General features: G+C 72.4%; 208 protein-coding genes, 6 pseudogenes and 3 riboswitches (1 of these 217 only partly in view). Of the genes and pseudogenes, 75 read left to right on the forward strand and 139 right to left on the reverse strand.

Annotated elements, in window-relative coordinates; genetic code table 11:
* Window positions 1-104 precede the first annotated feature (104 nt).
* From hisF to hisD, 8 genes are all read right to left on the reverse strand, one after another.
* Window positions 105-875 (reverse strand): imidazole glycerol phosphate synthase subunit HisF, encoded by a 771-nt coding sequence (gene hisF, locus AB0P03_RS12480; RefSeq protein WP_363582824.1) that lies wholly within the window; start codon window positions 873-875, stop codon window positions 105-107.
* Window positions 872-1,303: a RidA family protein gene (locus AB0P03_RS12485; RefSeq protein WP_363582826.1), complete on the reverse strand. Its 432-nt coding sequence runs from the start codon at window positions 1,301-1,303 to the stop codon at window positions 872-874. The genes hisF and AB0P03_RS12485 overlap by 4 nt, the downstream gene beginning before the upstream one ends.
* The gene (priA, locus tag AB0P03_RS12490; protein ID WP_350885736.1) at window positions 1,300-2,025 is read right to left on the reverse strand and encodes a bifunctional 1-(5-phosphoribosyl)-5-((5-phosphoribosylamino)methylideneamino)imidazole-4-carboxamide isomerase/phosphoribosylanthranilate isomerase PriA; all 726 of its coding nucleotides are present in this window, start codon (window positions 2,023-2,025) and stop codon (window positions 1,300-1,302) included. Before priA ends, AB0P03_RS12485 begins: the two co-directional genes overlap by 4 nt.
* A 19-nt stretch (window positions 2,026-2,044) precedes the next feature.
* Window positions 2,045-2,680, reverse strand: a complete 636-nt coding sequence (gene hisH, locus AB0P03_RS12495; protein WP_363628741.1) for an imidazole glycerol phosphate synthase subunit HisH — start codon at window positions 2,678-2,680, stop codon at window positions 2,045-2,047.
* Between the two features lie 30 nt (window positions 2,681-2,710).
* On the reverse strand, window positions 2,711-2,863 hold the full coding sequence (locus AB0P03_RS12500) for a hypothetical protein (protein WP_350885740.1): 153 nt from the start codon (window positions 2,861-2,863) through the stop codon (window positions 2,711-2,713).
* Window positions 2,860-3,453, reverse strand: a complete 594-nt coding sequence (gene hisB / locus AB0P03_RS12505) for an imidazoleglycerol-phosphate dehydratase HisB (RefSeq protein ID WP_063347182.1) — start codon at window positions 3,451-3,453, stop codon at window positions 2,860-2,862. Before hisB ends, AB0P03_RS12500 begins: the two co-directional genes overlap by 4 nt.
* A gap of 5 nt (window positions 3,454-3,458) precedes the next feature.
* A complete protein-coding gene (locus AB0P03_RS12510; protein ID WP_363628742.1) occupies window positions 3,459-4,577 on the reverse strand; it encodes a histidinol-phosphate transaminase in 1,119 nt (372 codons plus the stop codon).
* A gap of 62 nt (window positions 4,578-4,639) precedes the next feature.
* Entirely contained in the window at window positions 4,640-5,947 is a 1,308-nt protein-coding gene (gene hisD, locus AB0P03_RS12515) for a histidinol dehydrogenase (RefSeq protein ID WP_363628744.1), read from the reverse strand.
* Window positions 5,948-6,038: 91 nt separating this feature from the next.
* Here hisD and AB0P03_RS12520 point away from each other — a divergent pair, with 91 nt between their 5' ends.
* The 3 genes from AB0P03_RS12520 (at window position 6,039) to ybaK (ending at window position 8,989) form a co-directional block, all read left to right on the forward strand.
* Entirely contained in the window at window positions 6,039-7,616 is a 1,578-nt protein-coding gene (locus AB0P03_RS12520; RefSeq protein ID WP_363628745.1) for an oxidoreductase, read from the forward strand.
* Window positions 7,617-7,688: 72 nt separating this feature from the next.
* Window positions 7,689-8,417 carry an LON peptidase substrate-binding domain-containing protein gene (locus tag AB0P03_RS12525; RefSeq protein ID WP_363618916.1) on the forward strand — a complete coding sequence of 243 codons (729 nt, stop codon included), beginning with the start codon at window positions 7,689-7,691 and terminating at the stop codon, window positions 8,415-8,417.
* Window positions 8,418-8,494: 77 nt separating this feature from the next.
* A complete protein-coding gene (ybaK, locus tag AB0P03_RS12530; RefSeq protein ID WP_063347187.1) occupies window positions 8,495-8,989 on the forward strand; it encodes a Cys-tRNA(Pro) deacylase in 495 nt (164 codons plus the stop codon).
* Between the two features lie 85 nt (window positions 8,990-9,074).
* On the opposite strand, the gene AB0P03_RS12535 is transcribed toward ybaK, so the two are convergent.
* The 6 genes from AB0P03_RS12535 to AB0P03_RS12560 all read right to left on the reverse strand — a co-directional run bounded on the left by AB0P03_RS12535 (window position 9,075) and on the right by AB0P03_RS12560 (window position 15,751).
* The gene (locus AB0P03_RS12535) at window positions 9,075-9,878 is read right to left on the reverse strand and encodes a hypothetical protein (protein WP_363628747.1); all 804 of its coding nucleotides are present in this window, start codon (window positions 9,876-9,878) and stop codon (window positions 9,075-9,077) included.
* Between the two features lie 154 nt (window positions 9,879-10,032).
* A complete protein-coding gene (locus AB0P03_RS12540) occupies window positions 10,033-10,848 on the reverse strand; it encodes an ABC transporter permease (RefSeq protein ID WP_363582839.1) in 816 nt (271 codons plus the stop codon).
* Window positions 10,845-11,843: an ABC transporter ATP-binding protein gene (locus AB0P03_RS12545; RefSeq protein WP_363582841.1), complete on the reverse strand. Its 999-nt coding sequence runs from the start codon at window positions 11,841-11,843 to the stop codon at window positions 10,845-10,847. The genes AB0P03_RS12540 and AB0P03_RS12545 overlap by 4 nt, the downstream gene beginning before the upstream one ends.
* 112 nt (window positions 11,844-11,955) lie before the next feature.
* A complete protein-coding gene (locus AB0P03_RS12550; RefSeq protein WP_363582843.1) occupies window positions 11,956-13,416 on the reverse strand; it encodes an NYN domain-containing protein in 1,461 nt (486 codons plus the stop codon).
* A 296-nt stretch (window positions 13,417-13,712) separates the two neighbouring features.
* A complete protein-coding gene (locus tag AB0P03_RS12555; RefSeq protein WP_363582845.1) occupies window positions 13,713-14,759 on the reverse strand; it encodes an aspartate-semialdehyde dehydrogenase in 1,047 nt (348 codons plus the stop codon).
* Window positions 14,760-14,860: 101 nt separating this feature from the next.
* Complete coding sequence (locus AB0P03_RS12560; RefSeq protein ID WP_363582847.1) at window positions 14,861-15,751, reverse strand: dihydrodipicolinate synthase family protein; 891 nt, start codon at window positions 15,749-15,751, stop codon at window positions 14,861-14,863.
* Window positions 15,752-15,823: 72 nt separating this feature from the next.
* Between AB0P03_RS12560 and AB0P03_RS12565 the strand changes: the two genes are divergently transcribed.
* On the forward strand, window positions 15,824-16,711 hold the full coding sequence (locus AB0P03_RS12565) for a LysR family transcriptional regulator (protein ID WP_350885762.1): 888 nt from the start codon (window positions 15,824-15,826) through the stop codon (window positions 16,709-16,711).
* 38 nt (window positions 16,712-16,749) lie between these two features.
* Here AB0P03_RS12565 and dnaE read toward each other — a convergent pair whose 3' ends face one another.
* The 4 genes from dnaE to AB0P03_RS12585 all read right to left on the reverse strand — a co-directional run bounded on the left by dnaE (window position 16,750) and on the right by AB0P03_RS12585 (window position 22,203).
* A complete protein-coding gene (gene dnaE / locus AB0P03_RS12570) occupies window positions 16,750-20,283 on the reverse strand; it encodes a DNA polymerase III subunit alpha (RefSeq protein ID WP_363582849.1) in 3,534 nt (1,177 codons plus the stop codon).
* A 139-nt stretch (window positions 20,284-20,422) separates the two neighbouring features.
* Complete coding sequence (locus AB0P03_RS12575) at window positions 20,423-21,406, reverse strand: hypothetical protein (RefSeq protein ID WP_363628748.1); 984 nt, start codon at window positions 21,404-21,406, stop codon at window positions 20,423-20,425.
* 171 nt (window positions 21,407-21,577) lie between these two features.
* Window positions 21,578-21,844 (reverse strand): hypothetical protein, encoded by a 267-nt coding sequence (locus AB0P03_RS12580; RefSeq protein ID WP_159398403.1) that lies wholly within the window; start codon window positions 21,842-21,844, stop codon window positions 21,578-21,580.
* Entirely contained in the window at window positions 21,844-22,203 is a 360-nt protein-coding gene (locus tag AB0P03_RS12585; protein WP_363582853.1) for an ATP-binding protein, read from the reverse strand. The genes AB0P03_RS12580 and AB0P03_RS12585 overlap by 1 nt, the downstream gene beginning before the upstream one ends.
* 170 nt (window positions 22,204-22,373) lie before the next feature.
* On the opposite strand from AB0P03_RS12585, the gene AB0P03_RS12590 reads away from it, so the two are divergent.
* The 3 genes from AB0P03_RS12590 (at window position 22,374) to AB0P03_RS12600 (ending at window position 23,738) form a co-directional block, all read left to right on the forward strand.
* Window positions 22,374-23,297: a helix-turn-helix transcriptional regulator gene (locus tag AB0P03_RS12590; RefSeq protein ID WP_350885772.1), complete on the forward strand. Its 924-nt coding sequence runs from the start codon at window positions 22,374-22,376 to the stop codon at window positions 23,295-23,297.
* Window positions 23,290-23,481 carry a DUF397 domain-containing protein gene (locus tag AB0P03_RS12595; RefSeq protein ID WP_363628750.1) on the forward strand — a complete coding sequence of 64 codons (192 nt, stop codon included), beginning with the start codon at window positions 23,290-23,292 and terminating at the stop codon, window positions 23,479-23,481. The genes AB0P03_RS12590 and AB0P03_RS12595 overlap by 8 nt, the downstream gene beginning before the upstream one ends.
* Window positions 23,482-23,546: 65 nt before the next feature.
* Complete coding sequence (locus tag AB0P03_RS12600) at window positions 23,547-23,738, forward strand: DUF397 domain-containing protein (RefSeq protein ID WP_363628752.1); 192 nt, start codon at window positions 23,547-23,549, stop codon at window positions 23,736-23,738.
* Between the two features lie 53 nt (window positions 23,739-23,791).
* On the opposite strand, the gene AB0P03_RS12605 is transcribed toward AB0P03_RS12600, so the two are convergent.
* Both AB0P03_RS12605 and AB0P03_RS12610 read right to left on the reverse strand, forming a co-directional pair.
* Window positions 23,792-24,298 (reverse strand): DUF6624 domain-containing protein, encoded by a 507-nt coding sequence (locus AB0P03_RS12605; protein ID WP_363628753.1) that lies wholly within the window; start codon window positions 24,296-24,298, stop codon window positions 23,792-23,794.
* Between the two features lie 302 nt (window positions 24,299-24,600).
* A pseudogene (locus tag AB0P03_RS12610) lies at window positions 24,601-24,687 on the reverse strand (transposase); the annotation flags it as partial.
* A gap of 73 nt (window positions 24,688-24,760) precedes the next feature.
* On the opposite strand from AB0P03_RS12610, the pseudogene AB0P03_RS12615 reads away from it, so the two are divergent.
* Window positions 24,761-24,910: pseudogene (locus tag AB0P03_RS12615) on the forward strand (IS630 family transposase); the annotation flags it as partial.
* Between the two features lie 72 nt (window positions 24,911-24,982).
* Here AB0P03_RS12615 and AB0P03_RS12620 read toward each other — a convergent pair.
* A complete protein-coding gene (locus tag AB0P03_RS12620; protein WP_363582862.1) occupies window positions 24,983-25,360 on the reverse strand; it encodes a nuclear transport factor 2 family protein in 378 nt (125 codons plus the stop codon).
* A gap of 150 nt (window positions 25,361-25,510) precedes the next feature.
* Between AB0P03_RS12620 and AB0P03_RS12625 the strand changes: the two genes are divergently transcribed.
* A complete protein-coding gene (locus AB0P03_RS12625; protein WP_363628755.1) occupies window positions 25,511-25,702 on the forward strand; it encodes a DUF397 domain-containing protein in 192 nt (63 codons plus the stop codon).
* Window positions 25,703-25,755: 53 nt separating this feature from the next.
* Here the strand turns inward: AB0P03_RS12625 and AB0P03_RS12630 are convergent, their stop codons facing one another.
* Complete coding sequence (locus AB0P03_RS12630; protein ID WP_363582866.1) at window positions 25,756-26,211, reverse strand: hypothetical protein; 456 nt, start codon at window positions 26,209-26,211, stop codon at window positions 25,756-25,758.
* Between the two features lie 258 nt (window positions 26,212-26,469).
* Between AB0P03_RS12630 and AB0P03_RS12635 the strand changes: the two are divergent.
* A pseudogene (locus tag AB0P03_RS12635) lies at window positions 26,470-26,885 on the forward strand (hypothetical protein); the annotation flags it as partial.
* Between the two features lie 103 nt (window positions 26,886-26,988).
* Here the strand turns inward: AB0P03_RS12635 and AB0P03_RS12640 are convergent.
* On the reverse strand, window positions 26,989-27,720 hold the full coding sequence (locus AB0P03_RS12640; protein ID WP_363582868.1) for an SDR family NAD(P)-dependent oxidoreductase: 732 nt from the start codon (window positions 27,718-27,720) through the stop codon (window positions 26,989-26,991).
* Between the two features lie 94 nt (window positions 27,721-27,814).
* Between AB0P03_RS12640 and AB0P03_RS12645 the strand changes: the two genes are divergently transcribed.
* Entirely contained in the window at window positions 27,815-28,666 is an 852-nt protein-coding gene (locus AB0P03_RS12645; RefSeq protein ID WP_363618904.1) for a LysR family transcriptional regulator, read from the forward strand.
* A gap of 364 nt (window positions 28,667-29,030) precedes the next feature.
* On the opposite strand, the gene AB0P03_RS12650 is transcribed toward AB0P03_RS12645, so the two are convergent.
* Together AB0P03_RS12650 and AB0P03_RS12655 are read right to left on the reverse strand one after the other, a co-directional pair.
* A complete protein-coding gene (locus AB0P03_RS12650; RefSeq protein WP_363628757.1) occupies window positions 29,031-30,041 on the reverse strand; it encodes a sterol desaturase family protein in 1,011 nt (336 codons plus the stop codon).
* A 65-nt stretch (window positions 30,042-30,106) separates the two neighbouring features.
* A complete protein-coding gene (locus AB0P03_RS12655; protein WP_363628758.1) occupies window positions 30,107-30,829 on the reverse strand; it encodes a hypothetical protein in 723 nt (240 codons plus the stop codon).
* A 428-nt stretch (window positions 30,830-31,257) separates the two neighbouring features.
* Between AB0P03_RS12655 and AB0P03_RS12660 the strand changes: the two genes are divergently transcribed.
* A complete protein-coding gene (locus AB0P03_RS12660) occupies window positions 31,258-32,310 on the forward strand; it encodes a HEAT repeat domain-containing protein (protein WP_363628760.1) in 1,053 nt (350 codons plus the stop codon).
* Window positions 32,311-32,344: 34 nt separating this feature from the next.
* On the opposite strand, the gene AB0P03_RS12665 is transcribed toward AB0P03_RS12660, so the two are convergent.
* On the reverse strand, window positions 32,345-32,593 hold the full coding sequence (locus AB0P03_RS12665; RefSeq protein WP_363582878.1) for a hypothetical protein: 249 nt from the start codon (window positions 32,591-32,593) through the stop codon (window positions 32,345-32,347).
* A gap of 305 nt (window positions 32,594-32,898) precedes the next feature.
* On the opposite strand from AB0P03_RS12665, the gene AB0P03_RS12670 reads away from it, so the two are divergent.
* Window positions 32,899-34,905: a ricin-type beta-trefoil lectin domain protein gene (locus tag AB0P03_RS12670; protein ID WP_363628761.1), complete on the forward strand. Its 2,007-nt coding sequence runs from the start codon at window positions 32,899-32,901 to the stop codon at window positions 34,903-34,905.
* An 86-nt stretch (window positions 34,906-34,991) separates the two neighbouring features.
* Here AB0P03_RS12670 and AB0P03_RS12675 read toward each other — a convergent pair whose 3' ends face one another.
* Window positions 34,992-35,585, reverse strand: a complete 594-nt coding sequence (locus AB0P03_RS12675) for a TetR family transcriptional regulator (protein WP_363628763.1) — start codon at window positions 35,583-35,585, stop codon at window positions 34,992-34,994.
* Window positions 35,586-35,723: 138 nt separating this feature from the next.
* Between AB0P03_RS12675 and AB0P03_RS12680 the strand changes: the two genes are divergently transcribed.
* A complete protein-coding gene (locus tag AB0P03_RS12680) occupies window positions 35,724-36,680 on the forward strand; it encodes an SDR family NAD(P)-dependent oxidoreductase (protein ID WP_363582884.1) in 957 nt (318 codons plus the stop codon).
* 73 nt (window positions 36,681-36,753) lie between these two features.
* Here the strand turns inward: AB0P03_RS12680 and AB0P03_RS12685 are convergent, their stop codons facing one another.
* From AB0P03_RS12685 to AB0P03_RS12715, 7 genes are all read right to left on the reverse strand, one after another.
* Complete coding sequence (locus AB0P03_RS12685) at window positions 36,754-37,347, reverse strand: hypothetical protein (protein WP_363582886.1); 594 nt, start codon at window positions 37,345-37,347, stop codon at window positions 36,754-36,756.
* Window positions 37,344-38,744 carry a hypothetical protein gene (locus AB0P03_RS12690; protein WP_363582888.1) on the reverse strand — a complete coding sequence of 467 codons (1,401 nt, stop codon included), beginning with the start codon at window positions 38,742-38,744 and terminating at the stop codon, window positions 37,344-37,346. Before AB0P03_RS12690 ends, AB0P03_RS12685 begins: the two co-directional genes overlap by 4 nt.
* Window positions 38,741-39,553, reverse strand: coding sequence for an ABC transporter ATP-binding protein (locus AB0P03_RS12695; RefSeq protein WP_350884316.1), 813 nt, complete (start codon window positions 39,551-39,553; stop codon window positions 38,741-38,743). The genes AB0P03_RS12690 and AB0P03_RS12695 overlap by 4 nt, the downstream gene beginning before the upstream one ends.
* Window positions 39,554-39,585: 32 nt before the next feature.
* Window positions 39,586-40,413 (reverse strand): zf-HC2 domain-containing protein, encoded by an 828-nt coding sequence (locus tag AB0P03_RS12700; RefSeq protein WP_363628764.1) that lies wholly within the window; start codon window positions 40,411-40,413, stop codon window positions 39,586-39,588.
* Entirely contained in the window at window positions 40,410-40,970 is a 561-nt protein-coding gene (locus AB0P03_RS12705; RefSeq protein ID WP_350884320.1) for an RNA polymerase sigma factor, read from the reverse strand. Before AB0P03_RS12705 ends, AB0P03_RS12700 begins: the two co-directional genes overlap by 4 nt.
* 119 nt (window positions 40,971-41,089) lie before the next feature.
* The gene (locus tag AB0P03_RS12710; protein ID WP_363582892.1) at window positions 41,090-41,554 is read right to left on the reverse strand and encodes a MarR family transcriptional regulator; all 465 of its coding nucleotides are present in this window, start codon (window positions 41,552-41,554) and stop codon (window positions 41,090-41,092) included.
* A gap of 124 nt (window positions 41,555-41,678) precedes the next feature.
* Window positions 41,679-42,449 carry an HAD family hydrolase gene (locus AB0P03_RS12715; protein WP_363582894.1) on the reverse strand — a complete coding sequence of 257 codons (771 nt, stop codon included), beginning with the start codon at window positions 42,447-42,449 and terminating at the stop codon, window positions 41,679-41,681.
* A gap of 148 nt (window positions 42,450-42,597) precedes the next feature.
* Between AB0P03_RS12715 and AB0P03_RS12720 the strand changes: the two genes are divergently transcribed.
* The 3 genes from AB0P03_RS12720 to AB0P03_RS12730 all read left to right on the forward strand — a co-directional run bounded on the left by AB0P03_RS12720 (window position 42,598) and on the right by AB0P03_RS12730 (window position 45,165).
* Window positions 42,598-43,125 carry a GNAT family N-acetyltransferase gene (locus tag AB0P03_RS12720; RefSeq protein WP_363582896.1) on the forward strand — a complete coding sequence of 176 codons (528 nt, stop codon included), beginning with the start codon at window positions 42,598-42,600 and terminating at the stop codon, window positions 43,123-43,125.
* A gap of 115 nt (window positions 43,126-43,240) precedes the next feature.
* Complete coding sequence (locus AB0P03_RS12725; RefSeq protein WP_363628766.1) at window positions 43,241-44,476, forward strand: histidine kinase; 1,236 nt, start codon at window positions 43,241-43,243, stop codon at window positions 44,474-44,476.
* Window positions 44,473-45,165 carry a response regulator transcription factor gene (locus tag AB0P03_RS12730; protein ID WP_363628767.1) on the forward strand — a complete coding sequence of 231 codons (693 nt, stop codon included), beginning with the start codon at window positions 44,473-44,475 and terminating at the stop codon, window positions 45,163-45,165. Before AB0P03_RS12725 ends, AB0P03_RS12730 begins: the two co-directional genes overlap by 4 nt.
* 32 nt (window positions 45,166-45,197) lie before the next feature.
* Here AB0P03_RS12730 and AB0P03_RS12735 read toward each other — a convergent pair whose 3' ends face one another.
* The gene (locus AB0P03_RS12735) at window positions 45,198-45,827 is read right to left on the reverse strand and encodes a dienelactone hydrolase family protein (protein ID WP_363618886.1); all 630 of its coding nucleotides are present in this window, start codon (window positions 45,825-45,827) and stop codon (window positions 45,198-45,200) included.
* A gap of 163 nt (window positions 45,828-45,990) precedes the next feature.
* Here AB0P03_RS12735 and AB0P03_RS12740 point away from each other — a divergent pair, with 163 nt between their 5' ends.
* Window positions 45,991-47,694 (forward strand): alkaline phosphatase D family protein, encoded by a 1,704-nt coding sequence (locus tag AB0P03_RS12740; RefSeq protein WP_363628882.1) that lies wholly within the window; start codon window positions 45,991-45,993, stop codon window positions 47,692-47,694.
* Between the two features lie 89 nt (window positions 47,695-47,783).
* On the opposite strand, the gene AB0P03_RS12745 is transcribed toward AB0P03_RS12740, so the two are convergent.
* The 6 genes from AB0P03_RS12745 to AB0P03_RS12770 form a co-directional block, all read right to left on the reverse strand.
* Complete coding sequence (locus AB0P03_RS12745) at window positions 47,784-48,665, reverse strand: ABC transporter permease subunit (protein ID WP_363628768.1); 882 nt, start codon at window positions 48,663-48,665, stop codon at window positions 47,784-47,786.
* Window positions 48,666-48,709: 44 nt separating this feature from the next.
* Window positions 48,710-51,499 (reverse strand): alpha/beta fold hydrolase, encoded by a 2,790-nt coding sequence (locus AB0P03_RS12750; protein ID WP_363628770.1) that lies wholly within the window; start codon window positions 51,497-51,499, stop codon window positions 48,710-48,712.
* Window positions 51,500-51,655: 156 nt separating this feature from the next.
* Entirely contained in the window at window positions 51,656-52,117 is a 462-nt protein-coding gene (locus AB0P03_RS12755) for a GNAT family N-acetyltransferase (protein ID WP_363618884.1), read from the reverse strand.
* A 1-nt stretch (window position 52,118) separates the two neighbouring features.
* On the reverse strand, window positions 52,119-53,057 hold the full coding sequence (locus tag AB0P03_RS12760) for an RluA family pseudouridine synthase (RefSeq protein ID WP_363582910.1): 939 nt from the start codon (window positions 53,055-53,057) through the stop codon (window positions 52,119-52,121).
* 60 nt (window positions 53,058-53,117) lie between these two features.
* Window positions 53,118-53,696 carry a signal peptidase II gene (gene lspA / locus AB0P03_RS12765; RefSeq protein WP_363628772.1) on the reverse strand — a complete coding sequence of 193 codons (579 nt, stop codon included), beginning with the start codon at window positions 53,694-53,696 and terminating at the stop codon, window positions 53,118-53,120.
* Window positions 53,697-53,937: 241 nt separating this feature from the next.
* Window positions 53,938-54,405 (reverse strand): TraR/DksA family transcriptional regulator, encoded by a 468-nt coding sequence (locus AB0P03_RS12770; protein ID WP_244293330.1) that lies wholly within the window; start codon window positions 54,403-54,405, stop codon window positions 53,938-53,940.
* A 641-nt stretch (window positions 54,406-55,046) separates the two neighbouring features.
* Between AB0P03_RS12770 and ileS the strand changes: the two genes are divergently transcribed.
* A complete protein-coding gene (gene ileS, locus AB0P03_RS12775; protein WP_363628774.1) occupies window positions 55,047-58,175 on the forward strand; it encodes an isoleucine--tRNA ligase in 3,129 nt (1,042 codons plus the stop codon).
* Window positions 58,176-58,360: 185 nt separating this feature from the next.
* On the opposite strand, the gene AB0P03_RS12780 is transcribed toward ileS, so the two are convergent.
* The 16 genes from AB0P03_RS12780 to rsmH form a co-directional block, all read right to left on the reverse strand.
* Window positions 58,361-59,701 (reverse strand): DivIVA domain-containing protein, encoded by a 1,341-nt coding sequence (locus AB0P03_RS12780; RefSeq protein WP_363628775.1) that lies wholly within the window; start codon window positions 59,699-59,701, stop codon window positions 58,361-58,363.
* A 59-nt stretch (window positions 59,702-59,760) separates the two neighbouring features.
* A complete protein-coding gene (locus AB0P03_RS12785; protein ID WP_063347232.1) occupies window positions 59,761-60,042 on the reverse strand; it encodes a YggT family protein in 282 nt (93 codons plus the stop codon).
* Window positions 60,043-60,141: 99 nt separating this feature from the next.
* Entirely contained in the window at window positions 60,142-60,744 is a 603-nt protein-coding gene (sepF, locus tag AB0P03_RS12790; RefSeq protein WP_031071810.1) for a cell division protein SepF, read from the reverse strand.
* Between the two features lie 303 nt (window positions 60,745-61,047).
* Window positions 61,048-61,782, reverse strand: a complete 735-nt coding sequence (locus AB0P03_RS12795) for a YggS family pyridoxal phosphate-dependent enzyme (protein WP_063351048.1) — start codon at window positions 61,780-61,782, stop codon at window positions 61,048-61,050.
* Window positions 61,783-61,853: 71 nt separating this feature from the next.
* Window positions 61,854-62,585 carry a peptidoglycan editing factor PgeF gene (gene pgeF / locus AB0P03_RS12800; protein WP_363582918.1) on the reverse strand — a complete coding sequence of 244 codons (732 nt, stop codon included), beginning with the start codon at window positions 62,583-62,585 and terminating at the stop codon, window positions 61,854-61,856.
* Complete coding sequence (ftsZ, locus tag AB0P03_RS12805; RefSeq protein ID WP_363582920.1) at window positions 62,582-63,796, reverse strand: cell division protein FtsZ; 1,215 nt, start codon at window positions 63,794-63,796, stop codon at window positions 62,582-62,584. Before ftsZ ends, pgeF begins: the two co-directional genes overlap by 4 nt.
* 363 nt (window positions 63,797-64,159) lie before the next feature.
* Window positions 64,160-64,936: an FtsQ-type POTRA domain-containing protein gene (locus AB0P03_RS12810; protein WP_363582922.1), complete on the reverse strand. Its 777-nt coding sequence runs from the start codon at window positions 64,934-64,936 to the stop codon at window positions 64,160-64,162.
* Window positions 64,929-66,035, reverse strand: a complete 1,107-nt coding sequence (gene murG / locus AB0P03_RS12815) for an undecaprenyldiphospho-muramoylpentapeptide beta-N-acetylglucosaminyltransferase (protein WP_063347235.1) — start codon at window positions 66,033-66,035, stop codon at window positions 64,929-64,931. The genes AB0P03_RS12810 and murG overlap by 8 nt, the downstream gene beginning before the upstream one ends.
* 6 nt (window positions 66,036-66,041) lie before the next feature.
* Window positions 66,042-67,307: a putative lipid II flippase FtsW gene (gene ftsW / locus AB0P03_RS12820; protein ID WP_350884436.1), complete on the reverse strand. Its 1,266-nt coding sequence runs from the start codon at window positions 67,305-67,307 to the stop codon at window positions 66,042-66,044.
* Between the two features lie 173 nt (window positions 67,308-67,480).
* On the reverse strand, window positions 67,481-68,968 hold the full coding sequence (murD, locus tag AB0P03_RS12825; RefSeq protein WP_363628777.1) for a UDP-N-acetylmuramoyl-L-alanine--D-glutamate ligase: 1,488 nt from the start codon (window positions 68,966-68,968) through the stop codon (window positions 67,481-67,483).
* Complete coding sequence (gene mraY, locus AB0P03_RS12830; protein ID WP_350884360.1) at window positions 68,965-70,026, reverse strand: phospho-N-acetylmuramoyl-pentapeptide-transferase; 1,062 nt, start codon at window positions 70,024-70,026, stop codon at window positions 68,965-68,967. Before mraY ends, murD begins: the two co-directional genes overlap by 4 nt.
* The gene (murF, locus tag AB0P03_RS12835; protein WP_363582926.1) at window positions 70,026-71,429 is read right to left on the reverse strand and encodes a UDP-N-acetylmuramoyl-tripeptide--D-alanyl-D-alanine ligase; all 1,404 of its coding nucleotides are present in this window, start codon (window positions 71,427-71,429) and stop codon (window positions 70,026-70,028) included. Before murF ends, mraY begins: the two co-directional genes overlap by 1 nt.
* Window positions 71,426-72,991, reverse strand: a complete 1,566-nt coding sequence (locus AB0P03_RS12840) for a UDP-N-acetylmuramoyl-L-alanyl-D-glutamate--2,6-diaminopimelate ligase (protein ID WP_363628778.1) — start codon at window positions 72,989-72,991, stop codon at window positions 71,426-71,428. The genes murF and AB0P03_RS12840 overlap by 4 nt, the downstream gene beginning before the upstream one ends.
* A 93-nt stretch (window positions 72,992-73,084) precedes the next feature.
* Window positions 73,085-75,259: a penicillin-binding protein 2 gene (locus AB0P03_RS12845; protein WP_363628780.1), complete on the reverse strand. Its 2,175-nt coding sequence runs from the start codon at window positions 75,257-75,259 to the stop codon at window positions 73,085-73,087.
* A complete protein-coding gene (locus AB0P03_RS12850; protein WP_363582930.1) occupies window positions 75,256-75,750 on the reverse strand; it encodes a hypothetical protein in 495 nt (164 codons plus the stop codon). Before AB0P03_RS12850 ends, AB0P03_RS12845 begins: the two co-directional genes overlap by 4 nt.
* Window positions 75,751-75,883: 133 nt before the next feature.
* Entirely contained in the window at window positions 75,884-76,858 is a 975-nt protein-coding gene (rsmH, locus tag AB0P03_RS12855; protein ID WP_363582932.1) for a 16S rRNA (cytosine(1402)-N(4))-methyltransferase RsmH, read from the reverse strand.
* Window positions 76,859-77,421: 563 nt separating this feature from the next.
* Here rsmH and AB0P03_RS12860 point away from each other — a divergent pair.
* From AB0P03_RS12860 to AB0P03_RS12875, 4 genes are all read left to right on the forward strand, one after another.
* Window positions 77,422-77,964, forward strand: a complete 543-nt coding sequence (locus AB0P03_RS12860) for a carbonic anhydrase (RefSeq protein WP_063347243.1) — start codon at window positions 77,422-77,424, stop codon at window positions 77,962-77,964.
* Window positions 77,965-78,337: 373 nt separating this feature from the next.
* The gene (locus tag AB0P03_RS12865; protein ID WP_363583028.1) at window positions 78,338-79,282 is read left to right on the forward strand and encodes a MoxR family ATPase; all 945 of its coding nucleotides are present in this window, start codon (window positions 78,338-78,340) and stop codon (window positions 79,280-79,282) included.
* A 1-nt stretch (window position 79,283) separates the two neighbouring features.
* Window positions 79,284-80,606 (forward strand): DUF58 domain-containing protein, encoded by a 1,323-nt coding sequence (locus AB0P03_RS12870; RefSeq protein WP_363582934.1) that lies wholly within the window; start codon window positions 79,284-79,286, stop codon window positions 80,604-80,606.
* Window positions 80,603-83,056 carry a DUF3488 and transglutaminase-like domain-containing protein gene (locus AB0P03_RS12875; RefSeq protein ID WP_363628782.1) on the forward strand — a complete coding sequence of 818 codons (2,454 nt, stop codon included), beginning with the start codon at window positions 80,603-80,605 and terminating at the stop codon, window positions 83,054-83,056. Before AB0P03_RS12870 ends, AB0P03_RS12875 begins: the two co-directional genes overlap by 4 nt.
* A gap of 122 nt (window positions 83,057-83,178) precedes the next feature.
* On the opposite strand, the gene AB0P03_RS12880 is transcribed toward AB0P03_RS12875, so the two are convergent.
* From AB0P03_RS12880 to AB0P03_RS12890, 3 genes are all read right to left on the reverse strand, one after another.
* Window positions 83,179-83,568, reverse strand: a complete 390-nt coding sequence (locus AB0P03_RS12880; protein WP_350884379.1) for a DUF3040 domain-containing protein — start codon at window positions 83,566-83,568, stop codon at window positions 83,179-83,181.
* Window positions 83,569-83,978: 410 nt separating this feature from the next.
* Window positions 83,979-84,731 carry a methyltransferase domain-containing protein gene (locus AB0P03_RS12885; RefSeq protein WP_363378597.1) on the reverse strand — a complete coding sequence of 251 codons (753 nt, stop codon included), beginning with the start codon at window positions 84,729-84,731 and terminating at the stop codon, window positions 83,979-83,981.
* Window positions 84,732-84,776: 45 nt separating this feature from the next.
* Complete coding sequence (locus AB0P03_RS12890; protein ID WP_363582938.1) at window positions 84,777-85,349, reverse strand: SAV_6107 family HEPN domain-containing protein; 573 nt, start codon at window positions 85,347-85,349, stop codon at window positions 84,777-84,779.
* Between the two features lie 577 nt (window positions 85,350-85,926).
* Here AB0P03_RS12890 and AB0P03_RS12895 point away from each other — a divergent pair.
* Together AB0P03_RS12895 and AB0P03_RS12900 are read left to right on the forward strand one after the other, a co-directional pair.
* On the forward strand, window positions 85,927-86,568 hold the full coding sequence (locus AB0P03_RS12895) for a DUF4126 domain-containing protein (RefSeq protein WP_363582940.1): 642 nt from the start codon (window positions 85,927-85,929) through the stop codon (window positions 86,566-86,568).
* A 55-nt stretch (window positions 86,569-86,623) separates the two neighbouring features.
* The gene (locus tag AB0P03_RS12900; protein ID WP_363628783.1) at window positions 86,624-88,120 is read left to right on the forward strand and encodes an NAD(P)/FAD-dependent oxidoreductase; all 1,497 of its coding nucleotides are present in this window, start codon (window positions 86,624-86,626) and stop codon (window positions 88,118-88,120) included.
* Between the two features lie 18 nt (window positions 88,121-88,138).
* Here AB0P03_RS12900 and AB0P03_RS12905 read toward each other — a convergent pair whose 3' ends face one another.
* Both AB0P03_RS12905 and metF read right to left on the reverse strand, forming a co-directional pair.
* Window positions 88,139-89,041 (reverse strand): hypothetical protein, encoded by a 903-nt coding sequence (locus AB0P03_RS12905; RefSeq protein ID WP_363628784.1) that lies wholly within the window; start codon window positions 89,039-89,041, stop codon window positions 88,139-88,141.
* Window positions 89,042-89,259: 218 nt separating this feature from the next.
* A complete protein-coding gene (gene metF / locus AB0P03_RS12910; RefSeq protein ID WP_363582946.1) occupies window positions 89,260-90,180 on the reverse strand; it encodes a methylenetetrahydrofolate reductase [NAD(P)H] in 921 nt (306 codons plus the stop codon).
* Window positions 90,181-90,400: 220 nt separating this feature from the next.
* Between metF and AB0P03_RS12915 the strand changes: the two genes are divergently transcribed.
* Window positions 90,401-91,507, forward strand: coding sequence for a polyprenyl synthetase family protein (locus AB0P03_RS12915; protein WP_063347253.1), 1,107 nt, complete (start codon window positions 90,401-90,403; stop codon window positions 91,505-91,507).
* A gap of 56 nt (window positions 91,508-91,563) precedes the next feature.
* Here AB0P03_RS12915 and thiE read toward each other — a convergent pair whose 3' ends face one another.
* From thiE to AB0P03_RS12930, 3 genes are read right to left on the reverse strand one after another with little or no spacing between them, the layout of a single operon-like run.
* Window positions 91,564-92,214 (reverse strand): thiamine phosphate synthase, encoded by a 651-nt coding sequence (thiE, locus tag AB0P03_RS12920; protein WP_363628785.1) that lies wholly within the window; start codon window positions 92,212-92,214, stop codon window positions 91,564-91,566.
* The gene (locus tag AB0P03_RS12925; RefSeq protein ID WP_350884398.1) at window positions 92,214-92,579 is read right to left on the reverse strand and encodes an Rv2175c family DNA-binding protein; all 366 of its coding nucleotides are present in this window, start codon (window positions 92,577-92,579) and stop codon (window positions 92,214-92,216) included. The genes thiE and AB0P03_RS12925 overlap by 1 nt, the downstream gene beginning before the upstream one ends.
* Window positions 92,580-92,621: 42 nt before the next feature.
* Entirely contained in the window at window positions 92,622-93,830 is a 1,209-nt protein-coding gene (locus AB0P03_RS12930; RefSeq protein ID WP_363582952.1) for an FAD-dependent oxidoreductase, read from the reverse strand.
* 84 nt (window positions 93,831-93,914) lie between these two features.
* A riboswitch (TPP riboswitch) is annotated at window positions 93,915-94,027 on the forward strand.
* Window positions 94,028-94,030: 3 nt separating this feature from the next.
* Here AB0P03_RS12930 and thiO point away from each other — a divergent pair.
* From thiO to pknB, 4 genes are all read left to right on the forward strand, one after another.
* A complete protein-coding gene (thiO, locus tag AB0P03_RS12935) occupies window positions 94,031-95,206 on the forward strand; it encodes a glycine oxidase ThiO (protein ID WP_363628787.1) in 1,176 nt (391 codons plus the stop codon).
* Window positions 95,203-95,457, forward strand: coding sequence for a sulfur carrier protein ThiS (gene thiS, locus AB0P03_RS12940; protein ID WP_363582956.1), 255 nt, complete (start codon window positions 95,203-95,205; stop codon window positions 95,455-95,457). The genes thiO and thiS overlap by 4 nt, the downstream gene beginning before the upstream one ends.
* A 1-nt stretch (window position 95,458) precedes the next feature.
* Window positions 95,459-96,256 carry a thiazole synthase gene (locus AB0P03_RS12945; protein WP_363628789.1) on the forward strand — a complete coding sequence of 266 codons (798 nt, stop codon included), beginning with the start codon at window positions 95,459-95,461 and terminating at the stop codon, window positions 96,254-96,256.
* A 119-nt stretch (window positions 96,257-96,375) separates the two neighbouring features.
* Window positions 96,376-98,154 (forward strand): Stk1 family PASTA domain-containing Ser/Thr kinase, encoded by a 1,779-nt coding sequence (pknB, locus tag AB0P03_RS12950; protein WP_363628883.1) that lies wholly within the window; start codon window positions 96,376-96,378, stop codon window positions 98,152-98,154.
* A 28-nt stretch (window positions 98,155-98,182) separates the two neighbouring features.
* Here pknB and AB0P03_RS12955 read toward each other — a convergent pair whose 3' ends face one another.
* On the reverse strand, window positions 98,183-98,812 hold the full coding sequence (locus tag AB0P03_RS12955) for a molybdopterin-dependent oxidoreductase (RefSeq protein WP_063347259.1): 630 nt from the start codon (window positions 98,810-98,812) through the stop codon (window positions 98,183-98,185).
* 221 nt (window positions 98,813-99,033) lie between these two features.
* Between AB0P03_RS12955 and bfr the strand changes: the two genes are divergently transcribed.
* Window positions 99,034-99,513, forward strand: coding sequence for a bacterioferritin (bfr, locus tag AB0P03_RS12960; protein WP_363582962.1), 480 nt, complete (start codon window positions 99,034-99,036; stop codon window positions 99,511-99,513).
* 4 nt (window positions 99,514-99,517) lie between these two features.
* Here bfr and AB0P03_RS12965 read toward each other — a convergent pair whose 3' ends face one another.
* Both AB0P03_RS12965 and AB0P03_RS12970 read right to left on the reverse strand, forming a co-directional pair.
* Window positions 99,518-99,811 (reverse strand): (2Fe-2S)-binding protein, encoded by a 294-nt coding sequence (locus AB0P03_RS12965; RefSeq protein ID WP_363618862.1) that lies wholly within the window; start codon window positions 99,809-99,811, stop codon window positions 99,518-99,520.
* A gap of 209 nt (window positions 99,812-100,020) precedes the next feature.
* Window positions 100,021-101,370 (reverse strand): class II 3-deoxy-7-phosphoheptulonate synthase, encoded by a 1,350-nt coding sequence (locus AB0P03_RS12970; RefSeq protein ID WP_350884414.1) that lies wholly within the window; start codon window positions 101,368-101,370, stop codon window positions 100,021-100,023.
* 301 nt (window positions 101,371-101,671) lie between these two features.
* On the opposite strand from AB0P03_RS12970, the gene AB0P03_RS12975 reads away from it, so the two are divergent.
* Window positions 101,672-103,606 carry an anthranilate synthase family protein gene (locus tag AB0P03_RS12975; protein WP_363628791.1) on the forward strand — a complete coding sequence of 645 codons (1,935 nt, stop codon included), beginning with the start codon at window positions 101,672-101,674 and terminating at the stop codon, window positions 103,604-103,606.
* Window positions 103,607-103,689: 83 nt separating this feature from the next.
* Here the strand turns inward: AB0P03_RS12975 and AB0P03_RS12980 are convergent, their stop codons facing one another.
* From AB0P03_RS12980 to AB0P03_RS12990, 3 genes are read right to left on the reverse strand one after another with little or no spacing between them, the layout of a single operon-like run.
* Window positions 103,690-104,370: a response regulator transcription factor gene (locus AB0P03_RS12980; protein ID WP_063347264.1), complete on the reverse strand. Its 681-nt coding sequence runs from the start codon at window positions 104,368-104,370 to the stop codon at window positions 103,690-103,692.
* On the reverse strand, window positions 104,348-105,607 hold the full coding sequence (locus tag AB0P03_RS12985) for a DUF5931 domain-containing protein (RefSeq protein ID WP_363582968.1): 1,260 nt from the start codon (window positions 105,605-105,607) through the stop codon (window positions 104,348-104,350). The genes AB0P03_RS12980 and AB0P03_RS12985 overlap by 23 nt, the downstream gene beginning before the upstream one ends.
* Window positions 105,608-105,642: 35 nt before the next feature.
* Entirely contained in the window at window positions 105,643-106,476 is an 834-nt protein-coding gene (locus AB0P03_RS12990) for a lysophospholipid acyltransferase family protein (RefSeq protein WP_363582970.1), read from the reverse strand.
* Between the two features lie 256 nt (window positions 106,477-106,732).
* On the opposite strand from AB0P03_RS12990, the gene AB0P03_RS12995 reads away from it, so the two are divergent.
* Both AB0P03_RS12995 and AB0P03_RS13000 read left to right on the forward strand, forming a co-directional pair.
* Window positions 106,733-107,527 (forward strand): alpha/beta fold hydrolase, encoded by a 795-nt coding sequence (locus AB0P03_RS12995; RefSeq protein WP_363582972.1) that lies wholly within the window; start codon window positions 106,733-106,735, stop codon window positions 107,525-107,527.
* Window positions 107,520-108,311, forward strand: a complete 792-nt coding sequence (locus AB0P03_RS13000) for a hypothetical protein (protein WP_363628792.1) — start codon at window positions 107,520-107,522, stop codon at window positions 108,309-108,311. The genes AB0P03_RS12995 and AB0P03_RS13000 overlap by 8 nt, the downstream gene beginning before the upstream one ends.
* Here AB0P03_RS13000 and AB0P03_RS13005 read toward each other — a convergent pair.
* The 5 genes from AB0P03_RS13005 to AB0P03_RS13025 all read right to left on the reverse strand — a co-directional run bounded on the left by AB0P03_RS13005 (window position 108,308) and on the right by AB0P03_RS13025 (window position 112,456).
* A complete protein-coding gene (locus AB0P03_RS13005) occupies window positions 108,308-109,063 on the reverse strand; it encodes an endonuclease/exonuclease/phosphatase family protein (RefSeq protein ID WP_363628794.1) in 756 nt (251 codons plus the stop codon). The genes AB0P03_RS13000 and AB0P03_RS13005 overlap by 4 nt on opposite strands.
* 133 nt (window positions 109,064-109,196) lie before the next feature.
* Window positions 109,197-110,141, reverse strand: coding sequence for an ROK family glucokinase (locus tag AB0P03_RS13010; protein WP_363582978.1), 945 nt, complete (start codon window positions 110,139-110,141; stop codon window positions 109,197-109,199).
* A 193-nt stretch (window positions 110,142-110,334) separates the two neighbouring features.
* Window positions 110,335-110,712: a DUF5304 family protein gene (locus tag AB0P03_RS13015; RefSeq protein WP_363582980.1), complete on the reverse strand. Its 378-nt coding sequence runs from the start codon at window positions 110,710-110,712 to the stop codon at window positions 110,335-110,337.
* A gap of 85 nt (window positions 110,713-110,797) precedes the next feature.
* Complete coding sequence (locus AB0P03_RS13020) at window positions 110,798-111,970, reverse strand: ArsA-related P-loop ATPase (protein WP_363628796.1); 1,173 nt, start codon at window positions 111,968-111,970, stop codon at window positions 110,798-110,800.
* 24 nt (window positions 111,971-111,994) lie between these two features.
* A complete protein-coding gene (locus AB0P03_RS13025; RefSeq protein WP_350884431.1) occupies window positions 111,995-112,456 on the reverse strand; it encodes an SRPBCC family protein in 462 nt (153 codons plus the stop codon).
* 325 nt (window positions 112,457-112,781) lie between these two features.
* On the opposite strand from AB0P03_RS13025, the gene AB0P03_RS13030 reads away from it, so the two are divergent.
* Complete coding sequence (locus AB0P03_RS13030) at window positions 112,782-114,575, forward strand: long-chain fatty acid--CoA ligase (RefSeq protein WP_363582984.1); 1,794 nt, start codon at window positions 112,782-112,784, stop codon at window positions 114,573-114,575.
* A 61-nt stretch (window positions 114,576-114,636) separates the two neighbouring features.
* On the opposite strand, the gene AB0P03_RS13035 is transcribed toward AB0P03_RS13030, so the two are convergent.
* Window positions 114,637-115,773: a glycosyltransferase family 4 protein gene (locus AB0P03_RS13035; RefSeq protein WP_363582986.1), complete on the reverse strand. Its 1,137-nt coding sequence runs from the start codon at window positions 115,771-115,773 to the stop codon at window positions 114,637-114,639.
* A gap of 244 nt (window positions 115,774-116,017) precedes the next feature.
* Between AB0P03_RS13035 and AB0P03_RS13040 the strand changes: the two genes are divergently transcribed.
* Entirely contained in the window at window positions 116,018-117,433 is a 1,416-nt protein-coding gene (locus AB0P03_RS13040) for a glycosyltransferase 87 family protein (RefSeq protein WP_363628798.1), read from the forward strand.
* 64 nt (window positions 117,434-117,497) lie between these two features.
* Here AB0P03_RS13040 and AB0P03_RS13045 read toward each other — a convergent pair whose 3' ends face one another.
* The 6 genes from AB0P03_RS13045 to AB0P03_RS13070 form a co-directional block, all read right to left on the reverse strand.
* A complete protein-coding gene (locus tag AB0P03_RS13045; RefSeq protein ID WP_363582990.1) occupies window positions 117,498-118,529 on the reverse strand; it encodes a hypothetical protein in 1,032 nt (343 codons plus the stop codon).
* 188 nt (window positions 118,530-118,717) lie between these two features.
* Entirely contained in the window at window positions 118,718-119,764 is a 1,047-nt protein-coding gene (locus AB0P03_RS13050) for an NlpC/P60 family protein (RefSeq protein WP_363582992.1), read from the reverse strand.
* A gap of 226 nt (window positions 119,765-119,990) precedes the next feature.
* Window positions 119,991-121,136, reverse strand: coding sequence for an NlpC/P60 family protein (locus tag AB0P03_RS13055; RefSeq protein WP_363582994.1), 1,146 nt, complete (start codon window positions 121,134-121,136; stop codon window positions 119,991-119,993).
* 10 nt (window positions 121,137-121,146) lie between these two features.
* A riboswitch (cyclic di-AMP (ydaO/yuaA leader) is annotated at window positions 121,147-121,296 on the reverse strand.
* Window positions 121,297-121,634: 338 nt separating this feature from the next.
* The gene (locus tag AB0P03_RS13060) at window positions 121,635-122,669 is read right to left on the reverse strand and encodes an NlpC/P60 family protein (protein WP_363582996.1); all 1,035 of its coding nucleotides are present in this window, start codon (window positions 122,667-122,669) and stop codon (window positions 121,635-121,637) included.
* A 200-nt stretch (window positions 122,670-122,869) separates the two neighbouring features.
* Window positions 122,870-124,216: an NYN domain-containing protein gene (locus tag AB0P03_RS13065; protein WP_363583030.1), complete on the reverse strand. Its 1,347-nt coding sequence runs from the start codon at window positions 124,214-124,216 to the stop codon at window positions 122,870-122,872.
* 302 nt (window positions 124,217-124,518) lie between these two features.
* Complete coding sequence (locus AB0P03_RS13070; protein ID WP_363582998.1) at window positions 124,519-124,782, reverse strand: hypothetical protein; 264 nt, start codon at window positions 124,780-124,782, stop codon at window positions 124,519-124,521.
* A 201-nt stretch (window positions 124,783-124,983) separates the two neighbouring features.
* Here AB0P03_RS13070 and AB0P03_RS13075 point away from each other — a divergent pair, with 201 nt between their 5' ends.
* Window positions 124,984-125,766 (forward strand): rhomboid family intramembrane serine protease, encoded by a 783-nt coding sequence (locus AB0P03_RS13075; protein ID WP_363618850.1) that lies wholly within the window; start codon window positions 124,984-124,986, stop codon window positions 125,764-125,766.
* Window positions 125,767-125,807: 41 nt separating this feature from the next.
* Window positions 125,808-126,089 (forward strand): Lrp/AsnC ligand binding domain-containing protein, encoded by a 282-nt coding sequence (locus tag AB0P03_RS13080; RefSeq protein ID WP_063347281.1) that lies wholly within the window; start codon window positions 125,808-125,810, stop codon window positions 126,087-126,089.
* A gap of 27 nt (window positions 126,090-126,116) precedes the next feature.
* Here the strand turns inward: AB0P03_RS13080 and AB0P03_RS13085 are convergent, their stop codons facing one another.
* From AB0P03_RS13085 to AB0P03_RS13095, 3 genes are all read right to left on the reverse strand, one after another.
* On the reverse strand, window positions 126,117-127,496 hold the full coding sequence (locus AB0P03_RS13085) for an aminotransferase class V-fold PLP-dependent enzyme (protein WP_363583002.1): 1,380 nt from the start codon (window positions 127,494-127,496) through the stop codon (window positions 126,117-126,119).
* A 53-nt stretch (window positions 127,497-127,549) separates the two neighbouring features.
* A riboswitch (SAM riboswitch) is annotated at window positions 127,550-127,667 on the reverse strand.
* 107 nt (window positions 127,668-127,774) lie between these two features.
* Window positions 127,775-128,851, reverse strand: a complete 1,077-nt coding sequence (trpD, locus tag AB0P03_RS13090) for an anthranilate phosphoribosyltransferase (protein WP_363583004.1) — start codon at window positions 128,849-128,851, stop codon at window positions 127,775-127,777.
* A gap of 120 nt (window positions 128,852-128,971) precedes the next feature.
* Entirely contained in the window at window positions 128,972-129,397 is a 426-nt protein-coding gene (locus AB0P03_RS13095) for a hypothetical protein (RefSeq protein WP_350886353.1), read from the reverse strand.
* Between the two features lie 394 nt (window positions 129,398-129,791).
* On the opposite strand from AB0P03_RS13095, the gene AB0P03_RS13100 reads away from it, so the two are divergent.
* From AB0P03_RS13100 to AB0P03_RS13120, 5 genes are all read left to right on the forward strand, one after another.
* Entirely contained in the window at window positions 129,792-130,412 is a 621-nt protein-coding gene (locus AB0P03_RS13100) for a heme-copper oxidase subunit III (protein ID WP_063347284.1), read from the forward strand.
* Window positions 130,413-130,599: 187 nt separating this feature from the next.
* Complete coding sequence (locus tag AB0P03_RS13105; RefSeq protein ID WP_063347285.1) at window positions 130,600-131,409, forward strand: c-type cytochrome; 810 nt, start codon at window positions 130,600-130,602, stop codon at window positions 131,407-131,409.
* A gap of 8 nt (window positions 131,410-131,417) precedes the next feature.
* Window positions 131,418-132,470: a Rieske 2Fe-2S domain-containing protein gene (locus AB0P03_RS13110; RefSeq protein ID WP_363583006.1), complete on the forward strand. Its 1,053-nt coding sequence runs from the start codon at window positions 131,418-131,420 to the stop codon at window positions 132,468-132,470.
* The gene (locus AB0P03_RS13115) at window positions 132,467-134,119 is read left to right on the forward strand and encodes a ubiquinol-cytochrome c reductase cytochrome b subunit (protein WP_363628800.1); all 1,653 of its coding nucleotides are present in this window, start codon (window positions 132,467-132,469) and stop codon (window positions 134,117-134,119) included. The genes AB0P03_RS13110 and AB0P03_RS13115 overlap by 4 nt, the downstream gene beginning before the upstream one ends.
* 106 nt (window positions 134,120-134,225) lie before the next feature.
* Window positions 134,226-134,597, forward strand: coding sequence for a GntR family transcriptional regulator (locus AB0P03_RS13120; RefSeq protein WP_063347288.1), 372 nt, complete (start codon window positions 134,226-134,228; stop codon window positions 134,595-134,597).
* A gap of 19 nt (window positions 134,598-134,616) precedes the next feature.
* On the opposite strand, the gene AB0P03_RS13125 is transcribed toward AB0P03_RS13120, so the two are convergent.
* The 4 genes from AB0P03_RS13125 to coxB form a co-directional block, all read right to left on the reverse strand.
* On the reverse strand, window positions 134,617-135,879 hold the full coding sequence (locus AB0P03_RS13125; RefSeq protein ID WP_363583010.1) for an Ig-like domain-containing protein: 1,263 nt from the start codon (window positions 135,877-135,879) through the stop codon (window positions 134,617-134,619).
* Between the two features lie 179 nt (window positions 135,880-136,058).
* Window positions 136,059-136,475: a cytochrome c oxidase subunit 4 gene (locus tag AB0P03_RS13130; protein ID WP_063347290.1), complete on the reverse strand. Its 417-nt coding sequence runs from the start codon at window positions 136,473-136,475 to the stop codon at window positions 136,059-136,061.
* A complete protein-coding gene (gene ctaD, locus AB0P03_RS13135; RefSeq protein ID WP_063347291.1) occupies window positions 136,475-138,250 on the reverse strand; it encodes a cytochrome c oxidase subunit I in 1,776 nt (591 codons plus the stop codon). The genes AB0P03_RS13130 and ctaD overlap by 1 nt, the downstream gene beginning before the upstream one ends.
* On the reverse strand, window positions 138,247-139,101 hold the full coding sequence (coxB, locus tag AB0P03_RS13140) for a cytochrome c oxidase subunit II (protein WP_363583012.1): 855 nt from the start codon (window positions 139,099-139,101) through the stop codon (window positions 138,247-138,249). Before coxB ends, ctaD begins: the two co-directional genes overlap by 4 nt.
* 368 nt (window positions 139,102-139,469) lie before the next feature.
* Between coxB and AB0P03_RS13145 the strand changes: the two genes are divergently transcribed.
* A complete protein-coding gene (locus AB0P03_RS13145) occupies window positions 139,470-140,870 on the forward strand; it encodes an aminotransferase class V-fold PLP-dependent enzyme (protein ID WP_363583014.1) in 1,401 nt (466 codons plus the stop codon).
* Here AB0P03_RS13145 and AB0P03_RS13150 read toward each other — a convergent pair.
* Window positions 140,863-141,840: a carbohydrate kinase family protein gene (locus tag AB0P03_RS13150; protein ID WP_363583016.1), complete on the reverse strand. Its 978-nt coding sequence runs from the start codon at window positions 141,838-141,840 to the stop codon at window positions 140,863-140,865. The two genes, AB0P03_RS13145 and AB0P03_RS13150, sit on opposite strands and share 8 nt — an antisense overlap.
* Window positions 141,841-142,120: 280 nt before the next feature.
* Between AB0P03_RS13150 and AB0P03_RS13155 the strand changes: the two genes are divergently transcribed.
* Window positions 142,121-142,330: a hypothetical protein gene (locus AB0P03_RS13155; protein WP_363628802.1), complete on the forward strand. Its 210-nt coding sequence runs from the start codon at window positions 142,121-142,123 to the stop codon at window positions 142,328-142,330.
* Between the two features lie 124 nt (window positions 142,331-142,454).
* Window positions 142,455-143,153 (forward strand): hypothetical protein, encoded by a 699-nt coding sequence (locus tag AB0P03_RS13160; RefSeq protein ID WP_363583018.1) that lies wholly within the window; start codon window positions 142,455-142,457, stop codon window positions 143,151-143,153.
* A gap of 94 nt (window positions 143,154-143,247) precedes the next feature.
* On the opposite strand, the gene erpA is transcribed toward AB0P03_RS13160, so the two are convergent.
* The gene (gene erpA / locus AB0P03_RS13165; RefSeq protein ID WP_030391519.1) at window positions 143,248-143,601 is read right to left on the reverse strand and encodes an iron-sulfur cluster insertion protein ErpA; all 354 of its coding nucleotides are present in this window, start codon (window positions 143,599-143,601) and stop codon (window positions 143,248-143,250) included.
* 246 nt (window positions 143,602-143,847) lie between these two features.
* Here erpA and AB0P03_RS13170 point away from each other — a divergent pair, with 246 nt between their 5' ends.
* Window positions 143,848-144,708, forward strand: a complete 861-nt coding sequence (locus AB0P03_RS13170) for a GNAT family N-acetyltransferase (protein ID WP_363580970.1) — start codon at window positions 143,848-143,850, stop codon at window positions 144,706-144,708.
* A 91-nt stretch (window positions 144,709-144,799) separates the two neighbouring features.
* Here the strand turns inward: AB0P03_RS13170 and AB0P03_RS13175 are convergent, their stop codons facing one another.
* The 3 genes from AB0P03_RS13175 to AB0P03_RS13185 form a co-directional block, all read right to left on the reverse strand.
* On the reverse strand, window positions 144,800-146,167 hold the full coding sequence (locus tag AB0P03_RS13175; protein ID WP_244293334.1) for a pyridoxal-dependent decarboxylase: 1,368 nt from the start codon (window positions 146,165-146,167) through the stop codon (window positions 144,800-144,802).
* 219 nt (window positions 146,168-146,386) lie between these two features.
* On the reverse strand, window positions 146,387-146,851 hold the full coding sequence (locus tag AB0P03_RS13180) for an Lrp/AsnC family transcriptional regulator (RefSeq protein ID WP_363580968.1): 465 nt from the start codon (window positions 146,849-146,851) through the stop codon (window positions 146,387-146,389).
* A gap of 215 nt (window positions 146,852-147,066) precedes the next feature.
* The gene (locus AB0P03_RS13185) at window positions 147,067-147,990 is read right to left on the reverse strand and encodes an NADP-dependent oxidoreductase (RefSeq protein WP_363580966.1); all 924 of its coding nucleotides are present in this window, start codon (window positions 147,988-147,990) and stop codon (window positions 147,067-147,069) included.
* A 231-nt stretch (window positions 147,991-148,221) separates the two neighbouring features.
* On the opposite strand from AB0P03_RS13185, the gene nadA reads away from it, so the two are divergent.
* Complete coding sequence (gene nadA / locus AB0P03_RS13190) at window positions 148,222-149,394, forward strand: quinolinate synthase NadA (protein ID WP_363580982.1); 1,173 nt, start codon at window positions 148,222-148,224, stop codon at window positions 149,392-149,394.
* 86 nt (window positions 149,395-149,480) lie between these two features.
* Here nadA and AB0P03_RS13195 read toward each other — a convergent pair whose 3' ends face one another.
* Both AB0P03_RS13195 and AB0P03_RS13200 read right to left on the reverse strand, forming a co-directional pair.
* A complete protein-coding gene (locus AB0P03_RS13195) occupies window positions 149,481-149,774 on the reverse strand; it encodes a hypothetical protein (RefSeq protein ID WP_363622262.1) in 294 nt (97 codons plus the stop codon).
* Window positions 149,775-149,811: 37 nt separating this feature from the next.
* Window positions 149,812-150,615 (reverse strand): PspA/IM30 family protein, encoded by an 804-nt coding sequence (locus AB0P03_RS13200; RefSeq protein WP_363580962.1) that lies wholly within the window; start codon window positions 150,613-150,615, stop codon window positions 149,812-149,814.
* 298 nt (window positions 150,616-150,913) lie between these two features.
* Here AB0P03_RS13200 and AB0P03_RS13205 point away from each other — a divergent pair, with 298 nt between their 5' ends.
* Both AB0P03_RS13205 and AB0P03_RS13210 read left to right on the forward strand, forming a co-directional pair.
* Complete coding sequence (locus AB0P03_RS13205; RefSeq protein WP_350886323.1) at window positions 150,914-151,504, forward strand: DUF3043 domain-containing protein; 591 nt, start codon at window positions 150,914-150,916, stop codon at window positions 151,502-151,504.
* A 158-nt stretch (window positions 151,505-151,662) separates the two neighbouring features.
* The gene (locus AB0P03_RS13210) at window positions 151,663-152,403 is read left to right on the forward strand and encodes a methyltransferase domain-containing protein (protein ID WP_363580980.1); all 741 of its coding nucleotides are present in this window, start codon (window positions 151,663-151,665) and stop codon (window positions 152,401-152,403) included.
* Window positions 152,404-152,420: 17 nt separating this feature from the next.
* Here AB0P03_RS13210 and AB0P03_RS13215 read toward each other — a convergent pair whose 3' ends face one another.
* Window positions 152,421-152,621 carry a hypothetical protein gene (locus AB0P03_RS13215; RefSeq protein ID WP_350886321.1) on the reverse strand — a complete coding sequence of 67 codons (201 nt, stop codon included), beginning with the start codon at window positions 152,619-152,621 and terminating at the stop codon, window positions 152,421-152,423.
* A 135-nt stretch (window positions 152,622-152,756) separates the two neighbouring features.
* Between AB0P03_RS13215 and cobU the strand changes: the two are divergent.
* The 7 genes and pseudogenes from cobU to AB0P03_RS13250 form a co-directional block, all read left to right on the forward strand.
* Window positions 152,757-153,311, forward strand: a pseudogene (cobU, locus tag AB0P03_RS13220) (bifunctional adenosylcobinamide kinase/adenosylcobinamide-phosphate guanylyltransferase); the annotation flags it as partial.
* Window positions 153,312-153,339: 28 nt separating this feature from the next.
* Window positions 153,340-154,455, forward strand: a complete 1,116-nt coding sequence (locus AB0P03_RS13225) for a nicotinate-nucleotide--dimethylbenzimidazole phosphoribosyltransferase (RefSeq protein WP_363628804.1) — start codon at window positions 153,340-153,342, stop codon at window positions 154,453-154,455.
* 87 nt (window positions 154,456-154,542) lie between these two features.
* A complete protein-coding gene (locus AB0P03_RS13230) occupies window positions 154,543-155,322 on the forward strand; it encodes an adenosylcobinamide-GDP ribazoletransferase (RefSeq protein WP_363580958.1) in 780 nt (259 codons plus the stop codon).
* A gap of 260 nt (window positions 155,323-155,582) precedes the next feature.
* Window positions 155,583-157,088, forward strand: a complete 1,506-nt coding sequence (locus AB0P03_RS13235; protein WP_363580956.1) for a leucyl aminopeptidase — start codon at window positions 155,583-155,585, stop codon at window positions 157,086-157,088.
* A 406-nt stretch (window positions 157,089-157,494) separates the two neighbouring features.
* Window positions 157,495-158,883, forward strand: a complete 1,389-nt coding sequence (gene lpdA / locus AB0P03_RS13240) for a dihydrolipoyl dehydrogenase (RefSeq protein WP_363580954.1) — start codon at window positions 157,495-157,497, stop codon at window positions 158,881-158,883.
* Window positions 158,884-158,939: 56 nt separating this feature from the next.
* The gene (gene sucB, locus AB0P03_RS13245; protein ID WP_363628806.1) at window positions 158,940-160,712 is read left to right on the forward strand and encodes a 2-oxoglutarate dehydrogenase, E2 component, dihydrolipoamide succinyltransferase; all 1,773 of its coding nucleotides are present in this window, start codon (window positions 158,940-158,942) and stop codon (window positions 160,710-160,712) included.
* 211 nt (window positions 160,713-160,923) lie between these two features.
* The gene (locus tag AB0P03_RS13250) at window positions 160,924-161,439 is read left to right on the forward strand and encodes a DUF4240 domain-containing protein (RefSeq protein ID WP_350885237.1); all 516 of its coding nucleotides are present in this window, start codon (window positions 160,924-160,926) and stop codon (window positions 161,437-161,439) included.
* A gap of 42 nt (window positions 161,440-161,481) precedes the next feature.
* On the opposite strand, the gene AB0P03_RS13255 is transcribed toward AB0P03_RS13250, so the two are convergent.
* Together AB0P03_RS13255 and AB0P03_RS13260 are read right to left on the reverse strand one after the other, a co-directional pair.
* Window positions 161,482-162,543 (reverse strand): DUF2510 domain-containing protein, encoded by a 1,062-nt coding sequence (locus AB0P03_RS13255; RefSeq protein WP_363580950.1) that lies wholly within the window; start codon window positions 162,541-162,543, stop codon window positions 161,482-161,484.
* Between the two features lie 136 nt (window positions 162,544-162,679).
* Complete coding sequence (locus AB0P03_RS13260) at window positions 162,680-163,177, reverse strand: GNAT family N-acetyltransferase (protein ID WP_363580948.1); 498 nt, start codon at window positions 163,175-163,177, stop codon at window positions 162,680-162,682.
* 64 nt (window positions 163,178-163,241) lie between these two features.
* On the opposite strand from AB0P03_RS13260, the gene AB0P03_RS13265 reads away from it, so the two are divergent.
* The 3 genes from AB0P03_RS13265 (at window position 163,242) to AB0P03_RS13275 (ending at window position 167,446) form a co-directional block, all read left to right on the forward strand.
* Window positions 163,242-164,147 carry a TIGR01777 family oxidoreductase gene (locus AB0P03_RS13265; protein WP_363372099.1) on the forward strand — a complete coding sequence of 302 codons (906 nt, stop codon included), beginning with the start codon at window positions 163,242-163,244 and terminating at the stop codon, window positions 164,145-164,147.
* Between the two features lie 517 nt (window positions 164,148-164,664).
* The gene (locus AB0P03_RS13270) at window positions 164,665-165,996 is read left to right on the forward strand and encodes an NAD(P)/FAD-dependent oxidoreductase (protein WP_363628808.1); all 1,332 of its coding nucleotides are present in this window, start codon (window positions 164,665-164,667) and stop codon (window positions 165,994-165,996) included.
* 226 nt (window positions 165,997-166,222) lie between these two features.
* A complete protein-coding gene (locus AB0P03_RS13275) occupies window positions 166,223-167,446 on the forward strand; it encodes a cation:proton antiporter (RefSeq protein WP_363580943.1) in 1,224 nt (407 codons plus the stop codon).
* A gap of 166 nt (window positions 167,447-167,612) precedes the next feature.
* On the opposite strand, the gene AB0P03_RS13280 is transcribed toward AB0P03_RS13275, so the two are convergent.
* Window positions 167,613-169,517, reverse strand: a complete 1,905-nt coding sequence (locus tag AB0P03_RS13280; protein WP_363628810.1) for a regulator — start codon at window positions 169,515-169,517, stop codon at window positions 167,613-167,615.
* 310 nt (window positions 169,518-169,827) lie between these two features.
* On the opposite strand from AB0P03_RS13280, the gene AB0P03_RS13285 reads away from it, so the two are divergent.
* From AB0P03_RS13285 to AB0P03_RS13315, 7 genes are all read left to right on the forward strand, one after another.
* Window positions 169,828-170,589: a 3-hydroxybutyrate dehydrogenase gene (locus tag AB0P03_RS13285; protein ID WP_363580939.1), complete on the forward strand. Its 762-nt coding sequence runs from the start codon at window positions 169,828-169,830 to the stop codon at window positions 170,587-170,589.
* A gap of 184 nt (window positions 170,590-170,773) precedes the next feature.
* On the forward strand, window positions 170,774-172,141 hold the full coding sequence (locus tag AB0P03_RS13290; RefSeq protein WP_363628811.1) for an MFS transporter: 1,368 nt from the start codon (window positions 170,774-170,776) through the stop codon (window positions 172,139-172,141).
* A gap of 59 nt (window positions 172,142-172,200) precedes the next feature.
* On the forward strand, window positions 172,201-174,108 hold the full coding sequence (locus tag AB0P03_RS13295; protein ID WP_363622279.1) for a GAF domain-containing protein: 1,908 nt from the start codon (window positions 172,201-172,203) through the stop codon (window positions 174,106-174,108).
* A gap of 169 nt (window positions 174,109-174,277) precedes the next feature.
* On the forward strand, window positions 174,278-175,075 hold the full coding sequence (gene lipB / locus AB0P03_RS13300) for a lipoyl(octanoyl) transferase LipB (RefSeq protein ID WP_363580933.1): 798 nt from the start codon (window positions 174,278-174,280) through the stop codon (window positions 175,073-175,075).
* A 222-nt stretch (window positions 175,076-175,297) separates the two neighbouring features.
* Complete coding sequence (gene lipA / locus AB0P03_RS13305) at window positions 175,298-176,251, forward strand: lipoyl synthase (RefSeq protein ID WP_063347320.1); 954 nt, start codon at window positions 175,298-175,300, stop codon at window positions 176,249-176,251.
* A 224-nt stretch (window positions 176,252-176,475) separates the two neighbouring features.
* Window positions 176,476-176,655: a hypothetical protein gene (locus AB0P03_RS13310; RefSeq protein WP_363580931.1), complete on the forward strand. Its 180-nt coding sequence runs from the start codon at window positions 176,476-176,478 to the stop codon at window positions 176,653-176,655.
* Window positions 176,656-176,860: 205 nt separating this feature from the next.
* On the forward strand, window positions 176,861-177,550 hold the full coding sequence (locus AB0P03_RS13315) for a DUF4191 domain-containing protein (RefSeq protein ID WP_063347321.1): 690 nt from the start codon (window positions 176,861-176,863) through the stop codon (window positions 177,548-177,550).
* A gap of 125 nt (window positions 177,551-177,675) precedes the next feature.
* Here AB0P03_RS13315 and AB0P03_RS13320 read toward each other — a convergent pair whose 3' ends face one another.
* A complete protein-coding gene (locus tag AB0P03_RS13320; RefSeq protein ID WP_350885262.1) occupies window positions 177,676-178,143 on the reverse strand; it encodes an RDD family protein in 468 nt (155 codons plus the stop codon).
* Between the two features lie 263 nt (window positions 178,144-178,406).
* Between AB0P03_RS13320 and glnA the strand changes: the two genes are divergently transcribed.
* From glnA to AB0P03_RS13350, 6 genes and pseudogenes are all read left to right on the forward strand, one after another.
* On the forward strand, window positions 178,407-179,819 hold the full coding sequence (gene glnA / locus AB0P03_RS13325; RefSeq protein WP_063347323.1) for a type I glutamate--ammonia ligase: 1,413 nt from the start codon (window positions 178,407-178,409) through the stop codon (window positions 179,817-179,819).
* 499 nt (window positions 179,820-180,318) lie between these two features.
* Window positions 180,319-180,768, forward strand: coding sequence for an endonuclease domain-containing protein (locus tag AB0P03_RS13330; RefSeq protein WP_363628813.1), 450 nt, complete (start codon window positions 180,319-180,321; stop codon window positions 180,766-180,768).
* A 384-nt stretch (window positions 180,769-181,152) separates the two neighbouring features.
* Window positions 181,153-183,042, forward strand: a complete 1,890-nt coding sequence (locus tag AB0P03_RS13335; RefSeq protein ID WP_363628815.1) for a hypothetical protein — start codon at window positions 181,153-181,155, stop codon at window positions 183,040-183,042.
* Window positions 183,043-183,112: 70 nt separating this feature from the next.
* On the forward strand, window positions 183,113-184,297 hold the full coding sequence (locus tag AB0P03_RS13340; protein WP_363628817.1) for a hypothetical protein: 1,185 nt from the start codon (window positions 183,113-183,115) through the stop codon (window positions 184,295-184,297).
* A gap of 298 nt (window positions 184,298-184,595) precedes the next feature.
* Window positions 184,596-184,940 (forward strand): annotated as a pseudogene (locus AB0P03_RS13345) (NUDIX hydrolase); the annotation flags it as partial.
* Window positions 184,941-185,098: 158 nt separating this feature from the next.
* A complete protein-coding gene (locus AB0P03_RS13350) occupies window positions 185,099-185,983 on the forward strand; it encodes a GIY-YIG nuclease family protein (RefSeq protein WP_363628818.1) in 885 nt (294 codons plus the stop codon).
* Window positions 185,984-186,553: 570 nt separating this feature from the next.
* On the opposite strand, the gene AB0P03_RS13355 is transcribed toward AB0P03_RS13350, so the two are convergent.
* Together AB0P03_RS13355 and mobF are read right to left on the reverse strand one after the other, a co-directional pair.
* Window positions 186,554-188,101, reverse strand: coding sequence for a serine/threonine-protein kinase (locus tag AB0P03_RS13355; protein ID WP_363628820.1), 1,548 nt, complete (start codon window positions 188,099-188,101; stop codon window positions 186,554-186,556).
* Window positions 188,102-188,236: 135 nt separating this feature from the next.
* Window positions 188,237-193,255, reverse strand: a complete 5,019-nt coding sequence (gene mobF / locus AB0P03_RS13360; RefSeq protein ID WP_363628822.1) for a MobF family relaxase — start codon at window positions 193,253-193,255, stop codon at window positions 188,237-188,239.
* 315 nt (window positions 193,256-193,570) lie between these two features.
* On the opposite strand from mobF, the gene AB0P03_RS13365 reads away from it, so the two are divergent.
* Window positions 193,571-194,032, forward strand: coding sequence for a hypothetical protein (locus AB0P03_RS13365; RefSeq protein WP_363628824.1), 462 nt, complete (start codon window positions 193,571-193,573; stop codon window positions 194,030-194,032).
* Window positions 194,033-195,115: 1,083 nt separating this feature from the next.
* Here the strand turns inward: AB0P03_RS13365 and AB0P03_RS13370 are convergent.
* From AB0P03_RS13370 to AB0P03_RS13455, 18 genes are all read right to left on the reverse strand, one after another.
* Window positions 195,116-196,120, reverse strand: a complete 1,005-nt coding sequence (locus AB0P03_RS13370) for a hypothetical protein (RefSeq protein WP_363628825.1) — start codon at window positions 196,118-196,120, stop codon at window positions 195,116-195,118.
* Window positions 196,121-196,309: 189 nt separating this feature from the next.
* Complete coding sequence (locus AB0P03_RS13375) at window positions 196,310-197,506, reverse strand: hypothetical protein (protein ID WP_363628827.1); 1,197 nt, start codon at window positions 197,504-197,506, stop codon at window positions 196,310-196,312.
* Complete coding sequence (locus AB0P03_RS13380; protein WP_363628828.1) at window positions 197,503-198,351, reverse strand: phosphoadenosine phosphosulfate reductase family protein; 849 nt, start codon at window positions 198,349-198,351, stop codon at window positions 197,503-197,505. The genes AB0P03_RS13375 and AB0P03_RS13380 overlap by 4 nt, the downstream gene beginning before the upstream one ends.
* Window positions 198,314-199,231 carry a DUF2637 domain-containing protein gene (locus AB0P03_RS13385; protein WP_363628830.1) on the reverse strand — a complete coding sequence of 306 codons (918 nt, stop codon included), beginning with the start codon at window positions 199,229-199,231 and terminating at the stop codon, window positions 198,314-198,316. The genes AB0P03_RS13380 and AB0P03_RS13385 overlap by 38 nt, the downstream gene beginning before the upstream one ends.
* An 87-nt stretch (window positions 199,232-199,318) precedes the next feature.
* Window positions 199,319-199,798, reverse strand: coding sequence for a hypothetical protein (locus tag AB0P03_RS13390; RefSeq protein WP_363628831.1), 480 nt, complete (start codon window positions 199,796-199,798; stop codon window positions 199,319-199,321).
* A 92-nt stretch (window positions 199,799-199,890) separates the two neighbouring features.
* Window positions 199,891-200,382: a hypothetical protein gene (locus tag AB0P03_RS13395; RefSeq protein ID WP_363628833.1), complete on the reverse strand. Its 492-nt coding sequence runs from the start codon at window positions 200,380-200,382 to the stop codon at window positions 199,891-199,893.
* A gap of 34 nt (window positions 200,383-200,416) precedes the next feature.
* On the reverse strand, window positions 200,417-200,932 hold the full coding sequence (locus AB0P03_RS13400) for a hypothetical protein (RefSeq protein WP_363628835.1): 516 nt from the start codon (window positions 200,930-200,932) through the stop codon (window positions 200,417-200,419).
* Window positions 200,933-201,205: 273 nt separating this feature from the next.
* Window positions 201,206-201,565, reverse strand: coding sequence for a hypothetical protein (locus AB0P03_RS13405; protein WP_363628837.1), 360 nt, complete (start codon window positions 201,563-201,565; stop codon window positions 201,206-201,208).
* On the reverse strand, window positions 201,562-202,710 hold the full coding sequence (locus AB0P03_RS13410; protein ID WP_363628838.1) for a DUF932 domain-containing protein: 1,149 nt from the start codon (window positions 202,708-202,710) through the stop codon (window positions 201,562-201,564). The genes AB0P03_RS13405 and AB0P03_RS13410 overlap by 4 nt, the downstream gene beginning before the upstream one ends.
* A gap of 118 nt (window positions 202,711-202,828) precedes the next feature.
* Window positions 202,829-203,353: a hypothetical protein gene (locus AB0P03_RS13415; protein ID WP_363628840.1), complete on the reverse strand. Its 525-nt coding sequence runs from the start codon at window positions 203,351-203,353 to the stop codon at window positions 202,829-202,831.
* 62 nt (window positions 203,354-203,415) lie between these two features.
* Complete coding sequence (locus tag AB0P03_RS13420) at window positions 203,416-203,865, reverse strand: hypothetical protein (protein ID WP_363628842.1); 450 nt, start codon at window positions 203,863-203,865, stop codon at window positions 203,416-203,418.
* 490 nt (window positions 203,866-204,355) lie between these two features.
* Entirely contained in the window at window positions 204,356-204,628 is a 273-nt protein-coding gene (locus tag AB0P03_RS13425) for a hypothetical protein (protein ID WP_363628844.1), read from the reverse strand.
* Window positions 204,629-204,676: 48 nt separating this feature from the next.
* On the reverse strand, window positions 204,677-205,099 hold the full coding sequence (locus tag AB0P03_RS13430; protein ID WP_363628846.1) for a hypothetical protein: 423 nt from the start codon (window positions 205,097-205,099) through the stop codon (window positions 204,677-204,679).
* A 489-nt stretch (window positions 205,100-205,588) separates the two neighbouring features.
* Window positions 205,589-206,500, reverse strand: a complete 912-nt coding sequence (locus AB0P03_RS13435) for a hypothetical protein (RefSeq protein WP_363628847.1) — start codon at window positions 206,498-206,500, stop codon at window positions 205,589-205,591.
* Window positions 206,501-206,555: 55 nt separating this feature from the next.
* Window positions 206,556-206,828, reverse strand: coding sequence for a hypothetical protein (locus AB0P03_RS13440; protein WP_363628848.1), 273 nt, complete (start codon window positions 206,826-206,828; stop codon window positions 206,556-206,558).
* Window positions 206,829-206,907: 79 nt separating this feature from the next.
* Complete coding sequence (locus tag AB0P03_RS13445) at window positions 206,908-207,567, reverse strand: hypothetical protein (protein ID WP_363628850.1); 660 nt, start codon at window positions 207,565-207,567, stop codon at window positions 206,908-206,910.
* A gap of 60 nt (window positions 207,568-207,627) precedes the next feature.
* Complete coding sequence (gene ssb / locus AB0P03_RS13450) at window positions 207,628-208,134, reverse strand: single-stranded DNA-binding protein (RefSeq protein WP_363628852.1); 507 nt, start codon at window positions 208,132-208,134, stop codon at window positions 207,628-207,630.
* 14 nt (window positions 208,135-208,148) lie between these two features.
* Entirely contained in the window at window positions 208,149-208,430 is a 282-nt protein-coding gene (locus tag AB0P03_RS13455; RefSeq protein WP_363628853.1) for a hypothetical protein, read from the reverse strand.
* Between the two features lie 546 nt (window positions 208,431-208,976).
* On the opposite strand from AB0P03_RS13455, the gene AB0P03_RS13460 reads away from it, so the two are divergent.
* On the forward strand, window positions 208,977-209,252 hold the full coding sequence (locus tag AB0P03_RS13460) for a hypothetical protein (protein ID WP_363628855.1): 276 nt from the start codon (window positions 208,977-208,979) through the stop codon (window positions 209,250-209,252).
* Between the two features lie 137 nt (window positions 209,253-209,389).
* Here AB0P03_RS13460 and AB0P03_RS13465 read toward each other — a convergent pair whose 3' ends face one another.
* From AB0P03_RS13465 to AB0P03_RS13545, 17 genes and pseudogenes are all read right to left on the reverse strand, one after another.
* Complete coding sequence (locus AB0P03_RS13465) at window positions 209,390-210,070, reverse strand: Fic family protein (RefSeq protein ID WP_363628856.1); 681 nt, start codon at window positions 210,068-210,070, stop codon at window positions 209,390-209,392.
* 2 nt (window positions 210,071-210,072) lie between these two features.
* The gene (locus AB0P03_RS13470) at window positions 210,073-210,285 is read right to left on the reverse strand and encodes an antitoxin VbhA family protein (RefSeq protein WP_363628857.1); all 213 of its coding nucleotides are present in this window, start codon (window positions 210,283-210,285) and stop codon (window positions 210,073-210,075) included.
* A 224-nt stretch (window positions 210,286-210,509) separates the two neighbouring features.
* Entirely contained in the window at window positions 210,510-211,193 is a 684-nt protein-coding gene (locus AB0P03_RS13475) for a hypothetical protein (RefSeq protein ID WP_363628859.1), read from the reverse strand.
* Window positions 211,190-211,798, reverse strand: a complete 609-nt coding sequence (locus AB0P03_RS13480) for a hypothetical protein (RefSeq protein WP_363628860.1) — start codon at window positions 211,796-211,798, stop codon at window positions 211,190-211,192. The genes AB0P03_RS13475 and AB0P03_RS13480 overlap by 4 nt, the downstream gene beginning before the upstream one ends.
* 47 nt (window positions 211,799-211,845) lie before the next feature.
* Window positions 211,846-213,522: a ParB/RepB/Spo0J family partition protein gene (locus tag AB0P03_RS13485; RefSeq protein WP_363628861.1), complete on the reverse strand. Its 1,677-nt coding sequence runs from the start codon at window positions 213,520-213,522 to the stop codon at window positions 211,846-211,848.
* A gap of 359 nt (window positions 213,523-213,881) precedes the next feature.
* A complete protein-coding gene (locus AB0P03_RS13490; protein ID WP_363628863.1) occupies window positions 213,882-215,876 on the reverse strand; it encodes an ABC transporter ATP-binding protein in 1,995 nt (664 codons plus the stop codon).
* Window positions 215,877-216,002: 126 nt separating this feature from the next.
* On the reverse strand, window positions 216,003-216,491 hold the full coding sequence (locus AB0P03_RS13495) for an NUDIX domain-containing protein (RefSeq protein ID WP_363628865.1): 489 nt from the start codon (window positions 216,489-216,491) through the stop codon (window positions 216,003-216,005).
* A 43-nt stretch (window positions 216,492-216,534) separates the two neighbouring features.
* Window positions 216,535-217,014 carry a GNAT family N-acetyltransferase gene (locus AB0P03_RS13500; RefSeq protein WP_363628867.1) on the reverse strand — a complete coding sequence of 160 codons (480 nt, stop codon included), beginning with the start codon at window positions 217,012-217,014 and terminating at the stop codon, window positions 216,535-216,537.
* 78 nt (window positions 217,015-217,092) lie between these two features.
* Window positions 217,093-217,635, reverse strand: a complete 543-nt coding sequence (locus AB0P03_RS13505) for an AAA family ATPase (RefSeq protein ID WP_363628885.1) — start codon at window positions 217,633-217,635, stop codon at window positions 217,093-217,095.
* Window positions 217,636-218,014: 379 nt separating this feature from the next.
* On the reverse strand, window positions 218,015-220,108 hold the full coding sequence (locus AB0P03_RS13510; RefSeq protein ID WP_363628869.1) for a tetratricopeptide repeat protein: 2,094 nt from the start codon (window positions 220,106-220,108) through the stop codon (window positions 218,015-218,017).
* A gap of 113 nt (window positions 220,109-220,221) precedes the next feature.
* A pseudogene (locus AB0P03_RS13515) lies at window positions 220,222-222,051 on the reverse strand (glycoside hydrolase family 15 protein); the annotation flags it as partial.
* A 111-nt stretch (window positions 222,052-222,162) separates the two neighbouring features.
* On the reverse strand, window positions 222,163-222,531 hold the full coding sequence (locus AB0P03_RS13520) for a hypothetical protein (RefSeq protein ID WP_363628871.1): 369 nt from the start codon (window positions 222,529-222,531) through the stop codon (window positions 222,163-222,165).
* Entirely contained in the window at window positions 222,528-223,487 is a 960-nt protein-coding gene (locus tag AB0P03_RS13525) for a LuxR C-terminal-related transcriptional regulator (RefSeq protein ID WP_363628872.1), read from the reverse strand. The genes AB0P03_RS13520 and AB0P03_RS13525 overlap by 4 nt, the downstream gene beginning before the upstream one ends.
* Before the next feature lie 229 nt (window positions 223,488-223,716).
* The gene (locus AB0P03_RS13530) at window positions 223,717-224,238 is read right to left on the reverse strand and encodes a hypothetical protein (RefSeq protein ID WP_363628873.1); all 522 of its coding nucleotides are present in this window, start codon (window positions 224,236-224,238) and stop codon (window positions 223,717-223,719) included.
* 29 nt (window positions 224,239-224,267) lie between these two features.
* Window positions 224,268-225,788, reverse strand: coding sequence for a Mur ligase domain-containing protein (locus AB0P03_RS13535; RefSeq protein WP_363628874.1), 1,521 nt, complete (start codon window positions 225,786-225,788; stop codon window positions 224,268-224,270).
* A gap of 88 nt (window positions 225,789-225,876) precedes the next feature.
* Window positions 225,877-227,310, reverse strand: a complete 1,434-nt coding sequence (locus AB0P03_RS13540) for a glutamine synthetase family protein (RefSeq protein WP_363628875.1) — start codon at window positions 227,308-227,310, stop codon at window positions 225,877-225,879.
* A protein-coding gene (locus tag AB0P03_RS13545) for an amino acid permease (RefSeq protein WP_363628877.1) crosses the window boundary here: on the reverse strand, window positions 227,307-227,907 show its 3' portion. Its footprint extends 899 nt past the window's final position; 601 of the gene's 1,500 nt are visible here — the last part of the coding sequence; its start codon lies beyond the right edge, outside the window; its stop codon occupies window positions 227,307-227,309. The genes AB0P03_RS13540 and AB0P03_RS13545 overlap by 4 nt, the downstream gene beginning before the upstream one ends.

The following is a 227,907-nucleotide window of genomic DNA, read 5'->3' on the forward strand; positions in this document are numbered from 1 at the left end:
CGCGGTTCGCGCTTATCATGGCCCACCCCCGCTAACCGTCCTGCGCCCGCGTGTGGGCCCGCGGCGCCGGTGCGCAGCGGGCCCTCTCGCGGTAGTTCGGACGGTCACCGCACCGGGTGCCCGGCCTCCCGCAGCGCGTCCTTGACCTGCCCGATCCGCAGGTCCCCGAAGTGGAAGACGCTCGCGGCGAGCACCGCGTCCGCACCCGCCTCGACGGCCGGCGCGAAGTCGGCGAGCTTGCCGGCGCCGCCGGAGGCGATGACGGGCACGGAGACGGCCTTGCGGACGGCCCGGATCATCTCCAGGTCGTACCCGTCCTTGGTGCCGTCGGCGTCCATCGAGTTGAGCAGGATCTCGCCGGCGCCGAGTTCGGCCGCGCGCCCGGCCCATTCGACGGCGTCGAGGCCGGTGCCCTTGCGCCCGCCGTGGGTGGTGACCTCGTAGCCGGACGCGGTCTCGGTGCCGGGAGGGCAGCGCCGGGCGTCCACGGACAGCACCAGGACCTGCCGCCCGAACCGCTGGGCGATCTCGCGGACCAGTTCCGGCCGGGCGATGGCGGCGGTGTTGACGCCGACCTTGTCGGCGCCGGCCCGCAGCAGCTTGTCGACATCCTCGACGGCGCGGATTCCGCCGCCGACGGTGAGCGGGATGAAGACCTGTTCGGCGGTGCGGCGGACCACGTCGTAGGTGGTTTCCCGGTCGCCGGAGGAGGCGGTGATGTCGAGGAAGGTCAACTCGTCGGCGCCCTCGGCATCGTAGAGCTTGGCCATCTCGACCGGGTCGCCGGCGTCGCGCAGGTTCTGGAAGTTGACGCCCTTGACCACCCGCCCGGCGTCGACGTCCAGGCAGGGGATGACACGTACGGCGAGGGTCACGGCTGGTTGCCTTCCAGGGTCTTTGCCAGCCCGGCACGATAGGCGTCGAGCTCGACCTCGACCATCATCCGGGAGTCGATCAGCCCGTCGACCACCACCATGGTGGCCGCCGGGCGGGCGGCGTCGAAGAGTTGGTGGTGGGCGCGGCCCACCTCGTCGGCGTCGCGGGCGTGGGTGATGTACATCCGGGTGCGGACCACGTCGTCCGCCGTCAGACCGTACGCGGCGAGGGCGCTGAGGCCGACGCCGAACGCGGCGAGGGTCTGCCGGTAGGGGTCGCCCTCGTGCTCGATCCGGCCGTTCACCCAGGCGGTGGAGCCGGCCACGTGCACGTGGTCTCCCGCGGCGACCGCCCGCGAGTAGCCGAACTGGTCCTCCCAGGGGGAGAATCCGCCGACCCTGCCACGCACGATCCGACGTTCCGTCATCCTGAAACCGCCTCCAGGGCCTCTTCGAGGGTGAACTTCTGCTCGTAGAGTGCCTTGCCCACGATGGCGCCCTCGACACCCGCACCGACCAGGCCGGCGATGGCGCGCAGGTCGTCGAGCGAGGAGACGCCGCCGGAGGCGACGACGGGGCGGTCGGTGGCGGCGCAGACGTCGCGCAGCAGTTGCAGGTTGGGGCCGGTCAGGGTGCCGTCCCGGTTGACGTCGGTGACGACGTAGCGGGCGCAGCCCTCCTGGTTGAGCCGCTCCAGCACCTCGAAGAGCTGGCCGCCGTCGCGGGTCCAGCCGCGGCCGCGCAGGGTGGTGCCGACGACGTCCAGGCCGACGGCGATCTTGTCGCCGTGCTCGGCGATGGCCTTGGCGACCCACTCGGGGGCTTCCAGGGCGGCGGTGCCGAGGTTGACCCGGGTGCAGCCGGTGGCGAGCGCGTTGGCGAGCGACTCGTCGTCGCGGATGCCGCCGGACAGCTCGACCTTGATGTCGAGGCGGCCGGTGACCTCGCGCAGCAGCTCGTAGTTGGTGCCGGTGCCGAAGGCGGCGTCGAGGTCGACCAGGTGCAGCCACTCGGCGCCGGCGTTCTGCCAGGCGAGGGCGGCGGCGAGGGGTTCACCGAAGGAGGTCTCGGTGCCGGACGCGCCCTTGACCAGGCGGACGGCCTGGCCGTCCCGGACGTCGACGGCGGGAAGCAGTTCGAGGCGGCTCATAGTCACAACTCTTCCAAGCTCAGAGGGTGTTGACCCAGTTGGTCAGGAGGGCGGCGCCGGCGTCGCCGGACTTCTCGGGGTGGAACTGGGTGGCCCAGAGCGGGCCGTTCTCGATGGCGGCGACGAAGGGCTGCCCGTGGGTGGCCCAGGTGACGAGCGGGGCGTGGATCCGTGCGCTGTGGGTCTCCAGCTCCCAGTGCCGCACGCCGTAGGAGTGCACGAAGTAGAAGCGGCTCTGCGGGTCGAGGCCGGCGAACATCCGGCTGCCCTCGGGCACGTCCACGGTGTTCCAGCCCATGTGCGGGATGACGGGGGCGTCCAGCGGCTCGACGACGCCGGGCCACTCGTCGCAGCCGGCCGTCTCCACGCCGTGCTCGACCCCCTTCTCGAAGAGGATCTGCATGCCGACGCAGATGCCCATGACGGGGCGGCCCCCGGCGAGCCGGCGGTCGATGATCCAGTCGCCCCGGACGGACTTCAGGCCGCGCATGCAGGCCTCGAAGGCGCCGACGCCGGGGACGAGCAGGCCGTCCGCGTTCATCGCGGTGTCGTAGTCGGAGGTGACGGTGACGTCCGCCCCGGTCCGTTCGAGCGCGCGCTGCGCGGAGCGGAGGTTGCCCGACCCGTAGTCGAGGACGACGACGTTCTTGCCCATGTTCAGGTGTCCAGTCTCTCTGCTGCGGGTCTACAGACGCATGATGCCGGAGGCCAGGCACATGACCGAGCCGAACGCGAGCACCAGGATGACGCCCTTGGGCAGCTTCTGCTTCCAGAACGAGATCACGCCGCCGGCCAGGAAGAGGCCGACGAAGATGAGGGCGAGGGCCGCCTTGCTCACAGTGCACCCTTGGTCGAGGGGAGGATTCCGGCCGCGCGCGGGTCGCGCTCGGCGGCGTAGCGCAGGGCTCGGGCCAGCGCCTTGAACTGGCATTCCACGATGTGGTGGGCGTTGCGCCCGTACGGCACGTGGACGTGCAGGGCGACCTGCGCCTGGGCCACGAAGGACTCCAGGATGTGCCGGGTCATCGTGGTGTCGTACGAGCCGATCATCGGCGCCATGTGCTCGGGCTCGGTGTGCACCAGGTACGGCCGGCCGGAGAGGTCCACGGTGACCTGGGCGAGCGACTCGTCCAGCGGCACCGTGCAGTTGCCGAAGCGGTAGATGCCGACCTTGTCGCCGAGCGCCTGCTTGAAGGCGGCGCCGAGCGCGAGGGCGGTGTCCTCGATGGTGTGGTGGGTGTCGATGTGCAGGTCGCCGTCGGTCTTGACGGTGAGGTCGAAGAGACCGTGGCGGCCGAGCTGGTCGAGCATGTGGTCGTAGAACCCGACGCCCGTGGAGATGTCGGTCTTCCCGGTGCCGTCGAGGTCGATCTCGACCAGGACCGCGGTCTCCTTGGTGGTGCGTTCGACGCGTCCGATGCGGGACATACGGGTTACAGCTCCTTGATCACTGTGCGGACGGCGTCCAGGAAGGCGTCGTTCTCTGCGGGCGTGCCGGCGGTGACGCGCAGCCACCCGGGGACGCCGTTGTCACGGACCAGGACGCCCTGGTCGAGGATGGCCTGCCAGACGGCGTGGGTGTCGGCGAAGCGGCCGAACTGGACGAAGTTGGCGTCCGAGTCGGTGACCTCCAGGCCGAGCCCGCGCAGCGCGTCGACCAGCCGGTCGCGCTCCTCCTTGAGCCGGCCGACGTACCCGAGCAGGGTGTCGGTGTGCTCCAGGCAGGCCAGCGCGGTGGCCTGGGTGACGGACGACAGGTGGTACGGCAGGCGGACCAGCTGCACCGCGTCCACCACGGCCGGGTCGGCGGCCAGGTAGCCCAGGCGCAGCCCGGCCGCGCCGAAGGCCTTGGACATGGTGCGGGAGACCACCAGGTTGGGGCGGCCCTCGATGAGCGGCAGCAGCGAGGCCCGGTGCGAGAACTCGACGTAGGCCTCGTCGACGACGACCAGGCTGGGCCCGGCGGCCTGCGCGGCCTCGTACAGCCGCAGCACGGTGTCGGCGGCGACGGCGGTGCCGGTCGGGTTGTTCGGCGAGCAGATGAAGACCACGTTCGGCCGGTGCTCGGCGATCGCGCCGAGGGCGGCGTCCAGGTCGATGGTGAAGTCGTCGTTGCGCGGGCCGGAGATCCACTCGGTGCCGGTGCCCCGGGAGATCAGCGCGTGCATCGAGTAGGAGGGCTCGAAGCCGAGCGCGCTGCGACCGGGGCCGCCGAAGGTCTGCAGCAGCTGCTGGAGCACCTCGTTGGAGCCGTTGGCGGCCCAGACCTGCTGCCGGGTGACGGCGAAGCCGGTGGTCCGGCCGAGGTACGCGGCGAGGCCTTCGCGCAGTTCGACGGCGTCCCGGTCGGGGTAGCGGTTGAGGTTGCGGGCGGCCCCGGCGACGCGCTCGGCGATCCGGGCGACCAGCTCCTCGGGGAGCGGGTACGGGTTCTCGTTGGTGTTCAGCTGGACGGGCACGTCCAGCTGCGGCGCGCCGTACGGGGACTGGCCGCGCAGCTCGTCGCGGATGGGGAGGTCGTCGATCCGAGTCCTACGAGCCTCACCAGCCACCGGAGTCGCACCAGCCTCAGAAGTCACAGGAGTCACAGGAGGAGTAACAGGAGTCACAGCAGTCACGATCCCGGCACCGTCCAGTCGAAGCGCGCCTTGATCGCGTCGCCGTGCCCGGGCAGGTCCTCCGCGTTGGCGAGGTTGACCACGTGCGCGGCGACGTCCGCGAGCGCGTCCCGGTCGTACTCGACGACCTGGACGCCGCGCAGGAAGGTCTGCACGGACAGGCCGGACGAGTGGCAGGCGCAGCCGCCGGTGGGCAGCACGTGGTTGGAGCCGGCCGCGTAGTCGCCCAGCGAGACCGGCGTCCAGCGGCCGATGAAGACGGCGCCCGCGTTGACGACCTTGGCGGCCGCCGCGTGCGGGTCCCGGGTCTGGATCTCCAGGTGCTCGGCCGCGTAGGCGTTGACCACGGCGAGGCCCTGCTCCAGGTCGTCGACCAGGATGATCCCGGACTGCCGGCCGCCCAGTGCCTCGGCGACCCGCTCGCTGTGCTTGGTCCTGGCGACCTGGACGGCGAGTTCCGCCTCGACCGCGTCGGCCAGCGCCGGCGAGTCGGTGACGAGCACCGAGCCGGAGGTCGGTCCGTGCTCGGCCTGGCTGATCAGGTCGGCGGCCACGTCGGACGGCAGCGCGCTGTCGTCGGCGAGGACGGCGATCTCGGTCGGGCCTGCCTCCGAGTCGATGCCGATCCGGCCGGCGAACAGGCGCTTGGCGGCGGCCACGTAGATGTTGCCGGGGCCGGTGACCATGTTGACCGGCGCGCACTCCTCGGTGCCCAGCGCGAACATCGCCACGGCCTGGGCGCCGCCGACGGAGTACACCTCGTCCACGCCGAGCAGCGCGCAGGCCGCCAGGATGGTCGGGTGGACGCGGCCGTCGAACTCCTTCTGCGGCGGGGACGTCACCGCGATGCCCTGGACGCCCGCCTCCTGGGCCGGCACCACGTTCATCACCACGGAGGACGGGTAGACCGCCAGCCCGCCCGGCACGTAGAGGCCGACGCGCTCCACGGGCACCCAGCGCTGGGTGACGGTGCCGCCCGGCACCACCCGGGTGGTGTGCTCGGTGCGGCGCTGGTCGGCGTGCACGGCGCGGGCCCGGCGGATCGACTCCTCCAGCGCGGCCCGCACCTTCGGGTCCAGCGTCTCCAGGGCCTCGGCCAGTTGCTCGGCCGGGACGCGGGTCGACTCCAGCCGGACGCCGTCGAAGCGCTCGGTGATCTCGATCACGGCCGCGACCCCGCGATGGCGTACGTCCTCGGCGATCGGCCGCACCTTCTCCAGGGCGGCCGCCACGTCGAACTCGGCACGGGGCAGCAGGTCACGCGGGTCGTCCAGCGAGCCGCGGAGGTCGATTCGAGAGATCACGCCACCCAGTGTAAGGAGTGGCCGGAACCCCTGGCCCCGCATTTCAGTCCGTGATACGAAAGGCGAGACGACCGGGGGGACGGGGAAAACCATGCTGGAGCACGCCCCGGAGGGCTGGACCGACACGGAGCGTGAGCTCTGGGAGGCCTTCCGTCGCGGCAACGTCTTCGACCGGCGGAGTGGCGACGCCGCCACCGACGACCCCTTCGGGGACGCCGTCTGGGGCCCCGGGCGCACCGTCCGGGCCAGGGTGCTCGCCCATCTGCTGCTGGCCGGCCCGGCCGCCGCCACCGGGCGGGTCGCCTCGCTGCGGCTCAACGGCGTGCTGGTCACCGGCGCGCTCAACCTGGCCGGCGGCGCCATCGGCCACTACGTCGAACTCCGCGAGTGCCGTTTCGAGCGCAAGATCCTCATCTCGGAGGCCTCGGCCTCGACGCTGCGCTTCGTCACCTGCCTGATCCCCCGCCTGGAGGCCTCCCGGCTCACCACCACCGGCGACCTCCACCTGGCCCGCTGCCGGATACCCGAGGGCGTACGGCTCACCGACGCCAAGGTCGGCACCGACCTGCTGCTCAACCAGACCGTCCTGGGCGGCGACCGCTACGGCCGCGCGCTGTCCGCCGACGGCCTGGCCGTCCACCAGGACTTCGAGGCCGAACGCGTGGACGTGGAGGGCGAGTTGAGCCTGCGCACGGCCCGGATAGGCGGGCGGCTGTCGCTGCGCGGCGCCCAGCTGCGCGCCGTCCCGCAGAACCGCACCTGCCTCAACGCCGTCCGGCTCACCGTCGGCCACACCCTCTACCTGACCAGCTCCGCCGACGGCGGCTGGTTCGGCTCCCGCAGCTACTACGGCTCCGGCTACGGCCAGAACCCGCCGCCCGGCGCCCCCAGCACCCCGTTCCGCGCCTACGGCCGGGTCCGGCTCTCCGACGCCCGCTTCGAGAGCGCCTGCCTGATCTCCGGCGAGTTCCACCTGGAGGGTGACGACGAGCTCTCGCTGCGCCGCATCCACACCCCCGAGCTGCGGTTCACCTGCCGGATCCGCCCCACCGGCACCGTCTCGCTCTCCCGCGCCCGGGTCGGCAACCTCGTCGACACCCCGGACGCCTGGCCGCGCGGGCGCCACCTGGGCCTGACCGGCTTCGTCTACGAGGTGCTGCGCCCGGTCGGCCCCTTCAGCGTCCAGCAGCGGATCGCCTGGCTGGAGGGCTCCTCGGTGGACTTCCAGCCCGAGTCCTACGAGCAGCTCGCCGCCGCCCTGCGCCGCGACGGCGCCGACGACGACGCCCGCGAGGTGCTGTACGCCAAGCAGCGCCGCCGCCACCGGACCCTCCCGCTGCCCGCCCGGATCTGGGGCCGGGTCCAGGACGCCACCGTCGGCTACGGCTACCGCCCCGGCCGGGCCGGCCTGTGGCTGCTGCTCGCCTGGGCGCTGGGCAGCATCTGGTTCGCCACCCACCCGCTGGAGCCGCTGAAGGCCGACGAGCACCCGCACTGGAACCCGGTGCTGTACACGCTCAGCCAGCTGGTCCCGGTCGTCGAACTCGGCCAGCAGGGCTGGAACCCCGGGGGCCTCAGCCAGTACGTCTCCGCCGGGCTGGTGATCGTCGGCTGGCTGCTCGCCACCACCGTCGTGGCCGGCGCCACCCGCATGCTGCAACGGGGCTGACCGACCCGGCGGGCCCGCCCGCGGGCACAACCCCGACGCGCCGCGACCGCGCGGGGAACTACGCTGTCCGCCGTGACAGAACGGCTGCCGCTCTTCCCGCTGAACAACGTGCTCTACCCGGGCCTCGTGCTGCCCCTGAACGTCTTCGAGGAGCGCTACCGCCGTCTCGTCGCCGACCTGCTCCAACTACCGGCCGACACGCCGCGCCGCTTCGGCGTGCTCGCCATCAAGGACGGCCGCGAGGTCGCCCCGGTCCGCCCCGAGGAGGGCCCGGCCGGGCCGCTCGACGGCCTCGGCACCGCCACCGGGGACCCGCTGGAGGCGATGTTCCACATCGGCTGCGTCGCCGACGTCGCCTCCGTCCAGGAGCAGCCGGACGGCCGCTACGAGCTGCTGGTCACCGGCACCACCCGGTTCCGGCTCCGCTCGGCGGACGTCTCCGGCCCGTACCTGACCGGCGAGGCCGAACTCGTCGAGGAACAGCCCGGCGAAGGCTCCGGCGCCCTCGCCGCCGAGGTCGAGCGGGCCTTCCGGGTCTACCAGAAGCGCCTCGCCGGGGCCCGCGAGGCCAGCACCGTCGGGCGCCAGGAGCTCCCGGACGACCCGCAGGTGCTCTCCTACCTGGTCGCCGCCGCCTCGGTGTTCGAGACCCCGGTCAAGCAGCAGCTGCTGGCCTGCCCCGACACCGCCCAGCGGCTGCGCACCGAACTCGACCTGCTGCGCCGCGAGAGCTCCGTGCTCAGCTGGCTGCCGTCGCTGCCCGCCGTCGACCTCACCCGCCAGTCGTTCAGCCCCAACTGATCCGGAAAACCCGCACGTAATCCGGGACACCCGCACGTAAGTCCGGGGGAACCCGCACGGCGAAGAAGGAGCCCCACATGGCGAAGAAGCCGAAGAAGGGCGGGCAGGGCACCCCCGCCACCGTCGCCCTGGAGACCGCCGCCGTCCCGTTCACCGTGCACGCCTACGAGCACGACCCGGCCGCCGCCTCCTACGGCGGCGAGGCCGCCGAGGTCCTGGGCGTCGCCGCCGAGCGGGTCTTCAAGACCCTGGTCGCCGACGTGGACGGCGTGCTCACCGTCGGCGTGGTCCCGGTCGCCGGGCAGCTCGACCTCAAGGCCCTCGCCGCCGCCGTCGGCGGCAAGCGCGCCGCCATGGCCGACCCGGCCGCCGCCGAGCGCAGCAGTGGCTACGTCCTCGGCGGCATCTCCCCGCTCGGCCAGCGCCGCCCGCTGCGGACCGTGGTCGACGCCAGCGCGCTCACCCACCCCACCGTCTACGTCTCCGGCGGGCGCCGCGGCCTGGAGGTCGAACTCGCCCCGGCCGACCTGGTCACCCTGACCGGTGCCCGCACCGCACCGATCGCCCGCTGACCCCGGCTGACCCCCGCTGCCCCCCTGCCCCCCCCGCTGACCCCGGCCGACGGGCCCACCCGCAGATGGGCCCGGGCCCACGCGGTCAGCCCTGCCCGCGCTCCCCCGGCCGCGCAGCGCCGTCCGGCCGAGCACCGTCGTCCGCCCGCACGGCGTCCTGCGGCCGCGCCGCGCCGTCCGCAGGGGCCTGCGGCGCGGCCACCCCGTACGGCCCGGCCCAGTACGGCGGCGGGTCCTCCTCGCGCTTGCCGAACGCCGCCGACAGCGCCAGCAGCACCACCATCGCCGCCATCGGCCACACCAGCAGCGCCCCCAGCGCGCCGAGGTCGATGCTCGCGTCGAAGTGCCCGCCGTTGCCGACCCGCCGGGCTTCGGCGATCAGGTCGTTGCTGGGGCCGAGCCACCGCCCGAGCCGCCAGGCGCCGACCGAGCCGAGCAGTCCGCCGACCACCAGTCCGAGCGCGACCGCGATGCCGCCGCCGCGCTGCCGGGTGGCCAGGAAGGCCCCGAGCGCGGTCAGGAGGCCGGCGCCGAGCGCGATCAGGGCGAAGACCGCGTCGGCCCCCGCCCGCTGTTCGCCCTCGGGGTCGGCGTAGAGGATGCGGTCGCCGTCGACGACCAGCGGCACCTTGGGCGCGAGCCAGACCCACAGCCCCGCCATCACCAGTCCGACCACGATGCAGGCCAGTACCGTGCCCGCGCCGAGCCGCAGCTCGGGCAGCAGCCGCTCCTTGAGCGTGGGGCCCGGCGACTGCGCGACCGCGAGGCCGTCCGGCGGCGGGGTCCCGGCGTCGGGGGCGGGCGGCGGCGCGTACGGATCGGGGGTGATGTCCGGCACCGCGTCCGCGGCGGCGCGGGTGGGGTCCGGAGGCGTGTTCGGTACGGTCACGGACCCCATCGTTTCACGATCGCGGCCGGGACGAGCCGTCGCCCGTACCTGGCGGAACCTGAACCCCGCACCTCGCGGAGCCGGCCCCCGCACCGCGCGGAGTCCGAGCCCCGCACCTCCCGGAGCCGGCCCCCGGGACACGCCGGGACACCCCCTACCGGGAGACGGCCCGCCGGTAGGCCCAGGTGGCGATCGCCAGCGACACCACGCCGACGCCCGCGCAGACGGCGAGGTCGCCCGCGATCAGCGCCCAGTCCGGGTCGGGTTCGAAGGTCCGGGCGAAGGCCTCGACGCCGTACGTGGAGGGCAGCAGGTCGCGCAGCCACAGGACGGGCTGCGGGAGGTGGTCGACGGGCAGCACGCCGAGCAGCAGGGCCGCCGACATGCCGAGCTGCCCGAGCATGGTGGCGATCTCCTGGCGGGGCGCGAGCAGCCCGCAGGCGGCCCCGAGCCCGGACAGGGCGGCTCCGGCGAGCGGGACGACGGCCAGCAGCACCCACAGCTGCCCGAGCGGCAGCCCGAACATCACGGCGCCGAAGGCCGCGGTGAGGACCGTCCCGGGCAGCGTGAACGAGGCGTAGGCGCCGGCCGCGCCGAGCACCACGGAGGCGGCGGGCACGGGCAGCGTCGCGTAGTGGTCGAGTCCGCCGGTGGCCCGCAGCTTCCCGAAGTACTGGGCGAGCAGGTTGAGGGCGACGAACGCCACCACCAGCACGCTGGACCCGGCGACCACGGACCGCGCGGCCGAGGTCTGCCCGGCGTCCACCACGCCCCGCATCATCACGAGGATGCCGACGGACTGGAAGGTGGCGACGAACAGCAGCGGGATCCGCGCCACCCGGGCCCGGGCGAGCTGGGCCCGGTAGACGGCGGCGAGGGCGGGCAGCAGCCGGGCCGCGGGGGCGAGCGGGGCGGGGGTGCCGCCGGTCGCGGGGGCGGCGGCCTGCGGCGGCACCGAGAGCAGCGTCACTTGGCCAGTCCTCCGTGGCGGCCCCCGAGCTTGAGGTAGGCGTCCTCAAGGCTCGGGGTGGCGAGGGTGAAGTCGTCGAGGGCGGCGAAGGCCGGGCCGGTGGTGACGGCGGCGACCAGTTCGCGGGCCTGTTCGGGGGTGGTGCGGACGGTCCAGCGGCGGCCGGTGCGTTCGGCCCGTTCGGCGAGTTCGGCGACGGCGGGGACGGCGAGCGGCGCCTCGTCCCGCCAGACCAGGTCGAGCCGGACGTCGCCGTCGACGAGGGCCTTGAGTCCGCCGGGGGTGTCGCAGGCGATGACCTGCCCGTCGTCGATGACGGCGACCCGGTCGAGCACGGTCTCGGCCTCGATGACGTTGTGGGTGACCAGCAGGACGGTGGCGCCGCGTTCGGTGCGGCGCCGGTCGACGGCGGTCCAGACGGCCCGCCGGGCGACGGGGTCCATGCCGGTGGTGGGTTCGTCGAGGACGAGCAGCGGCCGTTCCCCGACGAGGGCCGCGGCGACGCAGGCGAGCCGGCGCTGACCGCCGGAGAGCTTGGCGAGCGGCCGCTGGGCGAGGGGTTCGAGCCCGAGTTCGGTGAGGACGTCGGCGGCTTCGGCGCGGGCCTGGGCCCGGGTGAGGCCGCGCAGCCGTCCGGTGGTCTCGGCGGCGAGCGCGACGGTCAGTTCGTCGAGGGCGCTGGATTCCTGGCCGAGGTAGCCGAGCAGCCGGGCGGCCCGTTCGGGGTGGCGGACGATGTCGTGGCCGAGGAGTTCGACGGATCCGGAGTCCGGCCGCAGCAGGCCGGTGAGCTGGCGGACGAGGGTGGACTTGCCGGCCCCGTTGGGTCCGAGCAGTCCGAAGATCTCGCCCTGGCGGACGGTGAGGCTGATTCCGTCGTTGGCCCGGATCTCGGTGGCGCCGGCTCCGCGCCCGGTGCGATAGGTCCTCACGAGGTCGCGCACGGCGACGCACGGCGGGGTGTTCTGGGGTGCTCGCCCTGCCGACTCGTTCACGACCGAAGACTTTACGCGTTCGCACGGGCGAACCGGACAAGGGGGCCTGATCACCGAAAACCGGCGCGCGGCCCGCCGGGTCCCGCCGGGTCCAACCCGGGCCGTGCGCCCGTCAGTCGTCCACGACCACCATCGATCCGCCGGGCACCCGCACCGCCAGTTCCTTCCAGAATCCGGCCCGGATGGCGTAGCGGTCGTGTTCGTCGATCTGGTCGTCCTTGTGCGCGAGCAGTCCGAAGCGGGCGGCGTAGCGGAGGAGTTCGCCGTCGACCCGGTGCGGGATGCGGGGGTAGTCGGGCCAGAGCACGGTGAGCCGTTCGACGTCGCCCAACCGTTCGCTCCAGCGGCGGGCGAAGACCTGGCCGACTTCGTGGGCGTCGCCGCCGATGGAGGTGATGTCCTCCTCGCGGTCGGCCCAGCGCTGTTCGGCGGTGGTGAGGTGGGCGAGGGTGGGGAGGCTGTCGCCGGCGGTGACGGCGGGTTCGGGGGCGGGGCGGTCGACCCAGCCGCGGTCGGAGGACCAGCGCAGGACGGGGCCGGCCTGTCCGGCGGCGCCCGTCGAGCCGACGGCCTGTCCGTTGGTGCCGTGCCCGTTCGCCTGCCCGTTCAGGAGCCCGTTGGCGCCCTGTCCGTTGGCGCCGTGCCCGTTGACGAGCCCGGTGCCGCCGTGGCCGTTCGCGAGTCCGGTGCCGCCGTGCCCGTTGACGGCCGAGGCGACGGCGGGGGTGCGCCCGGCGAGGTCCTTGGGGGTGGGGACGACCTTGAGCGCGGCGGCCGACTGGGGCCGCCCCGCCGCTGGAACCGCCCCTGGAACCGCCCCTGGTACGGCGCCCGGGACGGCCCCGACGGCGGAGGCCCCGACGGCAGCGGGCACGGCGGCAGCGGGCACGGCGGCCGGCTGGACGACCGGGGGCGCCACGACCGGCGCCGCGGCGGGTGCCGCCACGGGCGGGCCGACGGGCGGGGCGGCGAGGATCTTGGCGATCTCCTGGCGGGCGCCGGGCGCGGGGAAGACGCTGGCGTTCTCCCGGAGGCTGAAGGAGCCCTCGATCCACTCGCGGTCGAGCACTCTTCGCTCGTCGGCCTCGCCGACCAGGTCCTCGGACTGGTTGAAGTCGCCGTCGGCGGCCTGGAGCGCCCACAGGTGGACGGCCACGCCGTGTTCCTTGGCGGTCATCATGCCGGGCAGCAGGTCGCCGTCGCCGGTGATCAGGACGACGTCGGCGCAGGCCCGGTTGCGGGCGAGTTCGGAGAGTTCGGCGTGCATGGCGGCGTCGACGCCCTTCTGCACCCAGCGCCCTTCGGCGCGGGTGAGGGCGCCGAGCCGCACGGTGACGCGGGGCAGGACGCGCAGCCGGCGGTGTTCGGGCATCGGGCGCCGGTCGGGGGCGGCGTCGAACCAGTAGATGCGCAGCAGCGGCAGTCCGGTCTCGGCCTCGGCGCGTTCGCGCAGCGCGGTGATCAGCGCGGTGTGGTCGACGGTGACTCTGGAACGGGACGGGTCACCGGCGAGCAGGCTGGCGGCGGCGCCCAGCAGGTATCCGGCATCCACCAGGACGACACAGCGGTCCATCGCGCACCTCTTTCCACTCGCCCTCGTGTGGGGGTCGGGCCGGGTGGGCGCGGATCCGCCCGTCGTCCGGGCGTGGTGGGGTGAGGGGCCCCCGTGGCCGCCCGATCGTTGGGTCACCTTTTCCCCCTGGTTCGCGCGCCGAACCTCGACGGATGTCGCGGTACCGCAACGGCAAGCCCAACGGAACGCAAAGGCGGGCCCCGTTCAACGACGGGGCCCGCCCTTGGTCACGCCGGGGGGTGCGAGCGGGCGCTCGCCGCGGGGTGCGAGCGCCGGCGGCCCGGCGGGGCCGGGTGTCAGCCCTTGAGCTCGGCGGCGACCAGCTCGGCCAGCTGGACGGCGTTGAGCGCGGCGCCCTTGCGCAGGTTGTCGTTGGACACGAACAGCGACAGGCCGTGCTCGACGGTCTCGTCGGCCCGGATGCGGCCGACGTAGCTCGGGTCCCGGCCGGCGGCCTGGAGCGGGGTGGGGATGTCGGACAGCTCGACGCCGGGGGCGGCGGCGAGCAGTTCGGCGGCGCGCTCGGGGCTGATCGGGCGCTCGAAGCGGGCGTTGATCTGGAGCGAGTGGCCGGAGAAGACCGGGACGCGCACGCAGGTGCCGGCGACCTTGAGGTCCGGGATGCCGAGGATCTTGCGGCTCTCGTGGCGGAGCTTCTGCTCCTCGTCGGTCTCGTTGGAGCCGTCCTCGACGATGGAGCCGGCCAGCGGCACCACGTTGAAGGCGATCGGGCGCTGGTAGACCTTGGGCTCGGGGAACTCGACGGCGGAGCCGTCGTGGGCGAGCGCGGCGGCGCCGTCGACGACCTTGGCGGCCTGGTCCTGGAGTTCGGCCACGCCGGCCACGCCGCTGCCGGAGACGGCCTGGTAGGTGGAGACGACGAGCGCGGCGAGGCCGGCCTCCTCGTGCAGCGGGCGCAGCACGGGCATGGCGGCCATGGTGGTGCAGTTCGGGTTGGCGATGATGCCCTTGGGTCGGTCGGCGATGGCGCCGGGGTTGACCTCGGAGACGACCAGCGGGACGTCGGGGTCGCGGCGCCAGGCGGAGGAGTTGTCGATGACGACGGCGCCGGCCGCGGCGGCCTTGGGGGCGAGGGCCTTGGAGGTGGAGCCGCCGGCCGAGAAGATCACGATGTCCAGGCCCGTGTAGTCGGCCGTGGCCGCGTCCTCGACGGTGACCTCGGTGCCCTGCCACGGCAGGGTGCGTCCGGCCGAGCGGGCCGAGGCGAACAACCGCAGCTGCTCGACCGGGCCCAGTCCGCCTTCACGACCAGCGCGCTCCGCCAGGATCTCGCGGACCACTCCGCCGACCTGGCCGGTGGCCCCGACAATGCCGATCTTCATTCCGACTACTCCTCTGGATGGTGCTGTCTACAGCCGCACTCTGCCCATCATGCCTTGTCACGCGGGTGCGGCGGCCTGGTGTTCCACGCTATGAGAGAGGGCTAGTGGTCCAGACCACTCACCAGCTTCAGCGCGGCCTCGACCTCCGCCTCCCCGGCCGGCAGCAGCGGCAGCCGGACGTCCGGGGTGGGGATCCGGCCCTGGGCGTGCAGCACGCCCTTGATCACCGTCGGGTTCGGCGCGGCGAAGGCGGCCAGCGCCAGCCCGGTGAGCCGGTGCCCGAGCGCCCGGGCCCGGGCGGCGTCCCCGGCCTGCCAGGCCCGCGTCAGCTCGACGAACCGGGCGGTGGCCAGATGGGCGGAGGCGAGGATGCCGCCGGCCGCGCCGAGCGCCAGCAACGGCGACAGGAAGGCGTCCTCCCCGGTCAGCACCGCGAAGTCGGCGGGGGCGGCGGCGAGCAGTTCCACCGCCGTCTGGTCCACTCCCCCGGTCGCGTACTTGACGCCCGCCACGCCGTCCAGCGCGGCGAGTTCGAGCAGCGCGGCGGCGGACAGCTGCTGCCCGGTGCGGTACGGGATGTGGTAGACGACCAGCGGCAGCGGGCTGCTCCCGGCGAGCGCCCGGAAGTGCGCGACCGTCCCGGCCTCTCCCGGCCGCAGGAACGCCGGGACGGTGACCAGCGCGGCCGCGGCCTGCGGCACCCGCTTGCCGAGCGCGGCCAGCGACTCGGCGGTGGAGCGGGTGTCGCCGCCGTGCGCGCCGACGGTCAGGAGGGCCCCGCGGGCGGCGCAGGCGGCCGCGGCGGTCTCGACCACGGCCCAGCGCTCGTCCTCGCTCAGCGCGGCGGGCTCGCCGGTGGTCCCGAGGGCGACCAGCCCGGCCGCGCCGGCCTCCAGCAGTTCGGCGGCGAGCACGGCGAGGGCGTCCAGCGCGACCGTGCCGTCCGCGGCGAAGGGCGTGATCAGGGGGACGTGGATGCCGGTGAGTTCCATGGCCACGATCCTGCGGCTCGCCGATCGCCCAGGTCCAGTTCACATTCGTGATGCTTCTCGTAAGCTGAGCCGATGCTCGACGTCCGACGCCTGCGCCTGCTGCGCGAACTCGCCCACCTCGGCACCATCGCCGCCGTCGCCGAGGCGCTCTCCTTCAGCCCTTCGGCGGTGTCCCAGCAGCTGTCCGTCCTGGAGAAGGAGGCGGGCGTCCCGCTGCTGGAGCGCACCGGGCGGCGGGTCGCGCTCACTCCGGCCGGGCGCAACCTCGTCCGGCACGCCGAGGCGGTGCTCGCCCTGCTGGAGCAGGCGGGCGCCGAACTCGCCCACGCCCGGCGGGGCTTGGCCGGCCCGCTGCGGATCGGCACCTATCCGTCGGCGGCCCGCGCGATCATCCCGGCGGTGCTGGGCGAGCTGGCCGCCTGGCATCCGGGCCTGGAGCCGATGGTGACCGAGGTGGATCCGGCGGGCGTCGCGGCGGCGCTGCGCGCGGGCGAGCTGGACGTCGCCCTGGTCCACGAGTACGACCTGGTCCCGGCCGATCCGGAGCCGGGCCTGGCGGTGACCCGTCCGGTATTCACCGAGCCGATGTACCTGGCGGCCCGCGCCCCGGGCACCGTCGCCGAGCAGCGCGGCGCGCCGTGGATCATGGCCCCGCCGGGCACGCTCTGCCACAGCATGGCCGTCCGGGCCTGCGAGTCCGCCGGGTTCGCGCCCCGGATCCGGCACCAGATCGACGACTTCGCGACCGTCCTGGCCCTGGTGGCGGCCGGCCAGGGCGTGGCCCTGGTCCCGCAGCTGGGCGCCGCGCAGCCCCCGCCCGGCGTGGTCCTCACCCGGCTGCCGATGTACCGCCGCACCCGGGCCGCCTTCCGCGCGGGCGCCGGCTCGCACCCGGCCATCTCGGCCTTCGTCTCCGCCCTGCACACGGCCGTCCCCCCGGGCCTGGGCGGGCACGGCTGATCCCCCGGGGGCGCACCCCCGGGGGATCGGTCACCGGCTCAGCCCGCCAGGCAGCTCGGCCCGAGCAGCTGCTTGAGGTCCCCGAACAGCGCCGGGTCCGACTTCACCCGGTGCCGGTCCAGCCGCAGCACGGTCGTCTTGTTCCGGCCCTCCAGCCGCACCCGGACCTCCGTAGTGCCCCGGTGGCTGCCCAGCACCTCGCCGAGCCGGGCGATCAGCGGCGGGGTGATCTTCACGCTCGGGATGTTGATGACGATCGGCGCCTCGGCGTGCGCGTTCGACAGGTCCGGGACGGACAGCTCCATCCCCATCAGTCGCGGCACGTCCTCCCGCTTGTCCAGCTTGCCGCGCACGAACACCACGGCGTCCTCGACGAGTTGGGCCGAGACCAGCTGGTAGCTGGCGGGGAAGAACATACAGTCGATCGAGCCCGCGAGGTCCTCGACGGTCGCGATCGCCCAGGCGTTGCCCTGCTTGGTCATCTTGCGCTGGAGGCCCGAGATGATGCCGCCGATGGTGACGATGGTGCCGTCGGGCCGTTCGGCGAGGTCGGCCACCGCGCAGTCCGCCTTGTCGGCGAGCACGTGCTCGATGCCGTGCAGCGGGTGCGAGGAGACGTACAGGCCGAGCATCTCGCGCTCCTGGGTGAGCAGGAAGGACTTCTCCCACTCCTCCTCGGAGAAGACGACGTCGAGGCCGAAGCTGGGCTCGTCGGAGACGGCGTCCCCGCCGAACAGGTCGAACTGGCCCTCGGCCTCCTTGCGCTTGACCCCGACGACGTTGTCGATCATCGGCTCGAACTGCGCGCTGAGGCCCTTGCGGGTGTGCCCGAGCGAGTCGAAGGAGCCCGCCTTGATCAGCGATTCGACGGTCCGCTTGTTGCAGACCACCGACTCCACCTTGTCGAGGAAGTCCGGGAAGGAGCTGAACTTCCCCTTCGACTTGCGGGTGCGGATCATCGAGTCGACGACGGGGCCGCCGACGTTGCGGATCGCGGTGAGGCCGAACCGGACGAGCGTGTCACCGTGCGGGGTGAAGTCCGAGTCCGACTCGTTGACGTCCGGCGGCAGCACCTGGATGCCCATCTTGCGGCACTCGTTGAGGTAGATCGCCGACTTGTCCTTGTCGTCCTTGACGGACGTCAGCAGGCCGGACATGTACTCGGCCGGGTAGTTCGCCTTGAGGTAGGCCGTCCAGTACGAGACCAGCCCGTACCCGGCGGTGTGCGCCTTGTTGAACGCGTAGCCGGAGAAGGGGACCAGGACGTCCCACACCGCCTGGATCGCCGCGTCCGAGTAGCCGTGGTCCCGGCAGCCCTTCTGGAAGGGCACGAACTCGGCCTCCAGGATCTCCTTCTTCTTCTTGCCCATGGCCCGGCGCAGCAGGTCGGCCTGGCCGAGCGAGTAGCCGGCGAGGATCTGGGCGGCCTTCTGCACCTGCTCCTGGTAGACGATCAGGCCGTACGTCGGCTTGAGGATCTCCTCCAGGGGCTTCTCCAGCTCCGGGTGGATCGGGGTGATCTCCTGCTGGCCGTTCTTGCGCAGCGCGTAGTTGGTGTGCGAGTTGACGCCCATCGGGCCCGGTCGGTACAGCGCGAGGACGGCGGAGATGTCTTCGAAGTTGTCGGGCTTCATCAGCCGCAGCAGCGAGCGCATGGGGCCGCCGTCGAGCTGGAAGACGCCGAGCGTGTCGCCGCGCGCCAGCAGTTCGTAGGTCGGCTTGTCGTCCAGGGGCAGATCAAGCAGGTTGATCTTGATGCCCTTGTTCTTCTCGATCGCCTTGACGGCGTCGTCCATGATCGTCAGGTTGCGCAGGCCGAGGAAGTCCATCTTGAGAAGGCCGAGGCCCTCGCAGGTGGGGTAGTCGAACTGCGTGATGGTGACGCCGTCGGTGTGCCGGGTCCAGACCGGGATGTGGTCGGTCAGCGGCTCGGCGGACATGATGACGCCGGCCGCGTGCACGCCGGGCTGGCGGATCAGGCCCTCGATGCCGCGCGCGGTGTCGATGACCTTCTTCACGTCCGGGTCGGTCTCGTACAGCCCCCGGATCTCGCCGGCCTCGCTGTAGCGCGGGTGGCTGCTGTCCGTGATGCCGGACAGCGGGATGCCCTTGCCCATCACGTCCGGCGGCATCGCCTTGGTGATCCGGTCGCCCATCGCGTACGGGTAGCCGAGGACGCGCGAGGAGTCCTTGATGGCGGCCTTCGCCTTGATGGTGCCGTACGTGACGATCATGGCGACCTTGTCGGATCCCCACTTCTCGGTCACGTACCGGATCACGTCACCGCGCCGGCGCTCGTCGAAGTCGATGTCGACATCGGGCATGGAGATGCGCTCGGGGTTGAGGAAGCGCTCGAAGATCAGGCCGTGCGGGATGGGGTCGAGGTCGGTGATGCCCATCGCGTACGCGACCAGCGAGCCGGCCGCCGAACCACGGCCGGGGCCCACCGCGATGCCCTGCTCCTTGGCCCACATGATGAAGTCGGCGACCACGAGGAAGTACGCCGGGAACCCCATCTGGATGATGGTGTCCATCTCGTACTCGGCGAGCTTCTTGTGCTCCTCGTCGTACCCGCCCGGGAAGCGCCAGTCCATGCCCTTCCACACCTGGGACTTGAAGAAGTCCGCCTCGGACTCGAAGCCCTCCGGGATCGGGAAGCGCGGCATGAGGTTGCGGAACTTGAACATGCCCTCGGTGTCGACCCGGGAGGCGACGAGGAGCTGGCTGTTGCGGCAGCCCTCCTGCCAGGCGTCCGAGGAGTCCAGGGCGTACATCTCGGCGGCCGACTTGATGTAGTAGCCGGTGCCGTCGAAGCGGAAGCGGTCCGGGTCGGAGAGGTTCTTGCCGGTCTGCACGCAGAGCAGCAGGTCGTGCGCCCCGGCGTCGGCCTCGGTGGTGTAGTGCGAGTCGTTGGTGACGACCGGGGGGATGTTCAGCTTCTTGCTGATCTCCAGCAGCCCGTCGCGGACCCGCTTCTCGATGTCGAGGCCGTGGTCCATCAGCTCCAGGAAGTAGTTCTCCTTGCCGAAGATGTCCTGGTAGTCGGCGGCCGACTTCACCGCCTCGTCGAACTGGCCCAGGCGCAGCCGGGTCTGCACCTCGCCGGACGGGCAGCCGGTGGTGGCCATCAGGCCGCCGGACAGGTCGGAGATCAGCTCCTTGTCCATCCGGGGCCACTTCACCAGCCAGCCCTCGGCGTAGGAGCGCGAGGTCAGCTTGAAGAGGTTGTGCAGGCCCTCCTTGTTACGGGCCCAGATGGTCTTGTGGGTGTAGGCGCCGGAGGCGGAGACGTCGTCCCGCTTCTGGTGCGGCTGGCCCCACAGGATGCGCTTGGTGTTGGAGCGGGACTCCGGCGCGACGTACGCCTCGATGCCGATCACCGGGGTGATCCCGGCGGCGGTCGCCTGCTTGTGGAACTCGGCGGCGCCGTACATGTTCCCGTGGTCGGTCATCGCGACGTGGGTCTGGCCCAGCCGCTCGACCTCCTTGAACATCTGCTTCAGCCGGGCGGCACCGTCCAGCATCGAGTACTCGGTGTGGACGTGCAGATGCGCGAACGGCTGATCGCTCAAGGCGGGGCCTCCGGAGGCGAGTGCGGGTCTGGTGGGCCGGCGAACGCGCAGGTACGCGCAGGTCACGGAAGGTGCCTGGAAACGGATGTGGCCCGGACCACCTCGTGGGGTCCGGACCATCACTCACACGTTCACGCGTCTACTCTAGCTCCCCTTCGGAGGCGGCTCCCTCCGGCTCGGAGCCTCCCGAGCTCAGCCCGGCGAGTCGCGCCCCGGCGGCCTCGCGGACCTCCGGTACCTCCATCGGGTCGTCCCGCAGGTGGGCGAGGCGTTCCCGGACGTGGGGGCGGTCGGGGGCGTGCGCGACGGCCAGGAGGCGGGCGTCGGCCTCGCAGTCCCAGAGGCACTCGGTGTACACCTCGGCCAGCCCGGCGGGGGCGACGGCGGCCAGTGCCTCCAGGTAGGCGGGGCGCTCGGAGGAGTGCGGCGTCCACAGCCAGAAGCGGCGCAGCAGCGACGCGGCCCCGGAGGCGTCGGGGCCGAACCGGGCCAGGCCCCGGGCGGTGTGCATCGGGCCGCACCACTCCTGGGCCGCCCACTGCCGCTCCAGCTCGCCCGTCGCCATGGGCAGGCCGGGATCACTCTCGCCGCCGTGCTCCGGCAGCAAGGCACGCGGGCTCGCACTGTCCCGCTCGGAGACGGGGTCGATCGAGCCGCGGGGGCCACGCCGGTGGCGTACGTCCTGCCCGTCACGGACGTCCTGCCCGGCCGCCAGGTCCTCCCACCACTGGGGCGGCCAGACCACGGCCACCGACTCCAGGACGGCCACCCGGTGCTCGCCCTCGCGGACGTGGGTACGGAGTGCGTCCCGGGCCTCGGCGGAGCCGCCGAGCGCCAGCAGCTCCAGGACTCCGGTGGCCCGCAGGCAGGTGTCCTCGTCCCCGGTCAGCAGTTCGACGATCGGTCCGACCGGCAGTTCCAGGTCCCGGACGAGCCGCGCCAGGTAGAGGTGCCGGTCGTCCACCTGCCGGTCCCAGCGCCAGTCCCAGCGGATGCACCCGTAGACCAGGCCGGCGGCTGCCGCCGGGTCCTCCGCCGCCATCTGCGCGCCCAGGCCCCGGCCGCGCTGCAACAGCCCGGGCAGGGTGCCTGCCGGGGCGTACTCGTATCTCCGCTGTGCCACGTGCCCAATCGTCCCTCAGCCCCCGACGGCTGGGCGGCGGGGGCTGGGGGTGGGGGCTGGGGGCTGGGGGTTAGGTGTCCTCGTCGGGCGGGGTCGCGCGGAGGGCGGTGATGACGCCCAGGACGACGGTGGCGATCGCCAGGGCGAGGAGGACGGCGAAGGCGGTGGCGATCAGGAAACGCACGAGTCGTCGCCTCGTTCGGCGGCGAGGAGGAGGGAGAGGAGGTTGAGGAGAGTGGAGGCGGGGGCGGCGTTGAAGCGGACGAGGATGCGGCCGTCGATGGTCTTGTCGGTGGTGGCCGAGGGCCAGATCAGGCCGAACCTCCGGCCACGCTCCTGGACTTCGGCGAGGAGCGTGTGGATGTGGTCGTCGGTGTAGTGCCGGATCCGGGGGTCGGTCGGCAGCATGGGGCGACGGCGCGGGAGGGGGAAGGACATCAGGCGGCGTCCAGCTCGAACCACACCATTTTGCCGCGTTCCTGGGGGTCCACGCCCCAGCGGTGGGTGAGTCCTTCGATGAGTTGGAGGCCCCGGCCGGACTGGGCGAGGGGCGCCGGCTCCTGCTTCTTGGGGAGGTCCGGGCTCTCGTCGCTGACGGACACCCGGAGGGTGGGGCCGACAGCGAGGATGAGGACGAGCGGCGCGGGGGTGCCGCCGTGCCGCCAGGCGTTCACGAGCATTTCGACGAGCGCGAGTTCGGCGTCCGCAGTGGCCGAGGGCGAGTACCCGCAACGACCCATCGCGTCCCGGAGGGACTGGCGGGCGATGGCGAGCGAGGGCGTGTTGAGGTGACGCATGGGAGTTCTCCCGAGGCGTGATGGTGAGGGAAGAACCGGCGGGCATGCCGCCGAAAGCCCATCAAGAGGGCTTTATTGACGATCCGTCGGATCGCCACGACACCGAACATAGCGCAGATGAGTATCCAAATTTCTACGCTCTCGGGAAGTTCCCCCTATGGTGGTAACCGGTGGACCAGCGCTCGACGAGCGCGGCAGACTTGGCCACACTGCACGCCAGGAAGGAAGCCATGCCGCCACGCTCGAACCCAACGCTGCGTCAACGCCGACTCGGAACCGAGCTGCGGAGAATGCGCGAGCAAGCTGGGTTTGGCGGCTCACAACTCGGCCGCGTCGTCGGCATGAGCCCCGCCCAAGTGACGCAGATGGAGTCAGGCCGGATCGGCATCAGCGTCGAACGTCTTCACACCATCGCCGCCGCATGTAACTGCGCAAACCGGCCCTTGATCGATGCGCTCGCCGCCATAATCGCGGAGAGGGGAAAGGGCTGGTGGGAGGAGTACGGCGAAGTCCTCACGTCGGACTTCCTTGAGGTAGCCGAGATCGAGGGGTACGCCGAGAAGCTCTCCATGTGCACGACCACCTACATCCCGGGGCTACTCCAGACCGCCACCTACGCCTCCGCTGTGTTCAAGCGAATCTATCCACCACTGCCTCGCAAGGATGTCGACATCCGAACAGCGTTCCGCGTCCAGAGGCAGCAGGTCATCCGATCCGGCCGGGCACCGTTCCGAGCGTTCATCCACGAGGCTGCACTGCGGATGCAGTTCGGCGGGCCGAAGGTGCTCGTGGACCAGCTTGACGCTCTGCTCGAAGACTCCCAGCAGCCCGGTATCTCCGTTCGCGTAGTTCCCTTCGCAGTCGACACCTTTCCCGGGGCCGGTGAGAACCTCACATTCGCAGAAGGGTCGGTCCCCGAGCTCGACACCATTCAGCTGGACGTCTCCCAAGGAGCCCTGTTCTTCGACTCTCCTGCGGACCTTGCCCGGTACCGGGCGATCTTCGCCCGCCTGGCCTCCACGGCTCTCCCCGAAGATGGGTCTCGAAGCTTCATCCGATCCATCAAGAAGGAACTGGAACAAACGTATGCCTGAGTCGACATGGCAAAAATCCAGCTTCAGCGCCTCAAGCAATGAGTGCGTCGAAGTCCGAACGGTCGACGGGCTGGTCGAACTCCGCGAGTCGGACGAGGGCCACCTCATCATCCCTACCGCCCCCGCCCACTTCGCCGCCTTCCTCCAAGCCGCCAAGACCGGCGAGTTCGACCACCACGCCTAGACACACCACAGCGCAGGAAGTCGGCCAACCCGACTTCCTGCGCCGAACAACCAACGGGACCCCAGATGACCGACACCAACTGGCAGAAGTCCAGCTACAGCGGGGCTTCCAACGAGTGCATGGAGATCCGCACCGCCGACGGCCTGGTCGAACTCCGCGAGTCCGACGAGGGCCACCTCATCATCCCCACCACCCCCACCCACTTCGCCGCCTTCCTCCAGGCCGCCAAATCCGGCGAGTTCGACCACCACGCCTAGGGCCTGTCCGGCGGATCAGGCGCGAGCGTGGTCCGCCGAATGCCCAGAGCGACTCAGGCCTGCGAGAACTGAGCGACGTACTCAGCGAACGCCGGGATGCCGACTTCTGCACGGCGCTCGTCCATGTGCTCGGGATCCTCGCAGGGCCACGGGATCGGCGAGCCGTCCTTCACGCCGGCGATCTGCGTGCCGTAGATCTGCTTCTGCCCTTCGTTCACAAGCGTGCGATCACGCAGGAAGGCGAGATCGCGCGGGCTGGCAGCACCGCTGGCCACCGCCTGCTCCATCAGCCTCAGCGCGCGCCGCTGAATGTCGAGCTGACGGTCGGCGTGCTGCGCGATCAGCCACGCAGCCCGAGCGGCGTCCTCGCCGACCAGTTCCGCGGTCGGCCACCCGTGCGCGTCCATGATCTCGCCGAGACGATCCGCGTGCTGCGCGGTCAAGCGGCGCCACGCCAACTGCTCCGCCGGGTCATCGCTGTTCGCCTGGCGCGCGGCCTGGTGATCTGCCGCAACCATGGCGGTGAGCTCTGCGGCCACTGCGGCGATGTCGGATGCCATCCCTACTCCACGTCAGATCGAGGTTTTCGCTGGTCATCCGCAACCTTAGGTGCGCAAATCACGACAAAATCTCCTCCCGGAGAACGGTGACAGACGCGTCCGAATGTTGGGATACTTGATCTATCCGCGGATCCGGAGCCGGATCGACGCAACACCGACAGTCCCGTGAAAGACGTAGACGCGCTTCTCATAGCGCGCCGCGACGGCGCGGAAGTGCTTCAGTCGATCCACTGGCCCGGCGTGATCAGTAGGGCCAGCGGCCGGCAGCCGCCTTCCCCCGCCAGGTGGACTTTGCCCAGGTCGTCTGCGGACCAGCGCCGATGCCGCTCGTAAACGGTCTTCCAGCTCCCGAAACGCTCGGGCAGATCACGCCAGGGCACTCCCGTTCGGACGTGGTCGTGGCGGTTGGATGTGCGGTGACGTCCCTTCGACCGCTGGAGGCACGGTGGCTGGGCCTGTCATCAAACCCAGGCACTGCACCGCTACCTGCGCCGGCGCAACGCCAACGCCCGCCACCCCGACGTACTCGCCGCCCACCGCAAGGAACGCGCCCGCATCCGCGGCGAGAAGGGCATCCGCTGGGGCGGACGCCCCCTCGACGCCGCAGCCTGACCGACCGCGAACCGCGGCCCCGGAGTGCCGAAAGGGACAGGTTCACGAGAAGGACAGCGGCAGAAGGACGGCTCAGGAGGCGGACGGCTCGATCTCCCCCGCGAAGACGATGACCTGGTCGATGAGGCTCCGCCGCAGATGGACGACGTCCGTTCCCGCCAGGCGGGGGCCCCCATCCGGCGTGGTGAAGACCCACTGGTACCGGGCCCACTCGCCAGGCATGTCCACCGCCGAGCAGCGCGCCATCGTGCCGGCCCCCGCCGGGTGGCGCCGGATGTCCAGCACGAACTGCTCGACCGCCGCGATTCCTTCGCTGCGCCCCAACGGCCCCCAGAAGACCACGTCTGAGGTCAGGGCCTGGGAGAGCAGGGCAGTCACATAGCTGTCGTCCGAGGCGTTGAACGCGGAGATGAACGTGTCGATCGCGGAGCGTGCCGTCTCTTCCTGCATGCCCCAGTAATACCAGCCGTTGCGCGTGCGCTCGCCCCGCGAGCCGCCTTCCGATCACGTCGGACCATCCCGGTCACAGCACTGGACACACCACAGCGCAGGAAGTCGGCCAGCCCGACTTCCTGCGCCGAACAACCAACGGAGCCCCAGATGACCGGCACCAACTGGCAAAAGTCCAGCTACAGCGCCGCGAACAACGAGTGCGTGGAGATCCGCACCGCCGACGGTCTGGTCGAACTCCGCGAGTCCGACCAGGGCCACCTCACCCTCCCCACCACCCCCGCCCACTTCGCCGCCTTCCTCCAGGCCGCCAAAGCCGGCGAGTTCGACCACCACGTCTAGATGAATGAGTCCAAGGGATCCGGGTTGGCCGCAACGAGGCTGACTGCGCCTGCTCAGTCCAGGCGCCGCCGGTAGTAGGAGATCGTGACGACCGCGAGCAGCGGCCCCCACAGCAGCAGTGGGGCGTAACAGGCGTCCATCACGACGAGCGCCGCCCCGGTCGGGGCTCCCTGTGCGCCTCCGAAGCCGCCCGCCCGGGGGATCGTCAACAGCATCAGAACGGCCGCGCCGAGCAACGCCGGAATCACCGCCGCCAGCGGCGCGACACGCTTCCCTCCGATCAGCGGGATCCAGCCCGGCACCACCTCGCCCCAGGGCTTGACCAGCCCAAGGGTGAGCAATGTGAGCCCTTCGGTACCCAAGCTCATCGCGATGCACATGGCGCTGAACCAGCCGGGGATGTCCAATCCCGTGGTGTTGAATCCCACCGGTATGCCGACCCCCATCGCGATCCGCCAGATCCCGGACGGCACCGCGGTGAGTGCCGCAATGTGCGCGACTCGGACCACCCAACGGGCAGGAGACTGACTCTCGGAGGCCGCAGCGGCTGTCGGTGTCCCAAACGTGACCATGGCCCCATGCTGTCCCGCGGTCCGCCCCGCCGAATCATGCGCAAGGTCCAACTCAAATCCCCCGCAGGGGGGATGGAGAACCTCGGCTTCGACCGGACAGTCGCCGACACCCGACTGACCGCACGCCAACCGAGTCCAAGGGATCGTCTGCGGAGATGGCGCGAGGGCGTCCAATGTAGGTGTGCGAAGGCAGAATTGGACACCCTCGCAACGGCGCTCCACGTAAGGATCGACGACCAGCTGAAGGCTTCGCCGGACTTCCGCCGCCTGTTCCCGCACCTGCCCCAGCAGTCCGGGTACAACAAGCGGCTCCGCAACGCATCCGAGCTGATCAAGCACATGATCTGGGCGGACTGCCGGTCCTGTTCGCACTCACCCGCGCGAAGTCCGACGAACGCGAGTCCCTGCACGGCATGCTCGATGCCGCACCCGACGTCGTCGCCGCCCATCCGAGGCAGACGATCATCGGCGACAAGAACTACTACGGCCACGACTTCGAGCACGACCTCACCGAGCGTCACCTGGCGTGTGTCCTGGCGCTCACCGCCGCGATCTGGTTCAACGACAAGACCGGCCAACCCGTCAAGCGATCCCTGATCGCCTTCGATCACGCAGGAAGTCGGCCAGCCCGACTTCCTGCGCCGAACAACCAACGGAGCCCCGGATGGCGCGGGCGAGGCGGCCTCACCCCGGCGGGTGAGGCCGCCGTGCGCATCACCAGGGCACTACGCCGGCGTCCTCGAAGAACTGGCCGGTCGGGCCGTCGTCGGGCAGGGTCGCGAGCTTGATCGCGATCGCCGCGCCCTGTTCGGGGGTGCGCACGCCGCGGAAGCCGTTGAGGTCGGTCGCGACGTAGCCGGGGCAGCCGGCGTTGATCAGGATGTTCGTGCCGCTCAACTCCCGGGCGTACTGGAGGGTGACGGCGTTCAGGAACGTCTTCGACGGCGCGTACGCCACGGCCACCGGACCCGCCGTCTGCTCGGCAGCGGCTCCTGACTGGCGGGTGAGGGAGCCGACGCTGCTGGACATGTTCACGATCCGCGGTGAGGCGGAGCGGCGCAGCAGCGGCATCATCGCGTTGGTGACGCGGATGACACCGATCACGTTGGTCTCCACGACCGTCCGGATGGTGGCGGGATCGACCCGGGTGGGCTCCTGCGGCATGCCGCCGGTGATGGCGGCGTTGTTGACGAGCACGTCGAGGCGCCCGGCCCGTTCCTCGATCAGCCGGGCGGCGGCGGTCGCGCTCGCGTCGTCGGTCACGTCCAGCGGTACGCCGAACGCGTCGACGCCGGCGGCGCGCAGCCTCTCCACCGCGGCCTCACGGCGCTGGTCGTCGCGGGCGCCGACGCCGACGCTCCAGCCGAGGGCGCCCAGGCCCGCGGCGATCTCGTAGCCGATTCCCTTGTTCGCGCCGGTGACCAGCGCAGTCGTTCGTTCGCTCATGGGGCCATGCTGCCGCCGGCCCCCGGTCGGGGTCCAAGACCGATCGGGTGGGAATCGATACCGTCTGGGTATTGATCCGGAGTACCGTGGCCGGATGGAGACCCGGGAACTGCGCTACTTCGTCGCCGTCGCTGAAGAGCTGCACTTCGGGCGCGCCGCGCAGCGCCTCGGGATCGCGCAACCGCCGCTGTCGCGGGCGATCCAGCAGCTCGAACGACGGCTCGGGGCAGCGCTGCTGGATCGGACCAGCCGCACCGTCACGCTGACGGAGGCCGGCTCGGTCCTGCTGGTCGAGGGCCGGGCTGCCCTGGAGGCGGTCGACGCCGCCGAGCGTCGGACCCGCCGCGCCGCCGCTTCCCCCACCGGCCGCCCCGGCCTGGTCCTGGTCACGAAGGCCAGCGCGTCCAGCGAACTGCTGGCGGAACTCCTCGACGCGTACGCCGCCGAACCCGGCGCGGTCCCCGTCGACGTCATCCTGTGCGGACCGGCCGAGCAGGCACGATTTCTGCTCGAAGGCCGGGCCGACGTGGCGCTGCTGCACCGGCCGTTCGACTCGACGGCCAGGCTCCACACCGAAGAACTCGGCACGGAGGGCCAGGTGGTGGTCCTGCCGGCCGGGCATCCGCTCACCGCCCGGGACCACGTGCACATGGCCGACATCACCGGGCTGCCGGGCCTGCCCCTGCCACGCTGGCCCAACCCCGACGGCACCTACCCACCCGGCCCCGGCCCCCAGGTCCGCGACCACGCGCAGCTGTTGCAGCTCGTCGCGCTCGGCCGGGCTTGCGCGGTCTCACCGGAGTCGTGCCGAGCCCGACTGCACGGTGACCTCGCGGCCGTGCCCGTGCTGGACGCGCCGAAGGTCACCACCGTGATCGCCTGGCCACCTCACAGCCGGTCCAGGGCCGTCGCCGACTTCGTCCGGACGGCGACACGTCTCCGGTAGTTCCGACCTGCCCGGCCGGGTTCCACCTGTCGTGGCCCGGCTCGACCGTCACTGGACATCGCCGTCACGACCAGCGGAAGTCCCAGCCGGTGGAACTCCCGTGCGACCGTGGGCGATCGCCGAGGACCAGGGGTGAAGGCAGCCGCCTCCGCGACGCCTGTCGAAGTTGCGTTTTCCCCGGCCCAAGTGGCCTCTTGCACCGGCCATTGCGGGGGCCCCGAACAGGTGACGGATCGCGAGACGCCCCACGCGCAGGAAGTCGGCCGGCCCGACTTCCTGCGCCGAACAACCAACGGGGAACAACCCACCACCCGCCGCCAAGCAGCCGAAGCCGGCGGGTTCGACCACCGCTCCCCAGTGCCGCTCACGCGCCGCCCGCCGCGGGATCAGGCGCTGCCCGCCTTTCCTCGACCAGGACGGCGCCGGAAGCCGCTTCGGCCTTGCGCAGCGGAAGTTTGGACCAGCGGAAGGGAGCCAGCAGCAGGCCGAGGTAGGAGTCCGGCAGCCGGACCTGGTCGGCCAGGCCGATGTCCTCGGGCGGCATCCGGTCAGCGGGCAGGTAGAAGGTCCCGAACAGCAGATCCCACAGGACGACCTTGCCGCCGAAGTTCTTGTTGGCTTCGCGCAGGTCCCTGGAGTGGTGCCAACGGTGCCCTTCCGGTCCGGGCACCAGGTAGTTCAGCGGGCCCAGACGGACGTCCATGTTGGAGTGCATGGTGACGCCGTGGCAGTTGTAGAAGGTGAGGAGGATGATCAGGCCGGAGAGGCTGTGCAGCGTCCACCCGGTCAGGGCCAGCGGGAAGACGATCGCCACGTCGTCGAGGAAGAAGTCGATGGGGTGGAACCGGGCGGAGTTGAGCCAGTAGAGCCGCTCCGAGCTGTGGTGCACCGCGTGGAAGCGCCAGAAGACCCGCGAACCGTGAATCCAGCGATGCATCCAGTAGTAGAAGAACTCTCCCACCAGGAGCGCCAGCGCGGCCTGGGCGACGGGAGGCCAACTCGTCGGCCACAACGTGCTGTCCAGCTCTTCGGAAAGCAGGACGGATCCGGCGAACAGGACCGAGAGGAACAGCGGCTCGATCAGCCGGGCGACCACCAGCAGGGCCACCAGACTGGAGGTGGCGTCCGAGACGACGTCCTTGCGCGAGCGGTTCCAGCCCTCGTAGAACGGCTGGACCCGCTCCAGGACGGCCACGTACACCGAGGCGAACAGGGTGACCATCGGCACGATGGCCCACTGCGGGAACGAGGTGTCGACCAGGGTGATGGATGCCCCGAGTGTCAGCACCATGAGGATCGGATAGCTGAGATAGCGGATGGTGAAACGCAGGGTTCTCCGCGCGCCGCCGAGTTCTGTTTCCGTCGTTGATTTCATTCCTGATCTCCCCGTGGACTTCTTCGGACTTCTTCTGCACCCCTCCGCGCGGGACGGGCAGGTATCTACTGGCTTCCGGGGATCTGCTGCCATATCCGGACCGGCCCCAACGGCGAGAATCCGTTTGCCTCGGCAGCCGCCAGCTCCGCGTCCCGCTCGTACCCGACCAGGTCGATTCCCGGTGCCTCTTCGTGAGCACAGGAGATGAGACCGGCCCATGTCCGGGAAGATTCCCCCGAGGGTCCGAAGACGTTCGACACCCCCGCCACACCATGGCTCAGGTGGAGCACGGCTCCCGCCACCAGGCCGTCGCCCGAGAATCCCCCGAGGAAGATCACGCCGTCATCGAGCAGGAGGGTTTCGGGGAACGTGTTCACCGACGTGTCGCCGCCCGCCCATGCCCGCTCCCACGTCCGCAGCTCATCGGCGCCGGTGATACGCCGCCACCGCTGGTCGGCGCCGTCCCGTGACGCCACCTGCGCCGGGGCCGCGGCTGCGGCCGGCCGGTGGATCCACTCCGCCTCGATGAGAATGCGATAGTTCCCCGGGAGGAGGTCGGCGTTGGCGAAACTGTCCTTGACGAAAAGCGGCCCCAGCGGCGCCTCCCGCAGTACGTCGAGAACCTCCGAGCCGGACATCGACGGGCTCAGGATCACCAGGTTCGGGTAGTACGTGAGACTCTTCTTCAGATTCACCCACGCGACGTCGGAGATCTCTCCGGAGAACCCGTGCGCCCGACACATCGCCTCGCACCAGGACGAGTTGTTCCGGGCGGCGGCAAGCAGCATCGGCGCCACCGGAGGGGCGGCGGCCGGAGCCCGGCCATGGCCGAACCATCTCACCGGGAAGGCCGCGACCGAGCGAACGGATCGGCACCAACGGACCCACAACCTCGTAACGTCCACCAACTCCCTTTCGTCAAGGCCGACTCCGCAGCCGGCCGGCTTCCGCACCGCCGACCCTTCGAAAGGGATGGGTCCTGTCCGGGAAATCCCCTGACGACCCAGGCCTAGCGCCTTCAACGACCTTCTTGCACATCGGTGTTGCGCGGCGCTCCGCTATGATCACCCCTGCTCATGACCACGTCAAGATCCTTCCCGAGGGCACCTGCGACACCCGTACACGCCCGCCGGCGTCGACACGTCCGTGGGCCGGAAGCGCGGTCGGGCCGACAATTCCCGCGCGCACTCGCGGTTTCGTGCACCAGAATGCCCGCATGGAAACGGACACCGTGGCGGAACTGGTCACGCGGGCACTGTCGGCAATGCGCGCCATCACCGCCTCGGACGATCCGGACGACCACGACGGATGGAACGAGTACTCACCGCTGCTGTGGCGGGCGGCCGCCGACGAGGCGGCGCTGCCGCTCGGCCTGGAGCTGATCGGTTCGGCCGATCCGATCGAGCGCACGGCGGGCTGCGACCTGCTGCGCGACACCAGCTATCACCACGAGGCAACCCGCGCCGGGACGGCCACCGCACTGGTCGCCCTCGCGCAGCGGGAGACCGACGACCACGTGCTGCGGGCCCTGGCGCGCGCGATCGAGCAGACGCACGACCCGCGCGCCGTCCCCGTCCTCGTCGCCCTCGCCGGGCATCCTGACGCCGAGGTCCGCGAGGGGGTGGCCCGCTCGTTCGCGGAGGTCCTCACCGGCCTGCCGGACGGGCCGGACATCCACACCCTCATCAGGCTGACCCAGGACCAGAACCCGCACGTCCGCGACTGGGCGACGTTCACCCTCGGCGTCCAGTCCGCGGCGGACAGCCCCGCGATCCGGGCCGCGCTCTGGGCGCGGACGGCCGACGAGCACGACGAGACCCGCATGGAAGCGATCCACGGACTGGCCAGTCGGCACGACCCCCGCGTCGTCCCGCTCCTCGCCGAACTGATCGGCAGCCCCGAGGGCGCACACGCCCTCACGTTCAGCGCGGAGCCGATCACGGGCGACCCCGAACTCCTGCCGCCCCTCCCGGAGTACGAGCCCGGAGACGACTGGACCACCGACGCCGTGAACGCCTGCAACCCGGTCCGGCGGGCCCGCCTGGACGCCTTCGCCTGGGAACTGGTCTGCACGCTCCACCGGCTCCGCCCCGACCTGGACGCCGCCGTCTCGATGGAACGCTGCGGCTGGGGCCGCTCCCTCGGCATCCACGCCGCCTCGGAGCCGACGGGCTACGACATCGAGGCGCTGCTCACCCGCGCGGACGGCGACCCCGCGCGCGCTGCCGAACTGGTCTCGACCGACCTGCCGAGAATCCAGCCCGACTGACACCTCGCCCCTTTCGGGAGCCGAGACTTCGGGTCTAGCCCTTGGTGCCCCTGCCGCTCAGGAGGTCCGCGATGCGCGCGTCGACCTGCTCGCGGTCGTAGCCCCGCCGCACGATCTCGAACGCCGGCGGGGGCGGCGGCGAACCGGCTTCGGACAGGGCCCTGAGATAGAGGTCGACCTGCTGGCGTTCGTAACCACGCCGCACCAAGTCGAAGCCACGGAACTCTGGCGATGCTGACACTTCGCGGGTCCTCCAACCTTCGGTATCCACGTTCGTCGTCATGACACGGGCTACAGCAACCCCGCTGCGGCCACCGGTGATCACCGGCGTGGCCGCGGCTCCCACCCTAGACTCTGCCCACCGACAGGTGGCGCCCGATGTCCTGATGCCCCGAACTCCACCTCCGTCACCGGAAGCCGGTTGACGGGTCATCCGGCATTCAGGTTCATCCGAAAACCCACCGGCCGGGGTGGCGTAAAAAGGCGTCAAGACTCTCGATCTCGCCATATGGATTCCGTATGGAGTCGCGGGGCGGAGGATTCCGATGTCTACGATCCATCTTTGCCGAGTAGAAAGATGGATCTGACATGAAACCCCTGTCCCGCCTCAAACGCGCTCTGGCCTGCGGAATCGCCGCAGTCGCCGGGGTCGCCGGCCTGACCGTGCAGGCCCAGGCCGCGGAGTCACCCCTCCACGCGGACAAGACCTGCGGAACCCCGGCCTCGGTGGGCGGCGGCAACTGCATGACCGCGCTGATCGGCTCCGCCTTCGACACGATCAGGCTCATGCGCAACGCCGCCAACCTCAACAAGCTGGACAACGCGGAGTTCACCCAGAGCACCGCGTCGAAGTTGAGCGCGAAGTTTCCCGGGTTCAACGTCATGGTGTTCAAGACCGTGGGCACCGACCTGTATGACACCGAGTGGTTCAAGAACGAGTACAAGTCCGACATGAAGGGGGTGTTGATCGACACCACCTACAAGCTCAACCATTTCATGGACAAGGAGAAGAAGGAGCCCTCCGGCTACGACATATTCCGGATCTGGGTCTTCCAGGGGGACTCGACCATCCGCAACCGCGGCGACGGCGGTTACATGAACTGGGCGTTCATCGGCAATGACGGCGACACCGTCAAGAAGGAGCCGTGGACCTGCCGGGCGGGCACCGCACGGCCCTACAAGTGCGACGGCGACGTGCGCACCATCCACTTCCCCGCGCGGTCCGGCTACGGCACCAGGACCGGCAGCCTGACCCCCGACTCCAGCCCCGGCTACCACGCCTGCCTGGACGTCAACGGCAACGGCAACGCGAACGGCACCCCCGTGCAGATGTGGGAGTGCAACGGCAGCGACGCCCAGAAGTGGACCTACAACGGGTACAAGCTCCAGGCCGCCAACGGCAAGTGCCTCGACCTGGAGGCCAACAAGACCGCGAACGGGACCAAGCTCCAGGTCTGGGACTGCCTGGAGATCCCCGGTCAGCGCTGGAACATGTCGGCCAGCGGCGGTTTCCGGCACATGGCGGACATGGACGACCGGTCCAAGGACGTCTGCATCGACGACTTCAACGGCCAGACCGCCAACGGCAGCACCGTGGCGGCCTGGGCCTGCGGCTCCGAGGACAAGCGGGACGCGCCCAACCAGAACTGGGCCTGGGGCGGCACCCCGCCGACCACCAACCCGCCCACGCCCGGCGGAGGCGGCGGCAGCAACGGCGCCGACGTGACCCTGAAGCTCGACAACGGCCTGGGTGCCGTCCCGGTCAACGGCTCCGCCGGCGCGTCGGTCGTCGCCGGGATCCGGGGTGGCAACGAGTCCAAGTGGAAGCTCACCCCGGTCGGCGGCGGTCGCTACCGGATCACCAGCTCGTACGGGCTGGAACTCACCGAGAACAGCAACTACATGGCCGAACTCCAGCCGTGGAGCAACTCCTCGAAGCAGAAGTGGGAGCTCGTCGGAGTCGGCAACGGCAAGTACCAGATCCGGATCTCCGACGACGACTGCCTCGCCCACGACGCCGACTTCAAGCAGCTCGGCGTGTGGACGTGCAAGTCGGGCTGGCAGCAGGCGTGGGTTCTGGAGTCCGCGTCCGGCGGCGTGATCACCCCGACCGATCCGACCAACCCGACGAAGCCGGACCCGAAGCCCAAGCCGGACCCCAAGCCGAAGCCGGACCCGAAGCCGGACACCAAGCCGACCGTCCCGACCGAGCGGCCGCTGTTCCTGAAGCTCTCCAACGGCCTGGGCGCCTCGGCCCCCACCGAGACCTCGACCTGGGGCGCCCCGATCGTGGGCGGGATCCTGGGGTACAAGGGGTCCACCTGGACGATCAAGCCGCTGGGCGGGGACCGCTACCGGATCGTCAACGACCTCGGGTACAACCTCACCGAGAACCCCGAGACCTACGTCGCCGAGCAGCAGGCGTGGGGCAACACCTCCAACCAGAAGTGGGAGTTCGTCGGCCTCGGCAACGGCAAGTACCGGATCCAGATCGGCGACGACGACTGCCTCACCCACGACTCCGACTTCAAGCAGCTCGGGGTGTGGAGCTGTGAGGGCGGCTGGAAGCAGGAGTGGTCCTTCCAACTCCTCTGACCGACCAGGCCAGGCCGGCCCGTATCAGGCCAGGCCGGAGTCACGGCGAAGGGCGCCGGCCGCACGGCCGGCGCCCTTCGCCGTTCTCAGCGGGCGCCCCGCCCGGAGGCGGCGTGATAGCGCAGGCCGTCCATCAGGAGGTCGAGGAGGCGTTCCATCCGGGTGTGGTGCTCGGGGGTGGTCGCGGCCATGGACAGGCCGCTGAGGCTGAACAGCACGTCCTCCGGTTCGACGTCGGCGCGCAGCGCGCCCGACTCGGCCCCGGCCCGCAGGAGTTGGGTGATCGCGGCGGTCAGCATCGCGCGGCTGTGCGAGAAGGGGTCGCTGCCGGAGGCTATGAGCGCGCGCAGCGCGTCGGACATCCCGCGCTTGGTGGTCATGTAGCGGACGAAGCCGTCCATCCAGGCGCGCAGCGCGGCGTCGGGCCCCCTGCCGTCCAGCAGTTCCGCGGCGGAGTCGCACAGCTTGGCGAGTTCGCTGCGGTAGACCGCCTCGACGAGTTCCTCGCGGGTGGCGAAGTGCCGGTAGAGGGTGCCGATGCCCACGCCGGCCTCCTTGGCGATCGCCCCGAGCGTCGCGTCCGGCCCGTCCTGGGCGAAGGCCCGCGCGGCCACTTCGATCAGTCGGTCGCGGTTGCGGCGCGCGTCGGCGCGCAGCGGCCGGGGGTCGGCGGTGGTCACGGCTGGTCCTCCTCGGGTTGCAAACGGAGGATGCTCCGCTTAGCCTGGAGACATGCGGAGGGCCCTCCGGTTTTCACTCTACCGGCCGCCCCCTCCCGCGCACCCCCAGCTCCGGTCACCCAGCCAGACGGGAAGATCATGAACGCCAACACCCCGCGCCTCACCACCCCCTTCGGCGCCGAGTCCACCGCCGCCGAGGTCGTCTCCGGCACCGACCTGACCGGCCGCCGCGCCGTCGTCACCGGCGGCGCCTCCGGCATCGGCGTCGAGACCGCACGCGCCCTCGCCTCGGCGGGCGCGCAGGTCACCCTCGCGGTCCGCAACCTCGACGCCGGCGCCCGCACCGCCGAGGACATCACCGCGACCACCGGCAACAAGGACGTCCGGGTCGCGCCGCTGGACCTCGCCGACCAGGCCTCCGTCGCCGCGTTCGTCGCCGCCTGGGACGGGCCCCTGCACATCCTGGTCAACAACGCCGGCGTGATGGCCTCGCCCGAGCTCCGCACGCCGGAGGGCTGGGAGCTCCAGTTCGCCACCAACCACCTCGGGCACTTCGCGCTGGCCACCGGCCTGCACGCGGCCCTGGCCCGGGACGGCGGCGCCCGCGTGGTGTCCGTCAGCTCCAGCGCCCACCACCGCTCCCCGGTCGTCTTCGAGGACATCCACTTCCGCGAGCGCGCCTACGAGCCCTGGTCCGCCTACGGCCAGTCCAAGACCGCCAACGTCCTGTTCGCGGTCGAGGCCGCCAAGCGCTGGGCGGCGGACGGCATCACCGTCAACGCCCTGATGCCCGGCGGCATCCGGACCGCCCTCCAGCGCCACGTCTCCGAGGAGGAGCTCGACCGGCTGCGCGCCCAGGCCGCCAACGGCGCGGAGCTGCTGTGGAAGACCACCGAGCAGGGCGCGGCGACCTCCGTCCTGCTCGCGGCCTCACCGCTGCTGGCGGGCGTCAGCGGCCGCTACTTCGAGGACTGCAACGAAGCCGTCCGCGGCGAACTCAGCGCCCGCAGCGGCGTCGCCGACTACGCCCTCGACCCCGAGGCGGCCGCCCTGCTCTGGCAGGTCTCGCACGACACCCTGGGCAGCCGCGACTGACGGTCCGCGGCAGAACGCCCCGCGCTCCGCTCCCCCGACTCGCCGAGGGGAAGCGGAGCGCGGGGCGGGCCCGTTACCTGCGCGGTCCCGCCAGGGCGTAGGCCCCGGCGCCGGTCACCAGCAAGGCCACCGCGGCCCAGGTGGACGCCTCCGTGCCGGCCGGGTAGACCATCCAGCCGAGCGACTTCCCCACGACGTTGGGCGGCATCGGCGGGACGAGGACGGTGATCGCGAGCCAGCCGGTCGGCAGGGTCCAGGCGAGGTGCGCCCCGCACAGCACCACCCCGAGCCCGGCCAGGCCGACCAGGCCCGCGCTGTCCCGGACGACGACCTCGGTGGGGGCGAACTTCGGCCCCGCCGCCTGGACCGCCAGCAGCGCCGCACCGGCGACCGCGCCGATCAGCAGCGCGTGCGCCGCCCGGCGGGGCGCCCACCGGATCGCGGCCGTCCTGTCCAGTGCGGGGTCCTGCCCGCCGAGCCCGACGGAGCCGGCCGCCACGCCCGCGGCGAGCACGAAGTACGCGACCGGGTTGATCGAGTCCGCCGCATCCGCCGCACCCGTACCGCCGCCCCGGTTGAAGGCCCACACCACCAGCGCGATGAACGTGACCGCGGCGGCCGACGTGGGCACCTGCCGTGAACGCGCGTACAGCATCAGCCACCTCACTGCGACGCCTCCCCGGCCAGCTTCTGCATCTGCTTGTACCCCGCGCAGGAGAGGGCGGCGGCGTGCAGCTCGACGATCTGCGAGCGCTGCTCGGCCGGTGGCAGCGCCATCAGCTTCTGCCACGCGGCGTCGGCCTCCGCCCAGAGCTTGATCGCGTACGCGTCGGTGCCCTTCTCCTTCAGCGGTTGGAGCTGGGGGTCGTGGAGGGCCCAGCTCACGGCGAGGCTCTGGCCGAGGACGTCGTAGCTCCCCCCGCCCTCCCGGTCGTTGTCCGGGTAGCAGCTCGGTGCCAGGCCCCTGCCGATCAGCGCGCGGGTCAGCTTCTCACCTGTCGCGTCGGCGAGCATCCGATCGTTGAAGTCGACCAGCAGCACGTCTGCGGAGAGTTCGCGCGCCTCGGCGAGCTCGTGCAGCGCGGTGTCCTCGCGCACCGAGGTCGGCGCCTTGTCGCCCAGGACGTCGTGCAGCACGCGCATCGCGTCCTTGCTGCGCAACGCGAGCTCGGCCAGGCGCGAACGGCTCGCCTGCGTCACGCACACCGGCCCGTCGCACACCAGCGTCGCGGCGGCCTTGTCGACGACGTAGGTGTCGCGCGCAGCGGCCGGGATGACCAGCAGGGCCAGGGCCAGGCCGGCCAGGACGGGAGTCACCGCGAGCAGCCGGGCCCGGCGGGTCACGGCCACCAGCAGCGCGAAGCCGGTGGCGAGCAGGCCGAGCAGCCAGAGCGTCTGGCCGAGGTGGACGGAGCCGGCCAGGGTCAGCAGCATCTGCCGCGGCTCCGCGGTCGCCGGGTTCAGCTGGGCGAAGCGGTTCGACACCCTGCCCGTCGGTACCGCCCCTTCACTGTTCACGCGCAGGAGCAGGCCCGTCGCCACGAGGACGACCACCACCAGCGCCGGCGGGGTGAGGACGGAGGGCAGCGCCCGCGCGACACCCATGCCGAACACGGCGCCCGCGACCAGGGCCAGTACCGCCACCAGTGAGATCGGCAGCCACCCGAGGGGGGTGTAGGTGGTCGGACCGAGCGCCACCTGGATTCCGCCCGCCAAGACGAGCAGGCCGAAGCCCGCCGCCAGCGCGAGCGCGATCGCACCGGTCGGCAGCGCCGCACGGCGCCAGGCCGGCAGCGGCGTGGTCGACAGCAGCTCGGTCATCCCCGAGCGGGGTTCGCGCAGCCCGTACACCGCCCCGATGCCGACCACGAACGGCCACCAGAAGGACAACAGGGACCGGGTCCACATGGCCATGGTGGTCCACTGGGCCGTCCACCCCGCGGTGCCGTGCCACCAGAACGCGTCGAACGGGAAGAAGACCGCCAGGCTGCCGCCCAGGACGACGACTCCGGCCCACGGGGCGGCGGAGCGCTTCAGTTCGGTTCGCAGCACACGTCCGTTCACCAGGCGCTCCCCTGCTGCCCGGAGTTGCGGAGCAGCGCCGAGTAGCCGCGCTCCAGGGGGCTGTCGCCCGGGTGGTCGGGGCTGCCTGCCGCACCCAACTCGTCCGGCGTGCCCTGGAAGACGAGGCGGCCGTCGGCGAACAGCACCACGTCGGAGCAGGCGGCCGCGACGTCCTCGACCAGGTGGGTGGAGACGACCACGCAGGTGTCGCGGCCCAGGTCCTGCAACAGCTCGCGGAAGCGCAGCCGCTGCGCCGGGTCCAGGCCGGCCGTCGGCTCGTCCAGCAGCAGCACCGCGGGGGAGTTGACGATGGCCTGGGCGATGCCGGCCCGCCGCACCATGCCGCCGGACAGGGTCTTCATCCGGTGGTCGGCGCGGTCCGCCAGGCCCACCCGTTCCACGGCCCGTTGCACGGCCCCGGGGATGTCCGCCTTCGGCACCTCCTTCAGCCAGGCCATGTACTCGACGAACTCGCGCACCGTGAAGCGCTTGTAGTAGCCGAAGTCCTGCGGCAGGTAGCCGATCTGGCGGCGCAGGGCCCGGTGGTCGCCCACCCTGCCCCCCAGGGAGGTGCCGAGCATCTCCAGTTCGCCCTCGGTGGGGCGCAGCACGGTGGCCAGCGTCCGGATCAGGGTGGTCTTACCCGCCCCGTTGGGCCCGAGGAGCCCGTGGGCGCCGATGCCCAGGGACAGGTCGAGCCCGTCGACGGCCATCTTGCTCCGTCCGACGCGCACCCTCAGGCCGCTGGCCCGGATCTCCCAGGCGTAGGTCTTCGGCGCGGTGTCGGCCGCGCTCGCCGTATACGTCATGCGATGGTCCCTTTCCAGGGTGGACATGGGTTTCACAGCGTTGAGTACGCGTCCCTGCGGGTGATCACGGCGCAGATGCCGAGCGCGAGGAGCAGCCCCCACACGGGCAACTGGTCGCGGTGCAGGGCGAGTTCGAGGACGGCGGGGATGCGGCCGGTGACGAACGCGGGCACCACGACGGCGGCGCCCCACCCGGCCACCAGCCCCACGGCGGCGCGGGTCACGCCGACCACGCTGCCCAGCGCCAGGGCGGTGGAGGTGAAGGCCAGGGAGGGCAGCAGCCACTGCGCGACCGTCGTGTTCCCGGTCAGCCATCCCCCCAGCAGGAGCCCGGGCACGACCACCACGAGGACCGCGGTGGTGCGCCTGAGCAGCAGGGCCAGGCCGGCCCGGGCGGTCGAGGCCGTCAGTTCGTACGCCGGGTCCAGACCGCGCGACCACGATGCGGCGACACCGCACAGCGGCAGCACGGGCGCGATCAGCGCCACCATCGAGGCGCCGCCGAAGACCTTCGCCGGCGCGGCCACGTCCAGCAGCAGCGCCACCAGGGTGACGACGGCGGTCATCGCCAGCCACGGGGTCATGGCCGGTGTCAGCCAGGCCGACACCCACGTCGGGCGGTGCCGCCGCCGGGGCGCCCCGACGGACACGCCCAACTGCGCGTCCAGACCGGCCCGGACGGTGTCGACGAGCGCGGCGACGCCGGGCGCCTCGGTGGCCACGGAGGCCGCCAGCAGGCTCCGGCACGGCGCGCACGTCTCCAGGTGGGCCTCCAGCGCCCACACCGTGTCCGCGGCCATCGCCGTGTCACCACGCGCGTAGTCGTCGATCAGCCGCCTCGACGCGTGTTCCGCGTTCATGCCAGCGCCTCCCGCATCGCGATCCGGGCCCGGCGGGCACGGGTCTTGACCGTGCCTTCGGGCAGTCTGAGCAGGACGGCGGTCTCCCGGACGGAGAGCCCGTCGAGCACCGTCGCCTGTAGTACGTCTCGGAGTTCCGGCGCCAGCCGCCGCAGGGCGTCGCCCACGTCGCCGCCGACGGTCCCGGCGAGCGCCTCCTCCTCCGCCGCGGGCACCACGGCCCGCTCGGCGGCGGCGGCCGGCGGTTCGGCGTGGTGGGCACGACGGCGGAAGGCGTCGACGAGGCGGCGCGCCGCGATCGTCCACAGCCACCCGACGGCCGTCCCGCCGACGGCGCTCCCGGCGAACGCGCCGGCCGCGCGCCACACCGCCAGATAGGTCTCCTGCATGACCTCGGCGACGATCTGCTCGTCCGCGCAGCGACGGCGCAACCGCACCGCCAGCCACGGCGACGTGCGCCGGTACAGCTCGTCGAACGCCGCGCGGTCACTTCTGGCGATCAGCCGGACGAGGCGTTCCTCGTCCAGCTCGTCCAGTGCTCTCCTGCGTGATCTCACACCAGCCAGACGCCCGCGACCGCGCGCAGGTTCTGCGTTCGACGTGACCTGCGTCACATGAGAGCAGCGCAGGAAGTCGACCTACCCGACTTCCTGCGCTGCGGCCACCTCGACACCCTTCAGTCGGGCAGGTTCCCGTCGCCCCCCAGGTTGGCGACCATCCGACGCAGGACGTCGATCGTGGTCGCGAACTCGGCCGCGCCGATGCCCTCGTGCGTCTGCCGGTGCACCCGCAGATTGCGCTCCCGCGCCCGGAGGCGGCCGGCCTCCCCCGCCTCGGTCAGCGTCATGGCCCCCGCCTCCTCCGTCAGCCACCCCCGGGCGACGAGGTCGTCGAAGACGCCGCCGAAGTCGATCCCGAGGTCCTCGTACCTCGCCAGCCGCTCGACCAACGCCGCCCGGGTCCACCGGCCCGGATCTCCGGCCACGTGGTTGAGCGTCCACCAGTGCGGCTGCGTGAGGTCCTCCACCGCCAACTGCGCACGGAGGGCCCCGACCACCCGCCGGCACGCCTCACCGCTCCACGCGCCGATGGGCTGGGCGGCCAGCTCCTCCTGCGAGTACTCCCGGACTGCCATGTCCATTCGCCCCCCTCAAGCGATCACCGGAACACGGCCACCGTAGAACCTCAACCGCCCTTGAGATCAAGGCTGGTTCAGAAGGCGGCCGCCCGGATCAGGCACCTGTGGCGGCAGGCACCCCGGCGCCCTACCGGTCCTCGGCCGTCCGCGCCAGCAGCGCGATCTCGGCCGCCACCGCCTCCGGTTCGGCCGCGACGCTGACGTGGGCGACGCCGTCCAGCCCGGAATGCGTGCCGACCCGCACCGCCCGCTCGGCGTTGCGCAACAGGTCGAAGTCGTTGATGTCGTTGCCGAAGGCCGCGTACGCGCCGATGCCCATCGACGTCAGGGCCTCCCACTTCGTCGTGGAACCGGGCGCGAAGTCGATGATCGCCTCGTCGAGGTGGTGGTTCACCATCAGCCCGAGCCCCCGGCCGGCCTCGGCGAGTTCCGCCATGTCCGACGCCTCGACGACCAGGAACTTCACCACCTCGGGCAGCTCGGCCAGCTCCACCCGGCTCGCCAGGCCGCCCTGGTCGACGCGGCCCCGGATCGGGTGGTCCACCGGCCCGGTGTACGCGTAGTCCCAGGGCCCGTCCGCGAGATAGCCCGCCTCGTAGCGCGCGACCGCCGCCATCAGCCCGCCCAGCACCGCCGGTTCGAACACGGCCCGGGCCCGCACCTGCCCGTCGACCGACACCAGGCTCCCGTTCCCGCCGATCAGCATCGCGGCCGGGAAGGCGCCGTCGAGCACCGGCAGCATGTCCCGAACCGGCCTGGCCGACGCGAAGACCACCCGGTACCCGGCCCGCTCGCACTCCCCGATCGCCGTCAGGATCCGACCGTCGATCGTCCGCCCGTCGAAGCAGAGCGTGCCGTCGAGATCGAAAACCACCGTGCGGGTGCGAAGGTTGACCATTCCCGGATGATATCCGTCCGTTCAGAGCCCGCGATGTGATCCCCACGACGCCGCCCCCGACACCCGTTCGACCGCGATCGCCACCGGTGCTCCAACCTCCCGAAAGCCGCTTGCCGGGCGGGCGACGGCCCCCGTACCGTCGCCCGACATGACCCCGACCCTGCGTACCGAGCGCCTGCTGCTCGACCCCTACGTCCTCGCGGACGAAGAGGACTTCGTGGCGCTGTTCCAGAACCGGCAGGTGTCCCGGTGGATGGGCGACGGCCCGCAGTCCGAGGCCGAGGACCGGGCCCTGTTCGGCCGCGTCTTCACCCAGGTCTACGCCTCGAACCGGTTCGACGTCTGGGCCGTGCGGCACGACGGCCGCCTCGTCGGGCACGCCGAGATCAAGCCCACCACCGTGGTCGAGGGCTTCGAGATCGTCTACGCGCTGGCCCCGGAGGCGTGGGGCCGCGGCCTGGGCACCGAACTGGCGGCCGCGATCGTCGACTACGGCTTCACCGCCCTGGGGCTGGCCGAGGTGCACGCGACGGTCGCCGACGCCAACCTCGCTTCGCTGGCGTTGCTGGGCAGGATCGGCTTCCGGCACGTCCGCGACATCACGGAGGACGACGGCAGCACGACCCGCCTGCTCACCCGGGGCCGCGCCGATGCCTCCGGGGCCGCCTCGCCGTAGCTTTCCCGCCGGAGCAGAAACGCCGAGGCCGGAAGGACCGAGGCCGGAAGGCCGGAACGAACGCTCCCCCGATCGGGGGAGGCCCCCCATGAGCTGCGCCGCAATACTGGTGATCATGATCAGGGGAATCCGGCCGCTGCTGCGCGGCTCCACGTACTCAGGCGTACTGTTCGCCTTCCTCGGCGCGCTGGCGAGCCTGCCGCTGCTGCCGTTCGCGATGCTGCCGATGATGGCCTGGCCGTCCGGCCCCTACCTCGCACGGGCGGTGCTCACCCTGCTGGCCTGGGCGGCGCTGCTCGCCGTGGTCGGGCTGGCCCGCACCACCCGGCGGGTGCTGATCGGCGGCGCCCGCCGGCTGCTGAGGGTGCCGCTGCCGGATCCGGTGTCCGACACCCGGGCGGCGGACACCCCCGGCACCGACCGCTGGCGCACCCCGCTGTGGCTGCTGCTGCACGTGGCGCTGGGCTGGGTGGGGGGCCTGGTGAGCCTCGTCCTGCTCGGCGCGGCCGTGGCCCTGCCGGGCGGCTGGGTCTCCGGTGATGCCCGGCTGAGCTGGCCCGGCCGGTCGGTGCAGGTGACGGGCGTCTGGAGCTGGGTGGTGGCGGCGGCCTGCCTGCTGCTGGCGCCGGTGGTGTGCGCGGCGGTGGCGAGCGCCCTGCGCGGTCTGGCCCCGCAGCTGCTGGGGCCGTCGGCGGCCGAGCGGCTGGCGATGGCGGCGGAGCGGGAGCGCCGGCTGGCCGAACGCAACCGGCTGGCGCACGAGTTGCACGACTCGATCGGGCACACCCTGACGGCGGCCACGATCCAGGCGGCGGTGGCGGGCGAGGTGCTCTCCGCCGACCCGGTGGCGGCGCGGGCCGCCATGCGCAGCATCGAGGAGTCGACCCGGGCCGCCCTGGAGGACCTGGACTACGTGCTGGGTGCGCTGCGCGAGGAGGAGTCGGGGGCGGCCCCGGCCCGGACCTTGGCCGACCTGCCCGAGCTGCTGGACCGGTTGCGGCACGCCGGCGCGGTGGTGGAGCCGGAGCTGTCCGGCGAGCTGGCGCAGGTGCAGGGGACGCTCTCCCGGGCGGCGTACCGGATCCTCCAGGAGGGGCTGACGAACGCGCTGCGGCACGGAGCCGGCGGCCCGATCGAGGTCCGGGTGGCGGCCGGGCCGGACACCCTGGAGCTCAGCGTGGTCAACCGGACCGGGACGGGTCCGCGCCAGGGCGCCTTCCCGACGTCCGGCCACGGCCTGCCGGGCCTGGCCGAGCGGGTCCGGCTGCTGCACGGCGAGATCGAGGCCGGGCCGGACGGGCCCCAGGCCTGGCGGCTGGCCGTGCAGTTGCCCGTGCGGTTGTCGGCATGACCGGCCCGGACCCCACCGACGCCCCGGGCAACGCCCCCGTCACCCTCCTGATCGCGGACGACGACGAGGTGACCCGCAGCGGCCTGCGCACCCTGCTCGCGGTGCAGCCGGGGATCACGGTGCTCGGGGAGGCGTCCGACGGCGTCGACGCGGTCGACCAGGCGCAGCGGCTGCGGCCGGACGTGGTCCTGATGGACGTACGGATGCCGCGCCGCAACGGGATCGAGGCCACCCGGCAGCTGCTGGCCGAGTCGGCCGCGCCGCCGAAGGTCGTGGTGATCACCACCTTCGAGAACGACGGCTACGTCACCGCCGCGCTCAGCGCGGGGGCGAGCGGGTTCGTGCTGAAGCGGCTTCCGGTGCGGCAGATCGCGGAGGCGGTGCGGGTGGCGGCGGCCGGGGAGGCGATCCTCTTCCCGGCGGCGCTGCGCCGGATGGTCTCCGCCCGCCCGCTGGACTCCGCCGAGGCGCTGCCCCGGGCGGCGTTGACGGTGCGGGAGGAGGAGGTGCTGCGGTCGATGGCCACGGGCCAGTCCAACCCGGAGATCGCGGAGTCGCTCAGGGTGAGCCTGGAGACGGTGAAGACGCACGTCGGGAACGTGCTGACCAAGCTCGGCGCGCAGAACCGGACCCACGCCGTGGTGATCGCGTACGAGTCCGGCCTGGTGGTGCCGGGGCTCGCCGGCTGACCGGCCGCCCCGACGACCCCCTCACCTCCCGGTCAGGAATCCAGCTCGCCGAGGAAGTCCAGCGCGATGGCCCAGGCCCGCTCCGCCGCCTCGGCGTCGTAGTCGGCCAGCTCGGTGTCGGTGAACAGGTGCCCGGCGCCCCGGTAGCGGTGCACCTCGACGTCGGCCCCGGCCCGCCGCATCCCCAGGTACCAGGCGTTCAGCCAGTCCTCGGTCTCGAACGGGTCCGGCTCGGCGACGTGCAGCTGCACCGGGATCTCGGTGGCCGCGTCCTCGCGCAGGTCGGAGGTGCCGTGCAGGAGCAGCAGGCCGCGGGCCTTGTCGTCGGCGAGGGCGAGGTTCTGCGCGAGCGAGCCGCCGAGCGAGAAGCCCGCGTAGACCAGGCCGCCGTCCGACAGCGGAGCGGCGGCGGTGACGGCCCGGCGCAGCAGTTCCTCGCTGCCGCCGACCTCCTCCTGGTACGCCAGTCCGGCCTCGATGTCGTCGAAGGTCCGCCCGTCGTACAGGTCCGGGGTGTGCACGGTGTGCCCGGCGGCGCGCAGCCGGTCGGCGGCGGCGTGGACGGCGGGGCGCAGCCCGAGGGCGGAGTGGAAGAGGACGATCTGGGCCACGGTCGGGGTCCTTCGGCAGCTGAGGGCGGGTACTCCCCCATGATCCCGCATGATCCGGCGACCCGACTTCCCCGGCCGGCCCGCCCCGACTTCCCCGGCCTGCCCGCACCGAACCGCAGCCCCCTTCCCCTCCACGACGGGTCGTCAGGTCACCTGATTTACCTACGCTTTACTAACGGGTAACCTTCCGGACGTGAACGATCTTGTCCATGACATGACCCCCGCCCACCCGCGCCGCCGCCAGGTCCTGAAGGCCGGCGCGCTGGCCGCCGGCGCGACCGCCGCCCTCCCGATCGCCCTCCCCACCCCCGCCGAAGCCGCCGAGCCGGCCCAGGCCGCCGGAGCCGCCCAGGCCCCCGGAACCCCCGAAGCCGCCCCCCACTTCCTGCACGGCATAGCCTCCGGCGACCCCCTCCCCGACGGCGTCCTGCTCTGGACCAGGGTGACGCCCCGCCCCGAGGCCGTCCCCGGCTCGGGCCTCGGCCCCGACACCGAGGTCCGCTGGGAGCTGGCCGCCGACCAGGCCTTCACCCGCGTCGTCGCGAGCGGCACGGTGACCGCCACCGCCGTCGCCGACCACACCGTCAAGGCCGACGTCCGCGGCCTGACCCCGGACACCCCCTACTGGTACCGCTTCACCGCCACCGCCACCGCCGGTACCGGCACCGCCGCCTCCCCCACCGGCCGCACCCGCACCACCCCCGCCACCGACGCCGCCCTCTCCCGGCTGCGGTTCGGCGTCGCCTCCTGCGCCAACTGGGAGGGCGGCTACTTCTCCGCCTACCGCCACCTCGCCGCCCGCGGCGACCTGGACGCCTTCCTCTTCCTCGGCGACTACATCTACGAGTACAAGACCGGCGAGTTCTGCGCCCGCGGCACGGTCGTGCGCCCGCACGCCCCCACCCACGAGATCCTCACCCTCGCCGACTACCGCACCAGGCACGGCCAGTACAAGACCGACGACGACCTCCAGGCCCTGCACGCCAAGCTCCCGACCATCGCGATCTGGGACGACCACGAGTTCGCCAACGACGCCTGGTCCGGCGGCGCCGAGAACCACACCCCGGGCACCGAGGGCGCCTGGGCCGACCGGATGGCCGCCGCCAAGCAGGCCTACTTCGAGTGGATGCCGGTCCGGCCCTCGATCGCCGGCACCACCTACCGCCGCCTGCGCTACGGCAAGCTCGCCGACCTGCACCTGATGGACCAGCGCTCGTTCCGCTCCCAGCAGGCGAAGACGGGCAGCGGTGCCGTCGACTCGGCCGACCGCACCCTCGCCGGCCGCGCCCAACTGGACTGGCTCAAGGCCGGGTTGTCCGCCTCCGACACCACCTGGCGGCTGATCGGCAACGAGGTGATGATCTCCCCGGTCGCCTTCCTCTCGCTGCCCGACTACCTGCTGCGCCCGCTGGCCAAGCTGCTCGGCCTGCCCGGCGAGGGCGTGGCGGTCAACCCCGACCAGTGGGACGGCTACACCCACGACCGCCGCGAGCTGCTCGGCCACCTCAAGGCGAACGGCATCACCAACACCGTCTTCCTGACCGGCGACATCCACTCCGCCTGGGCCGCCGACGTCCCGAACGAGGCCGCCACCTACCCGCTGTCCGGCAGTGTCGCCACCGAGTTCGTGGTCACCTCGGTGACCTCCGACAACGTCGACGACCTCCTGAAGGTCGCCCCGCAGACCGTCTCACTGGCGGCCGGCACCGCGATCAGGACGGCCAACCCGCACGTCAAGTGGGTCGACCTGGACTCGCACGGCTACGGGATCCTGGACATCACGCCCGAGCAGACGCAGATGGACTACTACGTCCTCTCCGACCGCACCCGCAAGGACGCGACCAGCAGCTGGACCCGCTCCTACCGCACCCGCACCGGCACCCAGCGGATCGAGCGCGCGAACGCCCCGATCGCCTGACCCCACCCCGGGCCCCACCCCGGACATCCACCCCTGTCACCCGCCCCGGGCCCGCCGCACCCACGCGGCGGGCCCGCAGCACGACGGCCCTACGACACCACGTCCTTGCGCGCGAACCCCCGGAACGCCAGCGCGAGCAGCACCGCCGCGTACGACAGCGACAGCGAGACGCCCTGCACCATGCCGCCCCACTCCAACTGCGGCTGCAGGGCGTCCGCCCAGGCGTACTGCCAGTGCGCGGGCAGCCACTCCCGCAGGCCCCCCAGCGCCGTGACGGCGTCCAGCACCCCGGTGATGATCGACGCGAACACCGCCCCGCCGACGGCGCCCAGCGGCGCGTCCGTCGCCGTGGAGAGCCAGAACGCCAGCGCGGCGATCACGATCTCGGCGAGGAACACGTAGGCCGCCGCGACGGCCAGCCGGGGCAGCGCCTCCCCGGCCGAAAGGCTGGCCCCGGTGGGCAGCTTGAGGTCCCCCCAGCCGTACGCGGCGGTGCCGACGACCAACCCGATCAGCGGCAGCATCGCCACCGCCACCGCCGAGAACGCCAGCCCGACCGCGAACTTGCGGGCCAGCAGCCGGGCCCGGGGCACCGGCGCGGCCAGCAGGTAGCGCAGCGAGGACCAGCTCGCCTCGGAGGCGACCGTGTCGCCGCAGAACAGCGCCACCGGGATGACCAGCAGGAAGCCGGTGCCCACGAACAGCATGGTGGCGGCGAAGTTGGGCCCGGACGCGGTGGCCAGGTCGATGAAGGTGGTCCGGTCGGGGCGGCTCGGGGTGCCGCCGATCTGGAACGCGGCCAGCATCACGAACGGCAGGGCGGCCAGCACCGCGCCGATCACCAGGGTGCGGCGGCGCCGCAGTTGGCGCATCGCCTCCACCCGCAGCGGCAGCGTCCGGCCCGCCCGGTACCCCTCGGCGTGGTCCGCCGACACGACGCCGCTCGCGCCACTGCTCACATCGCTGCTCACGTCACCGCTCACGTCACCGCTCGCCCCACCACTCACGCCACTGCTCACGCCGCACCTCCGATCAACGACAGGAACGCGTCCTCCAGCCGCCGCTGCGGCCCGGCGCTCTCCACCGGCACGCCGAGGCGCACCAGTTCGGCCAGCAGTTCGTGCGCCGCCAGCCCGTCCAGGCGCACCAGCAGCCCGCCCTCGACGGCCTCCGCCGACCCGACCCCGGCCAGCGCGCCCACCTTCTCGACGACCGACCCGGGCTCGTACCCGGCGGGCACGCCGAGGAACAGCAGCTCGCCCGCACCGACGATCTCGCCGACGGCTCCGGTGGTGATCAGCCGCCCGCGGTCCATCACCACCAGGTCCGTACAGCTCTGCTCGACCTCGGCGAGCAGGTGGCTGGAGACGATGACGGTACGGCCGGCGGCGGCGTACCGAATCATCACCTCGCGCATCTCGCGGATCTGCGGCGGGTCGAGCCCGTTGGTCGGCTCGTCGAGGATCAGCAGGTCCGGCATCCCGAGCATGGCCTGGGCGATGGCGAGCCGCTGCCGCATGCCCTGCGAGTAGGTCCGCACCGCGCGGTCGAGCGCCTCGCCGAGACCGGCGATGGCCAGCGCCTCGTCGAAGCGGGCGTCCTCCTCCGGCCGGCCGGTGGCCTGCCAGTACAGCCGCAGGTTGGCCCGGCCGGTGAGGTGCGGCAGGAAGCCCGCGCCCTCGACGAAGGCGCCGACCCGGGAGAGCACCGGTGCGCCGGGGCGCACCAGGTGGCCGAAGATCCGGATCTCGCCCGCGTCGGGCCGGATCAGGCCCATCAGCATCCGCAGCGTGGTGGTCTTGCCGGCGCCGTTGGGCCCGAGCAGGCCGAGCACCTGCCCCTGCTCCACCCGGAAGCCCAACTCCCGCACGGCGTAACGGTCCTGAGCGCCCTTGTAGCGCTTGCTCAGGCCGGTGATCTGCAACGGCACCCCGGCCAGCGCCGGATCGTACGCCGGCCCGTCGCCCGCCCCCCGCCGACGGCGGCGCAGCAGCCGGGGCGACAGCACCAGGCCGAGCGCCACCACGACGGCCGCCAGCGGCAGCAGCCAGGTGCGCGCGGGCAGCGGCGTGGCCTCGGTGACGAGTTCGTCGTCGGTCGGCACGGTGAGCGCCCCGGCCGGCGCGACCCGGTAGGTGGCGGGCTCGACGGGCGAGGCGTACGCGAGGTCGGTGGCGGCCAGGACGAGCCGCAGCCGGTGCCCGGCGGCGAAGGTGTGGTCGACGGCGGGCAGCGCGACCGTGACGGTGCGGCCCGCGTCGGCGCCGGTGACCCGCAGCGGGGCGGCGAGCTGCTGCGGGAGCACGGCCTTGCCGTCCGGGCCCACGTCGTACAGCTTGGCGAAGAGCACCGCGTCCGGCCGGTCGGCGTGCACCTGGACGGGCACGGTGGGCTGCCCGGTCAGGTGCAGCGGCTGGTCCAGCGGCGCGGAGTCGAAGGCGGCGTGCTGGCCGGGGAAGTCGAGCGACAGCCCGGCGCCCAGCGATGCGGCCTGGCTGAGCGCGCCGATCCCGGGCAGCGTCGAGATCCCCGGCGGGGCCCCGCCGGGCGGGTTGGCGATGGTCTGCTCACCGCCGGCCAGTTCTACACCGTGGGAGCCGGTTCCGCCCAGGCCCGGGTAGCGGTCGGCGGAGGCGCCGCGCAGCACGGCCTGGAAGCCGGTGGAGTCGACGCCCCCGGTGCGGGTGACCCGGAACGCGGGGCCGGTGTCGTCGCCCTGCCCCTTCAGGTAGTGGTCGAACCAGGCGGTCACCCGGTCGTCGACCCGGGCGCTGGTGTCGGTGCCGCCGTCGTGCCCGCCGGCGAACCAGTCCACCGAGACGGGCGCCCCGTTGGCCGCGACGGCCCGGGCGATCCGGTCGCCCTGGTCGAGCGGGAACAGCGAGTCCTGCTGGCCCTGCACGACCAGGGTGGGCGCCTTGAGCTGCGCGGCCACCGAGGACGGGCTGGAGCGGTCCAGCAGCGCGACAGCCTCCGGGTCGGCGTGCCCGGCGGTGGCGACCCGGTCGTACATCTGGCAGAGCGACTCCAGGAACCGCCCGCAGCCGACCGGCCCGCCCGCGGCGTCGCCGCCCTGCCCGGCCCCGCCACCGCGCGGCGCGCCGCCGGAGGGCCCGAGGTCGCCGGCCGCGCCGGTGGTGAAGAAGATCCCGGCCCAGAGCTTCTTGAACACGCCGTCGACGGCGCCCGAGCCCTGCACGCCCTGCGGGAACAGCGCGTCGGCGAGGTTCCACCAGGTGATCTGGGTGGCCACCGCGTCGATCCGGTGGTCGTACGCGGAGGCCAGCAGCGAGACGGCGCCGCCGTACGAGGCACCGGTGATGCCGACCCGGGGGTCGCCGGGCCCGTCGAGCTGCACCTCGGGCCGCTGGGCCAGCCAGTCCACCAGGTGCTTGACGTCCTCGACCTCGCGGTCGGGCGCGTTGAGGCCGATCTTCCCGCCCGAGTGCCCGAAGCCGCGCGCCGACCAGGTCAGCACCGCGTAGCCCTGCCGGGCCAGCTGCTGGGCGCGTTCGCGCTCGCCGTCCTTGGAGCCACCGAAGCCGTGCGCGAGCAGGACCGCCGGGCGCGGGGTGCTGCCGGTGGTGAAGAAGGAGGTGTCCACCTGGACCTGCTGGTCACTGCCGGGGGTCTCCGGCATGGCGAGGAAACGGTCCTCCTGATGGACCGCCGGCTCACCGCCGGACGCCACCGTCGCCGTACCGACCCCGGCCACCACCACCAGGGCCACCGCACCGGCCACCACCCTGCGCCGCACCGTCGTACCCCGGCTGCGCCACCGGCGCCACGCCCCACCGAACTCCATGGGGGCTGATCGTATCCGCCCCCCGGGTAGGCGTCCGATAAGGCCACCACCGAAGCCGCCGCTTCCGCCCCGTTCACCCCGTTGCGCCCTGGTACGGCACGGGACGACGGAGATCCCCGCACCCCACCAGGGGTACGGGGATCCGCAGGGCGCGCCCTACAGCACCCGCGTCATCGTCCGATGCGGTATCCCCGCGTCCTCGTAGACCGGGCCCTCGGCCGCGTACCCCAGCCGCTCGTAGAACCCCAGCGCCCGCACCTGCGCGTGCAGTTCCACCTCGACGGCCCCGCGGTCGAGCCCGGCCGCCTCGATCGCCCGCACCAGCTGGGCCCCGAGCCCGGTCCCCCGGGCCGCCGACACCACCGCGAGGCGTCCGAGCAGCACCCTGCCCTCGACACCCCCGGTGAGCTTCAGCGCCTGCTCCCCGAAGATCAGCCGTCCGGTCCCGAGCGCGGTCCCGTCCGCCGCCACGGCCAGCAGGTGCACCGAGGTCGCGTCGTACTCGTCGTACTCCAGCTCCTCCGGCACGTTCTGCTCGACGATGAACACCTCGCGCCGCACGTCCCGCACCAGCGCCAGGTCCGCGGCGCCCGCCGCGGTCCGGATGGCCGCCGTCATCTCAGCTCTCCGACGAGATGATGTCGAGCGCCTTGCGCAGGTCGGGCGAGTACTCGCTGGAGAACTCGACCCACTGCCCGTCCGCCGGGTGCTCGAAGCCGAGCGACACGGCGTGCAGCCACTGCCGGGTCAGCCCGAGCCGCTTGGCCAGCGTCGGGTCGGCGCCGTAGGTCAGGTCGCCCACGCAGGGGTGGCGCAGCGCGGACATGTGGACCCGGATCTGGTGGGTGCGCCCGGTCTCCAGCTTGATGTCGAGCAGCGAGGCCGAGCGGTAGGCCTCGATCAGGTCGTAGTGGGTGACGGACGGCTTGCCGTCCTTGGTCACGGCCCACTTCCAGTCCGAGCTGGGGTGCCGCCCGATCGGCGCGTCCACGGTGCCGCTCAGCGGGTCCGGGTGCCCCTGCACGAGGGCGTGGTAGCGCTTCTCGGTGATCCGGTCGTGGAACTGCCGCTTGAGGTCGGTGTACGCGCGCTCGGACTTGGCGACGACCATCAGCCCGGAGGTGCCGACGTCCAGCCGGTGCACGACGCCCTGGCGCTCGGCGGCGCCGGAGGTGGAGATCCGGTAGCCGGCCGCGGCGAGCCCGCCGATGACGGTGGTGCCGGTCCAGCCGGGGCTGGGGTGGGCGGCGACGCCGACCGGCTTGTCGACGAGCACGATGTCCTCGTCGTCGTGGATGATCCGCATGCCCTCGACCGGCTCGGCGATGATCCGCACGGGGGCGGCGGGGGCCGGGATCTCGACCTCCAGCCAGGAGCCGGCGGTCACCCGGTCCGACTTTCCGGCCACGGCGCCGTCGAGCGTCACCTTGCCGTCGGCGGCCAACTCGGCGGCCTTCGTCCGGGAGAAGCCGAACATCCGGGCGAGGGCGGCGTCGAGGCGCTCGCCCTCCAGGCCGTCGGGTACGGGGAGGCTGCGGATCTGCGCTGCGGTACTCACCCGTACGAGTATGCCGGAACCGCGGCCCTCCGCCGCCCGCCCGACCGCCCGGGGCCCCTGCTACTCGGTCTTGCCGCCCTGCTGGTGGACGGTGCCGTCCGGGTTGCTGCCCCGGAAGGAGAGCAGCACGACGAGGATTCCGCCGCAGACGATCGCCGAGTCGGCGAGGTTGAAGACCGCGAAGTGCTGGACGGAGATGAAGTCGACGACGTGCCCGCGGAAGACGCCCGGCGAGCGGAACAGCCGGTCGGTGAGGTTGCCCAGGGCCCCGCCGAGCAGCAGCCCGAGCGCGATCGCCCAGGGCAGGCTGTACAGCCGGCGGGCGATCCGCCAGATCACCACGATGACGGCCGAGGCGATCATCGTGAAGACGACGGTCAGCGCCTGCCCCATGCCGAAGGCGGCGCCGGAGTTGCGGATGACCTGGAAGGTGACGACGTCCCCGATCACCTTGATCGCCGCGTGGTTCTCCAGCCGGGCCACGACCAGCAGCTTGCTGCCGAGGTCGATCAGGAAGGCGAGCAGCGCGACGACCATCAGCACGCCGACCCGCCGACGGCCCTTCGGCGCCTCCGCCGCGGCCGGGGCGCTCGCCTCGGTGGGCCCAGCAGGCTCGGCGGGCTCGGTGGACTCGGCCACGGCCACCTCCACGGCTTCGGCGGGGGTCGGGACGGCGTCGTCCCGCGTCTGGGGGGAACCTTGCGTACTGATGATCCGCTCCGCTGCCGGTGGAGCTCCCCCGGTTGGAGGTGGGGGAGGGTGGGCCCATTGGTCGCCGTACCGGACACCTCCGAACCGGACGTGTCCCGAGGATTCAGGCGACGTTACGGGGTCGAGCGTACGGCAAGCCCGACCCCCTGCGCCGCCCCGGTCGGCCGCGTCAGCGGCGTTCCTGCTTGGCCTTGCACTGCACGCAGAGCGTGGCCCGGGGGAAGGCCTGCATCCGGGCCTTCCCGATGGCCTGCCCGCAGGACTCGCAGGTGCCGAAGCCGACGCCCTCCAGCCTGGTCAGGGCCCGCTCGGTCTGGGCGAGGCTGTCCCGGGCGTTGTTGGCGAGCGCGAGCTCGCTCTCCCGCGAGATGTTCTTCGTACCGGCGTCCACCTGGTCGTCACCGGCTCCGTCGTTGGAGTCACGCATCAGGCCGGAGATGGCCGCCTCGGCGGCGTCGATCTCGTTCTGCAGCCGCTCCAGCTCGCTGATGAGCTCGGTGTGCAGCTCGTGGACCTCGTCGGTGGTCCACGGGTCCTCGCCGGGCCGGACCGGCAGCGTGGCCGGGTCCACCGACTCGGCGCCGCGCGGCACGGTGACGGTGTCGGTGCTGCTCTTCTGCCGTGCGGTAGTGGTCACGGTCCCCTCCCCTGGATCGGCCGCCACGGCCTTGCGTGCCCGCTTGGTGGCGGTACCCGCGCCGGTTGCCTTCTCAGCCATGGCTTCGACCCCATCTACGAACGAATCGAGCCGCCGGTTCCCGGCGGCCTCCAGTGCCGGAACGATAATCCCGATCAAAACCGGTCACAACATGACATTCCGATGCCCCATGATGACCCCACCCAGGCAGCCGCCCCAGCCGCCACGCCCCGCGCGCTGACCAGACTTGTGCCCAGATCACCCCCGCCTAACCACCACCGCCGCCGGCCCCGGAGCGCCCCGGCCGTCCACCGCGGGGAAAAACGATTTGGACAAACCGACTCGCCCGGCCGATACACTGGCCCTGCAAGGCGCAGATGGGACGAGTACCGACGTACGCAGCCACCAGCGACCCGGGGACGGTGCGAGCCCGGGGGTGTGCACGGCGGGAAGATCACCCCGGAGCCGCCGGAAGAACGGCCGCCCGCCACCGCGCGGGCCGGCCCACTAGACCCGGCAGCAAGCCCAAACAAGAGGGCCGCAGCAGCACCGCGGCCAAGGAGGGTGGTACCGCGGGGCGGCTCGCCGTCTCGTCCCTCCGTCGGATCCCGTTCACATCCGCCGGAGGTATGACGCCCGCGATGAGCACCTACAACTCCGTCCCCGCACAGGTGGACCTGCCCGCCCTCGAACACCAGATCCTGTCGTTCTGGCAGGACAACAAGATCTTCCAGCGCAGCCTGGAGCAGTCCGAGGGCCGCCCCGAGTGGGTCTTCTACGAGGGCCCGCCGACCGCCAACGGCATGCCCGGCGCCCACCACATCGAGGCCCGCGTCTTCAAGGACGTCTTCCCCCGCTTCCGGACGATGAAGGGCTACCACGTCGCCCGCAAGGCCGGCTGGGACTGCCACGGCCTCCCGGTCGAGCTCGCCGTCGAGAAGGAGCTGGGCTTCTCCGGCAAGCAGGACATCGAGGCGTACGGCATCGCCGAGTTCAACGCCAAGTGCCGCGAGTCGGTGACCCGCCACACCGACGCCTTCACCGAGCTGACCACCCGCATGGGGTACTGGGTCGACCTCGACGAGGCCTACCGGACGATGGACCCGTCGTACGTCCAGTCCGTCTGGTGGTCGCTCAAGCAGATCTTCGACAAGGGCCTGCTGGTCCAGGACCACCGGGTCGCCCCCTGGTGCCCGCGCTGCGGCACCGGCCTGTCCGACCACGAGCTGGCCCAGGGCTACGAGACCGTCGTCGACCCCTCGGTCTTCGTCCGCTTCCCGCTGACCAGCGGCCCGCTGGCCGGCCGGGCCGCGCTGCTGGTCTGGACCACCACCCCGTGGACCCTGGTCTCCAACACCGCCGCCGCCGTCCACCCGGAGGTCACCTACGTGGTGGCCACCGACGGCGAGGAGAAGCTGGTCGTCGCCGAGCCGCTGCTCGCCAAGGCCCTCGGCGAGGGCTGGGAGGCCACCGGCGAGTCCTTCACCGGCGCCGAGATGGAGCGCTGGGCCTACCGCCGCCCGTTCGACCTGGTCGAGATCGAGAACGCGCACTACGTCCTCAACGCCGACTACGTCACCACCGAGGACGGCACCGGCATCGTCCACCAGTCGCCCGCCTTCGGCGCGGACGACCTCGCGACCTGCCGCAGGTACGGCCTGCCGGTGGTCAACCCGGTGCTCGCCGACGGCACCTTCGCCCCCGAGGTCCCGCTGGTCGGCGGCCAGTTCTTCAAGAAGGCCGACGAGGCCCTGGTCGCGGACCTCAAGGAGCGCGGCCTGCTCTTCCGCCACCTCCCGTACGAGCACAGCTACCCGCACTGCTGGCGCTGCCACACCGCGCTGCTCTACTACGCGCAGCCGTCCTGGTACATCCGCACCACCGCGGTCAAGGACGCCCTGATCCGGGAGAACGAGGCCACCAACTGGTACCCGGAGAACGTGAAGCACGGCCGCTTCGGCGACTGGCTGAACAACAACATCGACTGGGCGCTCAGCCGTAACCGCTACTGGGGCACCCCGCTGCCGATCTGGCGCTGCGAGGAGGGCCACCTCACCTGCGTCGGCTCGCTGGCCGAGCTCTCCGAGCTCACCGGCACCGACCAGAGCGAGCTCGACCCGCACCGCCCGTACATCGACGACGTGACCTTCGCCTGCCGCGAGTGCGGCGGCACCTCGACCCGGGTCCCCGAGGTCATCGACGCCTGGTACGACTCGGGCTCGATGCCCTTCGCCCAGTACGGCTACCCGTACCAGAACAAGGAGCTGTTCGAGAAGCGCTACCCGGCGCAGTTCATCTCCGAGGCGATCGACCAGACCCGTGGCTGGTTCTACACGCTGATGGCGGTCGGCACCCTGGTGTTCGACAAGAACAGCTACGAGAACGTCGTCTGCCTGGGCCACATCCTGGCCGAGGACGGCCGCAAGATGTCCAAGCACCTGGGCAACATCCTGCAGCCGATCCCGCTGATGGACCAGCACGGCGCCGACGCCGTCCGCTGGTTCATGGCCGCCGGCGGTTCGCCCTGGTCGGCCCGCCGGGTCGGCCACGGCACCATCCAGGAGGTGGTCCGCAAGACCCTCCTCACCTACTGGAACACCGTCGCCTTCCAGGCCCTGTACGCCCGCACCGCCGGCTGGTCCCCCTCGGCGGCCGATCCGGCCCCGGCCGACCGCCCGCAGCTGGACCGCTGGGTGCTCTCCGAGCTGAACACCCTGGTCCGCGAGGTCGACGCCGCCTTCGAGGCGTACGACACCCAGCGCGCCGGCAAGCTGCTGTCCGGCTTCGTCGACGACCTGTCCAACTGGTACGTCCGCCGCGGCCGCCGCCGCTTCTGGCAGGGCGACGCGGCCGCGCTCGCCACCCTGCACGAGGCGCTGGAGACGGTCACCCGCCTGATGGCCCCGATGACCCCGTTCATCACCGAGCAGGTCTGGCAGGACCTGGTCGTCCCGGTCGCCGCGGACGCCCCGGCCTCGGTCCACCTGGCCACCTGGCCGCAGGCGGACGAGTCGCTGATCGACACCGACCTCTCCCGGCACATGGCGCTGGTCCGCCGCCTGGTGGAGCTCGGCCGGGCCACCCGCGCCGAGTCCGGCGTGAAGACCCGTCAGCCGCTGTCCCGCGCGCTGATCGCCGCCCAGGGCTGGGACGAGCTGCCCGCCGACCTGCGCGCGCAGATCGCCGAGGAGCTCAACGTCTCCACCCTGGAGTCGCTCGCCGAGGTCGGCGGCTCGCTCGTCGACACCAGCGCCAAGGCCAACTTCCGCGCCCTGGGCAAGCGGTTCGGCAAGGGCGTGCAGGACGTCGCCAAGGCGGTCGCCGCCACCGACGCCGCCCGCCTGGCCGCCGAACTGCGCGCCGACGGCGAGACCTCGGTCGAGCTGAACGGCGAGCCGGTCGCCCTCTCCCCGGACGAGGTGGTCATCACCGAGACCCCGCGCGAGGGCTGGGCCGTCGCCAACGAGTCCGGCGCCACCGTCGCCCTCGACCTGGCCATCACCCCGGAGCTCAAGCGGCTCGGCGTCGCCCGCGACGCCATCCGCCAGATCCAGGAGGCCCGCAAGAACTCCGGTCTCGACGTCGCCGACCGGATCGTCCTGCGCTGGCGGGCCACCACCGAGGAGACCGCCGAGGCCATCGCCGAGCACGGCCCCCTCGTCGCCGAGGAGGTCCTGGCCACCGACTTCGCCGCCGGCACGGCCGACTGGGACTCCGAGACCTTCGCCGACGAAGCCCTCGGCCTCGCCTTCCAGCTCCGCAAGGCCTGACCGACTCCGAAGCCGCCGTCACCCCGCCCGGGGCGACGGCGGCTTCGCCGTACCCGCGCGCCCCCGAAGCGACGTCACCACCCCGCGCGCGCCCGTCCCCCACCCTCGTCCGCACCACAGCAGAGCGCCCCCTGTTCGACCCGCGGGTCGAACAGGGGGCGCTCTCAAAAGGCCTCGCTACAACCTCAGTTGTCGCCGTCCTCGTCGATCAGGAAGCCCCGCATCGGCGCCGGAGCCTGCTGCATCGGCTGCGGAGGCTGCGGGCGGACGGCCGCCATCGGCTGCGTCATCCCGGCCGGCTGCATCTGCGGCGCGCCGGTGTTGCCACCGGACGCCTGACCGCCGAAGCTCGGCGCCGGCGGGTTGCCGCCGAAGGAGCTCTGCCCGCCGAACGACGGCGCGTTGCCGCCGAAGGCCGGCTGGTTGCCACCGAAGGCCGGGGCACCGCTCATCGCACCGGCACCGGCCGGAGCCATCGACGAGGCCGCCGGCGGCAGCGACGCGGTGGCGGGGATCCGCGGCGGGGCGAGCGAGTCGTCGGCCTGCGACTCCAGCTGGCGCAGCTGGGTCTCCAGGTACGACTTGAGGCGCGTCCGGTACTCGCGCTCGAACGCCCGCAGGTCCTCGACCTTGCGCTCCAGCGTGGCGCGCGCGGACTCCAGCGAGCCCATCGCGACGCGGTGCTTCTCCTGCGCGTCCCGCTCCAGGGCGTCGGCCTTGGCACGGGCGTCGCGCTCCAGGCCCTCGGCGCGGCTGCGGGCCTCGCCGACGATCTTGTTGGCCTCGGAACGGGCCTCCGAGATCGCCTGGTCGGCGGTCTGCTGAGCGAGCGCCAGGACGCGGGCGGCACTGTCGCCACCGGGGCCCTGCTGCTGCATGGGGGCGCCCATGGGGCCGCCCATCTGCTGCTGCTGCGGGCCGCCCATGGGGCCGCCCATCGGCTGCATCTGCTGCTGCTGGCCCATGCCCTGGCCCATCGGGTTGCCCATCTGCTGCGGGCCACCAGGGCCGCCCATGGGCTGGAGCATCTGACCGCCCATCGGCTGGACCAGCTGCTGCTGGCCGCCCATGGTCTGGTTCATCTGCTGCTGCTGCTGCGGGCCGCCCATCTGCTGGGGGCCGGCGGGGAGCTGCGGGGCGCCGGAGGGCAGGCCGAGCGGCTGGTTGCCCATCTGCTGCTGCGGGCCGCCCATCTGCTGCTGCTGCGGACCACCGGGGCCCATCTGCTGCTGCTGCGGGCCGGGGCCCTGCTGGCCGGGAACCGGCGGGCCGGATATGGCGGCCGGAACGGGGGCGCCCGAACGGGCGTCCTGCGGCGGCTCCTTCCGCATGTTCGCCTGGTTCTGCGCGGCGGCGCGAGTCGCGGCGGCCAGCTTGGCGCGCAGGTCCTCGTTCTCGCGAAGCAGGCGGGTCAGCTCTCCTTCGACCTCGTCGAGGAAGGCATCGACCTCGTCCTCGTCATAGCCTTCGCGCAGGCGGACGGTCGTGAACTGCTTGTTCCGAACGTCCTCGGGGGTCAATGGCATCTCTTCACCTCAACGTGATCGTCGGCACACCGGCATCCTGTCGCATCGCTCACCTACGACTAGGGCCGCACAAGCGAGATCAGGACATACACAATGATCATCAGTACGAAGAAGGACAGGTCGAGCGCCACGCCCCCGAAACGCAACGGCGGAATGAACCGCCGAAGAAGCTTGAGCGGCGGATCCGTGACAGTGTACGTGGCCTCCAGGACCAGGACCATGGCCTTGCCGGGCCGCCACGAACGCGCGAACTGGAAGACCCAGTCCATGACCAGTCGCACGAGCAGGAACACCAGGAAGACGGTCAGGGCGTAGTAGAGCACCGCCCACACGATGTCCATCGCGTTTCCCTCTCCCCGGTTCCGGGCCCTTGGGCCTGCCGCTCGTCACCTGTCGCTAATCCACTGTTGATCAGATCCACACGTAAAGTCGTGGCCGGGTCAGCTCTGGTTGAAGAACCCACCCTCGGCGATCCGAGCCTTGTCCTCCGCCGTGACATCGACGTTAGCAGGCGACAGCAGGAACACCTTCTGTGTCACGCGCTCGATACTGCCGTGCAGACCGAAGACGAGTCCAGCGGCGAAGTCTACGAGTCGCTTCGCGTCGGTGTCGTCCATCTCGGTCAGATTCATGATCACGGGGGTCCCGCCACGGAACTGTTCCCCGATGGTACGGGCCTCGTTGTAGGTCCGCGGGTGCAGCGTGGTGATGCGGTAGGGCTCTCGTTCGTTCACTACCTTGGGCATGATCACCGGGGCGCTCTTCTCCAGGTTGTGGCGGCGTTCGGGTGTGATGGACGACACTGGGGCCATCCTCGGGGTCTCCTGCCGGATCGGCACCGCGGCCGGGACCGGCTGCGGAGTGATCGAGGAGACCGGGGCGGGCGCGGCGGCCGGCCGGGGGATGTCCTCGGTCCGCTGTCCCGTTCGAATCGGCTCGGGGTCCGCGTCGTAGTCGTCGTCAGGGTCGTACCCCTGACCGTCGTACGTCTCGTCCTCCACGAGGCCGAGGTAGACCGCCATCTTGCGCATTGCGCCGGCCATGCTCCTGTCTCCTCCGCTCATAGCCACCTCGCTGGCGCTCGGTGGCGGCTTCGCGAAACGCGCACCTTCCGATGGTCGCTCGCTCTGCTCGCTCCGTGCGGACCGACTCCGTCCCGGCGGCCAGGCCGTGCGGCCCTGCCTGCGGATTCCGCGGTCCACCCACGACGGCCCGTCAGGCCGACGGCCGGTCAGAGTTCGTGGGGTGGGGGCCGCGGAGCTGCGATCCACGGTTCGCTAGCGCTCCGAGGAGCTGCTAGATTCTGTCCTATTTTGTCCTGCAGTCTGATCTACTACCCGGTGACGTTACCTGAGGGGTGACCTCACTCCGAGTACCGCCGTTCCGACGCGCACATGTGTCGCCCCGGCGGCAATCGCCTGCTCAAGGTCACCGCTCATTCCCGCGGAGACCATGGTGGCAGCAGGATGGGTCGTGCGTACTGCGGTTGCGATTTCCGTCAGCCGCTCGAAGGCACGGAGCGGGTCTCCGGCGAGCGGACCGGCCAACGGAGCGACGGTCATCACACCGTCCAGCCGCAGTCCGGGCGTGTCGGCGATCGCGTCCGTGAGTTCCGCGACGTCCTCCGGGGCGACTCCGGCCCGGTGGGCCCCCTCGCCGTGCTCCTTGTCCAGGGCCACCTGCACCAGGCAACCCAGCTCCGGGCGCTCGGACTTGAGCACCGCCGCGGAGAGCGACCCGACCAGCCGCAGCCGGTCCACCGAGTGCACGTGGTTCGCGTACCGGACGACCGAGCGGACCTTGTTGGTCTGCAGCTGTCCGACGAAGTGCCAGTCAAGAGGAAGGTTTCTGCACTGCTCTGCCTTGGGTGCGGCGTCCTGGTCGCGGTTCTCCGCGACATCCGTCACACCCAGTCCGGCCAACAGCGCGGTGTCCTCGGCGGGGTAGGTCTTGGTGACGACGACCAGGGTGACCTCGTCGCGCGGCCGTCCGGCAGCCGCACAGGCGTCGGCGATCCTCCGCTCGACCACGTCGAGGTTGGTCCCCAGCTCCTCGTACCGGGCCCGCTGCCCCTCCGTCAGGGTCTCCAGCCAGCTCTGGTCGGGAAGGCCGCCGCGACTCCCCGGGAACGGTCCGTAGATGTCGTTCGTCATCAATGATCAGAGCCCAACCAGACGTAGCTCGCGAGCCGGCCGGTGCGCTGCTCGCGGCGATAGGAGTAGTGATCCGCGGATTCGAGGGTGCAGACCGGTGACCGCACCAACCCGGTGACCCCGGCGGCGGCCAGCTGGGCCGCGACCCCCTCGGCCACGTCCAGCGCCGGTGTTCCCCAGGAGGTCTCGGCGAACGCGGCGGGCACCACCGCGGCGACCTCCGCCCGCAGGTCGGCCGGCACCTCGTAGCACCGGCCGCAGACCGACGGGCCGGTGGCCGCGGCGATCCGGCCGGGTTCGGCCCCCAGTTCGACCATCGCCCGCAGGACCGCGGGCACCACCCCGGCCGCCAGCCCGGGCCGGCCCGCGTGGGCCGCGCCCACCACACCCGCCACCGGGTCGGCCAGCAGCACCGGAGTGCAGTCGGCGGTCAGGACGGCGAGCGCGAGCGGCCGGTCGGTGACCACCGCGTCCACCGTGGGGACGTCCCCCGGCGACTGGCGCTGCGTCACCACGGCGACCCGCGCGCCGTGCACCTGGTTCATCCAGACCACGTCGGCCGGGTCGAGCCCGAGCTCCCCGGCGGCGATCGCCCGGTTCTCCCGGACGGTCTCCGGGTCGTCCCCCACCGCCCCGCCGAGGTTGAGCTCCCCGTACGGCGAAGTGCTCACCCCGCCCCACCTGTCGGTGAAGGCGAAGTGAGCACCCGCGCGTACGGCGTGATCGATCACTTAAGGAAATCCGGGACGTCGAGCTCCTCCGCCGGGCTCTCGACGAACGGCTGCCGGACCGGCTGCACCTGCGGCGGCACCGGGGCGGTGGTCACGGTCTCGGTGGCGCGCGGCGCGGCGTGGGTCTCCCCCTCCGAACGCGACGTCACCGAGCCGATGCTCCCGTAGGACGGCCGGGTGGCCGGGCGCTCCGGGGCGGCCGGCGGCGTGGCCGACGCGGCGGGGGTGGCCTTGACCACCGGGTCGCGGACGATCGCCGGCGGCTGCCCGCCGTCGAAGCCGGCCGCGATGACGGTGACCCGGACCTCGTCGCCGAGCGCGTCGTCGATGACCGCGCCGAAGATGATGTTGGCCTCGGGGTGCGCGGCCTCGCTGACCAGCTGGGCCGACTCGTTGATCTCGAACAGGCCGAGGTCGGAGCCGCCCGAGATGGAGAGCAGCACGCCGCGGGCGCCGTCGATCGAGGCCTCCAGCAGCGGCGAGGAGATCGCCATCACGGCGGCCGCCTTGGCACGGTCCTCGCCGCGGGCCGAACCGATGCCCATGAGCGCCGAACCGGCCTCCGACATGACGGACTTGACGTCGGCGAAGTCGAGGTTGATCAGGCCGGGGGTGGTGATCAGGTCGGTGATGCCCTGGACACCGGAGAGCAGGACCTGGTCGGCCGAGCGGAACGCGTCGAGCACGCTGACCTGGCGGTCCGAGATGGACAGCAGCCGGTCGTTGGGGATCACGATGAGGGTGTCGACCTCTTCGCGCAGGCTCGCGATGCCGTCCTCGGCCTGGTTGGCGCGGCGGCGGCCCTCGAAGGTGAAGGGGCGGGTGACCACGCCGATGGTCAGGGCGCCGAGCGAACGGGCGATGTTGGCGACCACGGGCGCGCCGCCCGTGCCCGTGCCACCACCCTCACCCGCGGTGACGAAGACCATGTCGGCCCCCTTGAGGACCTCCTCGATCTCCTCGCGGTGGTCCTCGGCGGCCTTGCGGCCGACCTCGGGGTTGGCGCCGGCGCCGAGGCCCCGGGTGAGTTCACGGCCCACATCGAGCTTGACGTCGGCGTCGCTCATCAGGAGGGCCTGCGCATCGGTGTTGATCGCGATGAACTCGACGCCCTTGAGACCGACCTCGATCATCCGGTTGATGGCGTTGACACCACCGCCGCCGATTCCGACGACCTTGATGACTGCGAGGTAGTTCTGCGGTGCTGCCACGTCGAAGGCCTCTCGCCTCGAATTTCCGGGTCGGCCCGACCCGACGGGGGATCGTACCGACGGATGTCGATGGGTAGGGAGCCTGGTTTCCGACTGAATGTCCGAAATGCCGACCGCCGACCCCAACCCTAAACTTGACCTTTAGGGTTAGTCCTGTGCCTCCGTCACATCACCAGGGGGCACAGTCTGGTGACACAGGACACTAGGTGGCTCCAGGCACGTGTTTCAACGAACACGCCGAGCTTCCCCTTTTCTTTTGAGCCTATGTGATCATCGGCCGGCACATGAAACCGGGGTGACCACCAAGGGTCGGGCCGACACTTCACAGCGTCAACCCCTCCCTCAGGCACAGAACCTACCGGATCATCCCGACACCGCCGGCGCCTCCGGCGCACTCACGTCGAAGTTCGAGCCCTTCTGAGCCATCAACGCGACCAGCGTCCGGGCCTTGCGGTCGGTCTGCTCCGGGCTCCCCCAACGCACCGTCGCACCCCCGCTGAGCTGCAGCTGAATATCGTCGTACGAGTGCACCAGCACCGCTCCGGCCCGCTTCGCCACCTCGGGCGGCAGTCCGGCGGCCACCGACACCGCGCCCTGAACCAGCTGCGAACGGGAGATCACCCCGTCCGCGTCCTTGGCCTGCTGACTGAGCCGCAGTTCCACCACCGGCACCCCCTCCGGCGGGGCCGCCTCGGTGGCGAAGCTCACGCCGGCGGCGTCCACCTGGGTGAACTGACCGTCCTCCCCCTTGACGGCGGCCACCGCCGTGCGCTGGACGACCTTCACCCGCAGGGTGTGCGGCCAGCCCCGCCACACCTCGGCCTTCGCCACCCGGGGGATCGCCTCCACCCGGCGCTGGACGGCGTCCAGGTCCACTCTGGCCAGCGGGCCGTCACCGATCCCGCCGATCGCCTCGCGGACCTGGTCCGCCGTCAGCTTCTCGTCCTTCGGCCCCTGGACCGCGACCTCGCGCACGTCCAGCACCGAGGAGAAGAACACCACCCAGGCCAGCACGCCCAGCACCGCGGCGCCGAGCACGCTCAGCACCACGATGCCCCGCCGGGAGAGCCGGAGCCGAGGAGCGGACTCCTCGGCCTCCAGCTCTTCCTCCAGCGGGTCGGCGAGCCGGCCGTCAGCCACGGCGGCGACCGCCGCGGGAGGCCTGGATCGCCTCGTAGACCATGCCGACCAGCAGGTCGTCGGCGTCCCGGCGGCCGAACTCGGCGGCGGCCCGGCTCATGTCCCACAGCCGCTGCGGGTCGGTGAGCACCGGCAGCACGTTCTGCAGCACCCACTCCGGGGTCAGCTCGGCGTCGTCCACCAGCAGGCCGCCGCCGGCCTTGACCATCGGCTGGGCGTTCAGCCGCTGCTCGCCGTTGCCGATCGGCAGCGGGACGAACGCGGCGGGCAGCCCGACGGCGGCCAGCTCGGCGACGGTCATGGCGCCGGCCCGGCAGAGCATCAGGTCCGCCGCCGCGTAGGCGAGGTCCATCCGGTCGACGTACGGCACCGCGCGGTACGGCGGCATCCCGGGGATGTCCTCGACCTGCGGCAGCTCGTTCTTCGGGCCGACGGCGTGCAGGATCTGCACGCCGTACTGCTGGAGCCGCGGGGCGATCGCGGTGACCACCTCGTTGAGCCGGCGCGCGCCCTGGGACCCGCCGGAGACCAGCAGGGTGGGCAGCCGCTGGTCGAGGCCGAAGTAGTGCCGGGCCTCCGGCCTGGCGGCGCCCCGGTCCAGGGTGGCGATGGTCCGGCGCAGCGGGATGCCGATGTACCGGGAGTCGCGCAGCTTGCTGTCCGGCGTGGAGACCGCGACGAAGTCCGTGTAGCGGGCGCCGATCTTGTTGGCCAGGCCCGGACGGGCGTTCGCCTCGTGCACCACGATCGGCACGCCGGCCCGCTTGGCGGCCAGGTAGGCGGGCATCGCGACGTAGCCGCCGAAGCCGACCACGGCGTCCGCGTTGACCCGCTCGATGATCTCCTGGGCGGCCCGGACGGTGCCGCGCAGCCGGCCGGGGACGGTGATCAGCTCGGGGGTGGGCTTGCGGGGCAGCGGGACGGCCGGAATCAGCTCCAGCTGGTAGCCGCGTTCCGGCACCAGCCGGGTCTCCAGTCCGCGCTCGGTTCCCAGGGCGGTGATCCCGATGGACGGGTCGTGCCTGCGGAGGGCGTCCGCGAGGGCCAGCGCCGGCTCGATGTGACCGGCGGTCCCCCCGCCGGCGAGTACGACATGCACCGAAATTCACCGCTCCCTGCGTGCCGGCCCCGGGGCCGGGCGCGCTGTGGTTCGTCGTCGTGGCAGCACCCGGGCCAGTCGTCTCCTGATCCGGGAGTTCTTGCTCCGGGCGGCCAGCGCCGCCTTCGCGCCCGAGGTGCTGCGCGCCAGGCACAGCAGCACACCGATCGCGGACATGGCCGACAGCATGGCGGAACCGCCGTAGGAGAACAGCGGGAGCGGGACGCCCGCGATAGGCAGCAGTCCCAGCGCCGACCCCAGGTTGATCATGGCCTGCGCCATGATCCAGGTGGTGGCGGCTCCCGCGGCGTACCTGACGAAGGGGTCCTTCGTACCGATGGCCACACGGATACCCGCGTAGCCTAGTGCCGCGAAGAGACCGATCACCGACAGCGTCCCCACCAGGCCCAGTTCCTCGCCGGTCGCGGCGAAGATGAAGTCGGTGTGCGCCTCGGGCAGCTGGCCCCATTTCTCCACGCCGGCACCGAGACCGGTGCCGAAGCCTCCGCCGAGCGCGAACGAGTACACGCCGTGCAGCGCCTGGAAGCAGGCCCCGTCCGGGTCGGGCTTGGTGACGCCGATGCAGCCCAGGCGCTCCGCCCGGTGCGGGACGGTGATCACCAGCGCGGTGCAGACGACCACGGCCACCCCGACGGTGGCCACGAACAGCCGCAGCGGCGCGCCGACCATCCAGAGCAGCGCGAACAGCATCGCCACCAGGATCATCGAGGTGCCCATGTCGCCGCCGAGCATGATCAGCGCGAGCAGCAGCAGGGCGCCCGGCACCAGCGGGACGAGCAGGTGCTTCCAGGTGGTGAGGGTGCCGGCCTTCTGCTTGCGGGCGAGCAGGTCGGCGCCCCAGAGCACCAGCGCGAGCTTGGCGAACTCCGAGGGCTGGAACTGGAAGAAGCCGAAGTCCAGCCAGTTCTGGTTGCCGTTGATCCGCACCCCGATGCCGGGTACGGCGACCAGCGCGAGCGCGCCGATCACCCCGAACATCACCGGGTAGACGATCACCCGCAGCACCGCCAGCGGCACGGAGGCGAAGCCGATCAGCAGGACCAGGCCGAGGATGGCCGCGATCAGCTGCTTGAGGAAGTAGTACTGCGCCGAGTGGTGCTGGCCCAGGGCGAGGATCTGCGAGGCCGAGAAGACCATCATCAGGCCGAGCACCACCAGCAGCAGCGTCGTGCCGATGACGAGCAGGTAGGGCGTGAGCGGCCGGTCCAGCCAGTACCGCACCCGGTACCGGAAGGCCCGTACCCGGGCCAGCGGTCCGGCCGACTTGTACTTGGTCGTGGTGGCCGAGATCACGCGCCACGGCTCGGCGGCCTCCCGCTCCGGTGCTCCGGAACCCGCCCTGCCCTGCCCAGCCACTCCCCGCTCACTCTCTCTTCACGGCTCACCCGCCGCCGGGCCGCTCCGGCCCGGTACGGCCCTTCGGCTCACTCCCCGCGGTCCGCCAGCTGCCGGACCGCGGCGGCGAAGAGGTCGCCGCGCTCGCCGTAGTTGGTGAACATGTCCATCGAGGCGCAGGCCGGTGCCAGCAGCACCGTGTCACCCGGCCGGGCGAGCGAGGCGGCCGTCCGGACGACCTCCGCCATCGCCACCGCGCCAGTCTGGCCCTCGGCCGCCTCGATCACCGGGACATCCGGAGCGTGTCGCTCCAGCGCCTCCCGGATCAGCGCGCGGTCCTCGCCGATCAGCACGGCGGCGCGCAGCCGCCCGGCCGCGCCCTGGACCAGGTCGTCGAAGGTCGCGCCCTTGGCCAGGCCGCCGGCGATCCAGACGACCGGCCGGAAGGCGGCCAGCGAGGCGGCGGCGGCGTGGGTGTTGGTGGCCTTGGAGTCGTCGACGTAGGTGACCTCGCCGACCACGCCGACCTCGGCGATCCGGTGGGCGTCCGGGCGGAAGGCCCGCAGGCCCTCCCGGACGGCCTTCGGCTCGACGCCGTACGCCCGGGCCAGCGCCGCCGCGGCGAGCGCGTTGGCGATGTTGTGCGGGGCGGCAGGACGGCGCGCAGCGCCCTCCTCGGAAGGGTGGTGGTGGGCGACGGGTGGGCTGACGTCCTCGACGGTGCCCAGCTCGGCCGCGTTCTTGGCCCGGTCGGCCACGAACGCGCGGTCCACCAGCAGCCCGTCCACCACCCCGAGGTTCGACAGGGCGGGCGCGCCGAGGCCGAAGCCGATCGCCCGGCAGCCCTCCTCGACGTCGGCCTCGCGGACCAGCGCCTCGGTGGCCGGGTCGGCCAGGTTGTACACGCAGGCGACGGTGTTGCCCTGGTAGATCCGGCCCTTGTCGGCGGCGTACGCCTCCATCGAGCCGTGCCAGTCGAGGTGGTCGGGGGCCAGGTTGAGCACGACCGCCGAGTGCGGGCGCAGCGAGGGCGCCCAGTGCAGCTGGTAGCTGGAGAGCTCGACGGCGAGCACGTCGTACGGCTCCTCGGCGAGGACCGCGTCCAGGACCGACACCCCGACGTTGCCGACGGCGGCGGTGCGCTTCCCGGCGGCGGTGAGGATCGAGGCGAGCATCTGGACGGTGGTGGTCTTGCCGTTGGTGCCGGTGACGGCCAGCCAGGGGGCGGGCTCGCCGGTGGCGGGCAGCGGCCGGCGCAGGCGCCAGGCGAGTTCGACGTCGCCCCAGACCTCGATGCCGGCCGCCGCGGCGGCGGCGAACAGCGGGCGGTCGGGCGCCCAGCCGGGCGAGGTGACGACCAGCCGGGTGCCCTCGGGCAGGCTGTCGCCGTCGCCGAGGCGGACGGTGACGCCGAGCGCCTCCAGCTCGGCGGCCCGGGCGGTCAGGCCCGCGCCGCTGCCGCCGTCCACCACGGTGACGTGGGCGCCGAGGCCGTGCAGGACGCGCGCGGCGCTGATGCCGGAGACGCCGAGCCCGGCGACGACGACGGGCAGGTTCGCAAAGTCAGGGTTCGTCATCCGGTCCGGTATCCCGCGTAGAAGAGGCCGAGGCCGACGGCCACGCAGAGTCCCTGGATGATCCAGAACCGGACCACGACCAGGACTTCGCTCCAGCCCTTGAGTTCGAAGTGGTGCTGCAGTGGCGCCATCTTGAAGACGCGCTTGCCGGTCATCCGGAACGAGCCGACCTGGATGATCACCGACAGGGTGATGATCATGAAGAGGCCGCCGAGCAGGATCAGCAGCAGCTCGGTGCGCGAGCAGATCGCCAGACCGGCCAGGGCGCCGCCGAGGGCGAGCGAGCCGGTGTCGCCCATGAAGATCTTGGCGGGCGAGGTGTTCCACCAGAGGAAGCCGAAGCAGGAGCCCATCAGGGCGGCGGCGACCACCGCGAGGTCCAGCGGGTCGCGGACGTCGTAGCAGCTGACGGTCGCGGTGACGGAGTAGGCGCAGCTCTGCCCGTACTCCCAGACGCCGATGAAGGTGTAGGCGCCGAAGGCCATCACCGAGGCACCGGTGGCGAGGCCGTCCAGACCGTCCGTCAGGTTCACGCCGTTGGAGGTCGCGGCGATCATGAAGTAGGCGAAGATGACGAACAGCACGGGGCCGATCGACCAGCCGTAGTCCCGGACGAAGGACAGGTGCTGGGACGCCGGGGTGAGCCCGCGGTCGTCCTGGAACTGCAGCGCCAGCACGGCGAAGGCCAGGCCGACGATGGACTGGCCGGCCAGCTTCGCCTTGGCCCGCAGACCGAGCGAGCGGCGCTTGACCACCTTGATGTAGTCGTCCAGGAAGCCGACCAGGCCCAGACCGGTCGTCAGGAAGAGCACCAGCAGGCCGGAGGCCGTCGGGCTCTCGCCCGTTATCGCCTTGGTCCCGAAGTAGGCGATCAGGGTCGCCAGGATGAAGGCGATGCCGCCCATGGTGGGCGTGCCCTTCTTGCTGTGGTGCGCCTTCGGCCCGTCGTCGCGGATGTACTGGCCGTAGCCCTGCCGGGCGAGCAGCTTGATCAGGGCGGGGGTACCGACCAGCGACAGGATCAGGCCGATCATGCCGGAGAAGAGGATCTGCTTCATTACGCGGCCACACCGTCCGAGAGGAGGGCCTCGGCCACCTTCTCCAGCCCCACCGAACGGGACGCCTTCACCAGGACCACATCCCCCGGCCGAAGTTGACTGCGCAGCAGCTCGACCGCCGCGTCCGCGTCGGACACCAGCACCGACTCCTCACCCCACGAACCTTCGTTCCTCGCGCCGAGTTCCATGCAGGCCGCCTCGCGTCCACCGACCGCCACCAGCTTGGTGACGTCCAGTCGGACGGCGAGCCGCCCGATGGCGTCGTGCTCGGCCAGGCTCTCCTCGCCGAGCTCCCGCATCTCGCCGAGCACCGCCCAGGTGCGGCGGCGCTCCGGGCCGCGTCCCCCCATCGAGACCAGCGCCCGCAACGCGGCCCGCATCGAGTCGGGGTTCGCGTTGTAGGCGTCGTTGACGACGGTGACACCATCGGCCCGGTCGACGACCTCCATGCGCCAGCGGGACAGCGCACCCGCTTCGCCCAGGGCGGTCGCGGTGTCGTCGACGGACATCCCGAGCTCCACCGCCACCGCAGCGGCGGCGAGGGCGTTCGAGACGTGGTGCTCACCGTACAGGCGCAGCTGCACGGGCGCGGAACCGGCCGGGGTGGTGAGCGTGAAGGATGGCCGTCCGGCGGCGTCCAGCCGAACGTTCGTCGCCCGGACGTGGGCATCCGGGGATTCCCCGAACAGGACCACCTTCGCCCTGGTACGGCCGGCCATCGCGCGCACCAGCCGGTCGTCCGCGTTGAGGATCGCGGCGCCGTCGGCGGGCAGCGCCTCGACGAGTTCGCCCTTGGCCTCGGCGATCGCCTCCTGCGAGCCGAACTCGCCGACGTGCGCGGTGCCGACGTTCAGCACCACTCCGATCCGGGGCGGCGTGATCGAGGTGAGGTACTCGATGTCGCCCTTGTGCCGGGCGCCCATCTCCATGACCAGGTGCCGGGTGCCGGGCTCGACCCGCAGCGCGGTCATCGGGTGGCCGATCTCGTTGTTGAGCGAGCCGGGCGGGTAGACCGTGTCGCCGAGGCGCTGCAGCAGCTGGGCGATCAGGTCCTTGGTGCTGGTCTTGCCGGCCGAGCCGGTCAGCGCGACGACGGCGGTGCCCTCGGCGCGGGCGACCACGGCCCGGGCCAGCTTGCCGAGCGCGTCCACCACACTGTCGACCAGGACGGCGGGCACGCCGACCGGGCGGTCGGCCAGCACCGCGACGGCGCCGGCCCCGACCGCGACGTCCGCGTAGTCGTGGCCGTCCACGCGCTCGCCGACGAAGGCCGCGAACAGGCCGCCGGGGCGCACCTTCCGCGAGTCGACCTCGACCGGGCCGGTCACCAGGGCGCCGGGGTCGGCGCCGTCCAGGGTGCCCCCGACTGCGGCGGCCACCTCGGCGAGGGTCAGTGCGATCACTGCTGCTCTACTCCTCGGTCGCCCCGGGCGGCCGTGGTCTGCGTGATGGATTCGCGCAGCACCTCCCGGTCGTCGAAGGGGCGGATCTCGTCTCGTACGTACTGGCCAAGTTCGTGGCCCTTGCCGGCCACCAGCACGGTGTCCCCGGCGTGGGCGCGGGCGACGGCGATCCGGATCGCCTCGGCCCGGTCGGGGACGACCAGGACGGTCCCGCGCTCGGCCTCGGGCACCGCGGCGGCGCCGGTCAGCATGCTGGCGAGGATCGCCAGCGGGTCTTCGCTGCGCGGGTTGTCGCTGGTCAGCAGGGCGGTGTCGGCGAGCCGGGCGGCGATGGCGCCCATCGGGCCGCGCTTGTGCGGGTCCCGGTCTCCGCCGCAGCCGACGACGACGTGCAGCCGGCCCTTGGTGACCTCGCGCAGCGAGCCGAGGACGGCCTGGAGGGCGTCCGGCTTGTGCGCGTAGTCGACCACGGCGACGAACGCCTGCCCGGCGTCCACCCGCTCCAGCCGGCCCGGCACGCCGGGCACCGCGGCGACGCCGGCCACGGCCCGCTCCAGCGGCAGGCCGGCGGCGACCAGCAGGGTGATCGCGGCGAGCGCGTTGGCCACGTTGAACGGGCCGGGCAGCGGCACGGCCGCGTCGGCCGCGGCGCCGTCCGGGCCGAGCACCCGGAAGGTGGAGCCGACCGGGCCGAGCTGGACGTCCACGGCCCGCCAGTCGGCCTCGACGGCGCCGGTGGCGGAGAAGGTGGTCACCGGGATCTTGGCCTCGGCGGCCAGCCGGCGGCCGTACTCGTCGTCCACGTTGACCACGCCGTGGCGGGACTTGCCGGGCTGGAAGAGCCGGGCCTTCGCCTGGAAGTAGTCCTCCATGTCCGGGTGGAAGTCGAGGTGCTCGGGGGTGAGGTTGTTGAACAGGGAGACGTCGTACGTCACCCCGTCGGTGCGGCCGTAGACCAGCGCGTGGCTGGAGACCTCCATGGTCACCGCGTCCGCGCCGCGCTCGGCCATCACGCCGAGGATCGCGTGCAGGTCGGTGGCCTCGGGGGTGGTGCGCTCGCTCTTGATCCGCTCGTCGCCGACCCGCATCTCGACGGTGCCGATCACCCCGGGGGCGCGCCCGGCGCCGAGCAGGCCGCCCTCGACCAGGTAGGACGTGGTGGTCTTGCCGTTGGTGCCGGTCAGCCCGATCATCAGCAGCCGCTCGGAGGGGCGGCCGTAGACGGCTGCCGCGAGCTCGCCCATCCGGGCCCGCGGCCGGTCGACGACCAGCAGCGGCAGGCCGGTGCCGGCCGCCAGCTCGGCGCCGGCCGGGTCGGTGAGCAGCGCCGCCGCGCCCGCCGCCGCGGCCTGGGCCGCGAAGGCCGCGCCGTGGTGGTTGGCGCCGGGGAAGGCCACGTACACGTCGCCGGGGCGCACCGCCCGGGAGTCGTGGGTGACGCCGCTGACGAGGCCCCCCTCGACGGGATCGAGGCCCAGCTGGCGGGCCAGTTCGGCGAGCGGCAGGGCGGCGGTCCCGGCCGGGCGGGGCGGACTCACGGTGATTTGATCGGGTTTCGGCACGGCGGGAAGGCTATCCGCCGAAGGGTGTCCAGGGCCAAACCGGCCCTTCGCCGCGCCGCCGTCCGGCCCGACCCGCTCGTTGCTCATACTCGCTCACGGCTTCCACTCGACGGGCAGGTTGGGCGCCTGGCTGCCGCTGGGCGGGACCTGCATGGTCTTCAGGGTGAACTCCATCACCTGCTTGAACACCGGTCCGCACAGCTGGCCGCCGAAGTGGCCGTTGACCGGCCCCTGGAGGGTGCAGGAGACGGTGTACCGGGGGGCGTCGGCGGGGGCGAAGCCGATGAAGGAGGCGGTGTAGCCGTCGTAGCCCTTGCCGTTGGCGGCCCCCCGGTTGGCGGTGCCGGTCTTGCCGGCGACCCGGTAGCCGGGGATGGCGGCCTTGCCGCCGGTGCCCTGCTCGTCGTCGACGACCGACTCCAGCATCGAGGTGAGGGTCTTGGCGGTCTGTTCGCTGACCACCTGGGTCTGCTCGCCCGGCGGGGTCGCGGTGTACTTGCCGTCCGGGCTGGTGGTGCCCTGGACGATGCTGGGCGCGACCCGGACGCCGCCGTTGGCGATGGTCGAGTACACCGAGGTGGCCTGCAGCGCGTTCATCTGCAGCGGGCCCTGGCCGAAGGCGATGTTGTACTTCTCCGAGGCGACCAGGTCCCCCGGCGTCTTGAGCATCCCAGGGGTCTCGCCGGGGAAGTTCAGACCGGTCGGCTGGCCCACGCCGAACTTGCGCATGTAGCCGTCCAGCGTCTTGTTGACCTCCGACTGGTCGGCGCCGAGGGTCTCGACCGCCTCGATGGTGCCGATGTTGGAGGACTTGGCCAGCACCCCGGCCAGGGTCAGGTACCAGTCGCCGTGCTCGACGTCGTCCTTGAACTGCTGGCCGGCCCGGACCAGCCGGTTGGGCACGGTGACCTTGGTGTCCCAGTTGGCCTTGCCGGTGTCCAGGACGGCGGCCAGGCTCATCAGCTTGGCGGTGCTGCCCGGCTCGTACGCGTCGACCAGCGCGGCGTTGCCCATCTGGGACTGCTTGGCGGTGCTCAGGTCGTTCGGGTTGAAGCCGGGCGCGGTGGCCATCGCCAGGACCTGACCGGTCTTCACGTCCTGGACGACGACGTAGCCCTTCTCCGCCCCGGAGTTGGCGACCTGGTCGGTGAGCGCCCGCTGGGCGGCCCACTGGATGTCCCGGTTGATGGTCAGCTTCACGTCGGTGCCGGGCACGGCCGGGTCCATCGAGCCCCCGGCGGTGGGCACCAGCCGGCCGCCCGCCTGGGCGTAGCTGCTGTGCCCGTCCTTGCCGGCCAGCTGCTTCTGGTACTGGAGCTCCAGGCCGCCGGCGCCCTCGCCCTCACCGTTGACGAAGCCGACCAGGTTGGCGGCCAGGCCGTCGGCGGGGTAGATCCGCTTCTGGGTCTCCCGGTTGAACACCCCGGCCAGCGGGTTGGCGCACTCGTTGTCGACCCGGGTGCGTCCGCCCTGGTCGGCGGCCTTGGTCAGCAGCCGCTTCTGGGCCTGGCAGGTCCGCGAGCCGGCCTGCTTCTCCAGGCCCGCCTTGAGGTCGCTGATCTGGCTCTTGGTGGCCGGGGTCTGCTGGGCGGCGAGCCGCTTGTAGCGGGTCTTGGGGGTGTGCAGGTCGGCGGCGATCTTGTCCTTGGGCACGCCGAGGATCGGCGCCAGCAGGGCGGCCGCCTGCTCCGGGGCGTCCGGGATGCCGGTCGCCGCCGGGGTGAACATCGCCGGGTCGGCGGTGATGTCGTACGCGTCGACGGTGGCGGCCAGCGCCACCCCGTCGGAGGACGTTATCGAGCCGCGCTCGGCGGTGATCGGGATGTTCAGGTAGCGGTTGGTGTTGGCGTCGGCGGCCAGCGCGTCGGAGTCCAGCAGCTGGAGCTGTACCAGGCGGCCCGCGAACACCGAGAACACCAGCGACATCACCACGGTGATCACCCGCAGGCGGCGCTTGGGCTCGGCCAGCCGGAGCGCCTTGGGGCGCAGCGGGCGGCGCGGCCGGACGGCGGCCTGGCTCCGGGCCGGCGGGCGGCCCTCGGGGCGGCGCTGCTGCGGTGCCCGGGGCGTACGGGCGGCGGCGGCCTTGGCGGGCTGGCCCTTGGCCGGCTGCCCCTTCGCGGACTGTCCCTTGACGGGTTGTCCCTTCGCGGGCTGGGCCTTGCCGGCGGACTGGCCGCGCGGCGCGGCCGCGCGGGGCGCGGCGCCCTTGGGCGGCTGGCGGCGGCCGTTGCCGGAGCCTCCGGACGGCTGACGTGGCGTGCTCATCGGCCCGCACCTCCGGTCGACGGCGCGGCCGGGGAGGCCGGGTTGATCTGGACCACGGAGTCACCGGCCGTCGCCGCCGGGCTCGGCGCGCCCGGGGGGGCGCTCGCCGGGGGCGCACCCGCCGGGGCGCTCGGCGCCGGCTGCTTCATCGGCCACGGGTCGACCGTCGAGCGCTTGACCGGCGGGCTGTCCTGCGCCGGTCCGGGCGTGCCGATCACCTTGCCGCCGTTCGGGACGTCCAGGAAGGCCATCCCGCCGGCCGGGACCATGCCCAGCTCGGCGGCCCGCCGCGCCAACGCGTCCGGCGCCGAGCTCTGGTCGATCTGGTGCTGGAGGCCCTGCTTCTCGTCGGTCGCCACGGTGGTCTGCTTCTGCAGCCGGGACAGTTCGAAGGAGCCCTCGTTGAGCGCCGTGTTCAGCGCCAGCAGCCCGAGCAGCCCCGCCGCGAGCAGCACCACCACGAGCACCGCGAACGGCGTGCGGCCCCGCACCGGACGCCGCCCCGGCCGGACCGTGATCCGCGCCCTGCCCTGTCCGGGGAACGATCCCCGCCCCGCCCGGACCCCACCGGCCACCGGCCCCACTGCTCTCCTCCGCCCTTCGGACCCCGCCGGGGCCAACGTTTCAGCCCCGCTTGCTACGGTCCCTGATCCTCTCCGCCACCCGCAGCCGTACGGGCGCGGCGCGCCGGTTCTCCTCGATCTCCTCCTCCGTGGCCAGCTCGGCACCACGGGTGATCAGCTTGAGCCAGGGCTGGTGCTCCTCCGGGATGAACGGCAGCCCCGGCGGCGCGGTGTTGGTCGACCCGGCGGCGAAGTACTGCTTCACCAGCCGGTCTTCCAGCGACTGGTAGGACATCACGACCATCCGACCGCCGATCGCCAGGGCCTCCAGCGCACCGGGAATCGCCCGGTCCAGGACCTCCAGCTCGCCGTTGACCTCGATCCGCAGCGCCTGGAACGTCCGCTTGGCCGGGTTCCCGCCGGTCCGGCGGGTCGCCGCCGGAATGGCGTTCCGCACCAACTCGACCAGACGCGCGCTGTTGGTGAACGGTTCCTTCTCCCGCTCCCGGAGGATCACCGAGGCGATCTTCCCGGCGAACCGCTCCTCGCCGTAGACCTTGAGGATCCGGGCCAGGGCACCGTGGCTGTAGGTGTTCAACACCTCCGCCGCGCTGATCCCCCGGGTCTGGTCCATCCGCATGTCCAGCGGCGCGTCCTGCGCGTACGCGAAACCGCGATCGGCCTCGTCCAGCTGCATCGAGGAGACGCCGAGGTCGAACAGGACGCCGTCCACCCGGTCGATGTCCAGGCGCTCCAGCACCTCGGGGATCTCGTCGTAGACGGCGTGCACCAGGGTGGCCCGGTCTCCGAAGGGCGCCAGCCGCTCGCCGGAGAGCTTCAGCGCCTGCGGGTCGCGGTCCACCGCGACCAGCCGCACCTCGGGGAACTGGGTGAGCAGCGCCTCGCTGTGCCCGCCGAGGCCGAGGGTGGCGTCCACCACCACCGCCCCGGGGCGCGAGATCGCCGGAGCCAGGGCGTCCATGCACCGCTGCAGCATGACCGGAACGTGCTTGGGGCCCGGATCGTTGGTGGTCATGCGCGGTGGCGCCCTTCCTCAGGTGCGGAGCAGCCCGACGACCGGGAGCTCCGACCATTCTCGCCCACCACTGCACGACGCGACGACGCGGCCCGTGGTCCCCGCCCGCTCCAGGGGGAAGATCGTGACCGCCCGGCGCCGGGGAAGGTGCGCCAGGTGGGCACGGAGCGGGTGGAGGCCACGGGCCGCATCAACCGGGCCACCCAGGCCGGAAAAGCCCGGTTGACGGGATCCGGCGGGTGTGCTCCACTGCGCCGCAAACTCTATCGCGCGGGCCCCGCCAGTCAATGGTCCGCTCCGGCGCACCACCCGGGCGGCGGTACGGATCACCGCAGGTCGCAGCCATGGGAGTGGCCCCGCGGAGGTGCCGGCCGGGGGCCCGCGGGAGCGGCCGCGCGCCCCACCCGCGCACCCGCCCCGCGGGCGCTCCGGGACCAGCCCGGACAAACCCTCCCGAACGCGTGGAACGGTCCGCCTGTTGTGGCTATGCGCTCGATCACAGCGGCCCGATCTGTAGCTCTCCTCCCCACCGCGGACGCCCGAATCGCACTAACGTCGCCACCATGACAGTGACCCCCGACCGGCCGACGCCGACCGACGCTGCCGACTCCCCGCGACCCGCCATCATCGACCGCTTCGTCACGGACAACCGCGAGTACGCCGTGACCTTCCGGGACGGCGGCATGGACGCCCGCCCGGTCCAGAAGATCGCCGTGGTGGCGTGCATGGACGCCCGCCTCGACCTGTTCGCGGCGCTCGGCCTCGAACTGGGCGACGCCCACGTCATCCGCAACGCGGGCGGCGTCGTCACCGACGACACCATCCGCTCCCTCACCATCAGTCAGCGCGCCCTCGGCACCCGCTCGGTCGCGCTGATCCACCACACCGGCTGCGGCCTGCTCGGGCTGACCGAGGACTTCCGCCGCGAGCTGGAGCTGGAGGTCGGCCAGCGCCCGCAGTGGGCGGTGGAGGCCTTCGTCGACCTCGACGGCGACGTCCGCCAGTCCATGCAGCGGGTCCGCACCTCGCCCTTCCTGCTGCACACCGACGACGTCCGCGGCTTCGTCTTCGACGTCCACACCGGGCTCCTGCGCGAAATCCACTGAACCCCGTACCCGCACCACCGCCCCGCACCGCGCACCGCCCGGCCAACGGCGTCCGGGCATCCGGGGCCGTCCCGAGGGTGACTTCTGGTCACCGGTCAGGGGAGAATGCGCCTGCCGGTCAGACCTCGAACCACCTGGGGCGGCCAGGCCGCAGGCCGCTACCCCGGCACCGGATTCCCGACGGAACCGCCCCCGGGAAGGCCGCGTCAAGCATGGGGTGGGGTCCGGCCTCGGGGTGAGGCGGGCACAGGGTGCCAGGGAGCGTATACGGGTGACGAGCTACAGCGATCAGGCCGGTCTCGGCAGTCCTGCGGGGGGCGGCCAGGGGACGGACGGGTACCACCGGGCCGGACTTCCCGAGCTCGCCGCGGTCGTGGACCGGATCCGCGCCAACATCGAGAGCGTGATCGAGGGCAAGCCGGAGGCCGTCCGGGTCGCACTGACCGTCCTGCTCGCCGAGGGCCACCTGCTGCTGGAGGACGTGCCCGGCGTCGGCAAGACCATGCTGGCCAAGGCGCTCGCCCGCTCGGTCGACTGCACCGTCCGCCGCATCCAGTTCACGCCCGACCTGCTGCCCTCGGACGTCACCGGCACCAACATCTACGACCAGCACCAGCGCGACTTCGAGTTCCGCCCGGGCGCGATCTTCGCGCAGATCGTGGTCGGCGACGAGATCAACCGCGCCTCGCCCAAGACCCAGTCCGCGCTGCTGGAGTCGATGGAGGAACGCCAGGTCACCATCGACGGCACCAGCTACGAGCTACCCTCGCCGTTCATGGTCGTGGCCACCCAGAACCCGGTCGAGATGGAGGGCACCTACCCCCTGCCGGAGGCCCAGCGGGACCGTTTCATGGCCCGGATCTCGATCGGCTACCCCAGCCCCGAGGCCGAGTTCGCGATGCTCGACGTGCACTCCGGCGCCAGCCCCCTGGAGGACCTCCAGCCGGTGGCGCACGCCGCCGACATCCTCAAGCTGGTCGACCTGGTGCGCAGCGTGCACATCGCCGACCCGGTCCGCCGCTACGCCGTCGACCTGGTCGGCGCCACCCGAACCAGCCACGAGCTGCGTCTGGGCGCCTCGCCGCGCGCCACCCTGCACCTGGTCCGGGCCGCCCGCGCCGCCGCCGCGCTCGACGGGCGCGACTACGTCACCCCGGACGACATCCAGCGCCTGGCCGTGCCCGTCCTCGCGCACCGCCTGATGCCGACCGCCGAGACCCAGCTCAGCCGCCGCACCGCCGAGCAGATCGTGACCGACCTGGTCGCCCGGCTGCCGCTGCCGCGCCCGCAGGGCGGCCCGGCCGTCCGGAGGGGCTGAGGTGGCCCCGTCCGACCCGACGTCAGGACTGCGGACCGGGCTGCGCGGCCTCACCACCCGGGGGCGCTCCTTCCTCGCCGCCGGCGTCACCGCGGTCGGCTGCGCCTACCTGCTCGACCAGGACGCGCTGCTGCGCGTCGGCGTGCTGCTCGCCGCGCTGCCGCTGGCCGCCGCGCTGGTGGTCGCCAACACCCGCTACCGGGTGGCCAGCGGCCGCCGGCTGAGCCCGCGTCGCGCGGTGGCCGGCCAGGAGGCCCGGGTCCACCTGCGGGTCGACAACGTCTCCCGGGTGCCCACCGGGCTGCTGCTCCTGGAGGACAAGGTCCCGTACGTGCTCGGGCCGCGCCCGCGCTTCGTGCTGGACCGGGTCGAGCCGCGCGGCCACCGCGAGGTCTCCTACCGGGTCCGCTCCGACCTGCGCGGCCGCTACCCGCTCGGGCCGCTCCAGCTGCGGCTGTCCGACCCGTTCGGGATGTGCGAGGTGAACCGTTCCTTCTCCGCCTCCGACGTCCTCACCGTCGTCCCCCAGGTCCAGGCCCTGCCGCACGTGCGGCTGAGCGGCGAGTGGGGCGGCCAGGGCGAGAGCCGTGCCCGCACCCTGGCGCTGGCCGGCGACGACGACGTGATCCTGCGCGAGTACCGGCCCGGCGACGACCTGCGCCGGGTGCACTGGAAGTCCACCGCCCGGTACGGCGAACTGATGGTGCGCCGCGAGGAGCAGCCGCAGCGGGCCCGCGCGACCGTCCTGCTGGACACCCGGGAGATCGGCCACCGCGGCATCGGCCCCGCCTCCTCCTTCGAGTGGGCCGTGAGCTGCGCCGCCTCGGTCGCCGTGCACCTGCTGGAGCGCGGCTACCAGACCCAGCTGCTCACCGACACCGGCCAGTGGGTGCCCGGCCCCGGCGCCGGCGGCGGCAACACCGCGGCCGACGCCTCCGGGCTGATCCTGGACGCGCTCGCGGTGGCCGACCTGTCCGACGGCGCCGGCCTCTCCCGCGCAGAGGAGCCGCTGCGCGCCGGCGGCGAGGGACTGCTGGTCGCCGTACTCGGCGAACTCGACGAGGCGCAGACCGCCCGGCTGGCCCGGCTGCGCAGCCGCACCGGCGGGGCCGTCGCGTTCCTCCTCGACACCGGCACCTGGGCGGGCCTGCGGATGCTCGCCCCCGACACCGGCGGCGACGAGTTCCGCAACCGGGTCCGGCAGCTGCGCGAGGCCGGCTGGACCGTCCTGCCGGTCAGCTCCGGGGACTCCGTCCCGGACCTCTGGCAGGCCGCCGACGGCGCCAAGACGACCTCCCCCTACCGAGAAGAGGCCGGCGCGTGACCACCCGGGCCAAACTGACCGTCTACTCGGCGCTGGCCACCGCCCTCGCGTCGCTCTGCCTGACCCCGCTGCTCACCACCAGGAGCTGGATCACCCACGCCTTCCTGGTGATCGCGGTGATCGCGGCGGTCGGCGCGGGCCTGCGGCGGGCCCCGCTGTACCGCTGGACGGTGCCCGTCGGCCAACTGCTGGTGCTGTTCCTGCTGATCCTGATCGGCTTCGCCGGCTCCGGCTCGCTGCTGGGCGGCGTGGTGCCCGGGCCGTCCTCGCTGCGCGCCCTCGACCACGTCATCAACTCCGGCCTGGACGACATCCAGGTGTACGCCATCCCGGCGCCGCCCAACCCCGGCCTGCGGCTGATCCTGGTCACCTCGGTCGGCCTGGTCGCCGTCGTGGTGGACACCGTCGCCGTGACGTACCGGCGCTCGGCGCTGGCCGGGCTGCCGCTGCTGGCGCTGTACTCGGTCGGCAACGGGCTCTCCGGGGACCACGGCAGCTGGCTCTGGTTCGCCCTGGCGTCGGCCGGCTACCTGGTGCTGCTGTTCGCCGAGGGGCAGGACCGGGTCTCCCGCTGGGGCCGGGTCTTCCACGGCGGCTCGCGCGACGGGACGAGCTCCGGCCGGGTCAGCCCGGGCGGCCAGCAGGTCGGCGTCCTCGCGCTGGTCGCGGCGCTGCTGCTGCCGGTCGTCCTGCCGCACTGGGACTCCGGCCTGCTGAGCCCCGACTCCGGCGGGTCCTCGGGCAAGAGCTCCATCGGGTCGGCCACCAGCCTCGACCCGCTGGTCAGCCTGGAGTCGGCGGTCACCAAGCCCACCAACAACGAACTGCTCAGCTACACCCTGGACAGCGAGATCGCCGACCAGATCTACCTGCGCACCGGGGCGCTGGACCAGTTCGACGGCACCAACTGGCGGCTCGGCAGCACCACGGTCAACGACCTCCCGTCCTCCTTCCCCGCCCCCGAGGGCCTGCGGGACGCCAACCTCCCCCGGATCGAGGGCGACTTCCAGATCAGCGACCGGCTGGAGAAGAGCTGGCTGCCGATGCCCTACCCGGCCGCCTCCGTCCAGGTCCCCAACCGGTCCGACTGGAAGCTCGACCCGCTCACCCGCACCGTCCTGCCGACCAACGACCGGGCGATCCGCAGCCTGCGCTACCACGTCAGCGCGCTGGACGTGCGGCCCACCGCGAACGAGCTGCGCACCGCGTCGACCGCGCCGCAGGACATCCGGGACCACTACACCGGCCTCCCCCAGGACCTCCCGCCGGTCGTCGCGCAGCAGGCCCACGAGGTCACCGCCAAGGCGACGAACGACTACGACCGGGCGATGGCGCTGGTGAGCTGGTTCACCGGCCCGCAGTTCCAGTACGACACCGCGGTCAACGGCGGCACCGGCAGCAACGCGATCGCGGTCTTCCTGCGCGACCGCAAGGGCTTCTGCGTCCACTTCGCCTCCACCATGGCGGCGATGGCCCGCACCCTGAAGATCCCGTCCCGGGTGGCCGTCGGCTTCACCCCCGGCGACGCCAAGGGCGGCAACGTCTACTCGGTGACCGGCCGGATGTACCACGCCTGGCCCGAGCTGTACTTCTCGGGCTACGGCTGGCTGCGCTTCGAGCCCACCCCGAGCCGCGGCGTCCAGCCCCGCTACACCGAGCAGTCCACCACCCCGACCACCGCGCCGACCCAGCAGCCGACCGCCTCCGCGCAGGGCTCGGCGCCGGTCGCGGCGCCGACCGACAGCAAGGACTGCGACGCGAAGCAGCGCCAGCTGGGTGAGTGCGGCGGCAGGAGCAAGGCCGTCAGCAGCGCCGCCGAGGACTCCTGGCTGCTGTCCGGGCAGGTCCTGGGCAGCGCCGCCGTGGTGGTGCTGGTGATCGCGCTGCTGCTGGTGCCGATGCTCTGGCGGTCGGCGCTGCGCCGGCGCCGGCTCGGCTCCGGCGGCCGGCGCGGGCCCGGCGGCGGCCCGGCCGAGCTCACCGACGCCCAGGTGCTGGCCGCCTGGGACGAACTGATCGACTCCGCCTGGGACCTCGGAATTCCCCCGGACGAGTCACGCACCCCGCGCTCGGCCGCCCGGCGGATCACCGAGAAGGCCGAGCTGGACGCGGACTCGGCGGCGGCCGCCGGGCGGCTGGCGCTGGCCACCGAACGGGTGCTCTACGCCCCGGCCGGCCAGGTCACCACCGCCCCGCTGTCGGCGGACGTCCGGACCGCCCGGCAGGGCCTGCGGGCCACCGCCGGCCGGGCCGGGCGGACCAGGGCGGTGCTGCTGCCGCCGTCCTCGGCCCAGCTGTGGTGGCGGATCTCGGACGCCCTGCGGGCGGCCCGGGAGGCGGTCGGCACCAGCGTCGGCCGGGTGTCCGCCGCGGTCACCGGCCCGGTGCGGCGGGTGGTCTCCCGGCGCAAGCGCAAGCCGGAGTCCGAGCAGGCCTCCAGGGAGTCCTGAGCGGGGCCCGGGCGAACGGGCCGTCGCGCGGACGCGGGAACGCCGGGGCGGGCAGTCGATCGACTGCCCGCCCCGGCGTTCGTCCAGCGTGTGCGCGCCCCGGCGGGCGTGCCGTGCGCGGCTCAGAAGCCGCCGGCCTGCTCGTCCCGACGACGCTGCCAGCGCTGTTCCACCCGGTCCATCATCCCGGCCTTGCGGCGGGGCGCGGCGGCCGGCCGGGGGCCGGAGCCCTGGCCGGCGGGGCCGCGGCGCCAGCCGGTCACGGCGAACACCGCGCACCCGAGCATCACCAGGAAGCCCACGACGCTGACCCAGATCTGGTCGGGGACGACCATGCCGCCCATCAGCAGGCCGATGCCCACCACGAAGCCGGCAACGGCCAGGTACACCCGCCGGCGGGTGTAGGTGCGCAGCCCGGTTCCCTCAAGCGCCGTCGCGAATTTGGGATCTTCGGCATACAGCGCTCGCTCCATCTGGTCGAGCAGTCGCTGCTCGTGCTCCGAGAGCGGCACGGAGTCCTCCTACTCGTCGGTCGCGGGTGCGACCGGTCCGCCACCCCGGTCGGGGAGGCAAAGTCCAATCAGCCTTCGGGGCACACGGTCGGACGCCTGTGCGGGGGGACCCGGCCCGTGTCGTCCATATGCCCCACGCATCCGGCTGTCATGCTTTCCGGCTTTACCCAGATCATACGGTCCGTGGGCCCGTTACGGAGTGGTCTGCGCCGCGTGGGACGGGCCACTTCGACCGGGCACGGCCGCACCCGGCTCAACGCCACGGGACGCGGACAAGTGCCCGAACGGGTGGAATCGGTCCGGACCTGGGCAGGTTCGGGACCACCCGGACGAGACCGGGGGGCGTCCGGAAGGCGAACTGCCGCCGCACGGTGTGCGAACCGTACGGCGGCGGACGGTCCCGCGGCCGCTCAGGCCAGGGTGGCCAGCAGGTGCAACTGGGTCGCCACGGCGTGGAACGCGGGCTGCTCGGCGGCGGCCTCCTCCAGCTTCAGCAGCGCCTCCATCGCGCCCGGCTCGGCGTCCACCAGCACCCCGGGGACCAGGTCGGCGAAGACCCGGACGCCGTGCACCGACTCCACCCGCAGGCCCGCGCCCTCGGCCAGCCGGCCCAGTTCCTCGCCGGTGAAGCGGCGCGGCATCGGGTCCTGCTCGCCCCAGCGGCCGTCGGTCGCGGACAGCACCGTACGGGCCTCGGTGAAGTGGCCGGCCAGCGCGCGGGCCAGCACGGCGCCGTTGCGGTTGGCGGCCAGCAGGCTGACCAGGCCGCCCCGGCGCAGGGTGCCGGCCAGGCTGCCGAGCGCCTCCGCCGGGTCGTCCACGACCTCCAGCACGCCGTGGCAGAGCACCGCGTCCACGGTGCCGGGGGCGACCAGCTCGGGCAGCGTCTGGGTGTCGCCCTGGACGGCCCGGACCAGCTCCGTCACCCCGGCCTCGGCGGCCCGGCGCTCCAGCGCGAACAGCGCGTCCGGGCTGGGGTCGACCACGGTGACCCGGTGGCCGAGCTTGGCCACCGGCACGGCGAAGTTGCCGGTGCCGCCACCGGTGTCGACCACGTCGAGCACCGGCTGGTCCAGCTCGGCCGCCCGCTTCTCCAGGGCGGCCCGCACCACCTCCCACACCACGGCGGTACGCAGGGCACTGCGGGGACGCGTCGGGTACAAGGCGGGGCTCCTCGGCACATGCAGATCGATCAGGATGCCTCCACCTTAGACCGGGCGGGTGGCGGGGCCCGTCACCCCCGGCGGGTCGTCGCCGTCCAGCGGCAGCCGCGGGGCCGGCGGGGTCGGGCGCAGGCCGAGCAGGCGCTCGACCAGGCGCAGGAACAGGGCGGAGTTGCGGACCAGGTCGTCGGCGTCACGGGCCGAGGCGGCACCCCTGATCCCGGCCTCGGCGGCCGCCCGGCGGCGGGCGCCGGCGCCGTAGTAGAGCGCCCACTCGGCCAGCTCGGGGGCCACCTCGGGCAGCACCTCCCAGGCACTGCGGATGGCCTTGCGCCGGCGCGGGCTCTTCTCCGGCCGCCCCCGCACCGCGAGCACGGCCGCCACCGTGCGCAGCGCGGCCAGGTGGGCGGTGGCGTACCGCTCCAGCGGGTCCTCCAGCACGCGGGCCCGGGCGAGCGTGCGGTGGGCGTCGGCGAGCAGGTCGAGGGCGGCCGGCGGCGCGGCGGTCCGGCGCAGCACGGGGTGGACGTCCCCGCCACCCGGGCGCCCGCCCGGGGAGGACGGCGGGGCGGCGGAGTGGAGGCGGGCGGTGACGGGCTCAGGACGGCTGATGGTCATGGTCTCCCCCGTTCCGAGGCAGCGCGCGGACCGGGCGGTCCGTGCCCCTCCATCGTGAACGGGACCACTGACAACGCGGCCCGAAACGGGTGAGCGGCGGCGGGCACCGGCCTGTCCCCCCAGGTCCTGTGCCGCCGCCGTACGCCGCCGCTCCGCCGTTCCCCACAGGCGGCGGTGGCCAGCTCCCCCTTCCGGTGGCCGGTCTCCCCCCGGCCCGCTCCGCCGCCCCGTGTCGGCGGTGCGAGGCCCGTGACCGGCTCCCGCGGCGGACCTCCGCCGCCGCCCCGCCGACCCCTCATCTGCCGGCTGGGCGGACGGATCCGCCACCCGGGGCGGGGCGCCCGACGCGCCGCCGTCCCGGTGCCACCACTCTCCCGTCCCGGCAGGTCGGCGGGCCATCCGCTGACGTACTCAACCCCGGATCTGAGTACGCGTACTCAGATCCGTCGGCCCCGGACCCGGCCGTGGCCGGAACCGGCGGGCCGACCCGGCACGTCCGGGTACGGTACGGCCGTGGCCGGGGCGGACCGGCCACGGCCACGAGAAGGAGGGGGAAAGCGATGAGGAGGGGGAAGCCATGACGATCGTGCCGCTGATCTTCACCAGCGGACTCGCCAGCGGCATCAACGCCTACGCGGTGGTGCTGCTGCTCGGACTGCTGGGCCGCTTCGGCGGCGCGGACTCGGTACCGCCCGCACTGGAGCGCACCGACGTGCTGGTCGCGGCCGCCGTACTGTTCCTGCTGGAGGCGGTGGCCGACAAGATCCCGTTCGTCGACAGCCTCTGGGACTCCGTGCACACCGTGATCCGGCCGATCGCGGGCGCCACCGTCGGCGCGCTGATCGCGAGCACCGACCCGGGCTCGCTCGGCGAGGTCGCGGCGGGCGCGATGGGCGGCACCACGGCGCTGGTCAGCCACCTGGTCAAGGCCTCGCTGCGGATGGCGGTCAACACCTCGCCCGAACCGGCCAGCAACATCGCGGTCAGCATGGCGGAGGACCTGTCGGTGGCCGGGCTGGTATCCCTGGCGATCTTCCACCCCTGGCTGGCCGCCTCGATCGCCGCCGTCCTGCTCGCCGTCGGCCTGCTGCTGGTCTGGTTCGCGGTCAACCGGATCCGCGCCTTCCGGGCCCGCCGCCGCGAACGCCGCGCCGCCCGCGACGCCGGGTCCGCCGCCCGCGAGCAGGAGGCGGACCGGCCGTACGTCCCGCGGCGCTGAGGACGGCGCCCGCCCGGTCCGACCCGGCCCAGGTCACGGCCTAGGATCAGGTGCCATGGCACGGATCGTCATCATCGGCGCAGGAATGAGCGGGCTCGCGGCGGCCTCCAGGCTGGCCACCCTCGGACACCGGGTGACGGTCTGCGAGGCCGGCGGCACGTACGGGGGCATGGTCGGCCGGTACGAGCGCGACGGATTCGCCTTCGACACCGGCCCCGGCCTGCTGACCCTCCCGGCCGTCTACCGCGACCTCGCGCTGAAGACCGGCAAGGAGCCGCTGGAGCAGCTCGTCGACCTCGCCCCGGTGGACCCGGAGAGCCGGCACCTGTTCCCGGACGGCACCGCCGTCAGCCTGCCCAACGCCTCCCGCGGCGGCGTCAGCCAGGCCCTGGACGCCGCCTTCGGCGCCGGCTCGGGCGCCCGCTGGAGCGCGGTCATGAACCACGGCCGGACGGTCTGGGAGGCCACCCGCCGCCCGCTCCTGGAGGAGCCTCTCCCGGCCGACCGGTCGCCGCTGCACACCGACCCCTACCCCGTCCCGCCCCGGCGCGGCCTGCTCGCCCGGCTCGGCCGGCCCCGCCCGTGGACCCTCGCCGACGTCGCCGCCCGCGAACTCGGGGGCCACCCCGGCCTCACCGCCCTGCTGGCGGAGCACGCCCTGCGCTTCGGCCTGCCCCCCGGATCCGCCCCCGCCGGGGCCACCGTGCTGCCGTACATGGAGCAGTCCTTCGGCGTCTGGTACGTCCGGGGCGGCCTGCGGGCCCTGGCGGACGCGGTGCACCGGCGCTGCGAGCTGCGCAAGGTGGAGTTCCGCTTCGACACCCCGGTCACCGGGGTACTGGTCGAGGACGGCCGGGCCCGTGGCGTCGACACCCCGGGCGGGCGGATCGACGCGGACCTGGTGGTCTCCTCGATGGACACCAGGGCGCTGTTCCGTGACGGTCTCGCCCGGTGGCCGGAGCTCGGGCCCGACCACTGGGAGCCGTCCGAGGTGCCCGGCCGGTTCAGCGTGCTGCTCGCGCTGCGCGGCGCCCGGCCGGCCGGCACCCCGCACCGGACGGTGGTGCACGCCGCCGACCCGGCGGCCGAGCAGAACGCCCTGACCCTCCCGGCCCCGCCCTGCGAGCGCCCCACCCTCCAGGTGCTGCGCCCGGACGATCCCTCGCTGCGCCCCGACGACGCGCACGAGAGCGTGGTGCTGACCGCGACCGTCCCCGCCCAGGGCGACGTCGACTGGACGGCGCCCGGGGTCGCCGAGCGCCACGCGGACCGGCTGCTGGCGCACGCCGACGCCGCCGGCCTGGGCCTGCGCGAACGGGTGCTGTGGCGGGTCGTGCGCACCCCGGACGACACCCGCCGGGAGACCGGCGCCCTCGGCGGGTCGGTCCCCCGCCCCGCGCTCGCCGGAGACGGCGGCGGATGGCTCCAGCCCGCCAACGAGTCGCCCGTCCCCGGCCTCTACCTGATCGGCGGAGCGGCCCACCCCGGCGGCGGACTGGCCCGGGCCGGCATGTCCGCCTGCATCGCCGCCAACCTGATCGGCCCGGCGTAGGGGCCCTGGCGCCGGACCTCAGCCCTGGGGCCAGGTGTTCTGCTGCTGGTAGCCGTAGGTGTGGTCGTAGGACTGCTGCTGCGGGATGCCCTGGGGGTGCTGGCCCGGCTGCTGGCCGGGGTGCTGCTCCAGGTGTTGCTCGGGGTGCTGCTGCGGGGTCTGCCACTGCTGCTGGGGGTGCTGCTCCCAGCCGGGCTGCTGCTGCGGGTAGGACTGGTACTGGTCCTGCTGCGGGTAGCCGTTGTACGGGTCGGACTGCTGGGGGTAGGCCCCGTAGCCCTGGTCGTAGGCGAAGGCCGGCTGCTGCTGGCTCTGCCACTGCTGCTGCTCGTAGGCCGGCTGCGGCTGGGCGGCGTTGTCGTAGCCGGACTGGTAGGCCTCGGCGTAGGGGTCGTGCGGCGCCTGCGCCTGCTGCTGCTCGTAGTAGGCGGGCGCGTAGACGCCGTCCTGGGCGAGTTCCTGCATCTCGAAGGCGGCGGTCTGCTCGACCTCGGGGACGTCCTCGGCAACCGGGGCGGGGGCGGCGACCGGGGCCTCCTCGACGGCGCTGACCTCACCGATCCGCTTGTCGGTGGCCTCGACCGCGGCCACGGCGGCCGCGCCGCCGGTGAGGGCGCCGAGCAGGGGCACCTTGGCGAGCGGGCCGGGCAGCGAGCCGTCGGCCTTGCGCAGCGACCAGCCGGCCCGGTAGCCGCGCTTGACGGAGAAGGTGACGAAGGTCTGGCCGGCCGCGAAGAGGGCGGCGCCGGCGCCGATCACCGGGACGGAGCCGAGCACCATGCCGGCGGCCACTGCGAGGAAGCCGACCAGGGCGAGGGCCCGCCAGTGCAGCGGGGCCCGGTTCTGCAGCAGGACCTCGGCGACCAGCCAGAGCGCCACCACCGCCAACGCGACGTACAGCAGCAGGTATCCGATGCCCATCCGCCCGCTACCTCCAGTCGCGTGCCCGCGCTCGCCGCGCGTGTGCGGCGACTGTACCGGTTCAACGGCCGGGGTACCGCATCGCGTTCCCGCCGGTCGCGGCCGGGGCCCACACGACCGAGCCCGTCACCGTCGGGGCGGTGACGGGCCGGTGAACGTCCGGGCCCGCGGGCCCGATCGGCCCGGCGCAGGACCCCCGACGGGGCGCCGGACGGGGCCTACGCGTGGCGCTGGTGCAGGCCGAGGTTCTGGTAGATCTCCAGCGTCGCCGTGGAGTGGTTGAGCGTGATGAAGTGCAGGCCGGGCGCGCCCTCGGCGAGGAGGCGTTCGGCCATCGCGGTGGCGTGTTCCATGCCGATCGCGCGCAGCGCCGCCGGGTCGTCGACGGCGGCCCGCAGCCGGGCCTCCAGGTCGGCGGGGAAGGCGGAGCCGCTCAGCTGGGGGAAGCGTTCCAGCTGCTTGGCGTTGGTGACCGGCATGATCTCCGGGATGATCGGCGTCTCGCAGCCGGCGGCGGTGACCCGGTCACGCAGCCGCAGGTAGTCGTCGACCTCGAAGAACATCTGGGTGATCGCGTAGTCGGCGCCCGCCCGGACCTTGCCGACGAAGTGCCGGATGTCCTCGTCCCAGTCGGTGGAGCGCGGGTGCATGTTCGGCGAGGCGGCGACGCCGACGCAGAAGTCGCCGATGCCCTTGATCAGCTCGACCAGCTCGTACGCGTACGTGACGCCGTCGGGGTGCCTGACCCATTCGCCCATCGGGTCGCCGGGCGGGTCCCCCCGGACCGCGAGGACGTTGCGCACGCCCTGGTCGGCGTACTGGCCGATGATGTTGCGCAGTTCGGCGATCGAGTGGTCGACGGCGGTCAGGTGGGCGACCGGGGTCAGCGTGGTCTCGGTGGCGATCCGGCCGACCATGTTGACGGTGCGCTCGCGCGAGGAGCCGCCGGCGCCGTACGTCATGCAGACGAAGTTGGGGTCCAGCGGTTCGAGCCGACGGATGGCGTCCCAGAGTCTCTGCTCGCCGACCTCGGTGCGCGGGGGCATGAACTCGAAGGAGAAGGACCGCTTTCCGGCTGCCAGGAGTTCGCGGACCGTCAGTGCGCGGTCCGGTCTGGTGGAAGCGATGCCGAGTGCCATGCTGGCAGGTTATCCGGCGTTCGAAGGGGCCGGACAACTCGGTACCACGGATTGAGACAAGCGGTGGACGATACTCCGTCCGGTGGTCCGTCGAATTCCGACCGGCGTTCGGGGCCCGCGCCGGGTGTGCCCGCACGCCCGCGCGCACGCCCGCTCGCACATTCGTTCCCGGCTACCCCGCTACGCTTGCTGCACCCCAGCGAACCAGCGGAGCCTCATCGTGACCTCGTCCAGCAACCGGCCGGCCAACCCCATAGACGTGGAGGACGTCCGCGCGCGCGTCAACGCCGCCCTCGCCGCGTTCATGGACGGCCAGTCCGCCCTGTTGGACAAGATCTCCCCGCAGCTCGTGCCCGCCGCCGACGCCCTGCGCGACTTCCTGCTGGACGGCGGCAAGCGGCTGCGCCCGGCCTTCTGCTACTGGGGCTGGCGCGGTGCCGGCGGCCCGGCCGGCGGCGAGGGCATCGCGAACGCGGCGGCCGCGCTGGAACTGCTCCAGGCGAGCGCCCTGGTGCACGACGACCTGATGGACCGCAGCGACACCCGCCGCGGCCTGCCCTCGATCCACCGCCGCTTCGAGGCGCTGCACCGGGCGAACGGCTGGCGCGGCGACCGCGAGCAGTACGGCGCCTCGGCGGCGGTGCTGCTCGGCGACCTGCTGCTGATCTGGTGCGACGAGCTGTTCCTGCGCTCGGGCCTGGAGCCGGCCGCCGTGCTGGCCGCCAAGCCGGTGTTCGACCTGATGCGCACCGAGGTCATGGTCGGCCAGTACCTGGACGTCCTGGAGCCGGTGGCCGGCGACTCCGCCGACGAGGGCGCGCTCGACCGGGCGCAGACGGTGCTGCACTACAAGTCGGCGAAGTACACGATCGAGCGGCCCCTCCAGGTCGGCGCGCTGCTGGCCGGGGCCGGCCCGGAGCTGGTGGCGGCGCTGGGGGCGTTCGGGCTGCCGCTGGGCGAGGCCTTCCAGCTGCGGGACGACCTGCTCGGCGTCTTCGGCGATCCGGCGGTCACCGGCAAGCCGGCCGGGGACGACCTGCGCGAGGGCAAGCGCACCCTGCTGGTGGCGCACGCGATGCGGGGCCTGCCGGCCGCCGACGCCCGGCACCTGGACGAGCGGCTCGGCGCGCCGGACCTGGTGCCCGAGGAGGTCGCCGGGCTGCGCGACCTGGTGGCCCGCAGCGGCGCGCCCGAGCGGGTGGAGCGCCGGATCGACGAGCTGATGCGGCAGTCCCTGGCCGCGCTGGAGGCGGCGCCGCTGGCCGACGAGCAGGCCCGCACGGTGCTGCTGGCCCTGGCCGAGGCCGCCACCGTCCGCAAGTACTGAGATCCGCACGCAGGGGGATCCGCAGGTACGGGGAACGGTGACGGCCCCCGGGGCCGTCAGGCCGAGCGCACCCGCCGGGCAAGCTCGGCGGCGGCGGCCTGCGGGTCGTCGGCGGCCGTGATGGCACGGACCACGACGATCCGGCGGGCGCCGGCGGCCAGCACCTCGTCGAGGTTGCCGAGGTCGATGCCGCCGATGGCGAACCACGGCCGGTCGGTGCTCTGCTTCGCCGCGTACGAGACCAGGCCGAGGCCCGGCGCCGGGCGGCCCGGCTTGGTCGGGGTCGGCCAGACCGGGCCCGTGCAGAAGTAGTCCACGCCGGGCTCGGCGAGCGCCGCGTCCACCTCGGACTCGGCGTGGCAGGACCGGCCGATCAGCACCTCGTCGCCGAGGATCGCCCGGGCGGCCGGCACCGGCAGGTCGTCCTGCCCGAGGTGCAGCACGTCCGGCCGGGCCGCGTGCGCGACGTCGGCGCGGTCGTTGACGGCCAGCAGCTTGCCGTGGCGGCGGCAGGCGTCCGCGAAGACCTCCAGGGCCGCCAGCTCCTGCTTGGCCTCCAGGCCCTTGTCCCGGAGCTGGACGATGTCCACCCCGCCCGCCAGCGCCGCGTCCAGGAACTGGGCGAGGTCGCCCTGCTCCCGGCGGGCGTCGGTGCACAGGTACAGCCGGGCGTCGGCCAGCCGCCGGCGCGGTGCGTCCGCCGCCATCAGATCAGCATCGCCTGGGCGCGCCGCTTGACCTCGGTGCCGCGGTTCTCCTGCAGCGCCTGGATCGGGCTGCCGGGCAGCGACGGGTCCTCGGTGAAGAGCCACTCCAGGATCTCCACGTCGTTGTACCCGCAGTCGCGCAGCACGGTCAGGGTGCCGGACAGGTGCTTGACCAGCCCCTGGCCGTCGATGAACGCCGCAGGGACCTGCAGCGACTTGTTGGGGCCCCGCCGGACGGCGATCAGCCCGCCGCTGCGGACCAGGTCGCGCACCTCGGTGACGCGCACCCCCCACTGCTCCGAGATGTCGGGCAGGTACATCCACTCGGAAACCAGGGCTTCGATCTTGCTTTCAATCTCACTCACGCCACCAGACTGCCACCTCCACAGCCCCCCGCGCACCAGCCGCTACCCCGCGACCGCCGACTTCAGCGGCACCGAGGGGTCCGCCGCGCGGGCCCGGTCCAGCGCGGTGCCGCGCTCGATCAGCCGGCGGCCCTGGGTGAGGTCGCGCGGCCGGTCGACGGCCAGCAGCGCGCTCGGCACCCCGTCGCGCAGCCAGAGCGCCGTCCAGGAGGCGTCCTGCGGGCCGCCGCGCCACAGCAGTTCGTCGCCCTCGGCGTGCCGCCCGGCGTACTGGACCATCCGCCCGAACTGCTCCGACCAGAAGTACGGCACCGGGTCGTACGGCGGCGCGTCCGCGCCGAGGACGGCGGCCGCCACGGCCTCGCCGGACTGCAACGCGTGGTCCCAGTGCTGGACGGCCAGCCGGGCGCCGGAGCGGGCGGACGGGTAGCTGACGCAGTCCCCGGCCGCGAAGACGCCGGGCAGGCCGGTGCGCAGCCGCCCGTCCACCAGGACGGCGCCGGTGCCGTCCAGCTCGACGCCGGAACCGGCCAGCCAGCCCGTCGCGGGCCGGGCGCCGACGCCGACCACGACCTCGTCGGCGGGCAGGTGCGAGCCGTCCGCCAGCAGCACCGCGCCCTCCTCGACGGCGGCCACGCCGACCCCGCAGCGCAGGTCGACACCGGCCTCGGCGTACCAGGCGGCCATCGCCGAACCGACCTCGGCCGGCAGCGCGCCGGGGACGGGCGCCGGGCCCGCCTCGACCACCGTCACCTCGCAGCCGGCCGCGCGGGCGGCGGTGGACACCTCGGCGCCGATCCAGCCCGCGCCGACCAGCACCAGCCGCAGGCCGGGCCGCAGCAGGGCACGCAGCGCCAGCGCGTCGTCCAGGGTGTGCAGCAGGTGCGCGCGCTCGGCGCCGGGCAGGGCGCGCGGGGTGGCGCCGGTGGCGATCACCAGGGCGTCGTACGGGAGGTCGCCGGCGTCGGTGTGCAGCACTCCGGGGGCGAGGCCGGTCGCGCGGCGGCCGGTGAGCAGTTCGATGCCCAGGTGCGGGTAGTCGATGTCCAGGGTGGTGGCGTCGGCCTTGCCGAGCAGCACGTCCTTGGAGAGCGGCGGCCGGTCGTACGGCGCGTGCGGCTCCTCCCCGACCAGCGTGATCCGCCCCCGCCAGCCGCCCTGCCGCAGCTTCAGGGCGCACTGCGCCCCGGCCAGCCCGGCCCCGACGACGACCACCTGATCCGTTCCGTTCAGCTCTGCCACGCCCGTCACTGTACTCAGCGCCCTGCCGGGGCCACCGGCCCGTCCACCCCGCGTACGGGCCTTCGGCCGGGCCCGCCCCCGGCGTTATGGTGGGGGCACCATCACGGGAGCCCGGCGTACCGGGCTGAGAGGCGGGCTGGCACGGCCCGCGACCGTCCGAACCTGATCCGGGTCATTCCGGCGAAGGGAGAAGAGCAGCCTTGTCACGCTTGCCCGAGGAAACCCACGCCGACGTGTTGGTGATCGGCGGGGGCGTCATCGGCCTCGCCGTCGCCTGGCGCGCCGCGCAGCGCGGGCTGGGGAACATCGTCGTGGTCGACCCCTCCCCCGGCGGCGGGGCGGCCGGGGTCGCGGCCGGGATGCTCGCCCCGGTCACCGAGCTGCAGTACGGCGAGGAGCCGCTGCTGCGCCTCGGCATGGCCTCCAACCAGCGGTACGGGGACTTCGCCGCCGAGCTCACCGAGGCGAGCGGCGGCCTGGACACCGGGTACCGCCGGTGCGGCACGATCGCCGTCGCGCTGGACTCCGACGACCGCGAGGAACTGCGCGAGCTGCACGCCTTCCACCAGCGGCTCGGCCTGGACTCGGCCTGGCTGACCGGCCGGGAGGCCCGCAGGCTGGAGCCGATGCTCGCCCCCGGCGTGCGCGGCGGCCTGCACGTCGCGGACGACCACCAGGTGGATCCCCGCCGGCTGCTGACCGCCCTGGTGGCCGCCTGCGAGCTCGCCGGGGTCGTGCTCCACCGGGCCGAGGCCGTCGGGCTGCTGGTCGAGGACGGCCGCGCGGTCGGCGCCCGGCTCGGCACCGGCGAGACCCGAAGGGCCGACCAGGTGGTGCTCGCGGCCGGCCCGCACAGCCACCGGCTGCCCGGGCTGCCGGAGGGCGTGCTGCCGGCCGTCCGCCCGGTGAAGGGGCAGATCCTGCGGCTGCGGATCCCCGAGGCGTACCGGCCGTTCCTGTCCCGCAACGTCCGCGCGGTGGTGCGCGGACAGCACCTGTACCTGGTGCCCCGGGAGAACGGCGAGCTGGTGATCGGCGCGACCACCGAGGAGCAGGGCTACGACACCACGGTCACCGCCGGCGGGGTGTACGAACTGCTGCGCGACGCCCACGAGTTGGTGCCGGGCATCACCGAACTCCCGCTGCTGGAGACCTCGGCCGGGCTGCGTCCCGGTTCGCCGGACAACGCCCCGCTGCTGGGCCCGACCGCGCTGCCCGGGCTGGTCGCCGCCACCGGCCACTACCGCAACGGCGTGCTGCTCACCCCGGTGACCGCCGACCTGCTCGCCGAGTACCTGGCGACCGGCGAACTCCCCGAGCTTGCAAAGCCGTTCACACCCACCCGGTTCTCCCCCGACCGCTCCACCACGAAGGCCTCCGCATGACCGAGATCGCACCACCCCAGACCACACCGGCCCAGACCACACCGGCCGAGATCGGGCTGACCGTCAACGGCGAGCCCCGCCGGGTGTCCGCCACGACCACCCTCGCGGAGGTGGTGGCCACCCTCAGCGCCGCCCACAGCGGCGTCGCCGCCGCCCTCAACGAGGCCGTGGTGCCGCGCAGTTCGTGGCCGGCCACGGAACTGTCGGCGGGCGACCGGATCGAGATCCTCACCGCCGTCCAGGGAGGCTGACATGGCTGACGACCTGCTGACCATCGCCGGGGAGTCCTTCGGCTCCCGGCTGATCATGGGCACCGGCGGCGCACCCAGCCTGGAGATCCTGGAACGGGCGCTGCTGGCCTCCGGCACCGAGCTGACCACCGTGGCGATGCGCCGGGTCGACGCCGGCACCCAGGGCTCCGTCCTGGACGTGCTGACCCGCAACGGCATCCGGGTGCTGCCCAACACGGCGGGCTGCTTCACCGCCGGGGAGGCCGTGCTGACCGCCCGGCTGGCCCGCGAGGCGCTCGGCACCGACTGGGTGAAGCTGGAGGTGATCGCCGACGAGCGGACCCTCCTGCCGGACCCGATCGAGCTGCTGGACGCCGCCGAGACCCTGGTCGACGACGGCTTCACGGTGCTGCCGTACACCAACGACGACCCGGTGCTGGCGCGCAAGCTGGAGGACGTCGGCTGCGCGGCGATCATGCCGCTGGGCTCGCCGATCGGCTCCGGCCTGGGCATCCGCAACCCGCACAACTTCCAGCTGATCGTGGAGGACGCGGGCGTCCCGGTGATCCTGGACGCGGGCGCCGGCACCGCCTCGGACGTCGCGCTGGCGATGGAGCTGGGCTGCGCGGCGGTGATGCTCGCCTCCGCGGTGACCAGGGCGCAGGACCCGGTGCTGATGGCCGAGGCGATGCGGCACGCCGCCGAGGCGGGCCGGTTCGCCCACCGGGCCGGCCGCATCCCGCGCCGGTTCCACGCCGAGGCCTCCTCGACGATGGCCGGCCGGGCGGAGCTGGACACCCGCGAGCACCCGGCGTTCTGACGCCCTGGCGCCCGGCACCCACCCGCGTGTGCCGTGTCACAAACCGGGCACAGCCGGGCCCGGAGGGGATGTCCTCCGGGTCCGGCTGCCGCCTGCGGCCCTAGACTCTCCGGGTGGACATGGCACTGCACGACCCCCTGATCGGTACCCTGCTCGACGGCCGGTACCGGGTCGAGCAGCGCATCGCGACCGGCGGGATGTCCACCGTCTACAAGGGCACCGACACCCGGCTGGACCGGGTCGTCGCCCTCAAGGTGATGCACCCCGCGCTGGCCGGGGACGACGGCTTCACCGCCCGGTTCATCCGCGAGGCCAAGGCCGTCGCCCGACTCTCCCACCCGAACGTGGTGAACGTCTTCGACCAGGGCGCGGACGGCGCGAACGTCTTCCTCGCCATGGAGTACGTGCCCGGCCGCACCCTGCGGGACCTGCTGCGCGACCGCGGCGCGCTGTCCGTGCGGGCCGCGCTGGACGTGCTGGAGCCGGTGCTGGCCGCCCTCGGCGCCGCCCACCGGGCCGGGCTGGTGCACCGGGACGTCAAGCCGGAGAACGTGCTGATCACCGAGGACGGGCTGGTCAAGGTCGCCGACTTCGGCCTGGTCCGGGTCCTCGGCACCGCCGACGGCGCGCCCTCCTCGACCAGCACCGCGACCGGCGGCACGGTCCTCGGCACCGTCTCCTACCTGGCCCCCGAGCAGATCCTCCCGGACGCCCCCACCGACCAGCGGGTCGACGTCTACGCGGCCGGCATCCTGCTCTACGAGATGCTCACCGGCCGCCGCCCGCACACCGGCGACAACCCCGTCCAGGTGATGTACAAGCACCTGCACGAGGACGTCCCCGCCCCCTCGCTGATCGCCCCGGCCGTCGGCCCCGGGCTGGACGCCATAGTGGCCGGCGCCTGCGCCCGGACGGCCGAGGCCCGCCCGTACGACGCGGTCGAACTGCTCGCCGCCCTCCAGCGGATCCGCCGCACGCTCACCCCGGCCGAGCTGGACGCCGAGCCGCCGGCCTCCACCCGGCCCAGCCCGCGCTACCCGACCAGCGAGCCGACCTCGGTGATCCAGCAGCCGGCGGGGCCCGTCGACGCCGGGGCGCCGGAGCCCACCAGCGTGCTGGACGTGCCAGCGGAGCTGCTGGACCAGCTGCTGGTCGAGCCGCGCCCGTACGACGAGCCGACCCCGGTGCGCGGGCGCCGGCCCGGCCTGCTGCGCCGCCTCCCCCGCAAGCCGCTGATCTGGGTCGCCGCGCTGACCGCCCTGGTGCTGGCGGTCGGCGGTGCGACGTACGGGCTGTCCGAAGGGCTGTACGGGCCGGTGCCCGGCGTGCTCGGCAAGGACCGGGCCGAGGCGCAGCGGATCCTGGACAAGGACGGCATGCACGGCCGCTTCGTCGAGGTGTTCAGCGAGAGCGTCCCGGCCGGGCAGGTGATCGCCACCGACCCCGGAGTGGGCGCGCGGACCCGCAAGAGCGACACCGTGACGGTGACCGTCTCCAGGGGCCCCAAGCGGATCGCGGTGCCGGACCTGGCCGGGAAGACCGCCGACCAGGCCGCCGACGCGCTGACCGCGGCCCAGCTGACCAGGGGCGGCGTGACCGGGACGTACGACGACACCGTGCCGGAGGGCGTGGTGATCAGCAGTTCGCCGGCGGCCGGGCAGCTGCTCCAGGAGAACACCGCGGTCTCGCTGGTGGTCAGCAAGGGCATGGTGCCCGTCCCGGACGTCACCGGGATGAGCAAGGACGACGCGGCGAAGGCGCTCCAGGCGGCCGGCTTCACGATGCAGACCAGCGGGGTCAACCTGTTCGGCACCGGCAAGGTGTCCAGTCAGTCCCCGGCGGCCGGCGAGCGGCGCCCGCAGCACACCGCGGTGACGGTCAACTTCCCCTTCTTCTAAGGGGATTCCTCCGAACGTCGGCCCACCCTCAGCGCAGCGGGCCGTCGCCCGGCTCCTCCTGGTGGGAGTAGCGCTGCTCGCGCCACGGGTCGGCGAGGTTGTGGTAGCCGCGCTCCTCCCAGAAGCCCCGGCGGTCGGCCCGCATGTACTCCACCGCGCGGACCCACTTGGGGCCCTTCCAGGCGTACAGCCCGGGAACGATCAGCCGGACGGGGAAACCGTGCTCGGCGGTCAGCGGCTCGCCGTTGCGGTGGGTGGCGAAGATCGTCCGCGGGTCGGCGAAGTCGGCCAGCCGCAGGTTGGCGCTGTAGCCGTACTCGGCCCAGACCATCACGTGGGTGACGCCGGGCGCGGGGGGCTCCAGGTCGAGGAGGGCGGCGGCCGGCACGCCCGACCACTCGTTGCCGAGCAGCGTGAACTTGGTGACGCAGTGCAGGTCGGCGACGACGGTGGTGCGCGGCAGGGCGTGGAAGGCCTCGAAGTCCCAGCTGTGCTTCTCCGCCGAGGCGGTGGCGCCGAACACCTGGAGGTCCCAGGTCAGCGGCTTGAAGCGGGGTACGGGCCCGTAGTGCAGGGCGGGCCAGCCGCGCTGCACGCGCTGCCCCGGGGGGAGCCTCGGGTCAGACGGCGGAAGCGGTTCTTGTTCGGACTGACCCATGACTCCATGGTGACAGACGGCGGCCGACGCGCCGTGCGCGCCCCTTCGCGCGACCACACGCCCCGCCCCCAAGAACCGGTGATCGGGCCCGTATCGGCTCAAATCGGATATTCCAAAACATGTCCTAGTGAGTGTGAACTTACTGGAATTTTCTCCCATTTCGATGCCAGGATGCGCAGCGCAGGAGTCACAACAGGCCGTAGCGCAGGGAGGCACCAGCCATGCAGGGCGACCCAGAGGTCATCGAGTTCCTCAACGAACAGCTCACCGCGGAGCTCACCGCGATCAACCAGTACTTCCTGCACGCCAAGATGCAGGAGAACTTCGGCTGGACGAAGCTCGCCAAGTACACCCGGCACGAGTCCTTCGACGAGATGAAGCACGCCGAGACCCTCACCGACCGGATCCTCTTCCTGGACGGGCTGCCGAACTACCAGCGGCTGTTCCACGTCCGGATCGGCCAGACGGTCAAGGAGATGTTCGAGGCGGACCGCCAGATCGAGGTCGAGGCGATCGACCGGCTGAAGCGCGGGATCGTGGTGATGCGCGCCAAGAACGACGTCACCTCGGCGAACATCTTCGAGGACATCCTGGCCGACGAGGAGCACCACATCGACTACCTCGACACCCAGCTGGAGCTCCTGGAGAAGCTCGGCGAAGCCCTCTACCTCGCCCAGGTGATCGAGCAGCCGGACTCCTGAGCCCTCAGGCCGCGCGCAGCGGGGCGACCGGGGTCGGGGCGGCCTGAGTCACGGTGGCCACCGGCGCGGACGCGGCCTGGTCCTGCGGGTCGGCCAGGCCGAGCTTCGCGGCGAGGCGGGCGGTCGGGCAGGGCCGGGCGCCGTGCTCGCCGAGCAGGGCCTGGATCCGGCGGACGCAGGATCCGCAGTCGGTGCCGGCCTTGCAGCCCCGGGCGATCTGGCGCGGGGTGCCGGCCCCGGCGTCGATCGCCTTCTTCACCTGGTCCTCGGTGACCGCATGGCACATGCACACGTACATCGCGGACTCTCCAGGGTGGTGCGGCGCCGACCGGCGGAACGATCTTGACTAAGGCTTGCCTTACTTCACTAAGCCTCACCTTACCCGGCGATCCGGGCACGAAAAAGCCCCTCCGGGCTCGGGGACCCCGAATCCGGAGGGGCTTTCGTCACATTCGTTCACCGGTGACCCGCCGGCGGCGGCTCACCCGTGGCAGCTCCCGTGGCAGCTCACTGGCCGCGGTACATCTCCGCCACCAGGAACGCCAGGTCCAGCGACTGGCTGCGGTTGAGCCGCGGGTCGCAGGCCGTCTCGTAGCGCTGGTGCAGGTCGTCGACCAGCACCTCGTCGCCACCGCCGACGCACTCGGTCACGTCGTCGCCGGTCAGCTCCACGTGGATGCCACCCGGGTGGGTGCCCAGCGCGCGGTGCACCTCGAAGAAGCCCTTGACCTCGTCGAGCACGTCGTCGAAGCTGCGGGTCTTGTGGCCGCTGGAGGCCTCGAAGGTGTTGCCGTGCATCGGGTCGCAGATCCACACCGGCTGGGCGCCGGACGCGGTGACCTTCTCCACCAGGGTGGGCAGGTGGTCGCGGACCTTGCCCGCACCCATCCGGGTGATGAAGGTGAGGCGGCCGGGCTCGCGCTCCGGGTCCAGCTTCTCGATCAGGGTCAGTGCCTCGTCGACCGAGGTGGTCGGGCCGAGCTTGACGCCGATCGGGTTGCGGACCTTCGAGGCGAACTCGATGTGCGCGTGGTCCAGCTGGCGGGTGCGCTCGCCGATCCACACCATGTGGCCGGAGACGTCGTACAGCTCGCCGGTGCGCGAGTCCACGCGGGTCAGCGCGGTCTCGTAGTCGAGGATCAGCGCCTCGTGCGAGGAGAAGAACTCGACGGTCTTGAACTCCTCCGGCGCCACACCGCAGGCGTTCATGAACGCCAGGGCGTTGTCGATCTCCCGGGCGAGCTGCTCGTAGCGCTGGCCGGCCGGCGAGTTGCGCACGAAGTCCTGGTTCCAGGCGTGCACCTGGCGCAGGTCCGCGTAGCCACCGGTGGTGAACGCGCGCACCAGGTTCAGCGTCGCGGCGGACGCGTTGTACATCCGCTTGAGGCGCTCCGGGTCCGGGATGCGGGACTCGGGGGTGAACTCGAAGCCGTTCACCGAGTCGCCGCGGTAGACCGGCAGCGTCACGCCGTCGCGGGTCTCGGTCGACTTGGAGCGCGGCTTGGAGTACTGGCCGGCGATCCGGCCCACCTTCACGACCGGCACCGAGGCCGCGTACGTCAGCACGGCGGCCATCTGCAGCAGGGTCTTCAGCTTGTTGCGGATGTGCTCCGCCGAGACGCCGTCGAAGGCCTCGGCACAGTCACCGCCCTGCAGCAGGAAGGCCTCCCCGCGCGCCACGGCGCCGAGCCGGGCGCGCAGCTGGTCGCACTCGCCGGCGAACACGAGCGGCGGATAGGAGGCGAGCTCGGCAAGGGTCTTGCGCAGAGCCTCTTGGTCCGGCCATTCAGGCTGCTGCGCCGCGGGCAGGGACTGCCAGGAGTGGCCAGTCCTCGATGTCTCAGTCGTCACGGTCACACCACCAAGGCTACGGGGTGACCCGAGCGATTCGTGACCATTGCCCGAGGGGTGAGACATAACTCGGACAAACACGTGACCGGGCTCACCCTCCCCGCACGATCCGCTACGCTCGAACCATGCACGCGCCCCACACCCACTCCTGGTGGTGGGCCTCCCCCAAGGGTGGCCCACCGATCGCGCGTTCCTAGACGAACACGACGGCCGCCCCTCGGGGCGGCCGTCGGCGTATGCGCAGACGGCCCTCCGGGAGCGGATCCCAGCACCGCACCTCACCAGTCCCCCGGAAGGAAGCCGCTCCGTGACCGCCACCGCCGACCTGCTCGCCCGCCTCACCGCTCCCGACGCGCCCGCGTTCGCCCTGCTGCACCGCCGCACCCCCCGGCTCGCCCCGGACACCGTCGAGGTGCTGATGGGCACCGTCGACAGCTACCGGAACCTCGCCGACCTGCCGGTCCGCACCGGCGTCCCGGCCGACGGCCCCGTGCACGACCTGCTCGCGCTCGTCCCGTACCGGCAGATCCGCGAGCGCGGCTTCGAGGCGCACGACGACGGGACCCCGCTGCAGGCCCTCTCGGTGGCCGAACAGCACACCCTGCCGCTGGCCGAACTCACCGCCGCCCTGCCGCAGTCGCCGGTCTCGCTCACCGGCGGCTCGTTCGACATCGACGACGAGGCGTACGCCGCGATCGTCCGCCGGGTGATCGAGGAGGAGATCGGCAACGGCGAGGGCGCCAACTTCGTGACCCGGCGCGACTTCGGCGCCACCCTGGAGAACTTCTCGCCCGCACTCGCGCTCACCCTGTTCCGGCGGCTGCTGGAGCAGGAGCGCGGCGCCTACTGGACCTTCCTGGTGCACACCGGAGAACGCGTCCTGGTCGGCGCCTCCCCCGAGGTGCACGTCCGCCAGAGCGGCGGCACCGTCGTGATGAACCCGATCTCCGGCACCTACCGCTATCCGACCGGCGGCTCGGACATCGACTCGCTGCTCCGGTTCCTCCACGACCCCAAGGAGCTGGAGGAACTGACGATGGTCGTCGACGAAGAGCTCAAGATGATGTGCACGGTCGGCGACCTCGGCGGCCAGGTGCTCGGGCCCCGGCTCAAGGAGATGTCCCACCTCGCCCACACCGAGTACGAGCTGCGCGGACGCACCTCGCTGGACGTCCGCGAGGTGCTCCGCGAGACGATGTTCGCCGCCACCGTCACCGGCAGCCCGGTCCAGAACGCCACCCGGGTCATCAAGCGGTACGAGCCCGGCGGGCGCGGCTACTACTCCGGCGCGCTCGCCCTGATCGGCCGCTCCGCCAGCGGCGGGCAGCTGCTGGACTCGCCCATCTGCATCCGCACCGCCGACATCGACCCGGCCACCGGCCGCCTGGTCGTCCGGGTCGGCGCCACGCTGGTCCGCCACTCCGTCCCCGAGTCCGAGGTCGCCGAGACCCACGCCAAGGCCGCCGGGGTGCTCACCGCGATCGGCGCCCGGCCCGCGCCCGCCCGGCTGCCCGGCCCCACCGGCCCCCGGCTGGCCGACGACCACCGCGTCCAGGCCGCCCTGGACGCCCGGCGGGCCGACCTCGCCCCGTTCTGGCTGCGGATGCAGACACCGACCGTGGTCACCGAGCCCGCGCCGACCCTGGTGGTCGACGGCGAGGACACCTTCACCTCGATGCTCGCCCACCTGCTCACCTCGATCGGCCACCAGGTCAGCGTCGTCCGCTACGACGCGCCCGGGCTGCCCGCCCTGCTGGCGGCGCACCGCGGGCCGCTGGTGCTGGGCCCCGGGCCCGGCGACCCGGCGCTCACCGACGACCCCAAGATGGCCCTGCTGCGGCCGGTCGTCGCGGACGCCCTGGCAGCCGTCCGGTCCGGAGCCCGCACCGCGCCGCTGCTCGCGGTCTGCCTCAGCCACCAACTGCTCTGCGGCGAGCTCGGGCTGGCGCTGGGCCGCAAGGACGTCCCGTACCAGGGCGCGCAGGAGAGCATCGATCTGTTCGGCACCAAGCACACCGTCGGCTTCTACAACACGTTCACCGCGCGCTGCTCGGACGCCGACGCGGCCCGGCTCGCCGCGCGGGGCGTCGAGGTCGCCCGGGACGCCGCCACCGGGGACGTCCACGCGCTGCGCGGGCCCGGCTTCGCCGGCCTCCAGTTCCACCCCGAGTCGGTGCTGACCCGCGACGGCGTCGGCATCGTGGCGGGCCTGCTGCGCGAGGCGGCGGCCGTCCGCGGCTGAGCAGCCGGTGGGGGGCCGGTCCCGGGAGACCGGCCCCCCACCGCACGCGGGATCGCCGAGGCGGCCGGATCCCACCGGAGCCGTCAGATGTCGTCGTCCAGCCCCTGCTCGATCGCGTACCGCACCAGTTCCACCCGGTTGTGCAGTTGCAGCTTGCCGAGCGTGTTCTGGACGTGGTTCTGCACCGTCCGGTGCGACAGCACCAGCCGGTCGGCGATCTGCCGGTACGACAGGCCCTTGGCCACCAGGCGCAGGACCTCGGTCTCCCGGGCGGTCAGCTGTGGGACGGCCGGCGCGGAGGCCGGGGCCGGTTCGGCGGCCAGCCGGCGGAACTCGCCCAGCACCAGGCCGGCCAGGCCCGGGGTGAACACGGCGTCGCCCACGGCCGTGCGCCGCACCGCGTCCAGCAGCTCCTCCCGCCCGGCCGACTTGACCAGGTACCCGGTCGCGCCGGACTTCACCGCCTCCAGCACGTCCTGGTGCTCGCCGCTGGCCGAGAGCACCAGCACCCGCACCGCCGGGTCCTGCGCGACCACCTGGCGGCACACCTCGGCGCCGGGCAGACCGGGCAGGTTGAGGTCCAGCACGACGACCTGCGGCGAGCAGGCGCGGGCCCGGCGCACGGCCTCCTCGCCGTCGCCCGCGGTGGCCACCACGTCCAGCCCGGCCTCGGCGAGGTCCCGCGAGACGGCGTCGCGCCACATCGGGTGGTCGTCCACGACCATCACCCGTATCGGCCGGTCAGTCGTCGGCTGATCGGTCATCAGACCCCTTCCTCGGGACGCGGAGTTCGACCTCGACGCCCTCCCCGGGCGCCGAGTACAGCTCGGCCGTGCCGCCGAGGTCCAGCAGCCGGCCGCGGATGGACTGGGAGACGCCCAGCCGCCCGGCCCGCTCCGCCTCGCCGAGGCGGCCGGGGGCGAAGCCGGGGCCGTCGTCGCGGATGCTGACCGTGACGGCCTGCGGCTCGTCCTCCACCAGGATCCAGGCCCGGGCCCGCTCCCCGGCGTGCCGGCGGACGTTGTCGACGGCGGCGCCGACCGCCGCGGCCAGTTCGCCGGCCGCCCCGGCGGACAGCAGCACCGGCCCGCCGGGGGCGGACAGCGTGATCCGCTCGTCGGCGTACGGGCGCAGCAGCGCGGTGAGGTCCTGCGGCTCCCCGGCCCCGCGCTCCGGCGGGCGCTGCCCCGGGATCGGGCCGCCGGTCATCAGCGCCCGCAGGGCGCGCTCCTGCTCGCCGGCCAGCCGGCCGAGTTCGGCGAAGTCGGCGTCGCCGCCCGGGCGTCCACCGGCCACGGCCGCAGCGCCCTCGGTCGGCCGCACGGTGAGTTCCGCGCCGTGGCGCTGGACGAGGGCGAGCACCTGGAGCACGCCGTCGTGGATGTCGCGGGAGAGCCGCTCGCGCTCCCGGGTGGCCGCCTCGACCTGGAGTGCCCGGGTGAGCGTCGCCTCGCTGGCGCGGGCCAGTTCGATGACGTAGCCGATGGCGCAGCCGGCCACCATCAGCAGCATGATGTTGTGGACGTTGTCGCCGGTCGCGCCGCCGTGGCCGAGGATGTTGGCGACGCCGATCACCGTGCCCGCGGCGGCCGCCCAGCGCCAGCCGCCCTTGCCGGCGAAGCCGAGCACCGTACCGGCGGCCCAGATGGTCGGCAGGGTGGGCGCGCCGTGGCTGATCCGCACCGGGTCGTCGGTCAGGCCGCTCATCACGATGCCGGTGACGGCGAGGGTGAGGTCGGTGCCGAGCACGTACCAGGTGCAGCGCTGCGGGCCGGCGAAGGCCCGGGTGCTGGCGAGCGTCCAGAGGGTGAGCGTACCGAGGAAGATCCAGCCGGCGACGGGGTGCAGGAAGTCCAGGTAGGAATTGAGGTAGCGCAGCAGGGCGTAGCAGAGGGCTAGCAGCCGGAAGTAGGAGATGGCCTTCCACAACGGCAGTTCGACGGACATGCCCCCGGCCGCGACCGCGCCGCCGACTGCCCCGGTTCTCTCGCCGTCCGTCATCCTTCCGCCCCTCCCCTGGGCCGCGCCCGCGGTCGTCAGGCCGACCCGGTCTCCTTCGGCTCCTGCCCGGACTGCTCGGCCTTCTCCGTCGCGGCGGCCTTGTCGGCGGCGGCCTTCTCGGCCTCCGCCTCCGCCTTCTCCGCCTTGGCGGCGGCCTTGCGCTCGGCGTCGGCCTTCTTCTTGTCGTCGGCGATCTGCCGCTTGGCGGCGGTCGCGTAGATGTCCACGTACTCCTGGCCGGAGAGCCGCATGATCTCGTACATCACCTCGTCCGTCACCGAACGGAGGATGAAGCGGTCGTTCTCCATGCCGTGGTAGCGGGAGAAGTCCAGCGGGCGGCCGATCCGGATGCCGGGGCGGGTACCGAAGTTGGGGATCACCTGACCGGGCGGCTGGACCTTCTCGGTGTCGATCATGGCGACCGGGATGACCGGCGCGCCGGTGGCCAGCGCGACGCGCGCCAGGCCGCCGACCTTGCCGCGGTACAGCTTGCCGTCGGGCGAGCGGGTGCCCTCGGGGTAGACGCCGAACAGCTCGCCGCCGTCCAGCACCGCGATGGCGCTGCGGATCGCGGCCTCGCCCGCGCCGCGCACGCCCGAGCGGTCCACCGGCAGCTGGCCGACGCCCTTGAAGAACGCGGCGGTCAGCCGGCCCTTGATGCCCGGGGTGTTGAAGTACTCGGCCTTCGCGATGAAGGTCACCCGGCGTTTGATCAGCGCGGGGAAGAAGAAGGAGTCCGAAAAGGACAGGTGGTTGCTCGCGATGATGGCCGCGCCCTCGGTGGGGATGTTCTCCTCACCCTCGATCCACGGCCGGAAGAAGATCCGAAGCAGTGGCGCGACGATCATCTTCATCAGTCGGTAGAACAACCCGGGCCTCCTGTTATGCGGACCGGTCGATCCTAATGCCCCGTGGGCTCGGCCCGCGCCCCGCCCCGCCCCGGCGGGCCGCCGCCGGACTCCCGCAAGCACTCGCGCGGGGGCCGCCGCGAGGGGTGTGCGGCCCGCGCGGGAGCCGCCATGAGGGGTGTACGTCCCGGGCGGGGCCGTGGGACGATGCGGATTCCCGCAGCCTCCCCCTCCAGCGTCCCTCCCCCAGCGCCACCCGCCCGCGAAGGAGTCCGCCATGCCGTTGCTGCCCGGTGCCGAACCGTACCGCCACCGCGGCGGACCGGTGGGGGTGCTGCTGTGCCACGGCTTCACCGGGTCGCCGCAGTCGCTGCGGCCCTGGGCGGAGGAACTGGCCGCGGCCGGGTTCAGCGTGTCGCTGCCGCTGCTGCCCGGACACGGCACCCGGTGGCGGGACATGCAGGTCACCCGCTGGGAGGACTGGTACGCCGAGGTCGAGCACGAACTGCTGACGCTCTCCGCCGAGTGCGAGCAGGTCTTCGTCTGCGCGCTGTCGATGGGCGGCGCGCTGGCGCTGCGGCTGGCCGCGCTGCACGGTCCGGCGGTGTCCGGGCTGGTGCTGGTCAACCCGTCGGTGCGCTCGGACAACCCCGCGAGTGTGCTGCTGCCGGTGCTGCGGCACCTCGTGCCGAGCGTGCCCGGGATCGCCGACGACATCGCCAAGCCCGGCGCGGTCGAGCTGGGCTACGACCGGACGCCGCTGAACGCCGCCTGGTCGCTGGGCCGGCTGTGGCGGGACGTCCGACGGCGGCTGCCGCAGGTGACCCAGCCGGTGCTGCTCTTCCGCAGTCCGCAGGACCACGTCGTCTCGCCGGCCAACTCGGAACTGGTGCTGGCCCGGATATCCTCGACCGACGTGACGGAGCGGCTGTGCCAGCGCAGCTTCCACGTCGCGACGCTGGACCACGACGCGGCGGAAATATTCGCGGCCAGCCAGGACTTCATCCGACGGCTGGCCCCCGCGCACGCGGTGGGCGTCACCGGGGTCGAATCCGACGATCACCATGGCTGAAGGGCCGGAAGTGCACGAGAGCAGCACGGCGGGCGGCGGGGACGAGGCACCCCGCGAGGACGGCGCGACGAAGGACGGCACGGCGAAGGACGGCACGGCGAAGGACGGCACCGCGCAGAGCGGCGCCCCGGCGGACCGTCCGGGGGCGGACGGCGTCACCGCCCCGGCCGCGGAGTCCCCCGAAGCGACGGCCGCCGACCGGCGCCCGGCCGAACCGGACGCCACCGCGCCCGCGGAGCCCCGCACCCGGCGCGCCCCCGAGCGCAGCCAGGCCGAGCAGGACGAGATCTTCGCCGCCCTGGTCGCCCAGTTCGACGACCCCGTGGACCTCACCAATCCCAACTGGCCGGAGGTCGAGAACCTCCGGGCGCAGAGCGAGCTGAAGGGCGGCCTCAAGGACGCCCCCGGCTCCCGGACCGACCCGGACGACCTCGCCGACCTCGCCCCGCAGCCCCGCCCCCGCTCCGGTCGGCCGGTGATGCCGGCGGCGGGCTCGGGCCCGCGTGACTTCGAGCTGGCCGAGGAGACCGACGAGGACCACTACGTCCCACCGGAGCCCCCGCCGCTGCCGACCGCCGACGTCACCGCGAAGTTCGCCTGGCTCGCGGTGCTCGGCGGCCCCGCCCTGCTGCTGTTCGACGCGGTGGTGTGGCGGGAGATCGCCGGCTGGCCGGCCTGGGTCGGGATCACCGCCTTCCTCGGCGGCTTCGTCACCCTGGTGACCCGGATGAAGGACCGCGACGAGGACGAGCCCGAGGACCCGGACAACGGCGCGGTCGTCTAGGTTGCCGGAGCCTCCGGCAGCTCCAGCACCGCGAGCACCGGCAGGTGGTCGGTCGCGGCGCGCAGGTCGGCCTCGGTGACGCCGGGCAGCCCGTGCGGCACCCCGCAGCCGAGGACGGTGATCCCGGGCGTGGCGAACACGGCGTCGATCCGCTGGTAGGGGCGCTCGGGAACGGACGTGAACTCGCCGCCCCAGGGCGCGGTCGGGTACCCGTCCTGGAGCCGCGCGGCCAGCAGCTGCCAGCCCCTGCCGTCCGGGTGCTCGTTGAAGTCCCCTGCCACGATGCCGTGTTCGGCGATCCCGAGCTGGTCGACCAGCAACTCGAACTGGCCGTACCGCTCGTCGGCGTCCAGGCTGAGGTGGCAGCTGGTGAGGGTGAACGGCGCCGCTCCGGGCAGTCGCAGCAGCGCGGTGGCGAAGCCCCGGGCGTGCAGGCCGCGGGTCTTGGGCAGCAGCCGGTCGTGCACGCCCAGCAGTTGCGCCGCGCCGGGCCGGCCGAGCAGCAGCGGCCCGGCGGCGGTCCGGCCGCCGCCGGCCAGGACGGCCGTCCCGGTGCTCCGGGCCAGCCAGGCGGCCTGGCCCTCGGGCCGCCAGTAGCGCGGCGACTCCTGGATGCAGACCAGGTCGGGCGCGCAGGCCCGGATCACCCGGGCCAGCGCCCGCCGGTCGTCCCGCAGCGAGCGGATGTTGTAGCTGAGCAGGCGCAACCGGCGCGGGCCGGGCGGCGGCGGTTCGGCGGGTGCCGTGGTCATGGTCCTGGTCCTCCCCGTACGTACGTGGTGCGTGGGACGACCGTACGGCAGGGCCGGGGGCGTGCGTCGGCGGCGGCGCGTCCGGGGTTGGTCGGGGTCCGGTCGCACCGCCGCCGGCGGGTTCGGGGGGTGGCTACGCGGTGCGGGCCAGGTCGGCGGCGCCGACGATGCCGGCGGCGGAGCCCATCGAGGCCAGCACGACCTCGGCGCGCGGGCGGTGGATACCGCCGGTGAGGTAGTGCTCGAAGGCCTTGGCGACCGGGTCGAGCAGCAGGCGGCCGGAATCGGAGACGCCGCCGCCGAGGACGAAGACGCCCGGGTCGAAGAGCGCGGCGAGGTCGGCCATGCCGCGGCCGAGCCAGTCGGCCAGTTCGGCGTAGCACTCCAGGGCGAGCGGGTCGCCCTCCTCGGCCGCCTCGGTGATGTGGATGCCGCGGATGGTCTCGGCGACGCCGTCGTTGAGCTCCAGCATCCGCCGGCCGCGCACCTGGTCGGCGGCGGCCTTCTCCCGGCCGTAGCGGCGCAGCGCCCGCCCGGAGCCGTACTGCTCCCAGCAGCCCTTGCCGCCGCAGCCGCAGGCCAGGCCGTCGGGGACCATGTTGAGGTGGCCGATCTCGCCGGCCACGCCGAACCGGCCGCGGTGCAGCCGGCCGTCGAGGACGATGCCGCCGCCGATGCCGGTGCCGACGGTGATCAGCACCATGTCCCGGTGGTCGGCGGCGGCGCCGAAGCGGAACTCGGCCCAGGCGGCGCAGTTGGCGTCGTTCTCGACGACGGTGTCCAGGCCGGCGAGCTCCTCGATGCGGCCGCGCAGCGGCTCGTTCTCCCAGTCGATGTTGGGAGCGAAGATCACCGTGGAACGGTTGCTGTCCACGAAGCCGGGGGCGCCGACGCCGACGGCGGTGACGTCGGGGTGCTGCTCCTTGAGCTCGCGCACGGCCTGCGCGATGGCATCGACCGCCCACTGCGGGTCGGCCGGGGTGGGCACCCTGGTCCGGGCCAGGATCGCGCCCGCCTCGTCGACCACGCCTGCCGCGATCTTGGTCCCGCCGACATCGACGCCGATGGTCAGAGCCATGTGTCCCTCAGCTATTCACTCGTTCCCGCTGGGCGGAACGGTACCGCCCAACCCTGCCCCCCGTACACAGCCTCGCATACATTAACCGAAGACAATCATGGACCAACCGGGCCGCCAAGCTTCAAAAGTCGTATCTAATCGCCCGCTTCGTCACGCACCAGAGCAACGCGATCACGGTTCGAAGGTTACGGATTCACTGCTTGGCGGACGCCTCGTCAGGCGTGTCGAGGTCGATCCGCTCGGTGGGGGAGCCCTCGCCAGCCGTCCAGCGGTGCTCGTGGCCGGCCACCGCGGCCCGGTAGGCGGCCAGCAGTTCGGTGCCCGCGGCGGCCAGTCCGGAGCCGGCGGCGGCGAGGTGGGAGTAGACCTCGGGCTGCTGGGTGCGCAGCCGGTCGGCCAGCCCGGAGAGGGTGATCAGGGTGTCGGCGCTCGCCTCCTGCGCCTTCTGGCCGACGGCGGAGGCGAGCTTGCGCACCTCGTCCACCAGCGGGCCCAGCTCCGGCCCGAACGGGTGGGCCTGCGGGCCGCCCGGCTCGGCGGTGGGCTCGGTCCGGTCGTCGGTGCTGGTCATCGCGGGCGCCTCCTCAGCCGTGGCCGCACCCCGCGGCCCTCGGGCCCGACGCTACCGGACAGCCGGTAGGGGCCTCGAAAGGGCTTCAGCCCCGGGGCCAGAGCGCCGGGTCGGGCGCGAACCGTACCGAGAGCGCCCCATCGTGCAGGCTCGCGCCGGCCACCGTGCAGCGGCGCAGCGCGGACGGCAGGGTGAGCACCCGGCGGTGGGCGCCGAGGCCGACGACCAGTTCGTCGCCGCGCCGGACGAGGTCCAGCTCGGCCCGGTCGGCGCCGGGCAGCGCGAGGTGCCAGACCAGCAGGCCATCCTCGGCGAGGCGGTCCTCGACCGGCCAGGGCTCGGGGGCCAGCCGCTCCGGGCCGGGCCCGCCCCCGTACAGGCGGTCGGCGACGGCCTCCAGGGTGGCCTCGGCCAGTCCGGTGGCCAGCACCGGGGCGTCGGTCTCGGCGGCGAGCTCGGCCAGTTCCTCCCGGCGGCGGCGGGCCAGCGCGGCCAGCCACGGGTCCGGCGAGTCGGCCGCGCCCTCGGGCAGCACTCCGTGCACCACGACGGCGTCCGGCCGGTGGCCGTGCAGGGCCAACCCGGCCCGGATCCGGCCCAGTTCCCGGTACGGGTGGCCGTCGGCGGGCACGACCAGGCGCACGCTGGTGCCGGGCGCGGCGATCGCGGCGCGGGACTCGGCGAGCACCGCGGCGGCCTTGGTCCGCCCCTCGTACAGCCACTCGGCGGGCATCGGCACGCCGGCCAGGCCGGCCAGCAGCGGGCGCAGCGCCCGGGCGGCCTGCCGCTGCTCGGGGACGAGCCGGTCCAGGTAGCGCTCCAGCTGCTCGGGCAGGGCGAGGGTGGCGATCAGCTCGGCGGGCGGCGGGGCGAGCACGACCAGGACGTCCTGGTCGGCGGCGGGCAGGGCACGCAGCAGGGCGATCCGGGCGATGCCGGGGAGGGCGGTCAGCTCCTCGGGGTCGAGCTGCTCGGCGCCGAGCAGGTCGAGGGCGGGCTTGAGCCGGCTGGTGAGCTCGCCGGCGGCGTACCGGAAGGCGGCCTGCTCGTCGATCCGGGAGACGGTCAGGCCGGGTGCGTAGCGGGCCGGTTCGGGCTCCAGGCGGGTGCCGAGGACGCCGTCCAGGGCGCGGTGCGGGTCGTCGGCGGCCAGCAGCCAGGTGCGGTGGCCGCGCCGGGCGGCGTGCAGGGCGGTGGCGGCGGCCACCACGGGCGCGCCCGCGTCGCCGCTGACCAGGATGGTGCGTGTCGCCGTCATGCCGTCGGCCCCCGTTCCGCCGCGTCAGCCCTGGACGGGCTTCTTGCCGTCGGCGTCCTCGACGCGCTTCTTCAGACCGGCCAGGGCGCGGTCGATGATGACCTTCTCGGCCTTGCGCTTGATCATGCCGAGCATCGGGATCTTGACGTCCACGGCGAGCTGGTACGTCACCTCGGTGCGGCTGCCGGAGAGCGGGGCGAGGGAGTAGGAGCCGTCCAGCGAGCGGAGCATCTGGCTGCGCACGAGGGTCCAGCCGACCTCGCGGTCGCCGTCCCAGGTGTAGGCGAGGACGTGCTCGTCGCGGATGGCGCCGGCGTCGAGCAGCAGGCGGACCTGGGCGGCGCGGCCGTCCTCGCCGGCTTCCAGGACCTCGACCTCCTTGACCTCGCCGGTCCAGGCCGGGTAGGCGGCGAAGTCGGCGATCACGGCCATGACCGTGGCCGGGGTCGCGTCGATGGTGATGCTCGACCTGGTGTGCTCCGCCATGGAATGGCCCTCCGCGTCGTCCCTCTGCCTGCCGGTCCGGTCGAGCGTGCTCGGCCTTGTCCGCCCGGAGCAGGCTACCGCGACCAGCGATCGGCTCGGCCGCGCGGGCCGCGGCTCGGCGGGGGCCCGGCGCCGGTCGGCGGGGCATGCTACCGGCCGGTCACCTCGGGGCTGTCGTAGGGTGCCATTCGAACGACCCGGTCACGGCCTGGTCGGACCCGGCCGGGTGTGACACTTCGAACACCGGAGCCGACCCCCCTGGTCGAAGCTGCCTACCGGGCAGTAACGTCCTGCCGTCCCGCAGCGTCGCGAACGAGGAGCAGTCTTGCTCGACTTCAGCCTTCCGGCTCTCTATCAGGTACCCGGCGGCGGTAATCTCTCCGACCCTGTGCACCGGAACGCGGCGGAGCACCCGGACGTCGCGGTGCTCAGCCGGAAGGTGGACGGCCGCTGGCAGGAGTTGACCGCGGTGCAGTTCCTGGCCGAGGTGCACGCCGCCGCCAAGGGTCTGATCGCCGCGGGCATCGAGCCGGGCGACCGGGTGGGCGTCATGTCCCGCACCCGGTACGAGTGGACGCTGCTGGACTTCGCGATCTGGACGGCCGGCGCGATCACCGTCCCGGTGTACGAGACCTCCTCCGCCGAGCAGGTCGAGTGGATCCTCGGCGACTCCGGCGCGGTCGCCGTCGTCACCGAGACCGACCAGCACGTCAAGGTGGTCGACGAGGTCCGCGGCCGGCTCACCGGGCTGAAGCACACCTGGCAGATCGAGGGCGGCGCGATCGCCGCGCTGGCCGAGGCCGGGAAGGACGTCCCGGACGAGACGGTGCAGGAGCGCCGCTCGACCGCGACCGCCGACTCGATCGCCACCATCGTCTACACCTCGGGCACCACCGGCCGCCCGAAGGGCTGTCAGCTGACGCACGCCAACTTCCTCGCCGAGTGCGGCAACGTGGTGGAGCGCCTGGCCCCGCTGTTCCGCACCGGCGACAGCTCCGTCCTGCTGTTCCTGCCGCTGGCCCACGTGCTCGGCCGGATCGCCGAGATCGCCACCGCGATGGCGCCGATCAAGCTGGGCCACGTCTCCGACGTCAGGGACGTCACCACCGAGCTGGCCGCCTTCAAGCCGAGCCTGATCCTGGGCGTGCCGAGAGTCTTCGAGAAGGTCTACAACACCGCCCGCGCCAAGGCCCAGGCCGACGGCAAGGGCAAGATCTTCGACAAGGCCGCCGACACCGCGATCGCCTACAGCCGGGCGCTGGACGCCGGCGGCGCGGGCCTGGGCCTGCGGATCAAGCACGCGGTCTTCGACAAGCTGGTCTACAGCAAGCTGCGCGCCGCCCTCGGCGGCCGGGCCACCCACGCCATCTCCGGCGGCGCCCCGCTCGGCGAGCGGCTGGGCCACTTCTACCGGGGCATCGGCTTCACCGTCCTGGAGGGCTACGGCCTGACCGAGACCTGCGCGGCCACCGCCTTCAACCCGTGGGACAAGCCGAAGATCGGCACGGTCGGCCAGCCGGTCCCCGGTGCCTCGGTGCGGATCGCCGAGGACGGCGAGGTCTTCTTCAAGGGCCCGCACGTCTTCACCGGCTACTGGAACAACCCGCAGGCCACCGCCGACACCCTCAAGGACGGCTGGATCGCCACCGGCGACCTCGGCTCGCTCGACTCCGAGGGCTACCTGACCATCACCGGCCGCAAGAAGGAGATCATCGTCACCGCGGGCGGCAAGAACGTCGCCCCGGCCGTGATCGAGGACCGCATCCGGGCGCACGCACTGGTCGGCGAGGTCATGGTGGTCGGCGACCGCAAGCCCTTCGTGGCCTGCCTGGTCACCGTCGACCCGGACTTCTTCCCCAAGTGGAAGGAGCTCAACGGCAAGCCCGCCACCGCCACGGTGGCCGAGCTGAGCCAGGATCCGGACCTGCTGGCCGCCCTCCAGGCCGCGGTGGACGACGGCAACGCGGCCGTCTCGCACGCCGAGGCGGTCAAGAAGTTCCGCCTGCTGGACACCGAGTTCTCCGAGGAGAGCGGCCACCTGACGCCCTCCCTCAAGCTCAAGCGCAACCTCGTGCTGAAGGACTTCGCCGCCGACATCGAGGCGATCTACCAGAAGTAGCCGGGTACGGGCCCCGCCTCCGGCGAAGGAGACGGGGCCCGCTCACGGGTCCGAGCCCGGTCTAGGCCGCCAACAGCGAGGTCAGCCGCCCGGCCAGCAGGTCCCAGCGCCAGGAGCGCTCCACCCAGCGCCGCCCGGCCTCGCCCATCCGCCGCCGCAGCTCCTCGTCGCCCAGCAGCCGGACGATCCGCTCGGCTGCCGCGGCGGCCGAGCCGCCCGGCACCACGTACCCGGTCTCGCCCTCCAGCACCGCGTCCGGCGCGCCGCCGGAGTCGCCGGCGACCACCGGCAGACCGGTCGCCGAGGCCTCCAGGTAGACGATGCCCAGGCCCTCGACGTCCAGCCCCCCGCGCCTGGTCCGGCAGGGCATCGCGAAGACGTCCCCGGCCCCGTAGTGGGCGGGCAGCTCCTCCCACGGCACCGAGCCGGTGAAGCGCACCGAGGCCCGGACCCCCTTGGCGTCGGCCAGCTTCTCCAGGTCCGCCCGGTACGGGCCGCCGCCGACGATCAGCAGCACGGCGTCCGGCACGTCGGCGAGGATCTGCGGCATCGCCTCGATCAGCGTGTCCTGGCCCTTGCGCGGCACCAGCCGGGAGACGCAGACCACCACCGGCCGGTCCGCCAGCCCGAGCCGGCGACGCACCTCGGCGCCCCCCGAGCCCGGGTGGAAGGTCGTCTCGTCCACGCCCGGCGGCAGCTGCACCATCCGGGCCGCGGCCTGCGGCCCGACCGCGCCCGCGATCCGGGACCGGGTGTACTCCCCCAGGTAGGTCAGCACGTCGGTGCCCGCACCGATCCGCCGCAGCAGCTGCCGGGCGGCCGGCAGCTGGGCCCAGGCGGCCTCGTGCCCGTGGGTCATGCCGAGCAGCCGCGCCGCACCGGCCCGGCGCAGCGCGGGCGCCATCAGCCCGAGCGGGGCGGCGGCGCCGAACCAGACCGAGTCGCACTTCTCCGCCCGCAGGATCTCGGCGGCCCGCCGGGTGACCCGCGGTGTGGGAACCATCACCTTCGTCCGGTCCCGGATCACCGGGAACGGCTGCTCGGCGTCGAAGCGGGCCACCTCGCTGCCGTCCCGCCAGGTGGAGGCGTACACCACGATGCTCCCGGCGGGCTGACGCACAGCCATGTTGTGCACGAAGGCCTGGATGCCGCCGGGGCGGGGCGGGAAGTCGTTGGTGACGATCAAGGTTCGGTGCATTCAGGCCACGGCTCGCTTGTCGGGGGGTGCTCGGTGTACCGCTGGGTGATCCGTACGATAGGTCAACACCATGACCCGCCGGGAACGGATCCGCGCACGGCAACCGTTTCACCCCCGGGTCAGTCCTAGTACCTAGGCGGCCGGTGGCGGCCCGGCCAAGCGTGCCGCGACCGCCCCTCCGACCGCCCGGGCGTCCGTCGCGCGGCGCCTCCGGTGGGACGTCCGAGACGAACGAGGGAGCGCAGTGGAGTTGGCCCCGGCCACCGAGTCCGGTACACCCAGCGGCGCCGCCGGCCCCGGCCCGACGCCGGCCGCCCGGCAGGAGCCGGCCCGTGCCCCCGGCCGCCCGTTCGGGGCGCTCGCCGCACTCGGTGCCACCTGGGTGGCCACCCGGACGGTGCTGGTGCTGCTGATGACCGGCGTGGTCAAGGGGCTCGGCGGGGACATCACCGCCGACGTCTGGATGATCTACCACGCCTGGTACGGCGTCCTGCAGACCGGCACCTTCCCGTTCGACGACGTGACCTGGCAGTACCCGCCCGGCGCGGCCCTGGTGATCCTGCTGCCCGGCCTGCTGCCCTGGTCGTACCTGGTCTCCTTCTGGGTGATCTGCGGGATCGCCGACGTCGCCGCCACCGCCCTGCTGGTCCGCACCGGACTGCGCCGGGGCCGGGCACTGACCGGCGCCTGGATGTGGGTGGTGGCCGTGCCGCTGCTCGGCCCGATGGTCTACAACCGGCTGGACATCATCGTCACCGCGATCGCCCTGGCCGGCCTGCTGGCGCTGATCCGCCGCCCGGCGATCGGCGGGATGCTGCTCGGCCTGGGCGGGATCATCAAGATCTGGCCGCTGCTCGCCCTGATCGGCACCCCCTCCGGCCGCCGCACCCGCCGCGCCTGGACGCTGGCCGCGGCCACCGCCGTCTCGGTGGGCTTCCTGCTCGCGGCCGGGATGAACGGCGCCTTCGGCTTCCTCGCCTTCCAGAAGGAGCGCGGCATCGAGGTGGAGTCGCTCGGCGCGCTGCCGCTGCACTTCGCCCGGCTCGCGGACGCCTGGGACGGCAGGGTCACCATGAACTACGGCTCCCCGGAGATGCTCGGGCCGTGGGTCCCCGTGATCAGCAAGGTGATGATGGCCGGCACCGTGCTGGGCTTCGCCTGGCTGCTGCTCTGGCGCTTCACCGCCAAGCGCCGCAACGCGGCCACCATGTACGACGCGGCGCTCAGCGCGCTGCTCATCTTCACCGTCACCAGCCGGGTGATCAGCCCGCAGTACCTGGTCTGGCTGATCGGCGTCGCCGCCGTCTGCCTGACCGTGCGCAACAGCAGCCAGCGGCCGGTGGCCCTGCTGATCCTGCTCGCCTGCCCGCTGACACTGGCCGAGTTCCCGCTGATGTTCAGCCGGATCCTCGCCAGCGAGCCCTGGGGCGTCACCGTGCTCAGCCTGCGCAACCTGCTGCTGCTGGCCGCCACCGTGCTCTCCTGCGTCCGGCTCTGGCGCGCCACCCGCGGCCCGGCACAGCTCCCGGCGACGGTGGTGCTGGCCAAGCCCGAGCCGGTGCCCGCCGGCGCCTACCCGGTGCGCCCCGGCATCGCCTACGAGCAGGACCTGCTGGACGGCATCGACCGGCCCGGCACCCCGGCCAGGCAGCGGCGCTGAACGCCGCGCGCGCCGTCAGGCCCTGTCCGGCCGATCCTGCCGGGCCCGCGACGCCGGACAGGACCTAATCACGCAGCGCGGCCACCTCGTCCAGCCAGAGCCGGGTGAACTCGGCCAGGCCGACGCCCGGTCCGGCCCGGAGCAGCCGGTCCAGCCGGTGGTCCCGGTCCGCCCCCTCCCCGTCGGCCGCGCCGACCGCCCGGTAGAACGCCACGAGCCGCTCGGGCCCGTAGCGCCGGGCGAGCAGCTCGCAGGCGAGCCAGGCCTGCTCGTACGCCTGGGCGATGCCGTCGGCCCCCGCGGTGAAGTCCCGGTCGGCGGGCAGCGCGGTGGGCAGCCGGCCGGCGGCGACGTCCCGGGCCAGCTCGGGGGCGATCTGCTGCGGGCGCCGGCCGGAGCCCCGGTAGGCGGTCCAGTCGGCGACGCCCTCGGAGAGCCAGAGCGGTGTCCAGGCCCGGGTGTCGGCCCTGGTCGCGACGTGGGTGGCCTCGTGGGTGACGACCACCTGCCGGCCGAAGTCGCTGAGCCGCCCGAACGTGCCGGGGTTGACCAGCACCCGGTCGGCGGGGGTGTGCCAGGGCGCGCCGGGGGCGGCCGAGGTGACCGCCGCCATGCCCGCCCAGCCCGCCGGGTCGACCTCCAGCAGCCGGGCGAACTGCTCGGCGGTGGCGGGTACTTCGAGCAGCAGGCGGCCCGCCCAGCCGGTGCCCCAGACCTCGCTCACGGCGGGTGCGGCCCGGTCGGCCACCGCGACCAGACCGGCCGGGTCGGGCCCGTCGGCCAGTCCGAGCACCAGGCAGTGCGCGCCCGCCGCGGACCGGGCGGAGCCGAGGTCCCAGAGCGCCGGGGGCCCGCTCGCACTCTCCTCCCGGTCGACCCGCCAGCCGCCGCCGGCCAGGACCAGGTCGATCCGGCGCGGGTACACCACCGGGTAGTCGTCGTACCCGGTGATCCGGACCGCCAGGTCGGCGGCGGCCGTGAGCCGCTCCGGTCCGGCGTCCGCGCCGAGCACCAGGTTGCGGTAGCCGGCCTCGATCGCCGCCGGTCCGGACCAGGAGGGCAGCGCCCGGGCCCGCGCGTCCAGCAGCGCGGCCACCTCGGCCCGCCGGTCCGACGCCCACCGGTCCGACGCCCACCCGGCCGCGGAGGGGTCCGCCGGGGCCGCCGGCGGCAGCGACAGCTGGGCCAGCCCGCCGGCCGCGAGCAGCAGCGCACCGCGCCGGGACAGCGTCCGGCGGGCGCCGTCTATCGGGTGGGGGGCGTCGGGGTCGGACGGTGCCGGGCTCAGAGCCGGACCACCCCCGCGACCGGCATCGCGTTGACGCTCTCGTAGCGGACCTTGGCGCCCGGGTAGGGGGCGTGCACGATCACCCCGCCGCCGGCGTACATCCCGACGTGGTGCATGTCCCGGTAGAAGATCACCAGGTCTCCCGGCCGCGCTTCGGAGAGGCTGACCCGCTGCCCGGCGTACGCCTGGGCCTGCGAGGTGCGCGGCAGGGTCACTCCGGCCTGCCGCCAGCTGTAGTACATCAGACCGGAGCAGTCGAAGGCGCGGGGCCCGGTGGATCCGTAGAGGTAGGGCGAGCCGATCATCCGCACCGCGGCCGCCAGCGCGGCCGCCCCGCGCTCGGAGGCGGGCGGGGCCGTGCCAAGGTCCAGCCGGTCGGTGCCCCGGGTGGCGCGCTGCTCGGCCTCCCGGGCGTCCTGGGCGGCCATCCGGGCCCGCTCGGCGACGCCCAGGCTGTTGAGGAGCCGCTGGGCCTCGGTGAGCCGCTGCTGGATCTGCTGCTTGCTGTCGGCGAGCGAGCGGCGGGCCTGGTCGAGTTCGGCGAGCTTGCCGGCGGTCTCGGTGCGGCGCTGGTCGAGCCGGCGCTGGCGGGTGGCCAGTTCGTGCAGGGTCTCCTGCTGCCGCTCGGCGGCCTGGTCGAGGGTGCGGGCCCGGGACAGGTAGCCCTCCGGGTCGGTGGAGAGCATCAGCTGGACGGTCTGGGCCATGCCGCCGCCGCGGTACTCGGCGCCGGCCACGGTGGCGAGGTCGCCGCGCAACTGGTTGAGCTGGTCCTGGGCGACGGCGATCTCGCCCTGGAGGACGGTCGTCTCGCCCTGGAGCCGCTGCTGCGCCTCCTGGGCAGCGTTGTACTTCTCGGACGCCTGCTCGGCCTCGCCGTAGAGCTGCTCCACCTGCGCCTTGACGTCCTTGCGGGTGGGCGTGTCCGGCGCGGCGGGGGCGGCCTGGGCGCTGCCGCCCGTCGTCACACCCAGGGCGGTGGCGGCGGCCGCGGTCAGCACCAGCGCACGGGCGAGCAGTTGGGAACGACGGTGCACGGGCATGGCGGCAGCGGCTCCGATCCGGCGGTGGGCCCCGCCGCCGCCCCAACGCGGGCGGCCCTGGAAGCGGAGTCCGGTGGCAGACGTTAGCGAGTCCGGGCAACCGAGTCCAAACCCCTGCCAACCCGAATATTTGACCCGCAATCGGACATCAGTCCGATGCGCCGGAAAAGCCGCAGGCCCGGCCTTCCGTGGTGGAAGGCCGGGCCTGGGAGGGCCTGAGCGGGGATCAGACCCGCACGATGGAGGTCAGCGGCATGTTGCCGACGGCCTCGTAGCGGACCGACGCGCCCGGCTTGGGCGCGTGCAGCACCTGGCCGTTGCCCGCGTAGATGCCGACGTGGTGGGCGTCCCCGTAGAAGATCAGCAGGTCGCCGGGCTGGGCCTGGGAGAGGTCGGTGCCGATCCGGGTACCGGCGTGGGCCTGCTCCTGCGAGGTGCGCGGCAGCGAGACGTCGACCTGGTTGAACGCCCAGACCATCAGGCCCGAGCAGTCGAAGGAGCCGGGGCCGGAGGCGCCGTAGACGTACGGGCTGCCGATCTTGGAGGCGGCGATGGACAGCGCCGCGGCGCCGCGCGAGCTGCCGGCGCTCGGCTTGGTGACCGGCGCGGCGGGGGCCTGCGACGCGCTCAGGTCGGTGCGGCTGTTGTCGCGGGAGGAGCGGTCGGCGGCCTGCTGGGCCGCCGCCTGCTGCTGGGCGGCCTTCGCGGCGGCGTCGGCCTTCGCCTTGGCCTCGGCGGCGGCCTTCTCCTCGGCCGCGCGGATCGCCTGGCGCTCCTGCTCGGACAGGGTGTTGAAGAGGTCCTGCGCGGCCTTGAGCTTGCCCTGGACCTCGTCCTTGGCGCTCTTCAGCTGCTGGGTGGTGGTCTCCATCTCGGCGAGCTTGCCCTGGGCCTCGGAGCGCACCTGGTCGAGCTTGCGCTGCTCGTCCTGGAGCTGCTTGAGCTGGCCCTTCTGGGTGCCACCGGCCTGGTTCAGCGTGTCGGCCTGGCTCAGGAAGGTGTCCGGGCTGGCGGAGAACATCAGCTGGACGGTCTGGGATATGCCGCCGTTGCGGTACTGCTCGCCGGCGATCTCGGCCAGGCCGCCCTGGAGGTCGGTCACCTGCCCCTGCTGCCGCGCCACCTGGTCCTGCAGGTCGGTGACCTGCTTCTGCAGCTGCTGCTGCTTCTCCTGGGCGGCGTTGAGCTTCTCGGTCGCGACCTCGGCCTGCTCGTTGAGCTGGTCGACCTGCTCCTTGACCTGGTCCTTGGTCGGCTGCGGGTCGGCGTGGGCGCCGGACTGCGCGGACAGCGCGACGGCCGCCGCGGCGAAGCCGGTCAGGATCGAGACCCGGGTGCGACTGGCGGGCTTGGGACGACGATGGGACGCCACGAAGGCGGACTCCTTCTTCCTACGCCGTCTACCGGGTGAGCTGACGGGTTCGGGCCGGAAGCGTGCCCTACGACGCCTCACGGCCGTTCCACCGGCCGACCTGGCGCCGATTCACCCCGGAGGAACGTGGTTCCCCGGCTCCGTTCGACAGCACCCCCGACTGCTGGGCTCCCCGTCGGGCAGGCACTGGGCCCGCCCCGCTGCGTCACGAACTCGACGGAAACCACCGCCGTCACCCTGGCTGGGCGATCGGGAGTGCGGTGGTTCGGGGCACGACCCTAGTAACTGAACCGTGATCCGTTCAAATCCTTGTCAGAAAAAAGACGGAAGAAGACCAAAGTTCTTTTGTGAATATGACACATAGTGATCACCGCCGTACGCAAAGCTGATCACTCTTCACCGGGGACTCGCGCTGCGGACAAAACCCGAACGCCACCCCCGGTCGGAGGGTGGCGTGGATCACAGGCCCGGACGGGGCCCTTCGGGCGTGTCGGGCCGTCAGACCCGGCGGATCGTGTTGATCGGCATCGCGTCGACCTTCATCACCTTCACCACGTCGCCGGTGTGCGGCGCGTGCACCACCATGCCGTTGCCGATGTACATCCCGACGTGGTGCCGGTCGGCGCCGTAGATGACCAGGTCGCCCGGCTGGGCCTGGTCCAGCGAGACCTTGGTGCCGACGTTGCCCTGCTCCTGCGAGGTGCGCGGCAGCGAGACGCCGGCCTGGCCGTACGCCCAGACCATCAGGCCCGAGCAGTCGAAGGTGGTCGAGCCGGTGGCGCCCCACACGTACGGCGAGCCCTGCTTGCTCATCGCCTTGGCCACGGCCACGCCCGCGTAGCCGCCGGCCTGCGGGAGGCTGCCGAGGTCGGCACGGTCGCTGCCGCGCGAGGCGCGGTCGTCCTGCTGCTGCTGGGCCCGCAGCGCGGCGCGGTCGGAGGCGCTGAGCGAGTTCAGCAGGTCCTGCGCGGCCTTCAGCTTCTGGTTGACGTCCGTCTTGGCCTGGTTCAGGTCCTTGGTGGTGGAGTCGAGCGAGGCCAGGACGGCGGCGGCCTCGGACTTCTCCTGGTCCAGCCGGCGCTGCTGGTCCAGCAGTCCCTTGAGCGCCTCCGACTCGCTGGCGCTGGCCTGCTGGGCGCTGGACGCCTTCTCCAGGTAGCCCGACGGGTCCGAGGAGAGCATCAGCTGGACGGACGGGTCGATGCCGCCGGTGCGGTACTGCTCGCCCGCCACGCCGGCCAGGCCGGTCTGGAGCTGGGTCATCTCGTCCTGGCTGCGGGCCACCTTGTCCTGCAGCTGGTCGGACTGCTTGCGGAGCTGGTCGGCCCGCTCCTTGGCGCCGTTGTACTTCTCCGCCGCCTGCTCCTGATCCTGCTGGAGCTGGTCGATCTGCGCCTTGACGTCGGTCTTGCTCGGCTGGGGCGCGGCGTGCGCGGCGACCTGCGCGGAGAGGGCGACCGCGGTCGCCGCGGCAGCGGTGAGCACGGAGACCCGGGCGCGGCTCGGCTGCTTGGGACGGCGGTGGGAGGCCAAGGGAATTGCTCCTTCTTCCATCGGCCTCACCCGATCAGGTGAGAATCCGGAAAATAGGTTTGACGCCACACCCTAGGGAAGATCCACGGGTTTTGCCACTCCCCCGAAGGCGTGAACTCCACTTCCCCCGCAGGCTTCACTGGATGTGCACACCGCCGCAAACCGGGCGCTGACCAGGCCTCATCCCGCCGCGGCAGCCGTCAGGGCCGCGCCAGCCGGTTCAGCAGCAGAACGGAAGCCACGGGGCGCGCGCCGGCCTTCCGCACGCCCTCCGCGACCTCCCGGTCGGTGGACACCACCACCACCGGACGACCCTGCGGCTCGGCCCGCACCAGACGGCGGATCAGCTCGTCCGCGGTCTCGCCGGTCCGGCTGAACCGCACCCGCACCCCGCGCGGTGGCGCCATGATCACCGGAACGTCCAGGTCCTGCCCGTCGAACACGCAGGTGACCTCCGCCTGCGTGCGCTGGGCCAGCATCGCCAGCCCGCCCAGCAGCCGGATCCGCTGCTGCTCCAGCGGCAGCGTCGGATAGCCCGTCTTGGTCACGTTGTAGCCGTCCACCACCAGGTGCACCTGCGGGATCGCCAGCAGCTGGTCCAGCAGCGCCGGATCGTCGTCGGCCAGACCGCGCCGGGCCACGTCGTGCGGCGAGGCCGCACCCGGCACCACCGCCTCCACCAGGTCCCCCGGCCGGATCTGGGAGACCGGCAGCGCCAGCTCCCGCTGGAGCCCCTGCGCCGACTGCAGCACCGTGTCCAGCAGCAGCCGCAGCCGCATGTCCTCGACGCTGCGGCCCTCGCGGGCCGACCGGCGGCCCTGCTCGGCCGCCGTCTCCAGCTCGCCGACCCGGTGCCGCAGCCGCCGCGCCTCGGACTCCGCGGCGCCACGCTCGGCGGCCGCCTGCGCCCTCGCGGCCTCCAGCTCGGCGGTCAGCCGCCTGGTCTCGGCCTGCGCCCGGCGGGTGTCGCTCTCCAGCGAGCGCACCTTCTTCCGCAGCGACTCGGCCTCCCGGCGGACGTCCTCGGACTCCGCGCGCTGCCGCTCCAGGTCCGCCCGGGCGGCGGACCGCAGCTCGGCGAGCTCCGCCTGCAACTTCTCCGCCAGCCGGGTGGCCTCGGCGGCCGCGCCCTCGGCGCCGGCCCGCTCGGCCTCCTCCCCGGCCTCGGCCACCAGCCGGCTCCAGCCGGCCGACCGCACCAGGTAGGCGGCGGCCGCGACGTCCATCGGATCGGCGGCGCCCGGAACGCTGCCCGACTCCAACGCCTTCACCAGGTCCGGCTGGCCCAGCCTCAGCCGCTCCGCTATCCGCACCCGGAACGCCGGCTCCGACTCCAGCGCCGCGGCCAGCGCCGTGGCCGCGTACTTGGCCCGCCGGGCCGGGGTGAACTTGACGTACTGGCGCAGGCTCTGCGGCAGCTCGCCGGGCGGCAGCCCGCCGAGCGCGTCCGAGGCCAGGCCGACCACGCGCCGGCGCACGCCCTCGGGCAGCGGCCGGTCCAGCTTCTCGGCACCACGCTCCGGCGCCACCTCGCCGGAACCCGCCACCTCGCCGGAACCCGCCGCCCCGCCGGAGCCCACCGACTCATCGGAACCCGCCGCCCCGCCGACGGCCGCGGGCTCGGACGGAGCCGCGTCGGCGGCCCGCGCCTGCACGGCCGCAGCGGGCTGAAGCCCCTGCGCTTCGGCGGGCTCCCTCGCTGCGTCCACCACGTCCTCGGCTCCGATCCTGGTCCTACGGGGTCACGGCCCGCGGCCGCCGCCCTGTCGTCACGCTCCGTGCGTCCTGTCTGTATTGTCCCAGCGCGGCGGGCAGGCGCGCCGCGCACCCGCCCCCGCGCCGTCGGGCGTCAGCCCTGGTCGGCGGAGGCCTCCGCGTTCTCGGCGCCCGGACGGGCCACCAGCTCGACCTGGTCCACGGCGTTGCACCAGCGGCAGCGCACCGACTCGATCGTCTCGCTCAGCACCTCGGTCTCCTCGACCTTGGACTCGCCGGCCAGGTCGAAGTGCAGGAACTCGGTGACCCGCGCGGTGCGGGTCACGTCGAAGCGGGTGAGGTTTCCGCACAGGGTGCAGCGCCAGCGCGTCTCGGCGGTCAGGGCGGGGACGGTCATCGGGGGTCCTCTCGGGTGGTCCCTGGGTGGGCTAGGCGCTCCCCCCGGAGCCCCGGCGTCGGCGGCGGGAGGCGGGATTGCCCGCCCCAAGCCTATTGCCTGAGGCAACCATCCCGGCCACCAGTCAGGAGAACGAGCGGGCTAGTCCACCTGCCGTACAAGGCCGTGTCACACGCCCGACACGGAGGGATGCTTGGCCGCATGGCACTGACGGCCCCCGGGCACACCGACGCGCGGGGCGAGCACCCGTCCGTGCCCGCCCCGGCGGTCACCTACGCCCTGATCGCGGTCAACACCCTGGTGTTCCTGCTGGGCCCGGCCGCCGGGCTCAACCCGCTGTACGGCACCGGCCAGTCCCGGCTCTGCGCGGAGCAGCGGTACGAGCAGCGCTGGGGCGTCATCCCCGCCGAGGTGCTGGCCGGCCGCCCGCTGACCGCCGAGCAGCTGGCCCAGGCCCCCGACCCGGCCCCGGGCTGCCCGGCCGCGCCCACCCCGGGCAAGCACCCGGCGCTGTCCGTCCTCACCGGGCTCTTCGTGCACGCCGGCTGGCTGCACCTGCTGGGCAACCTGCTCTTCCTCCACGTCTTCGGCCCCACCGTCGAACGGCGGCTGGGCCGGGCCCGGTTCGCCGTCTTCTACCTGGCCGCCGGCAGCCTGGCCACGTACGGCTTCGCCCTCGCCGAGGCGCACTCCCCGGGCTCCACCCGGGTGCTGATCGGCGCCTCCGGCGCGATCTCCGCCGTCCTCGGCGCCTACCTGCGCTTCCATCCGCGCGCCCGGGTGACGACGCTCGTCCCGCTGCTGCTGTTCCTGCCGCTGCGCTTCCCGGCCTGGCTGGTGCTCGGCCTCTGGTTCGCCCTGCAGTGGTGGTCGGTCCACTCGGCCGGGCCCGGGGTGGCCTATCTGGTTCACGTGATCGGCTTCTCGGCGGGCTTCCTCTACGCCTGCACGGCGGTCAGCCACCCCCCGAGACGACCCGGCTGACGCCCGATACGCTGGCGGCACCCCACAAAGGAGCCCGAACAGTGATCACCGCCATCGTCCTGATCAAGACCAGTGTCGACCGCATCCCGGAGATCGCCGAAGCCATCGCGGCCATCGAGGGCGTCAGCGAGGTGTACTCGGTGACCGGTGGCTACGACCTGGTGGCGATGGTCCGGGTGCGCCGGCACGACGATCTGGCCGCGGTCATCCCGGGCCGGCTGAACAAGGTCCCGGGCGTGGCCCACACCGAGACCCAGATCGCCTTCCGCACCTACTCCCAGCACGACCTCGAGGCCGCCTTCGCCCTCGGCCTGGACGAGTAGGCCCCTCGGCCCCGCCGACCGGGCCCCTCAGCCCTGCTGACGCCCCCGGTCGACCTGCACGGTGGCGACGCAGCGCCCGCCCTCGTTGCGGTAGTTCCACGCGGCACCGTCCGTGACCAGCTCGCGCACGGCGGTCAGGAAGCGGTCGACGTGCTCGTCCGGGGTCCCGGCCCCGAAGCTCACCCGGATCGCGTTCAGGCTGCGCTCGCCGGGCAGCGACGGCTCGGGCGCCCCGCACTCGGAGGGGGAGACCTCTTCGTCCCCGAGCAGGGTGCGCAGCAGCGGGTGCGCGCAGAACAGGCCGTCGCGGACCCCGATGCCGTACTCGGCGGACAGCGCGGCCGAGAAGTGCGAGCTGTTCCAGCCCTGGACGACGAAGGACAGCACGCCCACCCGGGCCGCCTCGGCGCCGAACAGGGTCAGCACCTTGACCTGCGGGATCTCCGCCAGCCCGGCGGTCAGCCGGGCGATCAGCTGCCGCTCCCGGGCCTCCAGCACGTCGAAGCCCGCCTCGCTCAGCGCCCGGCAGGCCGAGGCGATCGCGTAGGCGCCGATGACGTTCGGCGAGCCGGCCTCGTGCCGGGCCGGACCGGAGTGCCACTGGACGGCCACCGAGCCGTCGGTCCCCCGGGCCACCGTCCGGGTCGCCCCGCCGCCGGCCAGGTACGGGTCGGCCGCGTCCAGCCAGTCCGCCCGGCCGGCCAGCACGCCGGCGCCGAAGGGCGCGTAGATCTTGTGGCCGGAGAAGGCGATCCAGTCGACGTCCAGCTCGCGCACCGAGACCCGGTGGTGCGGGGCCAGCTGGGCGGCGTCCAGCACCACCCGGGCGCCGTGCCGGTGCGCGGTCCCGGTCAGCTCGGCGACCGGCCACAGCTCGCCGGTCACGTTGGAGGCTCCGGTGACGCAGAGCAGCTTGGGGCCCTCGGGCGCCTCGGCGAGCGCGGCGTCCAGGGCGGCGACCGCCTCGGCGTGCGAGCGCGGCGCGCGCAGGTAGTGGACGTCGAGCCCGGCGTGCGCCCAGGGCAGCAGCGAGGCGTGGTGCTCGGTCTCGAAGGCGAACACCCGGGTCCCGGCCGGGACGGCCGAGGCGAGCAGGTTCAGCGAGTCGGTGGTGGCCCGGGTGAAGACCACCTGGTCGCCCTCGCGCAGGTCGAGGAACTCGGCGACGGTGCGGCGGCTCTGCTCGAACAGGTCGGTGGACAGCTGGGAGAGGTACCCCGCGCCGCGGTGCACGCTGCCGTAGTAGGGGGCGTAGGCGGAGACGTCGTCCCAGACCCGCTGGAGCGCCGGGGAGCTGGCCGCGTAGTCGAGGGCCGCGTACCCGACCTTCTCGCCGCTGGCGAGCGGGACCTGGACGTCGTGGCCGAGGACGGCGAGGGGGGCGCAGATTTCGGTGGCGATCGACATGAGGATGCACTCCTTCTGGGGGTGTGGGACCCCGGGAGTGCTAAGTCGTCGGGCGTCCGCGCTTGCCGCACGGACGATTCGCCGAGCGACCCGGTCCTCACCCAGGGCACCCCGCCACGGACGGAGGGTTGCCGGACAGCAAGCTGGGGCTTGACGCTGTCACTCATGACCTGGCCAAGACTCTAGGTCGCGCCCAGCGAGTGGTCAAACAGGCATCCACCATCCGGACAGCCGAGGAGCCCGCGCCGGCGTTCCGGCACGGGCTCCCAAGTACCGCCTCACACCCGGCTGGTGGCCTCCGACCAACGCCGCAGCAGCTCCTGCGCCGCGCCCGAGTCGATGGCCCGCTCGGCCCGCGCCATGCCCGCCGCGAGCTGTTCGGTGAGCGGCGCCTCACCCAGGTCGAGCGCGACCAGCGCCGCCGCCGTGTTCATCAGGACGGCGTCCCTCACCGCCCCGCGCTCGCCGGCCAGCAGCCGCCGCGCGACCTCGGCGTTGTACGAGGGGTCCGCCCCGCGCAGCGCCTCGATGCCGACCAGCTCGACGCCGACGTCCCGCGGGTCGAAGGCGGTCTCGGTGACGGTCCCGTCCCGCACGATCCACACCTGCGAGGTGGTGGTGATGGTCAGCTCGTCCAGGCCGTCGTCGCCCCGGAAGACCAGGCCGGTCGAGCCGCGCCGGGCGAGCACGCCGGCGATCAGTCCGGCGAGCCGGGTGTCGAAGCAGCCGATCGCGTGCGAGGTGACCTTGGCCGGGTTGGTCAGCGGGCCGAGGATGTTGAACGCGGTCGGCACCCCGAGGTCGCGCCGGGCGGTGGCGGCGTGCCGCATCGACGGGTGGAACTTGGCCGCGAAACAGAAGGTCAGCCCGACCTCCTCGGCGATCTCGGCGACCCGCCGGGCCGACAGGTCGAGGCGGACGCCGAGCTTCTCCAGCACGTCCGAGGAGCCGCTGGCCGAGGAGGAGGCCCGGTTGCCGTGCTTGACCACCTTGGCGCCGGCCGCGGCCGCGACGATCGCCGACATGGTGGAGATGTTGACGGTCTTGGCCCGGTCGCCTCCGGTGCCGACGATGTCCACGGCCGGGCCGGGGATGTCCAGCGGCTCGGCGTGCGCGTACATCGCGTCCACCAGGCCGGTGATCTCGTCGACCGTCTCACCCTTGGCCCGCAGCGCCACCATGAACCCGGCCACCTGGACGGGGGACGCCTCGCCGCTCATGATCCGGTCCATCGCCCACGCGGTGGCCGAGCGGTCGAGGTCCTCCCCCTTCAACAGCGCCGCCAGGACGTCCGGCCAGGTGCGGACCACCTGCGCGGGTGCGGTACCACCGTTCGCAGGGTTCACGTTCACCATGGCTGACTCCAGCTGTTGTCGGGTTCCCCGCGTCGGGGGGACGTCCGTACGGATGGAGTCAGCCTATCGACCGGCGGGGTTCCCGCGGCGGCGTCTTCTCTAGTCCTGAGACGGCACCGCTCAGCGGCTGACGGGCGCCCGCTTGGCCAGCCGCGCCCGCAGCAGGGTGGCGACCGCCTCGGCCAGCGCCACCGGGTCCACCGGGCGCGAGATCGCGGCGTCGGCCCGGCTCCAGGCGGCCAGCCAGGAGTCCTGCGGCCGGCCGATCAGCACCAGCACCGGCGGGCAGCCGTAGATCTCGTCCTTGAGCTGGCGGCCGAGCCCGAGCCCGCCGGCCGGCACCGCCTCGCCGTCCAGGATGCAGAGGTCCACGCCGCCCTTCTCCAGTGCCTTCAGCACCGCGGGGGTGGTCGCGCACTCCAGGTAGGACAGTTCCGGAAGGTCCTCGACGGGCCGGCGGCCGAGTGCCGTCAGCACCTGCTCGCGGGTGTTGCGGTCATCGCTGTAGACGAGGACGGTGAGCGTCTCGTCGGTCGTGTACGCCATGGGCCCTGCTCCCTCAAGTGTGATCCGGACCACGTTCGCCTGATCCGGATGCTACTCCCGATCACCCGTCGCCGAGTCCCCCTCGCGGACCTTCCTCCTCAGCCGCCGCGCCCGCGACTCACCCGCCCGGAGGACGGCCCGTCACCCGGACCCGTCCAGACCACCCGTACGGCCGATAAGGGGCCCGCGCATTACCCCCGGAGGCTCCGCCAAGCGTGCAACGACGCGCTGGGCAACGGGGTCGCGGGCCCCTTCGAGGAACCGTCAGAAAAGGGACACGCCGCTGCTCAGCCGCCATTGGGGCCCCCCACCGCCCTCCAGGGGGGCATACCGCACGCACCGGACACTCCGAGGGACACCCCCCGGCGTGAAGACGGAATAAGGGACCGACATAATGTCCGTCGTGGCGACAGCAACAGCAGTAGAAACCGGGCACGCGCACGGATCGGTCAACCGGCCGAACATGGTCAGCGTCGGAACGATCGTCTGGCTCAGTTCCGAGTTGATGTTCTTCGCGGCCCTCTTCGCGATGTACTTCACGCTCCGCTCCGTCAAGGGAGCCGAGTTCTGGACCGAGAAGGCGCACGCCCTCAACGTGCCCTTCTCCTCGGTCAACACCACGATCCTGGTGCTCTCCTCGCTGACCTGCCAGCTCGGCGTGTTCGCTGCCGAGCGCGGGGACGTGAAGAAGCTCCGCTCGTGGTTCGTCATCACCTTCGTGATGGGCGCGATCTTCATCGGCGGCCAGATCTTCGAGTACACCGAGCTGGTCAAGAAGGACGGCCTCTCGCTGTCCTCCGACCCGTACGGCACGGTGTTCTACCTGACCACCGGCTTCCACGGTCTGCACGTGACGGGTGGTCTGATCGCCTTCCTGCTGGTCCTGGGACGGACGTACGCAGCCAAGCGCTTCACGCACGAGCAGGCCACCGCCGCGATCGTCGTGTCGTACTACTGGCACTTCGTCGACGTCGTGTGGATCGGCCTGTTCGCGACCATCTACCTGATCAAGTAACCAGCTGATCAGGTCGCTGGCCACCGGCTTCGGTCCCCGCCCTCACCGGCGTCGGGCCGATTCTGCCGGTGGCGACGCTCCCACCGACCGACCGCGCGCGCAGCCCTAGACAGGCAGCCTCGTGCCGGCCAGACCGGCCGCCGGGTGCACCCACCAGTCGACCAGATCCTGACACCGGGGTTATTCCGTGAAAAAGCTCTCCGCACGACGGCGCCACCCATTGGCGGCGCTGGTCGTCCTACTTCTCGCCCTGGCGGCAACCGGGGGGCTGTACGCCGCGTTCGCGCCCGCCGACAAGGCGCAGGCCGACGTCGCCGCGCAGTCGCTCGCGATCGATGAGGGCAAGAAGCTCTTCGCCGTGGGCTGCTCCTCGTGCCACGGCCTGAACGGCCAGGGCAGCAGCGACGGTCCGAGCCTGGTCGGCGTCGGCTCCGCCTCTGTCGACTTCCAGGTCGGTACCGGCCGCATGCCGGCCCAGCAGCCCGGCGCCCAGGTGCCGCGCAAGAAGAACATCTACTCGCAGGCGGAGATCGACCAGCTCGCCGCCTTCGTCGCCTCGCTCGGCCCCGGCCCGGTGACGCCGACCCCGGAGCAGTACACCTCGACCAACCCGGACGACATCTCCAAGGGTGGCGAGCTGTTCCGCACCAACTGCGCCCAGTGCCACAACTTCGCCGGCCAGGGCGGTGCCCTGACCAAGGGCAAGTACGCCCCGTCGCTGGAGGGCGTGGACGCCAAGCACATCTACGAGGCCATGCAGACCGGCCCGCAGAACATGCCGTCGTTCCCGGACACCACCATGCCCGAGGAGCAGAAGAAGCAGATCGTGGCCTTCGTCCGCCACACCACCTCCGATGAGCCCAACCCCGGTGGTCTCACGCTCGGCAGCCTCGGTCCGGTGACCGAGGGTCTGTTCGGCTGGATCTTCGGTCTCGGCACGCTCATCGCGGTCGCGATCTGGGTCGCCGCCCACACCACCAAGGCCAAGAAGTCATGAGCCACGACATGTCAGAAGAGAAGCTTCCGGAGTCACACGGCTCCGCCGGTGACGTCGCCGCGCACGGCGACCCGTTCGCCGACCCGGGCCTTCCGGCCCACGAGCCCCGCCGCACCGACATCGACGAGCGGGCCGCCCAGCGGGCCGAGCGTCAGGTCTCGCTGATGTTCGTGGTCTCGATGCTCGCCACCATCGGCTTCATCGCCTCGTACGTGGCCATCGACCCGGACAAGATCGTCTACATCTTCCCGCTCGGTCACGTCAGCGCGCTGAACTTCGCGCTCGGCCTGACCCTGGGCGTCGCGCTGTTCATGATCGGCGCGGGTGCGGTCCACTGGGCCCGCACGCTGATGTCGGACGTCGAGCTGCCGGCCGAGCGCCACCCGATCGAGGCTGACGACGAGGTCCGCGCGGACGTCATCGAGCAGTTCAAGACCGGTGCCGCCGAGTCCGGCTTCGGCCGCCGCAAGATGATCCGCAACACCCTCATCGGCTCCATGGCGCTGGTCCCGCTCTCCGGCGTGGTCCTGCTCCGCGACCTCGGGCCGCTGCCCGAGAAGAAGCTGAAGGAGACGGGCTGGAACGAGGCGACCCCGGCCAAGCCCCTGCAGCTCATCAACATGAGCACCAACCTGCCGATGAAGGCCGAGGACATCGTCATCGGCTCGCTGACCTTCGCCATGCCCGAGGGTCTGCACGTCCACGACGAGGACTTCCAGCAGGCGATCGCCAAGGACGCCCTGATGCTGGTGCGCATCGCGCCGGACGACATCAAGGACGACCGGTCGCGGGAGAAGGCCTTCGAGGGCATCCTCGCCTACTCCAAGATCTGCACCCACGTCGGCTGCCCGATCAGCCTGTACGAGCAGCAGACCCACCACGCGCTCTGCCCCTGCCACCAGTCGACCTTCGACCTGGCGGACGGCGCGCGCGTGATCTTCGGCCCGGCCGGCCACCCGCTGCCGCAGCTGAAGATCATCACTGACGAGAAGGGCTACCTGGTCGCCACCGGCGACTTCGACGAGCCCGTCGGCCCGAGCTACTGGGAGCGTGCTCGATGAGTACGAGCAGCACCACCGGTGCCGCCAAGCCCGCCAGCACGCGCGCCAAGCCCGCCAACAAGTGGGAGGCCGCTGCTGACTGGACGGACGGCCGGGTGGGGATCTACTCCCTCGCCAAGGCCAACCTGCGCAAGATCTTCCCGGACCACTGGTCCTTCATGCTGGGCGAGATCTGCCTCTACACGTTCGTCATCATCATCCTGACCGGTGTCTACCTGACGCTGTTCTTCAAGCCGTCGATGGCCGAGGTCGTCTACAACGGCTCGTACGTGCCGCTCAAGGGCATCGGGATGTCCGAGGCGTACGCCTCGACGGTGGACATCAGCTTCGAGGTCCGCGGCGGTCTGCTGATCCGGCAGATCCACCACTGGGCCGCCCTGGTCTTCGTGGCCGCGATGCTCGTGCACATGATGCGCGTGTTCTTCACCGGCGCGTTCCGCAAGCCGCGTGAGATCAACTGGGTCTTCGGCTTCCTGCTGCTGATCCTGGGCATGTTCGACGGCTTCTTCGGCTACTCGCTGCCGGACGACCTGCTGTCGGGTACCGGTATCCGGTTCATGGAAGGCGCGATCCTCGCCGTCCCGCTGGTCGGCACCTACATCCAGATGTTCCTGTTCGGGGGCGAGTTCCCCGGCCACGACATCGTGCCGCGCTTCTTCACGATCCACGTGCTGCTGATCCCGGGCATCATGCTCGGCCTGCTGGTGGCGCACCTGATCCTGGTCTTCTACCACAAGCACACCCAGTGGGCGGGCCCGGGCAAGACCGAGAAGAACGTCGTCGGCATGCCGCTGATGCCGGTCTACATGGCCAAGGCCGGTGGCTTCTTCTTCCTGGTGTTCGGTCTGATCGCCGCCATCTCGGCGATCGCCACGATCAACCCGATCTGGGCGTACGGCCCGTACCGCCCGGACCAGGTGTCCACGGACGCCCAGCCCGACTGGTACATGGGCTTCTCCGAAGGCCTGATCCGCGTCATGCCGGGCTGGGAGGTCGGCCTGTGGGGCCACACCCTGAACCTGGGTGTCTTCATCCCGCTGATGATCTTCCCGCTGGTCCTGGTCTCGATCGCGGTCTACCCGTTCATCGAGGGCTGGATCACCGGCGACAAGCGCGAGCACCACATCCTGGACCGCCCGCGCAACGCGCCCGTCCGCACCGCGCTCGGCGCCGCCTGGATCAGCCTCTACCTGGTGCTGCTGGTCGGTGGTGGCAACGACCTGTTCGCCACCCACCTGCACCTGTCGATCAACTCGATCACCTACTTCGTCCGCGTCGGCTTCTTCGCGGTGCCGGTCATCACCTTCATCGTCACCAAGCGCTGGTGCCTCGGCCTCCAGCGCCGGGACAAGGAGAAGGTGCTGCACGGCCGCGAGACGGGCGTCATCAAGCGCCTGCCGCACGGCGAGTTCGTCGAGGTGCACGCCCAGCTGCCGCAGAAGGACCTGTACAAGCTCACCGCGCACGAGCAGGTCCAGCCGGTCGAGCTGCCGGCCCAGACGGACGAGAACGGCGTGGCCAGCAAGGCCGGCCTGCTCGGCCGCACCCGGGCCAAGCTGTCCCGCGGCTTCTACGGCGGCGGCGCCCAGATCCCCAAGCCGACCTCCGAGGAGCACCACGAGATCACCAGCGGCCACGGCCACCACTGATCCCGTACGCCCCGCAGCGTCACACCCGAGGGCCGCTGACCAGAGTTCTTCTGGTCAGCGGCCCTCGGGCTTTCCCGTCCCCCGTCCGCACCCTCCAGGAGCTCCCGTGCAGCTGTCCGTCGACCCCGCCGCCGCCACTCCCCCGTACGAGCAGATCCGGGCCCAGATCGCCGAGCGGGCCCGTTCCGGCGAACTGCCGACCGGGCTGCGGCTGCCCACCGTCCGGGCCCTGGCCGAGGAACTGGGGCTGGCCGCCGGGACGGTCGCCCGGGCGTACCGGGAACTGGAGGCGGACGGCGTGGTGGAGACCCATGGCCGGCGCGGCACGCTGATCGCGGCCACCGGCGACACCGCGCACCGGCTGGCCGCCGCGGCCGCCGCCGAGTACGCCGAGCGGGCGACCCGGCTCGGGCTCCCGCGGGCGGATGCGCTGGCCGCGGTGGACGCCGCCCTGCGGCTGGCCTACCAGGAGGCCTGAGAAGGCGCTCCAGGGGCCCTCAGGCCTCCGGGCGGATCATCCCCGAGGCGTGGGCCTGGGAGGCCGGCGCGGTGGTGCTGACGGGCTCTCCGAGGGCGCTGTGCTTGACCCAGTCCGTCCAGGAGATGTTCCAGTCCCCGAAGCCGTTGCCGAACGGCTCCATGGTGGCGCCGCGGCTGTTCACCACCGTCACCAGGTCCCCCACCCTGGTGTTCTGGAAGAACCACTTGGCGTTCTCGGTGCTCATGCCGGTACAGCCGTGGCTGACGTTCTCCAGGCCCTGCGAGCGGACCGACCAGGGCGCCGCGTGGACGTACTCGCCGCTCCAGGTGACGCGGGTGGCCCACTCCACGTTGAGGTCGTAGAACTCCGAGCTCCCGGCCTTTATCCCGATCGTCTCGCCGTTCATCCGGACGGACCGCTCCTGGCCGAGCACCACCTTGACGCCGTTGCGGGTGTCGAAGCCGGGCTTGCCGGTGGTCACCGGGATGCTCCGCACCAGCTCGCCGTCACGGCTGAGGGTGAGCACGTGGGCGGCCGCGTCGACCACCGTCTCGACCCGTGCGCCGATCCGCAGGCCCAGCGTGCTGCGGTCGCCGCCGTAGAGGCCGTCCTCGATCCGGACGCCGGTGCCGTCGAAGGCCAGCGAGACGGTGGTGCCGGCCGGCCAGTACTCCTGCGGGCGGAAGTGCAGTTCCTTGTCGCCCACCCAGTACCAGGCGCCGGTGACGGCGGGCTGGGAGCTGACGGTCAGGACGCGCTCGACCTCCTGGCGGGCCTGCGGGTCCTGCACCGCCTCGGAGAGCTGCACGGTGAGCGGCTGGCCGACGCCGTAGATGCCGCTGCCGGAGGAGTCCGGGCCCAGCTTGGCGGTGAGCAGGCGTTGGGCGGCGAGGGTGCTGAAGTCCGCCGTGGTGTCGCCGCGGCCGCCCTTGCCGTCGTCGGCGGCGATCCGCACCGAGTAGTCGGTGTCGGCCTTCAGCCGGCCGGTGGTCTGCCAGCTGTGCTGGTCCTCGGCGAGCTGACCGGCCACCACCCGGCCGTCCGGGCCGGTCACGGTGACGTCGGTGAGCCGGCTGCCGGGCACGGACGTCACCGTGAGCGGCTTGGAGGGGTCGACCTTGCCCCCGCCCTCGGCCGAGAGGTGGACGAACGCGGCCGCGTCGATCCGGTGGGGGCCGACCGCCTCGCCGCCGCCGGACGAGCAGGCGGCCAGCGGGGCCAGTACTGCGAGGGTCAGCGAGATGCCGCCGATACCTGCGATTCCGCGCCTGTCGGCCATGAAACGCCTCCGAGGGTCCGCACGATTGCTCAGATCGTAGGAACGAGGCTGGCCGAAGCGACATCGGAGCGACCCCGCGTTCACCCGGGTGAGTGGTTTCGTCACCCTGGAGACGCAACGGGGCCGGTCCTCCCCGTGCGGGAGGACCGGCCCTGTCGTCGTCGGCGGAACCCGGGAACCTACTGGTTCTGGTTCTCGCCCCGGTAGAACTCGAAGACCCAGCCGAAGAGGCCGATCAGGATGATCGGGATCGACCAGAACAGCAGCCACCAGCCGAAGATCACTCCGAGGAACGCCAGCGAACCGCCGATCGCCAGGGAGAGCGGCTGCCAGCTGTGCGGGGCGAAGAAGCCCAGCTCGCCGGCGTCGTCCGCCACCTCGGCCTCGGGGTTGTCCCCCGCGCCGCTGTCCACCCGGCGGGCGGTGAAGGCGAGGTAGTACCCGATGAAGGCGCAGAGCGCGAAGGCGAGGAACAGCGCCGTGGTGCCGGCCGCCTCGATCCCGTGCTCCGAGTGGTTGGTCCACAGGCCGTAGGTGACGGCCATCGCGAGGACGAAGACGGCCAGGCCGAGGAAGATCTTTCCCTGTTCCTTCATCAGACGTCGCCCTCCTTCTTGCCCTTGTCCAGCTTCGGGGCGTCGTACTTCGCCGGGGTCACGCCGGCGAGGTGCTTGGCCGGCTCACCGTGGTTCTCCAGGTAGTCCAGCGCGGCGATCTCCGGGTGGTGGAGGTCGAAGGCCGGGGATTCGGAGCGGATCCGGGGCAGGGTGAGGAAGTTGTGCCGCGGCGGCGGGCAGGAGGTCGCCCACTCCAGCGAACGGCCGTAACCCCACGGGTCGTCGACCTCGACCTTCTCGCCGTACTTGGCCGTCTTCCACACGTTGTAGAGGAACGGCAGCATCGAGGCGCCGAGCACGAACGACCCGATGGTCGAGACGGTGTTCAGCGTGGTGAAGCCGTCCGAGGCCAGGTAGTCGGCGTAGCGGCGGGGCATGCCCTCCGCGCCGAGCCAGTGCTGGACCAGGAAGGTGGTGTGGAAGCCGAAGAACAGCGTCCAGAAGGTGATCTTGCCGAGGCGCTCGTCCAGCATCTTGCCGGTCATCTTCGGCCACCAGAAGTGGAAGCCGGCGAACATCGCGAAGACGACGGTGCCGAAGACCACGTAGTGGAAGTGGGCGACGACGAAGTACGAGTCCGAGACGTGGAAGTCGATCGGCGGGGAGGCCAGCAGCACACCGGTCAGACCACCGAAGAGGAAGGTGACCAGGAAGCCGACCGTCCAGAGCATCGGCGTCTCGAAGCTCAGCGAGCCCTTCCACATGGTGCCGACCCAGTTGAAGAACTTCACACCGGTCGGGACCGCGATCAGGAAGGTCATGAAGGAGAAGAACGGCAGCAGCACCTGCCCGGTGACGTACATGTGGTGCGCCCACACCGTCACCGACAGACCGGCGATCGCGATGGTGGCCGCGATCAGGCCGGAGTAGCCGAACATCGGCTTGCGGCTGAAGACCGGGATGATCTCCGACACGATGCCGAAGAACGGCAGCGCGATGATGTACACCTCGGGGTGGCCGAAGAACCAGAACAGGTGTTGCCACAGCATCGCCCCGCCGTTGGCGGGATCGAATACGTGGGCCCCGAATTTTCGGTCCGCCTCCAGGGCGAACAGCGCGGCGGCCAGGACCGGGAAGGCCAGCAGGACCAGCACGGCGGTCAGCAGGACGTTCCAGACGAAGATCGACATCCGGAACATCGTCATGCCGGGGGCGCGCATGCAGATGATCGTGGTGATGAAGTTGACCGCACCGAGGATCGTGCCGAAGCCGGAGAAGGCCAGACCCATGATCCACATGTCGGCGCCGACGCCCGGCGAACGGACCGCGTCCGACAGCGGGGAGTAGGCGAACCAGCCGAAGTTGGCCGCGCCGTTCGGGGTCAGGAAGCCCGCCACCGCGATGGTCGAACCGAAGAGGTACAGCCAGTACGCGAACATGTTCAGACGCGGGAACGCCACGTCCGGGGCGCCGATCTGGAGCGGCATGATCCAGTTCGCGAAGCCGGCGAACAGCGGCGTCGCGAACATCAGCAGCATGATCGTGCCGTGCATCGTGAACGCCTGGTTGAACTGCTCGTTCGACAGGATCTGGGTCCCGGGACGAGCCAGCTCGGCGCGCATGACCAGCGCGAGGATGCCGCCGATCAGGAAGAAGGCGAACGACGTGCCCAGGTACAGGGTGCCGATCGTCTTGTGGTCGGTGGTGGTCAGCCACTTGATGATGGTCGAACCCGGCTTGCGGGTCCGCTGCGCCCCGACCGTGACGGCCCCGGCGCCCCCGCCGGCCGCGGCGGGCTCGTTGAGGATGGTCACTTCTCTTCACTTCCCATGGTCGTGATGCCGGAGGGCAACGCGCCGGTCTGGCCCTTGGCCCGGAGGTCCGCCAGGTGCTTGTCGTAGTCGGCGCGGTCGACGACCTTGACGTTGAACAGCATGCGCGAGTGGTCGGTGCCGCAGAGCTCCGCGCACTTGCCCATGTACTCGCCCTTGACGGTGGGGGTGACCTCGAACCGGTTCACCACGCCCGGCACGACGTCCATCTTCATCATGAAGTTGACGGGCCAGAAGTCGTGGATGACGTCACGCGAGGTCAGCCGGAACTGCACCGACTCGTCGACCGGCAGCCAGAGGGTCGGAACCTCCTTGGGCGTACCGACGTCGTACGCGGCGTCCTTGTTGGCCGGGTCGGGGTTCTCGGTGTTCTCGTAGTTGAACGCCCAGCTCCACTGGAAGCCGACCACGTTGACCGTGTGCTGCGGCTTCTCGGAGACGGCGATCAGCTTCGACTCGTCGCGGGCGACGAAGTAGAAGAGCACCGACACGATGATGATGGGGACCGCGGTGTAGAGCGCCTCGATGGGCACGTTGTACCGGGTCTGCGGGGGGACCTCCACGCCGGTGCGGCTGCGCCGGTGGAAGATCACGCTCCAGATGATCAGACCCCACATCAGTACGCCGACCACCAGAGCCGCGATCCAGGAGCCCTGCCACATCTGGAGGACCATCGGCCCTTCCTTGGTGACGGGGCTCGGGAGGCCAAGCCTGGGGAGGTCGTTGGCCGAGCAGCCGGTGGCGGTCGCGATGACGAGGCCCAGTGCCAGCGCCTGAGGCAGCTTCCGCCGCATCGTGCGCCGCGGCGAGCGGTCGGAGCCGTTGGGACTCACGTAGCGCCTTCCCGAAGTCTCGCCCGCCTTCGCGTCGCCCCGCGGAGGATTGTGAGCCTCCCCGGCGACCCGTCCACGGGCACGGTTTGAATGCTTATGCGGGCCAAACCCTACTCCAGCCTTATGCGCTCCTGACGGGCAGCCCCCGGTAACGCGCCGCCCGGTCGCCCGATCAGGCCCGGCAGGGGCTGCGCCGCAGGTCATCGTAGGCATTCGAGGTCCTTACGCCCGATCGGGGGATGACCTCGAACCACGCGGGTGACGGTCCGTCGGACGCGGACGAAGCGGACATTCGGGGTGATCGACTGACGGCCGGTAAGCGACGTCGTCGGACCGGAAAGCCTCCGGGTGTGTCGTTAAATGTGACCGTGTACTTCGATGCGGCCTCGACGGCCCCTCTGCACCCCGTCGCACGACAGGCGCTGACCGCCGCCCTGGACGAGGGCTGGGCCGATCCGGCCCGGCTGTACCGCTCCGGCCGGCAGGCCCGGATGCTGCTGGACGCCGCCCGCGAGACGGTGGCCGAGGCCCTGGGAGCCCGGGCGGACGAGATCGCCTTCACCGCGAGCGGGACGCAGGCGGTGCACCTGGGCATGCTGGGCGCGCTGGCCGGCCACCGGCGGCGCGGCGGCCACCTGGTGCACTCGGCGGTCGAGCACTCCAGCGTGCTGCACGTCGCCGAACGTCAGGAGGCGGGCGGCGGCACCGTCTCGGTGGCGCCGGTGGACCGCGCCGGCCGGGTCGACCCGGACGTGTTCGCCGCGCTGCTGCGCGCGGACACCGCGCTGGCCGTCCTGCAGAGCGCCAACCACGAGGTGGGGACGGTCCAGCCGGTCGGCGAGGTCGCCGGACACTGCCGCGAGGCCGGTGTCCCGCTGCTGGTCGACGCCGCGCAGAGCGTCGGGCGGGTGGACGTCCCGGCCGGCTGGTCGCTGCTGACCGCCAGCGCGCACAAGTGGGGCGGGCCGCCCGGCGTCGGGGTGCTGGCGGTGCGCAAGGGCGTCCGGTACGCCTCGCCGCTGCCGGCCGACGAACGCGAGGGCGGGCGGGTGCCCGGCTACGTCAACGTCCCGGCGATCGTCGCCGCGGCCGCCTCGCTGCGGGCCGTCCGGGCCGAGGCCGCGCGGGAGAACGCCCGGCTCCACGCGCTGGTGGAACGCATCCGGGCCCGGGTGCCGCAGCTGGTGCCCGAGGTGGAGGTGGTCGGCGACCCGGTGCGGCGGCTGCCGCACATCGTCACCTTCTCCTGCCTGTACGTGGACGGCGAGGTGCTGCTCACCGAACTGGACCGGGCGGGCTTCGCGGTCTCCTCCGGCTCCTCCTGCACCTCCTCCACCCTGACGCCGAGCCATGTGCTGGCCGCGATGGGGGTGCTCACCGAGGGGAACGTCCGGGTCTCGCTGCCGCCCGGGACGGCCGAGGCCGACGTCGAACGCTTCCTCACCGTGCTGCCGGAGCTGGTGGCGGGCGTCCGGGCGCCGTTCGGGCTGGACCTGTCGGCCCCGGAGCCGGAGCCGGCGGCCGGGCCCCTGCTGGTGATCGACGCGCTGGGCAAGCGCTGCCCGCTGCCGGTCATCGAGCTGGCGAAGCGGATCGGCGAGGTGCCGGAGGGCGGCACGGTCGCCGTGCTCGCGGACGACGAGGCGGCCCGGCTGGACATCCCGGCCTGGTGCGGGATGCGCGGCCAGGAGTACGCGGGCGAGGCCCCGGCCGCCGACTACGGCGGCGACCGGGGCTCGGCCTACCTCGTCGTCCGGCGGACTACTTGACCAGGTGCGCGCGGATGTCCGCGGCGGCCTCGGCGCCGTAGGCGCCCTCGAAGCGCTTCAGGAAGGCGGTCGGGCGCAGCTCGTACTCCTGGGTGCCGACGGTCTCGATCACCAGGGTGGCGAGCATGCAGCCGAGCTGGGCGGCGCGCTCCAGGTCGAGCTGCCAGGACAGGCCGGTCAGGAAGCCGGCCCGGAAGGCGTCGCCGACGCCGGTCGGGTCGACCTTCGCCTCCTCGGCGGCGCAGCCGACCAGGATCGCCGCCTCGCCCTTGCGCTCGATCCGCACGCCCTTGCTGCCCAGGGTGGTGATCCGGGTGCCGACCCGGGTGAGGATCTCCTCGGCGTCCCAGCCGGTCTTGCTCTCGATCAGCGCGGCCTCGTACTCGTTGGTGAAGAGGTACGCGGCGCCGTCGACGATGTCGCGGATGTCGTCGCCCTCCAGGCGGGCCAGCTGCTGGGAGGGGTCGGCGGCGAAGGCGAAGCCGCGGGTGCGGCACTCCTGGGTGTGGCGGACCATGCCCTGCGGGTCGTCGGCGCCGATCAGGACGAGGTCGAGGCCGCCGACGCGGTCGGCGATCGGCTTGAGCTCGATGTTGCGGGCCTCCGCCATGGCGCCGGTGTAGAACGAGGCGATCTGGTTGTGGTCCTCGTCCGTGGTGCACATGAAGCGGGCGGTGTGCCGGGTCTCGGAGATGTGGACGGAGTTGCAGTCCACGTTGTTGCGCTCCAGCCAGCTGCGGTACTCGGCGAAGTCCGCGCCGGCCGCGCCGACCAGGATCGGGCGCAGCCCGAGCACGCCCATGCCGAACGCGATGTTCGGCGCGACTCCGCCGCGGCGGATGTCCAGGGTGTCGACCAGGAAGGACAGCGACACGGTGTGCAGCTGCTCGGCGACGAGCTGGTCGGCGAACCGACCGGGGAACGTCATCAGATGGTCGGTGGCGATCGAGCCGGCGACGGCGATACGCACGGGAGGTCTCCTCAGGATGGCTGCGGGGCCAACGGGCAAGCACGGGTGAACCCACACACGGTACCGGGCTCGGGGCGGGCGGCAGCAAGACCGCCGCAATCCGCCGGCCCGCAGTGCCATCGTGGCACCCGTCACCGTCGAACGTGTACTACCTCCGGGTAGCACTGGTGGGTGGGCCGAACCCCGGCCTAGGGTCGGCAGCAGGGGCCCCGCCGAGCCGGGCGGGCCCCGTCGTCGACCGTGGCAGTGCGGCCACGGCCATGGATCGGAGCGATGCCCGATGATGCCCAGCCACGCCCCGCTGCCCGCCCTCCGGGCCGAAGCCGACGGCGAGAGCCTCGACGCGCTGGTGAGTTCGTCCCGGCGGCTGCGCCGGTTCTGGCCGCTGCTGGCGACCGGTCCCGAGCCGGCCGCGCCCGCCCGGGAGGGGTTCCGGGTGCCGTCCGACGCGCAGCGGCTGGTCGCCGGGATGGCCGAGTACGGCATGTGACCCGGCGCCCGCCCCGGCCCGGGGCGGGTGGAACCGAAGTGGAACCGGATCCGACCGGGTCACGTCACATCCGCGCGGAGCGGCCGAGCGGGCGGCACCGCTGAGCCCTCGGGAGGATGTGCAGATGGACCTGGAGACGATGCCCCGGCGCGGTCGGCGGGCGGTGGCCCTGGCGGGCCTGGCGCTGGCGGCGGTGGTGACGGTGGCCGGGTGCAACGGGGACGGCAAGACCTCGTCGGACTCGGCGGCGGGCGGTGCGGCCACGACCTCGGCGGGCGCGAGCGCCTCCCCGGAGGCCCCGGCGTCCTCCGGCGCCCCGTCCGCGCCGGCTCCGACGGCGAGCCCGTCGGCCACGTCGGACCAGCCCGGCCAGACGCCGCCGACCAAGTGGGCCCCCACCGCGGCCTCGCCCGCCCCGGGGCAGCCGTCGACGGCCGGTTCCGGGGGCACTCCCCCGGGCCCCGGGATCGCGGTGGGCGAGCCCGACCCGGCCGGGTCCGGGGCGCGCCCGGCGGTCTCCTACCGGGTGGACGGCAGCAACGGGCTGACCGTCTACTTCTTCGGCGGGGTCTGCCAGAAGTACGCGCTGAAGGCGGACGAGTCGCACCCCGGACGGGTGGACGTCAGGATCGTGGTGGCGGCGCCGGTGCAGCCCGGGCAGGTCTGCAACGCGCTGGCCAAGCGGCAGTCGGTGTCCGCCGATCTGCGCTCGCCGCTGGCCGGGCGGACGGTGACCGACCAGTCGAGCGGCCAGAACGTGCCGCTGGAGGCCGATCCGCACATGGGCCCGGACCCGGTCACTCCGGACGTCGCCGGCCAGTAGCCGCGACAACGGTGCGGAACGCGGAGGCGGCCCCGGGGATGATCCCCGGGGCCGCCTCCGTACTGCGGCTCGAACGAGCGTCGAGCGGTGCTGCCTAGCTGAACGAGTCGCCGCAGGCGCAGGAGCCGGTGGCGTTCGGGTTGTCGATCGTGAAGCCCTGCTTCTCGATGGTGTCGACGAAGTCGACGGTGGCGCCGCCCAGGTACGGGGCGCTCATCCGGTCGGTGACGACCTTGACACCGTCGAAGTCCTTGAGCACGTCGCCGTCGAGCGAGCGCTCGTCGAAGAACAGCTGGTAACGCAGGCCGGAGCAGCCACCGGGCTGGACGGCGACGCGAAGTGCGAGGTCGTCGCGGCCCTCCTGCTCCAGCAGGCCCTTGACCTTGGCCGCGGCGGCATCGGTAAGGAGGATGCCACTCTCGACGGTGGTCTCGTCCTGGACGGTCATCTGCTTTCTCCCGGTCTTTGACGACGGTTTGCCCCCAGTGCCAACCAACGGCCGTCCGGATTCATTTCCCGAACGGCGATTGTCTTCGTCGGCTTGCTGGTGGCGGAATTTCCGTGGGCCGGGTGTGCCACCCGCGTCCCCTACGCTCCCCATGCTCGCACAACCCGGGAGGGTGGGTCACCGCCCGAGCCGCGGAATCCGGGGAACCCGCCCCGGGCCGGGCCCGCGGACGCCAGGATGGTGGCCATGATCCTGCGCCAGGTCAGGGACACCGCCGCCGACGCGGAGGCCGTCCAGGAGCTTTCCCTCGCCGCGTTCGCCGATCCGGCCCTGCCCGGTCCGGCGCCCGCACGGACCCCGCTGCAGCTCGCCCGGACCAGACATCTGGCACGCACCGATCCGGAGGGCTGCTGGCTGGCGGAGAGCGGCGGGGAGCCGGTCGGCGCGGTGCTGTCGATGCGCCGGGAGGGCCTGTGGGCGCCGTCGCTGTTCGCGGTCCGGCCGCAGGCGCAGGGCAAGGGCGTCGGGCGGCTGCTGCTGGAACGGGCGGCGGCACACTCGCGGGGCTGCCTGCGCGGGATGGTCTGCGCGTCGGCGTCCCCGGCGGCGGCCCGCCGCTACCGGCTGGCCGGGTTCACCCTGCACCCGGCGATGCGGCTGACCGGGCGGGTGGACCGGGCCGGGCTGCTCGACCCGGGGGACATCCCGGTGCACCGGGGCGGCGCCGTCCACCGGCACCTGCTGGACTCGGTGGACCGGCGGCTGCGCGGGTCCGCGCACGGCCCGGACCACGAGCTGATGCTGGGCCACTTCGAGGAACTGCTGATCGCCGACGCGCTGGCCGGCAGCGGCTACTGCTACCGGGACGGCGGCGAGGTGAAGCTGCTGGCGGCCACCACCAAGCGGATCGCCGCCCGGCTGCTGCGCGAGGCGCTGGCCCGGGTGCCGGACGGGGTCGAGGCGCGCGTGGAGTTCCTGACCGCCGAGCAGGAGTGGGCGCTGGACGTCGGCCTGGAGGTGGGGCTGACCCCGCGGAGCCGGGGCTTCGTCGGGCTGCGCGGGATGCGGCCGCCGGCGCCGTACCTGCCGAGCGGCGCCTTCCTCTGAACCACGGGACGACGGAACGACTGGACGACTGGACGACGGGCCCCCCGCCGGCTGCCTGCTCCGGCGGGGGCCACGGGTCACCGGGGGCCGATCAGGCCATGGTGTCCAGGATCTCCCGGACCATGTCCATCGTCGTGCCCGGGTGCAGGAAGGCGAAGCGGGCGACCGTCTCGCCGTCCCAGCCGGTGGGGGTGACGAAGCCGATCTGGTCCGCGAGCAGCTGCTGCGACCAGCGGTAGTAGTCCTCGTTGGTCCAGCCCTTGCGCTTGAAGCAGACGGCCGAGAGCTGCGGGTCGAACAGCAGCTCCAGGTGGTCGGTGTCGCGGATGAGCTGGGCGGTGTCCCGGGCGAGCGTGAGGCCGGCCTCGATGGCGTCGGTGTAGGCCTGGGTGCCGTGGACGGCGAGGGAGAACCACAGCGGCAGGCCGCGGGCGCGCCGGGTGAGGTGGTAGGCGTAGTCGGTGGGGTTCCACTCGTCGCCCTCGGTGTGCAGGACGTCGAGGTAGGAGGCGTCCTGGGTGTGCACGGCCCGGGCGAGCTGCGGGTTGCGGTAGATCAGCGCGGCGCAGTCGAAGGGGGCGAACAGCCACTTGTGCGGGTCGACGACGAAGGAGTCGGCGTGCTCGATGCCGTTGTAGCGCTCGCGCACCGAGGGGGCGAACAGGCCCGCGCCGCCGTAGGCGCCGTCGACGTGGAACCAGAGGTCCCGCTCGCGGGCGACCTCGGCCAGGCCCTTGAGGTCGTCGACGATGCCCTCGTTGGTCGTCCCGGCCGTGCCCACGACCGCGATGACGGTCTCCGGGTTCGGGTCTGCGGCCAGCGCGGCGCGCAGCGCCTCGCCGGTGAACCGGCGGTTCACGGTGGGGACCTTGAAGGCCTCGACGCCGATGATGTTGAAGGTGTTCTTGACCGAGGAGTGGACCTGGTCGGCGACGGCGATCCGCAGCCGCGCCTCCGGCCCGACGCCAAGCTTGCGGCGGGCGGTGTCGCGGGCGACGACGAGGGCGGAGAGGTTGCCCGCGGAGCCGCCGGAGACGAAGGTGCCGCCGGCCGAGGCGGGCAGGCCGGCGCGGTCGGCGATCAGGCGCAGCACCTGGTTCTCGGCGGCGATCGCGCCGGCCGCCTCCAGCCAGGAGATGCCCTGCAGGGACGCGCAGGAGACCACCATGTCGAAGAGCAGCGCGGCCTTGGTCGGGGCGCACGGGATGAACGACAGGTAGCGCGGGCTGTCGGCGGAGATCACCGCGCGGGACAGCTCGTGGTCGTAGAGCTTGAGCACGTCGGCGGGGGCGTTGCCGTCCGCGTTCAGCAGACCGGCCAGCTGGGCGCGCAGGTGCTCGCCGTCACCGGGGTGGTCGAGCGGGACGGGGTCGTACTGCAGCCGGTCCCGCATGTAGTCGAAAACCAGGTCGACCAGTTCGTTGTCGGGCCGGTGCATGCGGTCGGGGGCTGCGGACACGGCTGTCCCTCTCGGCTGTGGGGTGTCGGGGGATGCCCGGTCGGCGGGGCGGTTCACCGCGTGGACCGGACGTGATCAGCGTAGGCAGCGGGAGGGGTTCGCCGCGCGTCGGAACCCGGCTGGTCAGGCAGCTTTCGGGCGTCTTCGGGCCGGTCCGCGCAGGATTCCTGCGCACCGGCCGGAGGGGGCCGGACGGGGGCCGGCGGGCTAGGGCGCGCCCTAGCCGATGAGCTGGGAGAGGACGACCGAGGAGCGGCTGCGCTGGACGCCGGGCTCGCGGCGGATGCGCTCGATGACGGCCTCCAGGTGCCGCATGTCGGCGGCGCGCAGGTGGACCAGGGCGTCCGGGTCGCCGGTGACCGTCCAGGCGGCGACCACCTCGGGGAACTGGCGCAGGCTGGCGAGGATCTCCTCGGGGGCGGTCCGCTCGCGGCAGTAGACCTCGACGAAGGCCTCGGTCTGCCAGCCGAGCACCGACGGGTCGAGCACCACGGTGAAGCCCCGCACCACGCCGCGCGCCCGCAGCCGGTCGATCCGGCGGCGCACGGCGGTGGCGGAGAGGTTGACCTGGAGGCCGATCTCGGCGTACGAGGCGCGGCCGTCGCGGCCGAGCCGGGCGAGCAGGAGCCGGTCGGTCTCGTCCAGGTCGGTCCCGACCACCTCGTGCGCTCGGCTGCTGGTCATCGGTGCGGGGCTCCACGGGTCGTACGGGTCGGTTGCGGCCTCGGGCGGCGGGCCCTCGGACGGAGGGCGGTAGGGGCGGCTGCCGAAACGGTTCGCCAACCATTCTGGCGGATGTCAGGAGCGAGTTCACCGCTGGCAGATGACGGCCGGTGGTCCGTCGGTGGTCCGCCGCCGGTCGGCAGCCGGTCCGCCGTCAGTCCGGCGTCAGTCCGCCGTCAGTCGGCCAGCAGGACGATCTTGCCCCGGGTGCGGCCCTCGGCGCTGAGCGCCTGGGCGGAGGCCGCCTGGGAGAGCGGGAAGGTGGAGGCGACGGTGACGGTCAGCCGGCCGTCGTCGGCCAGCGCAGCCAGTTCGGCGAGGTCCGCGGCGTCCGGGCGGACCCAGACGTAGTGGCCGCCGAGGGCCTTCACCCCGAAGTCGGTGATCGAGGCGATCCGGCTCTGGTCCGCCACCAGGCTCGCCGAGAGCGGGACGGCGCCGTGGCCGACCAGGTCGAGGGCCGCGTCGATCCCGCCCGGGGCGAGCGCCCGGACCCGGTCGGCCAGGCCCTCGCCGTAGAGCACCGGCTCGGCGCCGAGGCCGCGCAGGTAGTCGTGGTTGCGCTCGCCCGCGGTGCCGATCACCCGGGCTCCGAGGGCCCGGGCGATCTGGACGGCCAGGTGCCCGACCCCGCCGGCCGCGGCGTGCACCAGCAGGGTCTCCCCCGCCCGCAGCCGCAGTGCCTTGAGGCTCTGCAGCGCGGTGAGCCCGGCCAGCGGCAGGCCGCCGGCCTGGGCCCAGTCCAGTGCGGCCGGCTTGCGGGCGAGGGTGCGGACCGGGGCGGAGACGAGTTCGGCGTAGGTGCCGTGCTCGACGGTGTCCTTGCGGACGTAGCCGTAGACCTCGTCGCCGGGCGCGAACTCGGTGACGCCGCCGCCGACGGCGCGGACCACGCCGGCCAGGTCCCAGCCCATGACGAGCGGGAAGTGCGCGTCCAGCAGGCCGTCCAGGGCGCCGTCCCGGATCTTCCAGTCCACCGGGTTCACCCCGGCCGCCCGCATCCGCACCAGGACCGAGTCCGGACCGACCTTGGGGTCGGGCAGGTCGGTGTACTCGACGACTTCGGGGCCGCCGTAGCGGTTGATCGCGATTGCCTTCATGGCCTCAGCCATACCCGGGCCCGGCCGGATATCGATTCGGCCACGCGAGGACCACCCCAAAACGGTCATCCGGTTCCGCCAGGGTCCGATTCGGCGAGCGGTTCTCGTCACATCGACAGGATGGCCATCGTCACTCTGACACCAACCGGTTATCATAGATAGCGTCAGATAGACGAAAAGGCTTCAGGCTTGATCGGCCGCACAGAAGGGCACCCGCCCGTGACCACCACCATCACCGAGACCCACGGCGTCGACCCCACTCCGACGCCGCTCGCTCTGCTGCTGCTCGGCCGCGAGGCCGACCCGAACAGCGAGCGCGGCGTCGAGTGCCCCGGCGACCTCCCCCCGGCCTCCGACCCGAACCTCGTCGAGCGCGCCCGCGCCGCCAAGGCCGCGCTCGGTGACCGCGTCTTCATCCTCGGACACCACTACCAGCGCGACGAGGTGATCGAGTTCGCCGACGTCACCGGCGACTCCTTCAAGCTCGCGCGGGACGCGGCGGCCCGCCCGGAGGCCGAGTACATCGTCTTCTGCGGCGTGCACTTCATGGCCGAGTCCGCCGACATCCTGACCGGCGACGCCCAGCAGGTCGTCCTCCCGGACCTCGCGGCCGGCTGCTCGATGGCCGACATGGCCACCGCCGAGCAGGTCGCCGAGTGCTGGGACGTGCTGACCGACGCCGGCATAGCCGACGTCACCGTCCCGGTCTCGTACATGAACTCCTCCGCCGACATCAAGGCCTTCACCGGCAAGCACGGCGGCACCATCTGCACCTCCTCCAACGCCGAACGCGCCCTGGAGTGGGCCTTCGAGCAGGGCCAGAAGGTCCTGTTCCTGCCCGACCAGCACCTCGGCCGCAACACCGCGGTGCGCGATCTGGGCCTCTCGCTGGACGACTGCGTCCTGTACAACCCGCACAAGCCGAACGGCGGCCTGACCGCCGAGCAGCTGCGGGACGCCAAGATGATCCTGTGGCGCGGCCACTGCTCGGTGCACGGCCGGTTCAGCGTGGACTCGGTGAACGACGTGCGCGAGCGGATCCCCGGCGTCACCGTGCTGGTGCACCCCGAGTGCAAGCACGAGGTCGTCTCGGCCGCCGACATGGTGGGCTCGACCGAGTACATCATCAAGGCGCTGGACGCCGCCGAGCCCGGCTCCAAGTGGGCCATCGGCACCGAGCTGAACCTGGTCCGCCGCCTGGCCAAGGCCCACCCGGACAAGGAGATCGTCTTCCTGGACCGGACGGTCTGCTTCTGCTCCACCATGAACCGGATCGACCTGCCGCACCTCGTCTGGGCGCTGGAGTCGCTGGTCGAGGGCCGGGTGCCGAACGTGATCACCGTCGACCCGGAGACCGAGAAGTACGCCAAGGCGGCGCTGGACCGGATGCTGGCCCTGCCGTAGCCGGCCCGGCCGCCGGGACACGACGAAGGGCGGGTCCCCTCCCACCGGAGGGGACCCGCCCTTTCGTCTGGCACCGGCCGCGGCGGCTACTCGGGGTAGCCCGGGATCACACCCTCGCCGTCGGCCATCAACATCTCGCGGACCTCGTCGATCGTCGCCTCGGCGCTCGGCAGGATCAGCTCGGACGGCGCCAGTGAATCCAGCGGCACCGGAGTGCCGAACTGCTTCACCGCGTCCAGCAGCTTGCCGTAGGCCCGACGGAAGTGCTCCTCGTCCCCCGACTCCACTGCGGTGACGAGCTCGGCGTCGAGCTCGTTGAGCAGGTTCAGGTGGGACTCGCCCACCTCGTACTGCCCCTCACCCATGACCCTCATGATCATGCCGTGCGTCTCCCTGGTTCGTGGGATGGAGCTCAGATCACTTGTTGTAGTTGATGCGCGGGGTGTCCTGCTGCGGCTGGGCCTGCGGCTGCTGCGAATTGCCCTGCTCGATCGCGGCCGGACCGGAGGACGGGCCCCCCAGCTCGGCCTTCATCCGGGCCAGCTCCAGCTCGACGTCGGTGCCGCCGGCCACCCGCTCCAGCTCGGCCTCGATGTCGTCCTTGCGGCCGAGACCGCTGGAGTCGTCGAGCGCACCGGACGCCAGCAGCTCGTCGATCGCACCGGCCCGGGCCTGCATCTGGGCCGTCTTGTCCTCGGCCCGCTGGATGGCCAGGCCGACGTCGCCCATCTCCTCCGAGATCCCGGAGAAGGACTCGGCGATGCGGGTCTGCGCCTGAGCGGCGGTGTAGGTGGCCTTGATGGTCTCCTTCTTGGTGCGGAAGGCGTCCACCTTGGCCTGCAGCCGCTGGGAGGCGAGCGTGAGCTTCTCCTCCTCGCCCTGGAGGGCCTGGTACTGCGTCTCCAGGTCGGTGATCTGGGACTGCATGTTGGCCCGGCGGGTCAGCGCCTCGCGCGCGAGGTCCTCGCGGCCCAGGGACAGCGCCTTGCGGCCCTGGTCCTCGTACTTCGCCGACTGCTGCTGGAGCTGGGTCAGCTGGAGTTCCAGGCGCTTGCGCGAGGTCGCGACGTCCGCGACGCCACGCCGTACCTTCTGCAGCAGTTCGAGCTGCTTCTGGTAGGAGTAGTCGAGCGTCTCTCGGGGATCCTCCGCCCGGTCCAAGGCCTTGTTCGCCTTGGAGCGGAAGATCAACCCCATACGCTTCATGATTCCGTCGCTCATGGGCCTCGGGTGCCCCCTTCTCCGGCCTGCGGTCTCTATCTCGATACCAGACACGACGAGTGTATGTGCAGCGAGCCCGTCGCCGCAGTGCACCTGCCTGCTACAAGACTGCTACAGCGACCAGCGGAGTTCCTCCTCCCCCGGGTGGATCCGCCTCTCATCCCCTCCATAGTCCATCCGATTGATCCCCTACGGGAAGGGGCCGGGAAACCCCGGCGGGCGCCGACCTCGCGGATTGATACGCGTTTGGGTCCGAGGGGACCCCGAGAAGCCGCCCGGCACCCCGTACGCTGGTGGTGTGTTCCGACGCCGTTCAGATGATGCAGCCGCCTCCGCCACCGTGCTGGAGAAGCCGGACGAGACCCGCCACCCCCAGGCCAAGAAGGGCCGGCCAACGCCCAAGCGCAGTGAGGCCGAGGCCAACCGGCGCACCCGGGTGACGGTGCCCAAGGACCGCAAGGAGGCCGCCCGCCAGGCCCGCGAGCGGATGCGCTCCGAGCGCGAGAAGCAGCGCACCGCGCTGCTGGAGGGCGACGAGCGCCACCTGCCGGCCCGTGACAAGGGCCCGGTGCGCAAGTTCGCCCGCGACTACGTGGACGCCCGCTGGTCGCTCGCCGAGTTCTTCCTGCCCGCCGCCGTGGTCATCCTGGTGCTGAGCATCATCAAGGTGCCCGCCATCCAGCTGCTGTCCACGCTGCTGTTCCTGCTGTTCTTCGTGCTGGTGATCCTGGACTTCGTCCGCCTCGGCTTCGGTCTGCGCAAGCAGTTCGCCGAGCGCTTCGCCGGCCAGAACACCCGCGGCGCGGTCGCCTACGGCCTGATGCGCATCCTGCAGATGCGCCGGCTGCGACTGCCCAAGCCGCAGGTGCGGCGCGGAGAGAAGCCCTGACCGCCGAACCGGTGGACTCCGGCTGGGCCCCCCCTTCCTGGGAGGGGCCCGGCCTGTACGCGTTGCCGGGGCAGGGGGACGGCGGCCACGACCGGATCGGCCAGGAGCGCCGGCTGCCCTCGCGCAGCGGCTCCTTCGCCGGCGGTACCGGCGCCTGGCTGGACCGGCTCGGCGGACTGCGCAACTTCGTCCGCCAGGAACTGGTCTCCCGGCAGCTCGCCGAGCAGCTGGCCGGCCGCACCGCGCAGCGCGTCCTCGACATCGGCTGCGGCCAGGGCACCCAGGCGCTGCGCCTGGCCCGGGCCGGCCACTACGTCACCGGCATCGACTCCGACCCGGTCGCGCTCGGCGTCGCCCAGGGGGCGCTCGCCGAGGAACCGCCGGAGGTTGCCGGCCGGCTGCAACTGCTCAGCGGCGACGCCCACCAGTGCGGGCGCTGGTTCGGCCCGCGCAGCTTCGACGTGGTGCTCTGCCACGGCGTCCTGATGTACCTGCCCGCCCCCGACCCGATGATCGCCTCGCTGGCCCGGCTGCTGGCCCCGGGCGGGCTGCTCTCGCTGCTGGTCCGCAACCGCGACGCGCTCGCCCTGCGGCCCGCCGCCGCCGGGGACTGGCGGGCCGCCCTGCACGCCTTCGAGAGCGACCGGTACTACAACCGGCTCGGGCTGGCCGCCCGCGCCGACCGCCTCGCCGACCTCACCGTCACCCTCTCCGAGGTGTCGGTGCCGCTGAAGCACTGGTACGGCGTACGGGTCTTCACCGACAACGCGCCCGACGACGCGACCCCGCCGGTGGACGGGCGGCAGCTCGCCCAGCTGCTGGAGGCCGAGGACCGGGCCGGCCGCACCGACCCGTACCGGCAGGTCGCCGCGCTGCTGCACGTGGTCGGCGCCAAGTAGCGGCCCCGCGACGGCGGTTACGCCTCGTGCAGGCTCATCGAGTAGATCACCCGGTCGTCGTCCAGCAGGACCGCCGTGTCGATGCCGTCCTCGGCGAGCTGCTTCCAGGACTCCCCGATCCAGGTCTCGGCGTCCCCCTGACCGGCGAACTCCTCCTGAGCGCCCTCCGGCACCACCGCGGTGCCGTCCGCCTTCTCGTACCGCCACGTCCAGACCATGCCCGGCTCCTCCCACCGACGACGCTGCCTGCGTGCTGCGCACCTTAGCCTGCCCGGCCCGATCTTCCGTATGCCTGGCCGGACGGTCCGGATGCCCGGTCGGGCAGGATGGGCGGCATGGCGATCCACCACCCGCTCCCCCGCACGCTGCTGCTCGGCGGCGCCCGCTCCGGCAAGTCCACCCGGGCCGAGCAGCTGCTCGCCGACCACCCGGACGTCCTGTACGTGGCCACCGGCGGCGCCCGGGACGGCGACGCCGAGTGGGCCCAGCGGGTCGCGCTGCACCGCGAGCGGCGGCCGGCGAGCTGGCGCACCGCCGAGACCTGCGACCTGGAGGCCGTGCTGGCCGACCGGACCGACCCGGCGCCGGTGCTGGTCGACTGCCTGGCGCTGTGGCTGACCGCCGTGATGGACGAGTGCGGCGCCTGGGACGACGCGGTCTGGGCTACGGGTGGGGAGGCCGCCGTCCAACGGCGCTGCGAGGCCCTGGCGCGGGCCTGGGCGGCCACCGGGCGCACGGCCGTCGCGGTCAGCAACGAGGTCGGGATGGGCGTCGTCCCGGCGACCGCCGCCGGCCGGCGCTTCCGCGACACCCTGGGCCGGCTGAACATGGCCGTGGCGGACGCCTCCGAGCGTGTGCTGCTGGTCGTGGCCGGGCAGGTTCTGACCGTCAAGCCAGCCGCCGCCTGAACATCTGCGGCGTGTAGCCTTCCGGACGATGGACACGACCGTGGATCTCGATACGTTCTCCTCGCTCGTCGAGCGCCCCGACGAGAGCGCCCGACGGGCCGCCGAGGAACGCTGGCAGGAGGCCGGCCGGCCGCGCGGCGGGCTCGGCAAGCTGGAGGAGCTGGGCAGCTGGCTGTCGTCCGTACAGGGGCGATCCCCCGTGCGGCCGGTGTCGGCCCCCAAGGTGCTGCTGTTCGCCGCCGACCACGGCGTGGCCGCGCTCGGGGTGTCCCGGCTGCCCGCCAAGGGCGGCACCGCCGCGCGGGTGCGCGCCGTCCTGGACGGCACCGCGCCGGTCACCCGGCTGGCCCGGCGCTACGGCGCCGAGGTGCGGGTCGTCGACGTCGCGGTGGACGCCGACCCCGCCGACTTCCCGGACGACGTGGTCACCCACCGGATCCGGCGCGGCTCCGGCCGGATCGACGTCGAGGACGCGCTCACCCCCGAGGAGACCGCGCGGGCCTTCCGGGCCGGCATGGCCGTCGCCGACGAGGAGGCCGACGCCGGCACCGACCTGGTGCTGCTCGGCGACCTCGGCGTCGGCGCCACCACCGTCGCCGCCGTCCTGGTCGGCGCGCTGTGCGGAACGGACGCGGCCGCCGTCACCGGGCGCGGCTCGGGCGTCGACGACCGGGTCTGGATGGTCAAGTGCGCCACCATCCGCGACTCCCTGCGGCGGGCCCGGCCCGTCCTCGGCGACCAGCTGGCGCTGCTCGGCGCCACCGGCGGGGCCGACTTCGCGGCGATCACCGGCTTCCTGCTCCAGGCCGCGGCGCGACGGCTCCCGGTGGTGCTGGACGGCGTCGTCTCGGCGGCCTGCGCGCTGGTCGCGCAGCGGATCGCCTTCCGGGCGCCGGAGTGGTGGCGGGCCGGGCAGTCGAGCGGCGAGCCCGCCCAGGCCAAGGCCTACGACCGCCTCACCCTGACGCCGTTGCAGGACCAGGGGATCACCATGGGCGAGGGCCTCGGCGCGCTGCTGGCCCTACCTCTGCTCCAGGCCGCGGGCGACGCGCTCGCGGACGAGGCCCCGCGGCCGTTCGTGCCGTCGGCGCCGAAGGAGCAGCCGAAGCTGCCGTCGGCGGCGGACCTGCTGCGGCGGCTGTAGGAACCCGCAGCAACCCGTGGCACCAGGATCATGGGCGCCCCGTCCGGCACATCGGACGGGGCGCTTCCGTTCGGAGGGAAACACGTCGTGCAGGGCGCCAGTTGGGCCGAGGGGCTCCGGTTCGGGTTCGGGACGCTGTCCGTGCTGCGGGTGCGGGTGGAGCGGTGGGACCGGGCCGCGGCGGCGCGGGCGATGACGGCGGCCCCGGTGGTGGGGCTGGTGCTCGGCGCGGCGGGCGCCGGGGCGGGGGCGCTGGTGGCCTGGCGGGCCGGCGGGCTGCTCGGGGCGGTGGCGGCGGTGGGGGTGCTGGCCGCGCTCACCCGGGGGCTGCACCTGGACGGTCTGGCGGACGTGGCCGACGGCCTGGGCAGCGGGAAACCGGCCGAGGACGCGCTGCGCATCATGAAGCAGTCCGACATCGGCCCGTTCGGCGTCCTGACCCTCGTTCTCGTGCTGCTGGCCCAGATCGCGGCGCTGGCCGGACAGTTCGCCGAGTCGACCACGCGCGGCGCGCTCGCGGTGCTGGCGTCGGCGGTGACCGCGCGGTGCGCGCTCGCCTGGGGCTGCCTGCGGTCGGTGCCGGCCGCCCGGCCGGGCGGCCTGGGCGCGATGGTGGCGGGCACCGTGGCACCCGCCGGAGCGGTCGCGGGGACGGCCGCCGCAGCGCTCGCCCTGGCCGCACTCGGACTGTTTGACGGATCGTCAATCCTCCGCCTCCCCCTGTCCGTTGTGCTCGGCGTCGGCTGCGCCCAGCTGCTGCTCCGGCGCTGCGTACGGCGGTTCGACGGAATCACCGGGGACGTGCTCGGCGCGATGGCGGAAACCGCCGCGACCGCCTCGCTGTTCGCCCTGGCGTTGCTCGGCTGATACCGGGCGGCGCGTGATCCCACCATGCGGACTACCATGCGGGGAGCACCGCAGCCCTGCACCGTCGCAGGTCCTGCCCGCCCGGCGTGACCCGAGGAGCCGGGGCCTCTGGTGTGCGTGGCCGCGACCTGCGCGGGTGCGCGCGCCAGGGGGCCCGGACCCGGAGCGTGCCGGGCGGTCCGGCCTGCGACGGCGGGTTGCGCCGGTGCGGCAGCCTCGCCGCAACCGGCCGTGGACCGCGAAAGAACAGGACGCATTACGTGACTGCATTGTCTGTGAGCACCTCCTCCGCCGCCTCGCTGCGCGCGGACGCCCTGGTGGTCGGTGTCGCCAAGGGCCCCAAGGGCATCGTGCTGGCCCCCGGCTCCGAGGCCGTGAACGAGGCGTTCGAGGGCAAGCTGACCGAGGTCCTCAGCACCCTGGGCGCGACCGGCGCCGAGGGCGAGGCCGTCAAGGTGCCCTCCCCCGCCGGCCTGAAGGCCGCGCTCGTGCTCGCGGTCGGCCTCGGCGAGGCCGCCGAGGCCGGCTACCAGCTGGAGGCGCTGCGCCGCGCCGCTGGTGTCGCCGCCCGCACCCTGGCCGGCGCCAAGAAGGCCGCGCTGGCCCTGCCGACCGAGTCCGCGGACGAGGTCGAGGCCGTCGCGCTGGGCGGCCTGCTCGGCTCGTACGCCTTCGGCACCTACAAGGCCGACGGCAGCGGCAAGGAGCCGGTCGGCGAGCTGGTCGTGCTGGCCCCCCGCAAGGGCAGCAAGGACGCCAAGGCGGCCGTGGAGCGCGCCGCCGCGGTCGGCGAGGAGATGAACCGGGCCCGTGACCTGGTCAACACCGCGCCGAACGACCTGAACCCGAAGAGCTTCGCCGCGATCGCCCAGGCGGCCGGCAAGGAGCACGGCCTCAAGGTCGAGGTGCTGGACGAGAAGGCGCTGCTCAAGGGCGGCTTCGGCGGCCTGCTGGGCGTCGGCAACGGCTCGGCCAACCCGCCGCGGCTGGTGAAGGTGGCCTACACCCACCCGAAGGCGAAGGCCACGCTGGCCTTCATCGGCAAGGGCATCACCTACGACTCGGGCGGCATCTCGCTGAAGCCGGCCGGCCACAACGAGACCATGAAGTGCGACATGGCCGGCGCCGCCGCCGTGTTCGCCGCCGTGGTGGCCGCCAAGCGCCTGGGCCTGGCCGTCAACGTGACCGGCTGGCTGGCGCTGGCCGAGAACATGCCGTCCGGCTCCGCCACCCGCCCCGGCGACGTGCTGCGCATGTACGGCGGCAAGACCGTCGAGGTGCTGAACACCGACGCCGAGGGCCGTCTGGTGCTGGCCGACGCGATCGTGCGCGCCGGCGAGGAGAACCCGGACGTCATCGTCGACGTGGCGACCCTGACCGGCGCCATGGTGCTGGCCCTGGGCAACCGCACCTTCGGTGTGATGTCCAACAACGACGAGCTGCGCGAGACCCTGCACACCGTCTCGGGCGAGGTCGGCGAGCAGTCCTGGCCGATGCCGCTGCCGGCCGAGCTGCGCAAGGGCATGACCGAGTCGACCATCGCCGACCTGGCGAACATGGGCGAGCGGATGGGCGGCGGCCTGGTGGCCGGCCTGTTCCTGAAGGAGTTCGTGGCCGAGGGCATCGACTGGGCGCACCTGGACATCGCCGGCCCGGCGTTCCACGAGAGCGCGCCGTTCGGCTACACCCCGAAGGGCGGCACCGCGAGCGCGGTGCGCACCCTGGTCCGGTTCGCCGAGCAGACCGCGGCGGGCAACAAGGCCTGATCAGGCACCGAGTCGACGGGGGTCCGGCGCGCGTGCGCCGGGCCCCCGTCGGCGTTCGCGCGCCGGCGCCGGTTACCCGCGAGTAGGCCGGGACCCCGCCCCGCACCTCTGTTCGCTGCGGGCGAAACTTTGTTCCACCCTGCGGAAGACATGGCGCCGCAGGGCTGCGCCGACGCCCGTCCGGCGGCTGTCAACCCCGCGTTGAGCTGCAATGATGCCCTTCCGTCGGGGGTATTCCCGCCCCGGTGACCGCTCTGTGGGACACCCCTGGGGTGGACCCGGACATCAGCCACCGCGAACAAGTGCGAAGATGTATTTCCGGCACGACTGGGCGCCTCACAAAGGCTTCCGACCCACCGGACCGCGACCGGCCCGGCGACCCACCCCATTGCATGGAGGACGTGACGTGGCGAACGACGCCAGCACCGTTTTCGACGTAGTCATTCTCGGAGGCGGAAGCGGCGGTTACGCCGCGGCGCTCCGCGCCGCTCAGCTGGGCCTGAGCGTCGCCCTGGTCGAGAAGGGGGAGCTGGGCGGCACCTGCCTGCACCGCGGCTGCATCCCGACCAAGGCTCTGCTGCACGCCGCCGAGATCGCGGACGAGACGAAGGAGGCCGCCGAGTTCGGCGTTCTGGCCACCTTCCAGGGCATCGACATCAACGGCGTCCACAAGTACAAGGACGACGTCATCGCCGGCCTGTACAAGGGCCTCCAGGGCCTGGTCGCCTCCCGCAAGGTCACCTTCATCCAGGGCGCGGGCAAGCTCTCCTCGCAGACCTCGGTGGACGTCAACGGCCAGCGCATCGAGGGCCGCCACATCGTCCTGGCCACCGGCTCCGTGCCGCGCTCGATCCCGGGCCTGGAGATCGACGGCAACCGCGTGATCTCCTCGGACCACGCCCTCAAGCTCGACCGCATCCCGAAGTCGGCCGTCATCCTCGGCGGCGGCGTGATCGGCGTCGAGTTCGCCTCGGTCTGGAAGTCCTTCGGCGTCGAGGTCACCATCGTCGAGGCGCTGCCGCACCTCGTCCCGCTGGAGGACGAGAACTCCTCCAAGCTGCTGGAGCGCGCGTTCCGCAAGCGCGGCATCAAGTTCGAGCTGAAGGCCCGCTTCTCGGGCGTCGAGTACACCGAGGCCGGTGTCCGCGTCTCCACCGAGAACGGCAAGCAGATCGACGCCGACCTGCTGCTCGTCGCCATCGGCCGCGGCCCGGTCTCGTCCGGCCTCGGCTACGAGGAGAACGGCGTCGCGATGGACCGCGGCTACGTCCTGGTCGACGAGTACATGCGCACCAACGTGCCCACCATCTCGGCCGTCGGCGACCTCGCCCCGACCCTGCAGCTGGCCCACGTCGGCTTCGCCGAGGGCATCCTGGTCGCCGAGCGCCTGGCCGGCCTCAAGCCGGTGCCGATCGACTACGACGGCGTCCCGCGCGTGACCTACTCCAACCCCGAGGTGGCCTCCGTCGGCATCTCCGAGGCCAAGGCCGTCGAGCTGTACGGCAAGGAGAAGGTCGTCACCCTCAAGTACAACCTGGCCGGCAACGGCAAGAGCAAGATCCTGAAGACCGCCGGCGAGATCAAGCTCGTCCAGGTCAAGGACGGCGCCGTGGTCGGCGTCCACATGGTCGGCGCCCGCATGGGCGAGCAGGTCGGCGAAGCTCAGCTGATCTACAACTGGGAGGCCCTGCCGGCCGAGGTCGCGCAGCTCATCCACGCGCACCCGACCCAGTCCGAGGCCCTGGGCGAGGCGCACCTGGCGCTGGCCGGCAAGCCGCTGCACGCGCACGACTGATCACGCCACCACCCCCCATTTCCAGTACGCAAGACTTGATAGGAGTCGCTGAAACCATGGCGGTCTCAGTAACACTGCCCGCGCTGGGCGAGAGCGTTTCCGAGGGCACCGTCACCCGTTGGCTGAAGGCCGAGGGTGAGCGTGTCGAGGTCGACGAGCCGCTGCTCGAGGTGTCGACCGACAAGGTCGACACCGAGATCCCGTCGCCGGCCTCCGGCATCCTGGCCTCGATCAAGGTCGGCGAGGACGAGACCGTCGACGTCGGCGCCGAGCTGGCGATCATCGACGACGGCTCCGGTGCCCCGGTCGCCGCTGCGGCCCCGGTCGCCGAGGCCGCGCCCGTCGCCGCCCCGGCCCCGGTCGTGGAGGCGCCCGCCGCCCCCGCCCCGGTCGCCGCTGCCGCCCCGGCGGCTCCGGCTGCCGCTCCGGCTGCCGACGCCACCCCGGTCCTGCTGCCCGCGCTGGGCGAGTCGGTCACCGAGGGCACCGTCACCCGTTGGCTGAAGGCCGAGGGCGAGACGGTCGAGGTCGACGAGCCGCTGCTCGAGGTCTCCACCGACAAGGTCGACACCGAGATCCCGTCGCCGATCGCCGGTGTCGTGGTGAAGATCCTGGTCGGCGAGGACGAGACCGCCGAGGTCGGCGCCCAGCTCGCGCTGATCGGTGCCGCGGGTGCCGTCGCCGCCGCCCCGGCCCCGGTCGCCGCCCCGGCCCCCGTGGCTGCCCCGGCTCCGGTCGCCGCTCCGGCTCCGGTGGCCGCTCCGGCTGCCCCGGCCCCCGTCGCTCCGGCCGCGCCGGCTCCGGTCGCCGCCGCGCCGGCCCCGGTGGCCCCGGCCGCGCCCGCTCCGGTCGCCGCTCCGGCTCCCGTCGCCCCGGCCGCGCCGGCTGCCCCGGTGGCCGACGCCGGTGACGCCTACGTCACCCCGCTGGTGCGCAAGCTCGCCGCCGAGCACGGTGTCGAGCTGTCCTCCGTCGCCGGTACCGGCGTCGGCGGCCGCATCCGCAAGCAGGACGTCGTCGCCGCCGCGGAGGCCGCCAAGGCCGCCCCGGCCCCGGTCGCCGCCGCCGCTCCGGCCGCTGCGCCGAAGGCCGCCGCCGCGCCGTCCGCCCTGCGCGGCCAGACGGTCAAGATGACCCGCATGCGCAAGGTCATCGGCGACAACATGCTGAAGGCCCTGCACGAGCAGGCCCAGCTGACCAGCGTGGTCGAGGTGGACGTCACCAAGATCATGTCGCTGCGCGGCAAGGCCAAGGAGGGCTTCCTCGCCCGCGAGGGCGTCAAGCTGTCCCCGATGCCGTTCTTCGTCAAGGCCGCCGCCCAGGCGCTGAAGACCCACGCGGTCGTCAACGCCCGGATCAACGAGGCCGAGGGCACCATCACCTACTTCGACACCGAGAACATCGGTATCGCGGTGGACTCCGAGAAGGGTCTGATGACCCCGGTCATCAAGGGTGCGGGCGACCTCAACATCGCCGGCATCTCGAAGAAGACCGCCGAGCTGGCCGCCAAGGTCCGCGACAGCAAGATCACCCCGGACGAGCTGTCCGGCGCCACCTTCACCATCAGCAACACCGGCTCGCGCGGTGCGCTGTTCGACACCGTGATCGTGCCGCCGAACCAGGTCGCCATCCTGGGCATCGGTGCCACCGTCAAGCGCCCGGTGGTCATCGAGGCCGACGGCGGCACCGCCATCGGCATCCGTGACATGACCTACCTGTCGCTCTCCTACGACCACCGCCTGGTGGACGGCGCCGACGCCGCCCGCTACCTGGTCGCGGTCAAGGAGATCCTGGAGGCCGGCGAGTTCGAGGTCGAGCTCGGCCTGTAAGGCACTGCCGGTCCGCGGTTTCGGCTGCACGGAGCCCCGCGTCGTCCCTGGACGGCGCGGGGCTCCGCCGTTGCCCGGGCCCGCCTGCTGTCCGCCTGCTTCCGGCCGCGTCCGGTTGTCTCGGGCCGCGCCTGGCTGCGTCGAACATCACCAGCGTTTCGCCGGGCCATGGCATGCGCGGGGGCTTGCGAACGGGGATGCTGGAGCGGTGATGGACGAGACCGACTTCTGGCAGATGATCGACGAGACCCGGGAGGACGCCGACGGCGATCCGGACGAGCAGGCCGACCGGCTGGTGGAACGGCTGGTCCAGCTGACCCCGGACGACGTCATCGACTTCGCCCGGCTGTTCGAGGCCCGGTTCCAGCGGGCCTACCGCCACGACCTCTGGGGCGCCGCCTACCTGCTGCTGGACGGCGCCTCCGACGACACCTTCGACTACTTCCGCTGCTGGCTGATCGGCCAGGGCCGGGACGTCTTCGAGGGCGCCCTGTTCGAGCCTGACGACCTGGCGGACCTGCTGCCCGAGTTCGACGAGGAGGAGGACGGCGAGGCCGAGGACCTCGGCTACGCCGCCGACGAGGCGTACGAACAGCTGACCGGACTTCCGCTGCCCGAGGTGGGCGGGCGGCAGTCCGGCCGACCGGCCGGGGCCGCGCTGGACTTCGACGACCCGGACGTCATGGCGAAACGGTTTCCCAAGCTCTGGGAGCGCTACGGGGATTAGGACGCGTCAGACACGCCCACGGCATGAGCGGGGCCGGACGCGTCAGGCGGTGCTGCCGCCGCCGGACGTGCCGTCCTGCTTGACGCCCTTGAGGATCTGGTCCAGCACGGACGCGTCCGGCGCGCTCGGGGTGTCGTCCACCCCGCCCTCGAACACCACGAAGCCGCCGCCCTTGGCCGGGACGGCCGCCAGCAGGACGTAGCCCTGGGTGCCGTCCGCGGTGCGGATGTGCCAGCGCACGGCGTAGCCGGACACGCCCGCGACGGTCGTGTAGCCGGAGCCGGAGTCGGTGTGCGAGCTGATCCCGGTGAAGATCTGGCCAGCGTACGCGGGCATCGTGGCCTCGGCGGCCGTCTTGGCGGTGACGCCCTGGACGGTGTCCTTCTCCACCGAGAACTGGCCGCGGATGCAGGAGCTGCCGTCCGGGCAGGTGTAGCGGCCGGTGCCCAGGTAGACCGTGGAGTGCGGGGAGTTGGGCGCCACGTCCCAGCCGTCGAACACCGGGACGGTGATCGCGTGCTGGGCGTCCGGGACGGTGCTCCTGACGGTCGGCGCCGGCTTGGGCGCGGGCGTCGGGGCGGACGTGCCCACCGTGGGGCTCGGGGCGGGGCCGCTCCGGGTGATGGTGACCGTCGGGTTCGGGGCCGGGTCGGCCTGCGGGGAGCCGCCACTGAGCACGATCCCGGCGACGATCCCGCCCACGGCGAGGACGGCGACCGCGATGCCGACGACCAGGCCGGGCCTCATCCGGCGGGGCGCCGGCTGCTGCGGCGGGTAGCCCGGCGCCGGGTAGCCGTAGCCCGCGCCCTGGGCGGGGTAGCCGTCCTGGGCCGGGTAGTAGCCGTCCTGGCCCGGGTAGCCGTAGCCCGGGGCGGGGGCGCTGCCCGGGTAGCCGGGGGCGTCCTGCGGACCGCCGTAGCCGTACCCGGGCTGCCGGCCGGGGGGCTGCCAGCCCTGGGTGGGGGCGTCGGCGAGGTGGCCGACGCCGCCCTGGAGCGGGCGCAGCTCGCTGGTCCAGGCGTTGCCGTCCCACCAGCGCTCGTGACCGGGGGTGCCGTCCGCACCGGGGACCGGGTACCACCCGGGGGGCGTCGAGTTGCTCACGGCCGTACGGTACCCGGCGGGGTGCTGGTCCAGACAGAGCGGATCGGTCACGACTCTGCACCACCCGCCACATCTGACCACCCGCCACATCTGACCACTCGTCAGATGTGGCGGCCGGCAAGGCCGGTCGGGCGGGTCAGTCCGCCAGGCGGCGGGCCATCCAGATGTCGTCCACGTAGGACCCGTCGATCAGGAACTCCTCCGCCAGCGAGCCCTCGACGACGAAGCCGCAGCCCTCGTAGAGGCGGCGGGCCGGGGCGTTCCAGCCGAGCACCCGCAGGGTCAGCTTGCGCGCGCCCGCGGCCCGGGCGGCCTCGCAAGCCGCCTCGACCAGGCGCCGGCCGACACCCCGGCCGCGGGCCGTGCCGTCGACGACCAGGCCCTGGATCTGCCGGACGTGCCGGTTGCTGGCCAGCGGGGTCGGCGGGACCTGGCGGACGTAGCCGACCACCCGGCCGTCCAGGAGGGCGACCAGGTACTGCTCCGGGGTGTGCCGTTCGTCGAAGACGCCGTCCTCCTCGGGCGGCTGCGGGGAGACGTCGGCCAGCGGGGACCAGGCGGCACGGTTGAGAACGGCGAGTTCGCCCTCGTCCTCGGGTTGAGCTGGGCGGATGATCAGATTGTCCTCGTGCATGCGCGTCATGCTAATGAGGCGCATGCCGACATGACAGGGCTTGAGGAACTGGGAGGATGGACGCATGCGCATCGCTGTCACGGGCTCCACGGGATTGATCGGTTCGGCTCTCGTCCGCTCCCTGCTGGCGGACGGCCACGAGGTGGTCCGGCTGGTCCGGCGCCGCTCCAGGACGGGCCCGCAGCCCGACGGCAGCACGGCCATCGGCTGGAACCCGCTGCTCGGCCAGGTCGAGCAGGACGGACTGGCCGGGGTCGAGGCGGTCGTGCACCTGGCCGGCGCCGGGGTCGGCGACCACCGCTGGACGGACGCCTACAAGCGGGAGATCCGGGAGAGCCGGGCACTCGGCACCGAGACGCTGGCCGTCGCGCTGGCCGCGCTCAAGGAGCCGCCCCGGGTGCTGGTCAGCGCCTCCGCCGTCGGCTGGTACGGGCAGACCGGCGACCGGGTGATCGACGAGGACTCCCCCGCCGGCGACGACTTCCTGGCCGAGGTCTGCGTCGAGTGGGAGGCGGCCGCGCGGCCGGCCGAGCTGGCCGGCATCCGGGTCGTCCACCCGCGCACCGGGATGGTGCTGTCCGCGGCCGGCGGGGCCGGCGCGCGGCTGTTCCCGCTGTTCAAGCTGGGTCTGGGCGGGCGGCTCGGCGACGGACGGCAGTACTGGAGCTTCATCTCACTGGCCGACCAGGTCGCCGCGCTGCGGTTCCTGATCGACCGGGACGACCTCTCCGGCGCCGTCAACCTCACCGCGCCCGACCCCGTCACCAACGCCGAGCTGACGGCGGCGCTCGGGCGGGTGCTCCGGCGGCCGACCCCGTTCCCGGTGCCGGAGGCGGTGCTCAAGGTGGTGCTCGGCGAGCTGGCGGTCGAGGTGGTCGGCAGCCACCGGGTGGTGCCGCGGCGGCTGCTGGACGCGGGCTTCCGCTTCGCGCACCCGGACGTGGACGCGGCGGTGCGCGCGGCGCTGTGAGTGGCGCTGTGAGTGGCGCTGTGAGTGGCGGTGCGCGCGGCGCTGTGAGTGGCGCCGGGATGGTGCGCACGGTGCTGTGAGTGACGCTGGGGGCGACCGGCGTCGCGGAGCCCTGCCGTCCGCCGCGGGGCTCCGGTGCGGGCTCCGCCGCAGGGCTCCGGTACGTCCCGCTGCGTACGGTGGCTACGGCATTCGCCCTGGCCAGGGGCATATGCCGGGCGGAGATCGGGTGGGGGTCGGACGGGGCTCCGGGAGGGGGCGCATGGGAGCACACACCAGGCGCGTCGCACGCCCCCGGTGACCGTGCGCGCCCGCCGACCCCGGAACCCGGCCCCAACGGCGCACTGTCCGTGACCGCGCTCCCGCCCGGTGCCGCGCGCCCCCTCTCGCCCCTTGGATCGGGCCCGATGCGCTTGTCTGATGCTCACACTGACTGGGCATCACACCGTCGGACCGTGTCCCGGCACCCCGCTGCCTGCGTCGGCCGGAGCCCCGGGACCAGGGAGGGAGCACGCCAGTGCCCACATACGACTTCACCCGCCGCGCCCGCCGCCCGTCCGACCCTGACGTCATCGTCATCGGCGCCGGACTCGCCGGCCTGGCCGCCGCACGCACGCTCACCGGCCGCGGCCTCACCGTGCAGATCCTTGAGGCCACGGAGCGGATCGGCGGCCGGATGGCCACCCGCGAACTGGACGGATTCCGGCTCGACGACGGCAGCCACCTGCTGAACACCGCCTTCCCCGAACTCCGCCGCGTCCTCGACCTCGACCGCCTCGACCTGCGCCCACTCGCGGCCGGAGTCCTCGTGCACAGCGGCGGCCGGCGCTACCGCACCGGGGACCCGCAGCTCACCACCGCCCGGCAGGCCGCCACCCGCGCCCCACTCGGCAGCCCGCTGGACAAGGCCCGGCTCGGCAGCTGGCTCGGCCGGCTCGCCACCACCCCCGCCAGCCGCCTCAAGGCCCGCCCGGAGACCACCACCGCCCGCGCGCTGGCCGGCCACGGGCTCGCCCCGCGCACCCTCGACGGCTTCCTACGGCCACTGCTCAGCGCGCTGCTCAGCGACCCCGCCCTCGGCACCAGCAGCCGGATCGCCGACCTGGTCCTGCGCTCCTACGCGCGCGGGCGGCTCTGTCTGCCCGCCGGCGGGATCGCGGCCGTGCCGGCCCAGCTGGCCACCACCCTGCCCGCCGGCACCGTACGCACCGGGGTGCAGGTCACCTCGATCGCCGCCGACGGCGTGGAGACCGCCACCCACGGGCGGATCGGCGCCCAGGCCGTCGTCCTCGCCACCGACGCCCGCTCCGCCGCCGAACTGCTGCCCGGGCTACGACTGCCGGACTTCCACCCCGTCACGACCTTCTACCACGCGGCCGACCGCACCCCGCTGGGTGAGGCCGTCCTGCTGCTCGACGGCGACCGGCCCGGCGGGCAGCCGCCGCTGGTCTCGCACTCCCTGGTGCTCAGCGAACTGCACCCCTCGTACGCCCCTGCCGGGCAGGCACTGATCGCCACCACCGTGCTCGGGCGGCGCTCCTTCGACTCGGGTGGCCCGGCCGGGCTGGAACCGGCGGTCCGGGCCCGGCTCGCCGAGCTGTACGGCGCCTCGACCACCGGCTGGCAGTTCCTGAACGTGCGGCACGTCCCGGACGCGCTGCCCGCGATGCCGCCGCCGCACAATCCCCGGCGCCCGGTGCGGGTGCTGGCCGGGCTGTACGTCGCCGGGGACCACCGGGACACCAGCACCGTGCAGGGCGCGCTGGTCTCCGGGCGGCGGGCGGCGCAGGCGGTGCTGCGCGACCTCGGCGTCCCGACCAACGCCCGGGAGGCCGAGGCGGCGGCCTGAGCCTGGCGGGGTCGGCCTGCGGGCTCCCCGTCCGGCTCCCGGCCCGTCCGGCTCCCGGCCCGGCGGGCTCCGGGTCCGGCTCCGGCTCCGGCTCCCGGCCCGGTGGGCTCCGGGTCTGGCTCCGGGGACACGCTGACGACCTGCCGGTGGGTGACGGAGCGGCGACATGCCAGGATGCCGACATGACCGCTCATCGGATGATTTACACCGTACGGCCGGTTGCGCGGTGAGCGCCGCCGTCCAGCCGGTGGCCCTGATCCTGATCCCCGCCGCGGCCGTCGCCGCGCCGCTGCTCGCCGACCGCCTGCTGCGGTGGATCGCCGTCCCGACCGTCGTGTTCGAGATCCTGCTCGGCGTCCTGATCGGCCCCGACGTCCTGAACTGGGCGCACGTCGACGACCTGGTCAACGCGCTCTCCCAGTTCGGCCTGGCCATGCTGATGTTCCTGGCCGGGTACGAGATCGACTTCGCCAAGCTGCGCGGCGGCCCGCTGAAACGGGCGGGCACCGCGTGGCTGGTCACGCTCGTGGCGGCGCTCGGCGTGGGCGCGCTGGTCAACCGGGACCCGCTGAACGGCGCCTTCGCCGGGCTCGCGCTCACCACCACCGCCCTCGGAACCATCCTGCCGATCCTCCGCGACTCCGGCGAACTCCCCACCCCCTTCGGATCGTTGGTGATGGCCACCGGGGCGGTCGGCGAGTTCGGGCCGATCATCGCGATCGCCATCCTGCTCAGCGGCAACTCCCCGGTCCGGACGGCCGTCATCCTCGGCGCCTTCGCGGTGATCACCGCCGTCGCGGTCCTCGGCGCACGCCGCCCCCGGCCCGGCTGGGCCACCCGGCTCATCGAGCGCACCCTGCGCACCTCCGGGCAGTTCGCGGTCCGGGCGGTGATCCTGGTGCTCGCCGTCATGGTGGCCGCCGCGATCTGGCTCGACCTGGACATGCTGCTCGGCGCCTTCACCGCCGGGATCGTCTCCCGGCTGCTGCTCTCCGACATCCGCCGGGCCGAGGAGGAGGTGATCGAGGCCAAGCTGGAGAGCATCGGCTTCGGTTTCCTGGTGCCGGTGTTCTTCGTGGTCAGCGGGATGAACTTCGACCTGTCCGCCCTGCTGGACGACCCCGGCACGATACTGCTCGTCCCGGTGTTCCTGCTGCTGCTCCTGGCCGTGCGCGGGCTGCCCGCCGGGCTGCTCGCCCCGGCCGGACTCGGCCGACGGGACCGCACGGCGCTCGGGCTCTACGGCGCGACGGCGCTGCCGCTGGTCGTGGTGATCACCACCATCGAGGTGGACGACGGTCACCTGCCGTCCTCGACGGCCGCCGCGCTGGTCGGCGCCGGCTTGCTCTCGGTGCTGGTGTTCCCGCTGGTGGCGCAGCGGGTGCGCGGCGGCGTCCGGCCGCCCGCACCGGAGGCCGGGCAGCCGCGCGTCCGGGCCGAGAGCTGGTGAGCCGCTTCGCCCCCGCCCGTCGCCGAGGCGGTCCTAGCCGCCGCCGGGGCACTCGGAGCCGGAGCCGGTGCCGGGCGGACGAGCCCTTCGGCCCGGGGCGGACCCGGGCCGGACGGGTTTCCAGGGCCGCCGGGGCTCGCCCGACCGGCCCCTCTTCGACAGGTCCTCAGATCACGCCGGCCTGGCGGGCCGTCTCCTCGAAGGCGCGGGCCACCGGGCTGCCCCGGTAGGGGGTGAGGCGGCGGTGGAAGTCCCGGACGTACTCCAGCGAGCGGGCCGAGCGCATCTCCCCCGCCGCCCGCAGCGCGTCGGTGGCCATGGTGCAGGCCTCGTCGAGGTCCCCCATGCCGAGCCGGGCGGTGGCCAGCACCAGCCGGCAGAAGATCCGGCTGCGCGCGTAGGCGGGTGAGCGCAGCCGCAGCGACTTCTCGGCGTGCTGCGCGGAGGTGCGCCACTGCTGGAGGTCGCGGTAGCAGTGGGCGAACTCGTCGGAGAGCTGGGCCTCGTCGAAGTACCGCGCCCAGGAGGGCAGTTCGTCTCCGACCCGGGCCGCGGCCAGCGCCCGCTCGGAGCGCACCAGGGCGGTGGTGCAGGCCCGGACGTCGCCCAGCAGGCCGTGCCCGCGCGCCTCGGCGGCGTGCATCAGCGACTGGACCACCGGCGGCACGGCGGTGCCCACGCCCTGCTGAGCGACCCTGGCCAGTTGGACGGCCTCCCGGCCGTGGCCCAGGTGGACGGCCTGCTGGCTCATCGTCACCAGGACGTACCCGCCGAGCGCGCGGTCCCCGGCGGCCTGGGACAGGCGCAGCGCCTGGACGAAGTAGCGCTGGGCGAGGCCGTGCGCGGCGATGTCGAAGGACGTCCAGCCGGCCAGCCTGGTCAGGTCGGCGACGGCGCCGAACAGCGCCCGGCCGATCTGCTCGCCGTAGCGGCCGCGCAGCATCGGCTCGGCCTCGCTCTCCAGGTAGCGGACCAGCGCCTGCCGGGCGTGCCCGCCGCCGTAGGCGTGATCGAGCGCCCGGAAGAGGTCGCCGACGGCGCGGATGGCGGCGATGTCGCCGCGACCGACCCGCAGGGCGGGGCGCGACTCGCGGGCCGGTTCGGTGTACGGCGGCTCGACGGCGGTCGGCGGGCGCCGGCTCTGGGTGGGCACCCGGCCGATGGTGGGCCCGGCGGGGCCGGCCGCGCCCGGCACGGGGCGCATGCCGGGGGCCCCGTGGTGGGCCTGGCCGCGCGCCGGGCTCGGAGGGGGAGCGCCGGGCGCGGGGGGCACGCTCTGGGCGGGCGCGGCGGACGCTGCGGATGCTGCCGTCACGGCGGATGCCGCGGTGACGGCGGTACCGGCAGTGGCGGCGGGCGGACCGGTGGGCGGGCCGGTGGCGACATCGGGGCGGGCCATCGTCGAGCCGTCCCGGGCGACGCGCTCGTCCGTGCGGCCGATCAGCCAGTCCCGGCTGGGGACGACCAGGCCCGCCGGGGTGAAGGCGATCCGGCGCAGTTCGGACTGCGGGCCGTTGTCCTTGCGCCACATGCTCGCCACGATGTCCACCGCCTCCTGCGGGGTCTCGGCGAACTCCAGGCCCGCGTACACCGGGGCGCAGGCGTCCAGGCCGAGGTCCTGGGCGGTGAGGCGGCGGCCGAGGCGGCGGGTGAAGACCTCGGCGATCAGCGCGGGGGTGGCGCCGCGGGGCTGCTGGCCGCGCAGCCAGCGGGTGACCGAGGTCTTGTCGTAGCGCAGGTCGAGGCCGTGTTCCAGGCCGAGCTGGTCGACCCGGCGGGCCAGGCCCGCGTGCGAGAAGCCGGCTTCCTCGATGAGCGCGGCGAGTTGGCCGTTCTGCGGGGCCGGGCCGGAGTGCCCGGAGTGGCCGCCGACCGGCCCGGGGGCGGGGACGGCGGGTTCGTGCCGGTCGGTTGTGGCCTGCGCGGGCAGCCGCAGTTCGTCGGCGGTCGGGGCGTCGGCGGTCAGGGCGTCGGGGGCGTCCGGCAGGGTCCGGCCGACCGGGCCTCGGTGGTGGCCGAGCGGGTCGAGCGGTCCGTACGCCGGGCTGTCGGTTGCAGGCCGTTGGGGCATGTCAGTCAACACCTCTCGGACGTCGCACCGGGCTCTACCAGCACTTCGGCTGCCTGGGGCGGCGCCCCCTGTCGGGAATCGGCGTGAATGTAGCGAGCATTCGGGCGCTATGGGTGGATCTGACCGAGCAATCCTCCGAACGGGTGAAGCAACCGCGCCCATTGTGGGGAAGCGCGGTCGGCGCGGGTTTGGCCTTCCGCGGTCGAACCGTCGATCGGCCGTCATGGCGGTGAACACCACAGCCCACCGGGCTGCTGTGGTGGACCACCACATGGGAGCCGGGCCCCCGGATTTCCTAGCGTTCTCGGCCATGGACACCACTACAGCCCGCCCGCTCGACGGCCGGACGGCCCTGGTCACCGGGGCCGCCTCGGGCATCGGCCGGGCCTGCGCCGAGGCCTTCGCCGAGGCCGGCGCCCGGGTCTACGTCGTCGACCTCGCGGCCGGACCGGCCCGGGAGCTCGCCGAGCGGATCGGCGGCCGCGCCGTCGTCGCGGACCTCGCCGACCCGGAGGCCGTGGAGGCCCTGCCGGCCGACGCCGACATCGTGGTCAACAACGCCGGCCTCCAACACGTCGCGCCCGTCCACGAGTTCCCGCCCGACCGCTTCACCCTCATCCAACGCGTCATGGTCGAGGCGCCGTTCCGCATCCTGCGCCGCACTCTCCCGCACATGTACGAGCAGGAGTGGGGCCGGGTGGTCAACATCTCCTCCGTCCACGGCCTGCGGGCCAGCGCCTTCAAGTCCGCCTACGTCACCGCCAAGCACGCGTTGGAGGGCCTCAGCAAGACCGTCGCCCTGGAGGGTGCCCCCTACGGCGTCACCAGCAACTGCATCAACCCGGGCTACGTCCGAACTCCCCTGGTGGAGAAGCAGATCGCGAGCCAGGCGCTCGCCCACGGCATCCGCGAGGACGAGGTCGTCGAGCAGATCATGCTCGAACGCACGGCCGTCAAGCGCCTCATCGAGCCCGAGGAGATCGCCCAACTCGCCCTCTGGCTCTGCTCCCCGCCCGCCTCCTACATCACCGGCGCCAGCCTCCCCGTCGACGGCGGCTGGACGGCGCACTGAGCGGCGGCACCTGGCCGTCCTCCCCAGACCGACCCCCGGGACTATGTGGGCGGCCCACATAGTCCCGGGGAACGCGCCTCCCTACCTTGTGGCGACGTCCCTTGGGGCGGCGCCCCTCGGGACGACACTCCTCGGGGCGACGTCCCTGGGGGCGACATCCTCCCCCGGCCCGGAAGTGGTGACCATGAACGCCTCCGCACCAGCCACGGCAGCCACCCGCTCACTCCCTCGGGTCGTGGCCGCCAGTCTCATCGGGACCACCATCGAGTGGTACGACTACTTCTTGTACGGAACAGCGGCCGCGCTGGTGTTCAACAAGCTGTTCTTCCCGAACACCGATCCGCTGACGGGGACGCTGCTGTCCTTCCTCACCTACGCGATCGGGTTCGCCGCGCGACCGATCGGGGCGCTGGTGTTCGGGCACTTCGGGGACCGGGTCGGGCGGAAGAAGCTGCTCGTCGTCAGCCTGCTGCTGATGGGCGGGTCGACCACGCTGATCGGGGTGCTGCCCACCTACAGCTCCATCGGGGCGGCGGCGCCGGTGCTGTTGACGGTGCTGCGCCTGGTGCAGGGCTTCGCGCTCGGCGGGGAGTGGGGCGGGGCGGTGCTGCTGGTGTCGGAGCACGGGGACCAGCGGCGGCGCGGGTTCTGGGCGTCGTGGCCGCAGGGCGGGGCGCCGGCCGGGAACCTGCTGGCGGCGGGGGTGCTGTCGCTGCTGACGGCGGTGCTGTCGGAGGACGCGTTCCTGTCGTGGGGGTGGCGGGTGCCGTTCCTGCTGTCGGCGGTGCTGGTCGGGGTCGGGCTGTGGATCCGGCTGGCGGTGGACGAGTCGCCGCTGTTCAAGCAGGCGCTGGCGGCCCAGCAGCAGCGGAGGACCGCCGAACAGCCGCCGCTGGTGGCGGTGTTGCGCAACCACTGGCGGGAGGTGCTGGTGGCGATGGGCGCGCGGATGGCGGAGAACATCTCGTACTACGTGATGACCACCTTTGTGCTGACGTACGCCGTCACCCACGCGCACTTCTCCAAGCAGACCGCGCTGAACGCCGTACTGATCGGCTCCGCGATCCAGTTCGCGCTGATCCCGCTGTTCGGAGCACTGTCCGACCGGGTCGGACGCAAGCCGGTGTACCTGGTGGGCGCGGTCGGGGTGGGCGTCTGGGCGTTCGTCTTCTTCGGGCTGGTGGACACCAGGTCGTTCGGACAGCTGGTGGTCGCGGTGACGGTCGGGCTGGTCTTCCACAGCGCGATGTACGCACCGCAGGCGGCGTTCTTCTCCGAGCTGTTCGCCACCCGGATGCGCTACTCGGGCGCCTCGATCGGGGCCCAGTTCGCCTCGGTGGCCGCCGGCGCGCCCGCGCCGCTGATCGCGACCGCGCTGCTCAAGGACTACGGCAACGCCACCCCGATCTCGGTGTACGTGGCGATCGCGGCGGCGATCACCGTGCTGGCGGTGCTGTGCGGGCGGGAGACCAGGGGCAGCGACCTGGCGGACGTCGAGGCGGCGGTGGAGGCGGAGGCCGCCGCCGTGGCGGCCAAGCCCGCCACCGCCTGACGGCGGAGCCGCTACGATCGCGCTTCCGCCGGACCCGACGCCGATTGGCGGCACGCACCATGAACCACCCTCACGAAAGCGCCGCGCCCGCGCTGCGGCGGCTGCTCGACCTGCTCGCCTCCGGCGCCGCCACCGAGGACTTCGCCGACGTGCTGGCCGACGCCCGCCGCCGCGGGGCGCCGGCCGCCGTCCTCGCCGAGATCGACGACGCCACCTGGCAGGCCCTGCGGGTGCATCGCACGCTGCGTCAACACCGGCGCCGGGAGGCGGAGTTGACCGCACTGTTCGACACCGCCGGGGACCTCGCCGCCTCCCGGGAGCTGGACACCGTGCTCCAGGCGATCGTCCGCCGCGCCCGGATGCTGCTCGGCACCGACACCGCGTACCTGACCCTGCCGGACGAGGCCGCGGGCGACACCTACATGCGGGTCACCGACGGCTCCGTCTCCGTCCTGTTCCAGACCCTGCGGCTCAGTCTCGGCCACGGCCTGGGCGGCCTGGTCGCGCAGACCGCCCGCCCGTACGCCACCCCCGACTACCGCACCGACGAACGGTTCCACCACACCGGCACGATCGACGCGGGCGTGCTCGACGAGGGCCTGGTGGCGATCATCGGGGTGCCGCTGCTGCTCGGCGGCGAGGTCATCGGGGTACTGTTCGCCGCCGACCGCTCGCCCCGCGCCTTCTCCCCCGACGAGGTGGCGCTGCTGTGCACACTGGCCGCGCACGCCGCGATCGCCCTGGACACCGCCAAGTCGCTGGCCGACACCCGGGCCGCGCTCGCCGAACTGAACAGCGCCAACGAACTCGTCCGCGCCCACTCGGCCGCCGTCCAGCGCGCCGAGCAGGCCCACGACCGGCTCACCGACCTGGTGCTGCGCGGCGCCGAGGTGCCGGACGTCGCCGCCGCCGTCGCGGCCCTGCTGGGCGGCGAGATAGCGGTCCTCGACGCCGAGGGCGAGCCGCTGGCCGGGCGGTCCGCACCCGCCGGCGAGCTGGCGGAGGCGGTCGCCGCGTCCCGGGCCGAGGGGCGGTCCGTCCGGCACGGCGAGCTGTGGGTGTGCGCGGTGCTGGCCGGGCACGACGCCCTCGGCACCCTGGTGCTGCGCGGACGCCCCGGCCTCGACGACGCGGACCGGCGGCTGTTCGAACGGGCCAGCGTGGTGACCGCGCTGCTCCTGCTGCTGCGCCGCTCGGTGGCCGAGACCGAGAACAGGGTCCGCGGCGAACTGCTCACCGACCTGCTGACCGCCCCCGACCGCGATCCGGCCGGCCTCACCGCGCGCGGCCGCCGGCTCGGCGTCGACCTCGCCCGCCCGCACCTGGTCCTGGTCGCCGAACCGGCCGAACCCGCCGGGCCCCCCGTCCCCGACCGCGGCCGGCTGGCCGGCGCCGCCCGGCGGTACCTGTTCGGCTCCCGGGGCGTCAGCGCCGAGCACGGCGAGGCGGTGGTGCTGCTGGTGCCGGAGGCCGGCGACCCGGAGGAGGCCGCGCGGCAGGCCGCCGAGCGGCTGGCCCGGCTGGCCGGGTTCCCGGTCACCGTGGGCGCCGGCCGTCCGGCCGCCGGCCCGCCCGCGCTGGCCGCCTCGTACGCCGAGGGCCTGCGCTGCGTCCGGGCGCTGCGGGTGCTCGGCCGCGCCGGGGAGGGCGCCTCGGCCCGCGCGCTGGGCTTCCTCGGGGTGCTGCTCGGCGACGGGCACGACGTGGACGGCTTCGTCGGCTCGGCGCTCGGCCCGCTGCTCGCCTACGACGCCCGGCGCGGCACCGAACTGGTCCGCACCCTGCGCGCCTACTTCGACTGCGGCGGCAGCCTCACCCGCGCCAAGGACGAACTGCACGTCCACGTGAACACCGTCGTCCAACGGCTGGACCGGGTCGAGGCGCTGCTCGGCCCGGACTGGAACCACCCCGAGCGCTCGCTCGAACTCCAGCTGGCGCTGCGGCTGCAACTGCTCGCGGGGGGCTGAACGGTCCTCGCGGAGGTCTGATCGACCTCCTTGCGGAGGGCTGATCGGCCCTTGCGGGCGCGGCCCGTGCGGGCGCCCGAACGTCCCGTACGGGCGGCTGAACCGTCCGTACGGGCGTGGGCGTACAGTGGCGAGGTTGGTCTCGAACGCCTGGCAAGGAGCGGCAGCGGTGAGCGAGAACGTGCGTTTCGTTCGAATGGGGACAGGCGAGGGCGCCATCGCCTACCAGGAGGCCTGGGAGGAGCAGCAGCGCCTGCACGCGCTGCGAGTCGCGGACGAGATCCCCGACACCGTGCTGCTGCTGGAGCACCAGCCCGTCTACACGATGGGCAAGCGCACCAACCCCGCCGACCTGCCGCTGGACGGCACCCCGGTGGTCGAGGTCAACCGGGGCGGAGAGATCACCTGGCACGGCCCCGGCCAGCTGGTCGGCTACCCCATCGTCAAGCTGCCCGACCCGATCGACGTGGTCGCCTACGTCCGCCGGCTGGAGGAGGCGCTGATCCGCGCCTGCGCCGGATTCGGCGTCGGAACCACCCGGGTCGAGGGCCGCAGCGGCGTCTGGGTGCTGGGCGAGTCCATCCCGGACGCCGTGGTGGACCCGGCGCAGGTGGTGGACATCGGCAAGCTGACCCTGCGGATGGGCCTGCCGCTGGGCATCGACCCGCGGCTGGCCGGCCCCGAGTACGCGCCGTCCAACGCCGGCCAGCGCGGCGACGACCGCAAGCTCGCCGCGATCGGCGTCCGGGTCGCCCGCGGGGTCACCATGCACGGCTTCGCGCTCAACTGCGACCCCGACATGACCTGGTTCGACCGGATCGTGCCGTGCGGCATCCGGGACGCCGGCGTCGCCTCGCTCGCCGGTGAGCTGGGGCGCGACTTCACCGTCGGCGAGGCGCTGCCGATGGTCGAGCGGCACCTGGCGGACGTGTTCGCGGAGCTGCCCGAACCCGCGCTCACCCGCTGACCCGGGCCCGGGTCCTCACCCGGGTCCTCATCCGAGTCCGCCCTCGGGCCCGTCCTCGGGTCCTGCTCCGGATTCTTCCCCGTGTCCTGTTCCGGGTTCTCCCCCGGGAATCTACCGGCCAGTAGCTCTGTTGCCCTGCGATTGCGGGGCAACAGGCCGCGCAAAGGCCTTACAACCACAGGCGTACCCTGGGGGTACCCCGTCTAGTTCTAGGAGTCGCACGTGTCCGCTGTCGCGCCCGACGGCAGGAAGCTGCTCCGCCTGGAGGTCCGCAACAGCGAGACCCCCATCGAGCGGAAGCCCGAGTGGATCAAGACCCGCGCGAAGATGGGGCCGGAGTACAACGCCCTCCAGTCGCTGGTGAAGAAGGAGGGGCTGCACACCGTCTGCCAGGAAGCCGGCTGCCCCAACATCTTCGAGTGCTGGGAGGACCGCGAGGCGACCTTCCTCATCGGCGGCGACCAGTGCACCCGCCGCTGCGACTTCTGCCAGATCGACACCGGCAAGCCCGCCGAGTTCGACCGGGACGAGCCGCGCCGGGTCGCCGAGTCCATCGTCACGATGGACCTCAACTACGCCACCATCACCGGCGTCGCCCGCGACGACCTGCCGGACGGCGGCGCCTGGCTGTACGCCGAGACCGTACGCCAGGTGCACGCGCTGACCGCCGACCGCGAGAGCGGCCGCACCGGCGTCGAGCTGCTGATCCCCGACTTCAACGCGGTGCCCGAGCAGCTGGCCGAGGTCTTCTCCTCCCGCCCCGAGGTGCTCGCGCACAACGTCGAGACGGTGCCGCGGATCTTCAAGCGGATCCGCCCGGCCTTCCGCTACGAGCGCTCGCTCGACGTCATCACCCAGGCCCGCGCGGCCGGGCTGGTCACCAAGTCCAACCTGATCCTCGGCATGGGCGAGACCCGCGAGGAGGTCAGCCAGGCGCTGGCCGACCTCGTCGGCGCCGGCTGCGAGCTGATCACCATCACCCAGTACCTGCGCCCCTCGCTGCGCCACCACCCGGTGGAGCGCTGGGTTAAGCCGCACGAGTTCGTCGAGCTCCAGCAGGAGGCCGAGGAGCTGGGCTTCGCCGGGGTCATGTCGGGCCCGCTGGTGCGCTCCTCCTACCGGGCCGGGCGACTGTACCGGCAGGCGCTGGAGCGGCGCGCGCAGGCCGCGGTCTGATCCGGCTGGGTCGGTTGGGGCAGCGGGGTCGGCTGATCCTGCCGATCCTGCTGATCCGGTGCTTTTGAGCCACCCGCATGCGGACGAAGGGCGGAGCCTCGGCTCCGCCCTTGTGGTTTTCACCGCGCTTTGACTGCCTGGTCACCGCCTGGTAACACGGGATGGTGACGATGGACTCGTTGCGATCGTTCGATTCTTCTCAGCCACGAGGGGAGCTGTTCGGCATGCGGATGCGCATCCGGTCGGTGGGGGTCGCGCTGCGGCTCGCCGAGAGCGTCCTGCTGGCGGGTGGCCAGCAGCAGGCCCGGCGCAACGCCTGGGCGGCGGTCTGCGAGAACCGCCAGTACGCGGCGGACCGCCGCCACGACGCGCGGGCGGCGACGACGTCACCGCCACGACGGTGACGTCCCCGACGGTTCTCTACAGTTCTCCACGGTTCTCGACGGCGACGTTCTCGACGGCGACGTTCTCGACGCGACCGCGCCGGGGGCCGTTCGCCGTGGCAGACGGTCGCTGTGTGCGACGACACAGGGCACACGAGTCACGGATCGAGGCGAACGGGTACCCGGGCTTGGTTATCCCGTACCCGTGCCACGTACCATGAGCGTTATGGCGAGGGAAACATCCGAGAACCCCGGGCGACTGAAGCAGATCCGCCTGGCGTACACCATGACCAAGAAGGTCGACACCAAGATCGGCCTGATCATCGCCGGCGTCGGCCTGCTGACCTTCGGCGTGTTCCTCGCCATCGGCTTCGCAATCGACCACCCGATCTACCTGGGCATCCTGGGCTTCATCGTGGCCTTCCTGGCCATGGCGATCGTCTTCGGGCGCCGGGCCGAACGCGCGGCGTTCGGACAGATGGAAGGGCAGCCGGGCGCCGTTGCGGCGGTGCTGAACAACATCCGACGCGGCTGGAGCTCCAACTCCACCCCGGTCGCGGTCACCCGCAACCAGGACGCGGTCTACCGCGCGGTGGGCCGGGCCGGAATCGCGCTGATCGGCGAAGGCAACCCGAACCGGGTGCGCCAGCTGCTGGCCTCCGAGAAGAAGAAGATGGCCCGGGTCGTCGGCGACGTGCCGGTGCACGACATCGTGGTGGGTACCGGCGAGGGCGAGATCCCGCTCAAGAAGCTGCAGATCCACCTGATGCGACTGCCCCGCGCCATCACCGCGTCCCAGGTCACCGAGACCAACGACCGTCTGCGCGCCCTGGGCGACCTGCTCTCCAAGGCGCCGATCCCCAAGGGCCCGATGCCCAAGGGTGCCCGGATGCCCAAGGGCGGCCAGGCCCGCTGACGCTCCCCCGACCACAACACTGAACGGCCCCGCCGCGGAGATCCCGCAGCGGGGCCGTTCAGTGTTGTGCGGCAAGGTCGTCCGGCCCTGGATCCGGACTGGGTCAGGGCCTCGACAGATCCCGACTAGATCCGGACCTCGACGGTGCCGACCGCCTTGTCGTGCAGGCCGCGGGTGTCACGGTCCCAGACCAGCGGCGGCACCACCAGGCAGAGCAGCAAGGTGCGCAGCAGCACCTGCGGGATGGTCGCGCGGCCGCCGTCCAGGCGGATCACCCGGAGGCCGAACAGCCGCTTGCCGACGGTCGTCCCGGTGGTGGCGAGCAGCACCGCCGCGACCAGGAAGTAGAGCGGGCTGGTCCACAGGTTCGCCTCGGCCGGGCTGCCCTTGCCGATCAGCCCGTAGGCGATCAGCGCGACCAGCCAGCCGTCCACGAACAGGGCGCCGATCCGGCGGCCGGGGCCCGCGATCGAGCCGGGGCCCTCCTTGGGCAGGCCGAGGCGCTCGCCGCGGAAGCCGAAGTCGGCCCCCATCTTCTCGGCGGCCGCCTTCGGGCCGTCGATCCACGATCCCAACGCTTCTCTGGTGTCCACGAATCCACACTAACCGGGCGACCCGTCCGGACCGCCACCGGCTCCCCCGAACGCCACGGGCGGGTGAATCGTGCCGCCGGAGCTTTCCAAGTGGTCCAGACCACTTGTGGAGAGCCGAGCCTGACGGCGGTACGTTTTGCCCCGTCCCGTACATCTTTGCCACCCGATCGGCGGGCGTGGTTAACATTTATGAAACGACCGGGTCACCGGCCGGAAACGGCCCGTTCCTAGGGTGAGCCACATTCGCACGCCGAGGAGGATGGATGTTCAACAACGCCGCCGAAGTGAAGCAGTTCATTCAGGACAACGACGTGAAGTTCGTCGATGTCCGCTTCTGCGATCTGCCTGGCGTCATGCAGCACTTCTCCGTACCTGCGGCGACCTTCGACCCGTCCGAGATCCTGATGTTCGACGGCTCGTCGATCCGCGGCTTCCAGGCCATCCACGAGTCCGACATGGCCCTGGTCCCGGACCTCGCCACGGCTCGGCTCGACCCCTTCCGGGTCGAGAAGCACCTCAACATCAACTTCTTCATCCAGGACCCGGTCACCGGCGAGGCCTACAGCCGCGACCCGCGCAACGTCGCCAAGAAGGCCGAGGCCTACCTCGCCTCCTCCGGCATCGCCGACACCGCGTTCTTCGGGCCCGAGGCCGAGTTCTACGTCTTCGACTCGGTCCGCTTCGAGACCAGCGCCAACGCGTCCTTCTACCACATCGACTCGGAGGCCGGCGCCTGGAACTCCGGCGCCGCCGAGGGCGACGTCCGCGGCTACAAGGTCAAGTACAAGGGCGGCTACTTCCCCACCCCGCCGGTGGACCACTTCGCCGACCTGCGGGCCGAGATGTCGCTCGAACTGGCCAAGTCCGGCCTCGAGGTCGAGCGCCAGCACCACGAGGTCGGCACGGCCGGCCAGGCCGAGATCAACTACAAGTTCAACACCCTGCTGCACGCCGCCGACGACCTGATGCTGTTCAAGTACATCATCAAGAACGTCGCCTGGCGCAACGGCAAGACGGCCACCTTCATGCCCAAGCCGATCTTCGGCGACAACGGCTCGGGCATGCACGTCCACCAGTCGCTGTGGACCGAGGGCTCGCCGCTCTTCTACGACGAGCAGGGCTACGCCGGCCTCTCCGACACCGCCCGCTACTACATCGGCGGCCTGCTCCGGCACGCCCCCTCGCTGCTGGCCTTCACCAACCCGTCGGTGAACTCCTACCACCGCCTGGTCCCGGGCTTCGAGGCGCCGGTCAACCTCGTCTACTCCCAGCGCAACCGCTCGGCCGCGATCCGCATCCCGATCACCGGCTCCAACGCCAAGGCCAAGCGCATCGAGTTCCGCGCGCCCGACCCCTCCTCCAACCCGTACCTGGCCTTCGCCGCCATGCTGATGGCCGGCCTCGACGGCATCCGCAACAAGATCGAGCCGCTGGAGCCCGTCGACAAGGACCTCTACGAGCTGGCCCCCGAGGAGCACGCCAACGTCCCGCAGGTACCCGCCTCCCTCCCGGCCGTCCTCGACGCCCTGGAAGCCGACCACGAGTACCTGCTCGCCGGCAACGTCTTCACCCCGGACCTGATCGAGACCTGGATCGACTTCAAGCGCACCAACGAGATCGCCCCCATCGCCCTCCGCCCCCACCCGCACGAGTTCGAGCTGTATTACGACCTCTAAACCGGCCCCCATGGGCCACCTGGCCAGGAGGCCACCCTAGGGCCTCTGACCTGCGAAAACGTCTATCGCAAGCTCTCGCTACTACTCGCCCGTCCTCGCCCTCATGTGAAATGAGTGTGAAATGGCGACGCCAATAGCTGACGTAGCATCAGCCGAGCGGGTCGACGCCGGGGCCTGTCGCTCTCCCCACGGAGGGTGACGGGCCCCGCTTGCGCCACCCTCAGCTCAGGGCATCACCCACCGTCGCCAGTCGCTCGGATCGCCACCTCCCTGTCAGTCCTACCCGCCATGATGCGCACGGGCTCGTTTGCACAGGGTGAGCGAGCAACTACCGTGCGAGGGATAGTCGATGACCGAATCTCCTGTCATGACTCCCGACTTCGTGGAACAAGTGCTGGCCGCGCAAGCCATCGTCAGGCGGGATTGGGCGGGGGTCCGCTGCGCAGCCGCCACGTGCGATGGGCCCGTCTCAGCAGGGACATATTCCTGCCGCAAGTGCATGACCGACGAAGAGCGGGAAAGCGCGGCCTTATTGCGCCGCTGGGCGAAGCCGCTTGTCGATCGATGGCTGCCACACCTCTGGCCGGCATGCTGGTTCTGGCCGCTCCCCGACACGGGAGGAGCGCGCTGGGCATCCGAGACCACTTCCCTGTTCAACTGGCAGCAGGGCCGCTGCGCGATCTGTTGGTGGCAGGAGACTCGCCCCGAGGCCCGCCGCTGCCGAGAATCGGGATTGGTTCAGGACCATAATCACGCCACCGGCATGCTGCGCGGTTACCTCTGCATTTGGTGCAATTCGTCTGAAGGTCATCGAACTTCGGATGGCCGGTTTCTGAACTATCGGCTCCGCCCACCTACCGAATTGCTCGGAATCCGCTTCCGGTATGGCCGCAAGATGCGGTCGGTTGAAGAGTCAGCGGGCCAGCTTTCCTTCGGAGATGCATTTTAGCCTCCATTGCAAGCGGAGGTGGCTGGCTCCCTGTGATCTTCCAATATACGACGACTACTGCCTCAGCCCACAGCCGCTCCGGAGACCGTGCTCGGTGGCGACCATCTGCTTCCATAGGACCATGTTAGGGGTGGTGCACCGAACGGCTCTCATCCCCCCAATCGAGTGAACAAGTCCAGCAGGTGCCGGAAGTACCGACTGTAATGCCCTAGGATTTGGAATCAGCCTGGCCCGTGCGAGGGGCCAGATCCGGGTGCCTTATCCGACCTGTCGGCACCGACGGAGAACCTTCTTCGCATGTATGTCCGCACGCCATCGCCAAGGACAAACTCACCACGTATTTGCGTCAGTTCGCGCCGGGTCGGGGCACCTCACTTCTCCAGAGTGGAAGCGATCATGATGCACCAGCAAGCAGCGGCAGCGCGTGCCGACTTCACCCAGGAGCCGCTCGAAGTGGTCCGACTCCGCATCGGCCAGTTCGACAGCTTCGCTCGGCTCATCCCGCAGGCCGACGGAACACAGGCGCTCCTCGAAGCGCTCTTTCTCTCCGCGGTCGCCCGCAGCACAACCGGGGCTAATCTCGGCACGGCTCCGTTCGGCGTCATCGATGTGAGCCCGCTGCCGAATCGGCTGGACGTCCATCTCGCCGGGCCCGAGGCGTTCCGGCCGGTGCTCGATCTGCTCCCGACCCGGGACAGTGACAAGACGATCCACGGAGTCGCTGGCCTCCTGGCCCGGCCCGTCCGTACCGCTGTGCACGTGGCCTTCGACCACAGGCAGGCGAGCGGGGAGTTGCGGTTGTGGACCGAGGGTGCCGACCTGACTGAACTCCTGGCTGAGCACGCGGCTGCCACCACAGCGCGAGGGCGTCGGGTGATGTGGAGCACCAGTTCGCCGCTGCCTAAGCCGAAGCTCGTACACGGGCGCAGGGCCGTTCGGGCGCTGGGCCGGCAGAAGCCCAGCCCGGTCACACCGCCGGTCAGGACGTCGCAGTTCCTGGCCAGCGCTCTGCTGCGTCGTCCCGGGATCTGGACGCGCCTGGAGGGCCACCTGGACCTGAGGGTCTCCAGCTCGGAAGTCGAGCACGGTGTCGACTGGCTGCTCGACCGCGTCGTCACCCAGGGGGCGGCGGTCCACGATGATCGCATTGCCTGCGTTCTGGGCGACGCGATTGCAGGGCCCGACCTCATCTGGGATCGGGCAATGCACGCCTGCGGCCCCGATGAGTGCCGGATGCGGTTCGTCCCACGGGAGGCCGGCCATGGGTGGAACGGAGTGCTGACCGTGCGAACTGTTCGGGCCACCTCAGAGCACCTTCCAGCACGCCGTCCCAGGCCGTTCACGGTCCTCGCGGAATCCCTTGTGGAGAACAAGGTCTCGCCGCTCCGACCCGCACCCAATGGCGCGATGCCGTCCTTGGACGGACACGACCGGAACTCCGGACTCGTCGTGCAGCTTGAGTCGGTGGGCTACTCCCTGAGCAAGACGTCATGCTGGAAGATCGCCTTGCACGTGGGCGCAGGCTGGGCCCAGCACGGTTGGCGAGTGCTTGTCGTTCACGACGTCAGCGAGGCATCCGCGCAGCCAGCGGCCTATCCCCCTCCAACGTGGCCCGAACGGCCTCGTCCAACGGCCCCGACAGAGGATGCGCCCTGGCAGCGTCTTCGTCTCACCAGCGGCCCGGGAGAGCTTCACGTCCACGTGGGAAGCCACAGCTGGGAAGCGTTGGAGAAGCTCATCCCGCGGGCCCGGTCCGACTTCGACTGGATCATCCTGGCGGACAGCATCTCGCACAGTTACAGGTACATGGGCCCCACGATGCTGGACGGGATCACCGATCGCTTCGTGGTCGCGGTGGAAGACCCGGGCTACGCAACCACGATCGCCGTCGCGAGTACCGGCGGCCAACAGGCCACGCACGTGGGCCGCCACGTCGATCTGACACCGGCCGAGTCCGCGACTGCCTGGCGGGAGCGGAACCTCCGGATGTTGGCAAGTGACATCCCGGTAGCCGGCCTCATTCTCGTTCCGGGGAGTAAGCACTCCCAGCCGCCTGTGGAGTTCCGGGACGCCGCCGACGCTCGACTCGCCGACTTCGGCACGCCCGTCCTTACCCGTCTTACCAGCGAACTGATCTTCGAGGAGCACACCGTCCTGGACAACGTCAGTCCACGCGCGCGCGAAGACCTCCTGGCCACGAGTGCGCACCTCGCCCACCTGCTCGCGATGCACGCAGTCGGGCGGTCGGCCCCTTCTCTAAAGGCTCGTGCCTGACTCGGAGCCGTGGGCCCGGAGGCAACCGTCCGGGCCCACCAGCATCTTTGCAGCCTTGTAGGCTCGGCAGGTGACGACCAGCGTGCGGGCCCGCCTGTGGAAGTTCAGCGTCCAAGCCGATCCGGACGGCATCTCGGACATCGTCGCCGTCGAGGTCGGCCAAGGACATCTACCTGTGGCGCTCTCACGACTGATCCACATCAACGCCCTTGCCTGTGACCTGCGGAAGATCATCGATCCGCGCGTACGGGATCACGAGGTTGCCCTCCTGCTCAGCTACATCACCGCAGGCGCACCCGGCACGCTCCTCACCGCGAAGCATAAGACGCTGCTGGCCAGCTCGGGGCACATCAGCAGGTTCGTCGCGGAAGCCACCGGCCTTGGAGTGATGACCGCCGCCAGCGAGTGCCTGTTCGCTTGGTCACCGGCCGACGGCTTGCACAGCTTCGATGTCCTACCTGGCCAGTTGGTGAAGCAGTACGGCGGCGGAGGAGTTCGCCCAGACCTGCTCTTCCACGTGGCAGGGGGACCGCTTGCGGGCGAGGCCCGGGGACGCAGGCGCCGAGCCAAGCAGCTGTTCCCCGAGACGGCGACAGCCGGTCAGCGAGGCCGGCTACTCCAGCTCGCCGCATGGTCGGCCGCCCACGCGGGCCACGCATACTTCATGAGCTGGGTATGGATCGGTCCCGCTGGTGTGGGAGTCGACATCTTCCTGCCCGCCAGTGACAGCGTCGACAGTGCCTTGGACTTGACGTGGATCGACGAGCCGGGACATGCAGTATGGGAGATCCGGGCAGAGCGCCGCAGAGCATCCGCGCGGGCTGAAGCTCCAGCCGAGGAACCCTGGGTAGAGGACCTGGACTGGGACGAGCCTCGGTCCCGAGCCGAGATTCGCCCGGTTCGCTCCGACAAAGCCCTGTTCGGGAAGAAGGTGCTCAGCCCGGAGGACCTGATGGATGCGGCGCTGGCCCGCCGGTTCGAGATGACGGGCGACGTGGAAGGCGAGATTGGCGGTGTCCTGATGCGTGGACGATGGGTTTCGGCCGACCGTCTGGGCCCTGCCACCCACGAAGTCCTCCTCGGAGTCCTTGCCGACCGTCTACCTGATCGGACAACAAGGCGTGGCCACATCGCGCGGCACGCGCAGTCGCTGGACACCCATCTGGACGGACGGATGCTGACAGTGGTCCGTCGTGTCGACGAAGACCGGCCGTCCTGGGACCGCATCACGGCAGACCTCCTCGAACCCTCCTAGTTGCACTCGCCGGAGCACGTGTAGAGACGCTGCTTCACCGATGGGTGGGATCGCCTCCACGGGCAGGATCAGGTCCTGGCAGTCGTGCAGGCTAGCGTCGGGGACCGCAACCGACAGTGGCAGCGGTGAGGCCCAGAACCAGGACAAAATCGAGAACACCGACGTGCTGGGGGTTCCGCGAAACGTGCTGCCCTGGTTCGTCCCCGTCGATACGATCGTCCCGTTCCATCTTGGCCGCCCTGGAGGAGTCCCAGAATGACTGAGTGGCTGGCACTGAGCCAACCAGCACAATCCGGGCATCGCCGCCGCCATCGTGCTCCAGGACGGCCGTGTTCTGATGGTCCAGCGCCGTGTCTCCGAGGGTGAGCTCTTGCGGCAACTCCCCACGGGTGAAGTCGAGGCCAGCGAATCGCTGAAAGCAGCCGCTGTCCGCGAGACCGCCGAAGAGGTCGGCCTGCCGGTCGAGGCCGTCCGCCAGCTCGGCAAGCGCGTCCACCTAAAGACCGGGCGACAGATGTCGTACGCCGCGTGCGAGGTGGCCAGCTGCGCTGCCACGGTGGTGGACACCGAGGAGCTGGGCGCGCCGGCGTGGATCACGCACGAGCAGGTCGCCGAGTACGTGCCGTACGGCCCGTTCGAGCCGTCGTCAGGCATACCTGGACGAGCAACTGCTGCGTGGGTAGCGCTCGCCGTTCTCGCAATCGCTCTTCATGTGAAGTGCGTCGGCCGTCACGAGCTGATCTTGGACACCCTCTGTCCTTGGCGGACCGAAACTTCGGAACCCCTCGTCTAGGAGAACACTTGGCCAGCTTCACCGACCCGAGGCTCACCACCGGCGTCCTCAACGTCGAGATCAACACCAGCGTCATCGGCGCCTACTGGGCCGGGTACCGCGTGGGCTATCTCCTCGCCGCAGATGGCCCAGAGATCCTGCCTGGCTACACCGAGGCGACCGAACGACTGGAGTATCTCGAAGACCTGCACGCCATCCTCGAAGAGCAATCAAGCACCTTTGCTAACCGGCACAGGATCAAGAAGATCAAAGAGGAAAAGGTCAAGCAGAGGAAGGCCGTAGAGGAATTCAATCCCGAGGATATTATCAAGAAGAGGTCGAGAGAGATCGACCTAGAGCTGTCATTTTCACATCTCACCGGGCGTGAGCGCGTAATTTCGGGCACCGACGGAGCCTATTCAGCAGGCATTATCAACGGCTGGGTTTGGTTCACATACCAGCGCGACAGCCACATGCTCAATCCCCTCGTTCCGCGGCAGGCCCAGGAGTCAGCCCGGAAAGACCAGGAGGTTCGAGCACGTATCTCCTATCGCAAGCCACCTACCGGTTCAAGCGTTCCCCATGCGAGTCGAACTCACGTCTACATGATGACGGCCGCCGGATCTCGGCTCATCAAAATCGGCGTGGCAAAGAACCCGATGCAGCGCCTTCGAGAGTTGCAGACCGGAAGTCCGGGAAAACTTGACGTTCTGTGGCTCGTCGAGGGAACCCGCGCACTTGAGAAAGCACTACATGGCAGACTCTCCGCCTATCGCGCCCGAGGCGAGTGGTTCGATCTCAATTCACTAGGCAATCCCGCAGAGGCGATCGAGAAGCATATCGCCGAAATTAGGGAGCAGAACAAGAGCCATCTGTCCCGATATTTCTACGAAGACGACGCCACGACCTCCTAGTGAGACGACGACCCGCCCCTGCCTTACGCACAAACCTGCCAGCCACTAATATTTAAAGCGAGTGGCCACCGTGGGTGTTGTGTCGTCGGCGGGCGGGAAGCTCCAGAACCTCGGTGGCGCGGGTGCCCCTGGCCGATGCCGGCAGGAATCGCGACATTCCTGCTGTTGGCGGTCAGCCGGTCAATGTCCTGACTTCCTTGTCGATGGAGTCGAGGGGCCCGCCCCCCATCGAGCGAGTCCAGAATCAGCCCAAGGGCACCCGGATGAGGCGGACCCCGCCTTCGTCCGGTCGGTCCACGCCGCCGCGAGCGATCCCGATGTGCTGAAGGACCCATTGCCTACGACGCTCTGCGGTGTCCGCACCGACCTGTTGGTGCACACGCACTACCGGGCTGGACCGACCCATTGGTACATACGCACTACCGGGCCAGTTACGGGGAGCCGTGGTACCCGGCAGAGTTTGAGGATCGTCGATGCCGTGAATGCGAGAGGGCCCTTCGGAACTGGTAGCGGGCCTGCTGATCAGCGACCGCGGCGACCGTTCGCCCTGCGGACGCTGATGCTCTGGCTCTACTTCCAGCTACCGTCCGCGCCCGATTCGGGCAACTGTCGCGGGAAGGTCAACGTCCCGTCGTACGCTGCTGCCAGCAACGTTGCCCACCGGTCGACGAACGCATCAAGGTCGGTTGCGTCCAGCGGCCTGAACGGGACAGCGACCTGATGAAGGTCCGTAGTCTCGAAGGCTCTGCGGGCGCCCACGTCCGGCCGGAGTGCATACGGCTCGGTTCGCGGATGCTGGTTGATCGTCGGGAAGGTCATGAAGGCGGTCTCGAACCATCGATATCGCCCGCCACGGGCGTTGCAGTACCACAAGGAGTGGGACCGTCCCCTGTACCCGTAAGTACCGACTCCGCCCGGGTTGGCGAACCCGGGGTGGGGCCCGGGATGGAAGTCGGGCACCTGAAGCGTCACGGCTGCGTAGGCGATGACGTCAAACGGTGGGGGCGAAGTACCGACCCAGTCGTGGGCGGGGCGGGCGGAAGAGAACGCGAGTGTCGCCCGGCCAAGGGTGAAGATCCATCCGTCCTGGCCCAGGTCCTGGACCGTCCCGGCCGGGGCTTGGTGCGCAATCTCCCTCAGCAGGATCTCCGAGATCCTGGTCAGGTCGGCTTCGCCGACCGCAAGGATCTGCTCCCGCCGTTCCGCCTCCGCGTTCCACTGGACGGACAGTCGACCTTGCTCGGCCCGTTGAGTCACCTCGGCCAGGTTCGCGGCGGCGAGCGCGGCCCGGCCGCCTTCAACGGCCGGCCCGCCCGCCCGGGTCAACAGGTCAAGAACCTCGGCAGGAGTTGGCCGGAGCTCGGGCAGCTTGTGAAGGCACTCCGCGACGAGGGCAGCCAGGATCGACGGTACGCCTGGGAGCCTGGGCGGTGCCTCGTGGACGTGCTGGCGACGGAGGTCTTCGCGCGTCGGCCCGAGGAAGGGGAGGTTGCCGCTGAGCAGCTGGAACGCGATGACGCCGAAGGAGTACACGTCAATGGCCACCGTCTGGTGGTCGTAGTTCCAGACTTCGGGGGCCTGGTACCACGGAGTCCCGGCCCCCTTCCAGGTGTCCATCGTCCCTGTCGTTGCATCGGCATAGCGTGCGAGGCCGAAGTCCGCCAGGCACCAGCGTCCGCCCAGCAGCAGGACGTTGGCCGGCTTGAGGTCGCGGTGAACCACGCCTTCGGCAAGGTCGGACAGCGCCAGCGCGATGTCCAGCAGGATGGTGATGGCCTCGGCGAGGGGGACCGTGCCTCCGGCTACCTTGAGGTGTGCTTCGAGTGATGTCTCGGCCAGCGGCATAACGATCACCCACGCAGCGGCTGGACCGCCCTTACTGAACTGCCACTCGGCGACCTCGCCCTTGTCGATCACGGGGACGACGTTGCGGGCCTTGACGTCGGCGAAGAGCAGCTCCCGTCCGGCGATCTCCCTGTGCTGCGGGATGAACTTCACGGCGGCCGAGGTGCCGTCCTCGGCAGTGGCCTCGAAGACCTCACCGAAACCGCCGGAGTCACCGATGCGCCTGCCGATCAGCCACCCCTTGGCGCCCAGCACCACCCGCGTCTCTTGCACGCCGCCATCGTCCCATCAACGTTCGAAGTGCCAGCCGCGCACTCGCGCCGTGCTGGACACCGTCAGCATTGCCTCCAGGATAGTTGGGATTCTGACGCGCAATCATCCAGCATTCGCAAGCCGCTACCTGGGCGTTCAGCGAAGGCGCGGTCCATGCTGATCCTGCTGGATCTGCTGCGGGCGGGGTTGCAGCGGCTGCCGCTGCTCAGCCGGACGCTGGACCGGGACCTGGCGCTGGTCGGCGGACTCGACGCGGCGGTTCGGCGCGGGCCGGGCGGTGCGGGTGGCGGGCTGTCCGCCGCGCTGGTGGAGCTGGTCGCGGTGGGCCTGGCGCTCGGCCTGGCGGCCGGCTCGGCGGCGCTCGGCGAGGGTGGGCTGACGCCGTTCCTCGGTCTGCTGCTGCTCGGACTGGGTGGCCTCGGCCGTGAGCTGGCGGCGTTCGGCGAGCACCGTGCTGACCTGGTCGGCGACGTGCTGCTGGGCAAGGGCGGCGTCGTCCAGGCGCGGGCGGCCGGCGAGCCAGGCGGCGCCGGCCCGGACGGCGACGGTGCGCAGGATCTCGGCCTGGTCGGCCTCGGGCAGCGTGCGGTAGACGTCGGTGGCGAGTCGGCGGAGGGCCTGCTCGTCGCTGGTCGCGGTGGCCGCCACCGGGGCGTTCGAGGTGGCGATGTGCCGGGCGGCGATGGCGGCTTCGGCGGCCGTCCAGTAGGCGTGGTGGCCGGTTCGGCCTTCCTCGATGTAGGGGCCGGCGGGCTGGGCTGCGTTGTCGTCGGTGACCCGGTACTGGTCGCGGTAGGCGGCGACGACGGCGAGCTGCTGCTGCCACTGGGTGCGCTGGGTGGGGTCGGTCGGGGCTTCGCCGAGGGTCCGGCTCCACGCCAGGCGGTTCTCCACGGTGCGGTCGGCGAGCACCGAGAGCCGGTTGGCGATCAGGGCGGCGCTGTCGGTGAGGTAGGCGTGGTGGAGCGGGTTGGCCGCGGTGGAGCGCGGCACGGCGCTGATCCAGGCCGGGAGGTCGGCCCGGCCGGAGGCGGCGCGGGTGTGGGCGAGGGCCTGCTGCTGGGCGTGCTGGAGCAGTTCGGGCAGTGCGGTGCGGCCGGTCACCTCGCAGAGGGCGGTCTCCGCGGCGGTGCCGGTGTTCTCGATGGCCTTGAGGGTCCAGGCGAGGGTGCGCCAGAGCTCCGCTTCGGCGCGGTCGCCATGCTGGTCGGCGGTCGCGGGGGCCTGCGCGGCGAGGGAGCGGCCGATGCGCCAGGCCAGGACCTGGCTGAGGCTGTCGGCGCCGGTGAGCGGGCGGCTCTCGGCGACCTGGCGCAGCAGGGTGGCGGGTTCGTGGCCGGCGCTCTCGGCGCGGCGCAGGGCGGCGGTGAGGGCGGGCCAGGTGTTCTCGCCCAGGGCGCGGGTGGCGTGCTCGTCGCCGAGGACGGTGGCGGCGAGGGCCTGGTGGCGGAGGGCTGCGGGGGCCTGCTGGTGGTGCTCGGGGATGCCGTCTTCGGCCAGGGTGGTGCGGGCGGCGCGGGTCAGGGCGGTGACCGGGTCGCTCGTGCCGGTGGTGTGGGTGGCGGCGGTGGTGAGCAGGGTGGTGGTGTCGCGGCCGGTGCGTTCGGCGGCGGCCAGGGCTCCGGCGAGGTGGGGCCACTGCGGGTGGGTGGTGACCTTGTCGGTGGCCGTGTTGAGCGCGGTTGCGGCGGTGGTGGCGTAGCGGTTGAGGGTGTCGGTGGAGACCTGCGGGTGCGCGTCGGCGGCCTGGGCGGCGGCGGGCGCGATGCGCAGGGCGGCCGGTTCGGTGGTCGCGGCCTCGGGGTCGAAACGGTGGGCGGGCAGGCCGGTGTGCGCCGCCAGCAGGACGGCGTAGCGGGTGGTGTCGGCGGTGGTCGGGGCGTTGAGGTGGGCGGGGGCGGGGCGGTCTTCGGTGATGGTGTTCAGGCGCCAGGCGAGGGCCTGGGCCGGGGAGTCGGCGGTGGTCAGGTCGCCACGCCAGGTGGCGGCGGCGAGCAGGCGCTCGGGCTGCCAGCCGGCGGCTTCGGCGTTGCGCAGGGCGCGGGTGACGGCGGTCATCGCGTCGTCGGTGGTGATCTGCTCGGCGAGGGCGGGGCCGAGGAGTCGGTGGATCAGCTGGTGGTAGTAGGGGGCGGTCAGGGTCTCGACGGCGTGCTGGTGGCGGGGCGCGAGCGTGGCCAGGGAGACGGCGTCCTCCTGGGCGCTGCGGATCGTCTCGGTGGCGGAGAGCTGAGCGCCCTCGCGGCTCAGAACGCGCTCCAGGACTTCGCGGGCGGCGAAGGAGTCGGGGTCGTTCTTGGGCTGGTCGAGCTGCTCGTCGGTGTCGAACGGGAGGAGTTCGTGGGTGGCGGTGTAGAGGGTGGTCGTGTGGCGGGCGCGGGTGAGCTGGACGTACAGCTCCTCGCGGGTGGTGTCGTCGGTGACCAGGGGGTGGGCAGTGTCGACGGTGCCGCCCTGGGAGCGGGTGATGGTGGAGGCGTAGAGCAGCTGGACGTCAGCGGCGACGTACTCGGCGGGCAGGGTGAGGCGTCCGCGGTGCTCCATGTGGCGGACTTTGAGGGAGCCGTCCTCGTGGCGCTTGAGGATCTCCCAGGCGTCACCGTTCTTGAGGAAGTCGCGGCCCCGGTTGGTGGTGAGCTTGCGGTCGTTCTTGCGGGTGACGATCCAGTCGCCGCGGCCCGCGCGGTTGCCGTCGCGCAGCAGGACGCCGTCGGCCTCGACCTGGCCGGCGGCGACGCGGTCCTCGCGGGCGCGGGCGGACAGGGCGGTGACGTCGGTGCCGGTACGGGCGCTGATCAGGGTGGTGCGGCCCGCGAGCATGTCGGTCTTCCAGCCTTCGTAGGCGGCTTCGACCATCGCGGTGCGCGAGCCGCTGACCACCCGCTGGTTGGTGAAGTAGAAGTCCAGCGCGGCGGTGTCGCCGGTGCGGATCTTGAGGGTGGCGGCGGCTTCGGCCTTGTCGCTGAACCGGTGGAGCGTGGTGAGCTCGACGGCGCCGGCCTCGGCGGCGATGAGCCGCAGCGCGCCGCCCGCTTCGACGCTGCTGAGCTGGCGGTAGTCGCCGAGCAGGCGCACGGTCGCGCCGCGCTGGGCGGCGATCTTGACGAGGTTGTCCAGGTTGAGGGTGCCCGCCATCCCTGCCTCGTCCACCAGGACGACGTCGCCCGGGTTCAGGACGAAGCCGGCCCGGCTCTTGGGCACCTTCTGGCCGCTGAGCAGCTCGCCCATGTACTTGCCGCCGGTGTACTCCCAGAGGAACTTGTGGAGGTTCTCCGCGGGCTGCTTGAGGTCCTCGGCGAGGACGGCGGCGGAGGCGGCGGAGGTGGCGAGCGGGACGACGCGCTGGCCGGCCTGGTTGGCGACGTGGACGTACGCCTGCATCGCGGTGGTCTTGCCGGAGCCGGCCGGGCCGAGGCCGAGGGAGACCAACCGGGGGTCCGTGACGAACGCGGTGACGAGGGCGCGCTGGCCCTCGTCGAGTGCACGGTTTCGGGCCTCGAAGCCGTCCAGGGCGGCGCCGACGAAGGCCGGGTTCGGGCCCTCGGTGACAGGGGTGAGGGCGGCGGTGACTAGGCGGCGCTCGGCGTCCAGGATGGCGGTGCTGGTGTAGCGGGTGGAGGCGTGCTGGACGAATACGGAGTCGCCGTTGGCCCGGCGCAGTTCCTCGGGCTCGGTGAGCAGGGAGGGGGCGTCGATGCGGACGCTGTGCGCCGGGGAGATGGCCTCGGCGAGGATCGCCTCGACCAGTTGCCGGTGCTCGGTGGTGCTGGTGGCGGGGTGCTCGGAGCGGGCCAGGCGCTCGGCGTGGGCGCGCAGGTTCCACACCGTCCACACCGCGCGCTCCTCACCGACAGCGGCGATCACGGCGGCGGCGAGAGAGGGGATCTCGACGGGCTTCGGCTCCTCCTGGGCGGCGGCCGGGGCGCTTTGAGGCGCGGGAACGGCCGCCATCACGCGGTGGACGATGTCCTGGCCGTGGGCGGTGGTGACGGTGTGGGTCCAGTCGGCGCGCATCTCTTCGAGGGAGCGGGCGGCCTTCTTGCCCTCGCGGGTGTCCAGGTTGGCCTGGCGGGCGAGCTGGTGGGTCATGCCGCGGGAGGGGTCGTGCCCGTGCTCGCGCCGGTACTCCCGAAGGAGTTGCTCGTAGCGGGCTTCGATCTCGGTCCGGCGGGAGGAGAAGTGGGTGATCGCCTCGACGGGGACGCCGACGATCTCGCGCACCGGCTGGCGCTTGGTGACGGAGTCCTCTCGGGCCTCGAAGGTGACGCCGAGACGGGCTGTCAGCTCGGTCTCGAACCGGGAGTTGTAGAACTCGGAGGTGGCCACGGTCATCGCCAGCAGGCCGCGGGCGTCGAGCGATCGCCACTTCCCGTCGACGCCCTGGATCTTGTTGGCGACGACAAGGTGCGTGTGCAGGTTGGGGTCGCCGGCCCGGCTGTCGTAGTGGTCGAAGGCGACGGCGACCAGGCCCTTGGTGTCGATCTGGGCCTGGCCGGTGCTGCCGGTGCGGGTGTGTGCGGCGTGCTCCTCCAGCAGCTCCAGCGCGGCGTCGCGGGCGGCCTCGTGGGCCTCGCGGACGGCGACGCGGACCTCCGGGCGCTCGTCCAGTGCCCACAGGACCGCCGCGGACTTGACCGGGGCGAAGACGAGGTCGAACCCGGCGACGGCGGCGCGCTGGCGGCGGGACTCCTCGTGCTGGACCTTCTTGATCTCGGCGCTCGTGGGCGCCCGCCGGGCTTCCTTCTCGATGACGGCCAGGCGCCGGTCGACGCGCTCGGCGAAGGGGTCCAGCGGCTCGTACTCGGGGTACTTGCGGCCAAGGGTGGCGGCCTTGACGGCGGCGGCCTGGACGGCCTTGAGCTGGTCGTCGTCCATGTCGGCGCGCACGTTGGCGGCCAGGTACTCGTCGATGATGCGCTGGGCGTCCGGGTGCTGGCCGAGGCCGAAGAGGTGCTTCATCTGCTGCTCGGTGACGGTGGTCCCGTCGAGTCCGAGCAGGGGGGCGCCGCGGCCGAGCCAGACGCCCGCCGGGTTGCCCTTCTGGGTGTAGTACTCCTCCGCGGACTGACCCCGCTGACGCTGTACGTCGCCGCCCGCGACCTGGCGCGTCAGGTAGGTGTAGCCGTTGCCGGCGGTGAGCTTGTGGATGGTCATCAACGCAACCACCCCCAGCTTTCCGGAACCTGGATGAGGGTAGGTGCGACGGCTATTCGAGCCGCCGATTCACCTACCTCATCAAATGCCATGCGAGTACTTTAGCCCCGCGCAGCGGACCATGCTCAGAATATCTGCAAGAGGTGTCTGGATGGCTTGGCGATTCTGGCATATGGGCAGCTCAGGGCGCTAGAAGCGCTGGATATGTGACGTGCGACTCGGATTCTCTATCGACTTTTCTCAACGTTTATCGAAGGCTATCGAGAGGGATTCAAAGGGGTTTGCAGCCTAGGCTTTATCGGCTATATTCGATGCATGAGCGGAAGAATTTCGACGTCGCGGGCCAATGCGGTTCGGGCGGCACAGCAGGCGAAGGCAGCGCGGGACGCGGAGCGTCTTCGGCGCGAGCGGCAGGTGGAGGCGGCGCTGGCCGACTTCTACGAGCAGACGGGGAGGGCGGAGCAGCTGCGGGCGACCGCGCGTTCTCGGGCGGAGAAGCTCCTGGCGGACGCGGAGGCTGCGGCATTGGAACCGGAGCGGCTGGCGCGGGAGGCGGTGGCGGCGCTCGCCGATATGGGTGAGCCGCGTGATCAGATCGCGGAGCTGACGGGGCTGTCGCTGCCGGAGGTCCGGGCGATCCTGGCAGACATCACCGGGGCCGGGAAGCCGCGCGGCGACCGCCGTGGTGCCGCAGCGGTCGCGGCGGTGGCGCCCGGGTCTGGAGGCGCGGCGGCTGGCTCCGGCGCCACGGGGGACGGTGACGTCGTGCAGGGGTGATCGGCAGAGGCCGGGCGCCGTTCGTCACCGCTTCGGCTGCGGACAGCGTGAGACGATGTGCCGCATTCGAACTACCCCGAGGACGTACCGGAAATGAACCAGGACCTTGAGCAGTGGGTTCAGTGGGCTGCGCTGTTCGGCGGCGCTCTGGTGGCCCTGGGCGCGCTGGTCCGCTCTGCCTGGTACGGCCTGGAGGGCCGGCACGGCGGCTCCCCGGTCGGCGGGCTCATTGCCGGAGCGGTCATCCCCGCGATTCCGTGGCTGGCGTTCAAACTGCTCCCCACGGTCTGGGGCTCGGTGGCGGACGCGGCACCCGCCGAGTCGGCGCCGGCTGACGGCGGCGGCTTCGCGGTGCCGTGGGGCGCTATCGGGCTGGCGGCGGGCGCGGTCGTGACGGTGGCCGGTGTGGCGGTGGTGGCTGCGGCCGTGAAGAAGCGCCGGACGGACGACCGGGCCGCGCGGCTGCGGCTGCGCCGTGTCGAGGATCGGCACGATGCCGTGCTGGAGCAGTACGGGGAGTTCACTGGCGACATCCTGGCGGTGTTGGAGCGTCCGTTGCTGGCGGATGTCGCTGTGCGGGAGACGGCCGATCTGGTGCACGCGCTCGCGGCGGCGGCCGACGCCCGGTCCGTGGCCGGCTCCGACGGCGCGGTGGAGTACGGGCGGGCCGTGACGGCGTTGGAGATCGCTTGGCAGGTCGCTGACCGCCATGCTCGCAGGGTCGGCACGGCTCAGATGCCGGAGCGGGAGCGCGCGGCGGTGGAGCAGGCCCAGCGGCTGCTGCGCACCGCGGTGGGTGACGGAGCGTCCGACGCCGAGCGTCAGAGCGCCTACCGCCGGGCTGTGCGATTGCTGGACGGCATCGTGGTGATCCCCCGGGAAGCGACGGCGGCGATCGAGGGGGGGGACCCGGCACCACATGCTCCTCAAGTCCTACCCCGAGGCCGCCCGCGCCGGAGACACCGAGCCTGTGAGGCGGTAGGCGGGGCTACCGGCCGTGCCGTTCGGACACGGGCGGAAGACGGAACGACGACGGCGCCGCCGACCTGTTGGCCGGCGGCGCCGTCGTCGTGTTCTGGGCTGCTACCCGGCGGCCGGGGGGTTCCAGAAGGCGTCGAAGGCCCGGGGGTCGTACCGCCTGCCGTCCTCGGTGTCGATCGGGTGCGGAACGGGCTGGCCGGCTTCCTGGGCACGGGCGATGCGCTTGCTGATCGCGCTGAGGCTGACCCCGTAGTGCTTGGACAGCTCGGTCGCGGTTCGGAGCGGTCCGGCGAGCCACGCACGGTGCTCGGGGCTCCCCTTCTCGTCGTAGCCGAATGCGCGCAGCACGGCGATCTGCTCGGCGCTCGGCTTCCCCATCGCGGGCAGGTAGCCGAGTTCGACCAGGACGGCGGTCGGTTCGGCTCCGAGCGGGCCGGACTCCGGCAGGTAGCCGAGGTTCCAGAGCAGCGGCAGCAGGGTGGCCGCCGGCCACACCCGGAGGCGGCCGACCTTCCCGGAGCTGAGTTCGGCGATCTCGGGACGGCGGACCAGGGTCTTCACTGCCTCCTTCCCCTTACCGGTGAGCCGCTCGATCATCGCGGTGGTGAGCACGTCGAGCACCGGCGGTGCGGTCGGCGCCTGAGTCGGGGCGGGCGGCTGGGTGGCGCCGCGGGGACCGGTACGGCCGGCCCGTCGGCCGAGCCACGCCTTGACCTCGCCCCAGTTGTAGGTGCCGAGCGCGTCGGCGGCGGGGAACGGGTCGGTGCTGGTCCTGTACGTGGAGGGCAGCCGGCTGACGGTCTCACGCAGGCCACCGGTCCGGCTCGCGATCTCGGTGAGGGTCACGCGGTCACTGTCGTCCCCCGGCAGTTCCTCCGCGTTGATGCGTGCGGCCTGGTTGTCGCGCATCCACGCGGCTACCGGTTCACGCGGGTACCGCTGCTCGCGGTGGTCGCCGGACTCCTCGGGCTCGGGCCACCCTGGGTCCTTGGCGAGGCGGCGGACGGTGGACTCGGACAGCCCGGTCGCGTTGCTGATGTCGGCGACGCTGAGGCTGTCTGAAGCGGCGGCGTCCAGCCGCTCGGCGAGCGTCGGGGCGGGGGCCATCGGCTGGGCTCCTTGGGGTGAGTGTTCAGGGGGAGGCGCCCTCCCCGGCTCGACATGCACTAATCTACCTGCGCGAGGTAGCGGTCTTTCGGGATCGGGCTTCGTGGGAGGGGGCCAGCGGCTTGCCCAGCCGATCCTTGAGGTCGGCACGGCTTCGGCCGTGCTGCTGGCCCCCGTTTTCGGCTCCGCTCACGCGGTGAGCGTGACCGGGAGCGCGAGTTCGCTCTGGTGGTGCAGACGTTCCCACCATGCCCCGAACGCCGGTCTCTCCTTGTCGATGACCCCGGCCGGTGCGAGGGCGAGCGTCATCTCGATCGCGGGGTATCCGCTGGTTCGGGGGATGATCTCGGCCCGGGTGATCCCGTACTGGTCGGTGCGGGCTCGGCCGTCGGCGATGGCTGTCAACATGGCGGCGGCGTCGGCCCGGCTGCCGGTGAACCTGCTCCGTACGCTGCGCCAGGCGGCGCCCTTCGCCGTGGGGTCGTCGCGGCGTGGGTGGATGATCCGCCGGACCTCGTAGACGCTCCAGCGCTGGTGCCGGAGGTGTTCCTCGAACGCGCCGAGGGCGTCGGCCAGCCCATGGGTGCGGGCGAGGTCCTGGGCGGCGATGGTGCCGTACAGCTTGGAGCGCGGGTTGAGGGCCATCGCGGTGTACTCCAGGGCGAGCGCCTGGGCGCCGACCGCCGGCTCCGCACGCCAGCGCTCGATCAGCTCGGCGCGCCCGCGCTGTCCTGCCGAGAAGGGGCAGTAGCCGCACGCGGACCTGGACCACGGCTCGCCGAAGAGGTCGAGCAGGTACTGCTCGCACTGCTGGCGGTCCCATCCCCAGTCGTCGATCAGCGGGTACTCGGGGATGCGGCCGAGGGCGGTGTAGCTCTCGTCCCGCTCCGCCCGGCGGAGTTCCTCGCTGGCGAAGCCGAGGACGTGCCGGAAGGGCCCGTCGAATTCGTCGCCCAGCCACCCGTCGAGCACTTCGCCCTTCGCGTGCTGGCTGCATAGCCGGCGCTTGGCCGCGATCTGCGGGACGGTGCCGCTGGCCCGGAGTTCGTCGGACAGTCGCCACGGTCCCCGTGTGATCAGTCGGCGCGGGGAGCGGGAGTCGTCCAGCACGGTGTGGCCGCCGCGCTGGTTGGTCCGGCTGATCTGGACGAACCTCGTGCCGGTGTCGCGCAGCAGCGGCAGCAGGTGCTGTTCGACCAGACGCCGGGTGATGTCCGGCTCATCGCCCGTCATCGCGGTCAGCACCGTCAGCCGGTCGAGCGGAAATCTTCGACTGGTCGGCTCGGTCAGCCAGCGGGCGGCGATGGCGGCACTGTCCACGCCCATGCCGAAGCTGAACACCACTGGCAGGTCGGTGTGGGTCGGTGCGGGGTTGGTACGGATCATGCGGCGCACACCCCCGTACGGCTCGGAAGCGTACGGGGGGCGGCCCCGTACGGGTGCAGGGGCCGTACGGAACCGGTGTCCTCACGCTCGGCGGCTTCGATGATCCGGGCCATCGACAGGTCACGGCGGAACGGCTGGCCGATCTCTTCTTCGACCAGGGCGTAGTCGAGTGCGGTGTCCGGTGCCATCCGTGCGGCGGTGATGAGGGCGCGGCGTCCGGCGAACGGGCACAGGCGGCAGCTCAGGCGGTCGAGGTGTTGGTAGACGGGGTGGGGCGGTATTCCGCTGGCCCGTACGGTCTTCCACACGTCGTCGGTGCTGAGGTCGTGTACGGGCAGCCAGGTGGTGATCTGGCGCCGGCCGGAGCTCGCCGCTCGATCCGGGGCGACCACGGGGCGGCGGGCACGAACCGTGCTCTCGGCAGCGCGCAGCCCGAGCGCGGTGACGATGTGCGCGGGTCGGCCGCTGATGCCGAGGCGGGTGGTCAGCTCGGTGTAGTACTTCCGGGCAACGTCCCGTTTCAGGTAACTGCGGCAGAAGGGGGTGCCGGGGCCGGGCCAGCGGCCCCGGGCGCGGACCAGGTCGAGCAGGCCGCCGCGCTCGCGGCGGCGCACTTCGAAGTGCAGTCCGTACGCGGCTGCCTGCTGTGCCGCGAGGGCGGGGACTCCGTCCCACTCGGCGTCGCCAAGGTCCAGGTGGAGGACGACGGTGCGTTCCAGCATCTCGGGGGTCGCGGTGGTGGCCCACCGGTGGAGCATCGCGGCGGAGTCCTTGCCCGCGCTGTTGTTGATCACGTAGGCGTCCGCGTCACGCAGCTGCGGCGGTATGTGGAGGGTGGTGCTCATGTGCGGGTTCCTCGTACGGGTTCGGTGCGGGTCGGGAGGTGGGCGGGAGGGGACGTTCGTCGGCGTCCCGGGGCGTGCGGATCGGGCTGGGGGGCTGCGGGCCGACCGTGTGGTCGGGGGGCTCCTGGGTGTGGCCGGGTTCCGTACGGCGGAGGAGCGTGCGGGCGTCGGCCACGCGCTTCTCGCACCAACTCCGGCTGTAGCCGGTGCCGGCGGTCAGCGCGGCGTAGTCGGGGCGCCAGTCGGGGTCGGCCCGCATCGCGGCGAGCAGCTCGGTGATGACGCGTAGGCTGCTCGGCCGCTCCGTCGGCGGCTCGGTGGCCGGCTGCTCGTCGGGCTCGTCGGCTTCGGCGTCGTCGGCCGGATCGACTGGGTCTTCGGCCTGGTCCTGGTCGTCCAGCTGAGCTGGGATCGGGTCGGGTGGTGGAGGGTCGGCCGCGACGTCCTGGTGCTCGTGGGTTTCTGGCTCGGCGGGCCGTGGCGGTGCGGGATCGGCAGAGCGGCCGGAGGGGCGGGACTCGATGATTCCGGCGGCAGCGAGGAATGCCAGGCTCGGCCAGGCGGCCATCACGTATCCCCACGTGGTGGGTTGGGCGACGGCCAGGTTCGCGGCCAGGCTCATCGCGACGCCGAGGACCAGGACGCCGCGGGGCCAGCGGGCGGGTTGTCCGTGCCGTTTGCGTCGGCGGATCTCGGAGACGGAGCCGAGGGCCATCAGCTCGACGCTGACGGCGATGGCGTAGGCCACCCATCCGGTCTGGCCGGCTTCGGTGGCGGTCTGGACGACGTGGGTGAAGCTGACGGCGAACGCGCAGACGCCGAGGATGCCGACGGTGATGTCCGCAGTGAGCGCGTCCGTGTCGGGACGGGTCGGGGTCACGATCTTGTTCTCTCGGGTTTCGTGGGCGGGTGCGGTCCGGTTGCCCTCCGGGCCGCACCCGTTCGTCGGTCGGTGTGGAGCGTGGTGTCAGTGCGCGGTGCTCAGGTGCCGAAGGCGTTCGCCGTCCACGTAGCCCTTGCCGGGCGCTTGGGTCGACCACTCGCCGCAGGTGCACACGGCCTTGGAGTACGCGCGGCCGGGGCAACCCTCAACGAGGGGCCGGCCGCTGGTGGTGTGCCGGTGCTCGGGAGGGCACACGGTGCCGTCGGCGTGGTGGTCGGTGCGGGGCGCGCGGAACCGCGCGGGGGTGGGGTCCTGCGGTTGGCGGGCCCGGGGCAGCGCCGGGCAGGCGGTGTTGCTGGTGCGGGCGAGGCTCTCCTGGTGGGCGTCCCACTCGGCCGCGGTGTGGGCGTCGCCGACGCACAGCGGCTCGGTGTGGTCGTACCAGGTCTTCCGGTCGCCCGCGACGATGCGTTCGGCCACGGCCTTGGCCGCGTCGGCGGTGGGTGCGAGGACGGGGACCACGTGCACGGTGATGACGTCGATCGGGACGATGTACTGGGGCATGTTGCTGACTCCTGCGGTGCTCGGGGCGGGGCCCTGCGGTCTGGCCGGGCCTCGGCGCGGTCCGGATGGGCTCCGGGCCGCACCGGGGCCGGTCAGGCCACCAGGGCGGTGCGGTGGCTGAGCGGACCGGGCCGGTGGTCCGTGAGGCGAGCGGGGAGCATCTTCACGTCGTCGCCTTCGCGGGCCCAGTCGGAGCTGTTGCCGGAACCGGTGCGGTGGATGACGAACAGGTCTCCGCCGTCGGCGGGGACGACCACTCGGGCTCCGTGCGCGCTCCACCCGGCTCCGGTCTCCGAGGGCGGGGCCTCGCTGGCGATGCCGTAGCGGACGCGGCCGTCCTGCTCGGTCCAGCGCTGCCAGCCCTTGCCTCGGCACCGGATCTTGCTGGGTGTCGGGACGCGGTGGGAGTCAGGCCCGATGGTCACTGTCCGGCCGGGGCCGGTGGCCCGGGACCTGCCCAAGGCGAACTGCACGACCTTGGTGTGCTTGGTCTGCGCCCCAGCCTGGAGCGGGGTGCAGACGGTGACGGGGTACTCCTCGCCGGGCAGGCGGAGCGTGGTGGTGAGGGTGTCGGGGATGTGCACTGGAGGTTCCTGGGGCTGGCTGGGTGGTGGGAGGTCAGGCTGCGGGGGTGCCGGCCAGGTGCTCCCAGTGGGTGCCGGTCCAGAACTGGGTCGCGGCTCCCGGGGTGAGCGGCAGGCCGAGGGCTTCACGCGCGCGGCGGCGGTCGTCCGCGGTGGCGGGCAGCGGGATGGTGCCGCTGATGGTGACGGTGCGGTCCGGAGCGACCTCGCGGAGCAGGGTGCGGCCCTGGATCGCCTGCGCACGCAGGGAGCGGGCGACGTTGAACTCTTCGATCAGAAGGTCCAGCAGCAGGGAGAGGCAGATCGGCTGGCCATCCAGTCGGCAGGCGTCGGCGAAGCGGGCGAAGTCGGCCACCTCGAAGTCGCCGTGGGGCACGAACTCCGTGGCGTCTCCGTCGCCGTAGTTCTGGGCGGTGCCGATCTTGCGGCCTGCGTGGCTGAGGATGGCCAAGAACGGGGTCGCCCGGAGCAGCGCCAGCTCGTGGCAGCTGGTGATCTCGTAAGTGGGCTGGTCGGGGGTCTGGAGCCCGGTGTGGGGCAGGGTGGGCACGCGCTTCTCCTGGTGGTGGTTGAGGGGTGAAGGTGGGCAGCGAGGGGCGCCGCGCGGGGTTGGGCCGTGGTGCGGGGTCGATCCCCGCAGCTCGGCGCTCCCGGCCGGGGGCCGCCCGGTCTGCGGGCGGCAGGGGCCGGCGGGCGGGTGGCGGGGCGGTGCTGCGGCGGGTGAGCTGCGGGAGGGGTTGGGCCGTGGTGCGGGGTCGATCCCCGCAGCACGGCGCTCCCGGCCGGGGCCGCCCAGCTTCGCGCTGGGCGGCTGGTGGTTCGGTCAGCCGGGCTGGTCCGCCTCGGTGACCGTGTCCGTCAGCTCGCGGACGACGGCTTCGATGCTGATGGTCACCCGGTGGAGCTGGTCGCGGGCCTGGGCCTCGCGGTCGGCGCAGAGCGTGTAGTAGCTCTCTTCGTCGGCGGGGTCGACGGGGAAGTCCTCGCGGTTGGGGTCGTAGGACGGCAGATCCTTGCGGAACTTGTCCTCCCACTCCTCTTCGAAGGTGGTGACCTCGGCAACGAGGTTGCGAAGGCGTTCAACGACGGTGTTCAGGGGGCGTCCCGGTTCTCGCGGTGGGCTGGTGGTAGCGGCCTGTGCCGGGCCGCCCGGCCACGGTGGGCCGGGCGGCGGGTCGGTCACAGGGAGGCGGCCAGCTCCATGGCGCGGATGCCGAGCGCTTCGACCTCGTGGGCGTCGTCGGCGTCGGGGAGGGTCTGGGCGACGGAGGTGACGGCGTGCATCACGCCACCGGCGGACAGGTCTCCGCCCTGGATGAAGTGGGCGAAGATGTCGGCCCGGCGCTCCTCGGTGAACTTGAGCCGCTGGGCGACGGTGGTGATGGTGGCTTCCGGGTTCTTGACCCGGGTCGCGGCGGTCTCCTGGATGGACCGCAGCTGTCGGACGACGTAGTCGTGATCAAGGAAGGTGCTGACGGCGTCGGTGGTCTGGGAGGTGACCAGATCGAGCGTGCGGGACTGGGTGGTGTTGCTCCACCGGATCACCCCGTCCTGCTGCTTGCCGCCGATGTGCACGGACCGCATGACGTCCTTGGTGATCACCATCCCGTTGTCGCAGACCTGGACGACCAGCCGAGGCACGATGGTGAACGCCCCGCACCCGGTTTCGGAGTTGGAGATCTCGAACCCGGCGAACACAGTCGGGTTGTCCGCGCCGCGTGCGCCGCTGAACGGGCTCCGGTAGTGGCGCAGCAGCTCGGGGGCGTAGGCACTGACCTGCGGGGCGGTGATCTTGACGTACATCTTCCGGTCGGTGAGGTCACACTTGTCCAGCCGGACCTCGACACCAGCGTCTCGCACACCCTGGAGCGCGGCGGTCAGGATGTCCAGATTGTCGATGATCCGGTAGCTGGGGCTGAGGAAGGCACGGGCGGTGCCGGTGTCCTCGCCCTGGGCCGGCGTCAGCGTGCGGACCATGAACGACTTGTCGGCCCGGCTCTCATGGGAGAGCCACCCGTTCACGTTGGCGTCCCACAGGTCAGGGGCCTCGATCCGGACCTTGCGCAGGTAGCCGACGGGGATGCCGAGCTTTTCGGCCACGCCGGATTCGGCCACGTCGGTGAGCCGGAACTCCCCTGCCTTGCGGGTGACTCCGTCCGGGGTGATGTCGTGGTCCGCCCCGGCGACGATCAGCCGGCCGCCCTGGGCGTGGATGTTCTGCACCGGGGCGACGACGTCGGTCTTGCGGGGGTGTTCGTCCTTGAGAATGCCCACGATCTCGTGGAGGGTCGCGTTGCGGGTGGAGGTCCTGGCCAGGGTGATGGTCATGTGTGAGTCCTTCGCGCGGGTTCGTCTGTCGTGGGCGTCGGCCGGGGTTGCCCTCCCCACCCAACAAGAACAATATTACCTCATTAAGGGTTTTTCGTCAACCCTATGAGCATGGTCGTCAGGTTGCGGCGTTCACTTCGTCCGACATCGCGCGGAAGTGGGACGCCGTGACGGCAGCGGCCCAGCGTCGGGCACGTGCGGAGGCGGCCCCGGCGGATGCCCTCCATGCGGCTGCGGCGGGCAGGCCGGGCCGGACCGGCAGATCGGGGCTGATGACGTAGTGCGCGCCGGGCAGGTAGGCGTCACGCCACGCATCACCGATGGTATGGAGTGCCAGTACGAACGACCAGCACAGTTGCCGGTGCGGGGTGCATCCACCCCCGAAGGGAGCGGAGGCCACTCGGGAGTTGGCGGCGACCAGGAAGAGGTCGAGGTCGACAAGCGCGCGGCATGCCTGCCCCCAGTCGGGGACAGCGAGCACGGGGGTGGGTGGCAGCTCCGCCAACTCGGCGGGGGCGACCTCCCGGACCACTGCGGCGGCAGCGTCGAACCGCTCGCCGATGACGGAGAGGACCGAGAGCACTTCCCGCGAGCGGGCCGGGCGTGCCACGTCGGCATCGTGCTGAACGTCGATGATCTTCAAAGGTGAGGTCTCCCTGGAGGGCTGGGACGGGGCCCGGCGGACCGCCGGGCCAGGCGGCAGGCTCAGCGCAGGCCGGCCGCCCAAAGCAGGCCCGCGAAGCCACGGGCGACGGCAGAGAGGTCATCCCGGCCCCGGGTCCATGTCGGCGCCCGATCATTGCGGACCTGCGCGTCGGGGTCCGCCCACATCTGGCCACGGAACAGGGCGTACTCCTCGCCCGGGGCAGGGATGCGCAGCTCCCACGTGCCGAGCTCCTCGCACATGACCTGGACGGCGTAGGTGCGAGCCTCGCGGACGATCACGACCGTCCGGGGCGCGCGGGGGATGCCCAGTTCGGTGAGCCGGTGGTCAAGGTCCACGGCGGCGGCGAGACGCTCGGCGTAGGGGAGTTCGGCGATGGCGTCGGCCGTGAGCCAGCACCAGGCGCAGCCCGACCCGCCACTGTGGCCGCACTCGGCCCGATTCGCCGCATTGATCTCCTGGAGCCGGGCGCGGTCGAGAGTGGTCGTCATGCGATGACGCCTTTCGTTCGATGGGTCGTGGGTATCGGTCGGGGTTGCCCTCCCCTCCCAACAAGAACAATATTACCGCACTGAGGGTTTCTGGTCAAGTCTTAGGATGTGGATGCGCTCACGGGCCAGACGACTGACAGGCCGTCAGATCAACAGGCGCACCTCCCCCGTCCCCCCGACAGCTGCCTGGGGTCCGGGGCAAAGAGGCCGTCCGGGTCAAGGGCCGGCCGCAGGCCGGTGGCGTGCCACGCGACCGAAGGGAGCGCCCTTGAAGCGGGCGGCCGGCTCCGGATACTGGGCCGCGAAGGGGGGCCGGGGGAACCGCGCAGCGGGGCGCCCGGACCAGAAGAACGCCGCGCCGAAGGCGCGACCGAACCCGCCGCCGAAGGCGGCTGGCGGGGAACCCGCCCGACAACACCGCCGCGCCGAAGGCGCGACCACTCCCCCACCAACCCCCGGCAGCCAGCGCGGCCGGAGGTGGCGGTCGAAATCAGAAGGAGTCGGGGAACCGCTCGCACGCGGCTTCTTCGCGGTATCGGCGGTAGGCCCAGAGGGCGAGTTCTTCCCGGTCGCCCCCAACGCCGGTGGCGTCGGCCAGGTGGAGCAGGGAGGTGATCAGGTCGCGGATGATCACGGCGACGCCTTCGGCATCGGCGGGCTCTCCCCGATAGGAGGCGGGGTCGGTGGAGACGAAGGCGCGGACGGCGACCAGCGCGGCGTCGGCGGCGTCGACGGCGGGGCGTTCGGGGGTGAGGATGGGCACATGGACTCCTTGCTGCCAGGCGGCGTGGGCGAGTGAGGGGATGCCGGACTAGGAGGCGATGGCCGGGATGTCGGCCGCGCGGGTCGGGGTGAAGTGGATGTCCCGTTCGACCATGATCGGGAGGGCCAGGAATCCCGGTTGCGCGGCGGGCTTGAGGTAGAGCTCCTCAAGCTCCACCAGGTGGATGTACCCCCACTCGCCGTCGGGGTAGTTGACCCTGGCCCATCCGAAGGCCAAGCCGGTGGACTGGTCCACCTCGGCGATGTACCAGTCCGAGTTTCCGGTGAAGTAGTGGATGTGGAGGGTCTTCTCCTCTACGGCCTGCCCATCGGTGGCGTACAGCTCGGGAATAGTCGCGAGGTCGGCGAACGGCGGGTAGAACTCGTGCCCTCGGGCGTGCCGATTCTGCTCGGGCATCGCTCCCCACGACCAGCTCGCGGGTTCGACGTTCGTACTGTGCAGCTCGGTCATGTTCGGCCTCTCGTTAGGCGCTTCGCGGGCCGGTCTTCGGGTTGCCCTCCCGTCGACCTGATGACATCAGCTTACCTCAATAGGGGTTTATGGTCAAGTCATGAGGCCCGAATGCGCGCCCGGGCCAGACAACTGACAGGCCGTCAGATCAACAGGCGCACCTCCCCCGTCCCCCCGACAGCTGCCTGGGGTCCGGGGCAAAGAGGCCGTCCGGGTCAAGGGCCGGCCGCAGGCCGGTGGCGTGCCACGCGACCGAAGGGAGCGCCCTTGAAGCGGGCGGCCGGCTCCGGATACTGGGCCGCGAAGGGGGGCCGGGGGAACCGCGCAGCGGGGCGCCCGGACCAGAAGAACGCCGCGCCGAAGGCGCGACCGAACCCGCCGCCGAAGGCGGCTGGCGGGGAACCCGCCCGACAACACCGCCGCGCCGAAGGCGCGACCACTCCCCCACCAACCCCCGGCAGCCAGCGCGGCCGGAGGTGGCGGTCGAAATCAGAAGGGGGCTTTCTCTCGCTCCTGGTCGGTGACGGCCGGGGCGAGCAACGGGTGGACGGCCGCGATGCGCCGGAGACGGCTCCGGGCGTCGGCGCGGGCGGCGGGGCTCCGTGACTCCAGACTGGCCTCGGTGAGGTAGCGGGCGAAGCTGGCGAGCGCGGCGTGGCTGGGCAGGATGATTCGGCGGGGCTGGAAGACTGCCGCCCGGTCGCCGAGTCGGAGTCCGGCGGTCCATGCGCCGTAGACCTCGTGCTCAGCCGGGGTGAGCGGCTGGCGGCCGGAGAGGCGGGCGTCGATCCAGTCGGCCAGGTAGCCTCCGACCTCGACGGTGGCGGTCACGCTCGCTCCAGGGGCGCAGAGCCGGGTCCAGCGGTTGATCCGCGTTTCGAGCACGGCAAGGCGGTCGACGGCCGGGCGCAGGCCCCCGGCCTCCCGGGTGGCTCGGGCCAACTGATGGTCGGCGGCCGAACGGAGGTAGCGGGCCTGCTGAGCGTGCCGGTGGCGATCCAGCCGGTACTCGTTGACGATCTTCTCTCCGACTTCCTTGGTGCGGGCGCGGGCTCGCTCGATAGCCAACTCGTAGGTGCTCCGGTGGAGTCGCTCCCAAGGGTCTCGGTCGGCGGGAGCACCGATCGGGGGAAGGCTGATGCCCTCGTAGATCCACGAGTTGTAGCCGGCGAGTCGGTCGGTGTACCCGCTGGGGCTCTCGTGCGGGTCGTAGCGACCGGAGACGAAACGCAGTCGGGTGTAGGCGTCGGGGTCGTCGCCCTCCCCGGCGGCGGCCTCGGGGTACAGGGTGATGGTGCCGGTGACGTGAGGTGCGCGAACGGTGTAGTAGGTGAGGCCGGTCTCTGCGTGTTCGACCTCGTAGCGCAGCAGCAGACGGGTGGCGGTGTAGGTGGTGATCAAGAGTTCTCCGGGGTGGGCGGCCGGGCCATGGCGGCCCGGCCGGCCCGGGTTGGCATCAGCTTCGGGGGGTGGTGGGCCTGGGCAGGATGGGCGGGATGCCGTGCTGTTCGGCGGCCTGGTTGATGGCCTTGGGCAAACGGAGCACCACGACGGATTGGAGCCACAGCAGGCCGACGATGGCGGCGAGCAGCGGGTAGGTGATGAGGAGTTGGTCCCGGAGGGTGCAGACGACGGCGGCGGCGATGATGGCCAGGACGGCGGCGAACATGCCGCGTTGGATGATGTTGATGGTGTGGGTCAGCTCGCCCGTGGGCGGGGTGGTCGGCATGGTCGGGCCTCTCTCGTCGCTGGTGGTCGGTTGGCAGTTCGGGGCCGCCGGGCTGGGGCCCGTGCGGCGGGCTCGGGGCTCACCCTCCCACGGGTACGTGGCCGTAGTAGAAGGACGGCAGAAGGGTCAGCAGGGGCTTGGGGCTGGCGGGGTGGGCGTCCTCGGGCCAGTCGTCGTCGCGCGGCATGGCCGCGCTGGTGAGCAGACAGTCCACACCCATGAACTCCCGCCCGACCCACCGTGATGCGTAGACGGTCTGCGGGAGCCACGACCGGTCGGCGACGCGCCGGACGGGGGCCAGCATGGCCTCGGTGAGATCATCGGCCGTGGGCGGGAGCGCGTCGGGGTCGCGCCACCGCCAGACCGGCGGAGCGGCGCCCGCCGCCGCCGAGGGAATCGGGTTGTTGCGCACGGCCCAGCGCACGAACGGCAGCTTGGGGGCGTAGCAGAACTCACCGGGGGCGCGCCCTTCGGAGAAGTAGCGTTCGTACCTCAGGCCCTTGCCCCGGTAGCGCCAGACCAGCCGGAACTCTCCGCGACCGCGCGCCGCGTCGGCGGACAGCTTCACCACCCATCCGTCGCCGGTGTTGGTCTCGTCTGCCGGGGACCATGTCGCCTCGGCGGTCCAGCCGTGCTGGCGGGCGTAGCCAACGACGTTGGCAACGTTGGCGGGCGTCTTGGTGGGGGTCGGTCGGGCAGGGTCCGGAGTACTGACGGGTGCGGGCCAGGTGGTGCTCACGCAGTCCTTTCGTCGACGGGGTTGGGGGCCGGGCGGGCGGTGTCCGCCCGCCCGGGGTGATCAGCTGGCCATGGCCGGGGTCGGCCAGGAGCCGACGGCGGGCGGGGTGGTCGGGGTGGGCGGGGCCTGGAGGGGCGGCCACGTCGCGTCGAACGCGCCCGGCGCGGCCTGGGCGGGGGGCGCACTCTGCTGGACGGGGCGGCTTCCGGCCTTGGTGACCTCGACGGTGGCGAAGCGCATGGATGCGCCGACCTCGTCAATCTGGAGTTCGGTGTAGACCTGGCGGGGTCCGTCGGCCGGCTGGTGGGTGCGCTGCTTGAGGACGCCGGTGACGACGACGCGCGCACCCTTGGTCAGGGACGCCGCGATGTGCTCGGCGTACTGCCGCCAGGCGACGCACGGCATCGAGATCGAGTCGCCGTCCCGGTAGGTGCGGGTGGAGCTGTCCCATACCCTCTCGTTGGCGATGACGGTGAAGACGACGCGCGCTGCCCCGCTGTCGCTGTACTTGAGCGTCGGGGTGTCCGCGAGGTTCCCGACGAGGGTGATCTTGGTTTCGCCTGCCATGGTGCCTGCTCCTCTTAGCGTTCGATCCGGGCGCCGCCGCGCGGGCCCAGGGTGATCCGGAGGTCCGGACCGTTACCGAACGGCACTCCCACACCAGCCATCTCCTCCGCGTCCGCGAGCATGTGCTCGTCGGTGATCACGTAGAGGTCGGCGTACGACTGCGCGGTGCAGCCGCTGTAGGGGTCGCGGGCCTTGGTCCGCAGCCGGTCCGCCGCCTGGCGAACCGACGTGACGGGTTCGGGCTTTCCGCCGCCGGAGAGCGGGTCGGTGAAGTACGCGATGTAGCGCGGGTTCATGTCGGCCCTCCGACTGTGCCGTGGTCTCTGCCTGTTGGCCGGGGGTGCCATCCCCTCCCAACAAGAACAATATTACCTCACTAGGGGTTTTCAGTCAAGTCATAGGGCGTGGATGCGCGCACGGGCCAGACGACTGACAGACCGTCAGATCAACGGGCGCACCTCCCCCGTCCCCCCGACAGCTGCCTGGGGTCCGGGGCAAAGAGGCCGTCCGGGTCAAGGGCCGGCCGCAGGCCGGCGGCGCAGCCGCGCGAAGCGCCCTTGAGGCGGGCGGCCGGCTCCGGATACTGGGCCGCGAAGGGGGGCCGGGGGAACCGCGCAGCGGGGCGCCCGGACCAGAAAAGGCGCCGCGCCGAAGGCGCGACCGAACCCGCCGCCGAAGGCGGCCGGCGGGGAACCCGCCCGACGACACCGCCGCGCCAAAGGCGCGACCACTCCCCCACCAACCCCCGGTGAGGACCACCCCTGCCCCGGCCTCCCTGTAGCCTGCACAGTTGGGCGCACATTGCCAACGAGCCCCAGCAGATCCAAGAGGCGGAATCCGTCTTGGATCTGCTGGGACTCGTCGGCAATGGCGGTCTTCGGTTAGACCACTTCATTGGCGGTCGGGCTGAGGCTGCTTGCCGCCCGGTTCGATCGCCGGAAAGGCCGTCGAACGACGTGGACTGGAACGCCGCAACCCTGTTTCTGCTGGCCGCCTTCGGCATCCTCAGCCTGGCCATCACGCAATTGATCGTGTTGGTCAAGCAACTTCCTGAGCTTGTTGAAGCGCTCCGGAAGCTCCGCGACTCCTTCAGGGGAAGCGGCGGTGGTACCCCGTGATGCTGCGGGTCCTCTACCCTGGAGGTCCGCTGCCCTCCGTTCGCGGGGTGCTGTGGTCTCTGGCCGGTGGATGCGTGCCAACGCCTTTCGGGGTACCCGCTCGCGGGTGTGTCCACCGGCCTTCCGCTTGTCTGCGGTCAGGGGCGGATGGTAGGCGGGTTGGGCGCCGGAGCCGGCGGAGGCTGGATCAGCTGCACCGGATGCACAGCCCTGGTGGTGGTCGGCGCGGCCCTGGTGGCCGGCTGGTCGACGGTGAGGTCGGCGAGCATCGCACGGAGCGGGCCCGCGTTGCCGTTGAAGCTGGCGATGCTGGCGAGGGTGTTGCGGTCGGGGTCGAGGCGGGTCCAGTCGATCGGATGCCCGGCGTCGACGGCAAGCTGGCCGAGGAAAGCCCGCTGCGCCCGGCCGTTGCCCTCGCGGAACGGGTGGATGGCGTTGACGTCGCCGTAGAGGTCGGCCAGGCCGGTGAGGAATTGGTCCCGGTCGAGTCCGCGGAGGTGGTTCTGGCGGCGGGCGAGACGCCCGAAGGTGTCGGCCGCGAAGTCCGGGATCATCCGGACAAGGCAGAACTGGGTGTTGCCCTTGGCGATCTCGATGGAGCGGACCTCCCCCGCCCACGGGTAGATGCTGCCGAAGGTCTCGCGGTGGAAGCTCTGGAGGTGGGCCAGGTCGTAGCGGCCGGGGATGGGCTTCTCGGCGATCCGGGTGAGGCGGGCGGCGGTGATGTCGGCCTCTGCGGCGGCGAGGGCTTGGGGGTCGGTGATGCCGAGCCGGTTGCGGAGGACGCCACTGGCCGGGTCGGCGTAGGGGTCGGCCATCGTCAGGGGGCAGGCTGCTCGGTGGCCGACCCCGGCGTGCGGTGGCGGGCTTCGGCGCGCTGTACCAGTTCGTCGGCGGTGATCTCACCGGCCGCGTACTTCTCGGCGTCGGTGAGGTAGTCCGCGCCGGGGGTGAGGCCCTCGGCGCGGACGGAGCCCGTGGCGGAGGAGACCGCGCGGCGGCGTTCCTCCGGGGTGGTGACGGGGTGGTGCATCGGTTGCTCCTCGTGGTCACGCCGGTGGGCGCGGGTTCTCTCATCAGCGTACGTGGCCTGCGGTGGTGGGGCTGTGGTGCTCGGGTCGGGCGGCGGGACGGTCGCGGCAGGCGGTCGGCTCCGGGCGGCGAGAGCGGGCGCGGGGGAGGGGGCTCGATGCCCCCTCCCCCGCGGTGCCGGCCGCCCGGCCACCCGGCCCGTGTCACCGGGTCGGGCGGCCGGTTTCAGGCGGCGAGCTGCTGGTGTTGTGCCAGCCACTCGGCCAGCGGCGGGGTGCTGCCCGCCCTGCTGGCCGCTTCCTCGATCACGGCTGCCTGGACGGCCGCCCGGGTCTTCTCCGCCGTAATCCTCTCCTGGAGCTTGGCCGCCTCCTCCTCCAGTTTGCTGATGGCCCGCTGGTGGTGGCGGTGCCGGGCGGGGGCGTGCTGCTCGTCGTGCGCGCGGCGCAGCTCGGCTGCCCACGGGCGGGACAGCATGTGCCGGGTGAGGGCGTGGACGATGGCGGCGGTCCTGCGCTGGGTGCCCTCGGGCGCGCTGGGGCTGTAGTGCCCCCCGTTCTCGCGTCGCACCACCAACCACCGGTGCTTGGTGGGGCTCATCGACTCGGGGTGGAAAACTGCCTGGTCGGCGAGCTGGACGCCGTAGACGGTCGGGGCGTCCTGGTAGTGCTGGGTGAACGGGCTCCGGTCGGGCTTGCCGTAGGTGATCTGGATGGCGTTCGCGTCGCAGCAGCGCGTGTAGTAGTGGCCGGACTCCCACCCCACGGTGATGGTGCCGCCCAGCTCCGCGATGCGGTAGAGGGCGGCACCGATCTCCCAGTCCAAGGTGATCGTCGCGTGCATCCGGTAGCCGCCGCTTTCGGTGACGACGGTGACGTACTGCGGGCCCGTCGGCCGGATGGTGTTCATGCTGCCACCGGGATGAGCGCCGGGGTCACGGTGTCCTCGAAGCGGGGCAGCGCCCCGGCCGCCAGCTCCTCGACGGTGGGGAGGTTGGCCCATTGGCGCGCCGCGTGCCGGTAGGCGGTGGTCCAGAGGTTGAGCTGGCTGGTGAACGCTGCCTCGTCGGTGACCACCGTCAGTAGACCGGCGACGCTGACCCGTAGCTGCGGGGGACGGGTCGGGCTGAGCTGCGCGGGCAGAGCTTCCACGACTGCTTGGGGTACGGGGCGGTCCAGCCGGAGGTGCCCGGAGAGCTGTCCGTCGGACTCAGGGACGGTACCGGACTCCGTTCCAGCGAACAGCCGGGCGGCCCGGTCGGCGGCGCTGGTCCACCCCTTGTATGCCTCATAGGCGGGCTGCGGGTGGGCCAGGCGAACACGGACGGACGGCATGGTCAGCAGGATGGTGCGGGCAATCAGCACCGCGTGGGCTTCGTGGTGACCTGCGAGGTGGACGGCGAGATCGGTCCGGACGGTGGGCGGTCGGTGGTCGATGGTGGCGAGGTGCAAACGCATGAGGGCCTCCGGCTGGGTGGTGGTGTGGTCGGCAGAGCCGGGGGTGTCCGGTGCCATCGGGCACCCCCGGCGGTTGATCAGAGGGAGGTTCCCCTCACCTGGGGTTAGGCCGCAATCGGCTCGTTGATCTCCGGGTAGAGCGCTTCCCAGTCCATCTCCTCCAGATCCTCCGACCGAGTGCTCGTGACTGCTGCCAGGTGTCGACTCAGCTCGTCCAACACCTCGTCGTCGTCCTGCTCCTCGTCAGCGGCCAGCTCCTGCTCGTCCAACACCTCGTCGTCGTCCTGCTCCTCGTCAGCGGCCTCTGCTGCGGCCCGCGCCTCGGCTTCCGCGATCTTGGCCTGCCAGACGGCCATAATCTCGGCTTCGGGCTCGGTCAGCTCGTAGCCGTAGGCCGTGAGGAAGTCGAGCCACTCCAACGCGGCTTCCTTCGCACCCCAGCCGGCGAGGGCCTTCCGGACGGCTCCCTCTCCTCGAACCGCAACGGCAGCCAGCAGTACCAGCGGAAGACGCGCCTCAGCCATCCGGCGGGTGAAGCGCTCGAATCGGTCGGTGCGGTCGTCATCGCCCGGCGCGTTGAGATACTCCAGCACCTCCGGGCTGGTCTCGTCCGCTCCCAGCGTGTAGAGCAGCCGGAGAACCTTCTTCGTCATCCCCTTGGGGACCTTCTTGGAGCGGCAGAGCTCCTGGATGTACTCCACCCGCACCTCCCGGGAGATGGCCAGGGCCTCCCGGCGCTCGCGGTCGGCCTGCTCCGCCGCCGCCTTGGCGGCCGTCTGCTCGGCGCTGAGGAAGCTGTACGAGCCGGAGACGTGGTGCCCGTACTGGTGAGGGTCTCGGCACAGGAACGTGGCCTTGACCTCCCCGGCCTGGTGCTCGTTGAAGAATGCGGCGTGCCCGGCACAACCGGCGTGGGCCTCGGGCGTCAGGACCACACCATCAGCATCGGCAAGGCGACTGACGGCGACCTCCCGCGAGCCCTTCCAGCTGAACCCCTGGGGTTCACCAATCATCCGGACGCCCGCCGCAGCGAGCGCCTGTACGGTTTCCGCCCGCAGAACAGCCCGCTCCGCCTTCTTTCGCTCGTCCTTGATCGCCCAGCTCAGGCCGTGCCCGTTCTCGATCTTGGCGAGGAGTCGCTTGTACGCCTTCGGGTCGTCCTCGAACTCTGCCAGCGCCTGCGCGTCCTCGAACGTGAGCTCTCCCTTGTCGACGGCGGCGCGGGTCGTCTTCGGCATCCCGGCCAGCGCGATCGACGCGCGGACCTTCTTCGGGTCCTGGGCAACCCGAGCGGCGATTTCGTCGGCATCGAGACCGAGCTCGATGGACAGTTGCGCGTAGGCGTCGCCGATCTCGCTTTCCTTCATATCCTCCCGGTGCATGTTCTCGATCAGCTGCGCGATGATTCGCGCCTCTTCAGCCGTGAGGTCGTTGCGGACAATGACGTCGACAAGCCGCCCGGCTTCGGCCGCACCCTTGGCACGCCGGTTGCCGAGGATGATCGCAATCCCGTCCTCGTGCGGCGTGGCGATGATCGGCTGGAGAACGCCGTTCTCCGCGATGGATGCGACGAAGTCGGCAGTCAGTTCGGCCTTTCGGACGTTGCGGGTGAACGTCAGCTCCGCCGGGTCCACATCTTCGAGCAGCACCTTCGACGGAGCCTCGGCGGGCTCGGCGGGACTATCGGCCGGCTCGGCATCGAAAGCGGCGGTCAGCTCGGCCAGCTCCGGCGAGTCCATCTCGTCAGCCAGCAGCTCAATGGGGGCAAATGCGGTGGTCACGAATCCTCCAACAGGCGCTTGGTCTCTGTCTGCTGGTCAGGGGTGCCATCCCCTCCCAACAAGAACAATATTACCGCACTGAGGGTTTCTGGTCAAGTCATAGGGCGCGGATGGGCACGCGGGCCAGAGGACTGACAGGCCGTCAGATCAACGGCCGCACCTCCCCCGTCCCCCCGACAGCTGCCTGGGGTCCGGGGCAAAGAGGCCGTCCGGGTCAAGGGCCGGCCGCAGGTCGGCGGCGCAGCCGCGCGCAGCGCCCTTGAGGCGGGCGGCCGGCTCCGGATACTGGGCCGCGAAGGGGGGCCGGGGGAACCGCGCAGCGGGGCTAGGTTGGAGGGGGCTGGTTCTGCGGTGCGTGGTCAGGCAGTGGTGGGGGCATGGTTCGTCTGGCGGGGCAGGCGCTCGCCGACGTCGTACTGGGCGGCCTGGAGGAGGTAGGACTCGCGGTATCGGGTGGCGGGTTCCTGGGCCATCAGCTCGGTGTGGGTGCCCTGTTCGACGAGGATTCCGTGGGCGAGGACGAAGATGTGGTCGGCCTTGGCGGTGGCGCCGAGGCGGTGGGTGATGAGGACGACGGTGACGCCGAGGGCGGTGAGCTGGCGGATCTGTTCGAACGTCTCGACTTCGGTTTCGGGGTCCATGGCGGAGGTCGGTTCGTCGACGACCACGAGGGCGGGAAGCCGGCCGTGGGCGTCGGGGGTGGTCAGGCGCAGGTAGGTTCGGCCGAGGGCGGCCTTCTGCCACTGGCCGCCCGACAGGCCCACTCCGCCTTCGAGCCCCTTGGCGATGAGGGTGTCCCAGCCGCGGGGCAGTTCCTCGATGACCGGGTTGAGGTCGGCGTACTCGGCGGCGGCCTCCAGCTGCTGCTGGCCGCAGGCGACTTCGGGACGGCCCAGGAGCAGGTTGGCGCGCAGGGTGAAGGACCAGCGCTGGAAGTTTTGGGCGAGCAGGGCGACGCTGCTGAAGAGCTGGTCGCGGTCGGCGGTCGCGGTGTCGATGCCGTCCCACCGGACGCGTCCCTGGTGGGGCTGGTAGACGCCGCACAAGATGTTGGCCAGGGTCGACTTGCCCGAACCGTTCGCACCCACCAGGGCGATGACCTTGCCCCGGGGGATGGTGAGGGTGACCTTGTCGAGGGCGGGAGTGTCGCGGCCGTCATAGGTGAAGGAGACGTCCTCGACGGTGATCGTCTCGGGGCGTTCGGGCAGCGGGGTGCCGCCGGTGGGAATCGCGCGGCGGTGGCCCTCACGGCGCAGCCGGTCGAGGTCGCGGACGAACAGCGACTCCTCGTACAGGCCGTTGATCTGGGAGACGAGGCCGCCGATGCTCGCCGAGCCGGTGCGGATGGCCACCACGGCGGTGCCGGCGGCGGCGAGCGGGATCGCACCGTTCATGACGAGCGAGCCCAGGAGGGCGAACGCGCCGACGGTGGCGGCGCCGGCCAGCGCCGCGGAGAGCAGGTCGGTGCGTGCCCGGGCCCCGGCGAGGCGGGCCTGTTCCTTCTCGGCCGCGCGGGCCATCTGCTCGTAGTGGTGGAGGATGAACGGCCCGGCGGCGTGCACCCGCAGCTCGGCCGCGGAGTACGGGCGGACCAGCATGTCCGCGAGCAGGGTGCTGGCCCGGTTGTGCTGGAGCCAGGCCCGGGTGGAGGCGTAGTGGCGGCGGGCGGTGCGTACGGCGCCCCAGCCCCGCGGGGCGGCGATCAGCAGCAGCATGGGCAGCAGGGCGGGGTGGAGGACGGACAGGACCCCGGCGGCGGAGGCGAGGCCGAAGACGGCGGTGAGGACGGAGGTGGCCTGGCCGATGATGTTCTGAAGGGACATGGCGCCCCAGCGGGCGCTGTCCACCTCGGCGAGGAACGCCGGGTCCTCGATGGCCTCCAGTTCGGAGCGGCTGACGATGCCCAGGAAGTCGAGGGTGGCCTGGCGGAAGACCGCGGGCTTGAGCCGGTCGCCGGCCCACCCGGAGGCGGCGGACAGGCCGGAGGACAGGCCCGCGATCACCCCGACGGCCACGATCGCAGGCAGCGCCGCGCGCAGCACGGCGGCGACATCGCCGGGGGCGAGCAGCGCGGCCAGCGCGTGGTTGGTGGCGATCAGCGCCACGGCCGCGGCGAGGCCGCGCAGTACCTCGGCGCCGACCAGGGTCACCAGGGCGACGCGGTCGGCGTGCCATGCCATCCGCCCGGCCAGGCGCAGGAAGTGCGGCATCTGCCGCGCCACCGCCCAGAACGTGACCTTGCCGCTGGCCAGCTCGTGCTTGGCCCAGCCGTAGTCGTAGCGCATCGGCCCGCCGAACAGCAGTTGCTCGCTGTTCGGGGCCGAGTCCGTGGGGGGCGTGGGTGTGCTGGTCACATACTCCCTTTCGTTGAGGCGGTGGGACGTGCTGCTCGGTGTCGGCGGGCCGGGAAGCACTTGGGATCGGCCGGTGCGGGTGCGGGCGGTCGGCGAGCGAAGGTTCCCGTGCCGGCCGGTGCCGGGTCACGTCCCGGCGAGGCGCCGCTGTCCGGAGCCGGGGCCGAATCCGTGGGTGGAGAACGCGGGTTCGCCGGCCAGGTACGCCTCCACCGCCGCCTTGGAGGTCGGGAACATCGGGCTGGGCAGGACGGCGGTGATGGGGTGCCAGCGCACCTCCAGGTGCTTGTCCGGCTCGACGTTGACCAGCGTGCCCGTGAACTCGCTGGTGGCGAAGACGAACAGCAGGAACCCGCCGAGCCCGTCCCAGCCCTCCTTGGCCTGGATCGTGTGGACCAGACGCAGATCGCACGGGCGGGCGATGAGGCCGGCCTCCTCACGCAGTTCCCGGGCGGCGGCGTCGGGGATCTCCTCCCCGGGATCGACCTTCCCGCCGGGGACCGTCCATGCGGGGTGCGGGGTCCAACTGCGCTGGGCGTAGTGGACGGTGGCGATCCGGTTGGTGATCAGATCGTGGGCGATGACGCCGACCGACAGCCTGCTCGTCTCGTGCATCGGGACTCCGTAGTCGTCGAGGGAAAGGCGGGTGGAGCCGGGACTACTCGGCCCGGCCCGGGGAGGTGGGGAGCAAGGCCATGAAGCCGTCGACGGGCTTGAAACCGAGGCTTCGGTAGAGGGGGACGCCGGCTTCGGTGGCGCGCAGTTCGATGGAGCAGCCGTGCTGAGTGATCGCGGCGACCAGGGCGCTGGTGACTGCGCGGGCCAGGCCCTGGCGGCGGTGGGCGGGGTCGGTGACCACCGTGTGGATCCTGGCCCACCGGCCGGTCGGGTAGGCGGGGCCGCAGTAGCCGCGGTAGACGATGCCGATGGCGCAGGCGGCGAGGCCGCCGCCTGGTGCGTCGGCGACGTAGGCGAACAGGTCCGGGTCGGTGCCCAGTCGTCGGCGCACGTCGTCGCGGAAGGTCGCTCGCCACTGGTCGGTGACCGGTTCGCCGGTCAGGACCGCGACGCGCAGCCGCAGCAGCTCGTCGGCGTCGTGCGGCGTGGCGGCGCGGGCACGCGGATCGGGTGCGGGCACGCGGATCGGGTGCGGGCACTCGGGTGCTCCTTGTCAGGGGGAGGCCGGCGGCGCGAACGCGGCGGCCGGGCGCTGGCCTCAGTCGTCCAGCGTGGGCAGACCCGTGAGACCGGTGTCGTGCATCACGCGGTCGACCGTGTCGTGGAGGGGGCTGTCACAGCCGACGACGGTCTCGATGCCGCCGGGCAGGAGGTCGTGCTCGCGGTACCAGTCCCGCAGCTCCCGCTCGGTGACCCGCGTGAGGTACTCGGCATCGGTCTTCGAGGCATGCCGCGCGAGGGTCTCGTGGAACGGGACGTCGAGGTAGTAGCAGCGGGAGACACCGCGGTGGTCGCCCACCAGGCCCGTGAGCATGTCCCCGTAGTGGTCGGCGTACAGGATGCCTTCGATGATGACGTGGTAGCCGGCATCGAGCGCGTAGCGTGCCACGGTGTCGATCAGGCCGATGTTCGCGCCGCCGGGCCGGTCGCGTTCGCGCAGCACGGTCCGGCGGAGGTTGTCCTGCGCGACCAGGGCCAGGCCGCGACCGAACCGCTGCCGGATCCCGGCGGCCACCGACGACTTGCCGCTGGCGGAGTTTCCCCGGACGACAACGAGGCGGGTCTCCTTGCTTCCCGCCATCACGCGGCCGGCAGCAGGTGCCGGGTGGCTCGGGGTGCTCATGTCGGCCGGCCGACCAAGTGGACTTTCACGACCAGCCTGTGAGCCATCGGATTTCTTCCTCTCGAAGCGGCGGAGAGCGGATATGAAGGGTCGCCCGGCCGGATCAGGGCGCTGCGAAGCCGCGATCGGGCATGTGATCGCTTGTCGTATGTGAGTGCGTCGGCAGGTGTTCCACCGTAGGCGGCTGGGCGGGGCCGTGTCGGCGTGTCGCGTCGGATGACACACGATCCGGTGAACGACCCCAACTCGCAGGACTGATTGGGATGTTGTTGATCGCCTCGGGCACTGTGCCGGGGCTGCGCCGAGCCCGGCGGGCCGCGGGGCCGGTGAGCGCTGGTCACTGGTGCAGCAGGGCGAGGAGCCGGTTGTGCAGGCGTTCCTCGTCGCGGGTGGCGCCCAGGTTCCGGTACTGGTCCTGGCTGGCGGTGTACCAGTTGACGGCGGCTTTGGTCTGTCCGGCGCGTTCGGCGGCCTGTCCGAGGTACTCGATGGCGTGGGCCGACCAGTGGCGGTGGCCGAGGTGCGCGAACTCCTGCACGGCGATGCTGATGGTCCAGTTCGCGGGGTCGTGCTGACCGGCGAGGGACTGGGCTTCTCCCAGGAACACCCGCGCCCTGGCCACGTTCAGTGGGTCGGGCGGGGTGAGCGATTCGAGGTCGGTGAGGGCCTGCTGGAGCAGCGGGATGCCGAGGTCGGTGTTGCCCTGGCGGGCGGCGGCGGAGCCGAGGAGGATCTCGGCGAGGCCGGTGCCGCGCCGGTCGCCGAGGTCGGCGTAGAGCGTGATCGCACGGGTGAGTTCGGGTTCGGCGGCGGCGTACTGCTCGGCGTCGTAGAGGGTGGCGCCGATGCCGGCTGTGCACTGGGCGATGCGGTCTTCGTCCTGGTCCTCGGTGGCGAGGGTGCGGCCCTCCTCGTAGAGCCGCAGCGCCTCTTCGTGGGCTCCGGTGCGCTTGTGCGAGATGGCCAGGGTGGTGGTCATCTCGTAGATGGCCAGGCGGTGGCCCCAGAGCCGGGCGAAGCCGAGCCCGAGCTTGTGGCAGGGGACGCTCAGGTCGGTGCGCCGCAGGCGGTGGAAGAGCGGCCACAGGTCGTGGACCAGGACCACGGCCGCCTGGTGCTCGCCGAGTTCGCGGGCGGCGGCGAGGGCGGGCATGACCGCGGGGGCGATGGCCTCCAGCCAGTCCTGCGCGGCGCGGTCGCCGGTGATCGGGACCGGCTCGGCGGGGTGGTGGCGGTGCTGGCGCGGCAGGACACGGTGGTGCGGGGTGAGGCGCTGGACGGTGTCCTGGGCGGTGGCGATCAGGTGGTCGAGGTAGCACTGCACGACGCGCCGGCGCGCGTCGGCCGGGTTGCGGATCAGTTCCCGGACCTCGGGGCGGATGCGGTAGACGTCGCCGCGCGCGCTCTGCCGGTCGGTGTGCTCCAGCAGGTGGCGGGCCGCGAGTTCGTGCATCAGGTGAAGGGTCTGTCCGGCGGGGGTGGCGGTGGCGGCGGCCACGGCGAAGTGGTCGAGGTCGGGCGCGGGGATCAGCGCGGCGAGCCGGAGAAGGCGGGCTTCTGGCTCGGGCAGTGCGGCGAAGGCGACGGCGGTGGTCATCGGGACGCTCTCCAAGGTGGTGGTGGTGGTGAGGGCGGGGTGGGAGACGAGAGGGCGCGAGGGGGTGAGGACGGCCTCGCCGGCGGCCAGGCCAAGGGCCAGAGGGTTGCCCTCGCAGGCGCGGACGAGGGCCTCGGCGGCCTCCGGCTCCGCGCGCACCCGGTCCTCGCCGACGATGCGAGCGAGCAGCCGGACGGCGTGGGCGGGCGTGAGCGGGGCCAGATGGTGGTGGTGCGCGCCGTGGGCGGCGAGCGCGGGCATCGGCGACCGGCTGGTGACGACGACCAGGCAGGCGGCGCTGGCGGGGACCAGCGGCAGGACCTGCTCGGCGTCGGCGGCGTCCTCCATCATCACGAACAGCCGCCGGGTGGCCGCGATGGAACGCCACAGTGCCTGCAAGTCGGCTTCCTGCCAGGGAAGATGCCCTCCGCCTTCCCCGAGAGCGCGCAGCAACGAGCGGGCGGTCTCGGCGGCCGGCGCCGGGCCGCCGACGCTTCCGGCGCGCAGATGGACGAGGAGCTGTCCGTCCGGGTACCGCTCGGCATGCCGGTGGCCCCAACGGGCGGCAAGAGTGCGCTTGCCGACCCCACCGCCCCCGGTGATCACGATCACCGGGGCGGCGCCCTCCGGCAGGTCATCGAGCAGCCCGTCCAGGGTGGCCACATCGTGCTCGCGGTCGGTGAACACCCGGGGGACCGAGGCGAGTTGCCGCGGCACCGGCCGGGGCGGTGCGCCAGGGTGGAAATGGACATCGCCGACCTGGCCGGCCTGGACGACGGCGCCTGTCCGGGCATCGGTGATGCGGTTGGACACGAACGGCACGGGGGCGGCCATCAGCAGCCCCTCTGTCGCACACCCGCCACCGTGAGCGTGCCCTGCTCCCGCTCGGGGGGCGCCCCGGCGGGAACGGCGCGCTGGGCCGGCAGACGGGCGCCGCCGCAGGCGGCCAGCCGCAACGCCGTGCCGACCAGGGCGAGGTGGGAGAAAGCCTGGGGGAAGTTGCCGACCTGGCGCCCCAGCCGCGGGTCCCACTCCTCGGCGAGCAGGCCCAGGTCGCTGCGCAGCGCCAGCAGCCGGTCGAACAGCTCGCGGGCCTCCTGCACCCGGCCGATCATGGCGAGATTGTCGGCCAGCCAGAACGAGCAGGCGAGGAAGGCACCCTCGTGGCCGGAGAGGCCATCCACGTTGTTCCCCGACTCGTCGTGGGTCGGGTAGCGCAGCACGAAGCCGTCCTCGGTGGACAGCTCGCGCTGGATTGCCTCGATGGTCCCGATCACCCGCTTGTCGTCCGGCGGCAGGAAGCCGACCTGGGGAATCAGCAGCAGCGAGGCGTCCAGCTCCCGGCCGCCGTAGTACTGGGTGAAGGTGTTGCGCTCCGGGTCGTAGCCGCGTTCGCAGACGTCGGCGTGGATCCGGTCGCGCAGCTGTTCCCAGTGGGCGAGTTCGTCGGCGGTGGTGGTGGGACGACGGCGCAGGAGGGTGATGACGCGATCGATCGCGACCCAGGCCATGACCTTGGAGTGGACGAAGTGCCGGCGCGGGCCGCGGACCTCCCAGATGCCCTCGTCCGGGTTCTGCCAGCGGTTCTCGGTCCAGCGGGCGAGGGCGCGCAGCAGGGTGTCGGCGCCGTTGGAGGGGCCGAGGCCGGCATCCTCGGCGGCGAGGAGGGCGTCGGTGACCTCGCCGGCGACGTCGAGCTGGAGCTGGCCGGCGGCGCCGTTGCCGATGCGGACCGGTCGGGAGTTCTCGTAGCCGGGCAGGTGGTCCAACTCCTGCTCTTCGAGGTCGCGTTCGCCGGACAGGCCGTACATGATCTGCATCCGGGCGGCGTTGCGGCCCAGGGTTCCGAGCAGCCAGATGAGCCAGGTCTCGGCTTCCGAGGTGTAGCCGAGGCGCGCGAGGGCGGTGATGGTCAGGGCGGCGTCGCGCAGCCAGGTGTAGCGGTAGTCCCAGTTGCGTTCGCCGCCGATCTGCTCGGGCAGGGAGGTGGTGGGGGCGGCGACGATCCCGCCGCCCGGGTGGCACAAGGCCTTGAGGACGAGCGCGGAGCGCACGACCGCCTTGCGGTAGGGGCCTTGGTAGGTGCAGCGGGACGCCCAGTCGGTCCAGAACGCGGTGGTGCGGGCGAGCGCTGTGCGGGGACTGCGCAGGTCGGGCGTCGGGTGGTAGGAGGTGCACCAGGTGAGGGTGAAGGTGACGACCTCGCCTGCGGTGATGGTGAAGTCGGCGCGGGCGCTGGCCCTGGCGACGGCGTGGAAGGGGCCGTCGAGCCAGTAGGAGCCGGGATGGGCGGTGGCGCAAAGGCGCGCTGCGCCGTTGTGCGAGGTGCGGGTGAACAGCGGAGTGACGGCGCCGTAGCCGGGGCGGGCCCGGAGCATCGAGGTCATCGCGACGGCGCCGCTCAGGCCTTCGACGATCCGAACGACCTGGGGCGACCGGATGCTCTCGGACGCCCCGGTGCCGATGGGCATGAAGTCGACCACCCGCACCGTGCCGCCCGGGGTGTCCCACTCGTGTTCCACGACCATGGTGTCGGCGCGGTAGCGGCGCCGGTCGGCTGCCGGGTGAGCGCCGTCAGCGGTGGGGCCCAGGCGCCAGAGGCCGTGCTCCTCGGTACCCAGCAGGGCGGCGAAGACGGCGGGGGAATCGAACCGGGGCAGGCACAGCCAGTTGATGGTGCCGTCGTCGCGGACGAGGGCGCCGGTGGCGGTGCTGCCGATCAGGCCGTGGTCCTCGATGAGGGACCGCGAGCGACGCGGGAAGACGGGGGTGGGCATGGCGATCCTGACGGGGTGAGTCGGTGAAGCTCAGACCTGGGTGGCGGCCGGGGCGCTGAGATGGTCGAGGGCCGCGCGAACGGTGGCGGCGAGGCTGGTGGCAACGGCCAGTCAGGGCATCGTGCCCAGCAACTCGGCGTGGATGAACCGCTGCGCGCGTTCCTCCCGGTCGCAGCCGACGACCAGCGCGGTGCGCGAGCGGTGGAGAACGTGATGCTGGACGTCGCGCACGTGCTGCGCGCCGGTGGGGCACCACAGGAGGACGGCGCCGAAGCGCCTCAGGTTGTGCTCCTGCCAGCCGAATGGCGCTGCCGGCCAGACGGCGGGCTGGGGGTTGAGGACGGTGCCGGTGAAGCCGGCCGCGTCCAGCAGGGCGACGGCGTTGCTCTGCCAGCCCGGGCGCCCGGCGCCCGAAGGGTCCAGGTACAGCGTTGGGCTGCCGTCGGGGGTGAAGTGCTGTGGGTACTCGACTAGCTTCATCGGGCACCGTCGGAGGCGGCGGCGGGGCCGGGGCGGCCGAGCAGGAGGACCATGACGACGGCATGGGTGCGGGTCTTGGCGCCGAGGGCGTGGGTGGCCCGGAGAATGACGCGGCCGATGGTGTCCGGGTTGAGGCCGGTCATCCTCGCGACGGCGCGCACCTCGTGGGTGGCGAGCAGGGTGAGCACCTTGTGCGCGATCGGGTCGAGTTCCGGGAGCCGGTCGGGCAGGGCCGCGCGCAGCTCGGCGACGTCAAGGCTTCCGGAGGTGATGAGGTCGACGATGGCGCGGGTACGGTCGGTGCGGCCTCGGCGGCGCATCACCTGCGACATGTGGTTGGAGGCGGTGCTGGCAGAGCAGCCGAGCAGGGTCGCGACGCCGTCGTAGGTGTTCCCGAGGGCGAGCTGCAGGGCCACGTCGTGCTGGCGCTGGCTGAGCCCGTTGACGGTCTTGGGGACTGTGCGGAGGGAACCGAATTCGGCCAGCAGCACACGGCGTGCGTTGCTGGCCCGGGCCTCGCGCAGGGTCAGTTCGGCCGCGATGACCAGGCAGCCCTCGACCGGGAGCCTGAGAGCGCGGGCCGCCGCCCGGTAGGGGTTGGTTCCCCGGTCCCGGTGCTCGGCCGCGCCGACGGAGGCGGACCACACAGGGGGGACGCGCTGGGCGGTGAGCATGTCGCTCACGTGGCGGCCGAGCCGTTCGGTGACCAGGGCGCAGGGAACGGCCATCGAGCCGGCGCGCATCAGCAGCCGCACAAGCGGGGCGGGAACGGTGGCCGACACGGGGGCGCCGGTGGCCAGGAGGAACGGATCGGCGCCGCAGCGGCGACCGGCTGGCAGCTGGACGAGGGCGCCGGCGTCGACGATGACGCCCGAGCGGCCGATCAGATGGCGATCCAGGTCGCGGGTCGCGATTCCGTCGGCGGGGTGTACGTCGGCAGGTCGTAAGGTGCTCATTTTCCGTCTGGGGTTGTCGGGGCGCGGCCCTGGCCCGTAACGGCCGCCATGGGGTGGTGCGGTGAAGCGGGTGCTCAGCCGGCTGGCCGACGCGGGCCCAGCGGCGAGGGACCGGTCCGGCGTTTCGGCGCGGAACGCGCGGCGATCAGGCGGTCGGCGGCGCCGACCTGGGCTCCGAGGAGGCCGCAGACGAGGCCGATCGCGGCCCGGCCGCCGGTGCGGCGGGGGTTCACGCAGCTTGTCCGCGGGGCTCGGTACGGAGGAGCGGTTCGGCGGGCCACGTCGGGTCGACGTCGCTGAGGAGGACCAGACCGGCCAGCACGGCGGCGATGCTCCCCTGGATCTGGGTCCGCACTCCCAGCCAGGCGCGCAGGTCCCGGCCGTAGCCGCGCACGGTGGCGGCCGTGACGCCGAAGTCGGCCGCGAGTTCCGGGGCGGTACTCCCGCCGACCCAGCCCACCAGGACACGGCGGAGCCGCTGGGGGAACTGGATGCTGACGGCGAGCGCGGTGCAGGGCTCCGAGGTCTCGGTGATGATGCGCTGGGCGGCGCCCCAGGCGACGAGCTGGGACGCGGTGCGGGTCCCGGTGGCCGTCAGCAGGTCCTTGACCGCGGCGTCGACCTCAGTGCGCTCCCAGGGGAGTTCGGGATCGGCCGTGATCGTGCGGACGGTGGACTCGGCGCCGAGGTGACGGAGCAGACGGACTTGTTGCCCGGTGAGGCTGTGGGCGGGAAGGGCGGCGGTGGCCATGATGCTTTCTCCGGTGGTCGGCGGGCGGTTCACGGGTGGTTGGCGTCCGGAACGCCGCTCTGGCCGAGGCGGTCCAGCAGGTGGGGCCCGAGACCCTCGGCTCGGCCGGTGCCGACGACCAGCACGAGGTCGCCCTCGGCGGCCGTCTCGACGAGCCGCTGTGCGGGGTCGGGTTCACCCGGGCCGGACCGGACGCGGTGGACCGCGCTGCGTCCGAGAACTCGGACGGCCGCCCGCTCGACGGCATCCAGCGGGTCCGGTCCGTCGTGCTCGGCCAGCGGGGTGCTGACCGGCAGGAGCAGCACGCGATCGGCGCCGCCGAGAGCTGCGCCGAGATCGTCGGCGTGGGCACTGGTTCGGGCGATGCCGTCCGGCTCCAGGACGACCACCACATCCCCTTCAGTGAGCATCCGGGCGGCCGTGACGTCCTGGGCGATCTCGTGCGGGTGCCGGGCACGGGAATCCGCCACGGTGATGCCGGACCGGGTGCCGAGCACGGAGAGCGAGCGCTCGACGCCCCGGAAGGAGGCAAGGCGCTCCGCCATGGCCTCCGGGCTCTCGCCGGCGACGAGGGCGGTGGCGATGGCGGCACACACCGCCAGGGCATGATGGCGACCGGTGACCTGGACCGTGAACTGGTGCTTCATGCCCTGGTGGTGGAGGGTGAGGAGGTGCTCGCCGCCGAGCCACCGGGGCGGGAGGACCCAGACGTCGGCGCTCTCGTCGAGGCCGACGGTCACCACGGTGGGGCCGGGCCGGTCCGTGAGTCTCTCGTGCACGATCTTGGCACCCTTGTCCCACAGCGGCAGCACTACGGTGGTGGACGAGCGGGCGAGGGCGGTGGTGGCGTTCAGGGCCTCGATGGTGTCCTCGAAGTGCGGCTCGTTCCTGGAGACACTGGTGATCAGCGTCACCGCGGGTTGTGGACGCCGGTACGGGGTCGCGGTGCTGGGACGGTAGCTCCAGGACCCGAGGGGAGCAGCCTCGTGGGTGGTGGTGTCCGGGCACAGGTCTACCACCAGCCGCCGGTCGCCGCCGTGCCCCGGTGCACGGTTCTGAGCGGGTGCGTTGAGGATCCAGCCGGTGTGTCCGTCGTCCAGCGCGGCGGCGAGCACCGCCGCCGCCGTCGCGGTGCCGTGGCTGCCCCCGACGGCCACCAGCTGCCGGCCGAAACCCGAAGCCAGCGAGGCGAGCGCGTGCGCGCGGGCGAGAACCGGCAGCTTCAACTGCTGCGCGCGGTCGAGTTCGGGGTGCGGAGCGGCCAGGCCCCCCGGCCACACCACACAGGTCCGGTCCTCGCGGACATGCCGGGTGTCGAAGCCGGGCGTGACATCGACCCCGGCCGCGCGCAGCCGGGCCGCAGCGGCGCTGTCCTGGTCAGCGGGCTCGATGCTGCCGGTGACCTCCAGGCCGCGGGAGGCCAGCCACAGCGCCAGGCCCTCCATGCCGGGAGCGGCGACGTCGACCAGGTGCGCCCGGGTCAGCACGTCCGGCCGGTCGGGGGCGGGCTTCGCGTCGCCGTTCGCGCGGGGTCGGACGGTAGTGCCCATGCAGATCCTCCAGCAGGTAGGGGTGAGGGGTGGGTTGGACCGGGCCGGCCGCGGGCCCGGGGGTTTGGCGCCGCGGCCGGCCCGGGGCTCATGCCTGGGTGAGACCGCGCTCCAGCTCGGCGTCGGTGACGCGGGCGGCGTGGTGGTCCAGATCCAGGTGGGCGACGCGGGCCAGGTGGGCGACGACCTGCTCGTCGAGCAGCTCGCCGGCCAGCACGCTGGCCTCGAACGCAGCGACGGCCTCGGACAGGGATCGCGGTACGGGCTCGGCCTGGCGATTGAGGTAGGCATCGCCGGAGGTGGCGGGCGGGGGCTTGAGGCCGCCCTCGATGCCGTGCCGGATCCCGGCCAGGACGGCCGCCAGCGCCAGATAGGGGTTGGCGTCCGCACCGGGCAGCCGTACCTCCAGCCGCAGGCTGCGGCCGTGCCCTACCACCCGCACCGCGCACGACCTGTTGTCCCGCCCCCAGGCGAGCCGGGCCGGAGCGAAGGAGTGGTCGGCGAAGCGCTTGTAGCTGTTCACGTACGGCGCCCACAACGGGCCGAGGACCGGCAGCACAGCCAGGAGCCCGGCCACCGCCTGCTCGCCCAGCTCCGACAGGGCGGTCCCGTCCTCGGGGGCGGAGGTCAGCACCGGCCGGTCGTCGACGTCGTGCAGCGAGACGTGCAGGTGCATCCCGCTGCCGACCCCGGTGGCCGGCGCCGCCATGAACGACGCCGTCAGGCCCTGCTCGTCCGCCACCGTCCTCGCGGCATGTTTGAACAGCAGGTGCTGCTCGCACGCCGCCGTCACCGGCCCGTAGGGGAAGGTGACTTCCAGCTGGCCGTGGGCGCCTTCGGCCTTCACCGCCTCGACGGGCAGGCCCGCCTCGGCGAGTACCTGCCGCAGTCGCCTGGTGAACTCGCGCACCGGCGCCGGCAGGTCGAGCGCGTAGTCGCGGTTGTCCCAGGTGACGGGACGAAGCCCGCGCCAGCCGGCCGCCGCTGCATCCCGGGCCGAGCCCTCGTAGAGGACGAACTCCGTCTCGACGCCCACCTTCGCCGTCAGACCGAGGCCGGCGAGGCGCTGCTGCTGTTCGGCCAGTACGGTGACCGGGGCGAGCGGGTGCGGCCACGACTTGCTGACCGGATCGGCGAGCACCAGGGCGGTGGACGGCAGCCACGGCAGGACGCGGGCGTGCCGGGTGTCGGGCAGCAGCCCGATGTCACCGAACCCGGACTCCCAGGAGAACGACCCGGTCGCGGGTGCGGTCATCCCGAGATCGGTGCCGATCACGTACCCGCACATCTCCGGGGCCAGCCGCCCGGACTCAAGCCGCTTCACCAGCCCGGCCGCGTCGAACTCCTTGCCCTTGAGCCGGCCCTGCACGTCCACGGCCGCCAGCAGCACCGTCTCGATGCCGAAGTCGTTCACCAGTTGGCGCAGCGGCCTCGTCGGCGAGGCCGTCGCCGGGGCGCCAGCGGTGCGGTACTGGGCGGCGCGCAGCTTCACCATTCGGCTGGTGCGTCGGCGACTGGTCACACGACCTCCTCGGTCAGCTCCACCAGCTCGGCCGACCGCTGGACCGGCGGCGCGTACGAGCGCCCCGCGCGGATCCACCACGCCCACGCCAGCACCAGCACCGCCAGGAGCGCGATCGGGGCGTAGTTGAAGGTGTCGACGGTCACCGGGTAGCTCTGCGGCAGGCACACCAGCACACTCACCACAGCCACCCAGCCCACCGCGATCCACCCGATCAACGGCCCCCGGCTGCCCAGGTTCCACGGCCCGGGCCGAAACCTCCGGCCCCGGCGCAACCGCAGGTAGATCGGAACCGCGTACGCCGGCGTCATCCCCACCACATTCACCGCGGTCACCGCGCCGTACGCGGTCGTGCTGTACAACGACGGCAGCGCCAGCACCAGCGCCGCCCCCACCGACAACCACACCCCGGCCACCGGCGTACCCGTACGCTCCGACACCCGACTCCACAGCGCCGAACCCGGCAGCGCCCCGTCCCGCGAGAACGCGAACACCATCCGCGCCGACGCCGCCGTCTCCGCGTTCCCGCAGAACAACTGCGCCACGATCACCACGACCAGGAGCACCTTCCCCCCGGCCGTCCCCAGCGCGTCGATG

Source organism: Kitasatospora sp. NPDC088779 (assembly GCF_040685395.1).
GTDB lineage: Bacteria > Actinomycetota > Actinomycetes > Streptomycetales > Streptomycetaceae > Kitasatospora.

Bases quoted from the DNA above. Each gene is read 5' to 3' on its own strand.
- AB0P03_RS12485 (WP_363582826.1), bottom strand. From the start codon at position 1,303: ATGACGGAACGTCGGATCGTGCGTGGCAGGGTCGGCGGATTCTCCCCC.
- priA (WP_350885736.1), bottom strand. From the start codon at position 2,025: ATGAGCCGCCTCGAACTGCTTCCCGCCGTCGACGTCCGGGACGGCCAG.
- hisH (WP_363628741.1), bottom strand. From the start codon at position 2,680: ATGGGCAAGAACGTCGTCGTCCTCGACTACGGGTCGGGCAACCTCCGC.
- hisB (WP_063347182.1), bottom strand. From the start codon at position 3,453: ATGTCCCGCATCGGACGCGTCGAACGCACCACCAAGGAGACCGCGGTC.
- AB0P03_RS12520 (WP_363628745.1), top strand. From the start codon at position 6,039: ATGCTGGAGCACGCCCCGGAGGGCTGGACCGACACGGAGCGTGAGCTC.
- ybaK (WP_063347187.1), top strand. From the start codon at position 8,495: ATGGCGAAGAAGCCGAAGAAGGGCGGGCAGGGCACCCCCGCCACCGTC.
- AB0P03_RS12550 (WP_363582843.1), bottom strand. From the start codon at position 13,416: ATGGACCGCTGTGTCGTCCTGGTGGATGCCGGATACCTGCTGGGCGCC.
- AB0P03_RS12555 (WP_363582845.1), bottom strand. From the start codon at position 14,759: ATGAAGATCGGCATTGTCGGGGCCACCGGCCAGGTCGGCGGAGTGGTC.
- AB0P03_RS12560 (WP_363582847.1), bottom strand. From the start codon at position 15,751: ATGGAACTCACCGGCATCCACGTCCCCCTGATCACGCCCTTCGCCGCG.
- AB0P03_RS12565 (WP_350885762.1), top strand. From the start codon at position 15,824: ATGCTCGACGTCCGACGCCTGCGCCTGCTGCGCGAACTCGCCCACCTC.
- AB0P03_RS12580 (WP_159398403.1), bottom strand. From the start codon at position 21,844: ATGTCCTTCCCCCTCCCGCGCCGTCGCCCCATGCTGCCGACCGACCCC.
- AB0P03_RS12585 (WP_363582853.1), bottom strand. From the start codon at position 22,203: ATGCGTCACCTCAACACGCCCTCGCTCGCCATCGCCCGCCAGTCCCTC.
- AB0P03_RS12595 (WP_363628750.1), top strand. From the start codon at position 23,290: ATGCCTGAGTCGACATGGCAAAAATCCAGCTTCAGCGCCTCAAGCAAT.
- AB0P03_RS12600 (WP_363628752.1), top strand. From the start codon at position 23,547: ATGACCGACACCAACTGGCAGAAGTCCAGCTACAGCGGGGCTTCCAAC.
- AB0P03_RS12605 (WP_363628753.1), bottom strand. From the start codon at position 24,298: ATGGCATCCGACATCGCCGCAGTGGCCGCAGAGCTCACCGCCATGGTT.
- AB0P03_RS12620 (WP_363582862.1), bottom strand. From the start codon at position 25,360: ATGCAGGAAGAGACGGCACGCTCCGCGATCGACACGTTCATCTCCGCG.
- AB0P03_RS12625 (WP_363628755.1), top strand. From the start codon at position 25,511: ATGACCGGCACCAACTGGCAAAAGTCCAGCTACAGCGCCGCGAACAAC.
- AB0P03_RS12640 (WP_363582868.1), bottom strand. From the start codon at position 27,720: ATGAGCGAACGAACGACTGCGCTGGTCACCGGCGCGAACAAGGGAATC.
- AB0P03_RS12645 (WP_363618904.1), top strand. From the start codon at position 27,815: ATGGAGACCCGGGAACTGCGCTACTTCGTCGCCGTCGCTGAAGAGCTG.
- AB0P03_RS12650 (WP_363628757.1), bottom strand. From the start codon at position 30,041: ATGAAATCAACGACGGAAACAGAACTCGGCGGCGCGCGGAGAACCCTG.
- AB0P03_RS12655 (WP_363628758.1), bottom strand. From the start codon at position 30,829: ATGCTGCTTGCCGCCGCCCGGAACAACTCGTCCTGGTGCGAGGCGATG.
- AB0P03_RS12660 (WP_363628760.1), top strand. From the start codon at position 31,258: ATGGAAACGGACACCGTGGCGGAACTGGTCACGCGGGCACTGTCGGCA.
- AB0P03_RS12665 (WP_363582878.1), bottom strand. From the start codon at position 32,593: ATGACGACGAACGTGGATACCGAAGGTTGGAGGACCCGCGAAGTGTCA.
- AB0P03_RS12670 (WP_363628761.1), top strand. From the start codon at position 32,899: ATGAAACCCCTGTCCCGCCTCAAACGCGCTCTGGCCTGCGGAATCGCC.
- AB0P03_RS12680 (WP_363582884.1), top strand. From the start codon at position 35,724: ATGAACGCCAACACCCCGCGCCTCACCACCCCCTTCGGCGCCGAGTCC.
- AB0P03_RS12695 (WP_350884316.1), bottom strand. From the start codon at position 39,553: ATGACGTATACGGCGAGCGCGGCCGACACCGCGCCGAAGACCTACGCC.
- AB0P03_RS12700 (WP_363628764.1), bottom strand. From the start codon at position 40,413: ATGAACGCGGAACACGCGTCGAGGCGGCTGATCGACGACTACGCGCGT.
- AB0P03_RS12710 (WP_363582892.1), bottom strand. From the start codon at position 41,554: ATGGACATGGCAGTCCGGGAGTACTCGCAGGAGGAGCTGGCCGCCCAG.
- AB0P03_RS12715 (WP_363582894.1), bottom strand. From the start codon at position 42,449: ATGGTCAACCTTCGCACCCGCACGGTGGTTTTCGATCTCGACGGCACG.
- AB0P03_RS12720 (WP_363582896.1), top strand. From the start codon at position 42,598: ATGACCCCGACCCTGCGTACCGAGCGCCTGCTGCTCGACCCCTACGTC.
- AB0P03_RS12725 (WP_363628766.1), top strand. From the start codon at position 43,241: ATGATCAGGGGAATCCGGCCGCTGCTGCGCGGCTCCACGTACTCAGGC.
- AB0P03_RS12730 (WP_363628767.1), top strand. From the start codon at position 44,473: ATGACCGGCCCGGACCCCACCGACGCCCCGGGCAACGCCCCCGTCACC.
- AB0P03_RS12735 (WP_363618886.1), bottom strand. From the start codon at position 45,827: ATGCGGGATCATGGGGGAGTACCCGCCCTCAGCTGCCGAAGGACCCCG.
- AB0P03_RS12740 (WP_363628882.1), top strand. From the start codon at position 45,991: ATGACCCCCGCCCACCCGCGCCGCCGCCAGGTCCTGAAGGCCGGCGCG.
- AB0P03_RS12750 (WP_363628770.1), bottom strand. From the start codon at position 51,499: ATGGAGTTCGGTGGGGCGTGGCGCCGGTGGCGCAGCCGGGGTACGACG.
- AB0P03_RS12755 (WP_363618884.1), bottom strand. From the start codon at position 52,117: ATGACGGCGGCCATCCGGACCGCGGCGGGCGCCGCGGACCTGGCGCTG.
- ileS (WP_363628774.1), top strand. From the start codon at position 55,047: ATGAGCACCTACAACTCCGTCCCCGCACAGGTGGACCTGCCCGCCCTC.
- AB0P03_RS12780 (WP_363628775.1), bottom strand. From the start codon at position 59,701: ATGCCATTGACCCCCGAGGACGTTCGGAACAAGCAGTTCACGACCGTC.
- AB0P03_RS12785 (WP_063347232.1), bottom strand. From the start codon at position 60,042: ATGGACATCGTGTGGGCGGTGCTCTACTACGCCCTGACCGTCTTCCTG.
- sepF (WP_031071810.1), bottom strand. From the start codon at position 60,744: ATGGCCGGCGCAATGCGCAAGATGGCGGTCTACCTCGGCCTCGTGGAG.
- murD (WP_363628777.1), bottom strand. From the start codon at position 68,968: ATGACGAACCCTGACTTTGCGAACCTGCCCGTCGTCGTCGCCGGGCTC.
- mraY (WP_350884360.1), bottom strand. From the start codon at position 70,026: ATGAAGCAGATCCTCTTCTCCGGCATGATCGGCCTGATCCTGTCGCTG.
- AB0P03_RS12845 (WP_363628780.1), bottom strand. From the start codon at position 75,259: ATGAGCACGCCACGTCAGCCGTCCGGAGGCTCCGGCAACGGCCGCCGC.
- rsmH (WP_363582932.1), bottom strand. From the start codon at position 76,858: ATGACCACCAACGATCCGGGCCCCAAGCACGTTCCGGTCATGCTGCAG.
- AB0P03_RS12860 (WP_063347243.1), top strand. From the start codon at position 77,422: ATGACAGTGACCCCCGACCGGCCGACGCCGACCGACGCTGCCGACTCC.
- AB0P03_RS12890 (WP_363582938.1), bottom strand. From the start codon at position 85,349: ATGACCATCAGCCGTCCTGAGCCCGTCACCGCCCGCCTCCACTCCGCC.
- AB0P03_RS12895 (WP_363582940.1), top strand. From the start codon at position 85,927: ATGACGATCGTGCCGCTGATCTTCACCAGCGGACTCGCCAGCGGCATC.
- AB0P03_RS12900 (WP_363628783.1), top strand. From the start codon at position 86,624: ATGGCACGGATCGTCATCATCGGCGCAGGAATGAGCGGGCTCGCGGCG.
- AB0P03_RS12905 (WP_363628784.1), bottom strand. From the start codon at position 89,041: ATGGGCATCGGATACCTGCTGCTGTACGTCGCGTTGGCGGTGGTGGCG.
- metF (WP_363582946.1), bottom strand. From the start codon at position 90,180: ATGGCACTCGGCATCGCTTCCACCAGACCGGACCGCGCACTGACGGTC.
- thiE (WP_363628785.1), bottom strand. From the start codon at position 92,214: ATGGCGGCGGACGCACCGCGCCGGCGGCTGGCCGACGCCCGGCTGTAC.
- thiS (WP_363582956.1), top strand. From the start codon at position 95,203: ATGACCGAGATCGCACCACCCCAGACCACACCGGCCCAGACCACACCG.
- AB0P03_RS12945 (WP_363628789.1), top strand. From the start codon at position 95,459: ATGGCTGACGACCTGCTGACCATCGCCGGGGAGTCCTTCGGCTCCCGG.
- pknB (WP_363628883.1), top strand. From the start codon at position 96,376: ATGGCACTGCACGACCCCCTGATCGGTACCCTGCTCGACGGCCGGTAC.
- AB0P03_RS12955 (WP_063347259.1), bottom strand. From the start codon at position 98,812: ATGGGTCAGTCCGAACAAGAACCGCTTCCGCCGTCTGACCCGAGGCTC.
- bfr (WP_363582962.1), top strand. From the start codon at position 99,034: ATGCAGGGCGACCCAGAGGTCATCGAGTTCCTCAACGAACAGCTCACC.
- AB0P03_RS12965 (WP_363618862.1), bottom strand. From the start codon at position 99,811: ATGTACGTGTGCATGTGCCATGCGGTCACCGAGGACCAGGTGAAGAAG.
- AB0P03_RS12980 (WP_063347264.1), bottom strand. From the start codon at position 104,370: ATGACCGATCAGCCGACGACTGACCGGCCGATACGGGTGATGGTCGTG.
- AB0P03_RS12985 (WP_363582968.1), bottom strand. From the start codon at position 105,607: ATGACGGACGGCGAGAGAACCGGGGCAGTCGGCGGCGCGGTCGCGGCC.
- AB0P03_RS12995 (WP_363582972.1), top strand. From the start codon at position 106,733: ATGCCGTTGCTGCCCGGTGCCGAACCGTACCGCCACCGCGGCGGACCG.
- AB0P03_RS13000 (WP_363628792.1), top strand. From the start codon at position 107,520: ATGGCTGAAGGGCCGGAAGTGCACGAGAGCAGCACGGCGGGCGGCGGG.
- AB0P03_RS13005 (WP_363628794.1), bottom strand. From the start codon at position 109,063: ATGACCACGGCACCCGCCGAACCGCCGCCGCCCGGCCCGCGCCGGTTG.
- AB0P03_RS13010 (WP_363582978.1), bottom strand. From the start codon at position 110,141: ATGGCTCTGACCATCGGCGTCGATGTCGGCGGGACCAAGATCGCGGCA.
- AB0P03_RS13015 (WP_363582980.1), bottom strand. From the start codon at position 110,712: ATGACCAGCACCGACGACCGGACCGAGCCCACCGCCGAGCCGGGCGGC.
- AB0P03_RS13020 (WP_363628796.1), bottom strand. From the start codon at position 111,970: ATGACGGCGACACGCACCATCCTGGTCAGCGGCGACGCGGGCGCGCCC.
- AB0P03_RS13025 (WP_350884431.1), bottom strand. From the start codon at position 112,456: ATGGCGGAGCACACCAGGTCGAGCATCACCATCGACGCGACCCCGGCC.
- AB0P03_RS13035 (WP_363582986.1), bottom strand. From the start codon at position 115,773: ATGCACCGAACCTTGATCGTCACCAACGACTTCCCGCCCCGCCCCGGC.
- AB0P03_RS13050 (WP_363582992.1), bottom strand. From the start codon at position 119,764: ATGCCCGTGCACCGTCGTTCCCAACTGCTCGCCCGTGCGCTGGTGCTG.
- AB0P03_RS13070 (WP_363582998.1), bottom strand. From the start codon at position 124,782: ATGACCGTCCCCGCCCTGACCGCCGAGACGCGCTGGCGCTGCACCCTG.
- AB0P03_RS13075 (WP_363618850.1), top strand. From the start codon at position 124,984: ATGGCACTGACGGCCCCCGGGCACACCGACGCGCGGGGCGAGCACCCG.
- AB0P03_RS13085 (WP_363583002.1), bottom strand. From the start codon at position 127,496: ATGTCGATCGCCACCGAAATCTGCGCCCCCCTCGCCGTCCTCGGCCAC.
- trpD (WP_363583004.1), bottom strand. From the start codon at position 128,851: ATGGTGAACGTGAACCCTGCGAACGGTGGTACCGCACCCGCGCAGGTG.
- AB0P03_RS13095 (WP_350886353.1), bottom strand. From the start codon at position 129,397: ATGGCGTACACGACCGACGAGACGCTCACCGTCCTCGTCTACAGCGAT.
- AB0P03_RS13100 (WP_063347284.1), top strand. From the start codon at position 129,792: ATGTCCGTCGTGGCGACAGCAACAGCAGTAGAAACCGGGCACGCGCAC.
- AB0P03_RS13110 (WP_363583006.1), top strand. From the start codon at position 131,418: ATGTCAGAAGAGAAGCTTCCGGAGTCACACGGCTCCGCCGGTGACGTC.
- AB0P03_RS13115 (WP_363628800.1), top strand. From the start codon at position 132,467: ATGAGTACGAGCAGCACCACCGGTGCCGCCAAGCCCGCCAGCACGCGC.
- AB0P03_RS13125 (WP_363583010.1), bottom strand. From the start codon at position 135,879: ATGGCCGACAGGCGCGGAATCGCAGGTATCGGCGGCATCTCGCTGACC.
- AB0P03_RS13130 (WP_063347290.1), bottom strand. From the start codon at position 136,475: ATGAAGGAACAGGGAAAGATCTTCCTCGGCCTGGCCGTCTTCGTCCTC.
- AB0P03_RS13155 (WP_363628802.1), top strand. From the start codon at position 142,121: ATGATGCCCAGCCACGCCCCGCTGCCCGCCCTCCGGGCCGAAGCCGAC.
- AB0P03_RS13160 (WP_363583018.1), top strand. From the start codon at position 142,455: ATGGACCTGGAGACGATGCCCCGGCGCGGTCGGCGGGCGGTGGCCCTG.
- erpA (WP_030391519.1), bottom strand. From the start codon at position 143,601: ATGACCGTCCAGGACGAGACCACCGTCGAGAGTGGCATCCTCCTTACC.
- AB0P03_RS13170 (WP_363580970.1), top strand. From the start codon at position 143,848: ATGATCCTGCGCCAGGTCAGGGACACCGCCGCCGACGCGGAGGCCGTC.
- AB0P03_RS13180 (WP_363580968.1), bottom strand. From the start codon at position 146,851: ATGACCAGCAGCCGAGCGCACGAGGTGGTCGGGACCGACCTGGACGAG.
- AB0P03_RS13185 (WP_363580966.1), bottom strand. From the start codon at position 147,990: ATGAAGGCAATCGCGATCAACCGCTACGGCGGCCCCGAAGTCGTCGAG.
- AB0P03_RS13195 (WP_363622262.1), bottom strand. From the start codon at position 149,774: ATGATCATGAGGGTCATGGGTGAGGGGCAGTACGAGGTGGGCGAGTCC.
- AB0P03_RS13200 (WP_363580962.1), bottom strand. From the start codon at position 150,615: ATGAGCGACGGAATCATGAAGCGTATGGGGTTGATCTTCCGCTCCAAG.
- AB0P03_RS13215 (WP_350886321.1), bottom strand. From the start codon at position 152,621: ATGGTCTGGACGTGGCGGTACGAGAAGGCGGACGGCACCGCGGTGGTG.
- AB0P03_RS13225 (WP_363628804.1), top strand. From the start codon at position 153,340: ATGGACACGACCGTGGATCTCGATACGTTCTCCTCGCTCGTCGAGCGC.
- sucB (WP_363628806.1), top strand. From the start codon at position 158,940: ATGGCGGTCTCAGTAACACTGCCCGCGCTGGGCGAGAGCGTTTCCGAG.
- AB0P03_RS13250 (WP_350885237.1), top strand. From the start codon at position 160,924: ATGGACGAGACCGACTTCTGGCAGATGATCGACGAGACCCGGGAGGAC.
- AB0P03_RS13260 (WP_363580948.1), bottom strand. From the start codon at position 163,177: ATGCACGAGGACAATCTGATCATCCGCCCAGCTCAACCCGAGGACGAG.
- AB0P03_RS13265 (WP_363372099.1), top strand. From the start codon at position 163,242: ATGCGCATCGCTGTCACGGGCTCCACGGGATTGATCGGTTCGGCTCTC.
- AB0P03_RS13280 (WP_363628810.1), bottom strand. From the start codon at position 169,517: ATGCCCCAACGGCCTGCAACCGACAGCCCGGCGTACGGACCGCTCGAC.
- AB0P03_RS13285 (WP_363580939.1), top strand. From the start codon at position 169,828: ATGGACACCACTACAGCCCGCCCGCTCGACGGCCGGACGGCCCTGGTC.
- AB0P03_RS13290 (WP_363628811.1), top strand. From the start codon at position 170,774: ATGAACGCCTCCGCACCAGCCACGGCAGCCACCCGCTCACTCCCTCGG.
- AB0P03_RS13295 (WP_363622279.1), top strand. From the start codon at position 172,201: ATGAACCACCCTCACGAAAGCGCCGCGCCCGCGCTGCGGCGGCTGCTC.
- AB0P03_RS13310 (WP_363580931.1), top strand. From the start codon at position 176,476: ATGCGGATGCGCATCCGGTCGGTGGGGGTCGCGCTGCGGCTCGCCGAG.
- AB0P03_RS13315 (WP_063347321.1), top strand. From the start codon at position 176,861: ATGGCGAGGGAAACATCCGAGAACCCCGGGCGACTGAAGCAGATCCGC.
- glnA (WP_063347323.1), top strand. From the start codon at position 178,407: ATGTTCAACAACGCCGCCGAAGTGAAGCAGTTCATTCAGGACAACGAC.
- AB0P03_RS13330 (WP_363628813.1), top strand. From the start codon at position 180,319: ATGACCGACGAAGAGCGGGAAAGCGCGGCCTTATTGCGCCGCTGGGCG.
- mobF (WP_363628822.1), bottom strand. From the start codon at position 193,255: ATGACCATCCACAAGCTCACCGCCGGCAACGGCTACACCTACCTGACG.
- AB0P03_RS13365 (WP_363628824.1), top strand. From the start codon at position 193,571: ATGAGCGGAAGAATTTCGACGTCGCGGGCCAATGCGGTTCGGGCGGCA.
- AB0P03_RS13370 (WP_363628825.1), bottom strand. From the start codon at position 196,120: ATGGCCCCCGCCCCGACGCTCGCCGAGCGGCTGGACGCCGCCGCTTCA.
- AB0P03_RS13375 (WP_363628827.1), bottom strand. From the start codon at position 197,506: ATGATCCGTACCAACCCCGCACCGACCCACACCGACCTGCCAGTGGTG.
- AB0P03_RS13380 (WP_363628828.1), bottom strand. From the start codon at position 198,351: ATGAGCACCACCCTCCACATACCGCCGCAGCTGCGTGACGCGGACGCC.
- AB0P03_RS13390 (WP_363628831.1), bottom strand. From the start codon at position 199,798: ATGCCCCAGTACATCGTCCCGATCGACGTCATCACCGTGCACGTGGTC.
- AB0P03_RS13410 (WP_363628838.1), bottom strand. From the start codon at position 202,710: ATGACCATCACCCTGGCCAGGACCTCCACCCGCAACGCGACCCTCCAC.
- AB0P03_RS13420 (WP_363628842.1), bottom strand. From the start codon at position 203,865: ATGACGACCACTCTCGACCGCGCCCGGCTCCAGGAGATCAATGCGGCG.
- AB0P03_RS13430 (WP_363628846.1), bottom strand. From the start codon at position 205,099: ATGACCGAGCTGCACAGTACGAACGTCGAACCCGCGAGCTGGTCGTGG.
- AB0P03_RS13440 (WP_363628848.1), bottom strand. From the start codon at position 206,828: ATGCCGACCACCCCGCCCACGGGCGAGCTGACCCACACCATCAACATC.
- ssb (WP_363628852.1), bottom strand. From the start codon at position 208,134: ATGGCAGGCGAAACCAAGATCACCCTCGTCGGGAACCTCGCGGACACC.
- AB0P03_RS13455 (WP_363628853.1), bottom strand. From the start codon at position 208,430: ATGAACCCGCGCTACATCGCGTACTTCACCGACCCGCTCTCCGGCGGC.
- AB0P03_RS13465 (WP_363628856.1), bottom strand. From the start codon at position 210,070: ATGGCCGACCCCTACGCCGACCCGGCCAGTGGCGTCCTCCGCAACCGG.
- AB0P03_RS13470 (WP_363628857.1), bottom strand. From the start codon at position 210,285: ATGCACCACCCCGTCACCACCCCGGAGGAACGCCGCCGCGCGGTCTCC.
- AB0P03_RS13475 (WP_363628859.1), bottom strand. From the start codon at position 211,193: ATGAACACCATCCGGCCGACGGGCCCGCAGTACGTCACCGTCGTCACC.
- AB0P03_RS13480 (WP_363628860.1), bottom strand. From the start codon at position 211,798: ATGGCACCGGACACCCCCGGCTCTGCCGACCACACCACCACCCAGCCG.
- AB0P03_RS13495 (WP_363628865.1), bottom strand. From the start codon at position 216,491: ATGCACGAGACGAGCAGGCTGTCGGTCGGCGTCATCGCCCACGATCTG.
- AB0P03_RS13505 (WP_363628885.1), bottom strand. From the start codon at position 217,635: ATGGCGGGAAGCAAGGAGACCCGCCTCGTTGTCGTCCGGGGAAACTCC.
- AB0P03_RS13510 (WP_363628869.1), bottom strand. From the start codon at position 220,108: ATGGCCGCCCCCGTGCCGTTCGTGTCCAACCGCATCACCGATGCCCGG.
- AB0P03_RS13520 (WP_363628871.1), bottom strand. From the start codon at position 222,531: ATGAAGCTAGTCGAGTACCCACAGCACTTCACCCCCGACGGCAGCCCA.
- AB0P03_RS13525 (WP_363628872.1), bottom strand. From the start codon at position 223,487: ATGAGCACCTTACGACCTGCCGACGTACACCCCGCCGACGGAATCGCG.
- AB0P03_RS13530 (WP_363628873.1), bottom strand. From the start codon at position 224,238: ATGGCCACCGCCGCCCTTCCCGCCCACAGCCTCACCGGGCAACAAGTC.
- AB0P03_RS13535 (WP_363628874.1), bottom strand. From the start codon at position 225,788: ATGGGCACTACCGTCCGACCCCGCGCGAACGGCGACGCGAAGCCCGCC.